This is a genomic window from Azospirillum soli (assembly GCF_017876165.1).
Lineage (GTDB): Bacteria > Pseudomonadota > Alphaproteobacteria > Azospirillales > Azospirillaceae > Azospirillum > Azospirillum soli.
Genome location: NZ_JAGINQ010000011.1, coordinates 1 through 216,765, shown reverse-complemented (window position 1 = coordinate 216,765; position 216,765 = coordinate 1). Strand labels below are relative to the sequence as shown.

Genomic DNA, 216,765 nt, shown 5'->3' with positions numbered 1-216,765 from the left:
AACACGGTATCAACTTGTCCAAGAAACCGCAGCGCCCGTTCGGAAGCCGCATCGGCCGACGTTCAGTCTCCGGTGAGGAGCGAAGCGCCGAGGCCGCGTTGTCTAGAAGCTTTGACGTTCGATGTCAAGCGGTCATTTCTTCCTGACCGCCGCCGTCTACTGTGTCTCGTCTTCCGTTTCCCTTGCGGCGTCGCCGTTTCGTTGGCGGCCACCGCGTCGGGAGGCGGTATATAGGCCGGTCGGCCGAGCCGCGCAACTCCTTTTTTTCGAAAGATGAACTTTTCCGGTCAGGGCTGCGCGGCGTCCGTCAGGTCATTTTCGCAAGTTCCGCGGCGCGGGCGGAACGGATGGCGGCGTGGTGATCCTTGGCGAGCACCGTGTAGACCGCCGGCAACACAAACAGCGTGAACAGCGTGCCGATCAGCATGCCGGCGACGATGACCAGACCGATGGAGAAGCGGCTGGCCGCACCGGCCCCCGACGCCGTCAGCAGCGGCACGAGGCCCACCACCATCGCCGCCGTGGTCATCAGGATGGGGCGCAGGCGCACGCGGGCCGCGTGCTCGATGGCGGTGCGGCGGTCCACCCCCTCGTTGATCTGCATCTCGCGGGCGAACTCCACCAGCAGGATGCCGTGCTTGCTGATCAGGCCGATCAGGGTGACGAGACCGACCTGGGTGTAGATGTTCATGGTCGACAGGCCGAAGAACAGCGGCAGCAGCGCGCCGCAGATGGACATCGGCACGGAGACCAGGATCACCAGCGGGTCGCGCAGGGATTCGAACTGCGCGGCCAGCACCAGATAGATCACGATCAGCGCGAAGACGAAGGTCACCAGCAGCTGGTTGCCTTCCGTCACGTACTGGCGCGATTCCGACAGGTAGGCGTGGTTGAAGCCGGCCGGCAGCTGGGTGCGCGCCTGCTCCTCCAGGAACTCCACCGCCTGCCCGATGGTGACGCCCGGCATCGGCACGGCGGAGAAGGTCGCCGAGGGAAGCTGGTTGTACTTGTTCAGCGCGTTCGGCTCCGTCGCCGTCTCGATGGACACAACGGTGGACAGCGGGATCTGCTCGCCGGTTCTGGTGGCGACGTAGAATTTGGCGAGATCCTCCGGGGTCAGGCGCTGGGACCGGGGCACCTGGGGAATGACCTCGTACGAACGGCCGTTCAGGTTGAAGCGGTTGACGTAGTTGCCGCCCGCCAGCACCGCTAGCGTGTCGCCGATGGACAGCATGGACAGGCCGAGGTCCGCCGCCTTGGAGCGGTCGATCTTTAGCCGGATCACCGGGCTGTCGTATTGCAGGTCGCTGTCGGTGACGATGAACATGCCGCTCTTCGTCGCCGCGTCCTTGATGCGCTCCATGGCGTCGTAGATCGTGCGGTAGTCGGCAGTGCTGGAGATCACCATCTGCACCGGCAGGCCGCCGGTCGATCCAGGCAGCGCCGGCGGCGACACCAGGAAGACGTTGATGCCCGTCACCTTGTTCAGCTCCGCCTGGGCCAGCGGTTGCAGGTCCTTGGCCGACCGCTCGCGCTCGTCCCACGGCTTCAGGATCATGCCGGCGAAGCCCTGGTTCAGGGTCGGCATGCCGGTCAGCACGAAGCGGGTGTCGGTCTCCGGGAAGGACTTGAAGGTCTCGTCGATCTGCTTTCCGAAGCTGTCGATGTAGTCGAGGTTGGCGTATTGCGGCGCCTTGGAGATGCCGAACAGGATGCCCTGGTCCTCCTCCGGCGCCAGCTCCGCCATGGTGTTGGCGAACAGGTAGCCGACGCTCAGCAGGATGCCGAAGGCGAACAGCAGGGTCGCGGCGCGGTAGTCCAGCATGCTGTCGAGGCGGCGGACGTACCAGCCGGCCAGCCGGTCGAAGGTGCGGTCGAGGAAGGCGGCGAAGCGTCCCTGGTGCCCGGTGTCGGTCAGGATAACCGAGCACATCATCGGCGACAGGGTCAGCGCCACGATGCCGGACACGATCACCGCCCCGGCCAGGGTGAAGGCGAATTCCCGGAACAGGGCGCCGGTCAGGCCGCCCAGGAAGCCGATGGGAGCGTAGACGGCGGCCAACGTGATGGTCATGGAGATGACCGGGCCGACGATCTCGCGCGCGCCGACGATGGCCGCCACGACGGGGGATTTTCCCTCCTCCAGATGCCGGTGGACGTTCTCCACCACCACGATGGCGTCATCGACGACGAGGCCGATGGCCAGCACCATCGCCAGCAGGGTCAGCAGATTCAGCGAAAAGCCCATCGCCAGCATGAAGGTGCAGGCGCCGATGATGGACAGCGGAATCGTCACCACCGGGATCAGCACCGACCGGAAGGACCCGAGGAACAGGAAGATCACCACGATGACGATGGCGACCGCCTCCAGCAGCGTCTTCACCACCTCGTCGATGGAGGACTGGATGAAGCGCGTGCTGTCGTAGACGATCTCCATCTGCATGCCGGGCGGCAGGTTGCGCCGCAGGTCCGGCTCCATCTTGCGGATGTCGGCGACGATGTTCAGCGGGTTGCCGGTCGGGGTGGCGTCCACGCCGATGAAGATGGCCTGCTGGCCGTTCATCGCGACGCTGGCGTTGAAGCTCTGGGCACCCAACTCGACGGTGGCGACGTCGCGCATGCGGACCAGAGCGCCATCCTTGGCCTTCACCACCATGTCGCGGAACTGCTCGACATCGGTTAGACCGGTGTTGGCGGTGACGTTGGTGACGACGAACACGCCCTTGGTCTGGCCGGGAGCCGACTGGTAGTTGTTCGCCGCAATGGCCGCCGACACGTCGCTGGGCGAAATGCCGCGCGCCGCCATCCGCACCGGGTCCAGCCACAGCCGCATGGCGAAGGTCTGGCCGCCCAGGATCTGCGCCCGCGCGACACCCTCGACCGTCGAGAGGTTCGGCTGGATGACGCGGGTTAGATAGTCGGAGATCGCCGCCCCGGACAGCTCCGGGCTGGAGAAGCCCATGTAGAGGATCGAGGTCGTCTCGCCGGTCGATTTCAGGATGACCGGGTCGTTGGCCTCGCGCGGGAGCTGGTACTTCACCTGCTGCACCTTCGCCATCACGTCGGTCATCGCGACGTTGGGGTCGAAGTTCAGCCGGATGTAGGCGGTCACGACACTCTGCCCCTGGGTCGAGGAGGAGGTCAGATAGTCGATGCCCTCCGCCGTCGCCACCGCCTGCTCGATGGGCGTTGCGATGAAGCCCTGCATCAGGTCGGGCGAGGCGCCGGGGTACGAGGTGGTGACGGTGATGACCGTGTTCTGCAACTGCGGATACTGCCGGATCGGCAGCTCCAGCAGTGCCCGCAGCCCGACCAGCAGGATCAGAAGGCTGACCACCACGGCCAGGATCGGCCGGCGGATGAAGATGTCGGTGAAGGTCATGACGCCGGCCTCAGTTCTGCGGCAGGGTTTGCGGCGGGGTCAGCGGGTTGTTTTCCGCCGGAACCACGGCCGCGCCGTTGGCCAGCTTCAACTGGCCGGACACCACCACGCGGTCGCCCGGGTTCAGCCCGCTGCGGATCTCGACGCGGTTCGGCAGCCGGTCGCCGACCTTGACCGGCACGCGCTGGACCACCAGCCGGTCGGTGCCGTCCTCGGCCTTTTCGTTCTTCGCGACGAAGACGCTGTCACCATAAACGGTGTAGTCCACGGCGGTTTCCGGCACGGTCAAGGCGTTGGGCTGCGGCGGCAGCACGACGCGCACGTTGGCGAACATGCCCGGACGCAGAACCCGCTCACGGTTGTCCAGCGTCGCCTGCACCTTGATGGCGCGGGTCTCGGCGCTGATCTGCGGTTCGATGGTGCCGATCGTCGCTTCGAAATCGCGGCCGGAGAAGGCGTCGGTGTTGATCAGCACCTTCTGCCCGACCGACAGCTGAGGCAGGGCCTGTTCCGGCAGCGTGAAGTTGACGTACAGCGTCGACAGGTCGGTCAGCGTCACGATGGCGGCGCCGGGGTTGACGTAGTCGCCGACGTTGATCTGCCGAATGCCAAGCTCGCCGTCAAACGGAGCCTTGATCAGCTTCTGCCCGATCAGGGCCTGGGTGCGCTTCTGGTTCGCGTTGATCTCGTCGAGTTGGGCTTGGTACTGGTCCACACTGCTCTGCGGCGTCGCTTGGCTGCGGCGCAGGTCGCGGGAACGTTCCAGATTCAGCTCCGCCAGACGGGCCTGGGCGCGCTGGGCCAGCAGGTCGGCCTGCTCGGTCGCGTCGTTCAGCTGCACCAGCGGGTCGCCGGCCTTCACCCGCGCGCCCGATTCGAAGGAGATCTGCGTGACGCGGCCGGCCACCTCCGGCGCGACCGTCACCTGACGGGACGCGGTCAGCGTGCCGATGGCGGTCAGGTACTTGGGCACCGACTGCACCGTCGCCTCGGCCAGCGCCACCGGGGTCGGCGGCGGCTTGTTGTTGGCGAAGAAATCGGAAATCGCTTTGGACCGGAAGCTGTTGAAGCCGTAGAGCGCGCCGCCGAGCAGGGCGAGGATCACGATGGTGACGATTAGGCGGATGACCAATCCCCGCCGGCTGGGCGGGCGGCGTTCCACCGGCGCAGCCGGCCCGGATCCATGAGCGGCCGCCGGATGGCCGAATGACGTTTCGGTCTTGGAATTGTTGTCCAGCATGACGGTCGGCTACTCCGGTTTTCGGCAATCGCGTTGTGGCGAATGGCGTGTCGATGGGGTCGAGTCAACGTGAAGGAAACGGCACATGGGGGAACCGCGTGGTCCCTTCCTGGGCGGCGATGGCCTCATCGCGCATCCCGAGGCCGCGTAGAATGAACCAGATGGCTTGACGCGCAAGATCCGGGCGGTCGCAGGAGTAGGTGACGAGCGAACGGCCGGACAGGCAGACCGACGCCATCATGGTGCAAAGGTGATCGGCCAGCCACATCCCGGTGCCCGCTTCGACGGGTCCGCCCGCGAGGTCGCCGCTGGCTTCTGCCGCCCGGATGGAGGCGGTGAAGGTCGGATGGAAGCGTTCGTGCAGTCCATCGTAGACGACGCGCATGAGGTCCCCGTCCTCCAGCAGCCCGTAAAGCGCAAGGCGATGGCGGGCCTGTTCTTCCGGGTCGGCGGGCACCTCCAGCACGAAGTACGAGACCAGCGCCTGGACGAGTTGCACCAATGTGGCGGTGGACGGCGGCAGCGCGAGGAGACGGGCGTATTCGGGGTCGCCGTCGATGCAGCCCAGGAAAATCGCCTCGTACAGCGAACTCTTGGATGGGAAATGCTTGAAGATCAGGGCCTCGGACACGCCCGCGGCCTGCGCGATCTCCCTGGTCGTGGTCGCGGCGAAGCCCTTGCGCGCGAACAGCGGCAACGCGGCGTCGAGGATGGCCCTTCGGCGGGTCGAACTGTCGAGACGGGGAGGCATGTACGCTGAACCGGCCTTCTATAAGTGAGCACTCACTTACCCACTCCCGGCTGAAATCTAGCGTTGGGGCGACCGCATGTCCATCAACTTTGTCACAGCGATTCCTGGGATGCCCCCTCCCCAGACATTCCACAAAGGCAACGCCTGGAAGACTCCGATCGGTGTCCCACATTCCTCTCCTGCGGAAGGCCGCCAGGACCGACCGCGCGGGACCAAACTTGGGGCAAGCGGCCCTTATGGCAAGCCCCGAAGCCGTGCTCGGTCTTTCTGCCAACCCGTCGGAAACGACAGCCCTCTGAACCGCCCGCCATGCGCCATGTCCCAAGATTGTCTCAGGCCAAGCTTCAGCTGCGCCTTTGCCCGACAGGCGCACTGTGTTATCCCCCCAAGCCTTCCGAAGGGGGCCACCATGCCACGCAGAATCAGCACCGTTCAACATCGTGAACCTGAAGCCCGGAACGACGACGCCCCGGATGCCGTCGACGTGCATGTCGGCGCGCGGGTCCGTCTGCGCCGCACGTTGCTGGGCCTCAGCCAGGCCGCCTTGGGAGAGGCGCTCGGCTTGACCTTCCAGCAGATCCAGAAATACGAACGGGGCGCCAACCGCATCTCGGCGTCACGGCTCTGGACCATGGCCGAGGTTCTGGACGTGCCGGTGAGCTTCTTCTTCGACGACATGCCCGGCAACCTGTTGCAAGCCCGCGGCCATCCGGGCGCCACCTCCGCCGATGCCCCAGGCGCGTCGGCTGACGACAGCGTGATGGCGAAGCGGGAAACCCTGGAACTCGTCCGCGCCTACTACCGCATCGCCAATCCCAAAGTGCGCCGGCAGACCTACGACCTGTTCAAGGCACTGGGAAACATGAGCGGAGAAGACGGCGCGGAGGCTTGACATGCCGGATCGGCGGAATCGTTCCGTGCTGGTGGTGGAGGACGACCCGCGTGTGCGCGAACTCGCGGTCGATCTGTTCGAGGAACTGGACTTCGCCGTCTACGATGTCTACAGCGGCGCCGAGGCCTTGCGCCTGCTCCGCGAACAGGCGCACATCCGCTGCGTCTTCGCCGATGTCCGCATGCCCGGCATGAACGGGACGGAACTGGCCCGCGAGATCACACGCCGGCGGCCCGACGTGAAGGTGGTGCTGACCTCCGGCTATGTGGACCGGGAGCAGGTCGCGGATTTTCCGTTCGTCCCCAAACCTTGGCGCCGGGAGGAAATCGCGGCGGCCTTCGGACAATAGTTCAAAGGGGCGGCGGCAGAGCGTGGCCGCTCGCGAATTTCGCGGCCACGCTCGGCCGAAGGTCAGGCAGCGTTGGCCTGATCCATGGCGACGACCTCCAAGGACGGACCGTCCAGTTCGAAATACTTTTTCTTGTCGGGATCCTCGGTGTCGCACTCGATGATCAGGCGGTACTTGTAGACGCCGGGTTCCAGATCGGGGCGCAGCATGCCGGCCCAGTAATAATAGACCGGCGTCCAGGGGCTGCGCATCGCGTCCGGCCCGCCGTAGACCTTCAGGTTGATGCAGAGCTGGTTGGAGCGTGCGGTGCCGTCGTCGTGCAGGAACACGATGTTGGAGATGCGGGCGAAGGGCGGCCATGTGCCGTCGGGACGCTTCTGCTGGTCCATGCAGTAGATCAGCCAGTTCAGCGCCTGCCCCTGCTGGCAATAGGTGCGCAGGTTCGACGTGCCCTTGTTGGTGCTGGAGCCGCTGTTGTCCACCAGAGCGGCGTTGTTCTCCAGCGTGTCGGTGCGCACGGCCCCGGCCACGTCGATGACGGTGACGATGTTCAGCTGGGTGGCCGCCAGCATGATCGCCGGATTGCGGTCGGCGCCGTGCGACGCGCGCGTGTGCTTCTTGGTCATGCTGCGGTCTCCGAAGTCTCCGAGGTCTCCTTGCTTGAACGCTGCACCCCGTTCGCGTCGATCAGGCGGGAGGTGCGGTCCGTGCTCACGGTCTTGGTCTTGGTCCCGAGCTCGAAGGTGAGGCCATAGGACAGGTCGCCCACCGGCTTCTTCACCACGCCGGTCCAGTAGGAGACGTTGGTCCCTGGATAGGTGTTCTTCGTCACCTCGACGAATTCGGCCGGCACATCGACCGCGCTCAGCGCGGCGTAGGCCTCGCATTCGATGGGCACCACCGACCAGATGATCTGGTCCCCCGGCGCCACGGCGGTGGCGAGATGGCTGGTGTTCTGGTCGCGCGAACCATGCAGCCGGTTGTTGTCGAACATGAAGAGATGCCCGGCCAACGTTTCCGTCTCCAGCACGCTGACGACGTCGACGACCAGGCGGATGGTGATCTGTCTCATAGCGCGCCTCCCGCATAGATCGAGGCCGCCGGCGCCATGGGCAGCAGGCCCGGAGCGACGCAGCCGGTGAAACCATTGACGTTCAGGGCCTTGATCACGGTGATCGAGGAGGTCTGGGTGAAGGTGCGCGGCACCCACAGGACGCGGCCCTTTTCCTCCACCGGCTCGTGCAGGACGACGTCCATGCTGTAGACGTGCCGCCCGACCTTGCTGGTGTCCACCGACGCGCTCCAGTACCAGCCCTCGGTGTAGACGTCGGGCGAGCCGTAGAGCGCCGGATACATCACGCCCTGGTCCACGGCCGGGCCGTAGATGTTGGTGACCACCGGCGGCAGGTTGCCGGCCGCGGCGAGGTCGAACTTGTCCACCGGGTCGCCGTGGCTGTTCATCACCGTGCCGTGCAGGGTCCGCACCTCGCCGTCGCGGTTGCGCACATGCAGGGACGGCGCGCGATGGCCGCCCTCGTGGTCGCCCAGCAGCTTGGCGATGGCGTTGGGCGTGCGCGCGGCCTTGACGGCGGTCAGCAGGCGGGCGTTGCTCTCCGCCGCGCGGTGGCGGTGGTGGAACGCGCGCGGCAGCGTGTTCGGCACGCCGGACACGCCGACGGTGATCCAGTTCAGCACGGCTTCCGCCGCCTGCGACCCGTCCGCGTTGTGCACGCCGATGACCTGGGTGGACAGCCCGCCCGACGTGCCGCCGGGAACGGCGAAGTTCTGCGTGTTGTCCACGACGTAGGCGTTGTTGTCGAGCGTGCCTTCGATCAGGGCCGCTTCGACGTCGATGATTGTGACGATGGAAATCTGCACCTTCGTCCCCTTCTCATAGCGATTCTGTGGAGGGCGAATCTGTGGAGGCGGGTCAGATGGCCGCGCCGGCTCCCTGCGCCGCGGAGGCGGCCTGGGCGGACACCTGGGCCGCCAGCGGCGGCGCATAGACCAGCGACGGTCCGTCGATGGTCAGCAGCCTCTTGATCGCCCCGCCGAAGCCGAGCGTCAGGCGGTAGGGATAGTCGGCGCCGGGGAGCAGCCCCCAGGGCACGTAGCCTTCCCAGCGCCGGGCCCATATGGGATCCTGGCGCGGCGGATCGGGAATCTGAACGCCATCGGACAGATCGGCCGGATGCGGGCCGAAGGTCAGGCTGTCCAGCCAGACCGGCGTCTGCACGTCGATGGGCGCCAGCGACCAGCGCACCAACTGGCCGGGATAGACGGGGCTGCGCAGCTGCGGCGTGCCCCGGCCGGCGCTGGTCACCGGACTGTCGTCGTACAGGAAGACGGCCGCCTCGACCGGGCTGTCGACCAGCAAGGCGATCACATCCACGAAGATTTGTATGTTCAAGACAGACATCGAGCCTCTCTTTGCCTGGACATCATGGTTCGTGACGGGTGTTGGGCGAGGAATTCTCAGACGCGGTCGATGACGAGCGGCACCTTGCCCACTTCGGTGCGGACGAGGTCGGGACCGCCGGGCTCCACGATGCGGATGCCGAAGTTGTAGCCGGACCGGCGCAGCACGGCCTCGTTCGCTTCCAGCCCGTTGAAGACCGACAGCGAGCGGATCAGCCCGGCCATGACCAGCGGCGCCGACCCCTCCGGACCAAGGCGAGCGGTCAGATGCGGGATCAGCATCTGCGCGCCCGGCACGCCGATCACCAGATGCAGCTCGCGGTTGGCGCGGTTGACCTGGAATTGCAGGTCCGTGGCGACCGCCTCGATGTCCAGCACCTGATGGCGGCGGAACTCCTCGATGATGCCGGCCAGCGCCTGCGGGGCGGCGTATTGGGAATCGCCGATGTGCATGAAGTCACCGCTGCGGCCGGCGTATTCGAACTGCATGGCGTTCAGGCCGCCGTCACGCCGGTCGGCCCGGCGGATCACCCGGTCGCCGACCTTGTAGCGCAGGCATGGCGCGGCGTTGCCGAACAGGCGGGTGACGACCAGCTCGCCCTCCTCCCCTTCCCTCACCCAGCGGCCGTCGGCGTCGACGATCTCCACCAGATGCAGGCCGGGAACGGTGGTCAGCAGCGGGCTGTCCGCGTCCAGCTGAAGGCCGATGGTCTCCGCCTGGGTGGCGGCGAAGTAGCTGAGGATCGACAGGTTCGGGTAGGCCGCCTTCAGGTCGGCGCGGACCTTCGGCGTCAGGACGCCGCTGCCGTACAGCGCGACGCGGAAGCTCTCCCGCGCGTCCTGCGACAGGCCGTCCGCGAAGCTGGCCAGCAGCGCGATGCTCTGCGTGATGCCCATGATGGCCTTGGGGCCGGGGTAGGACATCATCAGCTGGAACACGTCCTTGCTCATCGGGCCGGCGCCGATGTAGTTGACGCCGGGGATCTTCTGGAGCACCCCGCCGACCATGGTGCCGCTGCTCCACATCTGATAGTCGGCGAGCGTGGTCGCGACCCACTTGGCGCCGTTGCCCGGCAGGTGATGGGCCATCATGTGCCGGCCCATGAAGGCGCCGGCCCAGCCGTAGGTCTCCTGCAATTCGTCCAGCGGGTAGACGGTCTCCGACGGCTTGCCGGAGGAGGTGCCGCCGCTCGCCACGACCTCGAACCCGCAGCGGTCGATGGGCACCACCATGCCGGGGCGGGCCTCCGTGAACAACTCGCGGAAGGTGTCCTTGTCGGTGATCGGCAGGGCCTGGAAGGCTTCGAAGCTGTCCACCGGCGCGTCGCCGACCGCGCCGTCGATGCGGGCGCGCCACAGCGGGTTGACGCGCGCGATCTCCACCAGCTGGCGCAGGCGGCGCTGCACCAGGGCGTCCTGCACGTCCGACGGTATTTCGTCCACCGTGCGGCCGAGCCGCTTTTCCGCGTCCCGCAGCACCGACAGGAAGGACGGCAGCGCCAGCACGTCATCGACGCCGCGGGGCTGCATCACCGCGTCCGGCATGACCGAAAGGGCAAGCTCCTGCCCGGAAAGATTTGCGTCCGCCTGCTGCGTCAGCATGTTTTTTCCACCGTCCAAATATGAGGCTTGTTGTCGTTGCGCGTGCTCTCACCGGCCCAGTCGCGGCGTATCTCGCGGGCGTGCCGGCGGATTTCGTTGGTCAGGGCGTCGATGTCGGACAGGCCGATCTGATGGTTCATCATCACGATCCGCAGGACCGTCGAACCGTCCAGCTCCACCTTGGAGATGAAGTAGCGCCCCTCCGCCCGGATGCGGTCGCGCAACGCCAGCTGCAAGGCGCTGAGCTGCGATTCCGGCAGCCCGGCGGGCCGGTGCACGAAGCACAGGATGTTGGATTCCGGCTGGTGCAGAACCTCGAAATCCGGCTGGGCGGCCAGATGGTCGTGCGCCTGCCGGGTCAGATCGACCAAAAAGTCCAGCTTCTGTTCGAAGAAGCGTCGGCCGAACAGCGCCCAGACCAGCCACAAATTCAGGATGGCCGGACGCTTGGTGCATTCGAAGTTCTTGATGCCGCTCTGGAAACGGCTCATCTCGTCCTCGACGGGGTCGAAGACATAGCTGTGCTTTTCCGGGAAGGCGGCGCTGGCCGCCTCGGGGTCGCGGTAGAACAGCAAGGTGCACAGCGCCGGCACGAACAGGGTCTTGTGCGCGTCCAGGCAGAAGGAGTCCGCCAGCTCCAACCCCTTCAGGCGCGGGCGCAGACGGTCGGAGACGAGCAGCGCACCGTTGTGCGCGGCGTCCACGTGGAACCACGCGTCGCGCCTGCGCGCCTCGGCCGCGAGGTCCTCCAGCGGGTCGATGGCGCCGACGGAGGTGGTGCCGGCCGCGCCGACGATGCAGAACACATCGAGCCCGCGCGCCTTCGCCTCGTCCAGCGCCGCCACTGCGCCGTCGATGTCGATCTGCCGGCGGTCGTTCAGCGGCATGCGGACCACCTGATCGACGCCCAACCCCAGGATCCCGGCGAGCCGGCTGACCGAATAGTGCGATTCCGCGCCGAAGGCGATGGCCGGCCGGCCCCGCCCACGGCCCATGGCGCTCACGCCGTCGGTCCAGCTGTTGCCCAGCTTGCGGTTGCGGGCCACCAGCACGGCGGTCATGTTGGCGAGCGACGCGCCGGAGGTGGTCACCATGTCGAACCGGCCGGGCTCCCACCCCAGCAGGCGACCGAACTCCTCCGCGATGAGCTTGTCGGCGACGTTCGCCAACTGCCCGGCCTCATAATAGGAGGCGGGCTGCGGCGCCATGGCGCTGACCATGTCGAAGACGGCTGACACCGGCACGACGGAGGAGAACTGCCGGGCCATGTAGCCCCGCGAATTCACCTTGATGCCCGTGCGGATGTAGAGGTCGAGGATGTCGGCGAAGCGCCTGGTGTCGAAGCTGTCCTTCGGCCCGACCATCAGCGCCCGCGCGGCGGCCAGCAAGCTGTTCGGCCTTTCCAGGACGACACCCTGGATCTCGTCGCTTTCCAGCAACTCGGAAAGCTTGCCGGCGGCGATGTCGACCGCCGTGTTGAAGCTCGCCACGTCAAAGGCATTCATGAACTCTTCAGCGGGTGAGGAATTCACCGCGCCGATTGACAAAGGGCGAGGCCGCTTTGATAAGGAAGAAGTATACATAAGTATTATTCCTAACTCATGACGAGCCATTGGCGTGGACCATATGACACGTCGAAACATGACTCAAGCTTACGAGAATTTGCGGTTGCATATGTATTTTAAAACAGCGCTATTGGCCGCAATATACAAGGCCCTTAATATATTTTATGCTATTTTGAAAAAACTGAAACACCAACACGCCTCTACAACACTCATAGGTATTATCCCATGGCGAATCGCAGTTTTCGTTATTTTCGCGAGAGATAATTATATGAGCTAATCAATCGCGACATACGGTCGCAATTACTTTGATTTCATTCGTATGGGTGGGCGTCCGGATCGTGCTGGACCGGAAAATCTAAGAACGCGGATTGCCCGTGCTTATGAAGATGCGCGCGGTGTTTGCAGCGATGCGCGACACCCGGCACAGACGACGCCGGGCGATGTCGCGGGATCTTCGAACGGCAGGCTCCGCCCCAAGTCTCAAGCGAGGCCCAAAACCGATCGACGGCCGCATCGGCGGCCGAACGACCATGAGGACCTCGCGGAATTGATCAAGTCCAAACGCCTCCAGAGGCGCACCCGGCCGTGCCGCGCGCAGGCGTGAGGCCGGGCTTCCTCGACCATCGGCGTGTCGAAATCGCAGCTTACCGCGGCTTACGCGCCGCTCACCGGCTTGCCGGTCACGCCCCAGCTTTCGGTGAAGTCGCGCACGCCGGGAATGGTCGCCATGTGGGCGTCCTTCACATAGACGTACTGCTTGGGACCAAGCTGGTATTCGGTCATGGTGATGCCCTTGGCGCGGCAGCGCTTGACCTCCTCCGGCCGGACGGGGCGGTCGGACACGACCATGTCCGGGTGTTCCAGTCCCACCCCGGCGCAGAAAGTCCGGAAGCCGGGGCCGGTGCCCTCGGCAACGAGGCGCGGCTTGGTGTCGGCCGAACCACCGAAGCGTTCGGATGCCGTGCGGATCGGACCTTCGCCGGACGGGCTGCCGACGATCCAGATGCCGCGTTCCTCCGGCGGGGGCTTCGGAAGGGAGGGGGGCGGCAACCCGGCGGCTGTCCGGCGCGGCGGTTCGAAGCCTGGGAACTGGCACCCGGCCAGCGCGACAGCCAGGGCGAACAAAGCCACCCGCCCCCTCATCACCCGTTTAAACATTCATTCTTCCTTATTCCGTTGCGTCGCGACCCGCATGAAACGCTCAAACCGGCCGAACGGATCCGAGATAGGCGGCAAGAGCGGCTTCCAAAAGGCGCGGAGTGACCGGCTTATGGATCAATCCCAACCCGTGCTGCGTAGCGTCGCGCTGCGGTTCCGGCCCGATCTCGCCGGTGATGATGACGCCCGGAATGGGCTTGCCGAACATCTCGCGGACGCCCACCACCGCCTCCGTCCCCACACGGCCCTGACGGAGACGGTAATCGACCAGCACGATGTCCGGCGCCCGTTCCGCGGCGCGCAAACGGGCCAGCGCCTGATCGGTGCTGCCGGCGGTCAGCACGTCGAACTCCCATTCGCGCAGCATGGTCGCCAACCCCATCATGACGATGGCGTCGTCCTCCACCACGACGGCAAAGCGCCGGTCCGGCGCCTCCTCCTCCACGACGGCCGGGGGCGGGACAGGCCGTGGCGAGGCCGCCGGTTCGCGGTGGCGCACCAGCGGCACGACGATGGAGAAGACCGACCCGCGCCCCGGATGGGAGGCGACCTCCACCGGATGGTCAAGCAGCCGCGACAGCCGCCGCACGATGGCAAGCCCCAGCCCAAGTCCCTGGTCGCGGTCCCGTTCCGGATTGCCGACCTGATGGAACTCCTCGAAGATGCGGCCCTGCTGTTCGGCGGCGATGCCGATGCCGGTGTCGTGCACCTCGATGCGCAGACGCGTCCCCTGCTGGATGCATTCGACGCGGATCCGGCCCTGTTCGGTGTAGCGGACGGCGTTCTCCACCAGATTGCGCAGCATTCGGCCGAGCAGGACGCGGTCGCTGCGCACGATGCCAGTGCAGGGAATGGCCTGCCACGTCAGCCCCTTCGCCTCGGCGACGGGCGCGTAGGAGGCGGTCAGCTCCCCGATCAGGTCGGCGGCGGCGAATTCCTCCAGCTGCGGCGCGACGATGCCGGCGTCCAAGCGGGAAACGTCGAGCAGGCTGTCCAGCAGGTCTTTCAGCGTGTCCAGCCCCTGCTGCAACCGGTCGAGGACGTGACGCCCCTGCGCATCCCGCACGTGGGCGCGCAACGCGCCGGCGAACAGCAGGATCGACTGCATCGGCTGGCGCAGGTCGTGGCTGGCGGCGGCGAGGAAGCGGCCCTTGGAGCGGTCGGCCTCCTCCGCAACCTGCTGAGCGCGGCGGATATCGTGCACGTCGACCGCCGTGCCGATCCAGGCGACGATCCGCCCGTCCTCGCGCATCGGGACCACCCGGCCGAGATGCCAGCGCCATTCCCCATCGGCGCGCAGCACCCGCATTTCATACTGGTACGGCTCCCCCACGACGATGGCGCGCTCACGGGATTCCCGAATGCGTTGACGGTCGTCCGGATGAACTTCGTCCCAGCGGGTCTCCTCGCTCGTTCCCCGGCCGGTGTAGGACCGCCACGCGGCGTTGAAGAAGGCGATGGAGCCATCCGGACGGTTGATCCACATGAGCTGCGGAGCATGGTCGATCAGCGACCGGAAGCGCGCCTCGCTGGCCCGCAGCGCTTCCTCGGCGCGTTTGCGTTCGGTGATGTCGCGCGCCACGCCGGTTACCCCGATGATCGCGCCATGTGCGTTGCGCAGCGGCACGATGGCGATCATCAGGACACGGGTCCCGAGGCTTCCCGGAAACGGCAATTCCTCCTCGGCCGTCTCCTCTTGCCCGCTCTCCATGACGCGGTCACACATCGCGTTGAGCCGGTCGCTGTGGGGCGGCGGGAACAGGTCGTCATCGCACAGCCCCACGATCTCCTCCCGCCTGCGTCCGAACAGGCGCGCCAGGGCGGAGTTCACCAGCGTGAAGCAGTTCTTGTGATCCTTGGCGAAGATCGGGTCGTTGGCGCTTTCCAGGATGCCGTCCAGAAGGGCGAGGCTCTGCCTCAACTGCCCCTCGACATCCTTGCCGAACTGCTGCGCCCGGCGGCCCTCCAGCTCGTCCATCGCGATGCAGGCGAATTCCTGGAGATCCTCCGCGTCCTCAGGGCCGAAGTCGGGGTGCGGCTTGGTGTCGATGATGCAGAAGGTGCCGATCAGCAGCCCATCTGGCGTCTTCAGCGGCGCACCCGCGTAAAAGCGCAGGTGCGGCGGACCGACCACCAACTCGCTGTCGGCGAAACGCTCGTCCTCCAGCAGGTCGGGGACCACCATCACCCGATCCTCCAGGATCGTGTAGGAGCAGAAGGACAGTCGTCGCTCGACGAAGGTCTCCTCCAGCCCGTAGCGGGCCTTGCACCACTGGCGCGTCTCGTCGATCAGGTTGACCAGCGCGATCGGCACGCCGAAATGCCGGGAGCCCAACCGCGCCAGGCGGTCAAACATGGGCTCCGGCGGCGTGTCGAGGATGCCATAGGCTTTGAGCCTGTCGATGCGGGCAGGCTCGTTCAACGGCCATGGCGGCAGGATGCTGTTCAATGCGGCCCCGTCCTCAGCAAACGACAGGAAACACTATAACAACAATATGACACGGCTGAGTGCGCCCATTTCGGGGCGCAAGGGGGCCTTTACTGAACTATCGGTTCTGTTGATAGCCTTGGTGGGTGGCGTTCTGTTTGGTGTTTCCTTGCTGGCCCTGCTTATCCGGATTATCGGGGGCCGGACGGTTGTTCGCGGCCTGGTCGTCGCGGGCCACCTGCGGGCCGCCTCCCGGTCCCTTGTCGCTGCGGCCTTCCGGCGGCACGGGCGGCATGGATTTGGACATTAAGCGCTCCTTCCATGGTTGCGGTCGTCCTCCCCCAACATGCGGGTGGCACCCCGGTTCCGCCCCAATGATCGTGTCCTGAGGAATGGTGTGGCTGGCCACAAAGTGCTCGACGATGGCCTCGACCTCCCGTCCCGCTTGGCAGGGGCCGGCCGGACGCGCCGCCGCTCATTCCCATATCCCACCGCTCATTTTGCTATCCGACCGCTCCGAGGATGGGCCAACAACGCCCGGAGCGATGCCGATACGGTGCCTCCAGACCAACGCAACGCAGACCCGCCGCGATGGCGTTTCCATCCTCCAGTGAGGGCCTGCAGGAGGCATTTCCATGGTTAGCGTTTCCACCGAAACCACCAGGCTTGGCAATCCACCGATCCCCTGGAGCATGCACGACACCACCTGGATGCTGGGCCTGTTCGGCACGGCGATCGGCGCGGGCGTCCTGTTCCTGCCCATCAACGCGGGCCTTGGCGGGTTCTGGCCGCTGGCGGTGATGGCGCTCCTCGCGTTCCCCATGACCTATCTGGCCCACCGGGGCCTGTGCCGCTTCATCCTGTCGTCCTCCAAGCCCGGCAGCGACATCACCGAGGTGGTGGAAGAGCATTTCGGCGCCACGGCGGGCAAGCTGATCACGCTGCTCTACTTCTTCACCATCCTGCCGATCCTGCTGATCTACGGCGTCGGTCTGACCAACACCGTGCAGAGCTTCATGCTCAATCAGCTCGGCATGACGCCGCCACCGCGCATCCTGCTGTCGCTCGGGCTGATCCTCGGCCTGATGGCGGTCATCAAGCTCGGCGAGCAGATGGTCGTGAAGGTCATGAGCTGGCTCGTCTACCCGTTCGTCCTGGTCCTGCTGGGCATCGCCGTGTACCTGCTGCCGGGCTGGAACACCGCCGTCATGAACGAGGTCCCGACCGTCGGCGGCTTCAGCCTGACCCTGTGGCTCAGCATCCCGGCCCTGGTCTTCTCGTTCAACCATTCGCCGGCCATCTCCCGCTTCGTCGTCGCCCAGCAGCAGAAGTACGGCGTGGAAGCCGAAAGCCGGGCCGAGCGGATCGAGAAGTATGCGGCCGTGATGATGGTCCTGGTCGTCATGTTCTTCGTCTTCAGCTGCGTGTTCAGCCTGACCCCGGCCGACCTGGCCGCCGCCAAGCAGCAGAACGTCTCGATCCTGTCCTACCTGGCCAACAAGGCCGACACCCCCTTCATGGCCTTCCTGACGCCGGCCGTCGCCTTCGTCGCCATCACCAAGTCGTTCTTCGGCCACTATCTCGGCGCCCGTGAAGGCCTGAACGGCCTGATCGCCCAGCACCTGCGCGGCCAGGGCAAGGCCGTCAACATGAAGGCGATCAACAGCTTCAGCGCCCTGTTCATGGTTGCCGCGGTGTGGGTCGCCGCCACGCTGAACCCGAGCATCCTGGGCATGATCGAATCGCTGTGCGGCCCGATCATCGCGGCTCTGCTCTTCATCATGCCGATGTACGCGATCCGCAAGGTTCCGGCCATGCGCAAGTACGCCGGCCAGCCGGGCAACGTGGTGGTCCTCTTCATCGGCGCGGTCGCCATGTCCGCCATCGTCTACTCCCTGCTCAGCCTCTGACCCCCCAGGCTCCGTGCCGCCGTCCCCAGCGACGGCGGCACGGAGCTTCCTCGTCCACCGTGTGTGTTCAGGAAGGACCAAGTCATGATCAGCATGTTCGACCTCTACAAAATCGGCATCGGCCCCTCCAGCTCGCACACCGTGGGTCCGATGCGGGCCGGCAAGCAGTTCGTGGACGAGCTGCGGACCGGCGGCCGGCTCACCGAAACGACGCGCGTGCAGGTCGATGTCTACGGCTCTCTGGCGCTGACCGGGAAGGGGCACCACACCGACGTCGCGCTCATCCTCGGGCTGGCCGGCAACCTGCCGGACACGGTCGCGATCGACACCATCGCCGGCTTCATCCAGCGGGTGCGCGCCGCCGAGAGCCTGCCGCTGGGGTCCGAAGGGCACGCGGTTGCCTTCCCGGCCACCGCCCTGGTCTTCCACCGCTCCAACCTGCCCAAGCATGAGAACGGCCTGACCATCGAGGCCTTCGCGGGCGACCGCTCGCTGCTGCGCAAGGTCTACTACTCCATCGGCGGCGGCTTCGTCGTCGACGAGGAGCATTTCGGCGGCGGCGACGACGACACGGTCGAGCTTCCCTATCCCTACGCCTCGGCCGCCGACCTGCTGCGGCATTGCCGGACCTCCGGCCTCTCCTTCTCGGGCCTGATCCTGGAGAACGAGCTTCGCCTGCACAGCCGGGAGGAGATCCGCGACTACTTCGCCACGATCTGGCAGACCATGCGGGCCTGCATGGACCGCGGCATGAGCACCGAAGGCGTGCTGCCCGGCCCGATGCGGGTGCCGCGCCGCGCCGCCGCGCTGCGCCGCCAGCTGGCGACGTCGGAAACGCTGTCGCGCGACCCGATGAACGTCGTCGACTGGGTCAACATGTTCGCCTTCGCGGTGAACGAGGAGAACGCGTCGGGCGGGCGCGTGGTGACCGCGCCGACCAACGGGGCCTGCGGCATCGTGCCGGCGGTGCTCGCCTACTACCACAACTTCATCAAGCCGCTGGACGACGAGGCCTGCACCCGCTTCTTCCTCGCCTCGGCGGCGATCGGCGCGCTGTACAAGATGAACGCCTCCATCTCCGGCGCCGAGGTGGGCTGCCAGGGCGAGGTGGGCGTGGCCTGCTCGATGGCGGCCGGCGGGCTCGCCGACCTGATGGGCGGCAGCCCGGAACAGGTCTGCATGGCCGCCGAAATCGCCATGGAGCACAACCTCGGCCTGACCTGCGATCCGGTCGGCGGACAGGTGCAGATCCCCTGCATCGAGCGCAACGCCATGGGCGCCATGAAGGCGATCAACGCGACCCGCATGGCGCTGCACCGCATCAGCGAACCGCTGGTCTCGCTCGACAAGGTGATCGAGACGATGTTCGACACCGGCAAGGACATGGACCCGAAATACCGTGAAACCTCCTGCGGCGGTCTTGCCACCAAGATCGTTCCGGCCACGCCGCCGGCGGGGCCTGAGAACATCCACTGGGCGGCTTAGAAGGGGGTATCCCCCTTTCCTTCCAGCGGAAAAGGAGTATCTACGAGCGCGGCGGCCGCATCACAGCGGCCGCCGCGTTGTCGTGCTTGAGGTGAACGCCTCCCACGGCCGGAGCATGAGAAGGGCGCGACATGAACATCGACGTGATCAGCATCTCGCTCGTTCTTCTGCAACAGATGTGCGTCTACCTGGTGGTCGCCTATCTGCTGAGCCGGACACCGCTGTTCATTCCGTTGACGCACGTGACGATCCGACTGCCGCAGAAGGCGGCCTGCTACGTCATCTTCTCGCTGTTCTGCATGATGGGGACCATCCTCGGCATGCCGGTCATCCACGCCATCGCGAACACCCCGGCGATCGGCGCGGTGCTCGGCGGCCTGCTCGGCGGGCCGGCGGTGGGTCTGGCCGTCGGGGTGACCGGCGGGCTGCATCGCTACTCGCTCGGGGGATCGTTCGCGCTGGCAGCCGCCCTGGGCATCGTCGCGCAGGGAATTCTGGGCGGGCTGGTGCACCGGCATCTGATCCGCAGGGGCAAGATCAAGACGCTGCTCGATCCCGTCAAGGCGGGGCTGCTGACCTTCATCGGGGTGATCATCGAACTGATCATCGATCTGCTCGTCGCCAAGCCGTTCTGGGACACGCTGCACACGGTCAGTCTGATCGCCGTGCCGGAACTGATCGCCAATTCGGTGGGAGCGGCCATGTTCATGGTGATCCTGCTCGACCGGCGGGAACTAATCGAACGGCAGTCGAGCGTCTTCTCCGCCAAGGCGCTGAAGATCGCGGCGCGCGCCGACGGTGTGCTGCGAACGGGCTTCAACCAGGAAAACAGCATGCGGGTCGCCCGCATCATCTATGAGGAGACGGGCGTCGGCGCGGTGGCGATCACGGATCGCGAACGGATTTTGGCCTTCATCGGCATCGGTGACGACCACCATGTGCCCGGCCGGCCCATCATCTCGGTCCAGACGAAGCAGGCGATCGCGAACAATCAGGTGCTCTACGCCGACGGCAACGAGGAGGCCTACCAGTGCTCCATCGACCCGCACTGCCCGCTCGGCTCCTCGCTGGTGATCCCGCTGGCCGGCGAGGACAACAGCGTCATCGGCGCGATCAAGCTGTACGAGCCCAAGACCAAGCTGTTCTCCACCATCAACCGCGCGCTGGGCGAAGGCATTGCCAAGCTGCTGTCCAGCCAGATCCTGGCCGGCCGTTACGAGCAGCAGAAGGTCCTTCTGGCACAGTCGGAGATCAAGCTGCTGCACGCGCAGGTGAACCCGCATTTTCTGTTCAACGCGCTGAACACCATCTCCGCCGTGACGTGCGACGACCCGGAAAAGGCGCGCGACCTGATCGGGCATCTGTCCACCTTCTTCCGCAAGAACCTGAAGCGGGCCAGCGAGCAGGCCAGCCTTGCCGACGAGATCGAGCATGTCAGCGCCTACCTGCAGATCGAACTGGCCCGCTTTTCCGACCAGCTGTCGGTCGAAATCGACATCCCTGATGAGCTGCGGTCCGTGTGCCTGCCGGCCTTCTCCCTCCAGCCCGTGGTCGAGAACGCCATCAAGCACGGCACGTCCCAGCTTCTCAGGCCCGGCCTCATCCGCATCTCGGCGCGGAGCGACGGACACGACCTCGTGCTGGACGTCGAGGACAATGCCGGGCTGTACGAGCGGGGGCCGTCGGGAAGCGGGCTGGGCATGAATCTGGTCGACCGCCGGATTAAGAACCGGTACGGCAACACCTACGGAGTCAGCGTGGCGCACGGCCGCGACGTGTTCACCAGGGTCACGATCCGCGTTCCTTTGGAGGTCATCCCGGCATGATCAAGGTGCTCATCGTTGACGATGAACCGCTGGCGCGGAAGGCGCTGCGCCGCCTTCTGGAGCAAGCGCCCGACTTCCACATCCTGGGCGAGTGCGGCAACGCCATCGAGGCGGTCGGCGCCATAAACCGGGACAAGCCTGACGCCGTGTTCCTCGACATCCAGATGCCCCGTGTCAGCGGCATCGAGATGCTGAGCATGCTCGACCACGACACGATGCCGCGCGTCGTCTTCCTGACCGCCTACGACGAATACGCGGTCCAGGCGTTCGAGCAGCACGCGTTCGACTACCTGCTGAAGCCCATCGACCCAGTCCGCTTCGAGAAGACCCTGCAGCGCCTGCGCCGGGAACAGGCGCCGCAGAACCTCGGCGTCCTGGCGGGTGCGAACCAGCTCCGGCAGATCCCTTGCTTCGGGCAGCACCATGTCCTCCTGCTGAAGATGGAGGAGGTGGAGTATGTGGCGTCGAAGGTCGCGGGCGTCTCGGTAATTTCGGTGAACGGGGAGGAGTTCCCAACGGCGCTCCCCCTGCACATCCTTCAGGAACGGACGCCCTTGCTGCGCTGCCATCGCCAGTACCTGGTGAACGTCGACCGCATCACGAAGATCCAGTTTCTGGAGAACGGGCTGGCGGAGATTAACACCTGCGGCGGCCACACCATCCCGATCAGCCGCCGGTTCCTGGCCGCCATCAAGGAACGCCTTGGCATTGTCTAAAGCGGATTTGTAGGGCGGCATCGTACGCCGCCGCGTCAAAGACGAGGGGGAACGGACAGCCTTATTGAATGTGCATCCAGAGGCGCATGAGTTCCGGGATTGTGCGGATGTCAAGCTTGCTCAGGATGTTCGCGCGGTGCGTTTCGACGGTGCGGACGCCAATCCCCAGACGGGTCGCTATGGCCTTGTTGGCGCAGCCCTCGACCATGAGTTCGGCGACATCGCGTTCGCGGGGGCTGAGAAGGGCCAGCTTCGCGACGGCCGACGCCGCCGCGGAGCGGTCACGGCGCTGGTGGGCGTCTCGCTGCAAAGCCTCGTGGATGCGGCGCAGGAAGACACCGTCATCGAATGGCTTCTCCAGAAAATCGACGGCTCCGGCCCGAAAGGCGGTGACGGCGGAACTCACCTCGCCGTGGGCGGTGATGATGATGACCGGAAGGCCGCAGCCGCGCCGGGACAGCTCCTCCTGAAGCTCAAGGCCATCCATGAACGGCATGCGAAGGTCGGCCACCACGCAACCCGGCTGCTCCAGGCTGTAGCGTTGCAAAAACTCCAACGCGTCGGCGAACGTGCACACGGACAGGCCGGCCACTTCGACCAGAGCGGCAAGCGCATCACGAACGGCTTCGTCGTCGTCGATGATGAAGACAGTCGGTTCCGCCGTGGAGGGCTTATTGGGTTCGGTCATGAGGCGGCCGGACATCTGAAGGCGCTGCGGGCAGAAACACTTGGAAAACGGAGCCATTCGCGCCGGTGCGGTCCAACCACAGCCGGCCGCCATGGCTCTCGATGATGGAGCGGCAGATCGGCAGACCGAGCCCCATGCCCGCCGGCTTCGTGGTCGCGAACGGCGAGTACAGGCGGTCGATCATGTCGGCCGCCACGCCGGGTCCGGTGTCCTCGACCTCGAAGGTGAGACCATCGGGGGCCGTGGCCCGAACGCGGAGAACGACCTCGCGCACGGGGCTGCCGGCCGCGGCGATGGCTTCGATGCTGTTGTGCACGAGGTTGAGGAGAACCTGCTCGATCTGGATGCGATCACACAGCACGAGGGGAAGCGGCTCCTCCATGTCCACTCGCAGCTGGACCCGGTTGTAGGCGGCGTCCCCGCGCACCAGCGCCAGCGTTTCCCGCACGATTTCGGCGGCCGATTCCGGCGCCAGCTGAAGCGATCCCTTGCTCAGGAAGGTGCGCAGCCCCCGAATGACCTCGCCCGCCCGCTCCGCCTGGATCACCGCCTTGTCGATGAGCTCCTGGGCACGCGGCGGAGTGTCGTTGCCCTCCAGGACCCGCTGGGCGGCGCGCGCGTAGCTGATCGACGCAAGCAGCGGCTGGTTCAACTCATGGGCCAGGGCGGACGCCATCTCCCCGGTCACCGCGAGGCGGGCGATGTGGGCCAACTCGGCCTGGTGCTCGCGCAGCCGGACCTCGATCTCGCGTCGCTCGCTGACGAGAGCGCCGAGGAACAGGGCCGTGATGGCCAGCGCCAGCATCAGCGTCTGATGATAGACGACCGCGTGCAGGGGGAACCCGATGGCCTGCAAACCGGCGATCAGGCCGCTCTGAATGGCCAGGGCGGCCAGAACCGCCCCGGACAGGCCGTGCGAAACGGCCACCCACACCAGGGGAAGGAACAGGACGTAGAAAAGGTTGAACTGACCATCGCCGACCGGCAGGAAAACGATGGCCAGAGCCGCCGCGATGGAAGCGGTCTGGGCCGCCGAGGGCGTCCTCGGCATGCTCCAGGCGGGCGTCCTTTCCGGGCGGTACAGGAGGAGCAGGAACGGGGTGACCACGGCGATGCCGATGGCGTCCCCCAGCCAGTACTGGAAGGCCAGCATCGGCAGGTCGGCGGCGGCGAGGGCGCCGTCCAGGGCGAACACGCCGACGAAGGCCGGGGCGACGAGGGCGGCGCTCAGGAAGGTGACGCCGACCAGCCAGCCGACGTCGCGCACCGTGTTCAGGGCCAGATCGATTGCCACCCGGCGGCGCAGGACATCGGCGGCGGCGGCATAGCCGGCCACGATGACGAGATTCGAGAGCAGCAGGGACGCGATCGACGCGGGGTGCCCGCGCACCACCAGGTCGGCTAGGACCAGCGTGGCGTAGACCATCGGCACGCCACGAAACCCGGTCCACAGCAGCAGGGCCATGTACAGCCCGGCCGGCGGGTTCCATGGGGTGATGTTCAGGCTGGGGCGCGGGTGGATGAAGGTCAGCCAGTCGATGGGAAGATAGGCCGCCAGGAAGGCGAGCGACAGCACGAGCATGTCCCTGCCGGTCGGAACGGCGGGAAACGACGCTCCCATGGCGCGGCTGGCGGGCAAGAACGGCATGTCAGGGCAGTCTTTCGGGGCGGCAAGCGCCGGCAACGCGTGGACTATACCGCCGCCCGACGGATTCTCCTATTCCAAGGACGGAAGCCCGTGGGCTCCCGTCCTTCCGCAACGTCGGTCAGCCGATGAAGAACGGCTGCGTTCCGTGCGCGGCGATGGCGCTCGACAACCGCTCCAGCGCGTGGGCATAGGCGGCCGTGCGCATGGAGATGCCCTTGGCCGAGCGCATGTCCCACACGCGGCGGCCCTCGGTCTCCATGATCGTGCGGAGGCGATCATGGATCTCGTTCAGGCTCCAGTAGTAGCCTTGGCGGTTCTGCACCCACTCGAAGTACGACACCGTCACGCCGCCGGCGTTCGCCAGGATGTCCGGCAGCACGATGGCGCCCGCCTTTTCCAGAATGCGGTCGGCGTCCGGGGTGACCGGGCCGTTGGCGAGCTCCAGAACGATGCGGGCGCGGATGCAGCCGGCGTTGCCCTTGTGGATCTGATCCTCCAGGGCGGCGGGGACCAGAACCTCGCAGTTCATGCTCAGCAGTTCGGTTTCGTTGGCGACGCGGGCGCCGCCCTCCGTGTAGGCCGTCACGGAACCGCCACGCTCCTTCGCCGCCTGCACCGCCAGGGGATCCAGCCCGTCCTCGCAGACGATGGCCCCCCGCGAGTCCGACAGGCCGACGATGCGGTAACCGTCAGCGTGCAGCAGGCGGGCGATGTGGAAGCCGGCGTTGCCGTAACCCTGGACCACCACGCGCTTGGCCGAGCCGGCGAGGCCCAGGTCCGCTTCGAGATGCTTGAGCAGGTAGAAGCCGCCGCGCGCCGTCGCGTCGTCACGGCCCAGGGAGCCGCCGAGCGGCAGGGGCTTGCCGGTGATGACCGCCGGGCTCGGCTGGCGGACGATGGAGCTGTACTCGTCGGCCATCCACCCCATGATCATGGAGTTGGTGTAGACGTCCGGGGCCGGGATGTCGCGGTCGGGGCCGATCATGCCGGCGAAAGCCTGCACGTAGGCCCGCGACAGACGCTCCAGCTCCGATTTGGACAGGCTGTGCGGATCGACCTTCACCGCGCCCTTGCCGCCGCCGTAGGGCAGGTTCATCACCGCGCACTTGAAGGTCATCCAGAACGCCAGCGTGGTCACTTCCTCCACGTTGGAGCTCGGATGGAAGCGGATGCCGCCCTTGGTGGGGCCACGGGTGTCGTCGTAGCGGCAGCGCCACGCCGGGAAGGAGCGCCGCGACCCGTCGTCCATGCGCACGGACAGGCGGACGCTGAGGGTCTCCTTGGGGTATTTCAGCTTTTCAAGAACCTCGGAATCCACCTCGACATGCTTGGCGGCTTCATCCAGGCGGCTCAGCGCCCCCGAAAGCAGATCGTCCATCTTCTCTTCCTTTATGAATTTCGGTCAGGAGCGCCGAAGGAGGGCCGCCAGCCCCTCGTCGAAGGGTCTATCCACCGCCTCCTTGGGCATATGCCGGCCTTTTTACTGAGGAATATCCCGAATCAAAATATCCGTAATATTACGGAATGCCGCCAAGGCTTTGAAAAGAATGGATAAATTTTTGCAAAAACAGCCATGGGCCGCGTTCCGTAAACATACGGATGGCAACCGCCGGTGGGTTTGGGCGAGACTTCTCCCCCGCCTGCATCGCAATCGCCGCGCATTCGAGGACGCACCGATGATCGAGGGAGCCGACCGACCGCTGATCTGGATCGGACGCACGGAGTATGGCCGCCTGCTGCGGGCGATGGACCGGCTGGCCGGGCAGGCTCCGGATGTGTCGGCGTTCCTCTCACGGGAGCTGGACCGCGCAATCGTCCGTCCGGAAAGCGATCTGCCCCGAACGATCGTGCGCATGGGAAGCCGGGTGCTGTTCCGCCGCGACGACGGCCTGCCGTTCGAATGGGGCGAGTTGGTGTACCCGGACCAGTCGCCCAAGGAAGGTCAGATCACCGTCGCATCGCCTCTGGGCGTGGCCTTGCTCGGCCTCCGGGAGGGCGCGCGCATGCCCTACGGCGATGCGGACGGAACCACGCGGTGGCTGTCGGTCGAGCGCGTTCTACCGGCCTGAGCCGCCGCCTCATTTCCCCTTGCGGGACCGGGTTGCAATCCGGGCCATTGCCGCATCGTCGGGCCGCAACGAAGCGGGGTCGGGCGTGTTGTTGGGCTTTGGAGACGCTTGGCAACGACGGGGATGGACGTGTCCGCGACACCGGAATCCGGCGAGGTTCACAAGCGCACCCACGAAAAGCGCGACGGGCGCAAGCTGTACCTCTACGGCTGGGCGGCGCATGACCTGCCCGTGACGGCGGAGCTGGAAGCGGCATCCCCGCCCCGCCCGCATCTGCGTTGGCACCCGTTGCGCGGGGAATGGGTGGCCTACGCCAGCCACCGCCAGGAGCGCACCTTCAAGCCGCCGGCCGAATTCTGCCCCCTCTGCCCCGTGCCGGAGGGCGGCTTTCCCGGCGAAATCCCCTTCGCCGATTTCGAAATCGCGGTGTTCGAGAACCGCTTTCCCGCCTTCCACCCCGACGCCCCTCCCCCGCCGCTGGATCTGCCCCTGCGCGGCGGCACCGCGACGGGCCAATGCGAAGTGGTCGTCTACAGCGCCGAGCACGGCGGCAGCCTCGCCGTCCTCCCGCCGGAGCGTCTGGCGTTGCTGGTCCATGTCTGGGCCGATCGCTACCGCGACCTGCTGTCCCGCGACGCGGTTGCCTTCGTCATGCCCTTCGAGAATCGCGGGGAGGAGGTCGGCGTCACCCTGCACCACCCGCACGGCCAGATCTACGCCTTCCCCTTCGTACCGCCGGTGGTGGAGCGCATGGCGGCACAGTTCCGCGACGCCCCCGTTCTGGCGGACATGCGCCAATCCATGGGCGAAGCCTACGACATCGCCGGCAACGAACACGCCGTCGCCTTCGTTCCCCCCTGCGCCCGCTTTCCCAGCGAGGTCTGGGTGATGCCGCGCCGCTTCCACCCCGGCCCCTGGACCTTCTCCGACGAAGAAGCCTTTTCCTTTGGCGCGCTGCTGGGGGAGACGGTGGCGCGGCTGGACGCGCTGTACGGGCGGCCGATGCCTTACATTTGTTGCCTCTACGCCGCCCCAAAGGGGGAGGACGGGCATTTCCACTTCCACGTCCAGTTCCTGCCCTTCCTGCGCACCGCCGACCGGCTGAAGTATCTGGCGGGCTGCGAGCAGGGCGCCGGCACCTTCCTGGTGGACGCCCTGCCCGAACAGATGGCCGCCCGCCTGCGCGAGGTGACGCCATGACCGCGAGCGCACGGGCGCCGGCGCGCGCCAACCTGCTGGGCGAGCACACCGACTACAACGACGGCTTCGTGCTGCCCACGCCCCTGCCCTACTTCACGACGGTGACCGTCGCGCCGGGCAATCAGGCCGGCATGATCGAGGCCTTTGCAGCGCGCTTCGGCCAGACGCTCGTCCGCCCATTAGATGCGCCCCGGCAGGGCGACTGGCTGGACTATCCGCTCGGCTGCGTGACCATCCTGCGGGCAGCGGGGATCGAGGTGCCCGCCCTGCGCCTGACTATCGAGAGCGACATCCCCATGGGCGCCGGCATCTCCAGCTCCGCCGCTCTGGAGGTCGCGACCTTGCGCGCGCTCCGGCGCTGGCTGGATCTGCCGCTCGACGACGAGAAAATCGCCCTGCTCGGCCAGCGGGCGGAGAGCGAGTATGTCGGCATGCCCTGCGGAATCATGGACCAGATGGTCAGTTCGCTCGGCACGCCGGGGCAAGCGCTGTTCCTCGACACGCGCTCGCTCGCGCACCGGCTGGTCGCCCTGCCCTCCAGCCATCAGTTGGCGGTCGTTCATTCGGGCGTTACCCACAAACTCACCGAGGGTGGCTACCGGCAACGCCGTTCCGAATGCGAGCGGGCCGCCGCCGCGCTGGGCGTGCCGAGCCTGCGCGACATCAACGACCTCTCCCGGATCGACGGCCTGCCCGAGCCGCTGAACCACCGCGCCCACCATGTGGTGACCGAGAACCGCCGCGTGCTGGACGGCGTGGCAGCGCTGGAGCGTGGGGACGTCGCCGCCTTCGGGCAGCTGATGGTGGAAAGCCACGCCTCGCAGCGCGACGACTACGCCGTGTCGGTGCCGGAGATCGACGCGCTGGTGGACTCCGCGCTCCACCATGGCGCCCTTGGAGCCCGCCTGACCGGCGGCGGCTTCGGCGGCTGCATCGTCGCGCTGATCGAGGATGTGGAGGCTTGGTGGCCCGCCGTGCAGACCGACAACCCGCGAGCGAAGCTCGTGTTTCCGAGGTCGGACAAAGAATCAACTGACGGGTGACGCGCCAATAGCGGCACAAAACAACACACCGCGCTTTGTCGGATATTTACCTAAAATTCTTTGATTATTTGAGTACCCATCCTTGATCGCGCCGCAATTCGCCAGCGTGGAGCCGTGATCTTTTCCCACCCATTCTTGTCACACCACCGCAATCCTGCGCAAACCCAAGGCCCGCTCCGGTTCTGGCCTTCTCAGGCCCCATCACAGTTAATCGTGCATTAACCATAAAAACCCAACCCTCCGACCCAACGAGCCCGCCACCCGGATCGGCGGCCTTCACATTGGATCGGAGCGACGCGTGCAGCGCATCACCTTCACTCTCGACGGCGACTGGGACTTCTCCTTCACCGGTGACGATGCGGTCGCCTTGGCCGAGGTCACGGACTGGCGCACCTGCACGGTCCCCAACCCCTGGCAGGCCGAATTCGACGACCTGCGCGAGCGCAACGGACGCGCCTGGTACCGCCGTTCCTTCGACGTGCCGACCGACTGGCTGAACGCCGGCAGCGCGGTCGTGCTGCGCTTCGGCGCGGTGAACTATTTCGCCCACGTCTTCGTGAACGGCCAACCGGCCATGCAGCACGAGGGCAGCTGGCTGCCCTTCGAAGCCGACGTCTCCGCCCTGCTCCAGCCCGGCCGGAACGAGGTCGCGGTGGCCGTCGTGGCGCCGACCGACGACCCGGCCGCCTACCCCGACTTCCCCATGGCCGAAATCCCCTTCGGCAAGCAGAGCTGGTACGGCCCGCTCGGCGGCATCTGGCAGTCGGTGACGCTGGAGCGCCGCGCCGCCGACCACATCACCGCGCTGCGCCTCGTGCCCGCACCGGCGGACGGGTCGGTCGCCGTGACCATCGACCTCGCCCGCCCGCTGTCGGCCGACCATGAGCTGGATCTGGAGGTCGAAGGACCGGACGGCACCGTCGTCGCTTCGCTGGCCGAGGTCGCCGCCGCCGGCGCCGCCACCGTCACCGCGACCATCGTCGTGGCCGATCCGCTGGCCTGGTCGCCGGACACGCCGCACCTCTACCGCCTGTCGGCGACGCTGCGCCGGGGCCGGGGCACGGTGGACAGCGCCCGCGACAGCTTCGGCTTCCGCACCGTCGAGACGCGCGACGGCCGCATCGTCCTGAACGGCGAGCCGATCTACCTGCGCGCCGCGCTCGACCAGGACTACTACCCGGACGGCATCTGCACGGTCCCGTCGGAAGCCTTCCTAGAGGACCAGTTCCGCAAGGCGAAGGCGCTGGGCCTCAACTGCATCCGCTGCCACATCAAGGTGCCGGATCCGCGCTATTACGCGGTCGCCGACCGCGTCGGCCTGCTGATCTGGACCGAGTTGCCCAACACCGCGCGCCTGACCGAAAAGGCCAAGGAGCGGCTGACCGACACGCTGCGCGGCATCGTCGCGCGCGACGGCAACCACCCTTCGATCATCGTCTGGACGATCATCAACGAGAACTGGGGCACGGACCTCGTCCACAACGCCGAGCACCGGGCGTGGGTCAACCGCACCTACCGCTGGCTGAAGGATCTCGACCCGACCCGGCTCGTCGTGGACAACTCGCCCCTGTGGCCGAGCTTCCATGTGGAGTCCGACCTTGAGGACTATCACAACTACGCGGCCATTCCGGACCATTGCGACGCCTGGAACGGCTTCGTGGACCGTCTGGCGAACCGCAACCAGGGCACCTACACCCACCACGGCGACGCCAGGCGCACGGGGCGGGAGCCGATCCTCTGCTCCGAGTTCGGCAACTGGGGCCTGCCCCACCCCGGGGATCTGCGCGATCCCGACGGCCAGGAGCCCTGGTGGTTCGAGACCGGCCACGACTGGGGCGAGGGCGTCATGTACCCGCACGGGGTCGAGAAGCGCTTCGCCGCCTACAGCCTGGACCGCGTGTTCGGCAGCCTGACGGGCTTCGTCGAGGCCGCCCAATGGCAGCAGTTCCACGCCCTGAAGTACCAGATCGAGGCCATGCGCCGGCAGCCGGCCATCGCCGGCTACGTCATCACGGAGCTGACCGACTGCCATTGGGAGTCCAACGGCCTGCTCGACATGCGGCGCAACACGCGCGCCTTCCACAATGTCTTTCACACCATCAACGCCGACACGGTGGTGGTGCCGCAGTGGAAGCGTGTCGCCTTCTGGGAAGGCGAGGACGTCGAGATCGGCCTTGCCGCCGCGCATGGCCGTGGCGACAAGCTCCTCGGCGTGGAGATGCGATGGAGCCTGGACGCCGCCGGCCTCGGCGGGGCGGAGCCGGTCGCGCTTGAACCCGGCGTGAGGCACGGCGCCCCAGCCATCTTCAAGGCCCCGGCGGTTCAGACCCCCGAAATCCACCGCGTGGAATTTGAGCTGGCGACCGACGAGGACGTGCTGGCGACCAACCACCTCGACCTCGTCGTTCACCCGCGCCGCAGCGGCCCGTCCGCCGGTTCGGTATCGGTCTGGTCACCGGACGACGCGGTCGTGAAGCACATGCACGCCCTCGGCTACGGCGCGGCGACTGGTGCCGCCGACGTGATCGTCGCCCGCGACCTGACCGAGGATTTGGTCATGGCGGTGCAGGGTGGCGCGCGGCTGGTGCTGCTGGCCGACCACGCCTTCGACCTTCAGCCGGTGTTCCCGCACTTCCAGAACGTGCGCGTGATGCCGCGCCACGGGTCGATGTGGCTGGGCGCCTGGGCGTCGAGCTTCTCGTGGCTGAAGCGCACGGGTCCCTTCGCCCGCCTGCCGGGCGGCCCGCTGATCGACCACAGCTTCGACCGGGTGATCCCGAACCACGTCATCGCCAACTGCACCACCTGGGATTTCCAGTCCCGCGTGCACGCGGGCATGGTCGTGGGCTGGGCGCACAAGGCGGCGGCCCTGATGGTGGAGAAGGACTACGGCCAGGGGCGCATGGTCGCCACCACCTTCCGGCTGCTGGAAGACGCGCCGGGCGTGGATCCGACCGCTACCCTGCTGCTGGACGGCATGGTGGAGCTGGCGCTGGCCCAGCGCCGGACGGTCACCACGGAAGCGGAAACGCTCCCGGCTTAAAGCCGCTGCAACGGGCCCCCATCCCAACCTTCCCCCACTTCGCGGGGGAAGGAGCTTGGTCCCCTCCCCCGTGCGCAGCATGGGGGAGGGTTAGGGTGGGGCCCCGCCGCTGGGGCTCAATCCGCCCCCTCCGCCGCCTCCCTCGCCACACGGCCGGCGGCAATCCCGACAATCTCCCTCGCGGCCTCGCCCGTCGCCCCGGCCTCGGCCCGCGCGATGCGGGTGTAGAGGGCGAGCGCCTGCCCCACCACCTGATCCATGTTGTAGTAGCGGTAGGTCGCCAGCCGCCCGACGAAATGCACGTTCGGCGTGGCGTCGGCGAGCGCCTGATACTTGCGGTACAGCTCCGCGTTTTCCGCCTTCGGCACCGGGTAGTAGGGATCGCCCTCGGCCGAGGGGAACTCGTAGGTCAGGCTGGTCTTGCCGTGGTGGACCTGCCCGGTCAGGTGCTTGTACTCGGTGATGCGCGTGAAGGGCACATCCTCGCCGGGGTAGTTCACCACCGCCACCGGCTGGAACCACTCCCGCTCCACCGTCTTGTGCTGGAAGCGCAGCGAACGGTAGGGAAGCTTGCCGTAGCGGTAATCGAAGAACTCGTCGATCGGGCCGGTAAAGATCAGATTGTCGTACTGAACCTCGCGCGCCACCTCGCGGTAGTCGGCGTTCAGCATGATCTTGATGTTGGGGTGGTCCAACATGTTCTCGAACATGCGGGTGTAGCCGTGCAGCGGCATGTTCTGGAAGCTGTCGCCGAAATAGCGGTCATCGTCGTTGGTGCGCGTCGGCACGCGGGCGGTCACCGCCTTGTCCAGCTCCGCCGGGTCCAGGCCCCACTGCTTGCGGGTGTAGCCGCGGAAGAACTTCTCATACAGCTCGCGCCCAACCGCACCGACCACCACGTCCTCCGAGGTGCGGACCTCGGGCACGGGTTCGGCGCGCTCCTGGAAGAAGGCCGCCACCCCCGCCTCGTCCAGGTCCAGGCCGTAAAGCCTGTTCACCGTGGTGCGGTTGATCGGGATCGGGACCAGCTGCCTGTCCACGCTGGCCAGCACCTTGTGCTCGTAGGGGCGCCATTTGGTGAAGCGCGAGAGGTAGTCGGCGACCTGCTGGGAATTGGTGTGGAAGATGTGCGGGCCGTAGCGGTGGATCAGCAGCCCGTCGTCATTGTGGTGATCGTAGGCGTTGCCGCCGATGTGCGGACGGCGGTCGATCAGAAGAACCCGTTTGCCCAGACTCGCCGCGAGCCGTTCGGCCAGCACGCTGCCGGCGAAGCCCGCCCCGACGATCAGGTAGTCGAAGCCGGCACGGCCACCCCCCGGATGTTGCCCGGGCCGTCCGACATACGCCGGCGCCTTGGGGCCGTGCCCGTAATTCAGATCACGCATTCGATCAGCCCTTTCATGCGAGCCCAGGTCGAATCCCAGGACATATCCGCCAACGCTCCATCGACGTCTTCGATCCAACGGCCGGGGTTCCTGGCGTCGCGCAGCGCCGCCTCAATGGCGGCGGCGAAGCGCTCAGGCGTGTCGGCAATGCGCACCAGCCCCGGCTCGCCATAGGTCCGCACCACATCGCGGATCGGCGTGGACACCACCGGCCGGCCGGCGGCGAGGTATTCCGGCGTCTTGGTCGGGCTGATGAAACGGGTGGATTCGTTGAGCGCGAACAGCAGCAGCGCCACGTCCCAGCCGGCGAGGTAAGCCGGAAGCTCCGCGTAGCTCTTGCCGCCGAGGTAGTGAATGTTCGGCGCCTGCGGCAGCGACGCCGGGTCGATCTTCACCACCGGCCCGATCATCACGAATTGCCAGTCCGGCCGCATCGCCGCCAGTTCGGCCAGCAGACCGCTGTCGAACCGCTCATCCAGCACGCCATAGAAGCCGAGGCGCGGGTGCGGGATCGCGGCCTGATCGGACGGTTCCTCCACGCCGGACCGTGCCCGCGCGAAGTGCGCGACCTCCACGCTGCTCGGAAAAGGGTGGACGTTCCGATGCTTCTCGCGCTTGGCCTCGAAAAGGCTGTGGCCGCCGGTGAAGACGACGTCCGCGCGCTCCAGCAGCTGGCGTTCGCGCTCCACCAGTTCCGGAGGCGCGCCCATGAAGGCTGACAGCTCGTCCATGCAGTCGTAGACGACGGCCCCTGCCTCCAGGTGGTCGGAGAAGGCGAGGCTCATCGGCGTGTAGTACCAGAGGATCGGCCGGACGATTCCGGCCTCGGCGACGAAGCGGTCCAGCAGGCTGCGCTGTGCCCCCTCCGCCTGCGCCGCCGATAAGCCGCCGGGCAGGCGCGGCACCAGGATCGTCACGCCCTGCCCGGCGTCGTGCACGTCCAGATGCGGCTGCAGGCCATCGGTGCCGACGGGTTCCTCGACAAAGAAAAGGCGATGGTCGCGCGCAAAGCGCGTCATCAAATGCTGCGGCCGTTGAAAAACGAAGTGCCACCGAAGGTGGGAGAAGCAGATGAAATCGGGTCGGCGCCGCGGCGATAACGTGGTTTGTACGGCGGGTCCTCCGGCTTCATCCACCCAGGCACGCAAGGAGCCGTTCAGGTTGCCTTCGTGTCCTCCGGTAACCTTCATGTCATGATTCTCCATTGCCTTGACTGGTGCCCCACCGCGCGGCGAACAACGGAAATCGGCGCAGGGTTCCTAAAAAGGGCGGCTTTTGCCTGGGGGTACTCCCCTGAACCCGCAAACGGTCCGGGACCCCGCTTTCGCACGGATTAGCCCTTTCCGTGGTTGCCGCCGGAAAGCGGACGCGGCGTGGCACGCCCGCACCCGGAACAACACGATACACGCCGAAACGAGCCGCGCCCTTCAGCGTGTGCACCCTCAGACGTATGCCGTAGGATCAGCCCATTCGCGGGCGGCGGCGCGGCCTATTCGGCGCCCAGGGCTGGGGCCAAAGCCGGCGCATGAACCTCCGCACCGGCGGCGTCCTTCACCGGTGCCCCGCAGGCGTCCAGCTCGGCGACGAAGGCACGGATGGCCGGCATGGTCTCCATCCACTGTTTTTGCAGATCAATGCCCGCCCCGACCCCGTTCAGCACGTAGGTGGACCAGCTGAGCGACGCCAGGAAATAGCCCAGCGTGAATTCCCCCTGGTGCACGTACCAGGCCCCGACGACCCAGGTGCACAGGTTGGTGACGTTGACGATGATGCCCCGCCCGAAGTTGAAGGCGAGAAAGCGCTTGCCCGTGAAGGCTCCGAAGGCGGCGAAGTCCCCGAAGCGCGCGTCGTATTCCCGCACCGTATCGCGCTGCTTGCCCTCGACCACGATGGACAGCAGGTGGCGGAACGCGCGGGTGTGCACGCGCTGCCGCGCGTAATCCAGCTCCTGCAGGCGCGTGTAGAGCGGCTTCAGCACCTTGTTCAGATAGATCGTCGCCAGCACGTCCAGCGTCCCACCCGCCACGGCGATCAGCCCGATCAACGGGTACCACCAGAGCAGCAGCCCCAGCGCGACCACGCCGGGAACGGCGACGGGGATGGCGACGCGGGCAAGGCTATTCACGAACTGGACGAGCACCGCCTCGCCCCGCTCGATCACCGCCTGTTGCAGGGCCGTGTCGCGCCCCTCCACCCGGCGCCGGTCGGCCAGGACATGCCCCAGCACCGTCACGCCGAGCCGGCGCGGAGCGGCGTATTGGAACCCGGCGAGGTCCACCCGCCCCAGAAGATAGGGCAGGACGTTGCCGTGGCAGATCCAGAACAGGAAGGCGGAGAGGATGAGGGGCTGCACCACCTCGAACGGAGCCTGAGCCGCCATGGCGTCGATGACCCGCCCGCCGATGAAGGGCAGCAGCAGATCGCCGGCCCTCTGCATCATGATGAGGGCGGCGATCAATGCCAAAGGCTTCCAGAACGGCCGGAAGAAGCCCAGAATCTGTCGGATGATCGGCAGCATGTCCACCCCTACACTGAAGAACCAAATGTCCTTCCGGCAGGTTGCGTGGCTTCATCCTTAATTAGAGGTAATATCCATCGATAGTCCCAACATTGCTTTCCCCACCAACAACACAGGAAAAGCCGCGCACGTCGTCAGGCAATTTCCTTGTCGAATTCTGCTTCGTTCCACGTCGGAAACTCCGCGCCATGCTCAGCGATGAAGCGCCCGACAGCGTGCTCCAGCGACGGCAGGCCTGCCCCCCGCTCCGACCGCAGGATGCTGCGCGCCGACCGGGGCGCTTTCCAGCCGAGGTCAGCCGCCGGCACGCCCAACACCCGCTCCGCGTCCAGCCCGGCCGCGCGCACGGCCATGCGAGCGAACTCCGCCCAGCTGACCGCCCCGGCGTTGGCGAGGTGCCAGACCCCGCGCTCTCCATCCATCAGCAGGTCGAGCGCCACATTGACCACGTCCGGCAGATAGGCCGGCGACACGGTGACATCACAGGCCGCCGAGAAGTACCGCCCCCCGGCCACCGCCCGGATCGCCCGCGCCGGCGGATTGTCGGCGTCCCACGGCCCGAAGAAGGGTCCCGACCGGATCACCAGCGCCCCGCCATGCGTCTCAAGCGCAAGCCTCTCCCCCTCCGCCTTGCTGGCGCCATAGACGCTGAGCGGCGCGACCGGATCACTTTCCCGGTGGTCCCCGTCCCCGCCGAACACGAGGTGCGAGGAAAAGGCCAGCAACGGCAGTGACGCGTCCGCACAGGCCCGTGCCAGCGCCTCCGCCCCCCGGACGTTCTCGCGGCGGCAGCGCTCCGACCGCACCTCGGCGGCATCGACGCGCGCGAAACCGGCGGCGTTGACCACCGCCCAGGGCCGATACCGCTCCAGCGCGGCGGCGATCCGCGCCGGCTCGGCGATGTCCATCTCCCGGCGCGGCGACAGCACGTAGGGCAATCCGCGCACCACGCACAGCCGCGCCACCGCGTGGGCCAGCGTGCCGTTTCCCGCGATCAGCAACGGCCTCGGCGCGTCGTTCGCGGGCGGCGCCCAGGCTTTGCGCTGCACGGTGTAGGAACAGGCGCGCACCGGCGCCCAGAAAAAGCGGTCCTCGCGGTGCCACCAGCCCGGCGCGTCGAACACCGGATGGTCGGCCTTCCCTTCGCTGGCCCCTTCGCTGGCCAGCGTCCGCACCAGCTTTGCCAGCGCGGTCGGCCGGGGCTTCGGCCCGCGCACGTCGAACACGCCGGACTCGTAGAACCCGTCCCGCCGCGTCAGCAGGCTGTTCCAGTCGTAGCTGCCCAGCAAGGCCCAAGCGGTCACCGCACGGATGTCCACGCCGCGCCCGCGCAGCCGCTTTGCCGCGTCCCATGCCTCCTTCAGCCAGCGAAGCTGCTCCTCGCGACTGGAGCCGTTGTGCACCTCGGTTGCCGCGACGGGGAGGCCGTAGCGGTCCCACGCCTCCTCCAGCAGCGCCTCCAGCCCGGTGATACCGCCGGCGACGGCCCGGATCGCCTCCACGTCCACATAGCGGTCGCGCCCGTTGCCCGAGGCGTTGACGCCCGGATAGCGCTCCAGACGCTCGTCCAGCATGCGCTCGCTGGTCAGGTAATGGTCGATGCCCAGCACGTCGGGCGGGCACGGGTTGGCCACCAGCCAGTCCAGATCATCCGCAAACCCACCCTCCGCCATGTAGTCCCACAACGGATGGTCGCGGTCGACTCGCCCCGTCAGCAGGTCGAAGGTCAGCCAGCGGCGATGATTCTCGAACTCCGCCTGATAGGCGAGGCGGGGCGTGCTGAAGCACTTGCCCAGATCCTCGGTCTGGATCAGCCGGGCCGCCGGGTTCACCTTGCGGATCGCCCGCATCGCCAGCACGGTCGCCTTGATCTCGTTCAGCAGGATGCGCCGGAACACGGCGGCGTCCCTTGCGTGCGGGTGCCATACCCCATACAGCCCGCAAAAGCGCGCGGTCGTCAGCGGCTCGTTGATCGGCGTGTAGGCGTTCAGCCACGGATAGCGCTCGGCGACGCGGGCGGCGTAGGCAGCGAACTGTTCGGGAAAGTCGGGCCGCGTCAGGTCGGTTCCCAGTGGCCCGTGCCCGTGGTGCAGCAGCGTTGCAATGGGTCGGACGCCCAGCTTCCGCAACCGCCCCAGCCGTTCGTCCGTCCAGCGCCAGTCGGCATGCTCCAGCCCGTTCGGCGCCACCCGCTCCCACAGCACGGGATAGCGGATCGCCGTGATGCCCAACGCCGCGAAGGCATCGATGTCCTCTGGCCGGTCCTGATGCCCGGTCAGCCGCGTCTGGTCGATGACCGTGCCGTTAATCCGCGTGACGGTGCACTCCAGCCCACCCCACATCTCGACCGCAGACCGGTTCCCGTTGTCGTCCCTGGACCGCAAAACCGCCCCTCCTCGCCGACGCGTTGGAGGTTCGGTGTTGCCCAATCTTGGTTAACGGACCTCGACCGGCACAGGCTTGACCGGCCCTTGTCACACGCTCCGTTGGGCTGAAACGGACACGGGACTCACGCCCGCAACCGGTCCTTCGGCAGGTCATCCACGGAGAAGCCCTCCGACTGGAGCCGCCACATGGTCTCGAAGGCGCCGCCACGGCTGCGCAGCTCGGCCGGGCTGCCATCCTCCACCACATGGCCGTCCACCAGCACCACGATCCGGTCGAAGGTGGTCAGGGTGGACAGGCGGTGTGCCACGGCTAGAACGGTGCGTCCGCGCATCAGCTCGTTCAGCGCGCGCTGGATCTCGATCTCGGATTCGGTGTCGAGCGCCGAGGTCGCCTCGTCCAGGATGATGATCGGGGCATTCTTCAGGATCGCCCGCGCGATACCCACCCGCTGGCGCTGCCCGCCGGACAGCTTGACGCCCCGCTCGCCGACCAGCGTGCCGTAACCCTGAGGAAGCGCGCGGATGAAATCGTCGCAATGGGCGGCGCGGGCCGCCACGACGATCTCCTCATCGGTCGCCTCCGGCCGGCCGTAGCGGATGTTCTCCAGAATGGAGCGGTGGAACAGTGCGATCTCCTGCGGCACCACGGCGATGGCCGCGCGCAGGCTGTCCTGGGCGACGCTGGCGACCGATTGCCCGTCGATCAGCACATGGCCGCCTTGGGCGTCGTCCAGCCGCTGCACGAGGCTGACCAGAGTGGACTTGCCGGCGCCCGATGGCCCGACGATGCCGATCTTCTGCCCGGCCGGGATGCGCAGGGTGAAATTCTGGAAGACCCGCCGCCCGTCCTCGTACGCGAAGGACACGTTTTCGAAGTCGATGGAGCCGCCAAGATTGATCAGAGGCCGGGCGTCGGGTGCATCGGCAACCGCGTGCGGTTGGCCGATGACGCGCAGCGTGTCGGCGATCTGCCCGAAATGCTGTGTCGTGCCGACCAGCGCGAAGGCAAGATCGCGCGACCCGTGCAGGATGCGGAAAGTCAGCGCGCTGACCATCACCACGTCGCCCGGCGTGATCCGCCCGTGCGTCCACAGCCACACCGCCCAGGCCAGCATGGAACCGGCCATGATCCACAGACAGATGTCGTGCAGGACGCGGGTCTTCTCCAGATACATCCAGCTGCGCCGCTGGGCGTCCGCCTCGTTGCCGAAGGCCTCGGCCAGACGGCGCCGTTCCCGGTTGCGCGCGGAAAAGGCCTTCACCGCCCAGATGTTGGACACCACGTCCACCAGCTCGCCGCCCACATAGGCACCCTTCTCGGCATAGGCGTGGTGCACCGGCCGGCCGCGCACGCCGATCACCGCGATGATCCCGGCAACCACCGCCACGAAGGCGGTCAGCGCCGCCGCCATGCGCCAGTCGATCATGGTCAGCACGAAGACCGCGCCGAGGAAGTCGGTGATCGGCGGCAGGATGTTCCAGGTGAAGGTGCCGATCACCGCCCCCGCCGACCCCGCCGTCGCCGTGATGCGGTTGCCGAGCGAGCCGGCGAAATGGTCGGCGAAATAGCCCATGGGGTGGCCGGACAGATGGTTGAACAGATCAGTCCGGATGTCCACGCCGACGCCCACCACCGTCCGGCAGCCGAGCCAGCCGCCGAGCCGCCACAGCACGTTCTCGACCCCGATCAGGCCGATGAAGACGGCCAGCGGCCACCAGACGGCGGCGGCGTTCCGCTCCGGTGCGGCCATGGCATCGACCAGCAGCTTCATCCCGTACTGCACGGCGACCGCGCAGGCGGCGGCCCCGACGATCAGCGCCAGCAGCCCCCCGAAATGCCAAGGGCGGCGGCGCACGTACCAGAACAGATAGGAGATCGGGCGTTGCGGAAACGGCGGGCGGTTGTCTGCGGTGGCGGCCATGAGGGGAATTCCGGCGCTGTTTCCGGGACGTCAGGCGGCGTTGGAGCGTCGTCCGAGCACTCTGTCGAAGGCGGCCTGCCGGCGTCTCAGCTCCTCGGCCAAGGGCCGGTGCACCTCGCGCCGCCCCTCGGCATCGGGAAAGCCCAGCAGTCCGACGGGGCAGTGCCGCTCGTTGGTCCAGCCGGGGTAATCGACGATGGGGTAGAGGCAGATGCCCAGCACCGGCACGCCGGCCTTGATGGCGGCGGCCACCTCGCCCGCGACATAGCGCAGCCAGGGCGCGCGGGCATCGCCCTCCGCCCCCGTCTCGGCGACCAGAAGCGGGCGGCCGTAGCGCGCGTGCACGTCGGCCAGGATATCGCGGAAGGGGCGGTAGAGCGGATGGCCCGGTTCGATCGTCCCGCCGCTGTGAAACCACTGGTTGTCGGAGTAGTAGTTGACCCCGATCACGTCCAGATGCTCCGGCCGTCCGCCGAGGCCCGGCCACAGCGCGCCGGAGATCATGTCCCAGGACTGGTACTGGCACTCGGTGTAGGCGGAGGCCTCCGGACGGTCTTCCGGACGGTCGGGATGGGCGGTGACTTGGATGACCGGATCGACGTGCACGAAGCGCGCTCGCGGGTCCACCGCCCGGACGGCCTCGACCCCGGCGATGGCGGCGCGGACCAGCTGGTGCTTCAGCTCGAAGCCGCGTCCGCGCGCGCAGGGGTTCATCATCCCCATGTCGCCGCCGGCCCAGGACCAGTAGGCGATCTCGTTGACCGGGCAATAGATCGGCGTGCCACCCGTCTCGTCGCGCACCAGCCGCGCCACGGCGGCGGCGAAGCGGGCGAAGCGATCCACGAATTCGGGACGCCAGATGTCGATGTCATCGGGCCAGCCGTAGTGGCAGAGGTCCCAGATCGGCTGGATGCCCAGTTCCCGCGCAGCGCGGAGCATCGGCAGCAGGCTCTTCCAGTCGTAGCGGCCCGGCGCCGTCTCGATCAGGTGCCAGCGCACCCCGTCGCGCACGGTGCGGATCCCGTGGCCGAGCATGTGGCGGTAGTCGGATAACACGGCGCGGTCGTGCCCGGTCGCCGCGATGAGGTCGAGCCGCCGGCCATCGTCGCGCCGGTGGGTCGAACATTCGAAGCCGCCCATGAAAAAGCTGGCAAATTGTGGCGGCGAAGAGAAGGCCAATGACATGATCACCTTTCCGGCGTGGTGGGCGTCGGATGGTCGAAAAGCGTTCGGAATACAAAAAGGCGGCCTGCAACACCGTCGCGGGCCGCTCGGGGTCGCAAACATCGCCATGGAAAAAGCGTTCCCTGCGATTTCCGCAGCCCTTCCCTTCAAGGATGCGTTGTGTCTTCGGGCATACGCCATCGGTTCAGGTCGTCCGGAACGGCCTGCGACAATTCCCGGACACCTCTTTCGAAACCTCGATTCCGCTGGTTGCGGTGCGGATAGTCGGCCCGCTCACCGCATCACCGGAGTAAGCCGCCCGTGTCCCACGCCGCGATCAACCACCGCGCATTCCCCGCCCTGCCCGACATCGTCACCATCTCGGCCGGCTCCCTGACGCTCGACGTGGCGCCGGAGATCGGCGGTTCCATCGCCCGCTTCGCCGGCCGGCAGGGGGACCAGACCATCGACTGGCTGCGTCCCGCGACCGAGGAGGCCCTGGTCCGGCGCGATCCGCTGGGCATGGCGAGCTTCCCGCTGATCCCCTACTGCAACCGGATCCGGGACGGGCGCTTTACCTTCGACGGCACGGCGGTGCATCTGCCCCAGAACTACGCCCACTCCCGCCACGCCATCCACGGAGACGCCTGGCAGAACCCCTGGACCGTGGTGGAACGCGCCGCCGATGCCGTCACCCTGGCCTACGAGCATCGTCCGGACGCCTGGCCCTGGGCCTACGCCGCGCGCCAGACCTACGCGCTGGCACCGGACGGGCTGACCGTGCGCATGGCCGTCACCAACCTGGGCGCACAGCCGATGCCGCTCGGCCTCGGCCACCATCCCTATTTCCCGCGCACCGCCGGCACGACGGTCACCGCCAAGGTCGAGGCCATCTGGTCCACCGACGCGGAGGTGATGCCGACCGTTCTGGAGCGCAACTGGGTCACCGACCGGCTTGCCGAGGGTCTGCGCGTCGATGACGCCGACCTCGACAACAACTTCACGGGATGGGACGGAACGGCCGAAATCCGCTGGCCGGAGCACGGTGCCGCCCTGCGCATGACCGCGCCGGAACCGTTGCGCTTCCTCGTCGCCTACACCCCGGCCGGTTCGGATTTCTTCTGCCTGGAGCCGGTCGGCAACTGCACCGACTGGCCCAACCTGACCGCCGAGGGAACGGCCCGCGTCGGCGGCGCGGTGCTCGCCCCCGCCGGGACGGCCGAGGTCCTGTTCCGTTTGGAACCGTGCGCCTCTGTCCTTCGATAGAACCCAGGAACTCCGTCCCGAGGGGGGTGTTCGTCATCCCGCATTGCCCGATGCAAGCCCCCCTCCAGCACGGGAACCGAGACCCATGATGAAACGGCAGGACGTCGAGCTTTGGGGCGGGCTCGAATGCACCGTGGCGCGCATCGGCGACCGATACCGCAACCAGATCGCCGAGACCGGACACCAGGACCGGATCGGGGATCTGGACGCCATCGCCGCCCTCGGCATCCGGACCCTGCGCTATCCGATCTTATGGGAGACGGTGGCGCCCGAGGATCCGGACGCCGCCGATTGGCGCTGGCACGACGCCCGGCTGGCCCGCCTGCGGGAGCTGGGTCTGTCGCCCATCGCGGGCCTCCTCCACCATGGCAGTGGACCACGTTACACCGACCTGCTGGACCCGACCTTTCCGGAACGGCTCGCCCGCCACGCGGCCCGCGTGGCCGAGCGCTATCCCTGGATCGCGGCCTACACCCCCGTGAACGAGCCGCTGACCACGGCCCGCTTCAGCGGGCTTTACGGAGTGTGGTACCCGCACACCCGCGACGATGCCTCGTTCCTGCGGGCGCTGGTCAACCAGTGCCGCGCCGTCGTGCTGTGCATGCGGGCGATCCGCAAGGTGAACCCGGCGGCCCGGCTGATCCAAACCGAGGACTTGGGCAAGTGCTTCAGCACGCCCATGCTGGCCTATCAAGCGGCCCACGAGAACGAGCGCCGCTGGCTCAGCTTCGACCTGCTGACCGGGCGGGTGGACCGGGATCACCCCTGGCACGCCCGCTTCGCCGCGAACGGCATCTCCGGCGGCGACCTCGCCATCTTCCAGGACGGCGACGCCGCGCCCGACGTCATCGGCATCAACCACTATCTGACCAGCGAGCGCTATCTGGACCAGCGCCTGCGCCGCTATCCGCGCGAGATGTGGGGCGGCAACGGCCATCACCGTTATGCCGACGTGGAGGCCGTGCGCGTGCCCCTGCCGCCCGGCTCCACCGGGCCGGAACCCCGCCTGCGCGAAGCGTGGGAGCGCTACGGCCTGCCCTTGGCCGTAACCGAGGTGCACCACGGCTGCACCCGCGACGAGCAGCTCCGCTGGCTGAAGGAGGTGTGGGACGCCGCCCACCGCCTGCGCGCCGGGGGTGCCGACCTGCACGCCGTCACCATCTGGTCGCTGTTCGGCGCGGTCGATTGGAATTCGCTGCTGACGCGCAAGGTAGGCTTCTACGAAAGCGGCGCCTTCGACGCGCGCTGTACCCCGCCCCGCCCGACTGCGCTGGCCAAGGCCGCCGGATCGCTGGCCCGCACCGGCCGCTTCGATCATCCAGCCCTCGACCAGCCCGGCTGGTGGCACCGGCCGGAACGGCATTACCGGCCGACGCATTACCAGCCAGCGGGTGCCGCAGCGATCACCACCGCAACGCCCCGGCGCCTGCTGATCACCGGCGCGACCGGGACGCTGGGCCGCGCCTTCGCCCGCATCTGCGACCTGCGCGGCTTGGCCCACCGCCTGATCTCCCGCCACGACATGGACGTCGCCAGTCCGGAGTCCGTCGCCGACGCGTTGGAGCGTCATCGCCCCTGGGCGGTGGTCAACACGGCGGGTTACGTCCGCGTCGCCGACGCCGAACGCGAACCCGACCGCTGCCACCGCGAAAACGCGCTGGGCGCGGAGGTTCTGGCGCGGGCCTGCGCCGACCACGGCATTCCTTGCGTCACCTTCTCAAGCGATCTGGTGTTCGACGGCCAACTCGGCCGCGCCTATGTGGAAAGCGACCCGGTCAGCCCCGCCTGCGTCTACGGAGCCAGCAAGGCGGAGGCGGAACGGCGGGTGGCCGGCGTTCACGCCGGTGCGCTGGTCGTGCGGACCAGCGCCTTCTTCGGACCGTGGGACGAGCACAACTTCGTTTTCACGACGTTGCGCGACCTTGCCGCCGGCCGGCCGGTGCACGCCAGCGACGAGGCCGTCGTCTCACCGACCTTCGTGCCGGACCTCGTCCACGCGACGCTGGACTTGCTGATCGATGAAGAGACGGGGGTGTGGCACCTCGCCAACCAGGGCATGGTGTCGTGGTTCGAACTGGCGGCCCGCGTCGCCCGCTCGGCTCGGTTCGACAGCGCGCTGGTGGTGCGCAGCAGCGGCGCGGCCCGCGCGCTCACCGCGCTGGGGAGCGAGCGCGGTCTTCTGCTCCCCTCGCTCGACAACGCGTTCGACCGCTGCCTGCAAGCGATGAGGCCCTGATCGGCTGCACCGGTGCGTTGCACGGATGGCTCGGCGCTCTGGTTTTCCAGCACGCCCATCCGTGCGACACACGGCTCGGCAACGAGCAGCCTCGATGCGACAAAGTCGCCCTACGGGATTACATTAGCGCGTTTGGAAGAAACAGCACCAGCCCGGGCCAGAGGGCGAGGACCACGACCAGCCCGATGATCGTGGCGACGAAGGGAAGCGATTCGACGATGTACTCCTCCACCGGACAATCCAGGAGGCTGCACACCGTGTACATCGCGACTCCCACCGGCGGCGTCATCGAGCCCAACGTGACGATGGTCATCATCAGGATGCCGAAATGCACCGGATCGACGCCCAGCGGCGTGACGATCGGCAGGAAGATCGGCGTCAGCAGCAGGACGAGCACCGTGCTTTCGACGAACAGGCCGGCGATGAACAGGAAGATCAGGATCAGCGTCACGACCAGAAGCGGCTCGCGCGTCAGTTCGGTCATGGCGGCGGCGATGGACTGCGGCGCCTGTTCGAAGATGATCGCGTAACCGACCATGCCGGAGAACAGGATGATCAGCATGATCAGCCCGGTGTCCACGACCGCTTCGTGCAAGGCCTCGACAACGCTGGCCCAGGTCAGTTCCTTGTGCAGGAAGAAGCCGACCACGGCGGCGTAGACGACGGCGAAGGCACCGACCTCCGATGGGGTGAACAGGCCGCCGCGGATGGCGAACAGCAGCGCGACCGGGAACAGCAGAGCCCACTTCGCGTCGGCCATGGCGCAGCCCACGGCGCGCAGCGTCGGGCGCTGCGCCATCTCCGGACGGTAGCCGCGCCGACGGGCGATCAGCCACACCGTCACCATCAGGCCGGCCATCATCAGCAGGCCGGGAATGACGCCGGCCAGAAAGAGGCGGCCGATCGACACGTTGCCGACGAAGCCGTAGAGGATCAGGCCGAGGCTCGGCGGAATGGTCGCGGTGATCAGGGAGCCCACGGCGATGGTCGCCGAGGTGAAGCCCTTCGAATAGCCACGCGCGATCAGGCTGGGGCCGAGGATGCGCGCCTCCATCGCCGCGTCGGCCACCGCCGACCCGGACACGCCGCCCATCAGCGTGGACAACACGATGCAGACCTGAGCGAGACCGCCCGACATCCACGAAACCAGCACGTTGGAACAGGCGATCAGCCGGCTGGTGATGCCCGTGCGGTTCATCATGTGGCCGGCCAGCACGAAGAAGGGCACGGCCAGCAGCGGGAAGCTCTGCGACGCGGTGGCGACCTGCTGCACCCCGATGGACATCGGGATGATCTCGTTGGTCGCGAAGAAGGAGAAGCCGGCGATGCCGATGGCGAAGGCGATGGGCAGACCCAGCGCCATCAGCACGAAGAAGGTGACGGCGAGCAGGATCATGGCACGACCTCTTCGATCTCGGCGGTGGCAGGGGCCATGGCGGAGGCCGTGGCGGGGGCGAAGACCGGCTGCGGACGGCTGCGGAGTTGGCGGGCCGTCCCGACCATCTGGCCGAACAGGGTGATCGCCAGCAGCAGGCACCCGATGGGCACCGCCGCCGTCACGAAGGCGTAGCTGATCCCGCTGTCGCCGAACTGGCGTTCCAGGTTCAGCATGGTGAGGCGGTAGCCCATCACCACCATGGTGACCAGGAAGGCCAGCACCAGCGCCCCCAGCACCAGGTCGATCACGGCCCGGCTGAGCGCGGGGAAGCGCTTCACGAGATAGTCGATGCCGATGTGGGCGCGCTTCCTCAGCGCCATGTCGGCGCCGAGGAAACTGACCCAGACGAACAGAAGCTGCGCCACGTCCACCGACCAGACCAAGGGATGGCCGAACCAGCGCATGACGCCGGCCGCGAAGACGAGAAGCACGATGACCGCGAGGAGAAGCATTGCCAGGAACGCCTCTCCCTTCAGGAACCAGGACGACATGGTGGAAGTCCCTCGATTGGACGGTGGCCGTGACGCTGGATGGCGTCAGTTCTGCAGGAGCTTCTCGACCTCCTGGTGCAGGTCGGCGTAACCGAGCTTCTCGTAGACCGGCTGGGTCGCCTTGCGGAACGGGGTCACGTCGATCTCGGCGATCGTCATGCCCTTTTCCTTCATCTGCTTCTCGAAATCGGCGAGCGACGCTTGCGTGGCGCGGGACGCGTTGTCGCCGGCCTTCAGCGCCTCTTCCTTCAGCACCTGACGGTGCTCGGCCGGCAGCTTGTCGAACCAGGCGGCGCTGGTGACGATGCCGGTGATCAGGTTGATGTGGCCGGTCTTGGTGACGTGGTTGGTCACCTCGTACAGGCGGGAGCCGAAGCTGGCGGGGTGTTGCGCCTCGACGCCGTCGATGACCTTCTGCTGGAGCGCGGTGTAGACCTCCGACCAGCCCATCGGGGTGGGCGTGGCGCCCATGGCGCGGATCGTCTCCATCCACACCGGCGCGCCCGGCGTGCGCATGCGGATGCCGCTGAGGTCGGCCGGTTCCTTCACCGGCTTGTTGGTCAGCAGGTGCCGCTCACCCTGCCACCAGTTGAAGGACAGCACCTGATGGCCGGAGGCCTTGCGCAGCTTCTCCGCCCACTGGTCGAACAGCGGCGAGGTGACGACCTTGCGGATGCCCTCGTAGCCCTGGGCGAGGTAGGGGGCGCCAAGGACGCCGAATTCCTTCACGAAGACCGCAAGGCGGCCGCCGTCCACGACCACCGCGACACCGGCGCCGGCGCGGGCCTGCTCCAGCACATCCTCGTCCTTGCCGAGCTGCGAGCCGGGGAACAGGCGCACCGCGACCTTGCCGTTGGTCCGCTTCTCGACGTTCTGCTTGAACTCCTCCAGGCCCTTGTAGAGCGGATCCTGCTGGGCCAGGGCCGTGTTCACGCTGAGCGTGTAGTCGGCCGCGAAGGCGCCGCCGCCCAGTGCGAAGCCGCCGAACGCGAGACCAATCGCAGCCGCGCGCCATGTGCGGGTGATGATGCTCATGTTTCCTCCCTCCAGATACAGGCCGCGCACCACGCGGCAATTGTTTGCATCCCGACTTGTATGGTAGTAGACAAGAATGGTGTTGGCAATGGCCTTCCACCCGATGCAAGATGGATCTCGCCGTTCGAGGGATCCGGCAGAGGAAAAGCGAGAGGACGAGCATGTTGGTGAGGCTGGAACCGGATTCGTCCGAACCCGTGGCGCGGCGCGTCTTTCGCGAACTGCGCCAGGCCATCGTCACGATGCGGTTCCAGCCCGGCCAGCCCCTGTCCGAGCAGGAGGTCGCCGGCCAGCTTGGCGTCAGCCGCCAGCCGGTGCGGGAGGCTTTCATCAAGCTCAGCGAATCCGGTCTGGTCACCATCCGTCCGCAGCGCGGCACATTCGTCGTCAAAATCTCCGTTAAGCAGGTGATGGACGCCCGCTTCGTCCGCGAGGCGGTGGAACTGGCCGTGATCCGCAGAGCCAGCGAGGAATTGTCCCCCGGCGTCATTGGCTCGTTGCGCGCGAACCTGCAGGCGCAACGCGAGGCCGCCGCCGACCAGCAGCACGAACGCTTCCTGGCGCTGGACGAGGCGTTCCACCGCAGCATCGCGCTGGGCGTTGAATGCGAATACGCCTGGCGGGTGGTGGAAGAAACCAAGGCCCAGATGGACCGTGTGCGCTACCTCAGCCTGCCGCAGGCGACGCCGCTCGACCGGCTGATCGTCCAGCACGAACGGATCCTTGACGGCATCGAGGCGCGCAGCCCCGACAACGCCGAGGCCGCCATGCGCACGCATCTGCGCGAGATCCTGAAATCCCTGCCCGAACTGGCGCAGCGCTTCCCCGACCTGTTCGACAGCGACGCGGCGGCCACGCAGCCCATCCGTCCCGCTTGATCCGGACCATCCTTTCGGAGCCCACCTTCATGAAGATCCAGAACGCTTCGGTCATCGTCACCTCCCCCGGCCGGAACTTCGTCACGCTGAAGATCGTCACCGACGAAGGCCTGTACGGAATCGGCGACGCGACGCTGAACGGGCGGGAACTGGCCGTGGCGTCCTACCTGAACGACCATGTCATCCCCTGCCTGATCGGGCGCGACCCGCACCAAATCGAAGACATCTGGCAGTATCTGTACAAGGGTGCCTATTGGCGGCGCGGGCCGGTCACCATGTCGGCCATCGCGGCGGTGGACACGGCGCTGTGGGACATCAAGGCGAAGGCGGCCGGCCTGCCGCTCTACCAGCTTCTCGGCGGGCGCAGCCGCAGCGGCGTGATGGTCTATGCCCACGCCAACGGCCGCGATGTGACGGAGACCGTGGACCGCGTCGGCGAGTACATCGAAAAGGGCTACAAGGCGATCCGTGCACAGTCGGGCGTTCCGGGGCTGGCGGGCGTCTACGGCGTCGCCAAGGGGCGCTTCTACGAGCCGGCGACCAAGGGCCTGCCGGAAGAGTCGGTCTGGTCCACAGAGGCCTATCTCGATTTCGCGCCGAAGCTGTTCGAGGCGGTGCGCGTGAAGCACGGCATGGGGCCGCACCTGCTGCACGACGTGCATCACCGCCTCACCCCCATCGAGGCGGCGCGGCTGGGCAAGTCGCTGGAGCCCTACCGCCTGTTCTGGATGGAGGACCCGACCCCGGCCGAAAACCAGGAGGCCTTCCGCCTGATCCGCCAGCACACGGTAACCCCCCTCGCCGTCGGGGAGGTGTTCAACAGCATTTGGGATTGCAAGGACCTGATCCAGGAGCAGTTGATCGACTTTATCCGCACCTCGGTCGTGCACGCGGGCGGCATCACGCACCTGCGCCGCATCGCCGACCTCGCCGCGCTGTACCAAATCCGCACCGGCAGCCATGGGGCGACCGACCTGTCGCCGGTCTGCATGGGCGCGGCGCTGCATTTCGACCTGTGGGTCCCGAACTTCGGCGTGCAGGAGCACATGGAGCACTGCGCGGAAACCGATGCGGTCTTCCCGCACGCCTACAGCTTCCAAGACGGCTACATGCATCCGGGCGAGGTGCCGGGCCATGGCGTGGACATCGACGAGGCGCTGGCCGCCAAATACCCCTACAACCCCGCCTACCTGCCGGTCGCCCGGCTGGCCGACGGGACCCTGTGGAACTGGTAAGGCGAGCGTCTCTGGCTTCCCGCCCACATGCAGGCCAGCCATTTTCATCAGGTCTCAGCGCCGGATCTTGCGCCAAGGTGGGAAGACTGTCGCGCGCTGTCCACGGCCGTGCGGACAGCGCATTCTCACCTCCATCATGAAGGCGCTTCTCCACCGTCTCGCCGGAGCTGCGACCACGCTGGCGCGAGCCCTGACGGAACCGCTTACCAGCTCCAGCGCAGGCCGGCGGAGAGGCTGTGGTTGGTCTCGCGGCTGCGGATCTCGCCGAGGTAGCCGGCCTGGACGGCGAGCCGCTCGCTCATCCGCACCGTCACGCCCGCGCCGACCACCGCCGCGTCGCGGCCCGGCCGGCTGGACAGGGCGGTGAAGCGCGCCCCGTTCAGCGAACCCGTCGCCTCGCCGGCGGTGTCGAGCCAGTCATGCTCCCAGGCGATCGTGCCCGCCGGCTCCACCGTCACATCCTCGAAGCGGAAGGCCGTCCCGAAGCGCGCGCCGAGCGAACTGCGCAGCGCGTTTTCCGTCTCCTCCGCCTCGCTGAGGGTCAGCAGCGCGCCGCCCTCCTCGGTGAAGCCTTCCCGTTGCAGCCGGTCCCAGCGCAGGCCGGCGCGCGGCTCGAACCACACTCGGTTCATGGTGATCCGATAGCCGCCCGACAACTCCGCCGAGAGGTCATGCCCGCCCGCCTTGCCGGACGCCGCGGCTCCCAGCCCGCTGAAGGGCGCGGCGCGCGCCGTCTCGTACCGGCTGTAGCCGTAGCCCAGTGCCGCGTCCAGAAAGGCGGCACCCGGCCTCCAGCTCCCGTAGGCGGTCAGCTGGTAGCTGTCCAGATCGCCCTTGCCCAGCCCACCGGCGGCGCGGACATCGCTGTTCAGGAAGCCCAGCGCCACGCCGGCCGAGAGATCCGTACCAAGCGCGTAGTCCCCGCCGACCATGAAGCCGCCCGTCCGGCGGTTCGTGGTCGATCCGTTGCCATCAGAGGCACTACGGCCCCAGGACACCAGCGGCTGGCCCCAGACGCTCATGGCGTGGGCATTCCGGGTATGGGCGTTGCCCGTAGCGGCCGGTCCCGGCGCGCCGCTGACGGCGGCCTTCTTGCCGTCGAACAGCATCGCGCCGGAAGATTCGCCGAGCGGCCCGGCCGAGCCTCGGGCAGCCGCCTGCCGCGCTTCCACGGCGCGGCCGAACAGCCGCCGGTTGGCCCGGCTGGCCACCATCATGTCGGCGTGAATCTCGCCGGACAGCTGGTTCAGCGCCGGCGCGATCTCTCCGGCGGACAGGCCGTGCAGCCCATTGAACAGCGCGCCGACCGCGCCCGAAGCGTCGGCGTTCGGTGCCGGCCGGAAGGTCTCCAGTGCTTCACCCACGGCGCGCTGATTGCGGGTCTGACCAAGCCCGGCCGCCGCCAGATCGGCGTAGCTGCGCGGGGTCACCGCCAGCGCGACGCTATCGGCGCGGTAGATCACATCGAGCCGCGTTCCCGTGGCGAGGCCGCTGGCCGGCTGGTCCAGCGTCGCAAAGCGTCCGGCGACCCCGCCCTCGGCGGTGACCACCGTGAAGCTCTGCCCAATTGCCGGCGTGAAGCTGTTGCTGGCATCGCCCGAAATCCCGCGCAGAACCGGCGCCAGCGTTCCCGCCGCCGTAAACCCCGCCCCCTCGACGCGGAGCTGGTCATGGTGGCCGGCGCCGGTGCCGGCGGTCGGGCCGTCGATCTCGGCACGGAAGATATTGGTCGCGGTCAAGGTGACCGGGGAACGGAAGGTGAGCACGCCCGGTGAGTTGCCGGGGGACAGGGTGCCCGACAGGGTCGCCGGACCGGCTACGGTGCCGCCGCCGGACAGGGTCGCACCCTGGCCGATGGTGACGTCGGCCAAGGCAAGGCCGTTGACCCGGGCGGTGCCGCCCTCACCAACGGTCAAGGCGCCGACGCTGCCGCTCTGGCCGACCGTCACGGTTCCGTCCGACACGGAGACCGGCGCCATCACCGCGCCGTCGACGCTGGCGTTGCCGCCGTTCGACAGGGCGACGGCACCGTTGACGATGCCGTTGGGCGCGATCGACAGGGTGCCGCCCTGCACGGTCACCGAACCGCCCACGCCACCGCCTTCGGCGACGGTGACGGTGCCGCCGCTGGCGACCGTGACGGGTGCCGCAACGACGCCGCCCTCACCCACCGTGATCCGTCCCTGTTGGACCGCGATGCCGCCCGTGTTGGAGATGACTCCCGACAGCTGCAGATTACCCGCGCCAGCGACGGTCAGAGTGCCCGTCCCTCCGACGCCGCCGGACAGCGTGATCGTGCCGCCGTTGGGATCGATGATGCCGCTGTTGGCTGTCACTTGGATGGGTTGGGTGAGTGTCAGCGGGGCGGTCGGCTTCAGCGTCCCGCCGTCGAAGGTGACGGTCGTCGCATTCACGGCGCCGTCGCTGTTCGCAAAGGTCGGTCGGCTGGTGTCGATCACACCGACCGGCGGGGGCGGTGGGGGCGACACCACCACCGGCGGAGGCGACACCTCCGGCGGATTCGACACCACGGGCGGATTCGGCACCACAGGCGTCGTCGACCCGACCGTCAGCGTCAGGACGACCTGCTTGTTGGGAATGTCGACGTTGGCGGTCGCGGTGAGGCCCGCGTCGGTGCTCGCGATGGAACTGAAGCCGCCGCTGAGGGTCCCCGTGGCGGTCAGGATGGTGTAGTCGGTGGACGCGCCATAGCCAGCGCCGGACGGCACGACGGACAGGCTGCCCCCCAGAGTGGCGTTGCCGTTCACGGCCAGCTTGCTGCTGGCCGAAGGTGTGGTCTGGATGGTCAGGGTGCCGCCGGCCATCTGCGTGTAGTCGCCGGTCACGGTCAGCACGCCCGGCGTGTTCGCGCTTCCCGGCCGCACCGTGCCGCCGCTCTGCGCGGTGACGTTGCCGGTGATCGTGCCGGTGCCGGCAAGGGTTCCCCCGCTGTTGATCCCGACGGTGCCGGTCAAGCTGCCGTTGAGGCGCAGGATTCCACTCTGGATGGTTGTGCTGGTGATCGTCGATCCAAGGCCGCCCAGCGTCCACTCCGTGCCGTCCAGGGTGAGGCTTGAGACGTTGTTGATCGCATCGGACAGCGAACCGCTGCCTTCCAGCCGCAGCGACGAGGTCAGCGTTGGGTCGGACCATATCGAGCCGACCAATACACTTCCGTCCTTCAACGTCACGGAACTGTTCGACCCGTTTGCCAAATTGATCGCGTGGCGACCCGGTGCGGCGGCAATCGTCCCATAATTGGTGATTGTCACCGTTCCCAACGAACGGATCGCATCCGTGGTTCCCTGGATCGTTCCGTAATTGGTGATCGTGTTGGGCTGACTGCCGCTTTGGAGGTGAACTGCGGCAAAACTGAGGGGATATGTCGAAGCAGCGGTGTTCTTCAGAACGGCATTCGGGTCGGTCGCAGAGCCGTTCACGATCTCGATCGGGGATTTTGACTGGATGGCGCTGACATGGCCAATGATCGTTTTGTTGTTCGTCACCAACGCTTTGTCGGTTCCGCTGTTCGTGAAGTAAACTCCGCCGTAGGAGTTGGGCGCGCTGAGCAGGCCGTTGTTTGTGATCGTTCCGGCCTGCGCGGCATAGACGGCATCGGCCTGCATATACGAGCCGTTTCCTGTAACGAAGATGGTGCCGTCGTTTGTAAACGTCCAGCCAGTGTTGGATTGAATGCCAAGACCAGTCGAGAGGTCGTTGGCATCGATTCCAGTTCCACTGTCGGTGATGCTGCCGGTGTTGGTGATGCGAATGACGCTCTGGCTTGTATACAGGGCGGTGTTTCGATTGGTGGACAGCACCTCGTCCGCTCGCGCCGCGCCACCGACCAGAGAGACACCCAGCGCAATCGGCGCCGCAGCCACAACTGGAAGGCGCGCTCCCGACAGGATAGTTTTCCGAATGGGGGCGGTTGCGGACGTGTATGCCGTCATAAGAATTGCCACCAAAAATAAGAGAAGTCTGCTTTGTCCGTTTCTGAAAACGGTCCGGCAATGGTAAATTGGGCGTTATGTGGTAAATAATTTCTTACTTGCGTAGAAAAATCTGGAGATGGCGCTCCGCGTCGTGGTTGTAGCGCGCCAAAATGACAGAATAATTACCATCTATTTGCCAAAAGCGGTGTAATGAGATATCGATCATTGTAAAGTTTATAAGAGAATATAAGGGCTTTGGCGGGGCATGCCTCATAAGAGTTTCATGATCGTCATAGAGGCGACCTTCCTCTGCGCAGTTGTCGGCTGTTATTGCGGAGCACTTTGCAAAAACCTCCAATGTTTGAACTTAGAGGTGAGATCAAAACTTTTACATGCATGCAAGTGAGCCCAGGGTTGCTTCAAAACATACAAAATTGTTGAGGAGCGTCGGGGCGCCGCAAAGGACGATCAGCTTACAGCCAAGCTTGCGGTGCGCTGGCCCTATTGCGCCTGGAAATTGGAGGGTGCGTATCCCCGTCCTTGGACGCGGCGCATCGCTCCAAACCCTGATCTGGGATGTGGACGTCAGCGTTTTGGGTGCAGACCCGACGCAACCTCGCGGACGGCGTCGTCCCAGCGGCCGGGCTTGTGCTGGCGGTGCAGCGTGACCGTCGGATACCACGGTGTCGTCCCGCGCTTCAGCAGCCAGCGCCAGTCGGGGGCGTAAGGCAGCAGGACCGAGGCCGGCCGCCCCATCGCGCCGGCAAGATGGATAAGGGCGGTATCGACCCCGACCACGCGCGCCAGTCCATGGACGATGCCCATGGTGTCGGCGAAGTCCGTGATCTCAGGCCCGAGGTTCACCAGCGGCGCGCGGCCGAAATAGGTTCCGACTTCGGCCTGCGCCGGCCCCTTCTGCAGCGACACCAACGCCACCCCGTCAAGCGCCGCCAGCGGGGCGAGCTGGGCGAGGCGCATCGAACGGTTGTGGTCGTTGCCGTGGGTGCTGCGTCCGGCCCATACGATCCCGATCCGCATCAACCCCTTGGGCAGCAATTCGTCCAGGCGGCGGCGCCAGTGGTCGATTTTCCGGGGATCCGCCTGAAGATAGGCGGTGGCGGCGGGAATCGTTTCCAGGGTGGTGCCGAAAACTCCCGGCAGCCCGGACAACGCATGCCATGCATCGAAGTCCGGCAGGTCGTTCCAATCCTGGTACAGCCGCCGCCCGCCCGGCAACTGGCGGAGAATGGGCGCCATGTCCGGGCTGCAAGCGATCAGCGGATCGGGGCAGAGCGCGTGCACCAGCGGCAGATAACGGGCGAACTGGATCACGTCTCCGAATCCTTGATCGGCGACGAGCAATAGGCGCCCCGGCGGCATCGGCCGCCCGTCCCACTGGGGCCGGGGATCGGACCGGTCCGCCGCCAGAATCGTGGGCGGCACCGGGGATGGAACGCCCGGCAGGCGAAAACGCCATTCATACTCCCGCCAGCCCTCCTCCAGCTGGCCGGACAGCAGAAGGCATTCGGCCAGTTCGAAATGCGGTCCCGGCGACTCCGGCGCCAAATGAACGGCTTTCCGCTCGCAAGCCGTTGCCTGCCCGATGTCGAGCCGGTCGTACAGCGCAATCCCGAGATTGTAGTAGGAGTCGGGCCGGGACGGTTCGAGCATCACGGCGACACGCCCGTGCGCCACCGCCTCGTCCAGGCGCGACTGGCGCCGCCGCAGTTCGCAAAGGCCGAGGTGTGCCGTGGCTTGGTCGCAGGCCAGTTGCAGGGCACGGCAAAACCGGGCGGCGGCCTGTTCGGGGCGGCCCAGCGCGGCGGACACCGCCGCCGCCCGGCAGAGCAGGGCCGGGTCGGCCGGAGCCAGCGCCATGGCGCGGTCGAGCGCACGCTCCGCCGCGTCGGGCCGCCCCTGCTCCATATGGCGGTCGGCCAGGACGGCGAAATGCCGTTCCTCCGGCCGCCGGAAGGGCGCTGTTTGCGGGAGAATGAAGGGGCCCATCGCGCTCAGATTTCGTAACCTAAGCTGTGGATGGCCGGCTCCAGCAGCGGAATGACCGGCTTCAGGTGGCGCATGTAGTTGCGGTAACGGTAGAGCGACCGGCTGTAGAGCTTTTCCGTGACCTGGGCATAGCTGGCCGTCCGCGCGTAGCGCCGGTTCTCGTCGAAACGCAGGCAGCGCCGGTCGAAGCCGAGCCCGACAAACCCCAGCAGGCGGCGCACGTTGGGTTCCAGATCCTGCACGAGATCCTCATAGCGCAGCGGAAGATAGCGCAACGGCATCTCGCGGCGATAATGCGCCACGAGATCCAGCATGCGCCCGCAGTGGCGCGCCGCCGATTCCAGGCTGCTGGCGCAATTGAAGCCATGGGTCAGGTCATGCGACATCATCGACAGAACGACGTCGAGCGGGTGGCGCAGGACATGCACCACCGGCGCGCTCGGGAACGTCAGGGCGATCAGGCCCAGGTGAAGCTCGTTGAACGGCATCTTGTCGGTAAACAGGCTCTTGCCGGGGCTGAGCGGCACGAGGCGGCGGGCACGGCGCAGATAGTCGTCGCGCATCCGCTCCAGCCCGTCGCGCTGGTCGCCCATCCACAATTCCGACAGCGCCTCGGGATAGGCCAGCGGGCTTCCCAGCGTCTGCGTCACCCCGGCGGCGACGGCGGCCATGGCCGGCAATTCATCGCCCGCGGCGACGGCGGGATGGGCGGACAGGATCTGTTCGACCAGGGTGGTGCCCGACCGTGGAGCGCCGGTGACGAAGATCGGCTGGGGCGACGTCAGCGTGGCCGCCGGCGGCGGCAAAAGCTTGAGGCGGTCGGCGATGAAGAAGTTCGCGAGGCGGGCGAACAGGTCGGCGGCCTCCTGGTCGGCATAGCGCCGGCCGGACTCCCGGATCATCGCCTTTCCCGTGGTGAAGGCTTCGAAAGCCTCGTCATGACGGCCCATGCGGTCGAGGATGCGGCCACGTTCCAGCCAGCCGTTCCCGGCGACATCCCCGGCGACATCGGCTGACTGGCCGCTCGCGCCCTCCAGCACCGCCAGAGCGTCGTCCAGGGCGCCTTGGCGCGCAAGCAGCGCCGCCTGGAAGATGTGGGTGTCGTGGCTGGGGTCGAGACATCGGGCACGCGCCAGAAAACGCGAGGCGCGTGGCAGGTCGCGTCCGGCCTCTTCGGTCTGCGCCCAGCCAAGCCATGTCAGAAGCACCGCCGGATCGAGCGCCACCGCCCGTTCGTACAGGCGTCTCGCCTCGGCCAACCGGCCTTGGAGTTTCAGGTTCCAGGCGAAATTCGCGATCGTGATCGCGTCGGGGCGCGCGAGTTCCAGAACCCGCCGGTAATGGAACTCCCCGGCCTGGGGCTGATGGTTGTCCGTCAGGGACATCGCCAGCAGCGTGTGGGACATCGGATCGTCGGGTGACAGCCGGACGGCGTTGCGCGCCTGGACCTCCGCTTCGCGCAGCCGGCCGGCGCGCAGCAGCAGCCCGGACAATTCCTGTGTCACCGCCAGATCGTCGGGAGTAAGGCGTTGAATCCGTTGCAGCACCGCGATGGCGGCCGTCATGGGGCCGGTGGCTTGCAGCAGGCAGACCAGAACCTTCAGCGCATCGACATGGTTGGGCGCCGCCTCTAGGATCTCGACGCACAACCGATGCGCGGTGTCAGTGTCGCAACGGTCGAGCGCATCGACGGCGCGTCCAATATGGTCCGGGATCCAGGAGGGCAGTGCGGTGTTGCCCAGCATATGCCCCGGCTGCCGGCAACAACGTTGCGCGCGAACGCCGCTTCCGCAGTCGCAGGCATCATTGGGTTGGGGCTGCATAAGGGCGGACTCCGACGGTGCGGCGGACCCGTCCGCCGGTGGGCCGCAAATCTGTTGGGTGCATCGGGCTGCTGTCAACAGCTGGGTCTGGAGCGGGCGAAGTCGTGGTCCTCTTGTCGCCGCGCGGGACGGTCGCCTCGATGCCCCCAAGCGCATCAAGGCTGGGAGCGGCTCGGCGCAGGCCGTCTTGCGCCGTTCCGCTCCGAACAGCCCATCCAGGACGTGCAATGTTGGGCGCGTCTACGCCATCAACTGCCCGCCATTGACCTCGATCACCTGTCCGGTGATGTAGCCGCTGAGCGCGTTGGAGGCGAGGAACAGGTATGCCCCGACGCAATCCTCCGCCGACCCCAACCGGCCCAACGGAATGCGCGCCGCCGTGGCCGCCAGCTTCTCCGGGGAGGAGTAGCGCTGGTGGAAATCCGTGTCGATGGTGCCCGGCGACACGGCGTTGACGCGGATGCGGTCCGGCGCCAGTTCCGCCGCCAGCGACCGGGTGAAGGTGGAGACGAAGGCCTTCGACGCGCTGTAGATCGACGATCCCGGACTGCCGCCGGTGCGGGCCGAGATCGAGACGGTGTTGACGATGGCCCCGCCGCCGGCCGCCTTCAGCGCCGGCAGGGCGCGCCGGCAGGCCACGACGACCGAGCGCATGTTGAGGTCCACCACCTCGTCGAGAAAGGAGTCCTCCATCTTGGCCAACGGCACCCGCCCGACCATGGTGCCGGCGTTGTTGACCAGGATGTCCAGCCCGCCGAAGGCTTCGGCGGCGGCGTCCACCACCGCCTCCACCGCGCGCGGCCGGCGGAAGTCGCCGTTGAACACGCGCACCTCGGCCCCGCCTTCAGCGAGGCTGGCGGCCAGCCGTTCGGCCCCCTTGCCGGTGCCCGACCCGTGCAGCGCCACGCGCGCGCCCAGCCCGGCGAAGGCGGCCGCCACCGCCGCCCCGATGCCCCGGCTGCTGCCGGTCACCAGCACGCGCTTGCCGCGCAGATCGTCACCCAACGTCATTCGCTTCATCCCCCATTCATCGGCCCCTCTATCGCCGCTTCACCCGCTCCACGGCGTCGAGCCACCCCCGGTACAGCCGGTCCCGCTGGGCCGCTTCCATGCGCGGTTCGAAGCGGCGGTCGCACCGCCACGCCCCGGCCACCGCCGCCTGATCACGGTAGACACCGACCTTCAGGCCTGCAAGGCTCGCCGCCCCCAGCGCGGTGGTCTCGATCACCGCCGGCCGTTCGACCGGAAGCTCCAGCATATCGGCAAGAAACTGGCACAACCAGTCGTTCGCCGCCATGCCTCCGTCCACCCGCAACGCACGCGCACGCGCCGGCCAGTCGGACAGCATGGCATCGCGCAGGTCCCGCGTCTGGAAGGCCACGGCCTCCAGCGCCGCCCGCGCGATGTGCGCCGGCCCGGCGTCCAGAGTCAGGCCGGAGATGGCCGCCCGTGCGTGCGGGTCCCAGTGCGGCGCGCCCAGCCCCACAAAGGCCGGCACCAGATAGACGCCATGGCTGTCCGGCACGCGGGTCGCCATGTCGTCGGTCTGCGAGGCGTGCGTGATGATGCCCAGCCCGTCGCGGAGCCACTTCACCGCCGCCCCGGCGATGAAGATGGAGCCCTCCAGCGCGTAGGTCGCCCGCCCGTCCAGGCGATAGGCCACGGTGGTCAGCATGTTGGACCGGGACTCGACTGGCCTGTCCCCGGTGTTCAGCAGCGCGAAGCAGCCGGTGCCGTAGGTGGATTTGACCATCCCCGGCTCGAAGCAGGCCTGCCCGAAGGTCGCTGCCTGCTGGTCGCCCGCGATGCCGGTGATGGGAATCGGCCGCCCGAGCAGGTCGGGTTCCGTCGCCCCGAACTCGGCACTGCTGTCCAGCACCCGCGGCATCATGGCGCGGGGGATGCGGAACAGGGCCAGCAGCTCGTCGTCCCAGTCCTGGGTGTGGATGTCGAAAACCATGGTGCGGGACGCGTTGGTGGCGTCGGTCGCATGGACCCGGCCGCCGGTCAGCCGGTGCAGCAGGAAGCTGTCGATGGTGCCGAAGCAGAGTTCCCCACGCTCCGCCCGGTCCCTGGCGCCTGGCACATGGTCCAGAATCCAGGCCGCTTTGGTGGCCGAGAAATAGGCGTCGATCAGCAGCCCGGTCTTGCGCTGGACGAGCGGCCCGCAGCCGTCCTCGACCAGCGCGCGGCAGGCATCAGCGGTGCGGCGGTCCTGCCAGACGATGGCGCGGTGGATCGGCTCGCCGGTCGCGCGGTCCCAGACGACGGTGGTTTCCCGCTGGTTGGTGATGCCTATGGCGGCGATGTCGGATCCCGTTAGGCTGGCCTCGGCGGCAGCCTCGCGCATGACCGCGACGGTGTCCCACCAGATGTCCTCCGGGTCATGCTCGACCCAGCCGTCGGCGGGGTAGTGCTGGGCGAACTCCCGCCGCGCGATGCCGGCCGGGGTCCCGTTCCGGTCGAAGACGATGGCGCGGGTGGAGGTGGTGCCCTGGTCGATGGCAAGGACGTGGCTGGCCTCGGGCATGAAGGTGGTCCTTTTTGGAGAGTTTCTGCGGCGAGCCCCCACCCTAACCCTCCCCCGCGGAGCGGGGGAGGGAATGCAAGGGTCACTGCACCATGGCCGCCTTCTTCGGCGGGCTGGCCGGCCAGGACTTGATCAGCTGGTCATAGTCCACCGTCTCGCCCTTCGGCTTCTCGTTCGCCAGCTTCCGTTGCGGGGCGATGTTGCCGTCCTTCTCAGCCTTGGCGTACCAGAATTCCGCCGACTCCTTCTTGTTCAGCTTCGGCCCGCACTCGCCCTGCACGCCGGACCGCTCCAGACGCTCCAGCACAGAGTCCTGGGCCGCCGCCAGCGCGTCCATGGCCGCCTGCGGGGTCTTGGCGCCGGAGGAGGCGTCGCCGATGTTCTGCCACCACAGCTGCGCCAGCTTCGGATAGTCCGGGATGTTCACGCCGGTCGGGGTCCACTGAACCCGCGCCGGGGAACGGTAGAACTCGATCAGGCCGCCGAGCTTCGGCGCGCGTTCGGTGAAGGACTTGTCCCAGATGTCGCTTTCGCGGATGAAGGTCAGGCCGACGTGGCTCTTCTTCAGGCTGACGGTCTTCGACACGGTGAACTGGGCGTAGAGCCAGGCCGCCTTGCGGCGGTCCACCGGAGTGGACTTCAGCAGGGTCCAGGAGCCGGCGTCCTGATAGCCCAGCTTCATGCCGTCCTTCCAATAGGCGCCCTTGGGCGAGGGGGCCATGCGCCATTTCGGCGTGCCGTCGGCGTTGACCACCGGCAAGCCGTCCTTAACCATGTCGGCGGTGAAGGCGGTGTACCAGAAGATCTGCTGGGCGACGTTGCCCTGCGCCGGCACCGGTCCGGATTCGGAGAAGGTCATGCCGGCGGCCTGCGGCGGCGCGTACTTCTTCAGCCAGTCCGCATACTTGGCAACGGAATAGACGGCGGCCGGGCCGTTGGTGTCGCCGCCGCGTTCGACCGAGGAACCGACCGGGCGGCACCCCTCCATGCGCACGCCCCACTCGTCCACCGGCTTGCCGTTGGGGATGCCCTTGTCGCCGTTGCCGGCCATGGACAGCCAAGCGTCGGTGAAGCGCCAACCCAGCGACGGGTCCTTCTTGCCGTAGTCCATGTGGCCGTAGACCTTGACGCCGTCGATCTCCTTCACGTCGTTGGTGAAGAACTCGGCGATGTCCTCGTAGGCCGACCAGTTGACCGGCACGCCCAGATCGTAGCCGTACTTGGCCTTGAACTTCTCCTTCAGGTCCGGCCGCTGGAACCAGTCGTAGCGGAACCAGTAGAGGTTGGCGAACTGCTGGTCGGGCAGCTGGTAGAGCTTGCCGTCCGGGCCGGTGCCGAAGGACTTGCCGATGAAGTCGTTGACGTCCAGCGTGGGGGAGGTGACGTCCTTGCCCTCCCCCTCCATCCAGTCGCTGAGCGCCACGGCCTGCTTGTACCGGAAGTGGGTGCCGATCAGGTCGCTGTCGTTGATCCAGGCGTCGTAGATGTTCTTGCCCGACTGCATCTGCGTCTGGATCTTCTCGACCACGTCGCCTTCCTGGATCAGGTCGTGGCGGAGCTTGATCCCGGTGATCTCGGTGAAGGCCTTGGCGAGGGTGCGCGCCTCGTACTCGTGCGTGGTGATCGTTTCGGAGACCACGTTGATCTCCATGCCGGCGAAGGGCTTCGCGGCGTCGATGAACCACTGCATTTCCTTCAGCTGCTCCTCCTTCGACAGGGTCGAAGGCTGGAACTCGCTGTCGATCCAGCGCTTGGCCGCCTCGATGTCAGCGAAGGCCGGCGCGGAGCCGAGCAGAAGGGCCGCCGCCGACGCGGTGGCCAGACAGAGTTTGCGCATGTCGTTTTCCTCCCTACCCCTTGTTATTGAACCGGTTCTGTCTTCCCGCGCGTCACACCCAGCGGAACACCGCCGCGGCGTAGAGGAGCGAGAGGGCGGATGCGTATTCCAGGTTCGGGCCGATCAGCCCGAGCCAGGCGAGATGGATGAAGGCGCTGCCGAGAAGCGTGATGAACAGCCGGTCGCCGCGCGTGGTGGTGATGCCCAGGATGCCGGGCCGCGCGATCTCCGGCCGGTTGAGCGCCAACGCGGTCAGCAGCGCCAGCAGGCCGGCGACCAGGGCGAAGAAGGCGCCGGTCTGCCACGTCCAGGCCATCCAGGCGAGGTGTTCCATGGCTGCGGTCTCCTCAAACCCGGCCCAGGGCAAAGCCCTTGGCGATGTAGTTGCGCACGAACCAGATCACGAGCGCACCCGGCACGATGGTCAGCACGCCCGCCGCCGCCAGCAGGCCCCAGTCCATGCCCGCCGCCGACACGGTGCGGGTCATGGTCGCCGCGATTGGCTTGGCGTCCACGGAAGTCAACGTGCGGGCCAGCAGCAGTTCGACCCACGAGAACATGAAGCAGAAGAAGGCCGTGACGCCGATCCCGCTCGCCACCAGCGGCGTGAAGATCTTCACGAAGAAATGCGGAAAGCTGTAGCCGTCGAGATAGGCGGTCTCGTCAATCTCCCGAGGTACCCCGGACATGAAGCCTTCGAGGATCCACACCGCCAGCGGCACGTTGAACAGGCAGTGCGCCAGCGCTACGGCCAGCGGCGTGTCGAACAGCCCGATGGCGGAATAGAGGTTGAAGAAGGGCAGCGCGAAGACGGCCGGCGGCGCCATGCGGTTGGACAGCAGCCAGAAGAACAGGTGCTTGTCGCCCACGAACCGGAACCGCGAGAAGGCATAGGCCGCCGGCAGAGCCAGCGCGATGGATAGCACCGTGTTCAGCGCCACGTACTGAAGCGAGTTCAGGTAGCCCGAATACCAGGAGGAATCGGTAAAGATGCGCGTGTAGTTCTCGAAGGTCAGCTTGTGCGGCCACAGGGTCAGGCCGCTGACGATCTCCGCGTTCGTCTTCAGGCTCATGTTGACGAGCCAGTAGATCGGCAGCAGCAGGAACAGGATGTAGAGACCCAGCACGATCCTTGCGCGCAGCATGGCTCAGCTCCTTCCCGCATCCATGCGGGTCATCACCGTGTAAAAGACCCAGCAGACGGCAAGAATGACGAGGTTGTAGACGATGGACAGCGCGGCCGCCTTGCCCAGGTCGAACTGCCCCAGCGCCAGCTTGACGAGGTCGATGGACACGAAGGTGGTCGAGTTGCCCGGCCCGCCGCCGGTCACCACGAAGGGCTCCGTGTAGATCATGAAGCTGTCCATGAAGCGCAGCAGCACGGCGATCAGCAGCACCCGATGCATCTTCGGCAGCTGGATGTTGCGGAAAATCGCCCAGCGCGAGGCCCCGTCGATGCGCGCCGCCTGATAGAAGGCGTCGGGGATCGACCGCAGTCCGGCGTAGCACAGCAGCGCCACCAGCGAGGTCCAGTGCCACACGTCCATGACGACGATGGTCACCCAGGCCGACAGCGGATCAGCCGTGTAGTTGTAGGGGATGCCCAGCCGATTCACGACCCAGCCCAGCAGACCAATGTCCTCGCGGGCGAAGATCTGCCAGATGGTTCCGACGACGTTCCAGGGGATCAGCAGCGGCAGCGCCAGGATCACCAAGGTCGCCGCCACCCGCCAGCCCTCGCGCGGCATGCTGAGCGCCACCGCGATGCCCAACGGCACCTCGATGCTCAAAATCAGAGCCGAGAACAGCAGGTTGCGCCACAGCGCGTCGAAGAACCGGCCTCCGAGTTCCGTCGTCGGGTCCAGAAGCTCCTGATACCAGCCGATGCCGTTCCAGAAGAACTGGTTGTTCCCGAACGTGTCCTGCACCGAGTAGTTCACGACCGTCATCAGCGGCACGATGGCCGAGAAGGCGACGATCAGCACCACCGGCAGAACCAGCAGCCATGCCCCCTGGTTGACAGGCTTGTCCATCACGCGGCCTCCCCTTCCACCAGAGATCCGTTGGCGTAGACGTGGATCATGGACGGATCGAACAGCAGCGACGCCTCATCGCCGGACACATGCAGCGTCTCCGGTACCGTCGCCGCCATGGGCAGGCCCGACAGCTCCACCTTGGCGATGCGCAGGCGGCCGAGGTCGTCCACCCGCTTCACCCGCACCGGCACGCCGGCTCCGGCCGGCGCAAGCGTCGCGAATTCCGGCCGCACGCCGATTTCGATTTTGGCCTCGCCGTTCAGATGCGGGTAGCCGCGCGCCAGCGCAATGACGTGGGCACCGATGCGGGCGTGCCGCCCGGATACCTCGGCCGGCAGCACGTTCATACCGGGGGAACCGATGAAGTGGCCGACGAAGACATGGGCTGGCTTGGCAAACAGCTCGTCCGGGCGGCCGATCTGAACGACACCGCCGTCGTGCATCACCACGACCTTGTCGGCGAAGGTCAGCGCCTCCGTCTGGTCGTGGGTCACGTAGATCATGGTCAGGTCAAGCGCCCGGTGCAGTGCCTTCAGCTTCGACCGCAACTCCCATTTCAAATGCGGGTCGATGACGGTCAGCGGCTCGTCGAACAGGATGGCCGCCACGTCCGGCCGCACCAGCCCGCGCCCCAGCGAGATCTTCTGCTTGGCGTCCGCCGTCAGGCCCCGCCCCCGCCGCTTCAGGTCGGGGGTGAGGTCGAGAAGATCGGCGATCTCCCGCACCCGCGCATCCACCGCCGCCCCGCGCAGGCCCCTATTGCGCAGCGGAAAGGCCAAGTTCTCGTAAACGGTCATGGTGTCGTAGACGACCGGGAACTGGAACACCTGGGCGATGTTGCGCGCCTCGGTCGGCAGGTTGGTCACGTCCTTGCCGTCGAACAGAACCCGCCCGTCGCTGGGCGTCAGCAGGCCGGAGATGATGTTCAGCAGCGTGGTCTTGCCGCAGCCCGATGGCCCCAGCAGAGCGTAGGCCCCGCCCTGCTCCCACACATGGGTCATGGGCTTCAGCGCGTAGTCCTTCCCGCCGGCCGGGTTGGCGACGTAGCTGTGGGCGAGGTTCTGCAATTCGATGCGTGCCATGGGCTCCCCTCCCCTCACGCCGCCATGACCAGCGGCGGGGCCGCCGCAAGGCTGCCGTCGTGACCGAAGACGAAGAGGCGGCGCGGGTCGATGAAGCATTCGATCCGCTCGCCCGGTTCCACCTCCAGAACGCCGCGCGTGACGGCGACCCAGCGGTCGCTGCCGCCATCGGCGCGCGGCAGGTCGATGTGCACGAAGCTCTCGGATCCCGTGATCTCACTGACCGCCACCGTGCCGGTCAGCGCGATGGCCTCCGGGTCTGGCCGCGTCAGGTACAGGTGATCGGCGCGGAAGCCGATGGTGTAGTGATCGTCCGGCAGCTCCGCCAGCACGCCGCGCGCCAGCCCATGTTCCCCCGTCGCCAGCACCAGCTGGAGCCCCCGCTTGTGCACCCGCATGGTGTTGAGCGGCGGGTCGGAGAAGACGCGCGCGCTGGTGATGTTGGCCGGGCGGCGATAGACGTCGGGCGTCCGCCCGAACTGCGCCAGCCGCCCTTCCCACAACGTCGCCGTGTTGCCGCGCAGCAGAAGCGCCTCGGTCGGTTCGGTGGTCGCATAGACGAAGACGGCGCCGGACGCCCCGAAGATCTTCGGCAGTTCCTCCCGCAATTCCTCGCGCAGCTTGTAGTCGAGGTTCGCCAGCGGCTCGTCCAGCAGGACCAGTTGCGCGTCCTTGACCAGCGCGCGGGCGATGGCGGTGCGTTGCTGCTGCCCGCCGGACAGGTGCAGCGGCGTGCGGTCGAGATAGGGTTCCAGCTTCAGCAGCTTCGCCGCCTCGCGCACCTTGCGGTCGATCTCGTCTTTCGGCCGGCGGGCGACCCGCAGCGGCGAGGCGATGTTCTCGTAGACGGTCAGCGAGGGATAGTTGATGAACTGCTGGTAGACCATCGCCACCGACCGCTTGCGGACATGCAGGCCGGTCACGTCCTTGCCGTCCACCAGCACGCGCCCGGCGCTCGGCACGTCCAGCCCGGCCATCAGCCGCATCAGCGAGGTCTTGCCCGACAGCGTCGGCCCGAGCAGGACGTTCAGCGATCCCCGCTCCAGCGTCAGCGACACGTTCTCGATGTGGACGTGCCCGCCGACATGCTTGCTGACCTGATCCAGAACCAGGGTCACCGATTCATTCCCCCCTACTCCGCCGCATTCGAAGCGCGCGCTTCGCTGAGCCGCTCGGCCATGAACTCGTCCAGCGCCCGCAGCTGCTCGGCGCTCAGCCGCAGCCCCAGCTTGGAGCGGCGCCATGCCACGTCGGCGGCGGTCTGCGCCCATTCCTCCCGCATCACATAGCGGACCTCGGCCTCGGTCAGCGTCGCCCCGAAGTCGCGGCCCAGATCCTCGGCGCGCTTGGCACCATTGAGGATCGCGGGTGTCTTCGTGCCGTAGGCGCGCGCCAGCCGCCGGACGTGGTCCGCCGCCAGAAAGGGATATTGAGCGCGCAGGTCCCTGACCAAAGCCTCGAACCCGTCCGCCGGGAAGTCGCCGCCGGGCAGCGTCCCCGCGCTGGACCAACCGTTGGCCTCAGCGAGCTTCGGGAGGTGCGGAGCCAGCTTGGCGACGGCGGCGTCGGCCAACCGGCGGTAGGTGGTGATCTTGCCGCCGAAGATGCTGAGCAGCGGCGGCGCCCCGTCCGGTGCATCCAGCGCCAGCACATAGTCGCGCGTCGCCGCCTGAGCCTGGGACGCGCCGTCGTCGTAGAGCGGCCGGACGCCGGAATAGGTCCAAACCACGTCGGACGGCCGGACGGGTTTGGCGAAATACTCCCCAGCGGCGCCACAGAGATAGGCGATCTCCTCGTCCGAGGCGTGGACGAAGGCCGGGTCACCCTCGTAGTCGCGGTCGGTGGTGCCGATCAGCGTGAAGTCACGCTCGTAGGGGATAGCGAAGATGATGCGCTTGTCGGCGTTCTGGAAGATGTAGCAGCGATCGTGGTCGAACAGCTTTGGCACCACGATGTGCGACCCCTGGACGAGGCGGATGCGCGCGTCGATGCGGCCGTGCACGCCCTGGTCAAGGATGTTCCCTACCCACGGCCCGGCGGCGTTGACCAGAGCGCGGGCGCGGAGCGAGAAGCGCTGGCCGCTCTGCCCGTCCTCCACCGTCACGGTCCACAGGCCGCCGCTACGCACCGCGCCGATGAAGCGGGTGCGGGTGTGAATGGTGGCGCCCATCCGCGCCGCGTCCTGCGCGTTCAGGACCACCAAACGCGCGTCTTCGACCCAGCAATCCGAATATTCGAAAGCGCGAGCGAAACCCGGCTTCAGCGGCGTACCCGCCGGGTCGTCGCGCAGGTCGAGCCCGCGCGTGCCGGGCAACTTCTCCCGCCCGCCGAGATGGTCGTAGAGGAACAGGCCCAGCCGCAGGAACCAGGACGGGCGCAGCCCCGGCAGATGCGGCAGCACGAAGCGCAGCGGCCAGATGATGTGCGGCGCCATCCGCCACAGGACTTCGCGTTCCTGAAGCGATTCGCGAACCAGCCGGAATTCGTAATATTCCAGATAGCGCAGACCGCCGTGGATCAGCTTCGTCGAGGCCGACGAGGTGCCCGACCCCAGATCGTTCTGTTCGCACAGGTAGACGGAACACCCGCGCCCCGCCGCGTCGCGCGCGATGCCGCAGCCGTTGATGCCGCCCCCGACGATGGCAAGGTCGTAGACCTCGGCCATTCGCCCCTCCCCCTATGGTGCGTCCGTCGTTGCGGCGCGCGTTCTCGTTTCGCTTGCAACGCTAAACGAGGGCGAAATGGAGCGCAATACGAAAAAAGTGAACCCAAACCGAAAGTGCCCGCGCCATGGGGGGTCTGCCATGGCCGCTCCGATCCCGCTGCACAGTGATTACGATGCCGCAGCCCGGAGCGCCGTGCTCGTCGGCGAGCCAATCGCTGACGTCATAGATGCGCCAACGCCCAAGAACGCCGGTTGCTTCCACCTGCCCGCCGCAACGTGGCGGCGGCGGGCAGGTCGTCACATCCGGCGGGTTACTTGACCAGCGGGCAGCCGCCCTTGTCCATGGGGCGGTAGGCCTCATCGCCCGGAATCGTGGTCAGCACCTTGTAATAGTCCCACGGCCCCTTGGACTCGGCCGGCGACTTCACCTGCATCAGGTACATGTCGTGGACCATGCGGCCGTCGGCCCGCAGTTTGCCGCCCTTGGCGAAGGCGTCGTTCACCGGCATCTCGCGCATCTTGTTCACCACCGTCTTGGCCTCGTCGGTGCCGGCCGCCTCGATGGCCTTCAGGTAATGGCGCACGGCGGAGTAGCTGCCGGTCTGGATCATGCTGGGCATCTTGCCGGTCTTCGCCATGTAGGCTTTGGCGAAGGCGCGGCTGTCGTCGTCGCGGTCGGCGTTCCAGCCGTCCATCAGCACCAGCCCCTGCGCGGCCTGGAGCCCCAGCGAATGGACGTCGGTCGGGAACATCAGCAGGCTCGCCAGGGTCTGCCCGCCCTGCGGAAGGCCGAACTCCTGCGCCTGCTTGATGGCGTTGGTGGTGTCGCCGCCGGCGTTGGCGAGCGCGATGACCTTCGCCTGCGAGGATTGCGCCTGCAGCAGGTAGGAGGAGAAGTCGGCGGTGTTCAGCGGATGACGGACCGAGCCCGTGATCTTGGCGCCGTTGGCCTTCAGCACCTCGGTCAGCGACTGCTCCAGCGCGTGGCCGAAGGCATAATCCACGGTCAGGAAGTGCCAGCTCTCGCCCAGCGTCTTCACGCCCGCCTTGCCCATGCCCTGCGCCAGGGCGTAGGTGTCGTAGGTCCAGTGCGCCGTGGTCGGGGAGCAGGCTTCGCCGGTCAACTGAGCGGCGCCGCCGCCGGAGATCAGGAAGGCGCGGTTCTTGCGCTTGGTGATCTCCTGCACCGCCAGCGCGACGGAGGAGGTCGGCACGTCCACGATGACGTCCACCTGCTCGGTGTCGATCCACTTGTTCACCAGCGACGCGCCGATGTCCGGCTTGTTCTGGTGGTCGGCGAAGATCACCTCGATGGGCTTGCCGGCGACCTTGCCGCCCATTTCCTCGACCGCCATGCGCACCGCCTCGACCGAGCCCATGCCCGTCGGGTCGGCGTAGACGCCGGTCATGTCGTTCAGCACAGCGATCTTGACCCTGTCGTCCGAGATCTGCGCCTGGGCCATCCCTGGGGCAGCCCCCGCCATCAGCGCGAACGAGCAGACACCCGCAGCCAGAAGCCAACGCTTCATGGTTCTTCCCTCCTGTTTGGTTTGTTTTGTTTGATGGATCGTCAGAAGGCGACGTTGCTGCCGCCCTTGGTCTGGAGCATCGCGCGCGCCTCGTCGGGTGTGGCGATTTCCAGGCTCAATTCTTCGAGGATGCGGCGGATCTTGGCGACCTGCTCGGCGTTCGAGGTCGCCAGCTTGCCCCGGCCGGCGTAGAGGCTGTCCTCAAGCCCGACGCGGACATTGCCGCCGAGGATCGCGCTCAGCGTGACGAAGGGCATCTGGTGGCGCCCGGCGGCCAGCACCGACAGATAGTAGTCGTTGCCGAGCAGGCGGTCCGCCGTCGCCTTCATGTGCATCAGGTTTTCCGGATCGGCGCCCATGCCGCCGAGGATGCCGAAGATGCATTGCGTGAAGAAGGGCGGCTTGACGATGCCCCGGTCGGCGAAATGCGCCAGCGTGTAGAGGTGGCTGACGTCGTAGCACTCGAACTCGAACCGGGTGCCGGCGTCGCCCAGCTCGCGCATGCCGCGCTCGATCTGCGCGAAGGTATTGGAGAGGATGAAGTCCGTCGTGGACTCCAGGTAGGGCTTCTCCCAGTCGTGCTTGAAGCGGTCGTACTTCGCGGCGGCGCCGGAGATGTTGAAGTTCATCGAGCCCATGTTCATGGACGCGACCTCCGGCTGCGCCCACTTGGCGGCGGCCAGCCGCTCGTCCAGCGTCATGCCCAAACCGCCGCCGGTGGTGATGTTCAGGATGGCCCCGGTCTGCTGCTTGATGCGCGGCAGAAACTGCTTGAACACCTCAGGCGACGGCGAGGGCTTGCCCGTCTCCGGGTCGCGGGCGTGCAGATGGAGCATCGCCGCGCCGGCCTCCGCCGCCGCGACGGCGTCGCGGGTGATCTCGTCCGGCGTGACCGGCAGATGGGGCGACATGGTCGGCGTGTGGATGGAGCCGGTCACCGCGCAGGTGATGATGACCTTGTCGGTGCGCTTCATGGGGTGTCTCCTCCTGTCCTGTTTTTATGAGTGGTCATGGCCGGCGCGGATGCGCTCGCGCTCCTGCTGAAGCGTCTCGATCAGCGCCATGAGCAGTTGGTCGCGCTCCCGCGCCAGTTCGGCGTTGGATCGGCTCCGCAGCGCCTCCTCCATGCCCTGGGTGAGTTGGTCGCGGACCTCCGGCGTCAGCGCCGGGGCGCCGAGGTCGCGCCACCAGCCCTCCATCGCCGGGCCGATGTGGTCGAGGAAATGCGGCATGCCGCCGGCCCCGCCCGCGAGGTTGAAGATCATGTTCGGCCCCATGATCGCCCAGCGCAGGCCCGGCCCCTCGGCGATGGCGGTGTCCACGTCCTCCACGCTGGCCAGCCCGGTGGCGACGGCGTGCACCGCCTCGCGCCAGAGCGCGGCCTGGAGCCGGTTGGCGAGATGGCCCGGCACCTCGCGATTCAGGCGGATCGGGCGTTTGCCGACCGCGCGGTAGAAGGCCGTCAGCCACTCGATGGTTTCCGCCGTCGTGTCCCGGCCGCCGACGACCTCGACCAGCGGGATCAGGTGCGGCGGGTTGAAGGGATGGCCGACGACGAAGCGCCCCGGCGCGCGGCGCCCCCGCTGAAGCTCACTCATGATCAGGCCCGAGGTGCTGGAGGCCACCACCACCTCGTCGTCCAGCACCTCCTCCAATGCGGTGTAGAGGGCGCGCTTCACGTCGTCGCGCTCCGGCGCGTTCTCCTGCACGAAGCGGGCACCGCGCGCCGCGTCGCGCGGGTCGGTGTGGAAGCTCCAGGCCTCCGGGTCGGCGCCGGGGGCAAGGCCCAGCCGCTCCAGCGCCGGCCACGCCTTGGCGATGGCGGCGCGCACCGCTTCCTCGGCGGCCGGATCGGGGTCGCTGACCGCGACGGTCAGGCCCTTGGACAGGAACAGCGCCGCCCAGCTCGCGCCGATGGTGCCGGCGCCGATGACGGCCGCGCGCTCAACCGCGCCGGGTTCGGGCCTCGTTCGGTTGGTGGTCATGGTCCTCCCCGGATTTTTTGGTGTTGCATTTTTGGGTGTTGCCCAGGCCGTTCATCAGCAGGGCGATGCATTGGCCGGCGATCTCGTCGGCGGTGAGGCCGCCGTCCGGCCGGTACCAGCGGGCGATCCAGCTGAGCGCGCCGGCCACGGTGAAGGCGGCGATCTTGGGGTCGCAGGGGACGACGCAGCCCTCGGCGATGCCGCGCTCGATCAGCCTGCGGAACTTGCGGTCGATGCTGCGCTTCAGGGTGCGCAGGGTGCGGCGGCTGTCCTCGGTCAGCGGCTCCTCGCCGACGCGGATCACACACATGCCGAAGTCCATGGTGACGATCTCGGCGTATTTGCGCATGACCGCGATCAGCTCCTCATGGGCGCTGCCGCCGTTGCCCATCACCTCGTTGGAGGCGTCGTCCAGCATTTCCAGCCCGATGCGCACGCACTCGAAGAGAATTTCTTCCTTGTTTTTGACGTAATAGTAGATGGTCGGCTTGGTGACGTTCAGGCGCCGCGCGATGTCGTCCAGCGAGGTATTGTGGTAGCCCATCTCGTTGAAGGCCCGCGCCGCCGTCCGCAGCACGGCCACGCGCTTGGCTTCCCGCTCGGTCTGGCGGTCGGCGGACGGCTTCCACGGCGACCCGCTGTCTGCGGCTTCCGGCATCACGCGATCATTCCCTTCCCGCACCCGTTTCCCCTTCAGCCTTCGCATCTCGCCCCAGTTCCATCCACCTCGCGGAGAGGCGCCGCAGTCCTGCCGATTGAGTGCCAAACACACTGTTGACCAACCCATCGTTCTGTCGCATCCTACTCGCAAGTAACATGCCTTCCAACAAGTATATTGGACGGCGCAAACATGGGGAGGAGGACGAACGCATGGACGGCATCGCCATGGCGCGGACCAACAGCATCGGCGCGGCGCTGGCCCGCAGCGCCCGGCGCAACGGCGCGCGGATCGCCCTGACCTACGAAGGGCGGGAGTGGAGCTTCGCCGGGCTGCACCGCGCGGCCCTGCGCGTCGCCCGGCGGCTGGGCGATTTGGGTATGCGCCCCGGCGACCGGGTGGCGGCCTATGGGCGCAACTCCGACGCTTATATGCTGGCGTGGCTTGGCTGCGCGGTCGGCGGCTTCATCCATGTGCCGATCAACTACGCCCTGACCGGGGAGGAGCTGTCCTACATCGTGGAGCAGTCGGGCGCCCGCATGGTGCTGCACGACCCGGACCTCGCCGCGAACCTGGAGGGCGTCCGTGTCTCCGGCCGGGTCGAGCGGTTCGGCACCATGATGGACGGCGGCACCGGCGGCGACCTTGACGTGCTGACGGTGGCGCTCGACGAATCGGCGCCGGCGGAAGTGGATGCGGCGGTGACCGCGAACGACGTGGTCCAGCTTCTCTACACCTCGGGCACCACGGCGGCGCCCAAGGGCGCGATGATGACCCACGGCGCGCTGCTGGCCGAGTATCAAAGCTGCATCTACAGCTGCCGCCTGGATCAGGACGACCGCTCCCTGGCGGCGCTGCCGCTCTACCATTCGGCGCAGATGCACGTCTTCGTGATGCCGCAGCTGCTGATCGGGGCGACGACGCTGCTGATCCAGGTGCCGGCGCTGAAGCGCTGCCTGGAGCTGATCGAGCGGCACAACATCACCTCCTTCTTCGCACCGCCGACGGTGTGGGTCGGGCTGTTGCGCCATTCGGACTTCGACGCGCATGACCTGTCGTCGCTGCGGAAGCTTTATTACGGCGCCTCGATCATGCCGGTGCCGGTGTTGCAGGAGCTGCGCCAGCGGTTGCCCAACGCCCAGGTCTTCAACTGCTATGGGCAGAGCGAGATCGGGCCGCTCGCCACCGTCCTGCGGCCGGAGGAGCATGAGGCGCGCCCCGCCTCCGCCGGGCGCCCGGTGTTGAACGTCGAAACGCGCGTCGTCGATCCGGACATGAACGACGTCCCCCCCGGCACGCATGGAGAGATCGTGCACCGCTCGCCCCAGCTCATGGTCGGCTATTGGGGCAAGGAGCAGGAGACGGCCGAGGCCTTCACCGGCGGCTGGTTCCATTCCGGCGACGTCGGCTATTTCGACGAGGAGGGCTATCTCTACATCGTCGATCGCATCAAGGACGTCATCAACACCGGCGGCGTGCTGGTCGCCAGCCGCGAGGTGGAGGAGGCGATCTACACCCACCCGGCGGTGGCGGAGGTCGCGGTTGTGGCCTTGCCCGACCCGAAATGGATCGAGGCGATCAGCGCCTTCGTCGTGCTGCGCGAGGGGCAGACCGTCACCGAGGAGGAGCTGACCGCCCACGCCCGCCAGCATCTGGCCCCCTTCAAGGTGCCGAAGCGGATCGAGTTCCTCGACACCCTGCCCCGCAACACCGCCGGCAAGCTGCTGAAGCGCGAGCTGCGCAAGTCCTACAGCGCCTGAGCTAAGGAACCGACGTGATGAAACACGCCTACATCGCGGGCTACGTCCGCTCGCCCTTCACGATGGCCCGCAAAGGCGCGCTCGCGGGGATGCGGCCGGACGACCTGGGCGCCGCCGTGATCCGCGCCCTGCTGGAGCGCACCGGCGTCCCCGGCGACGAGATCGAGGATGTCGTCTGGGGCTGCGCCTTCCCGGAGGGCGAACAGGGCCTCAACATCGGGCGGGTGGTCGGCATGCTGGCCGGGTTGCCGGTGACGGTGGCCGGCGCGACGATCAACCGCTGGTGCGGCTCCTCCATCCAGGCGGTGCAGATGGCCGCCGGCATGATCGCCACCAACAGCGGCGAGGCTTTCATCTGCGGCGGCACGGAATGCATGTCGCGCGTGCCGATGATGGGCTTCAACGTCCTGCCCAACCCGGCCTGGAGCCGGCAGGAGGTGGAGGACTACATCAGCGTCGGCATCACCGCCGAGCGGGTGGCCGAACGGTTCGGCATCTCCCGCCAGGAGCAGGACGCCTTCGGCCTGTGGAGCCAGACCAAGGCCGCCGCTGCCCAGCGCGACGGCCGCCTCGCCGCCGAAATCGCGCCGATCCGCCATGGCGACGCGCTGGTGGAGCAGGACGGCTGCGTGCGCGACACCTCGCTGGACAAGCTCGGCACGCTGAAGCCCGCCTTCATGGAGGGCGGCACGGTGACGGCCGGCACCTCGTCGCCCATGACGGACGGGGCGACGGCCCTGCTGGTCTGCACGAGGGAGTTCGCGGAGCGCCACGGACTGACCCTGCTGGCGCGGGTCAAGAGCTTCGCCGTGTCCGGCTGCGAGGCCGGTGTCATGGGCCTAGGCCCCATCGAGTCCTGCCGCAAGGCGATGGCGCGGGCCAGGCTGACCATGGCCGACATCGACATCGTGGAGATGAACGAGGCCTTCGCCGCCCAGGCCATGGCCTGCGCCCGCGAACTGGGCATCCCGGACGAGATGCTGAACGTAGACGGCGGAGCCATTGCACTTGGCCACCCGCTGGGCGCGACCGGTGGCCGCTTGGTCGGCAAGGCGGCGCAACTGCTGAACCGCACCGGCGGGCGCCACGCCATCGCCACCCAGTGCATCGGCGGCGGCATGGGCATCGCCATGGTTCTGGAGGGCGCGTGATGGAGCGGCCCGTCCGAAAGGTCGCGGTGATCGGCGCCGGCTCCATGGGGTCGGGCATCGCCGCGCAGTTCGCCAACGGCGGCGTGCCGGTGCTGCTGCTCGACGTGGCCGGACGCGGCGCCGACCGCGCCGCGCCGGCCCGCGCGGGCGTGGAGCGGCAGGTGAAGGCGCAGGGCTTCATGGCTCCATCCGCCGCCGCGCTGGTCAGCGTCGGCTGCATCGAGGACGATCTGGCCGCCGTCGCCGACGCGGACTGGATCGTCGAGGCGGTAATCGAGGACTTGGCGGTGAAGCGCGACCTGTTCGCCCGGCTGGACGCCGTGCGCAAGCCGGGGGCGGTGGTGTCGTCCAACACCTCCACCATCCCGCTGGCGCGGCTGACGGAGGGGGCGTCGGACGCCTTCCGCCGCGACTTCGTCATCACCCATTTCTTCAACCCGCCGCGCCACATGCGGCTGATGGAGCTGGTCACCGGCCCTGACACCGCGCCGGAGACGGCGTCCCTGGTCCGCGCGGCAGCGGAGACGGTGCTGGGCAAAACGGTGGTGGACTGCCGTGACACCCCGGCCTTCATCGCCAACCGGCTGGGCTGCTACTGGATGTCGGTCGCCGCCATCGAGGCGCTGCGCCACGGCCTGACGGTGGAGCAGGCAGACGCCGTGGCCGGCGCGCCCTTCGGCGTGCCGCGCACCGGAATTTTCGGGCTGCTGGACCTGATCGGCATCGATCTGGTGCCGCTGGTGTGGGGCAGCCTGCTGAACGCCCTTCCGGCCGGCGACGCGCACCACCGCCACGACCTGACCGCCGAGCCGCTGATCCGGCGCCTGATCGCGGAGGGGCGGATCGGCCGCAAGGCCAAGGGAGGCTTCTACCGCCTCGCCCCCGGCAGCAAGGCGCGCGAGGCGCTGGACCTCGCCACCGGCGACTACCGCCCGCAGGCTGAGGCCACGGCGAACCGGGACCTCGCGGCGCTGATCCGGCAGGACGACGCGGCCGGGCGCTACGCCTGGGCGGTGCTGTCCAACACCATCGCCTACACCGCCGAGGTCGCGGGGGAGATCGCCGACGACATGGCGGCCATCGACACCGCCATGCGGCTCGGCTACGGCTGGGCGGAGGGGCCGTTCGCGCTGGCCGACCGGGTCGGCTGCGCCGCCATCGCCGAGCGTCTGGCCGCCGAGGGGCGCGCCGTGCCGCCGCTGCTCGCCACCGCCGCCACGCAGGGCGGCTTTTACCGGCGCACCGCCGCCGGGCGGGAAGTGCGCGGCACCACCGGCGCCTGGACGCCCGCCCGCCGGCCGCAGGGCGTGCTGGACCTTGCCGAGGTCAAGGAACGGGGGCCGCGCGTCGCCGGCAACGGTTCGGCCTCGCTCTGGGACCTGGGCGACGGCGTCGCTTGCCTGGAATTCCACACCAAGATGAACGCCATCGACCAGGGCATCCTCGCCATGGTCGCGGAGGCGGCGGAGCGGGTGCCGGCGGGGTTCCGCGCGCTCGTCCTCTACAACGACAACCCGCGCGCCTTCTCCGCCGGGGCCAACCTCGGCTACTTCGTGGAGCGGCTGGAGGCGGAGGACTTCGCCGCCCTGGAGCGCTTCGTGGCGGAGGGACAGGCGGCCTTCCGCGCGCTGAAGCACGCCCCCGTCCCGGTGGTCGGCGCGCCGGCCGGGCTGGCAGTGGGCGGCGGCTGTGAGGTGCTGCTGCACTGCGACACCATCCAGGCCCACGCCGAAACCTACATGGGTCTGGTCGAGCTGAAGGTCGGCATCATTCCGGGTTGGCGCGGCACGGCGGAGATGCTGCTGCGCTGGGACCGCCGCACGGACCGGCCCGCCGGCCCGATGAAGGCGGCGCAGGCGGCCTTCGAGACCATCGCGGGTGCGCGCATCACCAGCTCGGCGCTGGAGGCGCGGGCGCTCGGCTATCTGCGGCCGGAGGACGGCATCACCATGGGCCGCGACCGGCTGCTCGGCGATGCCAAGGCCAGGGCGCTCGCGTTGGCCGAAGGCTACCGCCCGCCGGAGGCCGGCACCATTGCCCTGCCCGGCCCATCCGGGCGCGCGTCGCTGATGAACCTCGTCCAGGGTTGGCGGCGGGCCGGACTGGCGAGCCCCCATGACGAGCTGGTGGCGGAGTGGCTGGCCGGGGTGTGTTCCGGCGGTCCCGGCGCCGACCCGCTGGCACCGTTGGACGAGGATGCGCTCGCCGCGCTGGAGCGCGCGGCTCTGGCCGTCCTGATCCGGGAACCGGCGACCCGCACCCGCATCCGGCACATGCTGGACACCGGCAAGCCCCTGCGGAACTGAGGAGCACGAGAATGTCCGCGTACCAGCCGCCCCTTCAGGCCATGCGCTTCCTGCTGCATGAGGTGCTCGACGCGCCCGGCGTCCTCGCCGGAGCCGGGTGGGAGGATCTGTCGGGTGAGCTGTTCGACGACGTGCTGGCCCAGGCCGGCCGCATCGCCGGGGAGGTTCTGTTCCCCCTGAACCGCTCCGGCGATGAGGAGGGGGTGCGCGTCGAAGCCGGCGGGGTGCGCATGCCCGCCGGCTTCGGCGCCGCCTATCGTGCGTGGAGTGACGGCGGCTGGAACGGGCTGGCCGGCGACCCGGCCTATGGCGGTCAGGGCATGCCGGCGGTGCTCGACACGCTGGTGACGGAGATGGTGTGCGGCGCCAACCTCGCCTTCAGCATCGTGCCCGGCCTGACGCAGGGCGCCATCCGCGCCATCGCGGCGCACGCCAGCGACGCGCTGAAGGACGCCTATCTGCCGAAGATGATCGCCGGCGACTGGACCGGCGCCATGGCCCTGACCGAACCCCACGCCGGCACCGATCTGGGCCTGCTGCGCACGCGGGCGGAACCGGCGGGTGACGGCGGCTATCGCGTGACCGGTCAGAAGATGTTCATTTCCTCGGCCGACCACGACCTGACCGACAACCTCGTCCATCTGGTGCTGGCGCGGCTGCCCGACGCGCCGCCCGGCACGCGGGGCATCAGCCTGTTCCTAGTGCCGAAGCGGCTGCCGGACGGCGCCCGCAACGGCTGGACCGTCCTGTCGTCCGAGCAGAAGATGGGCCTGCACGCCTCGCCCACCTGCGTGGTGTCCTACGAGGGGGCCGTGGGCTGGATGGTCGGCCAGCCGCACCGGGGCTTGTCCGCCATGTTCACGATGATGAACCACGAGCGGCTGTTCGTCGGCATCCAGGGCATCGGCGTGGGCGAGAGCGCCGCGCAGTCCGCCCTGGCCTACGCGCGGGAGCGCGAACAGGGCCGCGCGCCGGACGGGCCGCGCCGTCCCGACCGCCCGGCCGACCCCATCGTCCACCATCCCGACGTGCGGCGGATGGTGCTGACCGCCCGTGCGCTAACCGACGCCGGCCGCGCGCTGGCCGCCTGGACCGCCCTGTGGCTGGACCGCGCGCAGCACGCCACCGACCCCGCCGTGGCGGAGGAGGCTGAGGACTGGGCGGCCCTGCTGACCCCGGTCATCAAGGCGGCCGGCACCGATTTCGGGTTCGAGGCGGCGGTGCTGGCGCAGCAGGTCATGGGCGGCCACGGCTACATCCGCGACTGGGGGGTGGAGCAACTCGTCCGCGATGTGCGCGCGACGCAAATCTACGAGGGAACCAACGGCGTCCAGGCACTCGACCTCGTGCAGCGCAAGCTGGCTCTGCACGGCGGTCGGCCGGTCGCCCGCCTCTTCGCGGCGCTCGACGAGGCGGTGAGGGGGCTGGAGTCCGAACCGGCCACCCGCGATCTCGCCGGTCCGTTGCGGGACGCTGCGCGGAGACTGCGCGGTGTGGTGTCATGGCTTGCCGAGGCCGGGGCGCAAAGTCCGCTCGCGCCGGCCTCGGCGGCGACGGACACGTTGCGGCTGCTCGCGCTGGTGACCTACGGCTGGATGTGGGCGCTGATGGCAAGCGCGGCGGCCAAGCGGCCCACAGGCTACGACGCGGCGTTTCTGAACGCGCGCATCAGCCTCGCCCGCTTCTTCTCAAAACGGCTCCTGCCGGAGATCGTGGCGCTGGACCTGCGCATCCGCGATGGACACGCGTGCCTGTTCGACGAGGCTCTGACGGACGACTTGGCCGCCATCGGCGGCTAGCCGCCCGGGCGATTCGCTTCCAGCCGCGACTCAGCCAGCGGAGGCTTGGGCGCGGGCGGCGGCACGTTCGGCGTCCTTGGCGCGGCGGTTCCGGCGCTTCAGCAGCCACATGGCCGTGCCCGTCACCGCGAACAGGGGGGGCAGGATGCCCGAGAGAAACACCAGGATCTTCCAGGTCCATCCCAGCCCCGCACCGGCATGCAGCGCACGCTGCCATCCGATGATGGTCTCGCCGACCGAATAGCGGCGGGGATCGCGGATCTCGACGACCCGCGCCGTCCATGGGTCGACGAAGGCCGTGACCATGGGGGCGCCGTGCTCGTGCCCCGGTGGAGCGAAGTTGACCCGGTAGGCCTGATCGGGCCGTGGCGGCAGCATGACCGAGCGGAATTGCCCGTCGGGCACGGCGGCCCGCGCCAGCGTCACCACCTGCCCGACGTCGGCCGGCGTGGCGCCGCGCACCGCCTCCACCTTCACCCCGGCGCGCAGGTCGCGCGCGGGGAAGGCGCTGCCGATGGCGGCGTTCAGCGTCTGCGGGAAGGCCAGATAGACGCCGCTGAAGGTCACGACCACATACACCGCCAGCGACCAGACGCCCACGGCCCCGTGCAGTTCGCGATGCAGCCGCACGCCCCGCGCGCCGCGCTTCACCATGAAGGCCGCCGCCCAGCGGCCGGCGCGCGGCCACCACAGCACCAGCCCGGTGATGCCGAGAGCCAGCATCGCCACGCCCAGCCAGCCGATGACCTCGCGCCCCGTGCGGTCGGGGATCAGCAGGTTGGCGTGCAGCAGGAAAATTTGACGCATCAGGCCGCCGCTGCCGGGCGGCTTGCTCTCCAGCACCGCCAGGGAGACCGGGTCGATCTGCATCGTGGTGCCGCCCTGCCCCGGACCCGAGCGTCCCGGCGGCGTGAAGCGCACCGAGGCGGGCTCGCCCGCTTCCCCGAGCAACGACACCATGCTGGGCGCCAGTCCCTGCGGCGCGGCGGCCTTTGCCGCCTCCAGGATCGCGGCCACGGACTGCGGTTCGCCGACGGCCAGCGTGTAGGCGGGCGGATCCGCGAACAGGTCCTCCAGCTCTTGATCGAACACCAGGATGGACCCGGTGATGCCGAGCATCGCCAGCGGAAGGCAAAGGATCAGCCCGACCCACAGATGGATGTTCTGAAGGGTGCGGTACCAAAGGCGGTTCTGGCGCGGAATTGTCGGCATGGCTGGCTCGGAAGGGATGGCTGGCGGGAAGCGGCCGGACCAGGGGTTGGGCCGGCCTCGGACGATGCCGCGATGGGCGACCGTCAATTGCGCGAAGGAAGGATCATTGCAGCCTTCTCCTGAAAGCTGACATGTGGGTTGCGCGAATAGTTCTCATTATCGCACCACTGGCCTGTTTGGAATTGATTTGATAATCATTCTCAATATTGTTCGGTGTCCGGCTGCGGGGGCACGGTGAAGCGCCGATCACCGGCCGCGTGAGGCGCTATTTTTCCCGAAGCGGCGGCGGCAGGGGCACCACCGCACCGTCCCACCCGCCGCCCAGGGCCTTGTACAGCCCGACCGCCGCGTTGAAGCGCGCCAGGGTCGCCTGAACGACGGCGTCGTTGGACTGGAACAGGGTGCGCTGCGCGTCGAGGACGTTCAGGAAGGGCACGGTGCCGGTCCGGAACCGCGTGTCGACGATGCGCAACGCCTCCCCGGCCTGTTCCTGCGCCTCCTGAGCGTAGCGCTGCTGGGTCTGCCCGTTGGCGACCGCGCTGAGGGCGTCCTCGGTATCGCGCAGCGCGATCAGGACGGCGGACCGGTAGGCCTCCTCCAACTCGCGCGCGCGGGCGGCCGCCGCGTCCTCCTGCGCCTCCAGCCGGCCGCCCTCGAACAGTGGCGCGGCCAGCGATCCGGCGGCGTTGTACAGCAGGCCGGCCGGATTCAGCATGTCGGTCAGCGAGGCGCTCTGAACCCCGCCGCGCGCGGTCAGCACCAGGGAGGGAAAGCGCGCCGCGCGCGCCGCCACGGTGTCGGCGGCGGCGGCGCGCAGGTTCGCGTCGGCCTGACGCAGGTCGGGACGGCGGGTCAGCAGCTGCGACGGCAAGCCGGCGGTGACCGGCGGCAGCGTCAGGTCCGCCAGCGATTGGCTACGCACCGTGAAGCCCTGCGGAGGGCGCCCCAGGAGGACGGCGAGCGCATCCAGGGACTGCCGCTCCGCCTGCTGCAAGGCCGGGAGGGCGGCGCGCTGGCTGGCGACCGCGCTGCGCTGCTGGGCGACTTCGAGGTCCGACGCGGCGCCGAGCTGCACCTGCCGCTCCAGCAGCCTCAGCACGTCCTCGGCCACGCCCAGCGTCTGCGTCGCCAGCCGCAGCCGGTCGCGCGCCGCCAGCACCTGGAAGAAGGTGGCGGCGACTTCGGAGCGCAGGGTCAGGGCAAGCGATTCGCGGTCGTACAGGGTCGCTTCGAGCTGGGCCCGCGCGGCGTCCGCCGTTGCCGCGTTCCGCCCGAACAGGTCGATCTCGTAGCCGACCTGGAGCGTTCCCTGGTAGCTCGACGACATGGAGGAAGCACCGCCGGAGATGCTCCGCCCGGTGGCGGTGCTCCGCGCGGTGGCGTGCGGGGTCCAGCTGCGGCTGGCACCGCCGGACAGGTCGACGGTCGGCAGCAGCGCGGCCCCGGCGGCGCGGGTCTGTGCCTCGACCTGTTGGATGCGGGCGAGAGCGGCGGCGAGGTCGCTGTTGCCGGCCTCCGCCTCGTTGATCAGGCCGTCGAGTTCGGCATTGCCGAAGCCCCGCCACCACGCGGCGTCCGGCCATTGGCCGACGCCCTCGGTCTCGGTGTCCCAGGCGGCCGGCAGCTCCGCCTTCGGCGGCTGGTGCAACGGGCCGAGGGAACAGCCGGCCAGCAGCAGGGTCAAGGCCGCGGCGGCGGCAAAGCGGGCGGTGGCGGTGCGTGTCGTGGTCATCAGGATCATTCCGAGGCGAGCGCCACGACGGGGTCAAGGTCGGCGGCCTTGCGCGCGGGGATGTAGCCGAACAGCAGGCCGGTGGCGAAGGCGCACCCGAAGGCGAGCAGCACCGGCTCCGGCGTCACCAGAACCGGGCGGCCGAAGAAGGCGAAGGCCCAGGTGACGCCCAGCCCGGCGGCGACGCCGATGGCCCCGCCCAGCGTGCAGATGGCCAGCGCCTCGCTGTTGAACTGCAACAGGATGTTGATGCGGCGCGCCCCGGTCGCCATGCGCACGCCGATCTCCCGCGTGCGCTCAGTCACGCTGACCAGCATGATGTTCATCACGCCGATGCCCCCGACCAGAAGCGAGATGGCCGCGATGGATCCCAGCAGGAGGGTCAGCGTGTTCTGCGTCTCGGTCGCCGTTTGCAGGATGGACGCCATGTTGCGGATCTGGAAATCCTCCGCCTGGTGGCGGGCCAGCAGCAGGTCGCGGATCGCGCGTTCCGTCTCCTCGATGGCGGCGACGTCGGCGACCTGCACGGTGATGGAGCGCACGTAATGCTGCCCGAACAGCCGCAGGCTTCCGGTGGTCAGCGGCACATAGGCCACGTCGTCCATGTCGCTGCCCATGGGCGACGCCCCCTTGGGCGCCATGGTGCCGATGACCAGGAACGGGATGTTGTTCATCAGGATGTAGGAACCGACGGGGTCCTCGCCGTCCGGGAACAGCGCCCTGGCGACCGTCCGGCCAATGACGGCGACGGGGGCGTAGGCCCGGACGTCCTCCTCCTCGAAGAAGACCCCGGACGCCACCGGCCAGTCGCGCGCCTTCGGGAAGTCGGCGCTGGTCGCCGTCACCGACGTGGCGTAGTCGCGGCCGCCGCGCCGCAGCGTCGCCGATCCGGGATATTCGGGCACGGCGGCGGCGACGTTGGGCAGGGTCGCGATGGCCTCCGCGTCGGCCGCCACCAGGGTGGCGGTCACGCCGCCGGACGGCCGGACGTTCGGCGCGCCGGGCCGGACCAGCAGCAGGTTGGTGCCCATGGAGGTGATGCGGTTCAGCACCTCCTGCTGGGCGCCGTGGCCGATGGCCAGCATGGCGACCACCGACGCCACGCCGATGATGATGCCGAGCAGCGTCAGCAGCGTCCGCATCAGGTTGTTGCGCAGGGAATGCAGCGCCATGCGCCCGGCCTCGACCACGTCGCCCGCCGTCACCGCGGCGGCGTTCGCCGGCCGGGGCAGCGGTTCCAGGGGCACGGCCGGCGCCGCACCCGGCTGCGTCACGTCGGAGACGATGCGGCCGTCCTTGATCTCGATGATCCGCTTGGCCTGTTGGGCGACGGCGGGATCGTGGGTGATCAGCAGGACGGTGTGCCCGCGCTCGTTCAGGTCGCGCAGCAGGCGCATCACCTCGACGCCGCTGCGGCTGTCGAGCGCGCCGGTCGGCTCGTCCGCCAGGATGATGCCGCCGCCGTTCATCAGCGCCCGCGCGATGGAGACGCGCTGCTGCTGCCCACCCGACAGCTGCGACGGGTGATGGTCCAACCGTTCGCCCAGGCCCAGCCCGGTCAGAAGCTCGCGCGCCCGTCGCGCCCGCTCCTCGCGGGGCATGCGGGTGTAGACCGCCGGCATCTCGACGTTCTCGCGGGCGGTCGAGGTGGCGAGCAGGTTGTACTGCTGGAAGATGAAGCCGAAGCGTTCGCGCCGCAGGATCGCGCGGCGGTCGGCGTCCAGGCCGGTGACCTCCTCGCCGTCCACGCGGTAGGAACCGGAGGTCGGCCGGTCCAGCAGCCCGATCAGGTTCATCAGCGTCGATTTGCCGGATCCCGACGCGCCCATGATGGCGACGAACTCGCCCGCATGGATGTCCAGGGAGATGCCGTGCAGAACCGGCACCTCCAGGTTGCCGCGCCGGAAGCTGCGCGTGACGTCGCGCAGCGCGATCTGCGGGGCGCCCGAGGGGGAGGACGTCATGAGGGTGGTGGTCGAGGGAGAGGCGGTCATAGGCGGGGCGCCCGGGTCGCGGGGCCGCCGGGCGGCGGTCCGCCATCGGGCCGGCCGCTCGCCGCTTGGGCGCCGCCCGGCGCGTCGAGGACCACCTGGTCGCCCGGCTGCAGGCCCTTGCGGATTTCCGCCGAGACGCGGTTGGTCACGCCGATCTCGACCGTGCGCTCGACCGGTTCGCCGTTCTCCAGGACGCGCACGGTGTACTGGCCGCGCTGGCGCGGCACGGGGCGCAGCGCCGCCATCGGCACCACCGGGACGTTCTTCGCCTGCGCGGCGATGAAGAAGACGTGCGCGCTCATCTGCGGCAGCAGCTCGTGTCCGGGGTTGGGCACATCGAACAGCGAGGCGAAGAGGACGACGTTGTTCACCACCTCCGGCGTCGGCAGGATCTGGCGCAATTCGCCGTTGCGGCGGCGGTCGGGCTGGCCGAGGGTCGTGAAGTAGGCGGGCATGCCCAGTTTCAGCCGGGGCACGTCGGCCTCCGACACCTGCGTGCGCACGGTCATGGTGTCCAGCTCGGCGATGCGCAGGATGATCGGCGCCTGCTGGTTGGCGTTCAGCGTCTGGCCCAGGCGCGCCGTGATGTCCACCACCGTGCCGGAGATCGGCGCGTAGATCTTGGTGTAGCCGAGGTTCGCCTGATCCCCCTTCAGGGTCGATTCCGTCTGCTTGATCTGCGCCTCCAGCGCGGCGATCTGGGCGGCAAGCGCCTTGCGCGCGGCGTCGGCGCTGTCGAAGGCATCCTGGCTGGTCGCGCGGTCAGCCAACAGCCGGCGCTGCCGGTCGAACTGCTTTTCCGCCAGCGTCAGCTGGACCTGCCGCTCCGTCACCTGGGCGCGCAGGTTCAGCAACTGCGCCTGGGAGGCGGCGACGCGCGCCTCGTAAACGGTGGGGTCGATCTGCGCCAGGAGCTGGCCCTGCTCCACCTTGGCGCCATAGTCCACCAGGATCGCCTTGAGCTGCCCCGACACCTGAGTGCCCACGTCGACGTAGGTGCGCGCCTGGAGCGTTCCGACGGCGGACACGGTGTCTTCCACCGAACCAAGGGCAACCGTGTGGGTGCGGTAGGCGGGGGGCGGTTTGGCGTTCGCGGTCCACAGCCACCAGCCGAAAGCGGCGGCGACCGGGACCGCGACGAGGAACAGACGTTTCACGAAAGGCTTCCGATGGGATGCGTTTGATACGCATTTTCAATCGCCTGCCGCGTTCGAGCGCAAGGGTATTTTGGTTGCAGAGTGTAACGGTGTGTAACCGTCGGGCGCCGGCCTGCCTCGTGATGGGGCTGAAGCGTGGCGGTGCCGGCAGGAGGCAAGCGCCGAGGAGCAACGTGAGGGGCTCAAGGACGCAATCGTGCGCCACCTTAATCGCTTCGCGTTCCGCGAAGCGCCCTTGCGGTTCGACTGGTAGGACGAATAGGCCCCTCCCCTACCGGTGCTTCGTTGAGCGTGCGTATTTCCTGGCATAGCCGATGAGCGAACCGTGCACGACGCCGGCGGCCAAGCTGGTGTGGCCGCTGAAGATCACGAGGCCAAGGCCCCAGCCTTGCCAAGCGACGAGGACGCCCAGCGCCAGCAGCAGAGCGCATGTTCCGGCGATGCGCAGGGCGCGCGTTACGGACCTCGGCAGAGACCGTCCGATGACGTCGCGCTGCTGGCGGTCCATCGCCAACGCCAGCGCGGTGAACCCCGCCAGGCTCAGCACGAACGGCAAGAGATGGTTCATGCTTCACCTTCACGCAACGCGACGCCGCTCGCAGGTTGCCGATCCGGCCTGCGTACGGATTGAAGTTCGGGCCGGTGCCGGGCCGTGCGCATCGCCAACACCGCGTGGAGCACGGCCAGCGCCCAGCACATCAGGTCCATGCCGACGAACACCCAGTCGCCTTCGGCCAGGCTGTGCCACAGGGACCGTTGCGTGGTGACCGCGTTGAGGACGGGCAACAGCGTCAGCAGTGCGGTGGCCGTCCACAGCTGTTCGACCCAAGCCTTCCGGGGCGGACGCAGGACGGCGTGCACCAGCGCCAGCGCCCAGACGATGAAGAACATATGGACCTCCCAGCTCGCGCGTTCCGCCAGCGTCTGGGGCAGCAGGCGGTTGGCCCAAAGGAACGCCGTCATGGCGACCGACAGGCCGGCGATGCTCGCGACATTCAGCCGCTCCACGACGCGGAAGCCGACGTAGGGCCGATCCGGATCGGGCAGCTTCTGCCGCCGCTTCACGGTCCACATCACCAGACCGGTGCCCACCATGGCCGTGCCGCTGAGGCTGACGAGAACGTACAGCCAGCGCGTCACGGTGTCGCTGAAACGCCCCAGATGCAGCGCATAGAGCACGCCGCGCGTCTCGGCCGCCGGCCCCACGCCCTCGCGGATTCCCAGCAGCCTGCCGGTGGCGCCCTCGAACTCCATGTACTGCGGGCTCATGGAGACACGGCCGGCCTCCCCGCGCGCCACGGCCACCCGCGCGGCGGCATCGCCGGGGTGAGTGATCGTGACGCGGCCGACATTGTCGCGGCCCCAGCGTTCCTGTGCCTGCCACACCATGTCCTCGACCGACGCGAGCGGCACCTTTTCCCCGGTGGCCCTGCCCGGCTGGATGAAGGCGCTGAGTTCGGCCGTAAGCTGCTGGCGCTCGGCCTGCGTTTTGAAGGCCGCCTGTTCGCCCCATGGCATGTACAGCGCCATCAGCGTGACCAGCCCGGTGTAGGTGATCATCGCATGGAACGGCAGCCCGAACACCGACAGCGCGTTGTGCGCGTCGAGCCACGAGCGCTGCCCCTTGCCCCAGCGGAAGGTGAAGAAATCGGCGAAGATCTTCTTGTGCGTGATGACGCCGCTGACGATGGCCACGAGCATGAACATGGCCGCGACACCCGCGATCCACCGCCCCCACACCGCCGGCATGTAATGGAACTGGAAGTGAAAACGATAAAAGAAGTCGCCGCCCAGCGTATCGCGCGAGGTCACCTTCCGGCCGGTGGAGGGATCGAGGTTGGCTTCACCGAAGCCGCGCTGGCCCGGAGTGGAGGATGTGCGCCAGAAGGCTTGGACGCTGTTGTTGCGCGCGTCCGGCAGGCGCATGCCCCATTGCGGGCTGCCGGACGCGAGGGTGCCGAGTTCGTCGGCGATGCGCTGGGCCACCACGGCCCGATCGGGCACTTGGACCTGATGCGGCAGTTCGGGACGCATCCATTGCGACAGCTCGTCCTTGAAATAGGCCACGGTCCCAGTGAGGAACATGGCATAAAGGATCCAGCCGAGTAGCAGGCCGGTCCACGTGTGCAGGTCGGACATGCTCTGCCGGATGCCGCGACCGGCGGGGCGCGGCTCTTGCTTCGTCTTCACGCGGGATCTCCTCGTCACCAGACCGACCACGCGGCCAGCAGCAGCGGCGCGGCCACCGCAAGCAGCCCCGCCCAGGCACGCAGGGCACTGCGCGCCGCGAAGACCCAGATCACGGCACCGGCGTAGATCGCGAAACTCGCCAGCATACCGGTGAGCACGGCCTGGGGCTTGCTCATCGGAAGCGCGAGTGCAGCCACGCTGCCGAGCGCGGCCAGCGCATAGCCGCCGAACAGCGCGGCCACGATGCGCGAGACAAGCGGACCGACCTTGCGGAGCCGCTTCGCCGCCGCGCTCATTGGCTGGAGGGGGGGCTGGAGGGTGCCGCCGGCCCCTCGGGCACCGCTGCCCTTCCAGGGCATGTCAGAATCCATCAGACCCTACTCGTCGGGTGAGGCCGTCCTTGCCCCGGCCGGCTTGACGAACCCGTCGAGCCGACCGGGAGACGGGAGCATCAGAAGTCGACCGAGGCGGACAGCAGCACGGTCCGAGGTGCGCCGACGGTCACGTAGGTGCCGGTCGTGAGCCAATAGTTCTTGTCGAAAAGGTTCTCGACGTTGGCGCGCAGCACGACGGGCTTGCCCGCCACCGTGGCGTTGTAGCGGGCGCCGATGTCCACGCGGGTCCAGTCGTCGAAGCGCAAGGTGTTGGCGTTGGTCAGATACGAGCCCGAGGTGTAAATCACGCGCCCGTTGAGGGCGAGGCCGTCAACCCACGGCGTATCCCAGTCGAGGCCGGCGGAGAAGGTCTTGTCCGGCACGCCGGCGGCGTCGTTGCCCTGCTCCGACGCAACGGCCGTGCGCGTCAGTTCCGGCTTCAGGAAGGACGCGCTGGCCATGCCGCGCAGGCCGGGCAGAAGCTCGCCATAGGCCGACAGTTCCAGGCCGCGGTTGCGCTGCTCGCCGTCGTAGGCCAACTCGTTGGACGCCGTGCGGATCGAGTTCGGCTTCGACAGCTGGAAGACGGCGGCCGCCGTCGTGATGGTGCCCCAATCGACCTTGACGCCGGCCTCATACTGCTTCGACTTGTACGGAGCCAGCACCGCGCCTGTGTTGGCGTAGCCGGCGCCGACGATGGTGCCGCGCGTCAGGCCCTCGGCGTAGTTCGCGTAGACCGAGACATAATCCAGCGGCTTGACGACCAGGCCCGCCAGAGGCGTCGTTGCGCTGGCGTCATACTTGCTCGTCAGCGCGCCGGTGGTCGTGCTGTAGCTGTCCACCTTCACCGTCTGGTCACGCACGCCCACGGTCAGCAGCACGCGGTCGTCCAGGACCGACAGCGTGTCGGCCACCGCGACGCTGGTCAGCGTCGTGTCGGATGCCTTCTGCGGGTCGGTGCGCGGGGCGGTGATGACGGGAAGCGGAGACGGCCTGTAGATGTTCGACGCGTTCGTGCCGGCCGACTGAATGTAGACGTTGCCGGCTTCCTGCTTGAAGCCCGAATAGCCGACGTTCAGCGAGTGGCGGATGGGGCCCGTTTCGAAGCGCCAGCGCACGCCGGCCGTGCCGCTGACCGTCTCGGTGTAGGAATCGTAATAGGAGCTGCGGACCGAGAAGTTGCCGAGCGCGTTCACGGCAGGGCCGGAAACCGGGAAGATCTGGTCGTTCGAGCCGTCCCGGTACCCGATTCCCGCGTAGGCGGTCAGCGATTCCGTCAGGTCGAGCTCGATGTTCGAGGCGACGGTCTTGTCCTTCTGAAGGAGCGTCGTGCCCGGATACCAGTTGCTGCGCGCGTCGGGCGGAGCCGGGATGGCCGTGGTGGTGGGAAGGATGCCGATCTGCGGACGGAAGTTGTCCGTATCGTCACGCTGGATGACGGCGTCGAACGACCAGCGCAGGCGCTCGCCCCGATAGTCCACCGCCAGCGCGCCGACGCCGCTCCGCACGTTGCCGTCATCGATCGAGGCTTCGCCGTCGCGCAGCAGGCCGTTGAACCGCACGCCCCAGGCGTTGTTCTCTCCAAAGCGCCGCCCCGTGTCCACATGGAGGCCGAAGTTGGAATCGCTTTGGTACGTGGTGGTCAGGCGCGTCAGGGGAACATCACCGGCGCGCTTGCTGACGATGTTGATGCCGCCGCCGATGCTGCCGCCGGGAGCGATGCCGTTGATGAGCGCGCCGGGTCCCTTGAGCAGCTCAATGCGCTCGATGAGTTGCGCGGGCACGCGGTTGGAGGAAACCAGGCCGTACAGGCCGTTGAAGCCCACGTCGCTCGAAGGAACCGTGAAGCCACGAATCTGGAACGTGTCGTCGAAGCCGTTGCTGCCCGTCGTGAGGCGCACCGAGGCGTCGTTGATCAGCGTGTCGGCCGCCGTGCGCGCCTGCTGGTTCTCGATCAGGTCGGAGGTGTAGTTGACCGTGCTGAACGGCGTGTCCATGGTGTCCTTGGCGCCGAGCAGCCCCAGCGATCCGCCTCGTGCGACCTGGCCTCCGGCATAGGGCGGCGGAAGTTCGCCCGGAAGCGGCCCAGGGGTGGCCGTGACCTGCAGGGATGGCAAGGTCGTAGGTCCGGGCGTTGCGGCCGGGGCGGTTGCCGGCGACTGGGCATGGGCTGCCGACGAGAAGGAAAAGCTGCCCGCCAGCACGGCGCCGGCCAAGTGGGCAGCCATGGCGACCGGCCGCAGACCGGGAACGAAGGCGTCGGGCGCAGCGCACGTGTCGCTGCGACGGTGGGCGGCTTGGCGCAAAGCAGCCTCGCCGTGGGCTCGTTTCATGGTGCCGGTTCCTCTGTCAAACGGCGGTCTCTGGAACGCAATGTCAGCGGCCGGCACGGTGTCCCCCGAAGGGGTCGGTATCGGCGTCAACTAATGCAAATGCGAATCATTATCATTGTATGCAGGGCGTGGCGGCTCCTGCAAGACATGTCTGCTGCCAGACCGTCGCGAACTGTGGAGATGGATGATGGTGCGCCCCGCCCGGCACGCACGCTCGGCGTCAATCGCAAGACAGTGCGAGAGTGGGTGCCGTCAGGCCGCCCTCCGGTCTGGCCCTGGCGATCCCGCGGCAGTGCGGTCGATGTCCATGCCGTGTACCTGCATTAGCGCTGAGGCAACGGCTGCCATAATGCCGCTTGGCTTTGGCAGGAGAGGCAGGAGCGAGGCTTCCGCGGCCAATTACGGACGGTTCCGCGCTGGATCCGCCCCTTCGCAATGCGCGACCCGACCTCATCCGGTGCGATGCGCACAGCGGGAGTGTGGAAGATGCCCTCGAAACGTTGGGCATCGTGGCTGGTGGTGGCCGATCCGGAAATGAACGACGCCGTCGAGCAACGGTTCGTCGATGCCCTGATTCTCGGTTCTTCGGAACTGGCCCGGAACTTGGGGTCGTTGCCTACGACAGGCCCCCATCCATGCAACACGTTGACTTCTGGCGCCGTGTCCGTCGGTTCAACGCGTCGTACGGCCGGCGCATGAATGCTTCATGTTCGGCCGGCTGTATGCCCCTCTCGCACTTTGCCTGAGGCAAAGGGCGAGAGCTGCGCAAAGTGCTGTCGGGTTTAAACCGACGACGTTTGATGGAAGCCATCAAACGCCTTCGGTATCAGAAAGAGTTTCCGTTGATGACCGGGCGGCAAGGGAAAGCCGGACTGGATGTCCGCCAAGCCGCGCAACCGGGCCGCCAAAGCCGGATCGAACGGGACGACTTTGCGGGTGTCGAGATCCACATGAATCGAAAGCTGCTCCATGGTCGCGGCGACCGTTCCGTCATCCGCCCGTCTCAGTTCCAGCAGGCTCAGCATTCGCTTGTCGTCGGCGTCCAACAACCGCATGGCCAGGACGAGCGGCGTTCCGGCGCGCAATTCACGCCGGTAGTGGACCGCGACGTTGACGACGAACAGGCCATACCGTTTCTCCCGCGTGTAGGTTTCACCCAACCCCCAGCGGTCGAGAAGGGCGTAGCCGACCTCATCGAACAGGGCGACGTAGCGCACCATGTTCATGTGGCCATACAGGTCGATCCAGTCCTCCTCGACGGTCCGCACGTCCGAGAGCAGGATCTCCGTCGGCAGCGTATCGTCCCCGCTCATTGGAAAATTCCGGCGTGCCGTTCACGAAGCAGCGCCTTCTGCACCTTGCCCATGCTGTTGCGCGGCAGTTCGTCAACGACAATCACACGCTTGGGCTGCTTGTAACGGGCCAGGCGTTCGGTCAGCGCAGCGGTCACGGCGGCTTCGGTGATGGGCGCGGAGTGGTCGGGCACGAGCACGGCCACCACGCCCTCCCCGAAATCAGGGTGAGGAACGCCGACGACGGCGCTTTCCAGGACTCCGGGAAGGGCGTCGATCTCCCCTTCCACCTCCTTGGGGTAAACGTTGAAGCCACCGCTGATGATGAGATCCTTGCCGCGTCCGACGATGTGCAGATAGCCGCGCTCGTCGATCCGGCCGAGGTCGCCGGTGATGAAGAAGCCGTCCGCGCGAAACTCGGCGGCGGTCTTCTCCGGCATGCGCCAGTACCCCTTGAAGACGTTCGGGCCTTTCACCTCCACCACGCCGATTTCGCCGTCCGGCAGCAGGGCACCGGTTTGTGGGTCGGCGATGCGCGCCTCGACCCCCGGCAGAGGCAGGCCCACCGTGCCGGCGATGCGGTCACCATCGTAGGGGTTGGAGGTGAGCATCCCCGTTTCGGTCATGCCGTAGCGCTCCAGGATCCGGTGACTGGTGCGCGATTCCCAGGCACGGTGCGTTTCGGCCAGCAGGGGCGCCGAACCGGAAACGAACAGACGGACGGAACGGCACAGATCCGCCGTCAGCGCGTCCTGCCCGAGCAGCCGGGTGTAGAAGGTCGGCACCCCCATCATCACCGTGGAGCGGGGCAGCCTTTCCAGCATCGCCGCTGGGTCGAAGCGCGGCAGCAAAATCGTTGTCGCCCCGGCCATCAGCGCCACGTTGCAGGCGACGAACAGGCCGTGGGTGTGGAACAGCGGCAGAGCATGGAGCAGCACGTCCTCCGGCGTGAACCTCCATTCCGCGCGGAGCACTTGCGCGTTGGTCAGCAGGTTTCCCTGGGTCAGCATCGCGCCCTTGGAACGCCCGGTGGTGCCCGAGGTGTAGAGGATGGCGGCGAGGTCGTCGGTGCCGCAAGCGACCGTCGCGAAGTCGTCCGGTTGCCCCGCCATGGCATCCGCGAGCGAGCCCCTTCCCTGGGCGTCGAGAGTGAGTAGGCGCGCGTCGCCGGCCATCGGCGCGGTGGCCTCCAACCGCGCCGGATCGCAGACGACCAGCGCCGGCTCGGCATCCCCGATGAAGTAGCCGAGTTCGGCCGGGGTGTAGGCGGTGTTCAGCGGCAGATAGACCGCCCCGGACCGCAAGCACCCGAGATAGAGGACGAGCGCTTCGAGCGACTTCTCCACCTGGACGGCGACACGGTCGCCCGGCCGCACTCCGGCGGCGGTAATGGCGTTGGCCATCCGCCCGGACGCCGCGCGCAGTTCGCCGTAAGTCACGCGGCCGCCGTCGGCCAGTTCGATGGCGCCGCGGCCCGGATCGACGGACGGGTTCAGGACATGGTTGAATAGGGATTCGGACATGGTTCGGGTTCCGCAAGGGTCGTGAGGGGCTGGGACGCCACACCTCAGACGTTGGGGGAGTGCTCCGGCGGGAAGACGGCCCGCAACCATTGCCGGATGGCGGCGATGACCGGCGTGTTCCATTTCTGGGCCGGAGCGATGAAGTAATAGCCGCCGATGGTGACGTTGCTGTCCACCATCTCCATCAGTTCGCCGCGGGCCAACTCGTCGGCGACCAGCAGGTCGCTGACCAGCGCCACCCCGCGGCCGAGGCGGGCGGCCTCGATAGTCAGGTGGGCCTGCCACAGCCGGGGGCCGCGCAGCCGGAACAGGTCGGTCACGCCGGCCTCCTCCAGCCACGCCTCCCACATGCCGGTCGACTGTTCGTGGATCAGGGGCAAGCCGATGAGATCGGCGGGGGTGCGCACGTCGGGATAGCGCGCCTTGAACTCCGGGCTGGCGATGGCGAGGATGCGGGGCCGGGCGAACATTTCCGACCGCAGCCCCTCGGCGACCGCGCCGTCGTCGAGGTACATGATCTCGGCGTCGGCCTCCTCTCGGCTGAAATCCGGGCGGGTCGAGGTCGGCTGCAGGATTACCTCGCGGCCGGCCAACGCCTCCTCCAGCTCGGGAAGGTGGGCGAGCAGGCGACGCGAGGCCAGACCGGCCAAACAGCAGATATGGACCGCCTCCATCCCGCCGTTGCGCAGCTCGTTGCTGGCGTCGGCGATCAGGTCGAAGGCACGGCGCAACTGGGCGGCGAAGCGAACACCTTCCCGAGTGAGGGACAGACCGCGCCCCGACCGCGCCACCAGCTTCACGCCGACCGACTGCTCCAGGTTCTGGATGTGGCGCGACACCACCGTGTGGGACACCGCCAGTTCATCGGCGGCGGCCCGCACGGTGCCCTGGCGCGCGAAGATGTCGAAGGCACGAAGGGCAAGAAGGGGCGGAAGGCGACGCGCCATGCGGACCTTGGAGCTTTGGGCGAGACCGGCGGCAGTATGGAACATTTCCGCCAGCATCGCACGCGCCCCTTCGCCGTTCTCCGACTTCCCTTCCGGCGGGTTTGGCATCACACCACCGCATCGCGCCGGAACGCGTCGATCTCGGCGGGGCTGAAGCCCAGTTCCGCAAGGATCTCGCCAGTGTGCTCACCCAGACGCGGGGCCGGAGCTTCGGCCGGCAGGGGCGCTTCGGGCATGGTGATCGGGACGGCGGCGAAGCGCTTGCCCGACCCTTCCGGCACCTCGACGACCATCTTGCGGTGGATCACCTGGGGATCGGCCAGGGCGTCCGGCACGCTGTTGATCGGGCTGGCCGGGACGTCGGCCTCCTCCAGGATGTCCAGCCACGTGTCGCGGTCGCGGGTGAGGAAGACCTCCTTGAGCAGCGGCTCCAGCTCCGCGTGGTGGGAGTTGCGGGCCGAGCCGGTGGGGAAGCGCGGGTCGGCCAGCAGGTGCTCCAACCCCATGGCGCGACACATCCGTTCCCACTGCTCGTTGGTGTCCACGCAGACGGCGATCGGGTTGTCGGTGGTGGCAAAGGCCTGGAACGGGGCGATCAGCGGGTGGCGGTTGCCCAGCGCGCGCGGCGTCTCCCCGGCGTTGAGATAACGCGCGATGGCGTTTTCCATCAGGGCCAGCTGACAGTCCAGCATGGCCACGTCGATGAAGCTGCCCTCGCCGGTGCTCGCCCGCTTCTGCAAGGCGGCGAGGATGCCGATGGCGGCGAACAGGCTGGAACCGATGTCGCCGATCGACGCGCCGACGCGGCAGGGATCGCCGCCCGGTTCGCCGGTGATGCTCATCATCCCCGACATCGCCTGCGCCACCACATCGAAACAGGGGCGGTGGCGGTAAGGTCCGCTCTGCCCGAAGCCGGAGATCGAGGCGTAGATCAGCCGCTCGTTCACCGCCTTCAGGTCGGCGTAGCCCAGCCCCAGGCGGTCCATCGCCCCCGCCCGGTTGTTCTCCACCAGCACGTCGCAGGTGCTAACGATTTTTTTAAAAATCTCCTTACCCTTTTCCTCCTTCAAGTTGAGGGTCAGGCTTCGCTTGTTGCGGTTGACGCTCAGAAAGTAAATGCTCTCTTCGTCGCTGAAGGGAGCAATGACGCGGGTGAAATCACCTTTCCCGGGACGCTCGATCTTGATGACGTCCGCCCCCAGCGCGCCGAGCAGCCAAGTGCTGTAGGGACCGGCCAACATATGCGTGAGATCGACCACGCGCACGCCGGCCAGAGGAGCGTCGCGGCGCTGCGTATCGGTGCTTGGCATGAATGATCCTCTGGGTTGCCGGACACCCGAAAGTCGGGCCGAACGGGGCCGCGCACCCGGCAGGGACCTCGTCGGGCCCAGGCGGCGGCGGGAATGCGATGTCCTAGGCTTGCGCCCCGCCGACCGGAAAACAATCACTTAGTTTGGCCCAATCCGGTGCATGGAACGCACCGGTCGCCGGGCTGGGCGATCGGCTTATTGGTGCGTTCCATGCACCGGACCGCAGCGTTTTTTCTTCTTGTGACGCCAGCAATGTCCGGTACTCTTTGATTTACCGGAAACGGATCGACACGATCGAAACCTCTATGGGCCTTCGGAAAGTCTTCGCGATTTCCGAGGCGGGCGAATCCTTTACTCTCTTCGCCTGTCCAGCGGAACCGCGCAACCCGCGTCGCGACAGCGTCAAGCGCCCTCCACAACCATGAAAGGACACCCTGCGGGTGATGGATCTTTCAGGCAAGACCGCCATCGTCGGCGCCTTTGAATCGACACGCAGGGATGCGCCGCGCGTCCATCCCTTCGCCCTACAGATGGATTGCATTCTTGGGGCGCTGGACGACGCGGGGCTAGCGCTGAAGGACGTGGACGGGCTGTGTGCGGCCTCCGGCGACTGGGCCGAGGGCGGCGGCACCATGGACGTGATCGAACTCGCGGAATACATCGGGATCACGCCCACCTACGTCAACAGCACCGACGTCGGCGGCTGCTCCTACATCATGCAGGCCGGCCAGGCGGCCGCGGCCATCGCGACCGGGCTCGCGGAGGTGGTCGTCATCAGCTATGCCGCCTGCCCGCGCTGGTGGCCGCTGAACACCCCGTCCTTCGATCCCTTCGTCTTTCCGGCCGGCCCCGGCCAGTACGAAATCCCCTACGCGCCGACGCTGATCTCCACCTACGGGCTGTTCGCCCGCCGTCACATGGACCTGTACGGCACCACGCCGGAGCAGCTGGCCCAGGTTGCCGTGACCTTCCGCAACCACGCGATCCAGAATCCCCACGCCCGGCTGCGCAAGCCGATCACGGTGGACGATGTGCTGGCCTCGCCGATGATCGCATCGCCGCTGCACCGGCTGGACTGCTGCGTGGTGACCGATGGCGGCGGTGCCGTCGTGATGACCAGCCGCGAACGGGCGCGCGATCTCAAGAAGAAGCCGGTCTATCTGGCGGGTTACGGCGCCGCCGTGGCGCGCACCCAGAACAGCCAGATTCCCGACGATCTGAAGACCCCGGCGGCGCTCTCCGGCCCGCGCGCCTTCGCCATGGCGGGAGTGACCCACGACGACATCGACGTCGCGCAGATCTATGACGCCTTCACCGTCACGCCCATGCTGGCGCTGGAGGATTTGGGGTTCTGCGGGCGGGGCGAAAGCGGGTCCTTCGTCGCGGACGGCAACCTGACGCTCGGCGGACGCCTGCCGTCCAACACCGACGGCGGGGGCCTGTCGTCCAACCATCCGGGCAAGCGCGGCATCTTCACGCTGATCGAAAGCGTCCGCCAGCTTCGCGGCGAAGGCCCGGGCGTCCAGGTGCCCGACGCCAAGGTCGCGATGGCCCACGGGCTGGGCGGCACCTTCTGCTCCGCCGCCACCGCAATCCTCGCCGTGTAGGTGCCCGATGACCGCCCCGACGACCGCCATGTTCACCTTGCCCGTCCAGGACGAGACCTCCGCCCCCTTCTGGGAGGCGGCGCGCGAAGGCCGCTTCCTGATCCAGCGCTGCCCGGAAACGGGGCGGTACCAGTGGTACCCGCGCGCCCACTCCATCCACGCCCCCCACGCCCGCCCGGAATGGGTCGAGGCAAGCGGGCGCGGCGAACTGCTCAGCCACTCCGTCGTCCACCGGGGCAACCAGCCGGGCGATCCCTACGTCTGCGCCCTGATCCGGCTGGAGGAGGGAGTCACCGTGTTCTCCCGCGTCGAAGGGATCGCAGAGAACGACCTGCGGGCCGGCCTGCCGCTCGCCGTGGCGTTCCACAGCCTGGACGACTCCACCAGCCTTCCGGTGTTCCGCCCGAGGACCGCCGCCCAAGGAATCGAAGCATGACCACCCTGTATCTCGACGACATTCAACCGGGCGCCCGGACGCATTCCACCCGCGTCACCGTCACCGAGGCGCACATCGTCTGGTTCGCCGGGCTAACCGGCGACTTCAACCCGCTCCACATGGACGCGGAGGCCGCGAAGGCCAACGGCTTCGGGCGCACCATCGCCCACGGAATGCTGACCCATTCGCTCAGCACCGGCCTGCGTTCCAGCATCGACGACTGGGCGATCCTCGCCTTCCTGGAAACGCGGCGCCGCTTCGTTGGCCCGGTCTTCGCCGGCGACACCGTCCATTACGAGGCCGAGATCCTGGAGGTGCGGCCCAGCGCCTCCAAACCCGACCGGGGCATCGTCCGCGTCGCCACCTCCGTGAAGAACCAGCGCGGCGACACGGTGCAGGAGGGCGAGGACGTGTTCTCCGTCGCGCGCCGGGAGAACGACGCATGAGCGCCGCCGGAACCATGAGCCGGCGCCTGGCCGGGCACATCGCCTTCGTGACCGGCGGCGGTGGCGGCATCGGCCACGCGGTCTGCGAGCGGCTGGCGGCGGAGGGTGCGGCGGTCGTCGTCGCCGACATCGGAGAGAACGCGGCCGAAGCCGTTGCCGCCGCGCTGCGCGGCACCGGGGCGCAGGCCCACGCGGTCGCGCTGAACGTGGCCGACCGCGCGAGTTGGGAGACCGCCGTTTCCTGCCTGCCCGACGCCTTCCGGGGCGTGGACATCATGGTCAACGTCGCCGGCATCGTGCGCGACCGCTCGCTGGCCAAGATGACCGATGCCGAATGGAGCGCGGTCATCGACGTCAACCTGCGCGGCACTTGGCTCGGCTGCCAGACGGCCTTTCAGCTGGTCGGCAACCGCGGCTGGGGGCGCATCGTCAACATAGCGTCCACCGCCATCCTCGGCACCTTCGGACAAGCCAACTATTCGGCGTCCAAGGCGGGGGTGGTCGGGCTCACCCGCACCGCCGCGCTGGAGGGAGCCCGCCGGGGCATCCTGGTCAACGCGGTCGCGCCGGGCGTGGTCGAAACCGCCATCGTCGAGGGCGTGCCGGACGCGGTGCGATCCCAATGGCTGGAGAAGACCCCCATCGGCCGCCTGGGCAAGCCCGAGGAGATCGCCGCCGTCGTCGCCTTCCTGGCGTCCGACGACGCGGCCTATGTCACCGGCCAGACCATCATCGCGGATGGGGGAGCGACCACCGGCGACTACTGACCCGACTTCGCCCGAGTGAACGACAACGCCGAAAAGGCGACTCCACAACACAGAACAGGGAAATGCACCATGATGGAATTCTCTCGCCGCCGGCTGCTGAAGACGACCGGCCTCGTTGGCACCGCCCTTCTGTCGGGCGGCTTGGCCGGCGCGGCCTTCTCCCGCATCGCTGCGGCTTCGGTCGCCGACGATCCGCTCTACGCCGCCGCCAAGAAGGAAGGCAAGCTGACCCTCTACTGGGGCTCCTATGAGCAGCAGACGATGGAGGAGATCCGCGACGCCTTCAAGGCGAAGTATCCGGGCATCGATGTCAACCTGCTCCGCCAGGCGTCGCAGACCGTCTACACCCGCCTGCGGATGGAGTTGCAGAACGGCGTGTACGAATGCGACTCCCTCGGCACCACCAACCTGCTGCACTACACCGAGCTGAAGAAGGTCGGCGCCCTGGCATCCTTCGAACCAGCCGACGCGGTGAATCTGCCGGACGCCTTTCGAAACCTCGACCCGGACATGATGTACCATGTCGGCGCCATCAGCCTGACCAGCATCAACTACGCGCCGCGCAAGGTCTCCGCCCCGCCGACCAGCTGGCAGGCGCTGCTTGAGGATCAGTGGCACGGCAAGATCACCACGGGCAGCCCGGCCTCCTCCGGCGACGTGGCGAACTGGGTGGTGGCGATCCGCCGCAAGTACGGCGACGACTTCCTTCGGGCCTTCGGCAAGCAGAAGCCGAAGGTTGGCCAGTCGAACGTCGATACGGTGACCGACATCCTGTCCGGCGAGCGCGTCGTCGGGTCCGGCGCGCCCTTCAGCTATACGCTGACCCAGAAGGCCGCGGGCAACCCGATCGATGTCGTGGCCCCGTCCGACGACGCCATCCTGAACCTGGGCGTCACCGGCGTGCTGGCCAAGGCGCCGCACCCGAACGCCGCCCGCCTCTTCACGAACTTCCTCTATTCGAAGGAAGTTTCGCAAATCCTTCAGAAGAACTTCTGGCCGACCCTGCGCAAGGACGTCGCCTGGGCCGAAGGCCGGTCGCTGGACCAGCTGAAATGGTACCGCAACACCGGCGATGACCTCGGCCCGGAAGTTGCGGAAGGCATCGCCAAGTGGAAGGAACTGGTGCGCTGACCGGCGCTCCCGCCAGCTTGCGGGGGCGCTCTCCCCGGCCGGACGGGCTCCACGCGCTGCCCGGCCGGGGTCGGGTTTCCAGACGGTCCTTCGCGACCGCTCCTTGAACCAAGGGAGGCGAACCCTATGGGGGTCATCTCAACCAGCCGTGAAGGCAGCACACCGGACGCGGCGGCACGGCCGATGATGCCCCGTGTGCCGCTCGTCAAGACCGCAGTCTTCGGCGCCGTCGTCCTTCTTCTTATCCTGCTGGTGGTCCAGCCCTTCGGCTGGGTTCTCTACAACAGCTTTCACGACGATCTTTCCGGCGCCTGGACACTCGGCAACTACGCGCGGACTTTCCAATCCGCCGACCTTGTCGAACCTCTCGTCAACTCGTTGATCCTGGCCGTGGCGACCGCGGTGATCGCCATCGGAATCGGTGTCCCGCTGGCCTGGCTGGTGTCGCGCACCGACATGCCGTTCCGGCGCACCATCCGCGTGCTGACCCTGACCGCCTTCGTCACCCCGTCCTTCATCGGGGCGACCGGCTGGATCCTGCTGGCCGCGCCCAACTCGGGCTGGCTGAACGCCCTGTGGCGCTTGGTGGCCGGCGCGGACGCGGGGCCGCTGTTGAACATCTATTCGATGGCCGGCGCCATCTTCATCTGCGGCATCTACACCGTCCCCTACAGCTTCACCATGGTGTCCAGCGCGCTGGACGAGATGGCTGTGGAGCTTGAGGACGCCGCCGCCACGCTGGGATCGGGCACGCTGCGCACCATGCTCAGCATCACCATCCCGCTCGTCACCCCGGCGGTGATCGCCAGCTTCATCCTGTCCTTCATCCAGGGGCTGACGCTGTTCGGCGTCCCGGCCTTCCTGCTGACCCCGACCGGAATCCCGGTGGTGACAACCAAGCTGGCCGAGTTCTATCAGCAGTTCCCGCCCGAGATCTTCATGGCCGCCGCCTACTGCATGCCGCTGCTTCTGGTCACCGCCATGCTGTTCTGGATGCGCCGCCGCATTCTGGGGCGCAAGCAGTACGTCACCATCTCCGGCAAGACGCGGGCAGGACGGCAGATCCATCTGGGCGGCGCCCGATGGCCGATGTTCTTCGCCGCGCTTCTGATGCCGCTGTTCTCGGTTCTGCTGCCCTACGCCGCGCTGCTGCTGGTGTCGCTGACCCGCGCCTGGGGCCAGGGGCTGTCGTGGGAAAACCTGTCGCTCTATTGGTACTGGTGGGCACTGTTCGGCAATTCCGAGACGCTCACCGCCATCGTGAACTCGCTGCTTTTCTCCACGCTGGGGGCCACGCTCTGCATCGCGCTCGGCACGGTGGTCGCCTACATCGTGGAGCGGCGGATGATGCCGGGCGCCCGACTCCTGGGTGCGGTGGCAACGGTTCCCATCATCATTCCCGGCATCGTCCTGTCGGTCGGTTTCTTCGCCGCCTACACGCGGGCGCCTTTGAACCTCTATGGCACGCCGATGCTGCTGATCGCGGCCTTCGCGGCGACCTTCCTTCCCATCGCCTACGCCCACGGTGGGGCGATCCTGAAGGGCATCGGGCCGGATCTGGAGCGCGCCGCCCGCAGCCTTGGCGCCGGGGAGGGCCGGACCTTCCTGTCCATCACCGTTCCGCTGATGGGCGGCGGGCTGGTGTCGGGCTGGTTTCTGGTCTTCATCCCGATCATCCGCGAGCTGTCGGTCGCCGTCTTCCTCATCACGCCCAAGACCAACGTGATGACCACCCTCATCTACAACGCCAAGGACGGCGGCAACTACGAGGCCGTCTGCGCCATGAGCGTTCTCCTCCTCCTGATGACGCTGCTGCTGGTGGCGGTCGCCCGCCCCCTGGCGCAACTGACCGGCGCGCGTCGCACATCCCGTAAGGCCGCCGAAGCGGCAGGAGTCGTCCCAGCATGAGCGGGATCCGCATCAAAAATCTCCGCAAGTCCTTCGGCAGCTACACCGCGCTGCACGGAATCGACCTTCAGGTGCCCAACGGCACGCTGCTGGCTCTGCTCGGCCCGTCGGGCTGCGGCAAGTCCACCACGCTCCAGCTCCTCGCCGGCTTCGAGGCGCCGACCGAGGGCGAGATCTGGGCCGACGACGTGCTGCTGTCGTCGTCGCGCGGGGTGCTGCCGCCGGAGAAGCGCGGCATTTCCCTGGTGTTCCAGAACTACGCGGTGTGGCCGCACAAGACCGTGGCGGAAAACGTCGCCTTCGGCCTGGCGATCCGCCGCTTGCCCAAGGCCGAGATCGCCGAGCGCCTGGACCGCGCGCTTCGCACCGTGCGGCTGGAGGCCTTGCGCGACCGCTACCCGTCGGAGCTGTCCGGCGGCCAACAGCAGCGCGTGGCGCTGGCCCGCGCGCTGGCCGTGGAGCCACGCATCCTCCTGCTCGACGAGCCGCTGTCCAATCTCGACGCCCACCTGCGCGAGGAAATGCGGTTCGAGATCCGGCAGGTCCATGACCTGCTGGGCATCACCACGGTGTACGTCACCCACGACCAGTCGGAGGCACTAGTCACCGCCGACCGCATCGCCGTCATGAAGTCGGGCCACCTCCAGCAGCTCAGCTCGCCGGAGGAGATCTTCGAACGACCGTCCAATGCCTTCGTCGCAAAGTTCATCGGCGCCAACAACGAGCTGATCGGGACCAGCGAGGGCCAGGGCGCCATCCGCGTCGGCGATCGCGTGCTGACCGCGCCCGACCGCAGCGGCGCCGAACGCGGCGGCGGGGTATCGCTCTGCGTGCGGCCGTCGCAGGTCCGGCTGGGCGAGAGCGGCCGGGACGCCGATCCCGGCATTCCGTGCAACGTCCTGCCCGGCACCATCCTGCGCTCCGCCTACCTTGGCGAATATCGCGACGTGCTGGTGGACGTCGGCGGCGAGCGGACGCTGCGCGCCTTTGTTCCGCCGTCGCAGTGCTACGGTCCGGGCACCGCGGTGACCGTCCATCTCCCAATCGAGGCGTGCCAGATCCTGGATCCAGCCGCCTGACTCCCGCCCCGTTTCAAGGAAATCCCACACGATGACCACCGCAATGACCGGTGTCGCCGACGCCGAGCCCGAAATCCTGACCGAGCGGCGCGGCGCCGTCCAATGGGTGATCTTCAACCGGCCCAAGGCGCGCAACGCCATAACGCCGTGGATGGAGGACCGCCTGCTCGAAATCTGCCGTGAGGTCAACGGCGACCCCGAGGTAAAGGCGCTGGTGCTGACCGGCGCCCGCGGCGACAAGCCCGCCTTCATGGCCGGCGCCGACCTGTCCTGCCTGCAAAGCGTCAAGACGCCCGAGGACTACACCATCCTGGAGGACCGGGCCGAGGAAGCGGCGATGGCCCTGGAGGCCGTCCGCGTCCCGACCATCGCGGCGCTGGCCGGCGCGTGCGTCGGAGAGGGGGCGTTGCTCGCGGCCTGCTGCGACGTGCGCATCGCGTCCCCGTCCATCCGCTTCGGTTTCCCGATCGCCCGCACCGTCGGCAATTGCCTGAGCATCAAGAACCTGGCGCGGCTGGAGGCCATTCTCGGCACCGCGCGGACCAAGGAAATGATCTTCAGCGCCCGCCTGCTCACCGCTGAGGATCTGGCCGGCACCGGCGCCCTGCGCACCATCGTTCCGGAAGAAGAACTGGCCGACCGCACCCAGACCATCGCGGAGGAACTCGCGACGCTCGCCCCTCTCACCCTGTGGACGACACGCGAAGCGTTGCGGCGGTTGCGCGATCATGGACTACCGCCGGACGGCGACAACGATTTGCTCCGCCGCTGCTATCTGTCCGCCGATTACCAAGAGGGCATCGCAGCCTTCCTTGAGAAGCGCTCCCCGGTCTGGACTGGGCGGTAGCACTGTCAGGTTGGCTGGCGGGTGCTGTTCGTGGCAGATCCCTGAGCATGAGTGAGGTGGTCCCCGTTTCCCGGACAGGCTTGGTTCCGGTTCGTGACATGCCGCCAATCTGATCCGATCCGGGCTGCCCTGATAGACCTCGCCCAGGGGTCTGCCACTGAGCGCGGAGTGCGGCCGGTCGGTCTTGTCGTGGCGCACTCCGTGCCTGGCGACGAGCCGCGACACCGTCGGCTCGCCCCGGATCGCCGCCGGCGCCACCTTCGCCTTGAACTCCACCCGAAATCGCTTCCGTTTTCCCGTCATCGGGTCCGTTCTTACGCGTGGGCGAACCAAGCTTATCCGACCGTCCGGGAACCGGGGACCACGTCAGGCAGCTGAGATCGTGAACAGACCCGATTGGATGTCGTGCTGGTCTCAGAATGCAGGTTCCGCGGGTGTATACTTGGCTGCGTCGAGCAGCGAGTTCTGTGTGTGCAGATCGTTTATCGTTTGGAACCGTCGGTTCAACGTTCCTGATGAAACCTTCTGGTCGGCGAAAAGCGACAGGAGCGATTGCCTGATGGTCTGTACGTTGCCGCCACCGTCCGTGATCAGATTTTGAATATCAAGCCGCTCATAGGCATCATTGTCCTCCGTGTTCCCGCGCAGCACTTCCAGCATCCCGATGCCGATCGATGGATGGACCGTAAGGGGCGGCGTGATACCGCTTACCTTCCTGCGCAGTTCATCGAGATCCGCCTTGGCATCGGCTGCCGGGTAAGGCTTGGCGAAGTACGGCATGCCGTTCGGCATTCCAGTGGCCATTCCATCGTCCTGGCTCAGCCAGCGCAGGATGCGACCACGATGGCCGGAACAGACGGGGCATTCGAAGTCCTGCGGCAAAACGTCCAGCGCCTTGGTGCCGGTTCCCTCGGGAAGGCGCATGAAGCGATACAGGACTTCGACCGTCAAGAGCCGGTGCACTTTGCCGTCTTTTGCCTGACCGATCATCAGCAGGCAAAGTGGACAATCCTTAACGTGCCCCTCCAGCCGATGACGGGGCAGAAGCCTCACGCGCTCCGTAAATTGCCCTTCGCAAGCCGCGCATCCGTTGATTCGTTCAAGGTCGGACACCGCGCTCCACGGCTGAGAACCGGCCCGGCAGCCGAAGAGGTTGATGCAGAATCCTGCCTTCCGTCCGTTGCCGGGCTGCACGATGATGTCCCGCGCCATGGGCTGCATGTCGTTGGTGCAGCGCGGGCAGCGCAGCGGGCCGCCACTGCCGGTCGGTTCACCCTTCAGTAGCATTCGATCATTTGGCGAACACCACGCGCAGTGGCGCAGCGGACGCAGGCAGCGGGGGCAGTCGACAGGCGTTACGCTGTCGCCGACCAGCAAAGCTGCGGGGTCCGTCACTACAGGATGACCGCAATGGAAGCAGGTATCGAAATGGATGGCCTGCTGCGGCGGATCCGTTCTCCACGCGCTTGCCTTCCCCGATCCGATGGGAATGCGGAAGACGTTGACGACTTGGTTGTTCGGAAGACGATAGGCTGGAAACAGGAAATGGCGCCTGACCCTCTGGTTGTCGCACTCCAGGATCGACCCTCCTTTCGTCGCTGCGAGGCGCGCGATTTCGTCGGCGTCGTGCGGGCCAACGCCATTCTCGAAGAAATTCTTGAGCGCCCATGGCACACGCCGAAGATCGGTGCTCTTGGCTCCCGTGGTCAAGCATCCCGGGCATTCGATCCCGAGGCCGCCTTCGAGACGTCCAACTTTCGAGTGCTGTCGCCGGTTGGAAAAATGCTCGTCCTCGCAGGTCGGGCATTGCAGGATCGCGGTGGAGATCGGGTGGTCCTTGTGGTGATCGCAATACCACCAATAGGTTCGAAGATTTCCGTCACAGGCCGGGCACTTGTAGGGTATCCCGGCTTCGTTGGTGCGGAGCCCGTTGATCCGTTTCTCGCGGATCCGGGCGACAAGGTCGGTTTCGGGGCAGTGATCGTTGCCGCACCGGTTGCGAATCGGTTTGCCGCAACCCTTACAGAAAATGTCGGAATTGGGCTGGCTGCGGATGTCGTGGGTGTCACATCCGTCGTTGCCGCAAGGAACCCTCCGCCGTTCATCGCGTGGCGAGATCCTGTTCTTGAAGGATGGCGCCCCGCGGAACAGGTGATAGAGCTGGCGCTGTCTGTCGGAAAGCCGTTGATAGTCGTTGAAGTAGTCGCGGATGCCCTCGATCTCGTCGAGCGCCCGGCAATGGTCTTCGAAATAGATGACCGGGAAAGGCGACGGGGCGATGACTTTGGGGAGTTCGGCCTTGGCCGTGGAGGCAGCGGCATGGAACCCGGCTTCCAGATCGTAGGCCAGCGTCGTCGAGGTGCCGGCCGTTTCCCTGAACAGGGGCGGAGCAATCAAGAAATGGCTGCGGCGGATGTCGTTCTCGCGGACGCCGTCGTTGAAGATGCGCGGCATGTGATCGCGGATGAGGCGGGCGATGCCATCAATCGACCCGAGACGTTCGAGCGTGATCTCGTCTTGGGCGCACCAATGGGCCGCGCCCCCCCCGGCAAAAGCCTCGAGATCGAAAAGGAAACCTTCAAAGGCTTTGGGATCGCCAAGAAGCCTCGTTTGGAATCCGGCAATATCTATGACTTTTTGAAACAGCACATCCAAAAGGGACGCGTCCCCCTTGTCAACCACCGGAGGCAGCGCCGTGCGAAGTTCGGCGAGCGCGGTTTCCCAGGCATCGGTGATTGCCTGACGCGCCCCGCTGCGCAGGTCGTTCAGCTTCGGTCCGATCCTACCCGTGCCGGACGCAACCTCGACGATGGCGTTGGTGATGCCCCTTGCGTGCTCCTGATAGGGCTTCGGGTCCGCCTGGGGTGCGGGAAGCTTCGACAGTAGGGTTGGCAACGGCGCCAGCACGTTGCCGAGTTGCTCCGGCCAATTCGGATCAAGACCCTCCGGAGCGGCGCGCCCGATCGCGGCGGTGATGTCGGTCACGCTGTTGGCGAGGTCCGTCATCAATCGCTCGCTGTGCGCGACGAGGCCCTCCAAGCGTTCGGCCAAGCGTTCGGCGTTGACGAGCAGATATTCGCGGGCAGCGAAGTACCGGTCGGCGTCTGCCGTTCGGGAGGCGTGCCGAGTCAGCGGCTCCAGGTCGGAGATGGCGTCTTCGAAGAACCGGCGCAACGCCAGATGGGCTGGACCAACCGCGTCCAGCGAGTCGTGGGCGTACACGAGTTTCTGATCGGATGTCTGTCGTTGGCGGACAAGACCAAGCGTGATACGGATCAAAAGCAGGGCCGACGGCGCGGTGGCCAGCCATTCCTGCGCGGGGTGCCGGGGACGTTCGCCCCGCGGGGTCGCGGCGTCGGTGTCGGACGGATCTCCCCATTCCTGACCGTCCGGGTCCGTGCCGAGCAGGAGCGCCCGGTTCGTGAGATGGGCGTCGATGGCCTTCCGCCCCAACAGCGGATCGGAGTGCCAAGCCTTCAGAGTGTGGGCGATGGCCCGGAGGTGCGCGGTATCCTCAATCGTCAAGGGCTGGTGATCCTTCTCCATCTTTACCCGGAGTTGGCCGATTGCCTTGATAATCACGTCCATCGTTTGGTCGAGGTCCCCGGCGTAGCGCGCGCATGCATCGCCGAGGTTGCAAACCGGAGGGCGCGGATTTTCGTCAATCTGCCGGTTGATATCCTCCGCCCAGCCTTGCTGAAGTTCGGGAGCGGTGTGGGTGGTGTAAATGCGTTTGACTTCGCGGGCGAGTTCGTTGGCGGGGAACGGCCGCTCGACCTTCACGCGGTCGATCAGGTTTTGCGCCTCCACAAGGCCGCGCCCAAGCGCGTCCATCACCGCTTCGATGCGGGACGGTTTTTCGGGCAATCGGTCGGCCAGGACCGATATCATTGAGGCGATCCAGCCCTCCACCGATCGCAGGGCGTCGTCGCGTACCAGCAAGGCGCTGCGCAGATCGCGGAGAGACGTCTTCGGCCATCGATCGCCGGCCAGCTTCACCATTCGCAAATGGTCCAGCAGACACAGGTGGAAATGCCGCGTCACGGTGGCTGTGTCCAGAACGGGAATCGGTGCGCAGGCCGTGGTGGAAAAGGCGTAAGCGCCTTCGCTGGATTTCGCGTCGGCGCCGGCATCGCCGGGATCGTTGTCCTTGCCCTCGCCCGTCGCCAGGTGCGTGTCCACACGCATCAGCGCGAGTGCGTTCCGGGCCAGCCCCAGGCAACTGCTGAGGACCCGCTGTTTTGCGAGGTTCTTCACCGAACCGTCGGTTTTGAACGCGTGATAGAGATAGATCGCATTGAAAGCCGGGCGGCCGCCGGCTTTGGCGACATAGGTCGTGCTGTTCGACGGGTAGGTCACGGTGAAGGTATCGGGCTGCAGCCAGTTCTTGCAGGTGGCGATTTCCTTCAGGGCAGCGAAGGCGTTGGATTTCACCCGTTTCTGGTTCTTGAGCCCTTCGAAGGCGCTGGGCAGCAGGAACATCCCCTGAATCAGGCAACGCTGGTCCTGATTGCGCAGCAGGAACGCGGGATCCCAGAACATGCCCGATCCCGTGCCGCCGGACAGCGACGAGACGATGATCACACGCGCCCGATCGTTCGCGGCGCTCTGGACACGGGAAAAGGCGTCGAGCAGATGCCCGTGGATCTCCGCGAACTGGAGAAAGAACCCGGCGCGGCCGAGCACACGCCACTGGGCTGCACCGGTGAAGGCCTGTACGAGCGTGATGTCGTTTTCCTCCCCCCTGGTCAGCTCCGGAAACCAAGTCCTGATCGACGCATGGACGTTCGTGTCGGGCTCCTCATGCTCGTGGCCGCGCAGTTGTTCGACTGCGTTCACAATAGCTTCCGTGTCGACCTGGATCAGCCCCTTGTAGACCGGCAGCGATTGAGGGCCATGGAACAGGCGGCCCTCGTGGTCCGGCGTCAGCCGGTCATCGATGATTTCGGGCTGGTTGGCCTTGTCGTCGGTGTCGATGCCGACGAATGTCAGGGCTCCCTTGTCGACCATCGCCTGCAGGGTGCCGGTGGTGTCGTTGGCGATGAGCAGATGCAAAAAACGGATGGTCCTGATCCCGGTGCCACCCAGGCCGACGACCATGGTCGGGAACCAGTGAGAAGCCATTCTGCTGTCCATGTCAGTCCTCGCGTGTGGGCGCAGGCGAAAAGGAAGGGGGGGTGGAAGGCTGGGCGTTCAGTTGATCCAGGCCAGCACGAACATCGGACTGGTGATCGGTGCCACGAACAGGGCGGTCACGAGCCACGCGACCAGGAAGGTTCCGGACATCGCCCAGTAGTACCACCAGGGCCGCTGCATGATCGAACGCGTGAAGCAGTCCGTGAAGGGAGTGCCCACCCGGCTTTCAAGCCGGCTGTTCAGTGACAGCAGGAAAAGGCGCCGGAAGATCAGCAACGTAATGCTCGCCGAGCACGTGATCATGATGCCGACGAGGATGTTGCTGATGTCGGCACCCATGAAGCTGGCGGCACTGGGGCCGGCCGATCCGCCGAAGAGTACGGCGATGACGACCGTGTAAACCCGCTCTCCCCACTCCCACGCCTTGCTCGCCTGGCTCTCGTCGATCCGCAGGAAGGCAAACCCGCGCCACAGGTTGCCCTTGCCCAGATATGCGGGTACGTGGCGGCTGCGGAAAAGGAAGTAAAACGACACCAGGGCCAGCACGACCAGACCCGGATAGGTGATCGCAAGCATGCTGACGACGAAATGGGCGCGAACGGTTCCCGTCGCCATGGGCTCCGGGATGCCGGCGTATTCGATGTTGGCCGTTAACCTCCCCCGCTCGGCCTCCGTCACCTTGACGTCGGGAAAGGGCACTTCGGCATGTCCGTGGTTGCCTTGCCACGTCACTCTGGCTTCTTGCCGGCCGTTGGGAATGGGCTGGTCGCCGTCGAGCAGAACGACGAAGATCGCGGGCAAGGGGGGATCGACGGCGCTGCGCACCACGTTGACGTCGACGCGGGCGGCGATGCGATCCCCGGACGGAGTCTTCTGAAGCCAGGTGCCTTTGATCGTCAGCGCGATTTTCTCGACCGGCTTGATCGCCACGTCGGTCGCCTGGGCGGGGGGAGACGTGTTCACGTCCCCCACGACGGCATAGGGTTGCAGGCGGATGCCGGCCGGGCTGAACACTTTCTCCCAGTCGGAGTTGGACAAGCTTATGCTCAGCTCATGGGACTTCCCGCGTTCGATCCACGGCGCCGAATCGGGAACCGCATGTTTCACCACGCCCTGGGTGCTGCGGTTGAGAGGCAGGAACCAAACGGCCTTCGGCTGCCCGGCCCATTCCCCGTTGTTGGTCAGCCGAAGCTTGATTTCACGCTTCTCCGCATTGTAGGCAAGGCCCGAGGCTCCCTCCATGTTCGGCGTGACGGAGATGAGGGGTGCCGGAAGCGACGGCAACCGGCGCCGCTCCTGGTCCGCGCAGACGTGCCGCTCCGAGCCCGCCACCTGCGACACGCAGGCGAACAAGCCTTGCACCCCGGCGAAGCGCGCCTGATCTTCGGGCTTCGCCAAGAGAACGGTCCGCTCGGCTTCCTCTCCCGGAGCAAGGGGATCTTTCTGTTCGATCTCAAACTCACGCTGATTTCCGCCGACAGGATCGCTGGACAACGCGATCATCTCCGGCCGTTGCGGCACGTTCGCGTTGTTGCGGAGCCGCAGGGTCAGCCTGGGCGCATCCTGGCCCCACGGCGAACTGCCCTTGCTTTCCAAGACGGCCGGCGCGTCCACCCGCGCCGGTGACAGGCGAAACGGGGAGCGCGGGGCCGTCGTCTCACCGTCCGGGTCGACCAGAACCGCTTCCACGGGGTGCAGCGGGTCGATGACGCTCAGCAGCTTCTGGTCGACATCGATATCGACCGGCGTGGCCGGATCGCCCGGCGCAATCTGTTTGGGAGGATTGGCCGTCCAGATGTAGCTCTGGGGCCGCCCGACGTTGCGCAGCGAAACCTGCCGGACAAGCGTATAGATTTGGTTGGGATTCTTGACTTGCAGCGAGATCACCGCGTTTCCGCTGGTGCCGGTGCGGATTTCGCCTTTTTGAATGCTCAACGGCTCTCGCCGAAGGGAACGCAGGGGCTTCAGCGTGTCTCCGGAGAGGCTGCGATCGGCCTCGTCCACGAGACGGACCCAGAGTTTCTGCTGATCGAAGACGGCGTTTTGCCGGGACACGTCCAGATCGCATGTCACGGTCGTGCGACCGGATTGCTGCCCCTTGACGACCCGTGCGTCGCCTTCCGGTTCGCAGTAGTCGACACGGATCTGGTTGTCGCCGTAGAGGGCCAGCTTGGCAAAGGCGATGGGCAGCGCATTCGGGTTGTTCAGATCGAGAAGCAGACGGGCGCGCGTGTTCGAGATCTGCACCCAGTCGGTACCTTCAATGACGATGGGGTTCAGGTTCGGCGCCTGGACACGGTAAGGAGCCGACCTGAACTGACCTTCCGGTCCGGTGTCCACGGTGATCCAGAAATCTCCCTGCTTGACATTCTGGATGACCGGATCGGGAAGGGCGATGTTCTCCTTGCGCGGCATCCCCGGTTCCAAACGGGGACCGTCTTTCAGCGGCACGATGCCGATCCACTTCTGCCGTGTGGTATCGCTGCTGCTGAAGAACGTGATCGAGCGCGCGGTCTTCGTCGCGCCGCCATCGTTGGCGAACTCCACCTGGAGGGCGCGCCCGTCGCCGGTCCGGGTGACGCTCTTGATCACAAGGGGCGTCACATTCTCGACGGGAACCGGATAGGTGCGGCGCTGCCCATTCGGCGCACGCGATTCGTCCACGACGGACAGGTACAGTTTTTGATTGCCGTCGGCATCCGTAGGCAGATCACGAGTCAAGGCGCGCAACTCGTCGCCCAGGACAAAAAGTTCGCGCGCGATCTGGTCGTCTGGCGCGATCGAACGCGGTGTCTCGAGCTGTTCACCACTGACACTCAGGCCTTTCGGTTCCCGATGCAACTGCACGGCCTGCAGCGCGTTGGGGATCCGGCCACGATTGCGCACCGAAAAACGCACCACGATGCCGTTGTCGCGCCACTCGGCGCGCGGGTCCACAACGTCCAACGGCGGCAACATCGCCCTGTAGATGCCGGATTTCACCGTGTCGATGAAGTTGCGGCTGCTCCGCTCCGCCGAGCTGTAGGGGATCCGCACCGCGCCAACTCCGGCGGCATCGCTCAGGGCGGTCTGGATGCGGGCCAGACGCATCATGCGGTTGGTGCAGTCCGGGTACTTGTCGGGTTTGCCGCTCGGCAACGGCTCGTCCATTTCCAACAGCGCGATGAAGGGACGGCTGCTCGTCTCCTTTTCCAGGCCGATGATCGAGCGGCGCAGGTCCTCGATGGCGGAGCGCGCCGGGACGAGTTCGGGCTTGCTTTCGTACTCCCTGGTGCTGCGGCAGAAGACCTCTTCCCTGTTTATCGTGTCATCGACGAAGTCGCTGGCGATCAGAACCACCTTCTGCCGCTTGCCGAGATCGGACAGCATGCCCGGGTTTCCTCGGACGCTGCCAAGCATGGCGCCGATGTCGGTCTTGCCTTGATTGTGCCCTTTCTCTCCTTCGCTGCCGAGCCGGTCCAGCTCCGCCTCCAGGTTCTTCCGGTTGCCGCCGTCGATCGCGCCCTTGCTGAACTCCTGCGCTTTTTCAGCAAAGGTGTAGAGATAGACACGGTCGCCGGCACCGACGAAGGGGCGTTTGTCATCGATCGGTTCGCGGAACAGCTCCTTGAGCATTTCGACGATCCGGCGGTTGGGGCCCGGCTGCCGTTCGGTGAAGATGGTCTTCGATGCATCCATGTACACGAAGACGTCGAACGGCGGCAGTTGCTGCTCCTGCGCAGCCAGCGGGCTGCCAGCCAACGCCACGACCACCACCCAGACCAAGGATATGACACGCCGCATCATCACTACGTCTCCGTGCTTGGGACGATGCAGCGGTAGCAACTCCTATACCATTTCGTAACGTGTTGGAATCTTTAGAGGTAGTCACGCCGGGTCGGCGCTCCGACTGTTCAGTTCCCGGAGATGCCGGCCCGCGTTGAACAGTCGACGCCGGGGCTCAAGCCGGGCGGCGCCAGCCACGCGTCCGGACGCGGTCGTAGATCGTGTTGCGGGACACCCCAAGCAAACTGGCGGACAAACTGATGTTCCATCCCGTAACGACGAGCAGGCGAAACATTCGTTCGTCCTCGCTCAGATCCGGGAGCAGCGGCAAACCACCGATTTGCCGGCCGGAATGGGGATCGAGCAGTATGGCTGCCGCGCCGTCGAGCCCAATCACCGTGCGGCGCGTTCCCATGACCTCCAACGCGATGTTCTCGACCGTGGCTTTGAGTTCCCGGACATTGCCCGGCCATGCCATGCAGGCGAGCAAGTCGAGCGCGTCCTGCGAGAACGTGCGCGGCGGTTCCCCATTGGCCTGGTCGAAGCGCGCGAGCAAACGGTTCGCGAGCGTCCGCACGGCTTCCGGCTGACTGCGGAGCGGCGACAGCATGATGCGCCAATGCGAGAGCCGGAAAAACAGGTCCGGAAGGAACTGGCCGGTGGCGCTCAACGCCTGCAAGTCTTTGTTGCTCGTGACGATCAGTCGGACGTTTGCGCGCCGGGGACGATCCGACTCACCGAGGCGATGGAAGGTGCCGTCATCGAGAAAGCGCAGCAGCCGAGTTTGCATCGGCTTTGGCAGGTAATCGACATCGTCCAACACCAGCGTGCCGCCGTTCGCCTGCTGGAAGACTCCGTCCTGCTCCGTCGACGCTCCCGTGTAGGCGTCTCGCGAATGCCCGAACAATTGCGCTTCTACCGTTCCGACGTCGAACTCGCCGCAGCCGCGGACAATGAGCGGCTTGTCCTTTCGCTTCGAAAGCGAACGGAGATGTCGGGCAAGCACCGACTTGCCGGTCCCCGTCTCACCGGTGATCAGGATAGGGCCGTCCTGGGCGGCAATAGCTCTCATGCGCGGGGTTATGTCCGGAACGTTCTCCTCGGGGCACGGAACCGCCGAGGCGGTCGCACTGCTCGGACTCTCGGCTGAATGGGCTTTATTTGCCGAGCGCCGAGGTTCGCCCCGCCGGGGGGATTTGGGCTTCTGATTGTTCATTGCCGCAGTCGGCAAGGGAATGACGCCAAGCATGAGATCAGTTCTTTTGCTCATCTGACTAAACTCTCACCGATAGGCGAAATGCATTCTTTCGTAGTCAATATTCATGGATTTTGACCACCGCTTCCACACTCCATCAAAAGGGGTGGAAATTCAAGGCGCCATTATCCAATAAATGCTATCAGAAAAATAGACAAAGAACCGTCACGTCATAAGAATACAAATATTTTCCTGCACAACACGCTTGGCTTATGGCAAAGATTCGCGTGAGGTGGTCCCCTTTTCCGGTTCTTCCGCACTTCGCGTGGAATGGCTGATTGAACCACGCCAGGGAACACGCCTCGCAGTGGGCGGCGATCCGCTCAATCGCGGCGAAGATCGGCTGCATTCCCGAGACGCTGCGGGGCTGAGTCCGGCAGGCGGAGCGTGACCAGAGCAAGCGCTCCGGCCCGCTGCGCACCCTGGAGTGGGTGGACTGGTTCAACCACCGCCGCCTGCTCGAACCCATCGGCGACATTCCTCCGGCCGAGGCCGAAGCACGCTATTATGCTCAAACCGAGGGTGTCGCCGTGGCGCCGTGAAGGCCCTCCGGAATACACCACACTGGCACATGTGTTTGTGCTGTTCCGGGGTGCGCTGCCCGTTCAACGCGACACGGTCACTGCCACCGGATCGCCTTTCGGCACCAGTCGGGGCGCGAAGGCGTCGATAGCGACGCTGTCCGCCCGTCCTCGAAGCAGCGTTTCCGCCAGAGCAAGCCCGATGGCCGGTGCCGTCTTGAACGATGTCCCGCTGTCGCCCACCGCCAGGAGTAGGTTGGCATAGCCGGGGGCGGGGCCGAGGATCGGCCGGCCATCGGGGCTCATGACAAAGACGCCCGACCACGCTCCGCGCAACGCGGCGCCGTCCACGCGGTCGAAGCGGTTGGACAGGACCCGACGGTAGTCGGCCACCAGGTCAGCAGGGACTTCCATGTCGCCGTCCGCACCGTTCCAACCGCGCTGCCCGCCGAATTCATTGCCGACCAGAAGGCCGTTGCCCGGCATCGGCCGAAACCACGCCTGCTGCACATGGTCGATGATCGTCGGAAGGCCCGCGTCTTCGGGAAGATGCCAGGGGTGAAACACCATGACGCGTGAGCCGTGCGGCACCAGGCCGAGGTCGATGCCGACGCTGCCCAGGATTGTGGCCGCGCCGGTGCCGGCCGCCACCACCACGGCGCCGGCCGCGATGGTGCCCTGTGCCGTCCGCACCCCGGTGATCCGATCCCCCGACGCCTGAAGGGCCAGCGCGCCGTCGCCGAACCCGAAGGTGACGCCCATGCCGGCGGCTCGCGCATGCAAGGCGCGGCAGGCCAGGATCGGGTCACAGCAACCGGCCGTCGCCTCGTGGGACAGGGCGCCGACCGCCTCGTCCAGGCGCAACAGGGGCGTGCACTCCATCGCCTGCGCAGCATCGGCAAGCGCGACGTCAACGCCCCAGCTCCGCTGCGCCGCAACCAGCGCTCGGAAGCCATCGGCATCCTGCCGCGGGACCAGGGTGAGCAGCCCGGTGGGCCGGAAGCCGCAACTGCCGCCGATCCGCTCTCCCCATTCGCGGAATACGGGCAGGGAGGCCAGAGCCAGCCGCGCTTCCGCCTCGTTGTCGTAGGTCGAGCGGATCAGCGCCCCGGTGCGCCCGCTCGATCCGGCGGTCGGCACCTGCCGTTCAATAAGGTGTACGCGGCCAACGCCCAGGATCGCCAGATGATAGGCCGTGAACAGGCCCAGGATGCCGGCGCCGATCACGACGACATCGGCCGATGCCGTCTCGCTGTGATGAAACATGCGTTCCCCCATGCAGGTGTTTCGCTTTCCCGTGATCGTCGCGCGGGCTCAGCAGAAGATGGTGCACGCCTCCCATGGCCCCTTTGATGGTGGAGGGGTTGGGGAGAGGGGGGTCTACCCCCGCTTCGCGCACCACGGATCTAAGAAGAAAAAGGCCGTTGCATCAGGCACCCACCCTACCCTTCCCCATGCTGCGCAAAGGGAGGAACCCGCCGCGGCGCCCTTTCTCATCCGCTGCGGGTCGGCGCAATGCGGCGGCGACAACTCAGCCCTTGAGAGCGCCAACCTCCGTCACCGGCTGGGCAGTGACCGGCACCGTCGAGGATGCCTGCGTCGGGGCGCCAGCTGGGGTGCCCGTCGGGGCGGCGGCCACGGCCTGCCGCGCCCGCGCGAGTGACAGCGAGGTCCACATGATCGCTGCGCACTGCAGGCAGATCGCCACCAACGCCGGAAATGAGACGGTCACGCCTTCGCGCCACTCCAGGGCCAGCGCCGTGATTGGCACGAGCGGGATGAGGACCGACGTGCGGACACCGCCGATCTTGGTAATCGACTGCTGCAACATCCACACCGGCACCATGACCGCCACCGCCGACAGGAACAGCGCCTTACCGACGAATTCCAACGAGAAGACCCGCACCAGTTCCGGCAGTGAGATGGCACCGGTGAACAGCAGCAGGATCGGCAGCCGGATGCAGATCAGGTCGTTGGTGGACAGGCTGTGCCGCTTTTGCAGAGCACTGGACGACACGATGAAGACCGCGCCGCAGGCACCCGCTCCCAGCGCCAGCAGCACGCCGCCGAACTGGCGGTTGATCGCAAAGTCAGCCATGGAGGGGTGCGTATAGGCCACCACCATGCCCAGCACACCGATGACACCGACCGCCAACCGCGTCAGCGCCGACAGGCGCCGCCACTCCCCGCCCAGGACCACCGTCACCAGCGGAATGATCGACATGTAAACGACGGTCTGCACCGGCGCGTTGACGAGCTTCAGGGCGGAGAACATGCCCATCCAGCTCAGCAGCGTTGCGATGTTGACCATGAGGTAGGAGCGTTTCTCGCTCCGCCACAGCGCGACCAGCGCGCCCAGCCGGGCGCGGTTGGCGGTTAGGAAGACGAACCAGCACACGAAGAACGTCGAAAAGGTGATCAGGATCGCCGACACCTCGGTGAACTTGATGTTGACGAAAACAGCCGAGTAAGCCGTCACCAAGATGTATACGAGGACATATCCGTAATTCAGGGCTGGCATTATGCTATCTCGCTTCGTTTGGCAGCTGTGGCGGTGCCGGGTGCAATGATGACGGGGACGGTCTTGAGGAGGCCGGCGAAAAGGCAGTGATGGCGGCAGCCAGATGGTCGCCGAGGCGCAGCATGGAGAAGTGATCGCCGGACACCACGGCGATGCTGGCGCCGGGGCAGTGGAGGGCGAGATCGGCGCGGATCGCCGGCGGATCTCGCCGCCCGATCAGGCTGTCCTCGGCATAAAGCAGCAGCGCGTGCCCGCCGTAGCGGCGCCCGGCCGCATCGTAGACCCCGTTGGCTTCGAACTGAGCGCGCGCCACGGCGAGAAGCGCACCCACGCGCCGCTCGGCGACGAGACCGGCCTCACCCAGCGCCGCCACGGCGGACCGCCCGGTCGCCATATCGCCCAGCCCGACCGCCCGCAGCAGCCAAGCGGCAATGGCATCGTCGTCCGGCGTGAAGCCGGGATCACGGACATCCACGAGGGTATTGCCGGGCAAGGCGTCCAGCAGCACCAGATCCACCGCCCGCCCCTCGGCCTCCAGTGCCGCTGCGGCCTCAAAAGCGACGCGTCCACCGAAGGAATGGCCCATCAGGCGGATGAGGCCGGCCGGTGCACACCGCCGGATCAGATCGAGGGTGTCGGCGACGATCTCGGCCATGCTTCGGCATGGCACCGCGTCGTCGAACAGGCCGCGCGGCTCGATGGCGGTAACCGGCCCGCCATCCCGGCGGGCGGCCAGCGCCCGGCCGATGGACAGGAACGCGGCCCCCGTTGCGCCAATGCCGGGAATGGCGATCCAGGTCGGCGGCATGCCGTCGGTGATGGGGGTCAGGCGCCCGGCGTTCGGTCCAGCCGTTGCCGGCGTGCCCTCCTCCCGTTGCGCCAGCGCCTCGTCCACCGCCTTGCCCATGGCCCGCACGGTAGGATGATCGAAGACGATGCGGATGGGGAAATCGAGGCCCCAGGCATCGTTGATGCCGGCCACCAGCCGGACGGCCAGCAGTGAGTGGCCGCCCAGCGAGAAGAAACCGTCGTCCCTCCCCGGCGGCCCGGCGAGCGAAAGCAGATCCTGCCACAGTCCGGCCAGCCGGGCTTCCGTGGCCGTGCACGCCGCCGTACCGCCACCCGCCAGGGTTAGCGTGCCGTAGCGGGTGGCCAGCGCCTTGCGGTCCACTTTGCCGTTGATGGTCATCGGGATGCTATCGACGACCAGCACCCGTGCCGGCCGCAGGTGCTGCGGCAATGCGCGCGCCATCCACCGATCGACAGCGTCGAGAGACACGGTGCCGCCGGATGCTGCGGCGACCCAGCCGACAAGGAACTTGCTTCCGGCCTCGGCGCCGTGCACGGTCACCGCGGCTTCGGCGACGCCAGGGGCGCCGGCCAGCGCCTTTTCCACCTCGCCCAGTTCGATGCGGAAGCCACGGATCTTCACCTGCCCGTCCATCCGGCCCAGGAAGTCGATCCGCCCGTCCGGGCGCCAGCGCGCCAGATCGCCGGTGCGATAGCTGCGGGACAGCCCGTACGGGCAATCGAAGGAAAAGCGTTCGGCGGTCTGATCCGGCTGGTTCAGATAGCCCAGTCCCACGCCACGGCCGATGGCAACCAGTTCACCGGGCACACCGATGCCCGCTGGCCGGCCGGTGTCGTCGAGGATCTCCACCGCCGTGCCGCGAATCGGCCGCCCGACCGGCAGCGGTGCCGCCGGATCGTGGTCGCGCGGGATGACGTGGCAGCAGGTGAAGGTGGTGTTCTCGGTGGGGCCGTAGCCATTGATGATGGTCAATGCCGGGTTGTGATCGTACAGCTTGCGCACCGCCGCCGCCGACACGACGTCACCGCCGGTAAGGAGCTGACGCAGCGCGTTCGGCAAGACCGGCCCGAGCGCCACCAGCCCGTCCAGCGCTCCGGCCGTCAGCCACGTGGTGTCCACCCGGCAGTTTTCGACCGTGGCCAGCAGGGCGGCCAAGTCGAAGGGGCCGCCGGGGTGGATGACCAGCGTGCCGCCCGAAAGCAGCGGCGCCCACACCTCGAAGGTGGAGGCGTCGAAGGACACCGAGGAAGCATGCAGGACGCGCGATTCCGGCCCCACCGTCACGTAGCCCGGATCGAGCACGAGACGCAGGATCCCCTCCTGCGGGACGGCCACACCCTTCGGCCGGCCGGTCGAACCGGATGTGTACATCACATACGCCGGGTCGGCCGGCCCTGCCGACACCGATGGTCCGGCCCCTTCTTCGGGCGCGATCCGCAGGGCGTCAATATCGAGGATCCGCGCGCGGCCGGCAAAGCCGCCGTCCTGGTCCCAGTGCGCCACCGCGTCGCTCCGAGCGATGACGTGCGCGATGGACGCGTCCTCCACCATATAGGACAGGCGTTCCTGCGGGTAGGCGAGGTCGAGCGGAACGTAGGCGGCCCCACACTTGAGGATTGCCAGCATGGCGGCGACACCGTCGGCGCCGCGCGGCAGTGCCAGACCGACCCTATGCCCCGGCACCACCCCCACGCGGCGCAAGGCCGCGGCCATGTGGTCGGTCATACGGTCCAGCGTCTGGTAATCGAGACGAGTGTCCCCCTCGATCATCGCCGTCTGGACCGGCCACCGCGCCACTACGGCGGCGAACGCCTCGGCCACCGATGCGAAGGGCAGCAGCCGGTCGGTGTCGTTGACGGCGGCCAGCAGCGCACGTTCGCTCGCCGGATGCGCGTCCAGTTCCCCAATCGGGCAGCCGAGGGCGGCGCTGGCGGTCTCGGCCAGATGCCGGTACTGGTCCGCCATGGCGGCAATGCGGCCGGCATCGAAGAGCGCGGCATCGAACTCGAACTCAAGGGTCAGCCCGTCCTCGTCGATAAGCACGTTGAGGATCAGGTCGAACTTCGCCCGCGTGTTGTCCACGGGCAGGATCTCCACGGCGGCCCCGCCCATGGCGATGCCCCGCTTTGGCCGGTGCTGAAGCACGAAGACGATGTCGAACAGCGGGTTGCGGCCATTCGACCGCGGCGGCGACAGCGCCTCGACCAGAAGTTCGAAGGGGATGTCCTGGTGCTCGAACGCCCGTTGGACCTGTGCTGCGGTCTCGCGCAGAAAGTCCGCCAGCGGCTGGTTCGCGTCCACGGGGCGGCGCAGAACCAGACTGTTGGCGAAAAAGCCGATGGCCCTGGTCAGTTCCAGCCGGCCCCGATTCGCCATGGGTGTGCCGATGACGACGTCGCGCGACCGGGTGTGCCGCGCCACCAGCAGCGCATACAGGCCGAACAGCACGACGAACAGGGTGGTGTCGACGCGCGCCGCCAAGGTCTTCAACGCTTCGAAGGCCGCCCCGTCCAGCCGGCGCCGGACCATTCCACAGGCACCGCGCCGGCCGAGCCGAGCCGGGTAATCGGGGATGAGGTCGGCACGCTCAGCCAAGCCGGCCAGTTCCGCCCGCCAGAAGTCCAGAAGGATCCGCCGTCGCGGGCCAACCATCTCGGCCGCCTGCCGCTCAGCGTAAGTGGTGTAGGAGAAGGGCGGAGACCCAGCCTCGTCCTGCTCCTCGTAACGGGCGATCAGTTCCTTCAGGAAGACGTCCGCCGACCAGCCGTCGAAGGCGATATGGTGTACGGTGACCAGCAGAACGTGGTCGCCCTCGGCCAAGCGCAGCAGACGTGCTGCCACGGGCGGTGCCTGTTCCAGGTCGAAGACGATACCCGCCATCTCCCGTGCCGCCGTACGCCACGCCTCCTCCCGCGCTGAGGAGGGCAGCGCGCCGAGGTTTTCCACGGGCAGCCGCACCGGCCTTGGAGCGAGCACGACCTGCTCCGGCTCGTCGCCAGCCAGTCGATAGACCGTGTTGAGGATGGGGTGGTGAGCGGTCAGGTGGCCGAAGGCATCCGTCAGCCGCGCGACGTCCAGGGGGCCACGCAATTGGTAGGCCAGCAGCACGTTGTACTGCGCACTGGACCCTTCGAGCCGGTCGATCAGCCACAACTGGCGCTGCTGGAACGAGAGCCGCCCAGGCGCGGCCTCCGCGTTGGTTCCCAGCGCGGTGTCGGGTGCGTCCGGCCGATAGCTTTCGACGGCAACGGCGAAGTCACCCAGCCGCGGGTTCTTGAAAAATACCCCGACCGGGATCTCCTTGCCCGTGCGCACCGCCACCTCGAACAGGACCAGCGTGGCCGACAGCGAATGCCCGCCGATCTCGAAGAAGCTCTCCGCCGGTTCGATCGGCCGGTTGAGGTCCAGCACCTCCCGCCAGATGTCGGCGAGAAGCGTCAGCATGGGCCCGGTTGCCGTCATGTGGCTCTCGGCGGACGGGTGAGCGTTCGGGAAGGAAGGGTTCTGGTCCATCGCGATCGTCGCCATCAGGCCGCAGACACCCGTTTCGTCCGCACCTTGCGGTGCGGACGGTTCCACTGCTGCGGTCGCGCTTACAGGTGTAAGGTCAGGCGGGGTGTGTCAGCCGGCGCACCCGCAGGCCACCCGCGTGCCGTCACGGGCTTCCTTGCCTTCGGTCGCGTAGCCGTCACGCTTCCACCAGTCGAGCCCGCCCAGCAACTCCTTGACCCGGAAGCCGAGGCGGGCAAGCTTCACCGCGCTCTTGGTCGAGGCGTTACAGCCGATGCCGTCGCAGTACGTCACGTACAGGCGGTCCCGGTTCAGGGCGGCCGCGGTCTCCGCCGTGATGGTCCGGTGCGGGAAGCTGATGGCGCCGGGAATATGCTCCGTCGCGTAGGCCTCCGCCGAGCGGGCATCGACGATGACGATATCCGTCCCTTCCTGAAGGGCGATGTAGAGGTCCCACGAGTCCGTTTCGTACTCGAGCTTGTTTTCGTAGAAGGCAATCTGGTGCCTTAACGCCTGATCAAGGCTCATGGCGGCATTCTCCTGTATATTTATGCGCGCGCATGGAGCTAGCGCACCATTCATTAAGAGAAAATTCTAGAGGTCTGTTCAACCATTTTTTGCGCGGAGAGCAATCGCTGGGTGAAGAGGATGAAGTCGTGGGGCATTCCGCCCAGCACCGTGTGATCGACCAACACCCCCAGGGTGCGGAGCTGCCCGGCGAACAGCCTAGCCTCGTCGGCCAGCATGTCGCACGCGGCACTGACCAGCCGTATCTCGCCAAGCAGGGCCGCCTGGCCGGGCGTGAGGGCGAGGGGGTCGAAGCCCGGCGGCATCCCCTGACGGGCCAATGCGCGGAACCACGCCATGAAGTCACGGTCCAGCAGGTACCCCTCGCCGAATTGCTCGTAGGAGGGAAAGCTCCGGCTGTCGTCGAGGTTCAGCACAGGGTGGATCAGAACCAGCCGTGGCCGGCGCTCCGCCAGCGCCGTCAACGCCGCGTGCAGAACCAGCAGCCCGCCAATGCTGTCGCCTGCCAGGACGAGCGGTTCGTCGCCGGTTTCGGCGAGCGCTGCGATGGCCCCGGTGACCGCCGCGACGATGGACGCCGGTTTGGTCTCCGGCGCCTTGGGGTAGTCGAGTCCGACGATGCTCCGGCCGGCCGCAGCCCAGCCGGCCAGCACCGGGGCGAAGCAGTCCAGATCGTGGAAGACCAGTCCCCCTCCGTGGACGTAGATCACTTGGCCGGGCACGCGATGCGCACCGTTCGTCGGGAAGCGGCGGAATCGCACGGGGCCAACGCTGCCGTCCCCGTCCGCCGGATCGCGCGGCAGCGCGCCGGGGGTGGCGAAGGACGCGATGAAGCGGGCCGTGCGTGCGCGCGCCGCTGCCGGATCGGCCTGGGCGGCGGCCACGTCCGGCTTGCCGAACAGCCGCCGCACTGCGAGCACCGCCTTGAAATCGGCGCTCAGCTGCTCCGGTCGGTCCTGCGGCTGGGGCGTCGCGACCATCGTACCCGACTCCATCACGCCGGGGCCGGAAGGGCGACGAGCTGGTTGAGCATGTCCAGCAGACCGGCCGTTGTGGTCGGCGGCGTCAGGTCTTCGGACAGCCGGGCCAAATCCAGGCCGTGCACCGAGGCCGCATCCATAATGATGTTCAGCAGGGTGAGCGAATCGATGCCCAGATCGGTCAGCTGGTCTGCCTCGGACAGGTGGTGCCCGGCCGGCAGGGTGGTCACGGAACGCCGGATCAGTTCGGCGAGCGCATCGAAGGTCACGGTCGTCATCGGACAGCTTCCGTCAAGGGGGTGAAAACGTCGCTGGTAAGGTGGTAATCACCCGGTCCGCCGCTTTTCGCGGCCTCCGCAAGGCGAGCAATCAGCGCCCGTTCGTCGGTCTTGCCACTGGCCGTCAGCGGTGTTTCGCACACCACGCCAAGCACAGCCGGCATCATGTAGGCAGGCAGGTGGCGGGCAAGATGCGTCCGTACGGCGTCTGCGGTGACGGCTGGCTCGGCATCCTCGTGCTGGCAGACGACGGTCAGCCCGATCAGCTGGCGCTCGCCAGCCTTGACCAGCCCGACGGCGGCGCGCAGGACGCCCGGCAACGCGAGCGCGAGGTGACGGATCTCGCCCAGATGGATGCGCCGGCCGCCGATTTTGACCATATCGTCGGCGCGCTCCATGAACTCGACCCGGCCACGCTCATCGAACCGGCAGATGTCTCCGGTGCGGTAGTAGCGTACGCCGTCGATCACCGGGCAGACGCGGGCTGTGTCCTCCGGCCGGTTCAGGTAGCCGGTCATCACCTGCGTCCCACCGACCAGCAGCTCGCCCGGCTCGCCCGGCGCTGTGATCGGCCGGTCCTGCCCGTCGAGAAGCAGGATGGACACGCCCGGCAGCGGGTGGCCGATCGGGTACGGCGAGGTCCGTTCCGGTTCCGGTTGCGCGATCGTGTAGGTCAGGCAGACGATGGTCGCTTCCGTCGGCCCATAGGCATTGATGACGCGGGCCGACGGCAACCGCGTGACCCAAAGGTCGATCAGACGCGGATCACAGACCTCGGCCCCGGTCATCACCATCTCCAGGTCCGGAAAGGCGGCACCGTCCACCTGTGCCCCGTCGCCGGACAGCAGGGCCAGCAGGCTGGACACCGCGATCAGGTGAGTGATCCGCTGCCGCTGCAGGACGGCCCGCATCAGCGGCCCGACCGGCAGCCCACGGAACTGGTAGACGAAAGCGCCCAGCGACAGCGGCAGGATCGTATCTTCGATGGAGACGTCGAAGTGGAACGGCGCCAGCGAGAATACGCGCGAGCCGGCTCTGAACCGCAGCACCTGGTTATGGTTGTAGAAATAGTCGAGAAGGGCGCGATGGCTGATCATCACGCCTTTCGGCGCCCCGCTGGAGCCGGACGTAAAGATGATGTAGGCGGTCGCGTCCTCGCCGGGCAGGCTGAAGGCCGCAAAGGCGGGCGCCTCTTCCGCTGCCCGCGTCAACTCCAGCACCCGTTCGAAGGACAGGGTTGGGATGCCCTCGGCGATCCTTTCCCTGGCCAGCAGTTCAAGCGCGCGCGCGCTGCCGACGATGGCCGCCGGCGCCAACTGCCCGACGATTCCGGCCAGCCGTTCGGGCGGGCTCTCGGCATCCACGGGAACATAGACCCCGCCGGCCTTCCAGATGGCACCGGCCACCACCGGCACCACCGCCCGCTTTTCCGACAGCACCATGATACGCCCGCCGGGAGCGACGCCGAGCCCGGCGATTTCGGTGCCCAGCCGCCGCGCCCCATTCTCCAGCTCGCCAACGGTCAGCACCGTCTCGCCGTCGGCCAGCGCCACCGCGTCCGGCGTCTGCGCCGCGGCATGGGCATAGATCAGGGCCAGGGGATAGCGCCGGCCCTCGCGGCCCGACTGGCCGGGGCGGTACTGCCATTCGGGCGGCTGGGACAGATCGAGGTCGCCGGTCATGACACGCACTCCGCCGGGCGCATGGCTTTCAGGTACCGGACGCGCCGGGCCGCACGCTCGGACTGGCGATTTTCCAGATTCACGAAACTACGCATTGCGTGCACCATATACCGGTATTGCAGGTTTTGGATGTAGTGACCGGCGCCCGTCACCTCGACCGCGCGGGCGTTGCGGGCATAGGCTGCCGCCTCCCGTGTCAGTTCGTTGCTGATGATGGAGTCGCTGTCGCCGGTCACGACCAGCACCGGATGAGCGAGCGCCTCCAGGGCCTCGCGCAACGGGTATCCCTCGTCCCGCGCCGTCCGCGCGGCGTAGTTCAGCAGGGCCTCCCCGCTCGCCATCGGGGCGCCCAGCGCCTTCACTAGGTCGGCGGCGGCACGGGCGAAGAGCGTGCGGGCCCGCGCCTCCGGGTCGGCGGCCACCGCGTCCCAGTCCGGCGGTGCGAACAGCTGGCCCAGCAAACGCGCCATCGGCGCGGCGAAATCCGGGCGGGCGATCACCTTCTCGAAGGCCTTCTGCAGATTGCCCTCAAAGGGGCTGGGCCGCGGCGCCACCCCGTCGATGCCGCGCAGCGTGGTGGCCAGAAGCACCAGTGTCCCTACCCGCTCGGGCCAGCGCCGGGCCAGGTCGATGGCGATCCGGCCGCCGTTGCACCAAGCCAGCACATCCACCCGCGGGAACCCGGTCGCGGCGATCACCGCCGCGAGATCCTCGGCGTGCGTCGTCAGGCCAACGTCGGACTCCATGCCGCCGGCCAGCAGGTTGCCACAGCGGTTCTCCGCCACGATCGGCCGGAAGCCCGACCGCTGGTCGGTGAGCAGCGGCCGCCAGAACTCCAGCGAGATGCCCAGCGCGTTGACGACGAGCAGCGGCCGTCCTGGCCAGCGGGCCACATGGGCGCGCCGCCCGTCCACGGTCTCCACCGTCTGGAAATCAGCCGCCAGCACCTCCTCCAGCCGGCGCGTGTCGCCCGGCTCCGGCACGAGGTCGATGTGTCCGCGCTCGGCCAAAGCGGCGTCGATCAGGGAGTCGGCGATCACGGCGCCAACCGGGTCTCCCAAGCCTTCCACCAAGCGCAGGCCACCGGTACGCAGACGTTCCAGCCCGGCGGTGAAAGCGTCGGCGAGATCGGCGATGCCGGGGTCCGTGTCGGCGAGCGCGGCGAACCGTGGAACGGCGATGGGGAACATCTCCGGATAGCGCGGCTCGCGGCGGACGATCTCGCCGTGGAGGTCGTCCACCAGCCGGTCGAACAGCCCGGTCATGACAGCCTCTCCAGCGTTGGGCCGTCGAGGAAGAAGCGGACCTTGTCGCGCGGACGGGCGCCGATGCGGCGGTAGAAGCCGATGCCCAGCGCGTTGTCGGGCGGTGTCTGCCACTGGATCTCGCCGTAGCCGCCGTCGCGGGCGAAGGCGGCGAGCGTTGCCATGAAGCGCCGGCCGAGGCCGCGCCCGCGCGCCCCTTCGCGCAAATACAGGCAGTCCATGTAGACAAACGGCTGCGCCGGCCAGGTCGCGAACTCGACCACCGCAGTCATGTAGCCGTCCAGCCCGCCGCCCTCGGCAGCGTCCGCCACCCAGCCGTACAGAGCCGGAGGGGTGTCGAAGAGCGCGGCGCGCAGACGGTCGGCCTGGCCGGTGTCCACATACTCCGCCCCCTCATACGCGGCGTGCAGACGGCACAGCTCGACCAGCTCGGGCAGGTCGGCGGCGGCAACCGGACGAATCATATCCACCCCTCCAGGCGGCATTGCAGGTAAGCCTCCGCCCCGTCCACCCCACGGCCCGACGCCATGGTGGTGGCAACCCAGGAATCGCGCTCGAAGCCGTACACCGCCATCTCCCAGATGCAGGCGAACAGCTTCAGCCGGACGAGGGAGACGCCGCCCGCCCCATCGACGGTGACTTGATAGCTCTCGCTTTGCAGGTTGTTGCCGGCGTACCAGCGCCCGACCAGCAGGTAGATGCCGTCGCGCGCTTGGTGCAGCACAGCGAAGCCCAGCCCATGGTAGTTCGGATCGCTCTCCGGCGCGACCGCGGCGGCCAGCATGCGGCGCAGGTCGTGCGCCTGGACGGCTTGCTCGGCCGCCGGGTCGGGGAAGGCGATGCGGTAAGGCTTCAGGCGGAAGCCACCGACCTCCAGCACCGGGTCGGCGGTGAGGCGGCGGGGCTCGTAGGCGAACACGTCGCGTCCCGGCTGCGGGTTGGCCGCGCCGCCCAACGGAGCATCGATGGTCGTCTGGTCATGCATGGGAAGACTCCATTGCTGCCGGCCGATCAGGCGGTTGGCGCCGTCGCGCGGCTTTTGGCCCCGGCGATCAGGAAGGACCGCTGGAACTGGGCCGGCGCGATCAGGCGGCCGGTGAGGGCGATGAAGTCGCGCTGCAGGCCGGCATCGCCGCAGATGCGGCCGTAGACCGCCTCAATGGTTTCCGGCGATTTGGCGATCACGGAATCGGCGATGATGCCCTGCGCATGGCCGGCGAACGTCTCCTGGTGGCGGCGGGCGTAGGCCTCAAGCGCCGGTGCGAGGTCGGCACCGGACGTCAGCGCTTCGGCCGTTGCCTCCACCAGCAGATCAGCGGCGGTCATGGCGAAGCCGCAGCCGACGCCGCTCATGGGGTCGAGCGACACCACCGCGTCGCCGATGAAGGGGACGCCGTCGTGCACCGGCCGCCGCATCTGGTTCGGATAGTCCAGGTAGCCGTAGACCCGCGAGGCCAGCACCGCCCGGCCGAGGTCCGGCACACCGGGGAAGGTCGCAAAGAACTCCAGCAGTTTGGCCGACTTGTCGCCGTCCTGCGCCCAGGCAGCGGCGGTTTCCTTGGCGACGTAGGCGGCCAGCAGCGCCCGCGTGCCGCCCAGCGGATAGAGGAACGCCATCTCCCGGTCGCCCAGCATGAAGAGCGAGCGGTCGTTCGCCGGTGCCTCGATCCCTTCGTAATAGGCGAAAACGCAAGCGCGCTGGTTCTCGGCCTCCACCACCGGGTGGTTGCCGAGTGCGCCGGCGAGCGGTGAGCGGCGACCGTCCGACGCGACGAGCAGCCGGGCCTCGACCGTCGTGCGCTTCCCGTCCTGGGACAGATCCAAACGCCACAGGCCGTCCGCCTCGCGCCGCGGCAGGCTGACCTCGCAGGCGATGCGCACGTCCACACCCGGCTCCGCCTCCAGAAGGCCCAGCAGATAGGGGTCGAGCAGGCGCCGCTCGATGTTGTAGGCGACCAGCCGGCCGTCGCCGCCATCGGACCCATAATCCCCCGGTGGGTCGATCCAGCCGGCGCGGGTCCAGAAGGCGGCCTTGGTGGGCACGCCGCCGATCGCCGTGATGGCGTCCTCGATTCCGAGCTTTGCCAGGACAGGACGGGCGGAGGGTTGCAGGAAATGGGTGCAAAGCGCTTTGTAGCTGTCGCGTTCCGGCTTGCGGTCGGCGATGAGGACGTTGAGCCCGGCGCGGGCGTAGAGGAGCGCGGCGACCGAACCGGCGACACCGGCACCGACGATCACGACATCGAAGCGCTGCTGCATGGCTATTGGAACTCCACGATGCGGGCTCGGCGCGCGGGGCGCGCGCCGGGTTGTGGGGGTTAGCCGGCCATCGCCGGCAGCGTGTCCGGTGTGGTCGCCAGAGCCGAGGCGAATGCCTCCGACAGGTGGTCCAGCGCGGTGGCAAGACGGTCGGGACGGGTGGTCAGCGGCGGCATGAACTTGACGACTTCGCCATGCGGTCCACTGGTCTCAACGATCACTCCGCGCTGGAAGACCTCGGCGCAGATGGCGTCCGCCACCTCGTCCCCGGCGGTCGCGATACCGCGCATCAGGCCGCGCCCGCGCGCCGCAAGGCCGTGACTTCCCAAGGCCGCCACCGTCTCGTCAATCCAGCGGTCGAGTTGGGCGGTCAGCGCCTCCTGGTTGGCGCGGAAAGCGGGGTCGTCCCACAACTCCAGAGCGGCCGCCGCTGTAACGAAGGCGTGATTGTTGCCGCGGAAGGTGCCGTTGTGTTCGCCCGGCTGCCATTGGTCGATGTCCTCGCGGATCATGAGCATCGACAGGGGAAGGCCGAAGCCGCTGAGGCTTTTCGAGAGGCAGACGATGTCCGGGTCGATCCCGGCGTCCTCCCAGCTGAAGAAGGGGCCGGTACGGCCGCAGCCCGCCTGGATGTCGTCGACGATCAGCAGGATGCCCCAGCGGCGGCACAGCGCAGTCAGGCGGCGCAGCCAGGCGGTGGAGGCCACGTTCAACCCGCCCTCACCCTGGACGGTCTCCACCACGAAGGCCGCCGGCACGTCGAACCCGCTGCTGGGATCCTGCAGATAGCGCTCGATCAGCGCGATCGTGTCAGTCTCCGGGCCGAAATACCCGTCGTACGGGTAACGGTCGACACCGCTCAGCACAATCCCGGCACCGCGCCGTTTCGACGTGGAGCCGGTGGCGGCCAGCGCCCCCAGCGTCATGCCGTGGAAGCCGTTGGTGAAGGCGCCGACTGCCGTCCGCCGGGTCACCTTGCGCGCCAGCTTGATGGCCGCCTCCACGGCGTTGGTCCCCGTTGGGCCGGGGAACATCAGCCGGTACTTGCCACGGGTGCGCGCCGCGGCGAAGGCCTCGAACGCCTCGATGAAGCGGCCCTTGGCGGCGGTATGCATGTCCAGCCCGTGGGCGATCCCATCGTCCGCCAGATACGCCATCAGCCGTGCCTTCAAATGGGCGTGGTTGTGCCCATAGTTCAGTGATCCGGCCCCGGCAAACAAGTCAATGTATTCACGGCCATCAGCATCCCACAAATGTTCTCCCGAGGCCCGGGTGAAAATCACAGGAAAACGTCGGCAATAGTAGCGAACGCGTGATTCTACTGCTTCGAAAACGGTGCAGTCCATCGCTCGTCACTTTCTGATCGTGCTCGCATACCGATTTCATACATCAGCATGCAACCAAAAAACGTTGACAATTGACTTATCATGCAGCCTATACGTGAGCAACACAAAATTGATGCGCGCCTCTTCATCGTGTCTTTCGCGCCAATCCAATCTTTACATGCCGGAGGTTTACGCATGAGTCAGAATTACACATCTTTGCATGCCGACGACCGTGCGTCCGGCGCCGAGGTGGTTCGTGTGGACTGTCTCGGGGTGGGATTCGGCCCGGGAAACATCGCCCTGGCGATTTCGCTTGAGGAGGGAGGCTACGGTGGCGACCTGCTGTTCCTGGAGCGCGCGGTGGCGCCGGACTGGCACCCGGAAATGCTGCTGGAAGGAGCGGACATTCAGCACAACCCGCTGCGCGACTTCGTCACCCCGCGTAACCCGTCGAGCCCCTACGGCTTTCTCAGCTTTCTCAAGAGCGAGGGGCGGCTGTTCGACTTCCTCAACCTGGACGCGCCCTATCCGCCGCGCACCGAATACGCCCGCTACATCCGCTGGGTGGCGCGGCAGTTCGACCGCCACGTCTCCTACGCCGAATCGGTCGAGCGCCTGACCTTGGCGGAAGACGACGATGGCACGCCGCTGGTGCTGGCGCGGACGAGCCTGGGCCGCCGTATCGCGGCGCGCGGGCTGTCCCTCGCCCCCGGCCGCTCGCCCCTGATCCCGACGGTCTTCGCGCCGCACATCGGCGACCGGGTGGTGCATTTCACCAACTATCTCACGTCGATCACGCGCTGGGCCCACGAGGGGCGGCTGGGGTCCGTGGCGTTGATCGGTGCCAGCCAGAGTGCGGTGGAGATCGTGCTCGACCTTGCGGCACGCTTCCCGCAGACGCGCATCCACAACGTCCAGCGCGGATTCGGCTACAAGCTGAAGGACACCAGCCCGTTCACCGAGCACATCTACTTCCCGGAATTCGTCGACTACTACTACGCCGCGTCCGACGAATCGAAGGCCGAGATGACGCGCGAGCTGTGGCGCAGCAACTACGGTTCGGCCGATCACGACGTCATCAGCCAGCTCTACGCCAAGCTGTACGAGCAGAAGCTGACCGGCCGCAACCAGATCACCCTGTACGGCTACCAGTCCATCGACGCGGTCGAGGTGATGGCGGACGGGCCGGTGCGTCTGTCCATGAACGACCGCCACGCCGGAACGGCGCGGCAGCTGGAGGTCGATGCCGTCATCGTGGCGACGGGTTTCCGGAACTTCGGCGCCGGCCCGGAGCAGGAGTTGTGGCACCCGATGCTGGCCGACATCGCGCCTCATGCGCGCAAGCGGCCCGACGGCACGCTGTACGTCACCCGCGACTTCCAGCTCGAACCGGCCGATCCCGCCCGCCCCATCCCGCCGATCATGCTGAACGGCGTGTGCGAATCGACGCACGGGTTCGGCGACGCGGGGTCGTTCAGTCTGCTCTCCGTGCGGACCTGGCGGATCGCTCAGGCGTTGCGCGCCGCTCTCGACGCACCGGTCCGGAAGCCCGAACCGGCCGAGTAGGCGCGGCGCCCCGCGGAACCCGCATCACCCCTGAAGCAAGGCCCTGACGCAAGGACGCTGTCCCCATGACCACCACCACGTCCGTCGCCACCATCATCCCCGCCACCCGGCCCGACATCGACGGCCTCAGCCTCGCCGAACTCGTCCGCCGCGGCGCCGACGCCCGCTTCACCAACGAATACAACTGCAAGCTCCGCCGCCTTTTCCCCTGGCCCGACAACGTCAACACCAAGCGCCCGGTCAGCGAATTCGGCGTGATCTGGGTGGTCCTCGATCCCGGAACCGTCGTCGACGCGCACGCTCATGACGAGGAGGAAACCTTCATCGTCGTGGACGGATGCGCCGAACTGACCCTCAACGGCGAAACGACGGTGATCGGCAAGGGCGATGTCGCCTACATCCCCCGCTTCCTCACGCACCAGCTGCGCAACCCCTCCGCTGACACGCCCTTCGTGATGATCGACGTCTACTGGGACGACCAGCGCCGCCCGGTCCCGCCGGCCTGACCGGATCCCCTTCCACCACCCCGTTCCTTCCACATGGTGTCGCCATGACCAAGCCGAGCTTCATCGTCACGCTACCGCCCCCGACGCCGAACGGCGGTCTGCACGTCGGCCACCTGTCCGGGCCCTTTCTCGCCAGTGATGTGTTCACCAAGGCGCAAAGGCTCGCCGGGGCCGCGACCTTCGTCACCTCCTACAGCGACATGAACCAGTCCTACGTGCGCGTCACGGCGGAGCGCCAGGGGGTCGACCCGACGGCGCTGGCACTGGGATGGAGCCGCGATATCCTGGAAACGCTGGGCACCTACGGCTGCGACGTCGACACCTTCCATGTGCCCGACGCGCGCAGCAACGACTTCGTCCGCGCGCTGTTCCTGCGTCTCTATGAAGCGGGGGCGCTGGTCCGCAAGCCCATCCCGTTCTTCTGGTCGCGCGCACGCGGCCGGTTCCTGGACGAGGCGGGCGTGTCCGGCCATTGCCCGAACTGCCTGGACAAGTGCAAGTGCGGCATCTGCGAGGGCTGCGCGCAGATCAACACGGCGGAAACGCTGCTGGCCCCGCGCGACACCCTGAGTGGCGACACCGCGCTGGAGCTGCGGACCGTCGATGTGCTGGTGCTGGAAACCGACCGCTTCCGCAACGCCATCGCCCGCTTCTACGCGGAAAACCCGCGCTTCCGCACGCGCTACCGTTGGGTGGTCGAAGACGCGCTGCGCGGGCCGCTGCCCGACTTCCCGGTGACGGTGCCGGGCGATTGGGGCATCGCCATCGACCATCCGCACTTCCCCGGACAAGTGGTCAACGCCTGGGCCGAGGTGATGGCCGACTTCGTCTTCCTGTATGAGCAAGCCGCCGGCTCGCTCCCCGACGGGGTGGCGCCGCGCGTGATCAACTTCTTCGGCTTCGACAACTCCTATTTCTATGCCGTTATCCACGTCGGCCTGCTGGCCGCCGGTGGGCTGGACCGCTGGATGCCGCACGCCACCGTCATCAACGAATTCTACAACCTCGACCATGCCAAGTTCTCGACCAGCGCCAACCATGTGATCTGGGCGCGCGATCTCGCCCAGCACCACGACCCTGACCTGGGGCGTTTCTACGCGGCGATGAACACGCCGGGCTTCGAGAAGGGCAATTTCAACGAGCGCGACATGACCACCGTGGTCGAGGCGAAGCTGAACGTGCCCTGGCGCCGGCTCGCCGCGCTCTTCAATCAGGCGCTCGACCTCCACGGCCCGGCGCTCGCCGCGCCGGAGGAGGCGCTCCTGGCGGCTGGCCGCCAGGCGGTTCGGCGCATCCACGAGAGCTACGGGATCGAGCGGTTCCACCTGCGTCAGGCGGCGGAGGACACGCTGCATCTTGTCGGCTTCATTCTGGACCGGCTGGAAAGCCTGTCTGCCGCTGCCGAGCCCGAACGGCGGTTCGCCGGCGTCGCGTTCCTGGTGCAGTGCTTGGCCGCCGCCGCCTATCCGGTGATGCCGCGGGTGGGCCGCGACCTCTTCGCCCGCGTCAGCGACCAGCCCCTCGAGTCGCTTGACTTCGCTCCGGCCGCCGCAGCGCGGGCCCTTCCGGATGAGCTTTTCACCGTGCCGGCCGAGGCCAAGACCCTGGCCGGCGTGGCCTGACCGGAAGGAGGTGCCCCATGTCCGATTGCATCGCCCTGATGACCTTCTCGATCCTGCGCGCGCCCTACGGGGATTCCGGCGTGCAGGACTTCGACGACCGCACCCCCGATGTTTTCGTCGAGGCCGAACGGACGCCCGGCTTCATCGACCGCGCCAAGCCGGTGGAAGACATCCCGTGGATGACCAATTTCCAGAAGGATTGGGGGCGATGGGGGCCGTTCGCCGTCCCGCGCTTCTATCTGGGCGGCACCACGCGGGGCCACACCCGGCAAGCGCAGACGCTGTCACTGTGGCGCGACTTGGGCTCGGTGTGGCGCTACACCTACCAAGGCCCCATGCACCGGGGCGCGTTCAAGGAGCGCACCGCTTGGTTCGGTCCGCAGAACTGGCCGATCTACTGCGTCTGGTGGACCCGAGAGGACGAGTTGCCGAACTGGAAGCAGGCCTGCAAGCGGCTGGAACACCTGCATGACCATGGCCCGACGGCGGTGTCCTTCACCTTCCGCGAGCCGTTCGACGCCGCCGGCAACCGGCAGCCCCTGGCCCGCCTCGTGGAGGCCTGACCAATGGACGGATCCGCGCTCGCCACCGCTATGCCGGTCGAAGCCGCCCCACTGCGGCTTGATGACGGCCGCACGCCGGACTTTGCCATACCGCCCTGGCTCGGCACAGGGCGGCCGGCGGACGGGGACGATGGGCCGCTGATCGCGCTGGTCGAAAGCGCCGGACCGAATGTGATGGACCTCTTCGCCGCCTGCACCCTGGCGCTGGCCGACGACGGGCTGCCGGCGCGCATCGTGGTTGGTGACGACCGGCGCGATCCAGCGGTGGCGGCTGCGGCCGCCCAGGCCGCCGTGCGGGCCGGTGCTGACGTGGTGATAGGGCATTTCGGTTCGCGCACCGCCCTGCCGGCGCGCCGGATCTACCACACTGCCGGGGTGCCGTTCCTCGCGCCCGGTTCCTCCGCGGACGATCTGTGCGGTGCCGAAGCGGCCACCACACTCCAGTTCTTCGGTCGCGACCGGGAGCAGGTCGAATGCCTCGCCGCGGCCGAGTTGCGCGAATTGCCGAGCGGCCGGGTGGCCATCATCGCCCAGGCGCGGAACTACGGCGCACGGCTGGGAGCCGACCTGATGGTCCGGCTGCACGGACGCCACGACGTGGCGGCGGTGTCGCTCGTCACGCCCGACCTCGCCGACGTCAGGGCCGGCTTCCGGAACACCGGCTTCGGCGCGAACCTGCGGAGGCTCTTCGTCTTCGGGTCGCAGGAGTTCGCCCACGCCGTCGTAAAGCAGAAGGCGGTTCGCACGGCGCCTTGGCCGATCATCTTCTCCGACGACAGCTTCGGGGCGCCCTTCTTGACCAGTCCGGACATCGCCGCGCGAAGCTCGGTCGCCTTTCTGGTGGACGAGGGGCAACGTCTCGTCGATCAGCCAGCCGCGGAGTTGCGCGCGCGTGCCACCGGGCTGCTGGGCCGGCCACCCGGCGCCTATTTTTCAACCAGCTACCTCGCCGTCCGAGCATACGCCGAGGCGTGGCGGAAGGCCGGCAACACCGGGCCTGCGGCGGTGCTCGCGGCCATCCGCGCCCAGATCTGGGAAACACCGTACGGTCGCCTGCGCCTCAGCTTTGAAGGCCGACTCACCGGCCACCAATGGGCGCTTTTGGATGCCTATCAAACCGGCCCGTCAGGTTCAGCGGTTCCTCTCCATCCACGACCTTCTGTCCGGCGGCTGGCATGAGCGGCGGAGAAACCCATAAGCTCCTCCGCCGAGGGGACGCCTGACGATTACTGGGTCGCCCGCTGCAACTCCTTCAGCTTGGCGCGGATCGGATCGTAGGGGCCGTACTTGTGCTGCTCGGCCGGAAGGCCGTCGGCGAACGGCGGGAACGGCATGTCCACGGGCTTGCGCAGGCGGTTCGGGAAATCCTTGTCGAGGTTGGCCTTGTGGGGACGCGGCTGGCTGTTCACGAAGGCGATGACGTCGTAGGCGTCCTCGTCCGAGACGGCCGGCGCCTCGTGGGTGGTGCCCAGCGGCATGTTGTTGTGGACAAAGGCCGACGCGGTCAGCTGGCGGTACATGCCCGCGCCGTCGTTGTAGCTGTCCGGCCCCCACAACGGCGGGAACTGATAGCCTTCACCATCACCGATCTGCCCCTTGCGCACACCCTGGCCGTCCTCGCCGTGGCAGGCGGCGCAAACCTCGGCGTAGACCTGCTTGCCGCGTTCCGGGTTGGCGGCGCGGGCCGGTTCCTTGATCGGCCGGGTGCCCGCCCCCTCAATCTTCGCGCCGACCGGGATGCCGGTGGACAGCCACTTCATGTAGGCGACGAACGCCTTCATCTCGGTGCTCTCCAGCGGCAGCGCCTTGCCGTTCATGCTGCGCTCCATGCAGCCGTTGACGCGCTCCTCAATGGTGCTGATGGCATCCTCGCGGGCGCGGTACTGCGGGAACACCGCATGCACGCCGGTCCACGGCATCGAGTAGGGCTGGGTTCCGGCGTTCAGGTGGCAGCTTTGGCAGGCCAGGTTGTTCCCGGCATACCGCTTGGCCGGATCGGCGGCCTCCGGGCCGAGATGCTTGTGGGTCTCCGTCGTCAGCGCGTGGCCGTACTTGATCAGCTTGCCCAGGTCGTCGTCCTTCACCGTCGCGATGTCCGGCGGCGTCCATTTGGTCAGGTCGATCTTTTGCGGATCCGCCGCGTGTGACGTGGCGAGCGTGATCGTACCGATGGTCAGGGCGACGAGCGCGCCGGCCAGTGTGTGGATGGTCTTCATGGGGTGTCTCTACCCTTCCTGTGTGTCTCTTTTGTCTTTTCGTTGTCCGGCGTGCGGCGTTTGGCCGCGTCGCCCTGTGTTGACGACTACATTCACCCGCTCCATTCTATAAGTACATGCTAATTTGCCAGTAGTCTCCGTGCGTTGCATTCGCCGGAGACGCCGAAGCAGGGCGGCCAACCCGTGGCCTCCCTGCTCCGGAATCGGTCTGTGGGACGGGGGTTATGCGGCGGCGGCAACGCGCTCCAGCTTGGCCGGAATGCCCTGGCGCACCGAGGTGCCCGCGATGGGATCGACCCAGATCGACGCGCCCTGGCGGGTCGGGTCGGCGAGGCCGAGGTCGTTGAGGTTGATGCCCGCCCCGATCTCCGGCACGTCCGGCTGGCTCCGGCCGCCGATGACGTGCGGTCGGGCGCCGTACTCCCTGTGACCGAAGCCGTGCTCGACCGCCAGCACGCCCGGCATCACGCCATACCGGACGATGGCTGTCGCCGGTTCGCTTCCGCCCGGCGTGGCGATGCGGATGCGGTCGCCGGTCTCGATGCCCAGGCGGCGGGCGTCCTCCACGTTGATGCCGACCGGGTTCTCCGGGTGCAGATGGCGCAGGCGGCTGGCGGCGATCGTGTAGGCGCTGACCAGAACCGACTTCGCGCTGATCAACTGGAACGGCCACTCCTCCGGCTTGTGGATGGTCCGCACCGGGGTGCCATCGGCGAACACCGGTTCCATCCAGGTCGCCGTGCCGGTCCAGCGCTTGCCGGTGATGCTGCTCTTCGCGGCGCCGACCGCCTCGTTGTAGACCAGCAGCCCGCCCTTGAAGCGATGGGCCGCCTTGTCGCCCTCGAAGCCCTCGCCCTGGTTCTGGTAACGGCCGCCACGGGCGAGGATGAAGGCGACCTTGCGCCACTCCTCCTCCTGCAGCGTCGCCTTCAGCGCGGGCAGCACGCGCTCCACGCCGGACCAGCCGATGTCATCGTCGGAGGCGTCGGGCACCGGCTGCTTGCCGAGCCAGGCGATGTTGGCGCCACCGCGCAGGTACCAGTCCTCCGGCCGGTCCAGGGGATGTTTGTTGCCTTCCATGTCCTCGATGGCGTCCGGGCCGAAGCCCGGCAGGCCCAGGCGCTTGGCCGTGGCGATCAGGAAGGTCTCCATCTGGACGTGCTGGCCGTCCGCCAGCGCGGCGGTGCGGGAGTCCACCACCGGCCAGCGCGCGGTGGTCGTTTTGGTCGGCACGCCCGCCCAGGGCGCGGCCCAGCCCCAGGTTTCGTACAGCACCGTGTCGGGCACGATGTAGTCGGCGAAGGCCGAGGATTCGTTGATGAAAGGGTCGATGGCGACGATCAGCGGCAGCGCCTTCGGATCCCGCAGCTTCGCCTCAACCGCGGCGCGGACGCCGGGGATGCCGTAGATCGGGTTGCTGTTCCACAGGAACAGCGCCTTCAGCGGATAGGGGTAGCCGTCGACGACGCCGCTGGTCAGATACTCGGTCGTCAGCTGCGGCGCGTTGGGGTACCAGGGCGCCTTGGCCGGGTAGGGTTTGCCCGCCTCCTTCTTCGCCTTGAACTCGCTCGACCTCTCGTAGGGCACGGGGCGGCTGATCGCGACGCCCGACGGCTTCACGGCGCCGGGGAAGCTGGCCAGCTTGTAGCGCGGGCCGTCCTGCTCGTCGGGGAAGCGGCCGCCGCCGAAGATGGTGCCGCCCTTCCAGTTCAGGTTGCCGATCAGCGTGTTCAGCGTGACCACGCCGAAGGCGTTGTAGAAGCCGTTGCCCGCCATCATGCCGCCGTGCGCGTTGGCAGCGGCCTTCTTGCCGTGGCTGGTGAATTCGCGCGCCAAGCCGACGATGACGTCGGCGGGGATGCCGCAAGCCTCGGCGTAGCCGCGCAGCTCCATCCTCATCGCCTCGTCGCGCAGCACCGTCAGGCTGGTCTTCACGGCGAGATCCCCACCCGGCGCCGTTACCGTTCCGTCGTGGAACAGCGTCGCCGGTCCCATCGGCGCGTCGTGCGCGACCGGCTTGCCCTCGCCGTCCAGGACGACGAAGGTGTCCTTGTCGCCGTAGCGGTCCTTCTCGTCCAGCGTCACCCACCCCATGTCGGAGGCGCGCAGCATGCGCCCCTCGCGCGGGTGGCCCTTCTGCGCGATGACGAGGTGGGTGGCGTTGCACCAGCCGGCCTCGCCCACCGCCTCGGCGGCCTTGCCGTTGGGCTGCGACAGGTAGTTGGTGTCGATGCGCCCGTTCTCGAACATCCAGCGCATCATGCCCATGACCAGGGCGCCATCGGTGCCCGGCCGGATCGGGATCCAGTTGGACCGCTCGCCCACCGCGCGGTTGTCGGCGTTGGTCAGCACCGGATCGACGACGACGTAGTTCAGCACGCCGTCCGTGCGCCCCTTGGCGAGCAGCATGGCCTGCCGCTTGAACGGGTTGCCGGCGTTCGACGGGGCGGTGCCGATGAACAGCACGAATTCCGCGTTCTGAAGGTCGGGCTTGGCGTGCGGCATCTTCTTGGCGTCGCCGAACACGGCGCCCGAGCCGGAGCGGTAGGCGCCGCCGCAGTAGGAGCCGTGGCCGACAAAGTTGATGGTGCCCAGCGCCTGGTTGAAGAAGCGGCGCACGAAGGGCTCGCGCCCGTCGTTGACGGACGACAGCAGAGCCACTTGGTTGACCTTCGGCCCCAGCTCGGGGGCCGCCGGGTCGATGGGCGTCTTCAGGTCGCGCAGGGCCCGCAGGCCATCCACGTGCCCTTCCCCGAACAGGTCGCCGCCGTCCGCGATCTCCGCGACCAGCGTTTCGAAGGCGATCGGCTCCCACTTGCCAGAGCCGCGCGGCCCGACACGCTTCATCGGCGTGGTGACGCGGAACGGCGAGGTCAGCATCTCCAGCGCCGCGTTGCCGCGCCCGCAGGCGGTCGAGCGGCCCTGGAGCCCCTTCTCGTCCAGCCGCGACACCGACTTGAAGCTCTCCTTGATCGGCGTGCCGTAGGGCAGGAACGGGTCGGTGGACAGCGGGCTGTAGGGGTTGCCGGAGACGCGCAGCACCTTGTTCTTTTCGACGTCCACGCGGACGCGCACGCCGCACAGCGTGGTGCAGCCGAGGCAGGCGACGTTGGCGACGATCTGGCCGGGCGTCCGGGCGATGTCGCCGGTCTTCGGATCGATGCGGAATTCGGGCTTCGGCGCGTTGCCGGAGATGGCGTGGTCGGGCCGCTCGCCGGCCCAGGCGCCCTTCACCAGCTTGCGGCCGGTTTCGGAGAAGCCGCCGACGAAGGCGGCGAGCGCGCCGCCCGCGGCGGTGGTCTTCAGGAGAAGGCGACGGGTGATGGACATGGCGGTGACTCCTTTGATCCCTCTGCTTTGATCCCGTGCACGGTCACTCGGCAGCGGCCACGGCGCGGTCGGCGGCATGAGCGGCACGGATCGGGCGGGGCGCCGAGCGGCGCGGGGTCGGCAGGAAGGCGGTGATGACGAGCAGCAGGAAGAACCACAGGCCGGCGGTGCCCAGGATGCCGAGCAGGCCGTCCGGACCGGCCGGGAGCGCGTACTCGTAGAACCCGGCGCCGGTCTTCGGCACGGTCTGGCCGCCGATGAACACGGTCCAGCGGAACATCCAGGCGCTGTGGACGGCGATCAGGCCGCTCAGCAGGCCGGTCCCCATCGGCTTGGCGACGGCGATGACGAAGGGCAGCACGGTCGCCAGTACGGCCCAGAGCGCCGTGACGCGCCAAGCCTCGGAATTCGCCACGCTCTCCAACGCCTCGGCGTGCGTCCGCTCAAGCCCGAACAGGCCGAGCGCCAGCCACAGCCCGCCGACCGCCATCACGGCGCCCAGGAACCCGGCCAGCAGCCGGTTCGCCTGAGCCTCCACCGCACGGTCGTTGTCGGCGGCGAAGCGGTTCAGGATCAGCACCAGACCGGCGGCGCCGACCAGGGCGGTCATGAGGAACTGCACCGGCAGGAAGGGCGTGTGCCACAGCGGGCGCGCCTTGATCACGGCGACCTCGACGCCCGTGTAGAGGGCGACCAGGGCGGCCCCGGCGAGCACGACCAAGCCCATGACGCGGATCAGCCGGTCGTTGCGGCCACCACCCAGGGCGGCCAGCCGGTACAGCGCGGCGAGGCGGCTGTCGATGCGGCCCTGCTCCTGGAACTCCTCGCGGAAGCAGGCCCAGGCGTAGACCAGCAGGCCCGTGACGTAGAAGGGGATGAAGACCGAGCCCCACCACATCCAGGACGTCGGCCGGAACACGACGTAGAAGTGCCAGAAGCGGCCGGGCTGGTGCAGGTCGGACAGCAGCGCCACCGGCGCGGCCAGCCCGCAGGTCAGCGCCACCAGCAGGGCGACGCGGCCGAGCTTGCGCCATTCATCCTTCGCGAAGGCGTAGCCGGGCAGGCTCAGCAGCACGCCGCCGACCGACAGGCCGATCAGGAAGAAATACTGGACGGCCCAGGGAAGCCACGCGACCTCGCGGGTCACGTTGATGACCTCGACGATGTTGGTGTCCATCACGCATGCTCCTTCTCGCGGGCCGGGCGCCACAGGGTCGGGGTGCCGTCCACCTTGCCTTGGAATTTCGGATCGAGGCCGATGTAGAAGACGCGCGGCTGGGTGCCCTGCTCGGGCTTCAGCACCTTGGGGGCCTCCTCGCGGATCAACGTGGAGACGGTGCTGTCCGGGTCGTTCAGGTCACCGAAAATGCGGGCGCCGCCGACGCAGGTCTCGACGCAGGCGGGCAGCAGCCCGGCGTCAACGCGGTGGACGCAGAAGGTGCATTTGTCCGCCGTCTGGGTCTCGTGGTTGATGAAGCGCGCGTCGTAGGGGCAGGCCTGGACGCAATAGGCGCAGCCGACGCACACCGTGTTGTCCACCACCACGATGCCGTCCTGGCGCTGGAAGGTGGCGCCGGTCGGGCAGACGGGAATGCAGGGGGCGTCCTCGCAGTGGTTGCACAGGCGCGGCAGCATGTAGGAGCCGGTCTTGCCTTGCTCCGTCACCTCATAGGTGGAGACGATGGTGCGGAAGCTGTTCTCCGGGACGTCGTTCTCCATGATGCAGGCGACCGTGCAGGCCTGACAGCCGACGCACTTGCGCACGTCCACCACCATGCCCCAGCGGTGCGCCGCGTCGCCGCCCTTGCGCGCCTGCGCGGCCCCGGCCGGCGCTGGGGTCAGCGTGGCCGCGCCGATGGCAGCGGCCCCGATGGTCGCAACGCTGGCGCCCAGACAGAAGTTGCGTCGTGATTGGTCCATGGCAGACCCCTTCGCACGTATTCCGTGGCCCGCCGCATTGCGCGAGCCCTACGGTGCGAAGGTACCGGGGACGAGCCGGCCATCCCATTGGGGGGAACCCTAGACCTTTTAGGGTTTACCCTAAGGACACTATGTCGCAGGCCCGTCTTGAGGGCCGGTTACGTTTTGTTAAAAACCTTACTCAGCCTCGATCAGAAGCCTCGTCAGATCGGCGATGGAGCCGACCTCCAGCTTCTCCATGACGTTGTGCCGGTGGACCTCGACCGTCTTCAGGCTGATGTTGATCTCGGCAGCGATCACCTTGTTCGGCTTTCCCGCCACGACCAGATCGGCGACCTGCCGCTCGCGCGGCGTCAGGCGCGCCAAAAGCGACCGGACGTGGTCCTTGCGGGCCTGCTCCTCCCACGCGCGGTGGGACTGTTCCAGCGCCTCGTGCACCCGGTCGAGAAGCACCTGATCGTTGAACGGCTTTTCGATGAAGTCCACCGCACCCGCGCGCAGCGCGCGCACGGCCATGGGAACGTCGGCGTGCCCGGTGATGACCACGACCGTCAGCAACGACCCGGCGCGCGTCAGCGTGTCCTGCAACTCCAGCCCGCTCATGCCCGGCATCCGCACGTCGGTGACGAGGCATCCCGGCTGGTCCGGGCGGACGGCGCGAAGGAACTCCTCGCCCGAGGCGAAGGACTCCACCGGCACGCCGAGCGAACCGATCAGCCAAGCCAGCGAGTGCCGCATCGCGGGATCGTCGTCCACGACATAGACGATGCGGGATGCGACGATGCGGGACGCGCCAGCGTGGTTCGTGTCAGCGTGCATGGTGTTGCTCCTCGTTGCCGACCGGCTGCGCCTTGCCTGCGGCGGGCAGGACGAAGCGCATCACGGCGCCTCCGCCAGGGTTGTCGGTGGCCCAGAGATGCCCCCCGTGGGCTTCGACGATGGTGCGGCAGATCGACAGCCCCAGCCCCATGCCGCCCGGCTTGGTGGTGAAGAAAGGATCGAACAGGCGGGACCGCGCCTCGTCGGTGAGACCGCGCCCCCGGTCGGCCACGGCGACCTCGACCCGCCCCGCCTCGTCCCGCCCGGTGCGGACGGTGACCTCCGGCGCGCCAGTTTGCGCGCCTTCCAGCGCGTCGAGGGCGTTCACAACCAGATTCAGGACGACCTGCTCGATCTGGACGGTGTCCGCGAGAACCGGCGGCAGGTCGTCGGCGAGCGTCAGCACGATCGCGACGCCGTCGCCACGGGCGCGGGATTCGCACAAGGACATAGCCGCGCGGACAGCCTCGTTGACGTCCATCGGTTCCAACTGGGACGCCCGCTTGCGCACGAAGTTGCGAATGCGCGCGATGATCTGCCCGGCGCGTTCCGCCTGTTCCGCAATGGCCCGCGTGATCTCCGCCAGCTGGGCCGGTTCCCCGGTCCCCATTTCCAGACGCCGGGTGCAGCCACGGGCGTAGTTGGCGATGGCCCCAAGGGGCTGGTTCAGCTCGTGGGCCAGATTGCTGGCCATCTCGCCAAGGATGGAGAGGCGGGCGACGTGGTCCATCTCCTTCTGTCGCTCGCGGGCGGTCTCCTCGGCGCGGCGGCGCTCGGCCATCTCGCGGACGAGATCCCGATTGGCGGACCGCAGTTCAGCGGTGCGCACCTTGATCAGATGCTCCACCCGCAGCGAGTGGATCGCCCACCACAGCAGAGCCAGCGCCGCCACCACCAGCCACTCCCAATGCGCGCGCGCGATGTCGACCAGCGAGACCTCGCGCAGGTAGCGGTAGGGACCGATGCGCAGGGATCGGAACAGCGCGTGGACGGGCTGATAGTCGAGCGGCACCGTCCAGCCGTCATAGCCTCCGCCCCTGGCCGCCGGATGGTCGGCGGGCATCTGGAACAGGGCGACGACGACCGCCTTCGCCAGCTCCTCCGGCGTCGAGGCCAGCCGGGCCAGAGGCCAATCCGGGTACAGGTCGGTGGAGAGGGCACAGTCGAAGCCCGGCGACGTTCTGGGCGCCAGAACCCGGAACTGACTGGAATCCACGCGCCCCTCGGCGGCCAACTCCTCCAGCACGCAGGCGCGCAGCACCCCGACGTCCACCGTGCCGTCCCGAACCGCGAAGACAACACGATCCACCGGAAAGCCGGAAAAGCGGAGTTCCTTCACGTCACGGTAGGGATCGACACCGGCCTTCAGCATCTCGCCCCAGGCCACCTGAAAGCCGCCGAAGGCGTCCGGATCGATTGCCATGACGGTCCGCCCCTTCAGGTCGCCGACCTCGCGGATGTCGGTGCGGTCAGCCCGGACGATCAGGGCGGAGCCGATGGCGGCGCCCGACGCCCCGGCCCGCGAGGAACGCAGCGTGGCGATACGGGTCACGCCGTGGCGCGCCTCAAGCTCCACATAATTGCCGGTGTTCGTCAGGACGAAGTCGACGGTACGGGCCTGGACGGCGGCTTCCATGCCCGGCAGATCCAGCGGCACCATCTCCGCGCCGCGCTCGGGGAACCGCTCGGCCAGATACCGGACGGTCGGTTCCCAGGCGGCGTTCGCGTGGTCGCCACCCCGGTAGGCCAGCACACCGACGCGGATGGGCGGTTCCGCAGCCGTGGCTATGCCCACCCACAAGCCGACAAGCGCACCAGCCAGCGCCAGACACTTCAATCGGGGTATGATGCGCATCGCGTCCTCGGGTGAGGATTGAAGGCAAGGGATCAATCCGGTGGGCTCCTCCGGCCTCGCACAACGGCGCGCGACGGGTTGGCCCATCGAGCGCCGCATACACCCTTCCGCGACCACTTTCAACCTGAGGCACCGTCACGTTGACGCTGGGCGATTTTCTCCAGGGAGTGGGGGGCATGCCGTCTCGTATCGCGTTTTTCCGGGAAGTTCCCGATCCCAGCGCCCGAATGCCTGGGAACAGGCACTCCGCCGTTGTCAACCCGACGCCGCTCCCTGTTCGCATTTCGCAAATCAAAATGCATGTCGTCACAAAAATGAAGCAATCGCTCAACGGGTTTTTTCATCCTTTGGTATGAAAACGGCCCCAGCCCATGTGGGCCCTCGGCGGCATGGCTATTGCTTTAGTGATACCACCTATTCCCGCCGCACACTGGCGGTGTCGCGTTTTCAAAGATGAGCAATGGCATGGGACACGCTCCAACAATCCATATCGTTGACGACGAGCCGGAGGTCCGGGCCGCAATGGAGCGCATGCTGCTGGCCGACGGCCTTGCTTATCGGACGTATGGCAGCGCCGAGGAACTCCTGGCGGTCGTGGACGAGATCGACGGCTGCGTCGTGGCCGACGTCCACCTGCCGGACATGGATGGCATCGCGCTCGTCGGCACCCTGGAAGCACGGCGGACCGACTGCCCGGTCCTGGTGATCACGGGGCGGGCCGACGTCGACACCGCCGTGCAGGCGATGAAGACGGGAGCGGTCGACTTCCTCGCCAAGCCGTTCGGCCGCGCGACCTTCCTCGACAAGATCCACGCCTGCCTCATGGTCCAGCGCGCCCGGACGGCTCGCCGTCAGCGCGCACGGCATGCGGAACACGTCCTGGCCTCCCTCTCCGACCGGGAGCGCCAGGTTCTGCGGCTGGTCATCGAAGGCAAGCAGAACAAGGTCATCGCCTGGGAACTCGACATCAGCATCAAGACCGTCGAAGCCCACCGCGCCCACATCATGGAGAAGACCGGTGCGGGGTCGGTCATCGACCTCGGCCGTCTCTGGGAAGCCGCCGGCTGCGAGAACGATGCGGAGCCGAACGCCGCCGCGTCGCCCGCCATGACCGGTTCGGCACGGGTCGCCGCCCGCATCAATTAGGGTCCGCCCTAACTGGCGCGGCCAAGCGGGCGATGCCACCATTGCCTGAAGGATACAACCGGGGGCATGACAATGGCGGCAGTCGCCGACCTCGACACGACCGGCGGCCGGACGCTGCTTCCACAGATCCGGTTGCGCTCTCTGCTGGCGGCGGCCGGCGTCGTCTGTCTGGGCGCGCTGGCGGGCACCGACCTTCCCTGGCAGGTGCGGTCGCTGGCCGTCGTGGCCGTCGCGGCATTGGGCGTGGCGCTCCTCCGCAGGGCGTCGGACGACCCCGCCGAAGCGGTCGCCAGCGCCGAAACGGTCTCCCGTCCCGCCCCGGGAACGGTGGTTCCGTCCGCCTCCGACACGGCAGCGCCACCCGCGCACGCCGCGCAGCCGGGAGGCACCCCCCAGGATTTGCGGACGGCCATGAGCCTGTTCGGATCGGTGATCGTCGAGCAGGTTGACACCTCGGTCGCCGCAGTCGTCCAGGAAAACAGCCAGATGCGCGAGATGGCCGCCGAGATGGCCGCCGCCGCGAACCAGGCCAACGACCAGTTCCGCCGGTCGATGGACGGAGCGGCCGCCGCCGAGCAGTGCATCGGGCGCCTGGGCAGCATCGGCGAAGGCCTGACGGACGCCATCGGCGTGATCGTCGGCGAGGTCGAGGGCACGGTGGAGGTCGTCCGGGAAGCCACCGGCCGGGCCGAGGCGACCCGCCGCTGCGTCGACACCATGGCCGCCCTGGCGCAGGAGGTGGGCGAAACCGTCGGCCTGATCGGCGACATCGCCCGCCAGACCCGCATGCTCGCCCTCAACGCCACCATCGAGGCGGCCCGCGCGGGATCGGCGGGCAAGGGCTTCGCCGTCGTCGCCGACGAGGTGAAGCAACTCGCCCACCAGACGGCGGACGCCACACAGACCATCAGCGGCCGCATCGCCTCCATGCGCGAGACCACGGACGCCTCGGTCCAGGCCCTGCGCGACCTCGTCGCCACCATCGCCCAGGCGGACGCCGCCAGCCAGCGCATCGCCACCGCCGTGCACGGGCAGGAATCGCTCGCCCGTGACGTTTCGGGCAGCCTGGGCCAGATGCGCGAGGCCGTCTTCAGCCTGTCGCGCGAGATCCGCGAGGCCGCGCAGATCGCCGCGAACAGCGGCATGCTCTCCGAACTCGTGCTCGACACCGCCAACGAGGTCGAATCCCACATGCACAGCCTCCGCGACCGCCTCCAGCAGGTCGGTTCCGGCATGGCGGTCGACGCCACGGCCATCGCCGTTCCGATGGCGAACGCCACGGACTTCCAGAAGAAAGCCTGACCGATGAACACGATCCTCGTGCTCGACGACTCCCCCACCATGGTGATGAGCCTGTCCCGCATCCTGAGCAAATCCGGCTACACCGTCGAGACGGCGGCGAACGGCAAGGAAGGGATGGACAAGCTCAAGGCCGGAATGAAGCCCAACCTGATCCTCACCGACCTGAACATGCCGGTCATGGACGGCGTCACCTTCATCAAGGAGGTGCGGAAGCTCGCCCCCACCCGCTTCGTCCCCATCGTCGTCCTGACCACGGAGTCGGTGGCCGGCAAGCAGACCGAGGCGCGCTCAGCGGGAGCGTCCGGCTGGCTGACCAAGCCGACCCAGCCCGACGACCTCATCAAGACCATCAAGCAGCTTCTGCCCGCGTGAGGCATCCAAATGCAGGACCACGAGGACTGCGCCAGGGTCTGCCGCGTGCTGGCGGCCCAACTGACGGAGGTGCAGGCCCGCTTCGAGACGGCCAGCGGCACCCTGATCGCCACCCTCGGCCAGCTGGAGGCGACGGTGGCGGCGGAGATGGCGGCGGACGGCGGCGGCGCGGCCACCGCGTTGCAGGACGCGCTGGACAGCCTCCTCTTCGCCCAGGCCCAGGAACACGACCTCATCCGGCAGATGATGGCGGCGGTCGTCCAGGCGCTCTCCCTCCTGCCCGACGGCATCGACACCGACCGGCTGCCGGAGCTGTACGTCACGGAGGCCCAGCGCACCGTCCACGCGGTGGCGCTCGCGGCGGCGGCGGAGTGAGGCCATGGCCCACGCCGAGTCCCTGACGCGAGCACTGCAAAGCGCGCGGATCGCCTTTTTCGACTATGTCCCGGACCGGCCGCGCGATCCGCAAACCCTCGCGGGGACCCTGGGCCTCGCCGGGACCCTCGAATGGGTCGGCACCCATTTCGGCATCCGCGATCTGGACAGCCGTGGCCTCGACGCCGTGGCGGACGCGGTGCTCGCCGAAGACCGCGAAAGCTTCCTCGGCGTCTTCCGTCCGGGCCAGGGGACGGCCCGCGGCGGCGAATTCCGCATCAGCCCGGCGGACGGGCGGGTGACCTTCCTCTACTGCGACGCCAACGTCGACATGGGGGAGGACGGGCATCCCGCGCGAATCGTCGGCACGCTGCACGACGTCACCGCCCGCCACCGGTTCGAGGATCGCCTGTCCGACACCCTGCGGGAACGCGAGATGCTGCTGGCCGTCATCGACGCCTGCCCGATCAGCATCACCGTCTCCAACGGCCGTCTGCCGGATCTGCCGCTCATCTACGCCAACCGGACGTTCGAAACCCTGACCGGCTACGGCCGCGACGAGGTGCTCGGAAGGAACTGCCGTTTCCTCCAGGGGCCGAACACCGATCCGGCGGTCGTCCAGGCCATCCGCGAAACGGTCGCCGCCGGCGTTCAGGCGGAGATTCGGCTGGTCAACTACCGCAAGGACGGAACCGCCTTCCTGAACCGTCTGGTGCTTGCGCCGATCCACGACGAGCAGGGCGCGCTGACCGCCTATCTGGGGCTGCAAGCCGACATCACCGACGAGGCGCGGCGCGAGGATGCCGAACGCCAGCGCCAGCGCATCGAAGCAATGGGGCGAATGATGGGCGGTGTCGCCCACGAGATCAACAACCTGCTCCAGCCGGTCACGCTGTTGACCGAGGAGCTGATCGCCCGGCATTCCGGGGACGCCGACCGCGCCTACCTCGACGTCGTCCTGAACTGCGCGCTCAGCGCCCGGCGCATCATCGGCGACCTGCTGGCCTTCTCGCGGCCGGGCAGCCGCCGGGCCGAGCGACTGCTGGCCGACGATCTTCTGCGGGACGCGCTGGTGCTCGTCCGCAAGGCCGTCGGGCCGGGCATCCTCACGGAACTCGACATCCGGGACGGCGGCATCGCGGTGCGGGCCGACCGGACCGCGTTCACCCAGGTGCTCCTCAATCTGGCCGGGAACGCGGCGGCGGCCATGGCAGGCGCCGGGGTCATCCAAATCGTCCTGCGCGCCCATCCGCCGGACGGCGCCCCGCAAGCCTGGCGATCCGCCCGGATCGACGTCGTCGACACCGGCAGCGGCATGGACCGCAAGACCGTCGAGCGGGCCTTCGAGCCCTTTTTCACCACCAAGCCCGTCGGCCAGGGCACCGGGCTCGGCCTGTCCGTCGCCTACGGCTTGGTCAAGGAGATGGGCGGGGAGATCATCCTCGACAGCGCGCCCGGACGCGGCACCACGGCGTCGGTGCTGCTGCCCGAGGCGCCCCAAGAAGACGCGAAGCCCCGAGAAACCCCCAAGCCCCAAGAGATCCCCAAGGAAGACGACCATCATGTCCACCATACTCGTCATTGAGGACGTCCCTTCGGTGATGCTGTCGCTCCGGATCGTGCTGGAGGGCGCCGGGCACGCGGTCCAATGCGCCACCAACGGCGAGGACGGCTTGGCCGCGCTCCGGCGCGGCGGCATCGATCTGGTCGTCACCGACATCTGGATGCCCGGCACCCTCGGAAGCTCGGTCATCGCCGAAGGGCGCCGCATCGCCCCCGGCACCGGCTTCCTCGCCATCACCGGAGGGGCGCCGAACGGCAGCGTCACGCCCGACCAGCTCGCGCGGGACGGCGCCGATTTCGGCGCCGACCGGATCCTCTTCAAGCCGTTCCAGCGCCACGAACTCATCGCCGTCGTCACCGACATGACAGCGGCACCGGGCGCATGACCGTCGCGATAGTGCGCCGCCCGTCCCGACAAGGATTCGTCTCATGCTCGACACCGACACCCACACTGATACCGGCACCGAACCGGCCCCGGCCCTGCTGCGGCGGGACCGCCAGGAGACGCTGCGCGCCTGGAACGAGTATCTGGACCGCGAACTGCGGGCTCCGCACATCGACCGGCGCACGGTTGTGGAGTTTTGCTCCAGCCTCTTCGACGGTCTGGTGGAAGCTCTGGAGAGCGGCCGGACCACGCTGTCGGATGACCTGCAAAGCCTGCTGTCGGCCCTGTCCGTCGAGTTCGCCGAGCGCGGCCTGACGCCGTCGCAGACGGCAACCTTCGTCTTCAGCCTCAAACACGTCCTGAACGAGCGGTACGAGAACACCGCGCCGACCGTCGTCGGGCTGCACAAGCTGATCGACGCCATGGGGCTGCACTCCATGGACGCCTTCATCGGACGCCGGGAGCAGATCATCCGCCGCCAGAGTCAGGAACTGCTCGACCTGTCCGTGCCGGTCGTCCCCCTGTGGGAAGGCATTCTGTCGCTGCCGATCATCGGCACGCTCGACTCCACCCGCGCCCAGGCGATCACCGAGAAGCTGCTGTCCGAGATCGCGCGGACCGGGTCGCGCTACGCTCTGCTCGACATCAGCGGCGTCCCGACGGTGGACACCCAGACCGCCCAGCATCTGGCGAAGACCGTGGCGGCGGCCAGGCTGATGGGCGCCGAGTGCGTCATCACCGGCATCCGCCCGGCGATCGCCCAGGTGATGGTCGCACTCGGGATCAACCTGTCGAACATCGCAACCCGCTTCTCGCTGGCCGAAGGCCTGCGCTACTGCTTCGACCGGCTGAACCTGTCGGTCGTCCGTGGGTCCTGACGCATGGCGGACGTGCACATCATCTCCATCAACGGCGTCCTGGTGGTCACCCTGCCGGCGGTGACCGACGACGGCACCGCCGAACGCCTGGTGGAACAGGTCGGCGCGCGCCTCGTCGAACTGGCCGCCCGCGCGGTGCTGATCGACGTGTCGAACGCCCGGATCATCGATTCCTTCCTTGGCCGGGTGCTGGGCAGTCTGGCGGGTGCCGTCAGACTGCTCGGCGCCGAACCCGTCGTGGTCGGCATGCGGCCGGAGGTGGCAATCACCATGGTGGAGCTCGGTATGGATCTCGGTGGCGTCGCGACCGCCCTCAGCATCGAGCACGGCCTCGCGGGTCTCCGCGTCCGCGCGGGCAGGCGCATGTGACGGAACAGGTCCCTCAGACCCTGCGCATCGACGACGAAGCGAGCCTCCCCGCCGTGCGGCGGGCGGTGGACGAGGCCGGGCGGTCACTCGGGTTCGGGCTGGTGGATCAGACCAAGCTGATGACCGCGGCCAGCGAGCTGGCGCGCAACATCGTGCTGTACGCGTGGGATGGCAAGGTGACCATCGAGCACTCCGCCGGGGCCGGGCGCCGGGGCCTTCGGCTGACCTTCGAGGACGGCGGTCCCGGCATTTCCGATCTGGAGCGGGCCATGCAGGACGGCTACAGCACCGGCAAGGGCATGGGGCTCGGCCTGCCCGGCGCCAAGCGCCTCGCGCACGAGTTCTTCATCGATTCGAAGCCGGGCATCGGTACGCGCGTCGTGTTCGTGCTGTGGCGGCGCTGATGCTGCCCGCGCACTGCCACCACCGCGTCCGGGTGGCCGAACAGGCCGACCTGACGGCGGTGCGCGGCGTCGCCGCCGATCTGTCGGGGGCGCTCGACGAGGAGGTCGCCGGACGGGTCCAACTCGTCGTCTCCGAACTCGCGACGAACCTGCTCCGCCACGCCAAGGCCGGCGGGGCCATCCTGCTGCGGCGGCTGGAGCGGCCCGCCGGAGTTGAATGCATCGCCCTCGACCAGGGGCCGGGCATCGCCGACCTCGGCGCGGCTCTGGCCGACCGGACCGACCCCGAGCCGCGCGCCGGCCTGGGGCTGGGTTACGGCCTCGGCGCGGTGCGCCGCCTGTCCGAACGGTTCGACATCCATTCCGAGGCGGGGGTCGGCACCGCCGTCCTGTCCCACGTCCTGGCGCGGGGGCCCGGGGAGAAGGGGCCGCCCTTCGCGTGGGGCGCCGTCATGCTCGCGATGTCCGGCGGCGAGCACTGCGGCGACGGCTGGCTCGTGCGCCCCGACGGCTTTGTCGTTGCCTTGGACGGCCTCGGGCATGGCGAGGCGGCCTCCATCGCGGCCCGCCGGGCGGAGGCGGTCGCCGGGGCAGCCGCCCACGGCGACGATCCGCAGACGGTGCTCGCGGCCATGCACGAGGCGCTGAAGGGCACGCGGGGCGCCGTCGCGGCGGTCCTGCGTCTCACCGAAGGGCGCATCGACCATTCGTCCGTCGGCAACATCGCCATGACCATCATCCGCCGAAGCGGCGCGATGGCCACGACAACATCAGCCCTGTCAGGACGCTGGGGCGTCGTGGGCTACAACGGTGCGCCGCCGCCGACCGCCAGCGAGTCCTGGGGGCCGGGCGATCACCTTGTCCTGCACAGCGACGGCTGCGCCCGGCTCGCCGAACTCTTCCTGGAGCGGCGCCTGCGGCACGTCGATCCCGCTCTGGCCGCCGCGGTGCTGCTGCGCGACGGCGGCGCGCGTGTCGACGACCAGACGGTGATCGTCCTGCGGAATGCGCGACGGACGCCCGCGTAACTGGTTTCAATGCCCAACGAGGACAGCACGATGACGGCTCAGACACGCATTCTTCTGGTCGACGACAGCAAGCTCGCGCGGATGGCCCTGCGTGCGGAGCTTCAAGACCTCGGCGCCGACGCGGACGTGCGCGAGGCGCCCGACGCGGAGAGCGCGCTCGGCCTACTTGAGCACGAGACGTTCGATGCCGTGCTCATGGACTACAACATGCCCGGCATGGACGGCCTCGCCGCCGCCACCGTCATCCGCGCGCGCTTCCCGAAGACGGGCGTTGCGCTGGTGACCGCGAACGCACAGGATGCCATCGTCGCGGAGGCACGGATCATCGGTGTCCCCCTGATTCCGAAGCCGGTGCGGCGCCGCGACCTCCAGACGTTTCTGTCCGCGAGGTGAGACGACCATGTGCTTGAGCGAAATGGAGCAGGACGCGATCACCGAACTGCTGAACGTTTCCGTCAGCCGGGCGGCGGTGGCGCTGAGCCGGATGGTCGACCGACCGGTCTCCATGTCGATTCCCGTGCTCCGCATCCTCTCGCGCGACGAGGCGCTGGCCGCGCTCGGCGGCGGAACGCCGTCGCCGCTGGTCGCCGTCGGCGAGCGGTTCAGCGGCCCCTTTTCCGGCAGCGCGCTGCTCGTCTTTCCGGAAACCCGCAGCCTGCGTCTGGTGCACGCGATCCTCGGCGAGCGGATCCCGCTGGAGGAGGTTATGGACATGGCCGAGGAGGCGATGGCCGAAGTCGGAAACGTGATCCTGAACAGCTGCCTGTCGGGCATGGCCAACATGCTGGCCTGCCGCATCGAGGCGACGCTTCCCACCTGCTACCAGGGCACGGCCGACCAGATCTTCCACCGCACCATCCGCCATGACGGCGATGCCAGAATCCTGTTCACCTCCATCGACTTCTCGATCCGCGAACGGGACATCGGCGGCTACATCGTGCTCCTGCTCGACCTCAACGCCATCGCCAACCTCCGGCAGGCCATCGACCGCTACATCGCGTCGCTCAGCCGCGGCGCCGGAGGGTGAGGCGCGGCATGGCCGAACCCTGTTCCCCCGCGCCGACCGCCGATGCGCTCCTGCACTGTCTGGAGGGACTCGACCTCGGCATCGTCATCCTCGACGGCGGCCGGAGGATCGTCCACTGGAACTCGTGGATGAGCCGCCACTCGGGCATTCCACGGCGGCTGGCCATCGGCAGCGAACTTTGCGAGCTGTTTCCCGAAGCGCAGGGCGGACGCCTTGCCGGCGCCGTGCGGGAGGCGATCGACACCGGCCTGTCGGCGGTCCTGTCCCACCATGTGAACGCAAGCCTGCTTCCGCTGATGCGGGCCGACAACCAGGGCGAGGAACTCGTCGCCCAGTCCATCATCGTGCGCCCGGTCAAGATCGGCGCCGGGTGCGGCTGCCTCATCCAGATCCATGACCAGACCTACGCCGTGGAGCGCGAGCGGAAGCTGCGCGTCCAGCGCAACGCCCGCTATCACGCCATCGTCGAAGCCGCGCAGGACTGCTTTGTCACCGTCGACGAAGGCGGCCTGATCCAGGGCATGAACCCGATCTCCGAGGTCCGGTTCGGCTTGGCGCAGGACGCGGCGCTGGGGCTTCCCATCGGCACCCTGCTGCCGGGCCTGGAGGATCCGGGCCGCCTTGGCGCGCCCCTGGTCGAAATGCGCGCGGTCGGCGCGGAAGGCCGGGAGTTCGACGCGGAAATCACGACCGGAAGCTGGATCGGCGGCGGCCTGCGCTACTACACGCTGTTCATTCGCGACGTGACCGAGCGCAACCAGGCCGTCGAGGAGCTGCGCCGGTCCCAGAGGATGCAGGCGCTCGGGCAGCTGACCGGCGGGATCGCCCACGAGTTCAACAACCTGCTCATGGTCATGCGCGCCAACGCGGAGCTGTTGCAGGACACCGGCACCGGCCCCAACGCCGACCACATCCGCAGCCTCGCCGCCGAAATCGTCCGGGCGGCGGATCGTGGGCGCAACCTGACCGACGGCTTGCTGTCCTTCGCCCGCCGGCAGCCGCTCCGCCCGGAGCCGGTCCAGCTCCGAACCATGATCGCGGAAACCGTCCGCATGGCGATACCCTCGCTCGGCGCGGACATCGACGTCCAAGTGGAGTGCGCGTCCGGCGACCCGCGCGTCCTCGCCGACCGCGCGCAGTTGCAGAACGCCCTTCTCAACCTCCTCATCAACGCCCGGGACGCTATGCCGAACGGCGGGCGCGTCCTGGTGCGCGCCCAAAGCGGACCCGAGGGGTTCTGCACCCTGACCGTCGCCGACACCGGCGTCGGGATGACGCCCGACGTCCTCGACCGGGCCTGCGAGCCCTTCTTCACCACAAAGGGACCCGGCCGTGGCACGGGGCTGGGCCTCAGCATGGTGAACGGGTTCGCCCGCCAGTCCGGCGGCGCCTTCGAGCTGGACAGCATGCCGGGTGCCGGCACCCGGGCCAGCCTCCGCCTTCCCTGCTCGCCCGTGGAGGAGGAGCCCTCCGCTGCGGAAGCCGTCGCGCCCGACCCCATCGCCTCCGACCCAATCGCCTCAAATAGCGGACACGCCGCCGCGCTCCTCGCCCGCTTCCCGCCGTTGCGCATCCTGGTCGCCGAGGACGATCCGCAGGTGCGCGAGGTGGTCGTGACCATGCTCGGCTCCGGCGGGCACAGGATCACGGCGGTGGAGGACGCCATGGCCGCCCTTGAATTCCTCATCGACGATGAAGCCGACCTTCTCCTGGCCGATGTCATGCTGCCGCACGGGATGTCGGGCGTGGTGCTCTCGCGGGAGGCCCGCCGGCTCCAGCCGCGTCTGGCCGTCGTCCTGATGTCCGGCTACAACGAACTCGCGCCCGGACAGGCCGATCTCGCCGGCCCGGCGGAGATCCTGCGCAAGCCCTTCACCCGGCGCGATCTCGACCACCATATGCTGGCGGCCCTGGAGCAGGTGGGCCGCCGCTGAAGGCCATCACGCGTCACTGCTGAGGAACGCCGCGAACTCCCGGTCCGCTCCCATCAGGTGGCGTTCGAGCCAGCGCGGCAGGATGGCGACCGTCGCTCCGAACACGTTCTCGGCCGAACGGATGGACGCGCGCAGCGTGGCGACGGTCGCGCGCATCTCATCATGCTCCGCCTTGTGCGCGGCGTAGCCCGGAAACCGGACCGCGAGCATGTGGCGCTCCTCCTGCGCGAAATGCTCCCGCACATACTCGTCCAGGTCCTTCAGCGCGGAGAACGCCTCGTTCCGGCCGTCCGGCCCGGTCGAGCGCGCGAGGAGGCGGTTGATCACCTCGATGAGCTTCCGGTGCTGCTCGTCGACGGCGGCCTTGCCGGTGGACATCTCCGGGGTCCATTGCAGGTACGCGCGTTCCACAACCAACCTCGAAGCAGCCGACCATAGGCCACCATAGACGGGTTGAGGGCACCCGCCAAGTAGGGCCAACCCTAATAGGGTCCGCCCTAACTACACCCGCATCCGGCGCGGTGCCAGTTTCGACCGGCCGCCAAGGTATGGCGAGCCGATCGAACGGAGCATCACATGGCACTCGTGAAGAAGGCGGAGGTCGGCACCCCGGCGGCCGCGAACAACGGCGTTTCCACGCACGGCACCCGCAGCAGCACGGTCGCAGACGCACAGCGCAAGCGCGCGCGCACCTTCGCCCGCCAGCAGAAGGTCGCCGAGCGGGTCGCCTCGGCCAGCTCGCAGATGGCCAGCGGCATTTCCGAGTCCGCCTCCGCCTCCGAGCAGCTGCGCAAGTCCATGGAGCAGATCGCCACCGGCGCCCAGGAAGCCTCCGGCGCCGCGCAGCAGTCGCTGACCGCGATCACCTCCATTTCCTCGCAGATCCTCCAGGCCAAGGAACGGGCCGAGATCAGCCGCCAGAAGTCCGACGTGCTCCAGACCCTGCTCGCCGAGGTCGGCCAGCAGATCTCGGCCTCGGTCACCAGCATCGGCGCCAACGCCGAACGCCAGCTGGCCTCGGTCGACATGGTGGTCGAGCTGGAGAAGCGCGCCGCCGACATCGGCGAGATCGTCAAGGCGGTCGCCCGCATCGCCGACCAAACCAACCTGCTGGCGCTGAACGCAGCCATCGAAGCCGCGCGCGCCGGACAGCACGGCAAGGGCTTCGCCGTCGTCGCCGACGAGGTGCGCACGCTGGCCGAGACCTCCGAGAAGTCGGCCCGCGACATCCAAAACCTCGTCGGCCAGATCCAGACCGAGGTCAAGCTGATCGCCGACGGCATCAACAGCGCCGCCGGGGTCGCCAAGAGTGAGGTGGAGAAGGGCCGGACCGTCACCATCCAGCTTGAGCAGATTCGCGGCGACATGGTGTCGCTGGCCAAGGGCGCCAGCGAGATTTCCGGCGCCTCCGTCGAAGCCGAGCGCGCCGCCCGGGAGGCCCAGAAGGGCTCCGAGAGCATCGCCGCCGCCGCCGAGGAGCAGTCGTCGGCCTGCGACGAGGCGCTGCGCACCGTGGACCAGCAGACCGCCGCGCTGAGCCAGTCGCAGACCGCCTCCGGCGAGCTTCAGACCATCGCCGAGGAGCTGAAGAACTCCACCGACATCACCAAGAGCGCCGAGGAGGTGGCCTCCGCCGCCGAGGAGCTGTCCGCCGCCGTGCAGGAAATCTCCGGCGCCGCCGCCCAGATCATGTCGGCCATCGAGCAAATCTCCAAGGGCGCGCAGCAGTCGTCCGCCGCCACCCAGCAGTCCTCGGCGGCCATCACCCAGATCGAGCGCAGCGCCAAGCTGTCGCAGGACAACGCCCGGCTCGCGCTCGACCGCGCCCAGGGGATGTCGTCCCTGCTGGGCGACAGCAATAAGGCCATCGAGGGGCTGATCGCCGGCGTCCTCCAGGCGCTGGAGGAGACCCGCAAGTCCAACCAGCTGATGACCAACCTGGAGCAGGTCAGCCGCCGCATCGACAAGATCGTCGACGCCATCTCCACCGTCGCGGTGCAGACCAACATGCTGGCCGTCAACGGGTCGATCGAGGCCGCGCGCGCCGGGGAGTTCGGCAAGGGCTTCGCCGTGGTGTCCACCGACATCCGCAACCTGGCCCGCGACAGCGCTGAGAACGCCGACCGCATCAAGGACGTGGTCAAGGCCACGCAGGACCAGATCGTCGCCGTGCGCAGCGACCTGGAACAGATCGCCGCCTCCGCCCTGGCCGAGGTCGAGAAGAACAAGGCCATCACCCTCAACATCACCAACGCGACGCGGGACATGACCGTCGTCGTCGAGGGCAACGACGTGATCCTCAACGGCGCCGACGCCATCCTGTCCGCCCTGGAGGAGGCCAAGAAGGGCGTGCAGCAGATCGCCGCCGCCGCCGAGGAGGCGTCGCGCGCCGCGTCCGAGGCCGCCACCGCCGCCAAGCAGCAGGCCCGTGGTTCCGAGGAACTGGCCGCCGCCGTCGAGGAGATCGCCAGCCTGGCCGACGAACTCCAGAACTCCGCCGATTGAGGCCACCCGTGAACAGGAGGGCTGACCCATGACCATGGTGAACGCCGCCGATGGCGGCGAAACCGGGATCGGCGGCGACACGCGGCAATACGTGACCTTCTACGTCCAGGACGAGATGTTTGCGGTGCCGCTGGCCGAGGTCCAGGAGATCATCCGGATGCCCGACGTCGTCGGCATCCCGAAAAGCCCACAGAGCCTGGAAGGGATCGCCAACCTGCGCGGCACCGTGATGTCGGTGACCAGCCTGCGGCGGATCTTCCGGTTCGCCGACCGGCCGCACGACGACGCCACGCGCGTCGTCGTCATCAACCAGGGCGTTCCCGTCGGCTTCGTGGTCGACCGCATGGCCGCCGTGGTCACCGTCGATCCCGACCAGATCGAACCCGCCGAGTCCCTCGGGGCGACGGTGGAGACCGACCTGCTGCGTGGGATGATCAAGGGCGTGGACGGGCACGCGATGATCATGATCATCGACCCGGCGCGCCTGATCCGCAACGAGGGCGTGTCGCGGGAACGGAAGCGTTCCTCCGGCGGCGCCGCCGACGCCCGGACGTCGGACGCCGACGAGGCGGCCAGCGACGAGCTTCAGCTGGTCAGCTTCGAGGTGGCCCGGCAGGAATACGCGCTCGGCATCGAAAGCGTGCAGGAGATCGTGCAGGTGCCCGGAAGCATCAGCCGCATCCCCTGCACCGACCGGCACGTGCTGGGCGTGATGACCCTGCGCAACCGCCTGCTGCCGCTGGTCAGCCTGCGGTCGATGTTCCGGCTGCCGGACGCCGAGCTGGACGAGCGCAGCAAGATCGTTGTGGTGCCGCTGGACGAGCGCAACTCGGTCGGCGTCGTGATGGACACGGTCCGCGAGGTTCTGCGGGTGCGCAAGGACGTCGTCGACCCGCTGCCGAACATGCTCGGCGACGGGCGCGGCGAGATCCAGTCGATCTGCCGCCTCAACAATGGCAAGCGCCTGGTGTCGATCCTGTCGGCCGAGCATCTGTTCCGGCACGACGCCGTGCGCAAGGCGGTCGCCGCCGCGAGTGAAATGGAGGAGGGCACGGGAATGGCCGAAGCCATGGCGGCGAGCCGGTCCGCGACGGTGGACGAGGAGGAGCAGTTCGTCGTCTTCCGCCTCGGCAACGAGGAATACGGGGCGCCGATCGACAGCGTGAACGAAATCGTCCGCGTTCCCGACGAACTCACCCGCGTGCCGAAGACGGCGTCCTTCATCGAAGGCGTGGTCAACCTGCGCGGGGCGGTTCTGCCGGTCATCGACCAGCGCCGCCGCTTCGACCTGCCGGAGATCGAGCGCAACGACCGCCAGCGCATCATGGTCTTCACCATCAACGGCGTGCGCACCGGCTTCATCGTCGACAGCGTGTCGGAGGTGCTGAAGATCGCACGCTCGGCCATCGGCCCGACGCCGTCGCTGTCCGACGAGCAGGCGCGCCTGATCGGCCGGGTCGCCAACCTTGAGAAGAGCAAGCGGATGATCCTGCTGCTCGACGTCGCCAACCTGCTCGACGCGAGCGAGGTCAGCGCCGTCGGCGAGGCCGGCGGAACCACCGTGCACTGAGCCCGGCGGGCGGGCGGCCCCGGCTCAAGACGGCCCGCCCGCCAACCAAAGCGACGGATACCATGATCAAGCTCCTTATCGTCGACGACTCCGCCCTGATGCGGCGGCACCTCGGCCGGATTTTCGATGCGCAGGGCGATTTCCAGGTGTCCTTCGCGCGCAACGGGGCCGAGGCGCTGGCGGCCGTGCGCGACCAGCAGCCCGACGTGGTGACGCTCGACGTCAACATGCCGGAGATGGACGGGCTCACCTGCCTCAGCCACATCATGACAGAAAGCCCCCGGCCGGTGGTGATGGTGTCCTCGCTGACCTCCAAGGGCGCCATGGCCACCCTGGAGGCGCTGGAACTCGGCGCCGTGGACTTCATCCCGAAGCCGGACGGCACCGTCTCCCTGAACATCGACAAGATCGAGGCGGAGCTGGTCGCCAAGGTGCGCGCGGCCTCGAAGGCGCGGATGCGCACGCGCAACCTCGCGCAGCGCATCCGCCGGCAGCACGCCGCGATCGCGGAGGTGCTGCCGCGCAAGGCGGCACCGCCCGCCGGGGCCGGGGAGGCCAAGGGGCTGGTGCTGATCGGCGTGTCGACGGGCGGTCCGGGTGCGCTCGACTGCGTGCTGCCGCTTCTGCCCGCCGACTTCCGCTGGCCCATCCTGGTGTGCCAGCACATGCCCGCCAACTTCACCGGCGTCCTGGCGCGCCGGCTCGACGGGGCCTCCCGCATCCGGGTGGTCGAGGCGGACGCCCCGACGCCGCTTCATCCCGGCACCGCCTACATCGCCCGGGGGGACGCCGACATGCTGGTCGCCCGCCGGCCGGCCGGGCTGGTCGCGCTGCCAGCTCCGGCCTCTCCGAAGCATGTGTGGCACCCAAGCGTCGACCGCATGGTCCAGAGCGCCATGGAGCATGTCGATCCGTCGCGCCTGATCGGCGTGCTGCTGACAGGGATGGGGAACGACGGGGCCGAGGCGATGGCCGAACTTCGCGCGCGCAGCGGCCGAACCATCGCGGAATCGGAAGACACGGCCGTCGTGTGGGGCATGCCCCAGGACCTCATCCGGCGCGGCGGCGCGGATATCGTCCTTCCCGTTCAGCGCGTCGCCGAGCAACTCGAAAAATGGGTCCGCTGAGATGCCCCTCGTCAAACCTTCCGCCATGCGCCAACCGACCGCCGCCGAACCCGCCGACCGTGTCGCCGTGCTGGCGGCGCTCGACGGGGCCGACCCGGGCGCGCGCCGCACGGCGGCGCGGGCCTGCCGGGCCTTCCCCGACTCCATCGAGATCATCGCCGGCCGGCTCGCCGTCGAGACCGACCCACGCGTCCTGGAAGTGCTGGTGCTCAATCTGGTCGCCGTCGGCGGACCGGCCGCCGCCGCCGCGCTCGCTCCCCTGCTCCGCTCCGACGATGCCGGGCGCCGCTTCGCCGCCGCCGAGGCCCTGAAGGATCTGGGGCCGGATGCCCTGCCCTTCTTCGACGTGCTGATCCGCGACCCGGACCCGCAGGTCCGCATTCTCGCGGCGGAGATCGCCCGTGGGCATGCCGGCGGCGCCGCCGCCCAGACGATCGAACGCCTGCTGGCCGAGGAGACGGAGGTCAACGTGTGCTGCGCCTTCGTGGACGTGCTGGCCGACATCGGCACCGCCGACACGCCCCCCGCCCTGCGCGCGCTGAAGGCGCGGATGCCGGGCAACGCCTTCCTCACCTTCTCGGTGGACGCCGCGCTCGCGCAGCTTCCGCCCGACTGAACGGCGGACGGACATGGCGACCGCAAGGACCACCGGAAGCGTACCCGAAAGCGTCACGGACGAGGAGTTCAGCCGCTTCTGCGACTTCATCTATCGGCGCACCGGCCTGTTCTACGGCCAGGCCAAGCGGTACTTCATCGACCGCCGCATCCTCGACCACGTCGAGAAGACCGGCTGCACCAGCGTGCAGTCCTACCTGTCGCTGCTGCGCTTCGACGCGACAGGCCGGGAGCTGGAGGAGATCGTCAACAGCCTGACGGTCAACGAAACCTATTTCTGGCGCGAGGAACACCAGTTCGCCTGCCTCGCCACGTCCATCCTGCCGGAGGTCGTGCGCCGCAAGCGCCCCGGCCAGCCGGTGCGGATCTGGTCGCTGCCCTGCTCCACCGGCGAGGAGCCTTATTCCATCGCCATCTGGCTTCTGGAGAACTGGCCGGACGTCGACAACCACAACGTCGAGATCATCGCGTCGGACATCGACACGCGCGTGCTCGCGACCGCCCGCGAGGGAATCTACGACGCGCGCTCCGTCCAGAAGCTGCCGGCCTGGATTCTGGACCGCTATTTCCAGCGCCTGCCGGACGACCGGTGGCGCATCGTGGAATCGTTGCGCGGGTCCATCGAGTTCACCCGCATCAACGCGTCGGACAAGGCGCAGATGGCGGCGGTGAGCGACGTGGACGTCATCTTCTGCCGCAACATGCTGATCTACTTCGACGACGTGTCCCGGCGGGAGGTGGCGGAGAGCATGTTCAACAGCCTGACGCCGGGCGGCTTCGTGTGCCTCGGGCATTCCGAATCGATGAGCCGCATTTCTCCGCTGTTCGACGTCCGGCGCTTTCCGGACGCGATCGTCTATCAGAGGCCGCCGAAATGAGCGAAGGCAACGTGACCCCGATCCGGCCCGCACCGGCCAAGCGCCTGCTCGTCATCGACGACGCGGCGCTGGTGCGGGCCTACTACCGCCAGGCGCTCGAACCCGGCGGGTTCCTCGTGGACGAGGCGTTCAACGGGATTGAGGGCCTGGAGAAGGCCCTGATCAGCCCCTACGACCTCGTGGTCGTCGACGTGAACATGCCGAAGATGGACGGGCTCACCTTCGTCCACCGGCTGCGCGAGACCAAGGAGATCGCCTGCCTTCCCGTGCTGATGACCAGCACGCTGGACCGTGACCGGGACATCGCGGCGGCGCGCGCCGCCGGCGTCAACCTCTACCTCGTGAAGCCGGTCAGCGAGGACGACCTGCGCCTGTTCGCGGGCATCATGACGGGAGCCGTCGGGGAATGAATCCGCTTCTCGCCCAATTCCTCGTGGAAGCCCGCGAGCAGATCGGCGCCACGACCGACGGGCTGCTCGGCCTTGAGCGCGCCCCCGGAAACACCGACCTGCTGAACGGCGTGTTCCGTTCCGTCCACACGCTGAAGGGGTCTTCGGGCCTGTTCGAGTTCCCGGCGCTGACCTCGGTCCTGCACGCGGGCGAGGACCTGCTGGTGGCGCTGCGCGAACACCGGCTGGTGCTCGACCCGGCGATGCTCGATCAGGTGCTCGCCGCACTGGACCTCGTCTCGGGCTGGCTCGACCACATCGACAACACCGGACTGCTGCCGGACGACGCCGCCGGACGCGGCACGCCGGTCATCGCCGCCCTGCGCGCCTGGCTTGGTGGATCTGGGCTTGGTGGGCCAGTGCCGGCGGCGCCGGTGGAAACGGCCGCGAAGGGCGCCGGCTCCGCCCTGCCGTCCTGGCTGCGGGAGGTTCCCGAGGCGGTGCTTCTGGACACGGTGGAGCGGGCCGCCGCGACCGGCACGCCCCTGCTGGCCGTGTCCTACCGGCCGGAGACGCAGTGCTTCTTCAAGGGCGACGACCCGTTCGCCCTGATCCGCCAGCTGCCGGACGGGCTCTATCTGGACGTCGAGGAGCCGGCAGCGTGGTCGCCGCTCGCCGAAACCGACCCGTTCTCCTGTATCGTCGGCTTCCGCGCGCTGAGCGCCGCCCCCCGGGACGAGGTGCGGCACCTGCTGCGCTACGTCGACAGCCAATCCGAGGTCGTCGAGTTCGAGGCCGCGCAGCTGGTGCGCTTCGCCGGATCGCCGGTGGGCGATCCGCTGGCGCGGGAGCTGGGCGGCGCCCTCGTCGCTCATCACGAGCGCGGCGACCGCGCGTCGCTGGCGGAAGCCGCCGCGACTCTGCTCGACACCTTCGACGGAACGGCGGACGCCGCTGTGCTGCGCTGGATCGCGCGGCTGGCGCCCAACCCCACGGTGGCGAACCCGGTGATCGGCAGTCTGGTGACGGCCTTCGCGACGGGGACCTGCCCGGCGGTCCCGGAACCGGCCGGCCCGGCGGACGCCGGCGGCGCCAGCGAGGCGGAGGGGGATCTTCCGTCCCCGGTGGTCCGCTTGCTGCACGAGCAGATGGAGATGCTGCATTCCGTGCGCAACGACGCGTGGATCGGCGGCTGCATCGGCTCCGCCGCCAAGCTCGCGGCCAAGGCGCTCCGCTATGCCGGACGGCGGGCGGACGCGGAACGGATCGCCGACACGGGCGAGAAGGCGTTCGCGGCGAAGGACGCCGCCCTTCTCGTCCGGGCGATCGAGGAAATTCTCGGAAAGAAGCCCGCCAAGGCGTCCGACGCCGCGCGGCCAAAGGCGGCGACGCCGGGGACCTCGCTCGCGGCGGTTCCGGCGCTGCACGACCCCGCGCACGAGCGCGCCTCGACCGTGCTGCGCGTCGACCAGTCGCGCATCGACGCGCTGATGAACCTCATCGGCGAGCTGGTGGTGGCGAAGAACGGCCTCCCGTTCCTGGCCCGGCGGGCGGAGAACGTCTACGGCTCGCGCGAGATGGCGCGCGAGATCAAGGAGCAGCACGCGGTCATCGACCGGATCGCGCTGGAGCTGCGCAACTCCATCATGCAGGTCCGCATGCTGCCGGTGTCGACCGTGTTCCAGCGCTTCCCGCGGCTGGTGCGCGATCTCTCCCGCAAGCTCGGCAAGCACGTCGAGCTGGTCATCGAGGGCGAGGACACCCAGGCCGACAAGACGGTCATCGAGAACCTGTTCGAACCGATCCTGCATCTGGTGCGCAACAGCCTCGACCACGGCATCGAAACCGACCGGGACGCCATGGGCAAGCCGGAGGCGGCGACGCTCACCCTCTCGGCCTCGCAGGACAACGACCAAGTGGTCATTCGCGTGGCCGACGACGGCCGCGGCATCGATCCGACCGCGATGCGCCGCAAGGCGGTGGAGAAGGGGCTGCTGGACGAGGAGGCGGCCGGGCGCTTGACGGACGAGGAGGCGGTGAACCTGATCTTCGCCGCCGGCTTCTCGACGGCGGCCGAGGTCACGGACGTGAGCGGCCGGGGCGTCGGCATGGACGCGGTGAGGACCACCATCGAGAAGGCCGGCGGGCGCGTCGACGTGTCGAGCCGGATCGGCGCCGGAACGACGGTCAGCCTGCACCTGCCCCTCAGCATGGCGGTCACCCGGGTGATGACGCTGTCGGTGTCGGGCAGCCAGTTCGGCATTCCGATGGACGAGATCGCCGAAACGGTGCGCATTCCCCGCTCCGACGTGGTCGCGATCAAGGACAAGGAGGCGTTTCTCCTGCGCGACCGCATCATCCCCCTCGTGCATCTCGACCGCGCGCTGTCACTGCCGCCCAAGGAGGAGGCCGAGGAGATCGCCGTTCTGGTCGTGCATGTGGACAAGCAGCCGATCGGCCTCGCCATTGAAGCGTTCGGCGAGGGCATGGAAGTGATCGTGAAACCGCTGGAGGGACCGCTGACCGACCTGCCCGACTATCTGGGCACGGCGCTGCTCGGGGACGGTCGGGTCCTGCTCGTGCTCAATCTGAAGGAGGTTCTGGAATGATACGCGTGAACAACGGCGTGATCCATCTGGAAGGCCATTGCCCGGTGGAGGACGCCGAGCCCCTGCTCGAAGCCCTCCAGGCCGGCGGAGACGCGGCGCTGGAGCTGGGCGGGTGCGGCTCGGTCCACACGGCCGTCCTTCAGCTTCTTCTCGCATCGCGCACGCGCGTCCTGACCCCGCCGGCCGACGCCCTGCTCGCCCGCCTGCTGCGCAACGGGCGTGCCCCGGACGGCACGGCTCCGGAGGAGGTGAATCCGAAGCAGGCGGCATAGCGGCGTTCCCGCTTTAACGCAAAACAGCCCGGCGCAACGCCGGGCTGTTTCGTTTCGTGTCATCAATCCGCGTCAGGCGGCGACGGCCGGTTCCACCGGCACCGACCGGATGAGGAAGTCGAAGGCGGACAGCGCGGCCTTCGAGCCCTCGCCCATGGCGATGATGATCTGCTTGTACGGGACCGTGGTCGCGTCGCCGGCGGCGAACACGCCGGGCACCGAGGTCGCGCCGCGCGCGTCCACCTCGATCTCGCCGCGCGGGCTCAGGGCGACCGTGCCCTTCAACCACTCGGTGTTGGGGACGAGGCCGATCTGCACGAAGATGCCTTCCAGATCGATGCGGTGCACCGCGCCGCTGTTGCGGTCCTTGTAGGTCAGGCCGTTCACCTTGGCGCCGTCGCCGTTCACCTCGGTCGTCTGGGCCGAGGTGAGCACCGTCACGTTCGGCAGCGAGTTGAGCTTGCGCTGGAGCACGGCGTCGGCCCGGAGCACCGAGTCGAACTCGATCAGCGTGACGTGGGCGACGATGCCGGCCAGATCGATGGCCGCCTCGACGCCGGAGTTGCCGCCGCCGATGACCGCCACGCGCTTGCCCTTGAACAGCGGGCCGTCGCAGTGCGGGCAATAGGCCACGCCCTTGTTCCGGTACTCGTTCTCGCCGGGCACGTTCATCTGCCGCCAGCGGGCGCCGGTGGACAGGATCACGGTCTTGGCCTTCAGAGAGGCGCCGTTGGCCAGAACCACCTCGTGCAGGCCGCCGGGGGCGGAGGCCGGAACCAGCTTTTCCGCGCGCTGGAGGTTCATGATGTCCACGTCATAGTCCTTGACGTGCTGCTCCAGCGCGGTGGCCAGCTTCGGCCCCTCGGTGTGCGAAACCGAGATGAAGTTCTCGATCGCCATGGTGTCCAGCACCTGACCGCCGAAGCGCTCGGCCGCCACGCCGGTGCGGATGCCCTTGCGCGCCGCGTAGATCGCCGCCGCCGAACCGGCCGGACCGCCGCCGATCACCAGCACGTCGAAGGCGTCCTTCTTCGCGATCTTCTCAGCGTCCCGCGCGGCGGCGCCGGTGTCGAGCTTGGCGAGGATCTGCTCCAGCCCCATGCGGCCCTGGCCGAACGGCTCGCCGTTCAGGAAGATCGACGGCACGGCCATGATCTGGCGCTGCTCGACCTCGGCCTGGAACAGGGCGCCGTCGATGGCGACGTGCTTAATGCGCGGGTTCAGCGCGCTCATCAGGTTCAGCGCCTGCACCACATCGGGGCAGTTCTGGCAGGACAGCGAGAAGTAGGTCTCGAAGCGGTAGTCGCCGTCCAGCGCCTTGACCTGCTCGATGACCTCCGGCGACTCCTTCGGCGGGTGGCCGCCGACCTGGAGAAGCGCCAGTATCAGGGAATTGAATTCATGCCCCATGGGCAGGCCGGCGAAGCGCACGCCGATGTCCGTGCCGGCGCGGTTGATCGCAAACGAGGGCTTGCGGGGATCGTCGTCGCGGCGGACCAGCGTGATCTTGTCGGTGACGGACACGATGTCCTGAAGCAGCGCCAGCATTTCCTGCGACTTCGCGCCGTCGTCGAGCGAGGCGACGAGTTCGACGGGCTGCGTGATTCGCTCGAAATAGGCCTTCAACTGGCCCTTGACGTTGGCATCCAGCATGGTGACCGCTCTCCCGGTTCGAAAATCCGAAGTGAGCCCGGCGCGCGCCATCGGGTCCGGGCAATGCGTATTTTTGAAAGCTCTGACGGCTTTCGTGATCCGGGCCCGGAAATTCCGGGCCCGGATACGTCCACAGGACTGTGGATGAGGTCCGGGGAACCCGGCCCGGATCAGATCTTGCCGACCAGATCCAGCGACGGGGCGAGGGTCTTCTCACCCTCTTCCCACTTGGCCGGGCAGACCTCGCCCGGATGGGCGGCGACGTACTGGGCGGCCTTCACCTTGCGCAGCAGCTCGGTGGCGCTGCGGCCGACGCCGCCGGCCGTGATCTCGACGATCTGGATCTTGCCGTCCGGGTCCACCACGAAGGTGCCGCGATCGGCCAGACCGACTTCCTCGATCATGACCTCGAAGTTGCGGGAGATCGTGCCCGTCGGGTCGCCGACCATGGTGTACTCGATCTTCTTGATGGCGGGCGAAGTGTCGTGCCAAGCCTTGTGGCAGAAATGCGTGTCGGTCGAAACGCTGTAGATCTCGACGCCGAGCTTCTGGAACGCACCGTAGTTGTCGGCCAGATCCTCAAGCTCGGTCGGGCAGACGAAAGTGAAGTCGGCCGGATAGAAGAAAACGACGGACCACTTGCCCTTCAGGTCGGCGTCCGAAACCTCAATGAACTTGCCGTTCTTGAAAGCGGTCGCCTTGAACGGCTTAATTTCAGTGTTGATCAACGACATGATGTCTCCACAGGGCTGAAGGGCAGAGGGGCTGAACCGCCGAAGCATGCCGCTCGTGACGCAGGAACCGTTTCGGGTCCCTGAACCAGGATCGTATGCCGAACCGGTGGTCGCTCCTCTGAGTTGTTTGACCTCCGGGAATGTATGGATATCGGCCGTGCGATAGAAGCGAAAAATACAGATCGCTTTGATCGACTGGATCGATTAATATGAGCCCATGAAGCCATTGCCCACACTGCGACAGCTCCGCTACCTCGTGGCGGTCGTCGATCGTTGCCATTTCGGACAGGCGGCGGAGGCCTGCCTCGTCAGCCAGTCCACCCTCAGCGCCGGGATCCAGGAGCTGGAGTCCCTGCTGGGCGTGCCGCTGCTGGAACGGACCAAGCGGACGGTGCTGCCGACCCCCCTCGGCCAGGAGATCGCCGAGCGGGCGCGCGCCATCCTGAAGGACGCGGAGGATCTGGTGGACGTGGCGCGTCTGGCCGAGGATCCCATGGGCGGACCACTGCATCTGGGCGTAATCCCGACCATCGGGCCGTTCATGATCCCGCGCGTGATGCCGGCCCTGCGGGACAGCTTTCCCCAGTTGAAGCTGTATCTGCGCGAGGACCAGACGGCGCGGCTGCTCGCCCGGCTCGAATCGGGGGAACTCGACGCCGCCCTGCTCGCCCTGCCCTACCCGTCCGGCGACGTGGAGACGGAGGAGATCACCAAGGACCATTTCTCCGTCGTCTGCCCGCCGGGACACCGGCTGAGCCGCGTGAAAGCCGCCCATCCGTCCGACATGGCCATGGACGACCTGCTGCTGCTGGAGGACGGCCATTGCCTGCGTGAGCACGCCCTGTCCGCCTGCGCGCTGGAGGACACGCGCCAGAACACCGCCTTCCAGGGCACTAGCCTGCACACGCTGGTGCAGATGGTGGCGAGCGGCCTTGGCGTGACGCTGCTGCCGCAGATGGCGTTGGAGTCGGGCATCCTGCGCGGCCTCGACCTCGTGGTGCGCCCGCTGGGCGGCGAACACCCTTACCGTGAGATTGGGCTGGTCTGGCGCCGGACGTCCGGCCGCAAGGAATCCTTCCGCCGTCTGGCCTCGGCTCTGCGGGAGGCTTGGTGCACGGCGGAGGCCGAAACGGTGGCGGGCATTACACCAGCGGGTCGATGACCGTGATGCGGAGGTCCTGCGCCGCCACGTCCAGAACGAAGATGCTGTCACCGCCGCAGAGATCGACCCGCACGCCGCCCCCCAGATCGGTCACTTGCTCCGCCCGCCAAGCCGCCGTTCCGATGTCCTGCTGGAAGCCCTTCAGGATGATGACGTCCAGCATCGGGTCGAAGGCGGTCAGCAGGTCGGCGCCGCTGCCCGGCGCGAAGAAGAACTGGTCGATCTCGCCGTCCCTCTCGGCAAGGATCACGTCATCCCCAGTGCCGCCGTCGACGATGTCGCGCCCCGCCCCCGGAACGAGGGTGTCCGATCCCGACATGCCGTAGAGGCGGTCGTTGCCGTCCCCGCCGTCGATGAAATCGGCGCCCGCTCCTCCGTTCAACCGGTCATCCCCGGCGCCCGCCAGGATGCGGTCGTCGTCGCCCAAGCCGTGGATTCGGTCATTGCCGTCACCACCCGAGAGCAGGTCGGCCCCTTCGCCGCCCCGGTGGACATTGTCCCGGGCATCGTCCGACACCGCGATGACCCCGAGCAGTTCGGGCGTTGCCTGATACCAGGGCGTGGCGTCCGTTCCGGAGACGAGTTCCACGGTTCCGTCCGCCGTGCCGTCCGACAGGTAGAAGCGGTTGGTGTTGCTCTGGCGATCGTGCTCGAATCCCAGCATGCGTCCGTCGAGGTCACCGAGCAGCTGGCCGCCGATCATTCCCTCCGCCGTGTCCCGCAGCTTGTGCGTGCCTTCGGGCGTGCCGTCCGTAACCCAAAGCCCGCCGGGATCGGTTCCACTGCCCTGCGTCAGGAAGAACGCCCGGCTTTCGGCGGTTTCGATGTCCTGATACCAGCCCTCGCTCCGGTGCAGTTCGGCGCTTCCTTCCGGCGTGCCGTCGGTCGCCAGGATGCGCTGGGAGCCCGACCAATCGTCCTCGCCCACGAAAAGAAGGCGGTCCCCCGCCGCGCCGAGCGGCTTGGTAAGCTCCGGCCCCGAAATGGACGACAGCGCGGTCGTCTCGCCCGTGTCCGTGTCCAGCACGCCGAACCGGGTGGCGTGGCCTTCTTCCACCCGATAGGTGTCCTTGCTGCTTGAGAACACCAGCTTGCCGTCGAGCGCGGTGACGCCAGTCATGCTCCAGCCTTCCTGCGTCACGTCGCCGAGATGCCGCGTGCCCTCGGGCGTGCCGTCGCTCATCCAGAAGGATGAGCGATAAATGGTGGTCTGATACACCGGATCGCCGGTCCAGCCGATCGCCTTGGACACCGACGCCACGATTCCGTCGGGCGTGGAGGCGTAGTGGATGTACCCGCCGCCGGGCCCGAGATCCGCAAAGTCGGTCGTGGTGCCGTCAGCAGCGGCGACGGTCAGCTTCAAGGCCGAATTCGTCTGCCCGTCGTGGAACGCCAGCCGCCCGTCGTCCAAGCCCAGAATCGTCATCCCCCAGGCGGGAGGCGGCCCCATTTCATGGAAAAGGCGGGTTCCCGTGGCCGTGCCATCGGACGCCCAGATCCCTTCGCCGGTCCCCCCGTCCGCGTGCAGGTAGAGCCGGTCATGCGCCTCCGTCAGCGTCGACGGTGAGGAACCCTGAGCCTCCGGCATGATGTCGGCAACCATGCGGGTGACGGCCAAGCTTCCGTCGCTGACCCACAGTTCCCGGCCGTGAACGCCGTCATCCGCCGTAAAGAACAGGAGGTCACCGACCACGGTCAGATCGTCCGGGGAGCCGGATGCCGCACCGGTTGCGGCGTCGAACATCCGAGTTCCGTCGCCGGTGCCGTCCGTGACCCAGAGTTCGCGGCCGTGCAGGCCGTCGTCGGCCGTGAAGAAGACCTTGCCGCCGGCGACGACGGCGTCCTGTGGCGCGCTGCCCATCTCGCCGAGCCTGATGTCGGCCAGCAGGCGCGTTCCCTCCGGCGTGCCGTCGGTGATCCAGGGCTCTGAACCCTTGTCTTGCAACGTGGCTGTGAAGACAGCGATTTTCGCCTGTGCCATGCGCCCTCCCAATCGGATGGAGCATCGACCAGGACGACGCCAATCACGGCATGACAATATTGGGCTCTGTCGCGCCGATCTTATTTACCGGAAAGCCAAAACATTGCCATTTTACTTTAAAACAACTTTCGAGCTTTAACAGTCCCCCATTCCACGAGATGAAAGCCTCTTGCGGGGCCGTTCACGCGCTCTCCTTGCCGCCATCGCTCGAACGCTGCTTGGCCGGTTCGGCGTCGCGGGTCAGGTTGTGAACCGAATCCACCAGGGCGATGTGCGAGAAGGCCTGCGGGAAGTTGCCGACGAGGCGCCCCGCCCGCGCATCGTATTCCTCCGACAGCAGGCCCAGATCGTTGCGCAGCCCCAGCAGGCGTTCGAACAGTTCCAGCGCTTCCGCGCGCCGGTTCTGCAGGACATAGGCGTCGACCAGCCAGAAGCTGCACGCCAGGAAACTCCCTTCGCCGGGCGGCAGCCCGTCCACGACCTTTTCCGTGTCGTAGCGTTGCACGAAGCCGTCCTTCAGCAGGTGACGCTCGACGGCGGCAACGGTGCCGCGCACACGCGGGTCTTCGGCCGGCAGAAAGCCGACGATGGGCAGCAGCAGAAGGGCAGCATCGGGCTCCTTGGCTCCGTAGGATTGCACGAAACAGCCCGCTTCGGCATCGTAGCCGTTGGCGCAGACCTCCTCGTGAATGCGTCGGCGCAGAGTCTTCCAGCGGTCGATCGGCCCATCCACGCCGAACTGCTCGGCGCTCTTGATTCCCCGGTCGAAGGCAACCCAGGCCATCACCTTGGAAAAGGTGAAGTGCCGGCGCCCGCCGCGGGTTTCCCAGATGCCCTCGTCCGGCTGGTCCCAAATCCGTTCGAGGTGGGCCAGCAGCGCCCGTTGCAGCTTCCAGCCCGCTTCGTTCCGGCCGAGGCCGCCGCGCCGGGCCTGATGCATCGTGTCCATCAGTTCCCCATACACGTCGAGCTGGAGCTGCGAGGCGGCGGCGTTGCCGATGCGCACCGGTTTGGCGCCCTCGTAGCCGGGCAGCCAATCCGCCTCCCATTCCAGAAGCCGGCGCTCGCCCGCCAGCCCGTACATGATCTGGAGTTGGTCGGGGTTGCCGGCGGCGGCGCGCAGCAGCCAGTCGCGCCACGCGTCCGCCTCCTCGTAAAAGCCGGCGTTCATCAGCACCTGGAGCGTGAAGGTGGAGTCGCGCAGCCAGCAGTGCCGATAGTCCCAATTGCGCACGCCGCCCAGCTGTTCCGGCAGCGAGGTCGTGGCCGCCGCGACGATGCCGCCGGTCGGCCGGTTGGTGAGCGCCTTCAGCGTGACGAGGGAGCGGCGGACGGCATCGGCCCACGCGCCGTCATAGGTGCAGCGGCCGATCCAGTCCTGCCAGAAGAGTTCCGTCTCGCGCAGCGCCAGTTCCGCGTCCACCGGCTCCGGCGCGATCCGGTAAGAGGGCGAATAGGTCAGGACGAAGGGCACCCGTTCGCCGGCCGAAACGGTGAATGAAGCGACCGAGGTCAGCTTTTCGCCGTGCAGCGGAACGGGCGTGCGCAAAACCAGCATGTCCGGCCCGGCGACGGCCCGCAGCCCACCTTCCTCCAGGCGCGACACCCACGGCACCGTGCAGCCGTAGCCGAAGCGGACGATCAGTTCGGTGCGCATGGCGACGCGCCCGGCGCGGCCCACCACGATCCGCACCACGTCCGACGCGTCGCCGCGCGGCGGCATGAAGTCGATCACCGTGACCGCGCCATCGGCCGTTTCGAAGTCGGTTTCCAAGATCAGCGTGTCGCCCCGGTACCGCCGCGTGCTCCGCACCACCGGGCCTTCCGGCGCCACCAGCCAGCGGCCATGCTCCGGCCCGCCGAGCAGTGCGGCGAAGCAGGCGTCGGAATCGAAACGCGGCCAGCACAGCCAGTCCATGGACCCGTCACGCGACACCAGGATAGCGGTTTCGCAATCGCCGAGCAGCGCGTAATCCTCGATCGCCGACGCCATCCAAGCACCCCGGTCACCGTGCCGCACCCCCTTTGCCAACTGAATTGCTTCCCGGGAGTTCCGGACGGCACCTCGCCGATCTGGCCGGGGAACACAAAGTTGCGGCATCATGCAGCCTTGTCTTCTACCATCGGCGGACCCGGACCGGCGCCCTTGGACCAGTCGCGCACGGTGACCCGCGACGGAGGATCGGAAAGCATGAATCAGGCGCAAATCGGTCTGTTGATCGTCACCCCATTGATTGTCGGCATGGCCGTGCTCCTTTACCGCCAGGGTGTCATGACGAAGGCCGGTGCCGCCGTGGCGTCGTTGGCGGCCGTCGCCGCGGCGGCCGTGATGTTCTTCACCCAATAACCGGAAAGGCAAAGCCCCGGTTTGCGCCTCTCCCTGGAGCCAGCGTTGGCTTGACCACTGTCAAGGACAGTCGGAGGCCGAGGCGATTTATCACACGCCAGGAAATGACATGGGAGGGAAGCGCCCCATGCGCGATCCCGGTATGCAAACTGACGAACCGACGGATGACGATCGCGCTCGCGCCGTCGAGGTGAACCTGACGCGGGCGGGGCTGAGGCTGGCCCGCCAGCTCGGGGACGGGCTCGGCGGGCTGCTGTTCGACCGGCTGTTCCGCATCCTCGCGGACCGTCACCCGCGCGCCTTCGCGGCGCTGGTGGAGTTGCCGGACGCCCGCCTGCTGATCGACCCGGTGGACGCGCCCGCCGCCCTGCTGCTCCGCGTCGGCCCCCAGTTGGCCCTGCGGGTCAGCGAGCGTGACGCGCAGGCCGACGCCACGGTGCGCGGCCCCTGTGGGCGGCTGCTCGACCTACTGGAAGGCCGCATAGACGGCGACGCGCTGTTCTTCCGCCGCGAACTGACGATCGAAGGGGACACCGCCCTGATCCTGGCGCTCCGCAACACCCTGGATGGGGAAGAGATGGACCTGTTCGCCGACGTCGCCACGGCGGCTGGGCCGCTGCGGCACGCCCTGCCGGTCGCGCGGCGCAACGCGGGCCGGGTGCTCCGCCTGCTGGACACCGCGCACCGCTTGGCACCGCCGCCCCTGCGTTGGGGGCTGGCGGCGCTGGAGCGTCGGGTCGCCGGACCGCGCCGGGAGGCATGAAGGCATGGAACCGTTCGAACTGATCTGCCCGGCCGGCAATCCCGCAGCCCTGCGCGCCGCCGTCGACGCAGGCGCCGACGCGGTCTATCTGGGCTTCCGCGACGAGACCAACGCGCGCAACTTCCCTGGCCTGAACTTCTCGCGCGAGGATGTGGCGGAAGCCGTGGCCTACGCCCACGCGCGCAAGGTCCAGGTCTTCGTGGCCATCAACACCTACCCGCAGGCCGGCAATCTGGCCCCCTGGCAGCGCGCCGTGGACGACGCGGCGCGCCTGAAGGCTGACGCCGTCATCCTGGCCGACGTCGGCCTTCTCGACTACGCGGCGCGCCGGCATCCCGATCTCCGGCTCCATTTGTCCGTGCAGGCCTCCGCCGCCAACGTCGAGGCGATCCGGCTCTACCGCGACGCCTTCGGCGTGCGGCGCGTGGTGCTGCCGCGCGTGCTGACCGTGCCGGACATCGCCCGCCTCAACGCCGAGATCGACATCGAGACGGAGGTTTTCGTGTTCGGCGGCCTTTGCCCGATGGCGGAGGGGCGTTGCTCCCTCTCCTCCTACGCCACGGGACTGTCGCCCAACAAGCAGGGCGTCTGCTCCCCCGCCAGCCACGTGCGGTACGAGCCGCGCGGCGGGGACCTCGCTTCCCGCCTCGGCGGCTTCACCATCAACATCTTCGGGGAGGGGGAACAGGCCGGCTATCCCACGCTGTGCAAGGGCCGCTTCGTGTCCCACGACACGCCGGCCTATCTGTTCGAGGAGCCGACCAGCCTCAACGCCATGGAACTGCTGCCGGAGTTGAAGGCCGCCGGGGTGCGCGCCCTGAAGATCGAGGGGCGCCAGCGCGGCAAGGCCTACATTGCCACCGTCGTCGCGGCCTACCGGCGGGCGCTGGACGCCTTCGCGAAGGGGCAAGCGGTTCCGAAGCTCGACCTGGACGCGATGGTCGAGGGCGGGACCCAGACCACCGGCGCCTACAAGCGCGCGTGGCGCTGAGGAGGACGATACCATGAAGCCCCGCCTGACCCTTGGCCCCGTGCTGTTCAACTGGCCGGCGGACCGCTGGCGCGATTTCTACTTCCGCATGGCCGACGAAGCGCCAGTGGACACCGTCGTCGTGGGCGAGATCGTCTGCTTCAAGCGGGTCCCCTTCTTCGCCGACGCGATGGACGACGTGCTCACCCGGCTGACGTCGGCGGGCAAGGAGGTCTGGCTCGCCAGCCCGATCCTTGTCGGCAGCGAGCGGGAACGCGCGGCGATGCGCGATCTGGTGCGCTGCGACATCCTGCCCATGGAAGCGAACGACATGGGCGCGCTCGCCCTGCTGGAGGGGCGCCGACACGCGGTCGGTCCTTTCATCAACAGCTACAACGAAGCCACGCTCGCTTGGCTGGCTGCGCGCGGGGCCATGTCGGTGTCGCTACCGGCCGAACTGCCGGCCGCGTCCGTGGCCGTGCTGGCGAAGGCGGCCGCCGACCTGGGGCTCGACGTGGAGGTGCAGGTGTTCGGCCGCGCGCCGCTCGCCATCTCCGCCCGCTGCTACCACGCGCGCGCCCATGGGCTGCACAAGGACGGATGCCAGTTCGTCTGCGGCAACGACGCCGATGGCATGCCGGTGAGGACGCTGGACGGCCAGCCGTTCCTGACGGTCAACGGCACGCAGACAATGTCGCACGGCTATCTCGGACTCGCCGCCGAAATGGGCCGGCTGATGGAGATGGGCGTCGGCCGCTTCCGGCTGTCGCCCCAGAACATGGACATGGTGGCTGTGGCCACGGCCTTCCGGGCCGTGCTGGACGGCGACCGCGACGGCGCGGAAGTCGCGGCGGAACTGAGCCGGACGGCGCCGGCCCCGCTGGAGAACGGCTTCTTCCACAACATGGCGGGCGCCAGCTATGGCGCCGAGCTGGGCACGGACGCGTGACCGGCTGACTTCAAACCGCCCAGTGAGGAAGGTGGGATGAAGCGTTGTTTCGCCACCGTCTGAAGAAGAACTTCTGATAAACAGAATCCATTTTTTATCCCCTTGACCATGGTCAAGGATGACCGAGCGACAAAGCGGGAGATTCCCCCCTCAGTCTTTATCAGACTGCGTCATCACTTGGTGATGACATCTCCCGCTTTTTGCCTCGACCGCCCATCGGCGTTCAGCCGGTGGGCGTCTTTTTTGGCACGGCGCCACCATTGAGAAGCACGCGCCCGAAGGCGATCAGGAACAGCAGGACAGCACAGACCCACGCGGACGCCGCCCCGGCGAGCAGCACCGATCGACCATCCCCCATCGCATCGGCGGCAACACGCGCCACGCAGGCCGTGGCGGCGAAGACGTAGCAGGCCGTCACCACCGCCGAATGCGTAAAGGCGTGGCCGGCGTGCTTGCGGATCATGCTCGACATCATGGCGAAGCACATCAGCCCGATCGCCCCGACGGTCCATATGTGGAGCGCCGCCCCCATTGCGGAGCCCGCCACGGACAGCGCGGCAAAGCCCAGCGGTATGCAGGCATAGGCGCCGTGAACGACAAGCACGGATGGCCGGCCGACAGTCCGCCACCCCTGCCACCGGATCAACCGAACCGCCTGGGTCAGCGCGGCCAGGAGGCTTGCGCCCGCAGTGAACGCCGATGCGGGCGCCGCGATCCAGCCGAGCAGCGCGGCAAAGGCAACCGCTGCGGCGCCCCGTTCGAACAGGGGGCATTCCTCGAACAGCGCCTTCTTGCCGGGCAGGCCCAGGTGGGAAGCAGTGAGACTCGGCGCGACCCGGCCTCCCAGCACCATGACCAGCCCGAGCAGGACCGCCGGGGCCAACCGGTCCAGAACACCGGAACCATCACACCGCAGTTCCCAAAGGGCCGCCCCGGCCAACGCGGTGGTAAGCGCCGCGACGATCCCGTTGCGCCGGTCCCGGCACACCACGACCTGCCCCGTTACCAGCGCGGCCAGCAAGGCCAGGAACGGCGCGTGGGCCGCCGGCACCCATAGGGATGCCGCCCGCCCGACCAGCCAGAGCGGCACCAGAAGCCTCCAGCCCTGGGAGCAGACCAACGGCCGCGCGCTCCAGCGCGGCATGGCGGTCCGCAGGAAGCCCGCCATCACCGCCGGAATCGTGCCGAACAACAGTGCCCGCCCATGCCAAGCGGGGAACGAGCCCGTTTCCCAACCAAGCGTGGTCGGCACCCAGAGGCCAACGGACAGCAGGGCATCGAGCGCTGCCAGGAGAAAGAAGGAACGGAAAGGCACGTCGATGCGGCCGAAATCGATTTAGCTGGAACCCGCTACACGGCATCCTGTCGGCAGCAGCGGCGGAGGCGTTCGATGGAGCCGACCTGAATGGTGCTCCCTTCGACGCGAAGGTCATGCGCGGACAGTTTGGCGAAGGCGCGGGACAGATGTTCCGGCGACATGCCAAGCCGGCTTGCCAACACCCGTTTGCTGATTGGCAGTTCGAAGCTGGTGCCGTCCGTCTCTGGTTTCGCATGGGCAAGGATGAAACCGGCCAGCCGCTGCGTCGTGTTGCACAGCTTCAGATCCTTCACCTGCCGGACCATCCCCCGGAATTGCCGCGCCAGCAGGCTCATCACCGACCGTGCCAGGGGCGGTTCCCGCGAGGCCAGATCCCGAAACGGCGCCGCCAGCACGAAGCAGTCGCCGGACATCATGATCTCGATGACGGTTTCCTGGCTGGATTCGTTCCGGCCCGACAGCATGGCGGACCCACGGACAAGGACGTGCAGGCAGTCGGCCGCGTCGCCTTCTTCAAAAAGCAGTGTGTCGCGCGGGAGCCTTTGCAGAAACGCGCCTTTTGTCAGCCCTTCCAAATGCTCCTCCTCCAGCCCGGCGAAGAGCGGAAGATCACGCACAGCGTCCAGGTCTTTCGGTCGCATAGAAACCGATCCAGCTGCGTTTCAGGACAAGGCGCCTTCCGCGCCCTGCCGCACACCGTCTCATGGCGCCACCCTCCACTTCTTGATCGATATCAAGTCCACAGAATTCCAACCTCAGAATATGATGCTTTGAATTGTTCTAAATAGCCGAAGCCGCGAAGTATACCGCGATGATTTCAAGGGAAATCGTTCGTTGTTGCTCGCTTTTTCGGCCGATCTATCGGTCGCGAGCCTTGGCTTGACCTTGGTCAAGTCGTTCGATGTGCAAAAGCGTATAGCTCCCGCTCACATCCCTCCGGATCCTGTCCGGCCGAACGACGAGAGTGTCATGAACGCGCCGACCGCCCGCACCAACGCCCCCGCAAGCCGCCGCTTCGAAGCCATGATGTTCCTGGCTCTGTCCGTTCTCATCTGGCCGTTCGTCGCGGTCGGCGTGGTCGGGGCCTTCGGCTTCTCGGTCTGGATGTACCAGATGCTGTCCCACTCCGGCGGGATGTGAGCCGGCCCATGCCCGAGATCCACATTTCCAGCCTCGTCATCCAGCATGTGCCCGAACGGACCGCCGCGCTGAAGGACGCCGTAGCGGCCCTGGCCGGGACCGACTGGCACGCGGCGGAGCACGGCAAGGCCATCGTCACGGTCGTGACCGCGAGCGCGGGCGAGGTCGTCGAACGCATGGCCGAAATCAACGCCCTGGCCGGCGTCTACACCACGACGCTCGTCTACCACCACTACGAAGACGCGGACCGCGACCAAGACGGGGCTCCCGTGCCCGTGGCCGCCACGCCCGCCCAATAACGACCGCCCGCAGGAGACTGTCATGCCTTTGTCCCGCCGTGATTATCTGAAGGTTCAAGCCGCGACGGTCGCCGCGGCGGCAGCCGGGGTGAGCATGCCCGTTTCGGCCGGCGTGCTTCCGACCGGCGACGACGCCAAGCTGAAATGGTCCAAGGCGCCCTGCCGCTTCTGCGGCACCGGCTGCGGCGTGATGGTCGGCGTGAAGGACGGCCGCATCGTCGCCACCCACGGCGACGTGAAGGCGGAGGTGAATCGCGGCCTGAACTGCGTGAAGGGCTATTTCCTCTCCAAGATCCTCTATGGCGAGGACCGGCTGACCCGGCCGATGCTGCGCATGAAGGACGGCCAGTACCACAAGGACGGCGAGTTCACGCCGATCGGCTGGGACCAGGCCTTCGACATCATGGCCGAGAAGTGGAAGGAGACCCTGAAGAAGAAGGGTCCGACCGCCATCGGCATGTTCGGTTCGGGCCAGTGGACCGTTTTCGAGGGCTACGCGGCGTCGAAGCTGTTCAAGGCCGGCTTCCGGTCCAACAACATCGACCCGAACGCGCGCCACTGCATGGCCTCGGCCGTCGCCGGCTTCATGCGGACCTTCGGCATGGACGAGCCGATGGGCTGCTACGACGACATGGAGCAGGCCGACGCCTTCGTGCTGTGGGGCTCGAACATGGCGGAGATGCACCCCATCCTGTGGACGCGCATCACCGACCGTCGCCTGAGCCACGAAGGCGCCAAGGTCGCCGTGCTCTCCACCTACGAGCACCGCTCCTTCGACCTCGCCGACATCGGCATGGTGTTCAAGCCGCAGACCGATCTGGCGATCCTGAACTACATCGCCAACCACATCATCCAGACCGGTCGCGTCAACAAGGAATTCATCGCCAAGCACTGCAACTTCAAGCGCGGCCGCGACGACATCGGCTACGGCCTGCGTCCCGAGCACGCGCTGGAGCAGAAGGCAAAGAACGCCGCCAAGGCGAACGACTCCGACCCGATCTCCTTCGAGGAATTCGCGAAGTTCGTCGAACCCTACACGCTGGACAAGGCGCACGAGCTGTCGGGCGTGCCCAAAAATCGCCTGGAGGCGCTGGCCGAGCTGTACGCCGACCCCAAGGTGAAGGTCATGTCCTTCTGGACCATGGGCTTCAACCAGCACACGCGCGGCGTCTGGGCGAACAACCTCGTCTACAACATCCACCTGCTGACCGGTAAGATCAGCCTGCCGGGCTGCGGTCCCTTCTCGCTGACCGGCCAGCCGTCGGCCTGCGGCACGGCGCGCGAGGTCGGCACCTTCGCCCATCGCCTGCCGGCCGACATGGTCGTCACCAACCCGGAACACCGCAAGCACGCCGAAGAGATCTGGAAGCTGCCGGAAGGCACGATCCCCGACAAGATCGGCTTCCACGCCGTCCAGCAGGACCGCATGCTGAAGGACGGCAAGATCAACGCCTACTGGGTCATGTGCAACAACAACATGCAGACGGCCCCGAACACGGCGAACGAGACCTATCCCGGCTACCGTAACCCCGACAATTTCGTCGTCGTCTCCGACCCCTATCCGACCGTCACGGCGCTGGCCGCCGACCTGATCCTGCCCACGGCGATGTGGGTGGAAAAGGAAGGTGCCTACGGCAACGCCGAGCGCCGCACCCAGGCGTGGCACCAGCTCGTCGATGCGCCGGGCGAGGCCAAGTCCGACTTGTGGCAGCTGATGGAGTTCTCCAAGCGCTTCAAGATCGAGGAGGTGTGGCCGGAGGAACTGCTCGCCAAGAAGCCGGAATACCGCGGCAAGACCATGTTCGACGTCCTCTTCGCCAACGGTCAGGTCAACGCCTTCCCGGTGGCGGAGTGCGACAGCGCCTATGAGAACCGCGAGGCGAAGCACTTCGGCTTCTACGTGCAGAAGGGTCTGTTCGAAGAGTACGCCTCCTTCGGGCGCGGCCACGGCCACGATCTGGCGCCGTTGGAGGTCTATCACCAGGAACGCGGGCTGCGCTGGCCGGTGGTCAACGGCAAGGAGACCAAGTGGCGCTACCGCGAGGGCTACGACCCCTACGTGAAGGCCGGCGAGGACGTGAAGTTCTACGGCAACAAGGACGGCAAGGCGAACATCTTCGCCCTGCCCTACGAGGCGCCGCCGGAATCCCCCGACGCCGACTATCCCTTCTGGCTCTCCACCGGCCGCGTGGTCGAGCATTGGCACTCCGGCTCCATGACGCTGCGCGTTCCCGAGCTGCGCAAGGCCTTCCCGAACGCCGTGGTCTTCATGCACCCGGACGATGCCAAGGCGCTGAACGTGCGGCGCGGCCAGGAAGTGCGCGTCGTGTCGCGGCGCGGCGAGGTGCGCGTCCGCGTCGAGACGCGGGGCCGCAACAAGCCGCCGCAGGGCCTCGTCTTCGTGCCGTTCTTCGACCACACCGTGCTCATCAACAAGGTGACCCTGGACGCGACCGACCCGATCAGCAAGCAGACCGACTTCAAGAAGTGCGCGGTCAAAATCGTTCCCGTCGCCTGAGGACCCCGACCATGAAGATCCGCATTCTGCTTGCCGCCTTCGCCCTGGTGGCCGCTCTCCCCGTCCTGGTGGCGGGGGCGGGCGCCGCCGATGCGCCGAAGCTCCCCTCGGGGCCGCACCCCATGGTGCAGGACGTCCCGGCCGATCCCATGCCCCGCGAGATCGTCGACGACGTGAAGCGGACCCGCAACTACGCCGACCAGCCGCCGCTGATCCCGCACGCGATCCGCGACTACCAGCTCGACCTCAACGTCAACAAGTGCCTGACCTGCCACGACCGCAAGAACAGCGAAGGGGCGCAGGCGCCGATGATCTCCATTACCCACTTCCAGGACCGGGACGGGCAGGCTCTGGGCGCCGTGTCGCCGCGCCGCTACTTCTGCACCCAGTGCCATGTCCCGCAGACCGACGCCCGGCCGATCACCGGCAACATGTTCAAGGACATCGACACGGTGCTCCGCGGCAAGGAAGGCGGCAAGTAAATGGGCATCAAGGATTTCGCGGTGCGCTGCTGGCGCACCTTCTCCCGGCCAAGCGTCCATTTCAGCCTGGGCTTCCTGACGCTGGGCGGCTTCCTGGCCGGGGTGATGTTCTGGGGCGGCTTCAACACCGCCCTGGAGACCACCAACAAGGAGGCCTTCTGCATCAGCTGCCACGAGATGAAGGAGAACGTCTACGAGGAGCTGAAGCAGACCATCCACTTCACCAACCGGTCGGGCGTGCGGGCGACCTGCCCGGACTGCCACGTGCCGCACAACTGGACCGACAAGATCGCCCGCAAGATGCAGGCGTCCAAGGAGGTCTGGGGCAAGATCTTCGGCACCATCGACACGCGGGAAAAGTTCCTGGACAAGCGCCTGGAACTGGCCAGCCACGAATGGAACCGCCTGAAGAGCAACAACTCCCTGGAATGCCGCAACTGCCACAGCGCGGAGTCCATGGACATCACCCGCCAGAACCCCCGCGCGGCGAAGATGCACGAAACCTATCTGTTCACCGATCAGAAGACCTGCATCGACTGCCACAAGGGCATCGCCCACCGCCTGCCCGACATGAGGGACGTTCCGCCCGGCTGGACGGGGATCACCTCCTCCGCCCAGTGACCGACCGGACACCAGACCGCGCTACCCAAACCGCCGGCTTCCCATCTCAGGGAGGCCGGCGGTTTTTCATTCCGCCGTGACCCTGCGATACAGGTGCCATGTGGCGTGCCCAAGCACCGGCAGCACGATGATGAGGCCGACGAACAGCGGAATCGATCCGATCACCAGACCGGCCGCGACGATCAGACCCCACATCGCCATGGGGACCGGGTTCGCCATCACGGCGCGGACCGATGTTCCCACGGCCGACGCGACCCCCACCTTGCGGTCGAGCAAAAGCGGAAACGACACCACGCTGACCACCAGCGCCAGCACGGCGAAGAGGAAGCCGACGCCGACGCCCGCGACGATCAACATCCAGCCCGCTCGCGTCGAGAACAGGTCGCGTGCAAAGGCCTCGATCGAAACGGGGGGTGCCGGGCCGAGGGTGACCATGTAAATGATTTGGGCGGCGACCAGCCAGAGCAGGAAGATCGCCATCAACATCACCCCCAGCACCAAAATCGCCCCGAACGACGGGGAGGCGAGCACGCCGAACGCGTCGCCCCATCGGACAGCGACTCCCTGCTCGCGCCGCCGGCTCATCTCATAGAGGCCGATCGCCGCGAACGGGCCGACCAGCGCGAAGCCGGACGCCAGCGGGAACAGCAGGTGCAGCATGTCGCGACCGAACGCCGCCCGCGCCAGAACGAGGCCGGCGATGGGATAGATGAGGCAGATGAAGATGACGTCGGTCCGGCACGCCCCGAAGTCCTGAAGGCCTTTCGCCAGAACGTCACGAAGGTCCGCCGCCGTGATCCGGCGGATTGCCGGTGGCCGGACCTTCACCTCGTCGTCCGCTCCATAGACGGCATGGCTCCCCGACGCCACGGCCTGGGACCATTGCCGGTATTGGTCCATTCCATACTCAATGGGATTTCGAATTGTCATGTGCGCTCCTCCCGAACGCTTCGTTCGAGGGGCGGCGCAGTCCAGCCGTGATGAGGACTCCCGATCCGGCCGTCAGTCACGACAGAACCGCGACCCGCCATTCCGAACAGTATATGGCACCCGTCAAACCGATGCCCAGACAGCAAAAAAGAAAGCGCAATCCCCCGGACCGCAAATCACGGGCCGAATGGAGCCGTCTTCATCGTCGCTGTCGCGTCGTTCGGGGGTTGTCAGGCGATGAGGACGGCAAAGGCAAGGCACGCGGCCAACGGACCGCCCGCGAAAAGCCCAAGCGCGCTGATGCGTTCGATGCGGCTCCAGGACGCCCAATCACGATGGAGAGAGTGAAAGAACGGCTGCATGGCGTTCATGGCGCCCTCCTGCATTCATCCGGACTTGCCCGCCACTGACGGTGAGCAATCACCCGCGCTCGGCCGGTGTGACCAGATGAATATCAAGGCATCGTGGGTGCGACCGTTTAAAGCGAAGTGGTATCTCCGACTGAGGCCGTTGGAATTCCAACGGCCTCGTGCAGCGACGGCTTCCATGCACGAAGACGGGCGCTAAAGCGAATTTGCATTCGCTTTAGATTCAAACGGCCTCATGTGCCGGCTCTCAGCGGATGCCTCTGGCATCCGCCTGCCGCCAGCGGGAACGAAGTTCCCGCGAGAGGCCGGGCTTCGGCCGCACGTGCGGCCGGGACCGCGGTCGCGGTCCAAAGCGGATCGAAATCCGCTTTAACGCTCACGTCCCGGTCATCACCGGGGCGAAGGGCAAGCCCGCTTGATCCAGCGCGCGGTCGATGACCTCGTCGGACTTCTGGTCGAAGAGCTGCACCAGCAGTTCGTCCACCGCCCAGTCGTTGGTCGGGGTCAGTTTGGCGAAGAGTTCGCCCATCACCTCGGCCTGATAGTCGTCGCGGCGGTTGTCGCTGCCCTCGTATTCCATGCGCTTGGCGACACCCATGGCGACCTGGAAGGGCGGAACGAGCACCGGGCCGACGCCGGCCTTCTTCAGCACCGCGTTGAGACCAAGGGCTCCATCGTCCCACGCCAACCGGCGCGCGTTCTCCGCCGGGATGCCGGCCTTGACGCCGAGGCCCGCCGTGAACAGCGACAGGTCTCCCGCGCACAGCACGCGGAACAGCAGCGCCGTGGAAATGCGTCCGTTGGCGTGCAGCCATTGGGCGACCGCCTCCACATCCTCCGACCCGCGCAGGGCGGGGCGCAAAAGGCGCATGGTCGCGGCCTCGCGGCCGTTCTCGACGAGGCGTTCGACAAGATCGCGGGACAGGCCATGCGCGCGGGCCAGCGTGGTACGGACGGCGTCGGAGACGAAGGCGATCAGCCGTTCCACCACCGCCAGCGGCAGACCGGGGCGGGTCGCAGCCGCCTCGCTGACCATGCGGACCCGGCCGAAACGGTCGAGCGCGCGGTGGATCGAGCCTTCGGACACCGCAGCGCCCTTGTTGCGCAAAAGCGCGGTCACCACAGTGACGTTGCCGGTCTCCGCGATGGCGCCGGAAACCCGCTCCGACACCACGCGGCGGTTGGCGATGGCGAGGTGCTTGCCGGCGTCCGGATCGGCCAGCAGGCTCAGCAGCAGGTCGTCGCTGAGCCCGTCGGCGTCGCGGAGGATCGGGAAGGCCACCCGCGCCACGTCCTTGACTAGCCGCTCGGCCAATTCCTCGGTCAGCACGGGGTTGTTGCGGATCTGCCAAGCGACCGCCTCGCGCACGGCGGCCTGGGCGTCGCCCGCGAAGCAGTGCATGACCTCCAGGGCCAGCGACCGTTCCGCTTCGCTGAGTCCGCCCTGTTCGAAGTCGTGGACCAGCTTCGTCATCGTCTCGATGCGCGCCTCCGGAGAGGGAGAGGTGAGCAGCCGTTCGATGTCGCGGGATGACAGGAAATTCTCGCTCATATCAATCCAATCCCTTAATCCAGCCCTTGTCCGGAGTAGCGGACCATGTCGCCCCAGATACGGTCGAGGCGGCGGAGCGTGCGGTAAGCCGCCTTCAGGTCGGCGGCCTCGTTTTCGTTGCGCACCAGGGCGGCGGCCTGGAATTGCTCCAGCTTGGTCAGTTCGGCGCGCAACACCTGCCCCTTCTCGGACAGGCGCAGGCGAGCGGTGCGGCGGTCGCGCTGGCTGGCGCCACGGTCGATGTAGCCAGCCTCCACCAGGATCTTCAGGCTGTAGGACGCGTTGGATCCCAGATAGTAGCCACGTTCCATCAGGTCGCGGACCGACGGTTCGTCGTCGCCGATCAGCATGACCATGAGCGCCTGCACCGGCCCGATATCGTCGATTCCCTGCTTCAGCAGCCCCGCCCGCACGACGTCGAGGAAGCGGCGGTGCATCCGCTCGATCAGGCGGGCCACGCCGTGGTAGTCGGCGAGATCGGAAAGTTCGGCGGCATCGTCCCGGTGCGGCGCGTTCATGGCCGGTCTGCTCCTCTTGTTCTTCTTATTCGGCGGCGAGGGCAGCCGGGCCGCGATAGCCCTGCGGGTTGCGCTGGCGCCACGCCCAGGCGCCGCCGATGATGCTGTCCAGATCGGGGAAGCGCGGCTCCCAGCCGAGATCCTTGCGGATGCGCTCCGACGAGGCGATCAGCACGGCCGGGTCGCCGGCGCGGCGCGGGCCGACCTTCACGGGAACCTTGCGGCCGGTGACGCGCTCGGTCGCCTCGATCACTTCGCGGACGCTGTAGCCCTTGCCGTTGCCGAGGTTGTAGCGGACGCTGCGCTCCTCCAGCAGCGGCAGCACGCGCAGGTGCGCGTCGGCCAGATCGCAGACGTGGATGTAGTCGCGCACGCAGGTGCCGTCATGCGTCGGGTAGTCGTCGCCGAAGATCTCGATGTGCGGGCGCTTGCCGGCGGCGGCATCCAGCACCAGCGGGATCAGGTGCGTTTCGGGATAGTGATCCTCGCCGAGCAGGCCGTTCGGGTGCGCGCCCGCCGCGTTGAAGTAGCGCAGGCAGGCGGAGCGCAGGCCGTGGCAGCGGTCGGCCCAATGCAGGGCGCGCTCGATCATGTACTTCGACTCGCCGTAGGGGCTGCCGGGATCGATGGTGGCGTCCTCGTCGATGGGCAGGCGCTCCGGCATGCCGAACAGGTTGGCGGTGGAGGAGAAGACCATCTTGCCCACGCCCGCCTGCACCGCCGCCTGGATCAGGTTCAGCGAGGTGACGGTGTTGCCGTGCAGATAGGCGTGCGGGTTGCGCATCGACTCGCCCACCAGCGACAGCGCCGCGAAGTGGAACACGGCGTCGAATTTCCATTCGGCGAAGGTGCGCTTCAGCGCCTCCGTGTCGGCGAGGTCGGCTTCCACGAAGGCGGCCTCCGCCGGGACGGCGGCGCGGTGGCCCTGGCGCAGGTTGTCCAGCACCACGACGTTGAAGCCGCGCTCTAGCAGCTCGGCCACGCAATGGCTGCCGACATAGCCGGCGCCGCCCGTGACCAGCACAGTCTGGGACGAGGTCATCGCAAATATTCCTTGAATTTGTCCAATAATTGTCAGGCGTTGCGCCCGCCGGCATCAAAGGAGAGGAACACCCGTGGTGGCAGGCGCAAATGTTCCGTGGCGCAGCATGCCGTTTGTCTGGACTAATGACCAGTTAACGAAAACGGGGGGATGCAAACAATTACACGGCCGAGGGCCGAAGCAAAATTCTAGGTGAATCAATTAGTTATGACCGTTTTCAAGCCCCTTCCGAGATTGCGCGAAAGGGGTAGCAGCCTAAACTTATCACACGCTGCCGGAGCGTCCCGGCCGTAAGCGAAAGCGGTGCGGGCGGCGATTCCGCCGTGCTGCAGCGGTGCCTGCCGTCGTCCCAAAACGGCTTCAGGCACCCCGATGTCCGGGCAAGATTTCGTTAACCATGACTGCGCATGGTCGGGGTTTGCCTAAGGACAGGAATAGGCGGGAAGGATTTCGGATGAGCGGAATGGATCGGTCGCACTTGAACCGCGCCTATCGGAAGATCAGGCACGGGCTTCTCCTGGCCGGCGCGCTGAGCTTCTTTGTGAACCTCCTGATGCTCGTGGTTCCGCTCTACACGATGCAGATCTACGACCGCGTCATGAACAGCCGGAGTCTCGACACGCTGACCATGCTGGCGATCATCGCCGTGGGTGGTCTGGTGCTGTTCGGCATTCTGGACTTCATCCGCGCGCGCGCCTTCCTGGTCACGGGGGCGGTGATCTCGCACCGCTTCAACGTGCCGGCGCTGGAGGCGGCCATCGTGGACGCGCTGGGCGGCGGGCAGCGCAACGCCGGCCAGACCATGCGCGACCTGAACGAACTGCGCAACTTCATGACCAGCAGTGCGGTCACCGTGCCGCTGGAGCTGCTGTGGTCGCCGGTCTTTCTGGTCATCCTGTTTCTGCTGCACCCGATCTACGGCTGGATCGCGGTGGGTGCGGCGCTGCTGCTGCTGGGCATGAACGCCCTGACCGATGCGCTGACCCGCCGCCCGATGGCCGAGGCGAACGAGGCCTCCGCCAAGGTGTTCGCCGACATCGCCGGCGCCGTCCGCCACGCCGAGGCCATCGAGGCGATGGGCATGCTGCCGGCGCTCGCCCGGCGCTGGCAGGTGGCGCAGAACGGTTCCGCCTCGCTGATCGACCGGGGCGCCGCGCTGTCGCGCGCCATGGCCTCGGCATCGCGCGCGTTGCGCCTGATCATCCAGGTCGGCACCATTTCGGCCGGCGCGGCGCTGGTCATCCACAACGATGCGTCGCCCGGCAGCATGATGGCGTCCAGCATCATGATGGCCCGCCTGCTCCAGCCCTTCGAGCATCTGGTGGACAACTGGCGCCAGTGGGTCCTGGCCTCCGCCGCGCACAAGCGCATCCGGGAGCTGCTGAACGGCGAAAGGGCGATGCGCAGCACCATGCCGCTGCCCCAGCCCCAGGGCAGCATCAAGGTCGACCGCGTCAGCCATCTGCCGAAGGGCCTGTCGCGCCCGGTTCTGCGCGGCGTGTCCTTCACGCTGGAACCCGGCGAGGTGCTGGGCATCATCGGCCCGTCGGGGGCCGGCAAATCGACGCTCGCCCGCCTGATGGTCGGCATCTGGGAACCGACGGCCGGCGGCATCTATCTTGACGGCACCAGCACCTTCCTGTGGGAGCGCGAAAGCTTCGGCCGCTACGTCGGCTATGTGCCGCAGTCGGTGGCGCTGCTGGACGGCACCATCGGCGAGAACATCGCCCGCATGGGGCAGGCCGACCCGGCGGAAATCGTCCGCGCCGCCCGTTTGGCCGGCATCCACGAGATGATCGGGCGCCTGCCCTTCGGCTACGACACGCCGGTCGGCGACAACGCCTTCGCCCTGTCCGGCGGACAGCGGCAGCGCATCGCGCTCGCCCGCGCGCTGTTCGGCCGCCCGCGCCTGATCGTGCTGGACGAGCCCAATTCCAATCTCGACCACGAAGGGGAACAGGCGCTGCTCCACGCGGTCGGACAGGCGCGCAACGAGGGCGCCACGGTGGTGATGGTCGCCCACCGCCCCTCCATCGTGTCGATCGCCGACAAGCTGCTGGTCCTGAAGGATGGCGCCGTCGAGCATTTCGGCGAGCGCACCGACGTCTTGAAGCTGGTCCAGCCGGGTGGCGCCCCCAAGGTCGCCCGTCTGGTCCGTTCGGGAGAATCCGCATGACGAACGTCCCCACCGCCCCGCTGGCTTCCGCCCAGCCTCCCCTGAACTGGGCGCCGGTCATCGACGTGACGCCGGCCGAACCGTCGCTGCGCGGCACCGCGCTGGCCGGCGCGCTGGCCGTCGCCATCGGCTTCGGCGGCTTCCTCGGCTGGGCCTTCCTGGCCGATCTGGACAGCGCCGCCCTGGCCGCCGGCACGGTGATGGTGGAAAGCCATCGCAAAACCGTGTCGCACCTGGAAGGCGGCATCCTCCGTGAGCTGCTGGTCAAGGACGGCGACATGGTGGAGGCGGGGCAAGTGCTCCTGCGCCTCGACACCACGCAGAGCCAGGCCGTGGTCTCGCAGCTGTACGGCCAGTACTGGACCGCTCTGGCACGGCTGGCGCGGCTGCGCGCCGAACAGACCGACGCCCCGGCCCCGGTCTTCGCCGAGGAACTCGTCAAGGCGGCCACGGAAAGCCCCGTCGCCGCCGAGGCGCTGGCCGCCGAGAAGCGTCTGTTCGAGTCGCGCCGCGAAAGCTACGAAGGGCAGATCGCGATCCAGCGCAAGCGCATCGAGCAGCTGCGCGACGAGATGGTGGCGCTGGACGCGCAGCGCACCGCCACCGCCGACCGCCTGCGCTACACCGAGGACGAGCTGCGAATCGTCGAAGGTCTGCTGGCCAAGGGCTACGAGCGCAAGCCGCGCCTTCTGGAGCTTCAGCGCAACGTCGCCGACAGCCGTGGCAAGCTCGGCGAAATCCAGGCCAACCGGTCGAAGGCCGAACAGGGCATCGCCGCGGCCGAGCTGGAGATCATCAACCTCGGCAACACCCGCCGGTCGGAGGTCGGAAACGACCTGCAAACCGTCCAGGCCACCGTCTCCGACCTGACCGAGCGCCTGCGCGGGGCCGGCGACGTGCTGAAGCGGCAGGAGGTCACGGCACCCCAGGCGGGCCGCGTGACCGGTCTGAAGTTCTTCACCCCCGGCGGCGTCATCCCGGCGGGGGTCGGCATCCTCGACATAGTGCCGCAGGACGACGGGTTGATCGTGGAGGCGCGCGTGTCCCCCGCCGACGTGCAGAACGTCGAGATCGGCGGCGATGCCTCCGTGAAGCTGATCGGCTACCGCCAGCGTGTGGTGCCGCCGGTGCCGGGCAAGGTCATCGCCGTTTCCGCCGACCAGTTGCAGGACGAGCGGACGGGGCAGGCCTATTTCACGGCCCGCGTCAGCCTGGACGCCGCCACGCTGAAAGCGCTGCCGAACGTGGAGCTGCATCCCGGCATGCCGACCGAGGTGATGATTCGCGGCCACAGCCGCAAGGCCATCGAATACTTCCTGACGCCGCTGACCGACGGCCTGAACCGCGCCTTCCGCGAGCAATAAATTTCGCTGTCCTGCTTCCCCGCCAATGGCGGGGAAGTACCAGCGCGCTTTTTCTTTCCCGCTTGAGCCGTTTTCAGAAGCGCGTGGCTTTGGGCCGTCCCGGCTGTCGGCCCGAACTGCGGCGGCCCAATCCGCGTCAGTGTGCCGTTTTGGTCGGCTTGGGCCGAGCAGGGCGCGGCCCGACACCCAGCGCTTTTCAACATCGGCATCGCCAGCCACCGCCGGCGGCTTAAAAGTTCGAAAATCGTTGCATTACACACAGAAAGCCAAGGGCAAATCACCTCCCCGACCACCAAAAACCTGTGTTCAAAAAGGGATGTTTAGATTTTCGAAAGGCTTTGAAGCCAAAGTCCGTCGCATCACGCAACGATCATTGAGAATTATTGGTCGGGGACTCTTAAAACTCAACTTTTCCCTTCCTTTGGCCTCACCATTATCACAGCCGGACTCGCCATCATTTGGGTACATCGTTGGTCGTAACTCGCCATTTCGGGGTAGGCAGACAATCGGCTGCCCCACCCAATCGCATCGTTAAGGAGTATCCAACATGGCCACCCTTCCTGGCGGCAGCTACGAAGACATCGTCAACACCGGCACCAACAAGGCCGACCTCATCCAGGGCGATCAGGGGAACGACCTCCTGTTCGGCGGCAACGGCGAAGACACGGTGCTTGGCGGCGCCGGCAACGACATTCTGGACGGCGGCAACGGTGAGGACGTCCTGTCCGGCGGTGACGGCGACGACATCCTGTCCGGCGGCAACGGCGACGACGTCCTGACCGGCGGCAACGGCGAGGATGTCCTGGCCGGCGGCAAGGGCGACGACGTCCTGTCCGGCAATGACGGCGACGACATCCTGAAGGGTGACGAAGGCGACGACATGCTGCTCGGCGGCGCCGGCAACGACATTCTGGACGGCGGCAAGGGCGATGATGTCCTGAAGGGCGGCAACGGCGACGACATCCTGAAGGGTGGCGACGGCGACGACTTCCTGGCCGGCGACGAAGGCAACGACATGCTGGTCGGCGGCAAGGGCGACGACATCCTGTCCGGCGGCGAGGGCAACGACACCTTCGTGTTCTCCGGCGGCGGCGGTCAGGACGTGGTGCTCGACTTCCAGGTGGGCGAGGATCTGCTGCAGATCGATCGCAACATCAACGGCCTCAAGATCGCCAGCGCCGACGATCTGGCGGCCCGCGTCACCGACCAGGGCGGCGACGCCGTCATCGACCTGGGCAACGGCGACACCATCACGCTGAAGGGTGTCTCCGCCGAGGACGTGCACAACAACCCGAACGACTTCTTCGTGATCCACTGATGACCCACTAGGGGGGACCGGATCGGCGGCGTGCGCTCCGCACGCCGCCGGCTGGTCCGCAAGGAGCGCATGACCGTACTCGCCGTCCTGCCGACCTCGGCCTCCATCGCCCCCGCGCAGCTCAGCGCGTTGGGCGATGATTTCGTTCTCGCCTCCTGGGAAAGCGACGGTCCGGAGACCTCCGGCCGCGTGGTTCCCTCGCTCGACGGCGAGGAGGTCCGGCCGCCCTACACGACGCTCTCCGTCCGGACGAGCTGGGGCGGGCAGCGGGTGCTTTCCATCCTGCGGACGCCGCGAAAGCCCGGCGCCACCGCGCGGTTCATCGCTCAGGGCCGCGTCATCGCGGAAGCCCAGGCGGAACCCGAATCCCCCGATCTCGACCCCGCCTTCCTGCTGGGCAGCCTGGACGCGACCGCCCGGCTGCGCGTGGTCCGTTTTCTGTTCGATTTCGCGCGCTCCACCCCCAGCTTGCGTAGCGATGCCGGCTTCGCCGGCGTGTGCCGCCGCATGGTGCTGGAGCTGTCGCCCACCCCCTCCCCCGTGACCGCCCGCGCCACCGCGACGGACGAGCTGCTGCTGTGCGGCGGTTCGCTTTCCTCCGGCTTCGGCGAGGTGACCGGCGCGGTCATCATCACGCCGGGCGCCGTCGGCCCCGCCCCGTTCGAGGTCTGCGTCGGCTCCACCATCGACCGGCGCGGGCGCACGTCGATGGACCTGCTGGTGGACCGGGCGCTGTGCCTGCCGGGCAACCTTCTGGTTCTGCTGGGCCGCAACGGGCTGGCCTGCCGCGCCTTCGGCGCCGTGCCCCCCACCCTGCCGGCCCTGACCGAGCATCTGGGGACACCGAAGCGTGACACGCCGCTAGCCCTGCGCCAGTACATCCTGCGCGGACTCGCCCAGCGCGGCCGGTCCGACGCCACCGCCGCCGCCGCCGTGCGGGAGTTGCAGGTTCTGGTCCCGCTGCCCAAGCGGCAGGTCGCTGACGCCAAGCGGTCCATCGGCGCCTCGCTTGATCTGGCCGTTCCGACCGGCGACGGCGGGCTGTTCCTGGCCGGCTGGGTGCACGACCCGCACGGGCTGAGCAACGGCCTTAGCGTGCAGACGCCGTTCGGCGGCGAGCGCCGGTTGGAAGTGTTGGAGCATCGTTTCCCGCGCGAGGACGTGGCGAAGCTGTTCAAGAGCGACCATGCCGACCGCAGCGGCTTCATCGCCTATCTGCCGGGTGCGCCGGAGCCGGCCGCCTCGCTTCAGGTTCATGCGGAACTGCTGCTGGGCTCCGGCGGGTCGATCAAGCTGGTGCCGCCGCTGCGCCCGATGGCCCCGGCCGACGCCCGCGCCGCCGTGCTGGGCAGCCTGCCGCCGCACTTCGCCACGCCCCACGTTTTGGAAACGGTGATCGGCCCGGCCGTGGCGCCGCTGCACGCCGCCCACATGGCGACCCGGCGCGAGCCGGAGATGGTGGTCTTCGGCAAGCGGCCGGAGAATCCGACCGTGTCGGTCATCATCCCGCTTTACAAGACGCTGGAGTTCCTGCGCTTCCAGCTCTCCAGCTTCGCGACCGATCCTGGCATGGATGAAGCCGAGCTGATCTTCGTGCTGGACAGCCCGGAGCAGCGCGACGAGCTGGTGCACATGCTGCACGGCTTCCACGGCCTTTACGGTCTGCCGATGGTGCTGTTGGTGCAGTCCGCGAACTACGGTTATTCGGCGGCTAATAACGCGGGTGCGGCGGCCAGCCACGCGCGCAAGCTGCTGTTCCTCAATTCCGACGTGATTCCGGACCGGCCGGGCTGGCTCGGCGATCTCGTCGCGGCCCTTGAGGAGCGGCGGGGCACGGGTGCGGTCGGGCCGAAGCTGCTGTTCGACGACGACAGTCTTCAGCACGCCGGCCTCTATTTCGACCGCGACGTGCGCGGGCGGTGGTTCAACCATCACTTCTTCAAGGGCATGCCGCGCGACTTCCTGCCGGCCTGCCGGGCGCGCAGCGTGCCGGGCGTCACGGGGGCCTGTCTGCTGATGTCGCGCACCGCGTTCGAGGCGGTCGGCGGCTTCTGCGAGGACTACGTCATCGGCGACTTCGAGGATTCGGACCTGTGCCTGCGCATCCGCGGCGCGGGGCTGGACATCCGCTACGTCCCCTCGGTGGAGCTGTACCATCTGGAACGCCGCTCCATCAGCAAGCACCAGGGTTACACGCGCGGCGTGGCGTCGGAATACAATTGCTGGCTCCACGCCCGCCGCTGGTCCGCCCTGATGGAGGAACTGACCGCGCGCGACTGGGACGAGGACAGCCCTCCCCCACCACCGTCCCTGGGGCCGTCCTTCGGGCCGCCCTGCGCTCCCGCCCCAGCATCCCAGCCCCAATCCGACCCGCAACCGTCGCGCCGTTCCGGCCGCGCGCACCGGAAACGGAGGTAATCCCGTGAACGAAGTCCTGACCGGCCAGAAGCTGGCGATCCTGCGCCGCCGCGCCGACCCGCGCCTGGAATGGCTGTGCGCCCAGATCGCGCGCAACCGCTTCCTGCCCGTCCCGCCGCCCGACCGCGTCTTCATCGGCGACGGCGACTTTCGCGCCATCGGGGCGGAGTTCCTGCGCCACTTCGTCCGCACCGGCGGGCTGAAGCCGAACCACCGCGTGCTGGAGATCGGCTGCGGCATCGGCCGCATGGCGCTGCCGCTGACCCAGTATCTGGAGTCCTCCTACGACGGCGTGGACATCGTCGAGGACGGCATCCAGTGGTGCCGGGAAACCATCACGCCGGCCTACCCGGAGTTCCGCTTCCAGCGGCTGGACGTGGTGAACGGGCTGTACAATCCGGGCGGCGCTGTCCAGGCGTCAAAGACCACCCTGCCCTTCCCGGACGCCGGGCATGATTTCGTCATCCTGACCTCAGTCGTCACGCATCTGCGGACGGAGGAGACGGCGCGCTACGCCGCCGAGATCGCCCGCGTGCTGAAGCCCGGCGGGCGCTGCTTCCTCAGCCTTTTCCTTGTGGACACCAGGGCGCGCGAGGGCATCGCGAAGAAGACCGCGCGCCCGGCCTTCATCGACGCGCCGGGGCCGGAATACATCGCCGACGAGGCCCACCCCAACGCGGCGGTGGCCTATGGCGAGTCCTTCCTGCTCGGCCTGTTCGCCCGCCATGGCCTGCGCCCGGCCCGCGCCATCCTGCGCGGCCACTGGAGCGGGCAGCGCATGGCCGAGAACTTCCAGGACATCCTGGTGCTGGAGAAGCAGGCATGAGCAGCCATCCCCGCGTCCTGGTGATTGCCCACAACCACCCGAGCCTGCATCCCGGCGGCACGGAGATCTTCGCGCACGAGCTGTTCGGTGGCCTGAAGGCGGCGGGGGCGGAGGCGCTTTTCCTCGCCTGCACCAACGGCATCCACCGCGACCGCAAGCCGGGCACCAACCTGCAAACGCTGGGGCGCAGCGCCGACGAGGTGGTTCTGTGGGCCGGTCACTTCGACCATTTCCACCAGAGCCAGATCGACCTGCACGGAATCGTGCCGGATCTGTCGAACCTGCTGCGCGCCTTCAAGCCGGACATCGTGCACGTCCATCACACGCTGCTGCTGGGCGTGGAGATGCTGTTCCTGATCCGGCGCGTCTGCCCGAAGGCGAAGATCGTCTACACGCTGCACGACTATTACCCGATCTGCGCCAACGACGGGCAGATGGTCACGGTCGGCAACCGCGCGCTGTGCCGCGCCGCCTCGCCCGACGCCTGCCACCGCTGCTTCCCCGACCGGCCGGCCGACCAGTTCGTGCTGCGCGAGAAGCACATCAAATCGATGTTCGGGCTGGTGGACCGCTTCCTGGCGCCGAGCGCCTTCCTGCGGGAACGCTACATCGCCTGGGGCATTGCGCCCGACCGGATCGAGGTGATGGAGAACGGCCGCCCGGCGGTCGAGCCGGCGCCTCACCGGACCATTCCCGTGGGCGAGACGCGCAACGCCTTCGCCTATTTCGGCAACCTGAACCCCTTCAAGGGGATCACGGTGGCGCTGGACGCGGTGGGCAAGCTGGCCAAGTCCGGCCATGACCTGTCGCTGGCCGTGCACGGCGGCGCGCCCTTCCAGACCGACGCCTTCAAGGCGAAGATCGAGGACGGCTTCAAAGCGGCCAAGGGGCTTGCCGTTCAGCACGGTCCCTACCGGCGCGAGGAGATGGCCGGCCTGATGGCCGGGGCCGACTGGGTCGTGACGCCGTCGGTGTGGTGGGAGAACGCGCCGCTGGTCATCCGCGAGGCGTTCCAGCACCGCCGCCCGGTCATTTGCAGCGGCATCGGCGGCATGGCCGAGGCGGTGCGCGACGGGGTGGACGGGCTGCATTTCCGCGCGGGCGACGCCGCCGATCTGGCGCGCGTCATGACCCGCGCGATGACCGAGCCGGGGCTTTGGGAACGGCTCGTCTCCAACATTCCAGCCGTGCGCACGACCGACGAGGCGGCGGCCAAACATATCATTCTTTACGACGAACTTTCGACCGGCGGCGCGGGGGCGCTCCGTGACGAGGTGAGTAGCGGGAGCATTGCTCGATGAAGGAACCGATCACCAAGGCCGACATCACTGCGGCCATTCTGCTGGACGACGACACGCTGGTGCTGTTCGGCGCCATCGACCGGCCGTTGCCGGCGACGGCCTCCGTGCATCTGGACGGGTCGGTCGAAGGCCGTTTCGGCGGGCGCTGCTGGACGGACGCGGAGGGTGAGCGCTGGTTCCTGGCCGGCATCCGCGTGCCGGGCCTCGCCCAGATGCGCCCGTCGCGCGTCGAAATCGACGGCGAGGATGGCCAGCGCATGGTCCTGCCGCGCCTGTCCAACGTCCGCACCAACCCCGCGCACCTGATCGTCGCGCTGAAGGAGTTCCAGCCGGGCTGCATGGGGCTGGCGCTGGACTTCGCCGGGGCGCTCGCCGCCTCGACGGACGGGCCGTCCGACCGCATCGGCCGGCTGTTGGCCGGGCTGGTGCAGGAGGTGTCGCAGCCGGACGGCTTCGCCGAAGTGTTCGGCCGCTTCCGCGACGGCAGCCTGATGCTCCAGGGCTGGGCACGGTCCTTGAAGACCGGCGTGCAGAAGCTGCTGATCGAGGCCGAGGACGTCCAGGTCTACCGGGGCGCCGCCGCCGCCTTCGCGCGGCCGGATCTGCCGGGCGACGCGTCGGGCGTGCTGGCCGTGCTGACCGACACGACCCCGGCGCCGGGCGCCATCCGCCGCATCCATTACCGCGCCGCCGACGGCTGGCGTCATCTGGAGATCTTCGAGCACCGCACCATCCTGCCAGAAGGCGTGGCCTCCGCCCATGTCAGCGACATGCTGGGCAACCTGCATGACGGCGAGGCGCGTCAGGCGGTCGCCCGCCTCGCGGCGTCCCGCTACGACGGCGTGGAGACGGTGTCGCGGCTGGAGGTGCCGGTGCGCATCGGCCTGGACATGGCGTTGCGCGTGCCGGGTGCCGGTCTGTTCGTCGGCGGCTGGCTGCTCGACCCGACCCGGCAGGTTCGCACCGTCACGCTGAAGGGGCCGGGCGTATCCGCCCGCCTGGACGCGGAGTGGACGCGGCTTGCCCGGCGCGACGTGACGGACGCCTTCGCCCATGACCCGCTGTTCGCCGGGCGCCTCGTCCCCGGCCAGGACAGCCACGGCTTCACCGCCTTCGCGTCGGAGCCCGCCGGCATTCCGGAGGGTGCCGAATTCCACCTGGAACTCGAACTCGCCGACGACCGCTTCGCCTTCCTGCCGCTGAGTTGCCTGCCGCCATCGCCGGACGTGCTGCGCCGCATGCTGTCGGTGGTCAATCTGGACAGCCCGTCCATCGAACAGATCATCGCCCGCCACGTCGGCCCGATGCTGCGCACCGCCGGGGCCAAGGGGTCCGAGGTGGCCGCGACCGGAACCCACGCCATGGGCCGCTTGGTGGAAAGCCCGCGCGTGTCGGTCATCCTGCCGGTGACGGACGGCCGCGAAGACGTGGACCTGAACCTCGCCCGCCTCGCCATCGACCCGGACTTCGCGGAGGCCGAGGTGCTGGTCGTCGCGGCCAGCGGCACGCACGAGCGGCTGGGCGGCACGGTGCGGCAGGCCGCCGCCTTCTACCGCCTGTCGGTCACCTTCGTCACCGCGCCGGACGCCACCGACCCGTTCCAGGCTATCGCGTCCGCCCTGCCCCATGCGCGGGCCGAGCGGGTGCTGCTGCTCTCCCCCTCGGTCCTGCCGGTCGAGAAGGGCTGGCTGTCGGCGCTGGAGCGGGTGTCGCGCAAGTCCGGCGGGCCGGTGATGGTCAGCCCGACGCTGCTGTACGAGGATCACTCCATCCGCTTCGCCGGCATCATGGCGGTGGAGGGGCCGGAGGGTTCCGTGACCTACGAGCGCCGCTTCGCCGGCTACCCGCGCGACTGGCTGAAGGAGCGCGACGCCAACGCGGTGGATGCAGCGGCGCCGGAATGCGCGCTGCTGCCGAAGGACACGTTGGCCCGCGTGCTGGCGACCATGGGCTCCTACATGGGGGCCGACCACAAGGGGCTGGACCTCTGCCTGCGCCTGCGCGCGCTGGGCGGGGCCTGTGTGTGGCTGCCCCGCGTCACGCTGGTGGCGCTCGACGAGCAGCCGCGCGACGCCCACGCCGACCGCTGGCGCCGCGCGGGCGCCATGGTGGACCGGTGGAGCTTCGAAGACACCTGGTCCGCCCGCGTCGCCGCCTGACCCCCAGCTTTAAGATTGGTTCCATCATGAGCAAGACGAAGCGCGTCCTGATCATCAGCCACGGACACCCCGCCTTCTCGCTGGGCGGTGCGGAGGTGGCCTCCTACAACCTTCACCAGGGCCTGCACGACCTGCCGGGCTGGGAGAGCCATTATCTGGCCCGCACCTCCCCGCCGGTGCGGCCGCACGGCAGCTCCGCCCTGATGGCGCTGCGCCAGAAGGAGCGGGAGGTTCTCTACTACGCCAACGACTACGACCACTTCCGCCTGTCGAACCGGAACCTGCCGGGGCTGGAGAAGGACTTCGTCCGCTACGTGCGCGACCTTCAGCCGGACGTGGTGAACTTCCACCATTTCCTCGGCCTCGGCATCGAGACGATCCAAGCGATCCGGCAGGCGCTGCCGCGCGTGCCCATCGTGGTGACCTTCCACGAGTATCTGTCCATCTGCCATCACCACGGCCAGATGGTGAAGACCAGCCGCAACACGCTGTGCTACCGCGCCAGCCCGGCCGACTGCGCCGGCTGCTTCCCGCACATCGGCGAGGCGGAGTTCTTCAAGCGCGAGCTGTTCCTGAAGACCTTCCTGGAGCAGGCCGACTACTACATCAGCCCGTCGAACTTCCTGATCGACCGCTACGTCGATTGGGGCCTGCCCCGCGAGAAGTTCCGGATGATCGAGAACGGCCTGACCATCGAGGGCATCGCCCCGCCCCGCCCGCTGGCGCGCGGCGGCAAGCGCAACCGCTTCGCCTTCTTCGGCCAGCTGACCGAGTTCAAGGGCGCCCACGTCCTGGTCGAGGCCATCGGCCGCATCTCGGAAAAGGCCTGGGGCGAGGACGGCGCGCTGATGATCTTCGGCGGCAACCTGGAACGCCAGCCGGAGGCCTATCAGAAGAAGTTCAACGAGGCGGTCGAGCGTGCCGGCGACCGCGTGCGCTTCTATGGCAGCTACCGTTCGGCAGAACTGCCCGGCCTGATGAAGGACGTGGACTGGGTAGTGATGCCCTCCATCTGGTGGGAGAACTCGCCCGTCGTGATTCAGGAGGCCTTCCTGCACGGCCGCCCGATCATCGCCAGCAACATCGGCGGTATGGCCGAGAAGGTGACGCACGGCGTGGACGGGCTGCATTTCCGCAACGCCAGCGTTGAGGATCTGGTGGACCGCATGACCGAGGCGCTGACCACCCCCGACCTGTGGGATCGCCTGCGCATGCGCATCCGCCGCCCCATCGACCGCGCCGAGTGCGCGCGCCGACACGCGGACGTCTACGACGCGCTGATCGCAGCGGCGGGCGGCGGTCCCGTCGCCATGCCCGCCATGCCCGAGCGGGCGGTGGCGCAGCGGTCGTGATGCGGCAAACGCTTGCCCCCACCCTGACCCTCCCCCGCTATCGCAGGGGAGGGAATCTCGCCCTCCCCTGCAAGGCGGGGGAGGGAGGGGACCCGCGCGGAGCGCGGGGAGGGTGGGGGCAAGCGCTTGCACTCACGCTTGCCCTTCTCACCACCCCCCTGCACGCCGCCGAACTGCGCGCCACCGTTCCCCCCGGCGCCCAGCTCGAAACGGTCTACGACCACGGCACGCAGGCCTGCGAGGCGTGGGACGTGCCCGACGCCCCGGCGCGCGCCTGGAAGGGCGCCGATGGGACCGTCCATCTGCTCGCCGCACACCTGCGCGCACGCACGCTGAACGGGCCGTCGCTGAACGCGGTCCGCCACGACTGCCGCGTCGTCTACGAATCCAAAAAGCAGGACGATCCGGCGCGGTACGACGACATGGGCTGGCTGGCCTCGCCCTACTCGCCGGACGGAACGACCATCTACGCGCTGGTCCACAACGAGTATCACGGTCACAAGCGCCGCGACCTCTGCCCGGCCGGCGACTATATGGCCTGCTGGTGGAACGCGCTGACCCTGTCGGTCTCCACGGACGGCGGAAAGAGTTTCGGCCCCGCCCGTTACGTGGCGGGCGTGCCCTACCGGTTCCGGGGCGACCTCGGCCGCCGCGCCGGGCTGTTCGGGCCGAGCAACATCGTCGAGCATGAGGGCTGGTACTACGCCATGTCCTTCGCCGAGAAGCTGGGCGCGCAAAAGCGCGGCGTCTGCCTGATGCGCACGCGCGATCTCGCCGATCCGGCCTCCTGGCGCGGTTGGGACGGGCGGAACTTCACCGTCCGCTTCCTCGATCCCTACGCGGAGGGCAAGGCCGACCCGGCCGCGCACGCCTGCGCGCCGCTGCCGTCCGACCGCCTGCCCTTCACGGTCACCGGCCTCGTCCGTCACAGGGCCACCGGCCAGTTCGTCGCGGTCATGGCCGGGCAGCGGGCGGAGCGGCCGGGAGCGGAGCCGGTGTCCGGCGTGTGGACCTCGACCTCCGCCAACCTCGTCAACTGGTCAAAGCCCCGCCTTGCCTGGGCGGCACCGTTGCTGACTCACAAGGACTGCGCCGACCGGGAGACCTTCTATTATCCGTCGATCCTCGATCCGGACGCCATGTCCCGCAATTTCGAGGACACGGACGGGGACGCCTTCCTGTACCTGACCCGGATCACGCAATCCCGCTGCAAGGCGAGCCGCGACCGTGATCTGGTCCGAATAATGATCCGCGTCAGCCCGGCCGACGGCGGCTAAAGTCCCACCACCTCGACCCCAGGAGAATCACAGTGGCCAACATCCTCGTCATGATTCCCTCCGGCGAAGTCTATGACCATGACTGCGTGCGGTGGTACAGCTACAAAGAGATTCAGCGGAGCATCAACCACTACCATAACATCGGTGATGCGTTCGTCTACGACTCCTCGCTGAAGCTGCTGACCTACGACCGTCTGGACGTCGTGGAAATCCGGGAATTCAAGCAGGAGTTGGTTGACCGCGCCAACGCCGAATACGATTACGTGTTCCTGCGTGGGTCGAACTACATCCACGACCAGATGGTCTGGCCGGAAGCGACCGAGCAGGTCCTGTCCAAGCTGCGCATCCCGGTCATCGCCTTCGGCGTCGGCGCGCAGGCTCCGGCCACCGGCAAGATCCAGCTGACCGAGGAAAGCAAGCGCATCTGGCGGCTGTTCGCCGATAAGTCCACGACGCTGGGCGTGCGCGGCACCTACACGGCCGAAGTGCTGTGGGATCTGGGCATCAAGAACGTCCGCATCGTCGGCTGCCCGACCGCCTTCCGCAACCGCGATCCGGAACTGCGCATCGACCTGCCCTCGCTCGACAGCGTGCGCAACGTCGGCATCACCATGCGCCGCGAGGTGTCCGACCACTATTCGCCGGACGTGAAGACCTATCTGAACCGCCACCGCGATTTCGTGAAGGACATGGCCGGCCGCTTCGACACCGTTCTGATGATGCAGGGCGAGGTCGAGGAGAAGAAGCTGCTCTGGGGCACCGACGAGCAGAAGGCCGAGGCCTGGGCGCATCTGCACGAGAACGAGTGGCTGAAGAACTGGTACTTCGACGAGGAGATGGACGAGCTGTACCGCACTCGCCTGTGGTACTCGGACGTCGTCGCCGACTACGAAAGCATCGTGCGCTCGAAGGATTTGGTGCTGGGCTACCGCCTGCACGGCAACCTGATGGCCCTGTCGAACGGAACGCCGTCGGTCTACTTCAGCTACGACAGCCGCACGGCGGAGTTCGCGGAGACCTTCGCGATTCCCTGCTACGACGTCTATTCGAACAAGCCCTTCGTCCTTGAGGAATACTGGGACCAGAGCCTGTTCGAGAAGTTCAACCGCACCTACTACCAGCGCTACCGCGACATGCGGGAGTTCCTGGACGAGAATTACATCCCCCACCGCATGCCCAGCCCGGCGGTCCGCAGGACCCCGCAGCGCAAGGCGGCGTAAGGACCGACAATCCCCTCTCCCGCCCCCGGCGGGAGAGGGTTTTTGATACGGGAGACTGCATTATGCCCGACGCCCTTCACGAGGTTGCGCCCGCCGCGACCGAATCCGCCATCGAAGGCCGCATCGACGCCATCCAGGGGGGCCGCGTCTACGGCTGGGCCTGGGACCGCGCCCACCCGGCCGACCGGCTGGAGGTGGAGTTCCGCGCCGAAGGACCCGATGGCAGCCCGCTGGTGCTGGGCCGCGCCGTCGCCGACCGCGCGCGCGAGGATCTGGTGGGCGGTGGATACGGTGACGGGCAGCACGCCTTTGAAGCCGCCATCGACCTGCCGCCGGGCCTCGAGCCCGCGCGGGTCGTCGCGGTCGTGCACGCGCCGAGCACCGGAACGATCCAAACCTTCGTGCAGCCGAGCGCCGATGAGCAACTTCTCCAGCGGACGCTAGCACCGCACCTGCTGCGCATTGCCGACGGCGTCGAGGCGTCGCGCCGCGACCAGCAGCGGCTCGCCTCGTCCCAGCAGGGGCTTGCCCGGCTGCTGCGCGACATGCACGACCGCATCGCCGCCAACCGCGAGGACGCCAATCGAGAGGACAAGGCCCAGCAGGCCGAACTGCTCGATGCCTTCAACGAGTTGAAGGAGCGGGTCGGCAGCCTTGAGGTCTTCCTGGTGCGCATGGACGCCAGCATGCGCAACCTGGACGAGGCGCTGAAGGCCAAGGTTGCGCCGAACAACGGCCCGATGATCGCCGCCGCCCTCGGTGCGGGCATCGGCGCCTTGGTGGCGACCATCATCGGTCTGGCGCTGTTCGGGTAGAAAAAGAAGGCTCGCGCCGGTTATAGTCCGGCGCGAGCAAGCCTCTTTCACCCAGGACGACATGAGCGTGGACCAGCAGCCGTCACCCAAGGACGCCACCATCGCCGAGCGCGTGGCGAAGACCGGCATCGACGAGGCGATGATCGAAAACCTCGTCCGCACCTTCTACGGCAAGATCCAGGGCGACCCGGTGCTGGGGCCGGTCTTCGGCGCGGCAATCACCGACTGGGAGCCGCATCTGCGCAAGATGATGGATTTCTGGTCCTCGGTCGCGCTGCTCACCCACCGTTACGATGGCCGCCCGCTGCCGGCCCATGTGCGGTTCGACATCGGGCCGGACCACTTCGCCCGCTGGCTGGCTCTGTTCCGCGAAACCACGGCCGAAGTCTGCACCCCGGAAGCCGCCGCTTTCTTCCAGGACCGCGCCGAGAGCATCGGCCGCAGCATCCAGATGGGCGTGGAGTTTTTCCGCAATCAGAACGCCGGTCCGCGAACCGCCGGGTGAGCCGCGCTCATCCTCCCTGCCCCGCCATGCTGGGCTTCGTCTAGGCCGTGATTTCGTCACGGTCCAAGCCATAGGCGCGTGACCGTCACGAACCGGTTTCCGGCCCGGTTCGACTGCGCCCGTGCGCGCACTCCCTCCCAGAACAACTCGATGACCGAGCGTTGGCCTTGCCTCCGCCGTTTCACCCGCACGATGACCACGTTGCAAATGAGACTCGTTCGCATTAAAAGCAAGTGAGCTTAAGAATGATTCTCATTATCAGAGCGGGGCGAACGAGTGCAGACACGAGCAGAGAGCGACAGGCGGTCGCTGCGAAAGGCGTTCGGCGCCGTCATGATGACCGGGCTCATCATGCCGACCATGGCGAACGCGCAGAGCGCCAATGCCAGCTCATCGAACACGCCGGTCCAGTTGCCGGCGGTCACAGTGAGCGGCCAGGGGGAAACCGCCCTGACGCCGGTGACGGGGTATGTTGCCAACCAGCAGGCGACCGGCACCAAGACGGACACTCCCCTGATCGAGACGCCGCAGTCGATTTCGGTCATCCCAAGCGACCAGATCAGGGACCAGAACGCGCAGACGCTGAATCAGGTGGTCCGCTACACCGCCGGCGTGACGGCGGAAACGCGCGGTGCGGTGGCCACCCGTTACGACCAGCTGAAGATTCGCGGCTTTGACGCGGTCACCTACCTGAACGGGCTGAAGCTCCAGTCCCTGTATTACGCCGCCCCGCAGATCGATCCGTTCCTGCTTGAGCGTGTGGAGGTCCTCAAGGGACCGTCGTCCGTGCTCTACGGCCAGTCACCGGCCGGCGGGCTGATCAACCAGGTCAGCAAGCGGCCGACGGCAACCGCCCAGAACGAGGTCGGGATCGAGTACGGCACGAACAACCACGTGCGCGGCACCGCCGATTTCTCCGGCCCGATCGATGCCGAAGGCAAGTTTCTCTACCGCTTCAGCGCCGTCGGACTCAGCGAGGACGGCCAGATGAAGATGACGGAGAACGAGCGCATCGCCATCGCGCCGTCCTTCACGTGGCGCCCCGACGCCAACACCAGCCTGACCCTGCTCGGCTTCTACCAGCACGACCCCAAGGGCAACTCCTACGGCGGCATTCCGCCCCAGGGAACGGTGCTGTACAACCCGCTCGGCAAGATTCCGGTCGATTTCTACGACGGCGACCCGAACTTCGAGACCTTCGACCGGCGCCAGACCTCGCTGGGCTACGCCTTCGACAAGCGGCTCAGCGATGTCTGGAGCGTTCGCCTGAACGGCCGGTGGCTGCACGCCAAGGTCGCCTACGACAGCGTGTACGCCAACGGCCTCGCGCGCGACAACCGTACCCTCTTCCGTGGTGTGGCCACGTCGCGCGAGGCGATGAATTCCTACACCTTCGACAACCAGCTCGAAGGTCGCTTCTCCACCGGCCCGGTCCAGCACACACTGCTGGCGGGTTTCGATTACCAGCGACTCGACGGTCATTACGCGGCCGGCTTCGGGGCGGCCCCATCGCTGGACGTGTTCGCACCGACCTATGGCATGGCCATCACGCGCCCGGCGACCAACCGGACCGACGTCGATGGCAACCAGGCCGGCGTCTACCTTCAGGATCAGCTCCGGCTGGGCGGCTTCGTCCTGACGCTCGCCGGCCGCCGGGATTGGGCGGAGACCACCTCGACCACCGCGCGCGGCAGCACCCGCCAGTACGATCAGGCCTTCACCGGCCGGGCCGGCCTGACCTACGTCTTCGAGAACGGTATCGCGCCCTACGTCAGCTACGCCGAAGCCTTCGTGCCGCAGACCGGGACCGACTTTTCCGGCAAGCCGTTCGAGCCCGAGAAGGGGACGCAGTACGAGGTCGGCGTGAAATACCAGCCGGCGGGCCTCAACAGCCTGTTCACGGCGGCTCTGTTCGACCTGACCCGCAGCAACCTGAAGACCGCCGACCCGATCCATCCCGGTTTTTCCGTCCAGACCGGCGAAGTCCGGTCGCGCGGCATCGAGCTTGAGGCCCGCGTCGGCGTGACCAAGCAGCTCGACCTCATCGGCGCCTACACCTATCTCGACGTCGAATACACCAAGGACAACACCGGGTTGCAGGGCAAGCAGCCGCCGGCGGTGCCGCGCCATCAGGCGTCGGGCTGGGCCATGTACCGCATGGCCGAAGGCATGTCGCTGGAGGGCCTGAGCGTCGGCGGCGGTCTGCGCTTCACCGGCAGCACCCTGAACACGGCGAACACCTTCAAGGTGCCGTCCGTCACGCTGGTCGATGCCGCGGTGTCCTACGACCTCGGCGCGCTGTCGGACAAGCTGAAGGGGGCGGAGGTCTCGCTCAACGCCAAGAACCTGCTCGACAAGGAATATGTGGCCTCCTGCTACTATGGCGACTGGTGCGCCTACGGTTACGAGCGGACGGTGACCGCCGGCCTGCGCTACCGCTGGTGATCCCCTTGTTTCTCCAATCCTGGCAAAGGAAGCTGTCATGACGCCTGCAAGCTTGCGCGGCTGGCGCCTTGTCCATCGCTGGACCAGCCTGATCTGCACGGTGAATCTGCTGATCCTCTGCGTCACGGGGCTGATCCTCGTGTTCCACCACGAGATTCAGCACATCATGGGCGAGGAACTCGACACCTCCTACACGGAAGGGCAGGCTCGCCTGCCCCTCCAGACCCTGGTTGATATCGCGCAGAAGGCCGATCCGACGCTGGCGCCCAAGCTCGTCTCCTTCGACCCGGAGGACGCGGGCGCCAACTACATCTACATCGGTCCCCCCGGCGCCCGCGATTTCGAGGACGGGCGCTGGGTGGTGCTGAACAGCTTCACCGGCAATAACCAGGTGCTGAAGAAGCCGGAGGAGACCCTGACGGGCTTCCTGCTGAAACTTCACGTCGATCTGTTCGCCGGCTTTGCCGGCCAGATGTTCGTCGGCGTCATGGGCATCCTGTTCGTGGTGAGCACGGTCAGCGGGCTGGTCGTCTACGGCCCCTTCATGAAGAAGCTGGCCTTCGGGCTGCTGCGCTTCGGCCGTGGCCCGCGCATCGCGAACATCGACCTGCACAATCTGTTCGGTGTCGCGACGCTGGTCTGGGCCTTTGTGGTCGGACTGACGGGAGCGATCCTGTCCTTTTCGCCGCTGATCATCGGCTATTGGCAGCAGACGGAACTGGTCGCCATGGCCGCGCGCCACACTGAACCGATGACCGGCACGGCCATCAGCATCGACCAGGCGGCGCAGGCGGGGCTGGCGGCGTTTCCCGGCAAGGACCTCGCCTTCATCGCCTATCCGGGCAACAACTATTCGAGCGACCGCCATTTCAGCGTGATGGTGCGCGGCCACACCGAATTGACCAAGAAGATCCTCAGCGTCGCCCTGGTGGACGCCGAATCCGGGACGGTGGTCGAAACGGCGGACACGCCCTGGTACATCACGGCGCTGCTGCTGTCCGGCCCCTTCCATTTCGGCGACTACGGCGGCCTGCCGCTGCAGATCATCTGGGCGTTGTTCACCATCGTCACCACGGCGGTGACCGTCACCGGCTTCGTGGTCTGGCTGAAACGTCCGCGAACGCGGACAGCGGTGCTGGAACGATCGCCGCACGGGGCGTCGGAGGGCAAAGCATGAACAGCGTCTGGCGCATTCCAGTGATTCTGGGCGCGCTCTCCCTCGTGGGGCTGAGCGCGGCCATCCTCGGCGACGGCTTCTGGCATTGGATCTGCTGGATCACCCTGTCCATTCCGCTGGCCGTCTGCGCGGTCAAGCTCTGGCGGCAGTGGCCGTCCTCGTCACCCGCCACGCCACCGGCGTGAGCCGGCGTTAGAGCAGATCGCGCCCGACCGCGCAGGACAGCGCGCGCGAGCCTTCCGTCGCCCGACCGTTCGCGGCGGAAGGCCGGCGCCATCCTCGTCATCGCGGCGTCATATCGTGACGCTGACGCCCTGCGACCCGCGCGGGGGCCAAGATGGATGCGGGCGGCGGCCGGGTAGCCGCCGCCACGTCGGCAATTTGACTTCACCGGCGCCGTAAAGCCCGTGGCATTTCCGTAGGGAAAGGCACATATGCCACCATTTCCCGCATGCGCCATGACGACGGACCCCGTGACGTGACCACCCTTGCCGAGATTGCAGGCTCCATCCAACGAACGGGCGTGCTGTTCTGCACCGTCGTCACCCGTTCACACCTGAAGTACGCCTGGGTGCTCCGTCAGGCCCTGCGGCGGCATCATCCCGAGGAGCCTTTCTGCATCCTCGTTCTTGACGCGCCGGCCGATGATTCCCTGTCGGAAAGCGCGCATTTCGATGTCCCCATCCTGGGCCTGCAAGCCCTTGCGTCGCCGAAGATCACCGACATGACGGTCTACTATTCGGCGTACGAGCTGTGCGGGAACATCAAGCCCTATCTCCTCCTGCATCTTTTCGAGCGGACGGCGGCGCGCAAGGTCGTCTACCTCGACTCCGACCTATTCATCACCGGCCCCTTGTGGACGGCCATCGCAACCCTTGACACGCACGACGTCACCGCCGCTCCCCACACCCTGTCCCCTCTCCCGGACGACGGACGCGAGCCCAGCGACCTTACCGTCGCCGCCAACGGCGCCTACAACACTGGCTTCATGGGATTCCGGCGGACGCCCGCGGTCCTGGACCTCCTGAGGTGGATGGCCGAACGCGTCCACCGCCGGGGCTTCAACGCCTTTTCGCAAGGGATGTTCTGCGAGCAGCGGTTCTTCAACCTCGGCGTGGCGTTCCTGAAGGACCGCTTCCGGCCAATCACCCTGGAAGGCTACAACGTCGGCTATTGGAACTTGCTCGAGCGCGTGATCACGCAGCGCGCCGGAGCGTACTTCGCCAACGAACAGCGCGTGGCCTTCTTCCACATGAGCGGCTTCGATCCGGACAATCGCGACCGGCTGTCCGTGTACGACGAGCGGTACGATCTGACGAACCATCCCCAGGCCGCGATCCTCCGGGTGCTCGCCGACGACTATCGGGGGCTGTTCGCCGACGTGCCGTTCCCCCCTCACGACGGCTACGGATTCAATGTCTGCAACGGCATCCGGCTCACCCCGGAGGTGCGGCGGCACTTTCACCAGACCGGTGTCCTGCGCGGCGTGGTTTCGCTGGAAGACGCGCTTGCCGCCGCAAGGCAGTGCACGGACGCCGGGCATCCCGACAAGGCGGCGCGGATCTACGCCGGCATTCTCCAGAAGGCGCCGCGCAGCATCGAGGCGATCCACGGCTACGGAATCACCGCCGAACAGCTCGGCGACCGCACCCTGGCCCGCCAGCTCTTCCACCGGCTGCTCGCCCTCACCCCCGACCATGCCGACGCGGCGCACCGCCTCGCCGTTCTGGAACGGGATGGGGATTGAACGCCCTGTCCGCGACGGCGCCGTGTTCGGTTTCCGGGGACTCCGGGGCGACTCCGTTGGACAAAATCTATCGCTGGCCGCTATTCGGACGGTGGTGCCATACCGCTGCCACCAGGCCTTCCCGCCCATGAACCAGATCGACGGTGCCGTCGCGTGATTCCGAAAATTCTTCACCAACTCTGGAAGACGGCGGCCATTCCCGCGCGGTTCGAAACGCTCCGGCAGAGCTGGCTCGCGCGGCACCCGACATGGGAGTACCGGCTGTGGACCGACGCGGACATCGCCGCCTTCGTGACGCGGGACTTTCCCGAACTCCTGCCGGTGTTCGAGGGATACGCGCAGCCGATCTGCCGCGCCGACCTGGCCCGCTACCTGATCCTGAAGCGCCATGGCGGTTTGTACGTCGATCTCGACTTCGAATGCTTCAAGCCGATCGACGGGCTGCTCGGGACCAGCTCCTTCGCCATCGGCCTCGAACCGGCGTCCCATCTGGCGCTCGGCAAGGCTGTGCAGCGGCGCATGGAGCGCGTGCTCTGCCCGTCGCTGATCGCCTCGGTCCCCGAGCATCCCTTCTGGGACCATGTGCTGGGCCACATCCGGCGCAACGCCGGCGAGGCAGACGTGCTCGACGCGACCGGACCATTCCTGCTGACGCGGGCCTACGAGGATTACCGGGGACCGGAGCCGGTGACCCTGCTGCCGGCCGAGACCGTCTACCCGGTGGACAAGATGGAGTGCTTGGAAGGCCGCCTGTTCGACATCGCGCATTGGGAGGCGGCCACCCGCGACGCCCACGCGCTGCACCACTGGGACGGCACCTGGTTCCTTGGAGAGGCGGCGTTCGAAGCCAAACGGCCGCGCCGGCTGCGCCTCAATCTCAGCGAGGGGAGCGGGCCGCTCGCGGGGGCCGCCGAGCCGTCCGACAACAGGCCGCTGGTGTCCTGTCTGATGGTGACGCGCGACCGCTTCGAACAGGCCCGCCTGTCCATCGACTGCTTTCTGCGGCAGAGCTATCCGAACCGGCAACTGGTCATCATCGACGACAGCCGCGACGACCGGCTGGTCGGCCATGTGGCCGCACTCGGCGACCCGCGCATCGTCATCGAGCGCTCGCCCACGCCCGCGCCGACACTGGGGGAAGCGCGCAACCGCGCCGTCGATCTGGCGAAGGGCTCCCACGTCTGCCAGTGGGACGACGACGACCTCTACGACCCGTTGCGCCTGGAATTGCAGGTGGCGGCGCTGCTGGGCGCGCGGGCGCGCGCCTGCATGCTCAGCCGGTGGACGATCTGGTGGCCCGACGCCGGACGGTTGGCCATTTCGGGGCGGCGGGCCTGGGAAGGTTCGCTGCTGTGCGAGAAGGCGGTGCTGCCCCGCTACCCCGCCCTGCGCCGTGGCGAGGACACCCCGGCCGTCGATGAGCTGCTGCGGACCGTCCGCGTCGCGCACCTCGACGAGCCGCGCCTCTATCTCTACGTCGCGCACGGCCGCAACACCTTCGGCGGCGATCATTTCGACGCCCATTGGGAGAGCGCCGCGCACCGCTGGCTGGGCGAGCGCTATCGGGCCGTCTTGGCTGAACTGGCCAAGCGGCTGCCCTTGGACGCGTACGCCCGCCTCCGCCCTCCGGCCCCCTCCCGGCCCAATACCGGCCGGGGCGCGGCCTGGGAGCGCATCCTGTCGGAAGCGACGGCCATTTTGGACGCCAATCCGGCGAACCCCAGCGCCAAGGCCCGGCGCGCCGGTGCCCTCATGCAGCTCGACCGTCTGGAGGAGGCCGAAGCGGCGTTCCGGGACCTGTGCGCCGCCCACCCGAAGGAACCCTTCGGGCTGGACGGGCTCGCCCGCGTGGCGGCGCGCCGGCGCCAGTGGCTGGAGGCGCTGAAGCGCTGGGAAGCCACGCTGGCGGCCTTTCCGGAACACTGGCCGGGAATGCTCGGATACGCCCAGACGCTGCTCGACATCGGCCGGTTCGAGGAAGCCGAGGCGCTGTTCGCCGAGGTGGCGCGCCGCCAGCCGCAGCCGCCCCTCGGCGCCATCGGCCTTGCCGAAGCCGCCGCCCGCCGCCGCGACTGGGAGACCGCGCGCCAGCGCTGGCAGACGGTTCTCGCCCACACCCCCACCTCGGCGCAGGCGATCGTCGGGCTGCTGACCGCGCTATGCGAGCTTGGACGGCTCAACGAGGCCGAGAAACTCCTCGCGGACTCCGCGCCGCATCTCGGCCGGGCCGATACGGTCCTGGCGCGCGCCATGCTGTTGCAGAGGCGCCATCACGGGGCGGCCCTGCTCGCGCTGCTCGACGAGCATCTCGACGTGGTCGAGGCCAACCCGACCCTGCGCAATCTGTATTTCCACGCCGCGCAGACCACGCACGGCGACACCGCGAAGGCCGCCGCCCTGCTGGCCCCGCCGGAACCGGACGGCGCGCTGCCGGCCTGGGCCCAGGCGGTTGCCTGCGCCCACGCCCCGCAGGGCATCGGCGAGGGCACGCGCGCGCAACTGATCGACCTGTGGCACCGCCATGGGCTGGCGATCCTGTCGCCCGATCTGTTGACGCTCATCGCCGAAGCGGTGGCGCAGGCCGAAGGCCCGGCCGGCGTCGAAGCCATCCTGAAGGCCGTGGACGGGATGCCGCTCACCGACGTGCGCGCGGTGAAGATGCGCCTGCTGGCGGTGTTCGAGCGGCTGAGGCGGGAAGGCGGAGACGATGCCGCAACCGCGCTGCGCGCGCTCGCCGCCTCGGGCGACCCGAGGATCCCGCTCGGCCATTGGCGCGAGGCCGTGCGGGGTCTGGTGGACATGGTCCAGCGCCTGCGCGACCTGTACCCGGCCTTCGACGTCGATACCGGCTGGCGGCGGTCGCAGGCCGAGGCGGTGGTCGCCCGCATCCTGGACAGCTACGAGGCGCGCCGCCCCTTCAGCCTGATCCGGCTTGGCGACGGGGAAGGCAACTTCCTGCCCTATCCGGCGGAACACGCCGCTTTCGCGGAGGCCGACCGCGCCGCGACCCAGTGCATCTGGTGGGGCGAGCCGCGCCTGACCGGCGCCGCCGCCGACGTGCTGTCCGACGCCCTCCAGGCGGCGGTCCGCAACGCCGACGTGGTCGGGATCCCGGATCTGTCGCGCCTGTGCTACAGCCTGCCGGTTCCCACCGCCGCCGACCTCTATCACAGCTGGCACGACTATCGCGGGCTGCTGACCGTCATCCGCAACCTGTTGACGGGCGGGAATGGCCTGTTCGCGCCGACGCAGGCGATCACCTCCTGCCACATCCACGCCGACCTGTCGGCCTGGGGCCTGTACGAGCGCCTGTTCGCGACGATCCGGCGCGTGGCCGTGGTGACCTGCCACCCCACGCTGCCGGAGCGGCTGGCCGAGCGTTTCGGGCTGACCGTCAGCCGCGTCCACCTCATCCCGCACGAAACCAAATACGGCGGCATCTTCCGCTACGGGGAGAGAGAACCGCACTTCCCGACCGCCTACGAGCGGCTGATGGAGACGCTGACCGTCGACGAGCCGGGGCAGGTCGTCCTGGTCGCCGCCGGTTTCCTCGGCAAGATGTACTGCAAGCGTATCAAGGAGCAGGGCGGCATCGCGCTCGATCTCGGCAGCGTGGTCGATTACTGGTGCGGCTTCACCACGCGCAGCCTGCATTTCACGCAACGCTACGCCGCCATTCCGGCGCCCGCCCCCAAGCCTGAACACAAGCCCGAACCCAAGCCGGAGCCCGAGCCCGGTCCCAACGCGGCCGTGTTCGGCCACCTCTGCGCCCCGGTCGGCCTGGGCACCGCCGCACTCGGCACTCTGGAAGCCTTGGCGGCGGCCGGCGTGCCGACGACCGCCGTCGATCTCGACCGTCCGGCCCCGGCGGCCAGGGTCATGCCGGATCATCCCGTCACCATCGTCCACACCAACCCGGACGCGCTTTTGGACGCCGCCCGCTGGGGGAAGGCGGGACCGCTCAGCCAGACACTGTTCCAGGACCGCCTCGCCATCGGCTGCTGGGCCTGGGAAAGCTCGACGACCTTCCCGGAGTCCTGGCGGCGGGCCTACGCCCTGTTCGACGAGATTTGGGTGCCAAGCCGCTTCGCCGCCGAGAGCTTGGCTGTCCAGGCGCCAGTGCCGGTGGTGGTGATGCCCCACGTCGTCGCCCCGCCGGTGCCGGCCTTGACGCGGCGCGACCTCGGCCTGCCCGAGACGGGCTTCCTGTTCGCCTTCTCCTTCGACGAGTTGAGCGGCTTCACCCGGAAGAACCCGCTCGGCCTGATTGAGGCCTTCAAGCAAGCGTTCCCGCAGGATGACGGGCGCGCGGTGCTGGTGATCAAGGCGCGCACCCTGTCGGCCGCGAACCGGGCGCGCCTGCTGGCCGCCGCCGAAGGGCGCCCGTCGATCATCCTGCGCGAAGGCAGCGAAAGCCGGGAGGCGGCGCTGGCCCTGCTGGCCACCTGCGACGCCTACGTCTCCCTGCACCGTTCCGAAGGCTTCGGGTTGACCATCGCCGAGGCGATGCACTTCGCGAAACCGGTCATCGCCACCGGCTATTCCGGAAACCTGGATTTCATGGCGCCGGACTGCGCCTACTCGGTTCCCTACCGCCTCATCACGACCGAGGCCGACGAGGGCTATTACCCCCGGGGCACCCTGTGGGCCGAACCCGACCTGTCCGTCGCGGCGGACCTTCTGCGCACTATCGCGGCCGAGCCGGAGGAGGCGCGGGAGGTCGGCCGCCGCGCGGCGGCGCATGTACGGGCGACGCTTTCGGCCGAGGCCGTGGGCAAGCGCATGCGGGAACGCATCGCGGTGGCGCTCGAACACCGCCGGGCCGGCGACCGTCTGCGGCGCCCGGTCGCGGTTCCCTTGGCCGCCCCGCAGTGCCCGGAACCGCCGACGGTTCTGGTCCTCACCCCGGTGAAGAACGCCCGCCGCCACCTGCCCGCCTACCTCGCGGCGCTCGACCGTCTCGACCACCCGCGCGACCGTCTGTCTCTGGCGTTCCTGGAGGGAGACAGCGAGGACGGGTCCTCCGCGTATCTCGACGGCCGGCTGGAGGAACTCCGTACGCGCTATCGCCGGGTCGAGTTGCACCGGCACGATTTCGGCGTCCGTCTGTCCGGCCCACGCTGGAAGCCCGAGGTCCAGGGGCTGCGCCGTGCGACGATCGCCCGCGCCCGCAACCGGCTGCTCACCGGCGCGTTGCGCGACGAGCAGTGGGCCTTGTGGATCGATGCCGACGTCGTCGATTTCCCCCCGGACGTGCTGACGCGGCTGCTCGACACCGGGCACGACATCGTGACGCCGAACTGCGTCACCGAACCCGGCGGGCCGAGTTTCGACCTCAACAGCTTCCAGTTCACCGACGAGGCGGCGGCGACCGATCCCCGGCATTGGGTCAATGGGCTGATCCAGCCGCCGCGCGGCGTCGGACGGCGCTACCTCCACGAACTCCGGGGGCAGGGGCCGGTCCGGCTCGACGGCGTCGGCGGCACCATGCTGCTGGTGCGCGCAGCACTGCACCGGGAAGGGCTGGTGTTCCCGGCCTTCAGCTACCGTGGTTACATCGAGACCGAAGGGTTGGCGATGATGGCCAAGGACATGGGCGTGTCGTGCTGGGGCCTGCCCGATGTCGAGATCCTGCACGTTCGGGAGTAGTCCGACGCGCCCCAAAAGCGATTGGTGGTCCATCCGTCGAACGCCGAGCCAAAAGGCCGAGCCAAAAGCCGGACCACCATGCGCTCGCCCACAATTTTTGGCTGTCTACACCACGCCTTCGGCTTTCGAAAATCCGCGCCCACTCAACAGAGGCGAGAATTTAGTACAGAGAACAGGCGCAATTACGGCCAATTGAAACGGAATGTAACTCTCTCAATTTTCGTACGGTCTTAAATGTTAACACCGCATTTACAATTTTATTATTGATAAGTCTCTCGTTGAGAAATAAATTTTCCTGGAATTCTTTGCCTCATTGCCGGCACGGCATTGGGGAATAACAGTTCTTCATAGCAAGGAGTGCTGGAGGCGTGGTCGCGACTCTACAATTTGACGGATCAAATCCGTCAGACGACGCTACCGACGTTCAAATTGGAGCCAACCTGGAGCTCTGGTTGTCTGATCCGGTGTATGGCAGCGGCGGCACCATCACGCTCAGGCGGGTCGACAACGATTCGGTCGTCGAGACGTTCGCGGCGACGGATGCGAGCCGCGTCACTATATCCGGCAGCACCGTCATCATCGACCCCACCGCCGATCTCGATTACGCGACGGCCTACTACCTGGAAGTCGATCAGTTCGCGTTCTTCAGCGAAACTGACGGTTCGCCCTTCGAGGGACTGAGCGGCAGCACGTCCTTCAACTTCACGACCGAAGCCGACCTCATCCCCCCGGAACTTGTCAGCGTCAACAGTGGGAGTGTACCGGTCAGCGCCGACCTCGTGCTCACCTTCAGTGAAGCGGTGAACGGCAGCGGCGGCGCGATCACGCTCAAGCGGCTGTCCGACCATGCGGAGATCGAAACCTTCACTGCCGCGGATTTCGGCCCGGTCGCGATCAATGGCAGCACCGTCACCATCAACCCAACCGCCGATCTCGATTATTCGACAGTCTACTATCTGGAAATACAGGACGGTGCGTTCAACGACGGTCGTGGCAACTTCAACACGGCCGTGACCGGCAGCACCTACAGCTTTATCACGGCCGCGCCCCCGCCTCCACCGACATCGGACCCGACGCCCCCGAGCCCGACCACGGTTGACGGCGTTCCGGTGCAGACCGGCTCGGTGACCAACAGCGACGGCACGACCTCGCAGACGATCACGATCCCGGTGGTCACCGCATCCCGCACCGACCAAGTCGGCAACAACAACATGGCCGACATCCCGCTGGTCACCGGCGGCGGCGCCAACCTGCTGACCGCCCAGGTGCCGACCGGCTTCGGCCTGACGGTGAGCGGCTCCGGCGCCCCCAAGGCGGCCGGCTCCTCGCTCAGCGACCTGATCCGCGAGATCCAGACGCGCACCACCGCCGGCTCGGCCGATCAGGCCCAGCTCACCGGCGGCGGCTCGGGCTTCCTGCAGGGCCTGCCGGCCGACGCGCCCCTGCTGGTCCAGACCATCGTCCCGACCACCGCCCCCGGCGCCACCGCGCCGGGTACACCGCTGGTCATCACCGGCACCCCGGCCGGCGCCGGGCCGACCACCGCGCTGGTCATCGACACCCGCAACCTGCCCAGTGGCTCCGAGATCCAGTTGCAGAACGTCGAGTTCGCGGCGGTGATCGGCGCGGCGCGGGTGACCGGCGGCGAGGGCTCGCAGAGCGTCTGGGGCGACGGCGCCAGCCAGTACATCGTGCTGGGGGCTGACGACGACACGCTGCACGGCGGCGGCGGCGACGACTTCGTCGGCTCCAAGACCGGCAACGATGTGCTGTACGGCGACGAGGGCAACGACACCGTCCAGGGCGGGGAGGACCACGACACCCTGTTCGGCGGCAGCGACAACGACCTGCTGCTCGGCAACACCGGCGCCGATGTGCTGTTCGGCAACACGGGCGCGGACACCCTGTACGGGGGCCGGGACAACGACACCCTGTATGGCGGGCGCGACAACGACGCGCTGTTCGGAGACGACGGAAGCGACGTCGTGAACGGGGATTTGGGCGACGATGCACTGACAGGCGGTGCCGACAACGACACACTGTCAGGTGGCGATGGTGCCGATCTCGTCTTCGGCAACACGGGCAGCGACCTTCTGTTCGGCAACATGGGGGCCGATACGCTGTACGGCGGGATGGGCAACGACACGCTGTACAGCGGGCGCGACGACGATCTTCTGTTCGGTGACTTGGGCGACGACCTGCTGTTCGGCGATCTGGGCAACGACACCCTGACCGGCGGTGGCGGGGCGGACGTGTTCGTCTTCGGGCAGCGCTTCGCCGGGGGGCTCGGCGACGGGCACGACGTGATCACCGACTTCAACGCCGCCGAGGGCGACCGCATCCAGCTGAAGGGCGGGCTGACCTACACGCTGACCGCCAACGGCGCCGGAGACGCGGTGATCGTCTTCTCCAGCAACGATGATGTGACGCTCGCGGGGGTCCGCCGCGATCAGGTGCAATCCATTTGGTTCGTGACGGGCTGACGCAGATCGCGACCGGCCCGAAAGGGCCGGTCGCGATCTGCTTTTAAAAAGCTGCCTGAAGGATCTCTAGGGCGTCCGGGACGGAGAGGACCGGCCGCAGGTTGGCCTTTACGAACGCGTTGCCGAGCGCGCTTTCCGCGACGCGCGGGAGAACGTCCTTCGCCACCCCCAACTCCGAAAGGCGGGTCGGCAAGCCCAGCGAGGCGATCAACGCCCGCACGGCGTCCGCCGCAGGCAGACCGGCTCCGCCGCAGGCTTCGGCGATCCAGGCCTGTCGGTCGGCCGACACCGGCTGGTTAAAGGCAAGGACCGCCGGCAGCAGCACGCAGGAGGTCAGGCCGTGCGGAACACCGGCCAAGGCGCCGAGCTGATGTCCGAGGCCGTGGCTGGCCCCATAGCGGATACGTCCGATGCCGCAGGCGGCGAGCCAGACGCCCAGTTGGCAGAGGTGCCGCGCCGCCACGTCCTCCGCTTGCGCGTGCGACCGGCGGAGTCCGTCGGACAACAACGTCAGGCCACGCAACGCCAGCGCGTCGGTGTAGGGGCTGGCATCGCGGGACAGGATCGTTTCAATGGCGTGATCAAGCGCCCGGACTCCGGTGGACAGCCACAGGTCCTGCGGTGTCGCGCCGGACAGCCAGGGATCGAACACCACGATATCGGGCGCCAGCGTGTCCGACTTGAAGATGTGCTTGATGCCGGTCGCGGTGTCGGTCGCTCCGCCGATCATGCCGAACTCCGCCGCCGACAGCGTCGTGGGCACGGCCACGATGGGAACGTCGCGATGGACCGGCGATGGCCTCATCTCGCCATGGGGACCGGGCACCGACCGGAGTTCCAGCAGCGCCTCCCGATCGGCCGCCCCGGCCTTTGCCGCGAGCGCGCCAACCTTGGCTGCGTCGAGCGCGCTGCCGCCGCCGATCACCACGATCAGGTCGGGCCGCGTCGAGGCGATTGTCTCCGCCAGGGCCAGCACCACGTCGAACGGCGTGTGCGGTTTCAGGTCGCTGAAGATCGGCAGCGCGGCCGGGGCCAGCGCCCCAAGCGCCTCTTCGACCATCGGATGGCGGGACAGCGAGCCGGTCACGACGGGCAGCACCCGCGCGCATCCACGCTCCGCAACCAACCGGGTCAGGGTGGCACGGAGCGGCGCCCCATAGTGAACGACCGGCTGGCGCAGCAGGGCGAGGGTTCCCCCCGTGACGGCATCGGTGTGCAACGAATCGCTGATATCGGCTGGTCCTGACATCATATCCTGCCCCAATGTTCCGCGATCTGTTTGGAGAAGCCGGCAACGCCAGCCGTTCGGACACTTGACGACGAACGCCGCTTACCGACGCCAGCGGTGAAGCACCTCGCCGACGATGCCGCGGCGGAAGAGCAGGACGCAGACGACGAAGATGGCGCCGATGACCACCGGGACCGGCAGGTTGGTGCCGGCCAGATAGC

168 protein-coding genes and 2 pseudogenes are annotated in these 216,765 nt (G+C 67.7%); 83 read left to right on the top strand and 87 right to left on the bottom strand.

Going from position 1 to position 216,765, the window contains the following annotated elements:
- Positions 1-307 precede the first annotated feature (307 nt).
- From J2852_RS18490 to J2852_RS18480, 3 genes are all read right to left on the bottom strand, one after another.
- Positions 308-3,382 (bottom strand): MexW/MexI family multidrug efflux RND transporter permease subunit, encoded by a 3,075-nt coding sequence (locus J2852_RS18490; protein ID WP_209878212.1) that lies wholly within the window; start codon positions 3,380-3,382, stop codon positions 308-310.
- A 10-nt stretch (positions 3,383-3,392) separates the two neighbouring features.
- Complete coding sequence (locus J2852_RS18485; RefSeq protein WP_209878210.1) at positions 3,393-4,622, bottom strand: efflux RND transporter periplasmic adaptor subunit; 1,230 nt, start codon at positions 4,620-4,622, stop codon at positions 3,393-3,395.
- A 64-nt stretch (positions 4,623-4,686) separates the two neighbouring features.
- Positions 4,687-5,373, bottom strand: a complete 687-nt coding sequence (locus J2852_RS18480; RefSeq protein ID WP_209878208.1) for a TetR/AcrR family transcriptional regulator — start codon at positions 5,371-5,373, stop codon at positions 4,687-4,689.
- Positions 5,374-5,782: 409 nt separating this feature from the next.
- On the opposite strand from J2852_RS18480, the gene J2852_RS18475 reads away from it, so the two are divergent.
- Both J2852_RS18475 and J2852_RS18470 read left to right on the top strand, forming a co-directional pair.
- Entirely contained in the window at positions 5,783-6,265 is a 483-nt protein-coding gene (locus J2852_RS18475) for a helix-turn-helix domain-containing protein (protein WP_209878206.1), read from the top strand.
- A 1-nt stretch (position 6,266) separates the two neighbouring features.
- Positions 6,267-6,614: a response regulator gene (locus tag J2852_RS18470; RefSeq protein WP_209878204.1), complete on the top strand. Its 348-nt coding sequence runs from the start codon at positions 6,267-6,269 to the stop codon at positions 6,612-6,614.
- A gap of 62 nt (positions 6,615-6,676) precedes the next feature.
- Here J2852_RS18470 and J2852_RS18465 read toward each other — a convergent pair whose 3' ends face one another.
- From J2852_RS18465 to J2852_RS18425, 9 genes are all read right to left on the bottom strand, one after another.
- Positions 6,677-7,240: a hypothetical protein gene (locus J2852_RS18465; protein ID WP_209878202.1), complete on the bottom strand. Its 564-nt coding sequence runs from the start codon at positions 7,238-7,240 to the stop codon at positions 6,677-6,679.
- The gene (locus J2852_RS18460; protein WP_209878200.1) at positions 7,237-7,686 is read right to left on the bottom strand and encodes a hypothetical protein; all 450 of its coding nucleotides are present in this window, start codon (positions 7,684-7,686) and stop codon (positions 7,237-7,239) included. The genes J2852_RS18465 and J2852_RS18460 overlap by 4 nt, the downstream gene beginning before the upstream one ends.
- The gene (locus tag J2852_RS18455) at positions 7,683-8,492 is read right to left on the bottom strand and encodes a hypothetical protein (protein WP_209878198.1); all 810 of its coding nucleotides are present in this window, start codon (positions 8,490-8,492) and stop codon (positions 7,683-7,685) included. Before J2852_RS18455 ends, J2852_RS18460 begins: the two co-directional genes overlap by 4 nt.
- 52 nt (positions 8,493-8,544) lie before the next feature.
- Positions 8,545-9,033, bottom strand: coding sequence for a hypothetical protein (locus J2852_RS18450; protein WP_209878196.1), 489 nt, complete (start codon positions 9,031-9,033; stop codon positions 8,545-8,547).
- A gap of 56 nt (positions 9,034-9,089) precedes the next feature.
- Positions 9,090-10,634 carry a phenylacetate--CoA ligase family protein gene (locus tag J2852_RS18445; protein WP_209878194.1) on the bottom strand — a complete coding sequence of 515 codons (1,545 nt, stop codon included), beginning with the start codon at positions 10,632-10,634 and terminating at the stop codon, positions 9,090-9,092.
- Complete coding sequence (locus J2852_RS18440) at positions 10,628-12,139, bottom strand: pyridoxal phosphate-dependent decarboxylase family protein (RefSeq protein WP_209878192.1); 1,512 nt, start codon at positions 12,137-12,139, stop codon at positions 10,628-10,630. The genes J2852_RS18445 and J2852_RS18440 overlap by 7 nt, the downstream gene beginning before the upstream one ends.
- Before the next feature lie 714 nt (positions 12,140-12,853).
- The gene (locus tag J2852_RS18435) at positions 12,854-13,330 is read right to left on the bottom strand and encodes a type 2 periplasmic-binding domain-containing protein (RefSeq protein WP_343206778.1); all 477 of its coding nucleotides are present in this window, start codon (positions 13,328-13,330) and stop codon (positions 12,854-12,856) included.
- 70 nt (positions 13,331-13,400) lie between these two features.
- Positions 13,401-15,806 carry a hybrid sensor histidine kinase/response regulator gene (locus J2852_RS18430; RefSeq protein WP_209878188.1) on the bottom strand — a complete coding sequence of 802 codons (2,406 nt, stop codon included), beginning with the start codon at positions 15,804-15,806 and terminating at the stop codon, positions 13,401-13,403.
- Positions 15,807-15,903: 97 nt separating this feature from the next.
- Positions 15,904-16,092, bottom strand: coding sequence for a hypothetical protein (locus J2852_RS18425; protein ID WP_209878186.1), 189 nt, complete (start codon positions 16,090-16,092; stop codon positions 15,904-15,906).
- 328 nt (positions 16,093-16,420) lie between these two features.
- Here J2852_RS18425 and J2852_RS18420 point away from each other — a divergent pair, with 328 nt between their 5' ends.
- From J2852_RS18420 to btsR, 4 genes are all read left to right on the top strand, one after another.
- Positions 16,421-17,695 (top strand): serine/threonine transporter, encoded by a 1,275-nt coding sequence (locus J2852_RS18420; protein WP_209878184.1) that lies wholly within the window; start codon positions 16,421-16,423, stop codon positions 17,693-17,695.
- Positions 17,696-17,779: 84 nt separating this feature from the next.
- Complete coding sequence (locus J2852_RS18415) at positions 17,780-19,180, top strand: L-serine ammonia-lyase (protein WP_209878182.1); 1,401 nt, start codon at positions 17,780-17,782, stop codon at positions 19,178-19,180.
- Between the two features lie 131 nt (positions 19,181-19,311).
- Entirely contained in the window at positions 19,312-21,006 is a 1,695-nt protein-coding gene (locus tag J2852_RS18410) for a sensor histidine kinase (RefSeq protein WP_211112269.1), read from the top strand.
- The gene (btsR, locus tag J2852_RS18405; protein WP_209878180.1) at positions 21,003-21,722 is read left to right on the top strand and encodes a two-component system response regulator BtsR; all 720 of its coding nucleotides are present in this window, start codon (positions 21,003-21,005) and stop codon (positions 21,720-21,722) included. Before J2852_RS18410 ends, btsR begins: the two co-directional genes overlap by 4 nt.
- A gap of 61 nt (positions 21,723-21,783) precedes the next feature.
- On the opposite strand, the gene J2852_RS18400 is transcribed toward btsR, so the two are convergent.
- From J2852_RS18400 to J2852_RS18390, 3 genes are all read right to left on the bottom strand, one after another.
- The gene (locus J2852_RS18400) at positions 21,784-22,425 is read right to left on the bottom strand and encodes a response regulator transcription factor (protein ID WP_246499808.1); all 642 of its coding nucleotides are present in this window, start codon (positions 22,423-22,425) and stop codon (positions 21,784-21,786) included.
- Positions 22,394-24,058, bottom strand: a complete 1,665-nt coding sequence (locus J2852_RS18395) for an ATP-binding protein (RefSeq protein WP_246499807.1) — start codon at positions 24,056-24,058, stop codon at positions 22,394-22,396. Before J2852_RS18395 ends, J2852_RS18400 begins: the two co-directional genes overlap by 32 nt.
- A 118-nt stretch (positions 24,059-24,176) precedes the next feature.
- Positions 24,177-25,436, bottom strand: a complete 1,260-nt coding sequence (locus J2852_RS18390; RefSeq protein ID WP_209878178.1) for a Glu/Leu/Phe/Val family dehydrogenase — start codon at positions 25,434-25,436, stop codon at positions 24,177-24,179.
- A gap of 298 nt (positions 25,437-25,734) precedes the next feature.
- On the opposite strand from J2852_RS18390, the gene J2852_RS18385 reads away from it, so the two are divergent.
- From J2852_RS18385 to J2852_RS18370, 4 genes are all read left to right on the top strand, one after another.
- Positions 25,735-26,127, top strand: a complete 393-nt coding sequence (locus J2852_RS18385) for a GreA/GreB family elongation factor (RefSeq protein WP_209878176.1) — start codon at positions 25,735-25,737, stop codon at positions 26,125-26,127.
- 129 nt (positions 26,128-26,256) lie between these two features.
- Positions 26,257-27,327 carry a galactose-1-phosphate uridylyltransferase gene (locus tag J2852_RS18380; RefSeq protein WP_209878174.1) on the top strand — a complete coding sequence of 357 codons (1,071 nt, stop codon included), beginning with the start codon at positions 26,257-26,259 and terminating at the stop codon, positions 27,325-27,327.
- Positions 27,324-28,370 carry a galactokinase gene (galK, locus tag J2852_RS18375; protein WP_209878172.1) on the top strand — a complete coding sequence of 349 codons (1,047 nt, stop codon included), beginning with the start codon at positions 27,324-27,326 and terminating at the stop codon, positions 28,368-28,370. Before J2852_RS18380 ends, galK begins: the two co-directional genes overlap by 4 nt.
- A 298-nt stretch (positions 28,371-28,668) precedes the next feature.
- A complete protein-coding gene (locus J2852_RS18370) occupies positions 28,669-31,413 on the top strand; it encodes a glycoside hydrolase family 2 protein (RefSeq protein WP_209878170.1) in 2,745 nt (914 codons plus the stop codon).
- Between the two features lie 116 nt (positions 31,414-31,529).
- Here the strand turns inward: J2852_RS18370 and glf are convergent, their stop codons facing one another.
- From glf to J2852_RS18340, 6 genes are all read right to left on the bottom strand, one after another.
- Complete coding sequence (gene glf / locus J2852_RS18365; protein ID WP_209878168.1) at positions 31,530-32,798, bottom strand: UDP-galactopyranose mutase; 1,269 nt, start codon at positions 32,796-32,798, stop codon at positions 31,530-31,532.
- The gene (locus J2852_RS18360; protein ID WP_246499806.1) at positions 32,786-33,817 is read right to left on the bottom strand and encodes a glycosyltransferase family 1 protein; all 1,032 of its coding nucleotides are present in this window, start codon (positions 33,815-33,817) and stop codon (positions 32,786-32,788) included. The genes glf and J2852_RS18360 overlap by 13 nt, the downstream gene beginning before the upstream one ends.
- Before the next feature lie 470 nt (positions 33,818-34,287).
- Positions 34,288-35,316 carry an ABC transporter ATP-binding protein gene (locus J2852_RS18355; protein WP_209878164.1) on the bottom strand — a complete coding sequence of 343 codons (1,029 nt, stop codon included), beginning with the start codon at positions 35,314-35,316 and terminating at the stop codon, positions 34,288-34,290.
- Positions 35,317-35,450: 134 nt separating this feature from the next.
- Positions 35,451-37,700 (bottom strand): family 1 glycosylhydrolase, encoded by a 2,250-nt coding sequence (locus J2852_RS18350; protein ID WP_209878162.1) that lies wholly within the window; start codon positions 37,698-37,700, stop codon positions 35,451-35,453.
- 125 nt (positions 37,701-37,825) lie between these two features.
- The gene (locus tag J2852_RS18345) at positions 37,826-39,625 is read right to left on the bottom strand and encodes an ABC transporter ATP-binding protein (RefSeq protein ID WP_209878160.1); all 1,800 of its coding nucleotides are present in this window, start codon (positions 39,623-39,625) and stop codon (positions 37,826-37,828) included.
- A 30-nt stretch (positions 39,626-39,655) separates the two neighbouring features.
- Positions 39,656-40,765: a glycoside hydrolase family 1 protein gene (locus J2852_RS18340; RefSeq protein WP_246499805.1), complete on the bottom strand. Its 1,110-nt coding sequence runs from the start codon at positions 40,763-40,765 to the stop codon at positions 39,656-39,658.
- Positions 40,766-41,110: 345 nt separating this feature from the next.
- Between J2852_RS18340 and J2852_RS18335 the strand changes: the two genes are divergently transcribed.
- Positions 41,111-42,055 carry an aldose 1-epimerase gene (locus J2852_RS18335; protein ID WP_209878156.1) on the top strand — a complete coding sequence of 315 codons (945 nt, stop codon included), beginning with the start codon at positions 41,111-41,113 and terminating at the stop codon, positions 42,053-42,055.
- A gap of 85 nt (positions 42,056-42,140) precedes the next feature.
- The gene (locus J2852_RS18330) at positions 42,141-44,291 is read left to right on the top strand and encodes a sugar nucleotide-binding protein (RefSeq protein ID WP_209878154.1); all 2,151 of its coding nucleotides are present in this window, start codon (positions 42,141-42,143) and stop codon (positions 44,289-44,291) included.
- Positions 44,292-44,409: 118 nt separating this feature from the next.
- Here J2852_RS18330 and J2852_RS18325 read toward each other — a convergent pair whose 3' ends face one another.
- The 3 genes from J2852_RS18325 to J2852_RS18315 are packed head-to-tail and all read right to left on the bottom strand — an operon-like array spanning position 44,410 to position 47,255.
- On the bottom strand, positions 44,410-45,687 hold the full coding sequence (locus J2852_RS18325) for a TRAP transporter large permease (protein WP_209878153.1): 1,278 nt from the start codon (positions 45,685-45,687) through the stop codon (positions 44,410-44,412).
- Complete coding sequence (locus J2852_RS18320) at positions 45,684-46,220, bottom strand: TRAP transporter small permease (protein ID WP_209878151.1); 537 nt, start codon at positions 46,218-46,220, stop codon at positions 45,684-45,686. The genes J2852_RS18325 and J2852_RS18320 overlap by 4 nt, the downstream gene beginning before the upstream one ends.
- A 45-nt stretch (positions 46,221-46,265) precedes the next feature.
- Positions 46,266-47,255, bottom strand: a complete 990-nt coding sequence (locus J2852_RS18315) for a C4-dicarboxylate TRAP transporter substrate-binding protein (protein ID WP_209878150.1) — start codon at positions 47,253-47,255, stop codon at positions 46,266-46,268.
- Positions 47,256-47,416: 161 nt separating this feature from the next.
- On the opposite strand from J2852_RS18315, the gene J2852_RS18310 reads away from it, so the two are divergent.
- Both J2852_RS18310 and manD read left to right on the top strand, forming a co-directional pair.
- On the top strand, positions 47,417-48,133 hold the full coding sequence (locus tag J2852_RS18310; protein WP_209878148.1) for a GntR family transcriptional regulator: 717 nt from the start codon (positions 47,417-47,419) through the stop codon (positions 48,131-48,133).
- 29 nt (positions 48,134-48,162) lie between these two features.
- Complete coding sequence (gene manD, locus J2852_RS18305; protein ID WP_209878146.1) at positions 48,163-49,368, top strand: D-mannonate dehydratase ManD; 1,206 nt, start codon at positions 48,163-48,165, stop codon at positions 49,366-49,368.
- Positions 49,369-49,571: 203 nt separating this feature from the next.
- Here manD and J2852_RS18300 read toward each other — a convergent pair whose 3' ends face one another.
- A complete protein-coding gene (locus tag J2852_RS18300; protein ID WP_343206777.1) occupies positions 49,572-52,559 on the bottom strand; it encodes an autotransporter outer membrane beta-barrel domain-containing protein in 2,988 nt (995 codons plus the stop codon).
- 285 nt (positions 52,560-52,844) lie between these two features.
- Here J2852_RS18300 and J2852_RS31605 point away from each other — a divergent pair, with 285 nt between their 5' ends.
- Positions 52,845-53,342: a hypothetical protein gene (locus J2852_RS31605; protein ID WP_246499804.1), complete on the top strand. Its 498-nt coding sequence runs from the start codon at positions 52,845-52,847 to the stop codon at positions 53,340-53,342.
- A gap of 546 nt (positions 53,343-53,888) precedes the next feature.
- Here J2852_RS31605 and J2852_RS18295 read toward each other — a convergent pair.
- The 15 genes from J2852_RS18295 to J2852_RS18225 all read right to left on the bottom strand — a co-directional run bounded on the left by J2852_RS18295 (position 53,889) and on the right by J2852_RS18225 (position 71,455).
- Positions 53,889-55,310, bottom strand: a complete 1,422-nt coding sequence (locus J2852_RS18295; protein ID WP_209878142.1) for a tetratricopeptide repeat protein — start codon at positions 55,308-55,310, stop codon at positions 53,889-53,891.
- A gap of 5 nt (positions 55,311-55,315) precedes the next feature.
- Positions 55,316-57,055, bottom strand: coding sequence for a tetratricopeptide repeat-containing sulfotransferase family protein (locus J2852_RS18290; RefSeq protein WP_209878140.1), 1,740 nt, complete (start codon positions 57,053-57,055; stop codon positions 55,316-55,318).
- 318 nt (positions 57,056-57,373) lie between these two features.
- Positions 57,374-58,144, bottom strand: a complete 771-nt coding sequence (locus J2852_RS18285) for an SDR family NAD(P)-dependent oxidoreductase (protein ID WP_209878138.1) — start codon at positions 58,142-58,144, stop codon at positions 57,374-57,376.
- Positions 58,145-58,172: 28 nt separating this feature from the next.
- Entirely contained in the window at positions 58,173-59,663 is a 1,491-nt protein-coding gene (glpK, locus tag J2852_RS18280) for a glycerol kinase GlpK (RefSeq protein WP_209878137.1), read from the bottom strand.
- A gap of 82 nt (positions 59,664-59,745) precedes the next feature.
- Positions 59,746-61,500: an ABC transporter substrate-binding protein gene (locus tag J2852_RS18275; protein WP_209878135.1), complete on the bottom strand. Its 1,755-nt coding sequence runs from the start codon at positions 61,498-61,500 to the stop codon at positions 59,746-59,748.
- A 52-nt stretch (positions 61,501-61,552) separates the two neighbouring features.
- Positions 61,553-61,834: a DUF2160 domain-containing protein gene (locus J2852_RS18270; RefSeq protein ID WP_209878133.1), complete on the bottom strand. Its 282-nt coding sequence runs from the start codon at positions 61,832-61,834 to the stop codon at positions 61,553-61,555.
- Positions 61,835-61,847: 13 nt separating this feature from the next.
- Positions 61,848-62,645 (bottom strand): carbohydrate ABC transporter permease, encoded by a 798-nt coding sequence (locus J2852_RS18265; protein WP_209878131.1) that lies wholly within the window; start codon positions 62,643-62,645, stop codon positions 61,848-61,850.
- Positions 62,646-62,648: 3 nt separating this feature from the next.
- Positions 62,649-63,533 carry a carbohydrate ABC transporter permease gene (locus J2852_RS18260; RefSeq protein ID WP_209878129.1) on the bottom strand — a complete coding sequence of 295 codons (885 nt, stop codon included), beginning with the start codon at positions 63,531-63,533 and terminating at the stop codon, positions 62,649-62,651.
- Complete coding sequence (locus J2852_RS18255; protein ID WP_209878127.1) at positions 63,533-64,618, bottom strand: ABC transporter ATP-binding protein; 1,086 nt, start codon at positions 64,616-64,618, stop codon at positions 63,533-63,535. The genes J2852_RS18260 and J2852_RS18255 overlap by 1 nt, the downstream gene beginning before the upstream one ends.
- A 14-nt stretch (positions 64,619-64,632) precedes the next feature.
- Positions 64,633-65,736, bottom strand: a complete 1,104-nt coding sequence (locus J2852_RS18250; protein ID WP_209878126.1) for an ABC transporter ATP-binding protein — start codon at positions 65,734-65,736, stop codon at positions 64,633-64,635.
- 14 nt (positions 65,737-65,750) lie between these two features.
- On the bottom strand, positions 65,751-67,283 hold the full coding sequence (gene glpD / locus J2852_RS18245) for a glycerol-3-phosphate dehydrogenase (RefSeq protein WP_209878124.1): 1,533 nt from the start codon (positions 67,281-67,283) through the stop codon (positions 65,751-65,753).
- A gap of 311 nt (positions 67,284-67,594) precedes the next feature.
- Entirely contained in the window at positions 67,595-68,812 is a 1,218-nt protein-coding gene (locus J2852_RS18240) for an ABC transporter substrate-binding protein (protein ID WP_209878122.1), read from the bottom strand.
- A 41-nt stretch (positions 68,813-68,853) separates the two neighbouring features.
- The gene (gene kce / locus J2852_RS18235) at positions 68,854-69,786 is read right to left on the bottom strand and encodes a 3,5-dioxohexanoate:acetyl-CoA acetone transferase (protein ID WP_209878120.1); all 933 of its coding nucleotides are present in this window, start codon (positions 69,784-69,786) and stop codon (positions 68,854-68,856) included.
- Between the two features lie 24 nt (positions 69,787-69,810).
- Entirely contained in the window at positions 69,811-70,797 is a 987-nt protein-coding gene (locus J2852_RS18230) for a 3-hydroxyacyl-CoA dehydrogenase NAD-binding domain-containing protein (protein WP_209878111.1), read from the bottom strand.
- A complete protein-coding gene (locus J2852_RS18225) occupies positions 70,757-71,455 on the bottom strand; it encodes a TetR/AcrR family transcriptional regulator (protein WP_209878109.1) in 699 nt (232 codons plus the stop codon). The genes J2852_RS18230 and J2852_RS18225 overlap by 41 nt, the downstream gene beginning before the upstream one ends.
- 212 nt (positions 71,456-71,667) lie before the next feature.
- Between J2852_RS18225 and J2852_RS18220 the strand changes: the two genes are divergently transcribed.
- Genes J2852_RS18220 through J2852_RS18205 form a run of 4 tightly spaced genes read left to right on the top strand, consistent with a single transcriptional unit; the run spans position 71,668 to position 78,471 of the window.
- Positions 71,668-73,215, top strand: a complete 1,548-nt coding sequence (locus J2852_RS18220) for a fatty acyl-CoA synthetase (RefSeq protein ID WP_209878107.1) — start codon at positions 71,668-71,670, stop codon at positions 73,213-73,215.
- Between the two features lie 17 nt (positions 73,216-73,232).
- Entirely contained in the window at positions 73,233-74,366 is a 1,134-nt protein-coding gene (locus J2852_RS18215) for a thiolase family protein (protein ID WP_209878105.1), read from the top strand.
- Positions 74,366-76,672, top strand: coding sequence for a 3-hydroxyacyl-CoA dehydrogenase/enoyl-CoA hydratase family protein (locus J2852_RS18210; protein WP_209878103.1), 2,307 nt, complete (start codon positions 74,366-74,368; stop codon positions 76,670-76,672). The genes J2852_RS18215 and J2852_RS18210 overlap by 1 nt, the downstream gene beginning before the upstream one ends.
- 11 nt (positions 76,673-76,683) lie before the next feature.
- Complete coding sequence (locus J2852_RS18205; protein ID WP_209878102.1) at positions 76,684-78,471, top strand: acyl-CoA dehydrogenase C-terminal domain-containing protein; 1,788 nt, start codon at positions 76,684-76,686, stop codon at positions 78,469-78,471.
- A 30-nt stretch (positions 78,472-78,501) separates the two neighbouring features.
- Here the strand turns inward: J2852_RS18205 and J2852_RS18200 are convergent, their stop codons facing one another.
- From J2852_RS18200 to J2852_RS18185, 4 genes are all read right to left on the bottom strand, one after another.
- The gene (locus J2852_RS18200) at positions 78,502-79,683 is read right to left on the bottom strand and encodes a PepSY-associated TM helix domain-containing protein (RefSeq protein ID WP_209878100.1); all 1,182 of its coding nucleotides are present in this window, start codon (positions 79,681-79,683) and stop codon (positions 78,502-78,504) included.
- 265 nt (positions 79,684-79,948) lie between these two features.
- Positions 79,949-81,415 carry an efflux transporter outer membrane subunit gene (locus J2852_RS18195; protein WP_209878098.1) on the bottom strand — a complete coding sequence of 489 codons (1,467 nt, stop codon included), beginning with the start codon at positions 81,413-81,415 and terminating at the stop codon, positions 79,949-79,951.
- A gap of 5 nt (positions 81,416-81,420) precedes the next feature.
- A complete protein-coding gene (locus J2852_RS18190; RefSeq protein WP_246499803.1) occupies positions 81,421-83,409 on the bottom strand; it encodes a MacB family efflux pump subunit in 1,989 nt (662 codons plus the stop codon).
- Positions 83,406-84,566, bottom strand: a complete 1,161-nt coding sequence (locus J2852_RS18185; RefSeq protein ID WP_209878096.1) for an efflux RND transporter periplasmic adaptor subunit — start codon at positions 84,564-84,566, stop codon at positions 83,406-83,408. Before J2852_RS18185 ends, J2852_RS18190 begins: the two co-directional genes overlap by 4 nt.
- Before the next feature lie 112 nt (positions 84,567-84,678).
- Between J2852_RS18185 and J2852_RS18180 the strand changes: the two genes are divergently transcribed.
- Complete coding sequence (locus tag J2852_RS18180) at positions 84,679-84,819, top strand: DUF2218 domain-containing protein (RefSeq protein WP_209878222.1); 141 nt, start codon at positions 84,679-84,681, stop codon at positions 84,817-84,819.
- An 18-nt stretch (positions 84,820-84,837) separates the two neighbouring features.
- On the opposite strand, the gene J2852_RS18175 is transcribed toward J2852_RS18180, so the two are convergent.
- From J2852_RS18175 to J2852_RS18140, 8 genes are all read right to left on the bottom strand, one after another.
- Positions 84,838-85,134: a DUF3325 domain-containing protein gene (locus tag J2852_RS18175; RefSeq protein ID WP_209878094.1), complete on the bottom strand. Its 297-nt coding sequence runs from the start codon at positions 85,132-85,134 to the stop codon at positions 84,838-84,840.
- Positions 85,131-86,756 carry a PepSY-associated TM helix domain-containing protein gene (locus J2852_RS18170; protein ID WP_343206776.1) on the bottom strand — a complete coding sequence of 542 codons (1,626 nt, stop codon included), beginning with the start codon at positions 86,754-86,756 and terminating at the stop codon, positions 85,131-85,133. The genes J2852_RS18175 and J2852_RS18170 overlap by 4 nt, the downstream gene beginning before the upstream one ends.
- A gap of 14 nt (positions 86,757-86,770) precedes the next feature.
- A complete protein-coding gene (locus J2852_RS18165; protein ID WP_246499802.1) occupies positions 86,771-87,127 on the bottom strand; it encodes a DUF3649 domain-containing protein in 357 nt (118 codons plus the stop codon).
- An 80-nt stretch (positions 87,128-87,207) separates the two neighbouring features.
- Complete coding sequence (locus J2852_RS18160) at positions 87,208-89,463, bottom strand: TonB-dependent receptor (protein ID WP_246499801.1); 2,256 nt, start codon at positions 89,461-89,463, stop codon at positions 87,208-87,210.
- A gap of 782 nt (positions 89,464-90,245) precedes the next feature.
- Complete coding sequence (locus J2852_RS18155; RefSeq protein WP_209878092.1) at positions 90,246-90,776, bottom strand: thioesterase family protein; 531 nt, start codon at positions 90,774-90,776, stop codon at positions 90,246-90,248.
- Positions 90,773-92,278: a malonate--CoA ligase gene (locus tag J2852_RS18150; protein WP_209878090.1), complete on the bottom strand. Its 1,506-nt coding sequence runs from the start codon at positions 92,276-92,278 to the stop codon at positions 90,773-90,775. Before J2852_RS18150 ends, J2852_RS18155 begins: the two co-directional genes overlap by 4 nt.
- A gap of 44 nt (positions 92,279-92,322) precedes the next feature.
- Positions 92,323-93,333 carry a LysR substrate-binding domain-containing protein gene (locus J2852_RS18145; RefSeq protein WP_209878088.1) on the bottom strand — a complete coding sequence of 337 codons (1,011 nt, stop codon included), beginning with the start codon at positions 93,331-93,333 and terminating at the stop codon, positions 92,323-92,325.
- Positions 93,333-94,535: a CaiB/BaiF CoA transferase family protein gene (locus tag J2852_RS18140; protein WP_209878086.1), complete on the bottom strand. Its 1,203-nt coding sequence runs from the start codon at positions 94,533-94,535 to the stop codon at positions 93,333-93,335. The genes J2852_RS18145 and J2852_RS18140 overlap by 1 nt, the downstream gene beginning before the upstream one ends.
- A 443-nt stretch (positions 94,536-94,978) precedes the next feature.
- Between J2852_RS18140 and J2852_RS18135 the strand changes: the two genes are divergently transcribed.
- The 8 genes from J2852_RS18135 (at position 94,979) to J2852_RS18100 (ending at position 102,756) form a co-directional block, all read left to right on the top strand.
- Positions 94,979-96,142, top strand: coding sequence for an acetyl-CoA acetyltransferase (locus J2852_RS18135; protein ID WP_211112273.1), 1,164 nt, complete (start codon positions 94,979-94,981; stop codon positions 96,140-96,142).
- Positions 96,143-96,149: 7 nt separating this feature from the next.
- A complete protein-coding gene (locus tag J2852_RS18130; protein WP_209878082.1) occupies positions 96,150-96,578 on the top strand; it encodes a Zn-ribbon domain-containing OB-fold protein in 429 nt (142 codons plus the stop codon).
- A complete protein-coding gene (locus tag J2852_RS18125; RefSeq protein ID WP_209878080.1) occupies positions 96,575-97,024 on the top strand; it encodes a MaoC family dehydratase in 450 nt (149 codons plus the stop codon). The genes J2852_RS18130 and J2852_RS18125 overlap by 4 nt, the downstream gene beginning before the upstream one ends.
- Entirely contained in the window at positions 97,021-97,791 is a 771-nt protein-coding gene (locus tag J2852_RS18120; RefSeq protein ID WP_209878078.1) for an SDR family oxidoreductase, read from the top strand. The genes J2852_RS18125 and J2852_RS18120 overlap by 4 nt, the downstream gene beginning before the upstream one ends.
- A 69-nt stretch (positions 97,792-97,860) precedes the next feature.
- Positions 97,861-98,922 carry an ABC transporter substrate-binding protein gene (locus tag J2852_RS18115; RefSeq protein WP_209878076.1) on the top strand — a complete coding sequence of 354 codons (1,062 nt, stop codon included), beginning with the start codon at positions 97,861-97,863 and terminating at the stop codon, positions 98,920-98,922.
- 126 nt (positions 98,923-99,048) lie between these two features.
- Complete coding sequence (locus J2852_RS18110; protein ID WP_209878074.1) at positions 99,049-100,830, top strand: ABC transporter permease; 1,782 nt, start codon at positions 99,049-99,051, stop codon at positions 100,828-100,830.
- Positions 100,827-101,909: an ABC transporter ATP-binding protein gene (locus J2852_RS18105; protein WP_209878072.1), complete on the top strand. Its 1,083-nt coding sequence runs from the start codon at positions 100,827-100,829 to the stop codon at positions 101,907-101,909. The genes J2852_RS18110 and J2852_RS18105 overlap by 4 nt, the downstream gene beginning before the upstream one ends.
- Positions 101,910-101,940: 31 nt before the next feature.
- Entirely contained in the window at positions 101,941-102,756 is an 816-nt protein-coding gene (locus J2852_RS18100; protein WP_209878071.1) for an enoyl-CoA hydratase, read from the top strand.
- Positions 102,757-102,951: 195 nt separating this feature from the next.
- Here J2852_RS18100 and J2852_RS32500 read toward each other — a convergent pair.
- The 4 genes and pseudogenes from J2852_RS32500 to J2852_RS18085 all read right to left on the bottom strand — a co-directional run.
- Positions 102,952-103,059: pseudogene (locus J2852_RS32500) on the bottom strand (transposase); the annotation flags it as partial.
- A gap of 111 nt (positions 103,060-103,170) precedes the next feature.
- On the bottom strand, positions 103,171-107,892 hold the full coding sequence (locus J2852_RS18095; RefSeq protein ID WP_209878069.1) for a tubulin-like doman-containing protein: 4,722 nt from the start codon (positions 107,890-107,892) through the stop codon (positions 103,171-103,173).
- A gap of 57 nt (positions 107,893-107,949) precedes the next feature.
- The gene (locus J2852_RS18090) at positions 107,950-111,678 is read right to left on the bottom strand and encodes a hypothetical protein (protein WP_209878067.1); all 3,729 of its coding nucleotides are present in this window, start codon (positions 111,676-111,678) and stop codon (positions 107,950-107,952) included.
- A gap of 154 nt (positions 111,679-111,832) precedes the next feature.
- Positions 111,833-112,873, bottom strand: coding sequence for a sigma-54-dependent transcriptional regulator (locus J2852_RS18085; RefSeq protein ID WP_281418460.1), 1,041 nt, complete (start codon positions 112,871-112,873; stop codon positions 111,833-111,835).
- A gap of 440 nt (positions 112,874-113,313) precedes the next feature.
- On the opposite strand from J2852_RS18085, the pseudogene J2852_RS31600 reads away from it, so the two are divergent.
- Positions 113,314-113,454 (top strand): annotated as a pseudogene (locus J2852_RS31600) (IS3 family transposase); the annotation flags it as partial.
- Between the two features lie 63 nt (positions 113,455-113,517).
- Here J2852_RS31600 and J2852_RS18080 read toward each other — a convergent pair.
- From J2852_RS18080 to ectB, 12 genes are all read right to left on the bottom strand, one after another.
- The gene (locus J2852_RS18080) at positions 113,518-114,699 is read right to left on the bottom strand and encodes an NAD(P)/FAD-dependent oxidoreductase (RefSeq protein WP_209878063.1); all 1,182 of its coding nucleotides are present in this window, start codon (positions 114,697-114,699) and stop codon (positions 113,518-113,520) included.
- Between the two features lie 265 nt (positions 114,700-114,964).
- Positions 114,965-115,915: a hypothetical protein gene (locus tag J2852_RS18075; RefSeq protein WP_209878061.1), complete on the bottom strand. Its 951-nt coding sequence runs from the start codon at positions 115,913-115,915 to the stop codon at positions 114,965-114,967.
- Positions 115,916-115,958: 43 nt separating this feature from the next.
- Positions 115,959-120,293, bottom strand: coding sequence for a non-ribosomal peptide synthetase (locus tag J2852_RS18070; protein WP_209878059.1), 4,335 nt, complete (start codon positions 120,291-120,293; stop codon positions 115,959-115,961).
- A gap of 93 nt (positions 120,294-120,386) precedes the next feature.
- Entirely contained in the window at positions 120,387-120,803 is a 417-nt protein-coding gene (locus J2852_RS18065) for a rhodanese-like domain-containing protein (RefSeq protein ID WP_209878057.1), read from the bottom strand.
- Between the two features lie 53 nt (positions 120,804-120,856).
- Positions 120,857-121,783 carry an alpha/beta hydrolase fold domain-containing protein gene (locus J2852_RS18060; RefSeq protein WP_209878055.1) on the bottom strand — a complete coding sequence of 309 codons (927 nt, stop codon included), beginning with the start codon at positions 121,781-121,783 and terminating at the stop codon, positions 120,857-120,859.
- Positions 121,784-121,797: 14 nt separating this feature from the next.
- Entirely contained in the window at positions 121,798-122,061 is a 264-nt protein-coding gene (locus J2852_RS18055; RefSeq protein WP_209878053.1) for a hypothetical protein, read from the bottom strand.
- Complete coding sequence (locus J2852_RS18050; protein ID WP_209878051.1) at positions 122,058-123,743, bottom strand: amino acid adenylation domain-containing protein; 1,686 nt, start codon at positions 123,741-123,743, stop codon at positions 122,058-122,060. The genes J2852_RS18055 and J2852_RS18050 overlap by 4 nt, the downstream gene beginning before the upstream one ends.
- Positions 123,740-125,008: an alpha/beta fold hydrolase gene (locus J2852_RS18045; protein WP_209878049.1), complete on the bottom strand. Its 1,269-nt coding sequence runs from the start codon at positions 125,006-125,008 to the stop codon at positions 123,740-123,742. The genes J2852_RS18050 and J2852_RS18045 overlap by 4 nt, the downstream gene beginning before the upstream one ends.
- Entirely contained in the window at positions 125,005-125,472 is a 468-nt protein-coding gene (locus tag J2852_RS18040; RefSeq protein ID WP_209878047.1) for a GNAT family N-acetyltransferase, read from the bottom strand. The genes J2852_RS18045 and J2852_RS18040 overlap by 4 nt, the downstream gene beginning before the upstream one ends.
- Positions 125,469-125,993: a hypothetical protein gene (locus J2852_RS18035; RefSeq protein WP_209878046.1), complete on the bottom strand. Its 525-nt coding sequence runs from the start codon at positions 125,991-125,993 to the stop codon at positions 125,469-125,471. The genes J2852_RS18040 and J2852_RS18035 overlap by 4 nt, the downstream gene beginning before the upstream one ends.
- Positions 125,994-126,019: 26 nt before the next feature.
- Positions 126,020-127,267 carry an NAD(P)/FAD-dependent oxidoreductase gene (locus J2852_RS18030; protein ID WP_209878044.1) on the bottom strand — a complete coding sequence of 416 codons (1,248 nt, stop codon included), beginning with the start codon at positions 127,265-127,267 and terminating at the stop codon, positions 126,020-126,022.
- 59 nt (positions 127,268-127,326) lie between these two features.
- On the bottom strand, positions 127,327-128,613 hold the full coding sequence (gene ectB / locus J2852_RS18025) for a diaminobutyrate--2-oxoglutarate transaminase (protein ID WP_209878042.1): 1,287 nt from the start codon (positions 128,611-128,613) through the stop codon (positions 127,327-127,329).
- Between the two features lie 174 nt (positions 128,614-128,787).
- Here ectB and J2852_RS18020 point away from each other — a divergent pair, with 174 nt between their 5' ends.
- From J2852_RS18020 to J2852_RS18000, 5 genes are all read left to right on the top strand, one after another.
- Positions 128,788-130,158 carry a SidA/IucD/PvdA family monooxygenase gene (locus J2852_RS18020; RefSeq protein ID WP_209878040.1) on the top strand — a complete coding sequence of 457 codons (1,371 nt, stop codon included), beginning with the start codon at positions 128,788-128,790 and terminating at the stop codon, positions 130,156-130,158.
- 65 nt (positions 130,159-130,223) lie between these two features.
- Complete coding sequence (locus J2852_RS18015; RefSeq protein WP_209878038.1) at positions 130,224-130,664, top strand: cupin domain-containing protein; 441 nt, start codon at positions 130,224-130,226, stop codon at positions 130,662-130,664.
- Positions 130,665-130,708: 44 nt separating this feature from the next.
- Positions 130,709-132,286: a class I tRNA ligase family protein gene (locus J2852_RS18010; protein WP_209878037.1), complete on the top strand. Its 1,578-nt coding sequence runs from the start codon at positions 130,709-130,711 to the stop codon at positions 132,284-132,286.
- A gap of 17 nt (positions 132,287-132,303) precedes the next feature.
- Complete coding sequence (locus J2852_RS18005) at positions 132,304-132,849, top strand: DUF3291 domain-containing protein (protein ID WP_209878035.1); 546 nt, start codon at positions 132,304-132,306, stop codon at positions 132,847-132,849.
- A gap of 3 nt (positions 132,850-132,852) precedes the next feature.
- Entirely contained in the window at positions 132,853-134,028 is a 1,176-nt protein-coding gene (locus J2852_RS18000) for an ABC transporter substrate-binding protein (protein ID WP_209878033.1), read from the top strand.
- Positions 134,029-134,075: 47 nt separating this feature from the next.
- Here the strand turns inward: J2852_RS18000 and J2852_RS17995 are convergent, their stop codons facing one another.
- The 6 genes from J2852_RS17995 to J2852_RS17970 all read right to left on the bottom strand — a co-directional run bounded on the left by J2852_RS17995 (position 134,076) and on the right by J2852_RS17970 (position 142,989).
- Complete coding sequence (locus J2852_RS17995; RefSeq protein WP_209878032.1) at positions 134,076-135,065, bottom strand: c-type cytochrome; 990 nt, start codon at positions 135,063-135,065, stop codon at positions 134,076-134,078.
- Between the two features lie 222 nt (positions 135,066-135,287).
- A complete protein-coding gene (locus tag J2852_RS17990; protein ID WP_209878030.1) occupies positions 135,288-138,395 on the bottom strand; it encodes a molybdopterin dinucleotide binding domain-containing protein in 3,108 nt (1,035 codons plus the stop codon).
- A 43-nt stretch (positions 138,396-138,438) separates the two neighbouring features.
- Positions 138,439-139,572 carry an NrfD/PsrC family molybdoenzyme membrane anchor subunit gene (gene nrfD / locus J2852_RS17985; RefSeq protein WP_211112268.1) on the bottom strand — a complete coding sequence of 378 codons (1,134 nt, stop codon included), beginning with the start codon at positions 139,570-139,572 and terminating at the stop codon, positions 138,439-138,441.
- Positions 139,572-140,315 (bottom strand): sulfate reduction electron transfer complex DsrMKJOP subunit DsrO, encoded by a 744-nt coding sequence (gene dsrO / locus J2852_RS17980; RefSeq protein WP_209878026.1) that lies wholly within the window; start codon positions 140,313-140,315, stop codon positions 139,572-139,574. Before dsrO ends, nrfD begins: the two co-directional genes overlap by 1 nt.
- Positions 140,316-140,492: 177 nt before the next feature.
- Positions 140,493-141,134 (bottom strand): response regulator transcription factor, encoded by a 642-nt coding sequence (locus J2852_RS17975; RefSeq protein ID WP_209878025.1) that lies wholly within the window; start codon positions 141,132-141,134, stop codon positions 140,493-140,495.
- Positions 141,124-142,989 (bottom strand): sensor histidine kinase, encoded by a 1,866-nt coding sequence (locus J2852_RS17970; RefSeq protein ID WP_209878023.1) that lies wholly within the window; start codon positions 142,987-142,989, stop codon positions 141,124-141,126. Before J2852_RS17970 ends, J2852_RS17975 begins: the two co-directional genes overlap by 11 nt.
- Before the next feature lie 453 nt (positions 142,990-143,442).
- On the opposite strand from J2852_RS17970, the gene J2852_RS17965 reads away from it, so the two are divergent.
- From J2852_RS17965 to J2852_RS17905, 13 genes are all read left to right on the top strand, one after another.
- Positions 143,443-144,135 (top strand): response regulator transcription factor, encoded by a 693-nt coding sequence (locus J2852_RS17965; RefSeq protein ID WP_343206775.1) that lies wholly within the window; start codon positions 143,443-143,445, stop codon positions 144,133-144,135.
- A gap of 66 nt (positions 144,136-144,201) precedes the next feature.
- On the top strand, positions 144,202-145,437 hold the full coding sequence (locus tag J2852_RS32090; RefSeq protein WP_209878020.1) for a methyl-accepting chemotaxis protein: 1,236 nt from the start codon (positions 144,202-144,204) through the stop codon (positions 145,435-145,437).
- Positions 145,438-145,440: 3 nt separating this feature from the next.
- Positions 145,441-145,809 carry a response regulator gene (locus J2852_RS17955; protein WP_209878018.1) on the top strand — a complete coding sequence of 123 codons (369 nt, stop codon included), beginning with the start codon at positions 145,441-145,443 and terminating at the stop codon, positions 145,807-145,809.
- A gap of 9 nt (positions 145,810-145,818) precedes the next feature.
- Positions 145,819-146,184: a hypothetical protein gene (locus J2852_RS17950; protein ID WP_209878016.1), complete on the top strand. Its 366-nt coding sequence runs from the start codon at positions 145,819-145,821 to the stop codon at positions 146,182-146,184.
- Between the two features lie 4 nt (positions 146,185-146,188).
- A complete protein-coding gene (locus J2852_RS17945; RefSeq protein WP_209878014.1) occupies positions 146,189-147,769 on the top strand; it encodes an ATP-binding protein in 1,581 nt (526 codons plus the stop codon).
- Positions 147,747-148,133, top strand: coding sequence for a response regulator (locus J2852_RS17940; protein ID WP_209878012.1), 387 nt, complete (start codon positions 147,747-147,749; stop codon positions 148,131-148,133). Before J2852_RS17945 ends, J2852_RS17940 begins: the two co-directional genes overlap by 23 nt.
- Before the next feature lie 43 nt (positions 148,134-148,176).
- The gene (locus tag J2852_RS17935) at positions 148,177-149,010 is read left to right on the top strand and encodes an STAS domain-containing protein (RefSeq protein ID WP_209878010.1); all 834 of its coding nucleotides are present in this window, start codon (positions 148,177-148,179) and stop codon (positions 149,008-149,010) included.
- A gap of 3 nt (positions 149,011-149,013) precedes the next feature.
- Positions 149,014-149,379, top strand: coding sequence for an STAS domain-containing protein (locus J2852_RS17930; protein WP_209878008.1), 366 nt, complete (start codon positions 149,014-149,016; stop codon positions 149,377-149,379).
- Positions 149,376-149,783, top strand: coding sequence for an anti-sigma regulatory factor (locus tag J2852_RS17925; protein WP_209878006.1), 408 nt, complete (start codon positions 149,376-149,378; stop codon positions 149,781-149,783). The genes J2852_RS17930 and J2852_RS17925 overlap by 4 nt, the downstream gene beginning before the upstream one ends.
- The gene (locus tag J2852_RS17920) at positions 149,783-150,811 is read left to right on the top strand and encodes an ATP-binding protein (RefSeq protein WP_209878004.1); all 1,029 of its coding nucleotides are present in this window, start codon (positions 149,783-149,785) and stop codon (positions 150,809-150,811) included. The genes J2852_RS17925 and J2852_RS17920 overlap by 1 nt, the downstream gene beginning before the upstream one ends.
- A gap of 30 nt (positions 150,812-150,841) precedes the next feature.
- Positions 150,842-151,204 carry a response regulator transcription factor gene (locus J2852_RS17915; protein WP_209878003.1) on the top strand — a complete coding sequence of 121 codons (363 nt, stop codon included), beginning with the start codon at positions 150,842-150,844 and terminating at the stop codon, positions 151,202-151,204.
- 7 nt (positions 151,205-151,211) lie between these two features.
- On the top strand, positions 151,212-151,838 hold the full coding sequence (locus J2852_RS17910) for a chemotaxis protein CheX (protein ID WP_209878001.1): 627 nt from the start codon (positions 151,212-151,214) through the stop codon (positions 151,836-151,838).
- Positions 151,839-151,846: 8 nt separating this feature from the next.
- Positions 151,847-153,772: a hybrid sensor histidine kinase/response regulator gene (locus J2852_RS17905; RefSeq protein WP_209877999.1), complete on the top strand. Its 1,926-nt coding sequence runs from the start codon at positions 151,847-151,849 to the stop codon at positions 153,770-153,772.
- A gap of 6 nt (positions 153,773-153,778) precedes the next feature.
- On the opposite strand, the gene J2852_RS17900 is transcribed toward J2852_RS17905, so the two are convergent.
- On the bottom strand, positions 153,779-154,183 hold the full coding sequence (locus J2852_RS17900; RefSeq protein ID WP_209877997.1) for a bacteriohemerythrin: 405 nt from the start codon (positions 154,181-154,183) through the stop codon (positions 153,779-153,781).
- Positions 154,184-154,348: 165 nt separating this feature from the next.
- Here J2852_RS17900 and J2852_RS17895 point away from each other — a divergent pair, with 165 nt between their 5' ends.
- The 8 genes from J2852_RS17895 (at position 154,349) to J2852_RS17860 (ending at position 163,737) form a co-directional block, all read left to right on the top strand.
- Positions 154,349-156,277 (top strand): methyl-accepting chemotaxis protein, encoded by a 1,929-nt coding sequence (locus tag J2852_RS17895; RefSeq protein WP_209877995.1) that lies wholly within the window; start codon positions 154,349-154,351, stop codon positions 156,275-156,277.
- Between the two features lie 28 nt (positions 156,278-156,305).
- A complete protein-coding gene (locus J2852_RS17890; protein WP_209877993.1) occupies positions 156,306-157,847 on the top strand; it encodes a chemotaxis protein CheW in 1,542 nt (513 codons plus the stop codon).
- Between the two features lie 62 nt (positions 157,848-157,909).
- Positions 157,910-158,974 carry a chemotaxis-specific protein-glutamate methyltransferase CheB gene (gene cheB / locus J2852_RS17885; RefSeq protein ID WP_209877991.1) on the top strand — a complete coding sequence of 355 codons (1,065 nt, stop codon included), beginning with the start codon at positions 157,910-157,912 and terminating at the stop codon, positions 158,972-158,974.
- 25 nt (positions 158,975-158,999) lie between these two features.
- Positions 159,000-159,590, top strand: coding sequence for a HEAT repeat domain-containing protein (locus J2852_RS17880; RefSeq protein ID WP_209877989.1), 591 nt, complete (start codon positions 159,000-159,002; stop codon positions 159,588-159,590).
- 13 nt (positions 159,591-159,603) lie between these two features.
- Positions 159,604-160,467, top strand: a complete 864-nt coding sequence (locus J2852_RS17875) for a CheR family methyltransferase (protein WP_209877987.1) — start codon at positions 159,604-159,606, stop codon at positions 160,465-160,467.
- Positions 160,464-160,877, top strand: a complete 414-nt coding sequence (locus tag J2852_RS17870) for a response regulator (protein ID WP_209877985.1) — start codon at positions 160,464-160,466, stop codon at positions 160,875-160,877. The genes J2852_RS17875 and J2852_RS17870 overlap by 4 nt, the downstream gene beginning before the upstream one ends.
- On the top strand, positions 160,874-163,465 hold the full coding sequence (locus J2852_RS17865) for a chemotaxis protein CheA (RefSeq protein ID WP_209877983.1): 2,592 nt from the start codon (positions 160,874-160,876) through the stop codon (positions 163,463-163,465). Before J2852_RS17870 ends, J2852_RS17865 begins: the two co-directional genes overlap by 4 nt.
- Positions 163,462-163,737 (top strand): hypothetical protein, encoded by a 276-nt coding sequence (locus tag J2852_RS17860; RefSeq protein ID WP_209877981.1) that lies wholly within the window; start codon positions 163,462-163,464, stop codon positions 163,735-163,737. Before J2852_RS17865 ends, J2852_RS17860 begins: the two co-directional genes overlap by 4 nt.
- A gap of 72 nt (positions 163,738-163,809) precedes the next feature.
- Here the strand turns inward: J2852_RS17860 and ahpF are convergent, their stop codons facing one another.
- Both ahpF and ahpC read right to left on the bottom strand, forming a co-directional pair.
- Positions 163,810-165,390, bottom strand: a complete 1,581-nt coding sequence (gene ahpF, locus J2852_RS17855) for an alkyl hydroperoxide reductase subunit F (protein WP_209877979.1) — start codon at positions 165,388-165,390, stop codon at positions 163,810-163,812.
- A 170-nt stretch (positions 165,391-165,560) separates the two neighbouring features.
- On the bottom strand, positions 165,561-166,124 hold the full coding sequence (gene ahpC, locus J2852_RS17850; RefSeq protein WP_209877977.1) for an alkyl hydroperoxide reductase subunit C: 564 nt from the start codon (positions 166,122-166,124) through the stop codon (positions 165,561-165,563).
- Between the two features lie 217 nt (positions 166,125-166,341).
- Here ahpC and J2852_RS17845 point away from each other — a divergent pair, with 217 nt between their 5' ends.
- On the top strand, positions 166,342-167,286 hold the full coding sequence (locus tag J2852_RS17845) for a hydrogen peroxide-inducible genes activator (RefSeq protein WP_209877975.1): 945 nt from the start codon (positions 166,342-166,344) through the stop codon (positions 167,284-167,286).
- Here the strand turns inward: J2852_RS17845 and J2852_RS17840 are convergent.
- Together J2852_RS17840 and J2852_RS17835 are read right to left on the bottom strand one after the other, a co-directional pair.
- Positions 167,267-169,267, bottom strand: a complete 2,001-nt coding sequence (locus tag J2852_RS17840; protein ID WP_209877973.1) for an ELWxxDGT repeat protein — start codon at positions 169,265-169,267, stop codon at positions 167,267-167,269. The genes J2852_RS17845 and J2852_RS17840 overlap by 20 nt on opposite strands.
- A gap of 181 nt (positions 169,268-169,448) precedes the next feature.
- Positions 169,449-171,260, bottom strand: a complete 1,812-nt coding sequence (locus tag J2852_RS17835; RefSeq protein WP_209877971.1) for a glycoside hydrolase family 15 protein — start codon at positions 171,258-171,260, stop codon at positions 169,449-169,451.
- Between the two features lie 153 nt (positions 171,261-171,413).
- Between J2852_RS17835 and J2852_RS17830 the strand changes: the two genes are divergently transcribed.
- The 4 genes from J2852_RS17830 to ubiV all read left to right on the top strand — a co-directional run bounded on the left by J2852_RS17830 (position 171,414) and on the right by ubiV (position 174,296).
- The gene (locus tag J2852_RS17830) at positions 171,414-171,614 is read left to right on the top strand and encodes a hypothetical protein (protein ID WP_209877969.1); all 201 of its coding nucleotides are present in this window, start codon (positions 171,414-171,416) and stop codon (positions 171,612-171,614) included.
- Between the two features lie 127 nt (positions 171,615-171,741).
- Entirely contained in the window at positions 171,742-172,377 is a 636-nt protein-coding gene (gene ubiT / locus J2852_RS17825; RefSeq protein WP_209877967.1) for a ubiquinone anaerobic biosynthesis accessory factor UbiT, read from the top strand.
- Positions 172,378-172,381: 4 nt separating this feature from the next.
- A complete protein-coding gene (ubiU, locus tag J2852_RS17820; RefSeq protein WP_209877966.1) occupies positions 172,382-173,368 on the top strand; it encodes a ubiquinone anaerobic biosynthesis protein UbiU in 987 nt (328 codons plus the stop codon).
- 13 nt (positions 173,369-173,381) lie between these two features.
- On the top strand, positions 173,382-174,296 hold the full coding sequence (gene ubiV / locus J2852_RS17815) for a ubiquinone anaerobic biosynthesis protein UbiV (RefSeq protein ID WP_209877964.1): 915 nt from the start codon (positions 173,382-173,384) through the stop codon (positions 174,294-174,296).
- Between the two features lie 223 nt (positions 174,297-174,519).
- On the opposite strand, the gene J2852_RS17810 is transcribed toward ubiV, so the two are convergent.
- On the bottom strand, positions 174,520-175,611 hold the full coding sequence (locus tag J2852_RS17810; protein ID WP_209877962.1) for an NnrS family protein: 1,092 nt from the start codon (positions 175,609-175,611) through the stop codon (positions 174,520-174,522).
- A gap of 35 nt (positions 175,612-175,646) precedes the next feature.
- The gene (locus J2852_RS17805) at positions 175,647-176,255 is read right to left on the bottom strand and encodes a helix-turn-helix domain-containing protein (protein ID WP_209877960.1); all 609 of its coding nucleotides are present in this window, start codon (positions 176,253-176,255) and stop codon (positions 175,647-175,649) included.
- A gap of 328 nt (positions 176,256-176,583) precedes the next feature.
- On the opposite strand from J2852_RS17805, the gene J2852_RS17800 reads away from it, so the two are divergent.
- Genes J2852_RS17800 through J2852_RS17780 form a run of 5 tightly spaced genes read left to right on the top strand, consistent with a single transcriptional unit; the run spans position 176,584 to position 180,674 of the window.
- Positions 176,584-176,754 carry a periplasmic nitrate reductase, NapE protein gene (locus J2852_RS17800; RefSeq protein WP_209877958.1) on the top strand — a complete coding sequence of 57 codons (171 nt, stop codon included), beginning with the start codon at positions 176,584-176,586 and terminating at the stop codon, positions 176,752-176,754.
- 8 nt (positions 176,755-176,762) lie between these two features.
- Positions 176,763-177,053, top strand: coding sequence for a chaperone NapD (locus tag J2852_RS17795; protein ID WP_209877956.1), 291 nt, complete (start codon positions 176,763-176,765; stop codon positions 177,051-177,053).
- Between the two features lie 22 nt (positions 177,054-177,075).
- On the top strand, positions 177,076-179,571 hold the full coding sequence (gene napA, locus J2852_RS17790) for a nitrate reductase catalytic subunit NapA (RefSeq protein WP_209877954.1): 2,496 nt from the start codon (positions 177,076-177,078) through the stop codon (positions 179,569-179,571).
- An 11-nt stretch (positions 179,572-179,582) separates the two neighbouring features.
- A complete protein-coding gene (locus J2852_RS17785; RefSeq protein ID WP_209877952.1) occupies positions 179,583-180,053 on the top strand; it encodes a nitrate reductase cytochrome c-type subunit in 471 nt (156 codons plus the stop codon).
- Positions 180,054-180,674: a NapC/NirT family cytochrome c gene (locus J2852_RS17780; protein ID WP_209877950.1), complete on the top strand. Its 621-nt coding sequence runs from the start codon at positions 180,054-180,056 to the stop codon at positions 180,672-180,674.
- A gap of 66 nt (positions 180,675-180,740) precedes the next feature.
- Here the strand turns inward: J2852_RS17780 and J2852_RS17775 are convergent, their stop codons facing one another.
- The 5 genes from J2852_RS17775 to galE form a co-directional block, all read right to left on the bottom strand.
- Positions 180,741-181,604, bottom strand: a complete 864-nt coding sequence (locus J2852_RS17775; protein WP_209877948.1) for a DUF2189 domain-containing protein — start codon at positions 181,602-181,604, stop codon at positions 180,741-180,743.
- A gap of 230 nt (positions 181,605-181,834) precedes the next feature.
- Positions 181,835-181,975, bottom strand: coding sequence for a hypothetical protein (locus tag J2852_RS17770; protein ID WP_209877946.1), 141 nt, complete (start codon positions 181,973-181,975; stop codon positions 181,835-181,837).
- 373 nt (positions 181,976-182,348) lie between these two features.
- Complete coding sequence (locus tag J2852_RS17765) at positions 182,349-183,524, bottom strand: DUF2336 domain-containing protein (RefSeq protein WP_209877944.1); 1,176 nt, start codon at positions 183,522-183,524, stop codon at positions 182,349-182,351.
- A gap of 14 nt (positions 183,525-183,538) precedes the next feature.
- Positions 183,539-184,042 (bottom strand): MarR family winged helix-turn-helix transcriptional regulator, encoded by a 504-nt coding sequence (locus J2852_RS17760; protein ID WP_209877942.1) that lies wholly within the window; start codon positions 184,040-184,042, stop codon positions 183,539-183,541.
- Positions 184,043-184,067: 25 nt separating this feature from the next.
- Positions 184,068-185,084 (bottom strand): UDP-glucose 4-epimerase GalE, encoded by a 1,017-nt coding sequence (galE, locus tag J2852_RS17755; RefSeq protein WP_209877940.1) that lies wholly within the window; start codon positions 185,082-185,084, stop codon positions 184,068-184,070.
- A gap of 463 nt (positions 185,085-185,547) precedes the next feature.
- Between galE and J2852_RS17750 the strand changes: the two genes are divergently transcribed.
- The 18 genes from J2852_RS17750 to J2852_RS32250 all read left to right on the top strand — a co-directional run bounded on the left by J2852_RS17750 (position 185,548) and on the right by J2852_RS32250 (position 215,316).
- Positions 185,548-187,260 (top strand): type I secretion system permease/ATPase, encoded by a 1,713-nt coding sequence (locus J2852_RS17750; protein WP_246499800.1) that lies wholly within the window; start codon positions 185,548-185,550, stop codon positions 187,258-187,260.
- Positions 187,257-188,624, top strand: a complete 1,368-nt coding sequence (locus J2852_RS17745) for an HlyD family type I secretion periplasmic adaptor subunit (protein WP_209877936.1) — start codon at positions 187,257-187,259, stop codon at positions 188,622-188,624. The genes J2852_RS17750 and J2852_RS17745 overlap by 4 nt, the downstream gene beginning before the upstream one ends.
- Before the next feature lie 547 nt (positions 188,625-189,171).
- Positions 189,172-189,942 (top strand): calcium-binding protein, encoded by a 771-nt coding sequence (locus J2852_RS17740; RefSeq protein ID WP_209877934.1) that lies wholly within the window; start codon positions 189,172-189,174, stop codon positions 189,940-189,942.
- Between the two features lie 30 nt (positions 189,943-189,972).
- Entirely contained in the window at positions 189,973-192,360 is a 2,388-nt protein-coding gene (locus tag J2852_RS17735) for a glycosyltransferase (protein WP_343206774.1), read from the top strand.
- Between the two features lie 4 nt (positions 192,361-192,364).
- On the top strand, positions 192,365-193,186 hold the full coding sequence (locus J2852_RS17730; RefSeq protein ID WP_209877932.1) for a class I SAM-dependent methyltransferase: 822 nt from the start codon (positions 192,365-192,367) through the stop codon (positions 193,184-193,186).
- Positions 193,183-194,487, top strand: a complete 1,305-nt coding sequence (locus J2852_RS17725; RefSeq protein WP_209877931.1) for a glycosyltransferase family 4 protein — start codon at positions 193,183-193,185, stop codon at positions 194,485-194,487. Before J2852_RS17730 ends, J2852_RS17725 begins: the two co-directional genes overlap by 4 nt.
- The gene (locus J2852_RS17720; RefSeq protein ID WP_209877929.1) at positions 194,484-196,646 is read left to right on the top strand and encodes a hypothetical protein; all 2,163 of its coding nucleotides are present in this window, start codon (positions 194,484-194,486) and stop codon (positions 196,644-196,646) included. Before J2852_RS17725 ends, J2852_RS17720 begins: the two co-directional genes overlap by 4 nt.
- A gap of 26 nt (positions 196,647-196,672) precedes the next feature.
- Positions 196,673-197,998 (top strand): glycosyltransferase family 4 protein, encoded by a 1,326-nt coding sequence (locus J2852_RS17715; RefSeq protein ID WP_209877927.1) that lies wholly within the window; start codon positions 196,673-196,675, stop codon positions 197,996-197,998.
- Positions 197,998-199,275, top strand: coding sequence for a hypothetical protein (locus J2852_RS17710; RefSeq protein ID WP_209877924.1), 1,278 nt, complete (start codon positions 197,998-198,000; stop codon positions 199,273-199,275). Before J2852_RS17715 ends, J2852_RS17710 begins: the two co-directional genes overlap by 1 nt.
- A gap of 32 nt (positions 199,276-199,307) precedes the next feature.
- The gene (locus J2852_RS17705; protein WP_209877922.1) at positions 199,308-200,495 is read left to right on the top strand and encodes a polysaccharide pyruvyl transferase family protein; all 1,188 of its coding nucleotides are present in this window, start codon (positions 199,308-199,310) and stop codon (positions 200,493-200,495) included.
- A 62-nt stretch (positions 200,496-200,557) separates the two neighbouring features.
- Positions 200,558-201,310: a hypothetical protein gene (locus J2852_RS17700; RefSeq protein ID WP_209877920.1), complete on the top strand. Its 753-nt coding sequence runs from the start codon at positions 200,558-200,560 to the stop codon at positions 201,308-201,310.
- 61 nt (positions 201,311-201,371) lie between these two features.
- A complete protein-coding gene (locus J2852_RS17695; protein ID WP_209877918.1) occupies positions 201,372-201,815 on the top strand; it encodes a group III truncated hemoglobin in 444 nt (147 codons plus the stop codon).
- A gap of 333 nt (positions 201,816-202,148) precedes the next feature.
- Entirely contained in the window at positions 202,149-204,260 is a 2,112-nt protein-coding gene (locus tag J2852_RS17690; protein ID WP_209877916.1) for a TonB-dependent siderophore receptor, read from the top strand.
- Between the two features lie 37 nt (positions 204,261-204,297).
- The gene (locus tag J2852_RS17685) at positions 204,298-205,437 is read left to right on the top strand and encodes a PepSY-associated TM helix domain-containing protein (RefSeq protein ID WP_209877914.1); all 1,140 of its coding nucleotides are present in this window, start codon (positions 204,298-204,300) and stop codon (positions 205,435-205,437) included.
- On the top strand, positions 205,434-205,622 hold the full coding sequence (locus J2852_RS17680; protein ID WP_209877912.1) for a hypothetical protein: 189 nt from the start codon (positions 205,434-205,436) through the stop codon (positions 205,620-205,622). The genes J2852_RS17685 and J2852_RS17680 overlap by 4 nt, the downstream gene beginning before the upstream one ends.
- A 293-nt stretch (positions 205,623-205,915) precedes the next feature.
- Positions 205,916-207,184 carry a tetratricopeptide repeat protein gene (locus J2852_RS17675; RefSeq protein WP_209877910.1) on the top strand — a complete coding sequence of 423 codons (1,269 nt, stop codon included), beginning with the start codon at positions 205,916-205,918 and terminating at the stop codon, positions 207,182-207,184.
- Between the two features lie 153 nt (positions 207,185-207,337).
- A complete protein-coding gene (locus J2852_RS17670) occupies positions 207,338-212,833 on the top strand; it encodes a tetratricopeptide repeat protein (RefSeq protein ID WP_209877908.1) in 5,496 nt (1,831 codons plus the stop codon).
- Between the two features lie 368 nt (positions 212,834-213,201).
- On the top strand, positions 213,202-215,316 hold the full coding sequence (locus J2852_RS32250; protein WP_209877906.1) for an Ig-like domain-containing protein: 2,115 nt from the start codon (positions 213,202-213,204) through the stop codon (positions 215,314-215,316).
- Positions 215,317-215,359: 43 nt separating this feature from the next.
- On the opposite strand, the gene J2852_RS17660 is transcribed toward J2852_RS32250, so the two are convergent.
- Positions 215,360-216,568 (bottom strand): iron-containing alcohol dehydrogenase, encoded by a 1,209-nt coding sequence (locus tag J2852_RS17660; protein WP_209877904.1) that lies wholly within the window; start codon positions 216,566-216,568, stop codon positions 215,360-215,362.
- Between the last annotated feature and the right edge of the window lie 197 nt (positions 216,569-216,765).

Coding starts and splice junctions, on each gene's coding strand:
- J2852_RS18490 (WP_209878212.1), bottom strand. CDS start 3,382: ATGACCTTCACCGACATCTTCATCCGCCGGCCGATCCTGGCCGTGGTG.
- J2852_RS18485 (WP_209878210.1), bottom strand. CDS start 4,622: ATGCTGGACAACAATTCCAAGACCGAAACGTCATTCGGCCATCCGGCG.
- J2852_RS18480 (WP_209878208.1), bottom strand. CDS start 5,373: ATGCCTCCCCGTCTCGACAGTTCGACCCGCCGAAGGGCCATCCTCGAC.
- J2852_RS18475 (WP_209878206.1), top strand. CDS start 5,783: ATGCCACGCAGAATCAGCACCGTTCAACATCGTGAACCTGAAGCCCGG.
- J2852_RS18470 (WP_209878204.1), top strand. CDS start 6,267: ATGCCGGATCGGCGGAATCGTTCCGTGCTGGTGGTGGAGGACGACCCG.
- J2852_RS18465 (WP_209878202.1), bottom strand. CDS start 7,240: ATGACCAAGAAGCACACGCGCGCGTCGCACGGCGCCGACCGCAATCCG.
- J2852_RS18460 (WP_209878200.1), bottom strand. CDS start 7,686: ATGAGACAGATCACCATCCGCCTGGTCGTCGACGTCGTCAGCGTGCTG.
- J2852_RS18450 (WP_209878196.1), bottom strand. CDS start 9,033: ATGTCTGTCTTGAACATACAAATCTTCGTGGATGTGATCGCCTTGCTG.
- J2852_RS18445 (WP_209878194.1), bottom strand. CDS start 10,634: ATGCTGACGCAGCAGGCGGACGCAAATCTTTCCGGGCAGGAGCTTGCC.
- J2852_RS18440 (WP_209878192.1), bottom strand. CDS start 12,139: ATGAATGCCTTTGACGTGGCGAGCTTCAACACGGCGGTCGACATCGCC.
- J2852_RS18425 (WP_209878186.1), bottom strand. CDS start 16,092: ATGTCCAAATCCATGCCGCCCGTGCCGCCGGAAGGCCGCAGCGACAAG.
- J2852_RS18420 (WP_209878184.1), top strand. CDS start 16,421: ATGGTTAGCGTTTCCACCGAAACCACCAGGCTTGGCAATCCACCGATC.
- J2852_RS18415 (WP_209878182.1), top strand. CDS start 17,780: ATGATCAGCATGTTCGACCTCTACAAAATCGGCATCGGCCCCTCCAGC.
- J2852_RS18410 (WP_211112269.1), top strand. CDS start 19,312: ATGAACATCGACGTGATCAGCATCTCGCTCGTTCTTCTGCAACAGATG.
- btsR (WP_209878180.1), top strand. CDS start 21,003: ATGATCAAGGTGCTCATCGTTGACGATGAACCGCTGGCGCGGAAGGCG.
- J2852_RS18400 (WP_246499808.1), bottom strand. CDS start 22,425: ATGTCCGGCCGCCTCATGACCGAACCCAATAAGCCCTCCACGGCGGAA.
- J2852_RS18395 (WP_246499807.1), bottom strand. CDS start 24,058: ATGCCGTTCTTGCCCGCCAGCCGCGCCATGGGAGCGTCGTTTCCCGCC.
- J2852_RS18390 (WP_209878178.1), bottom strand. CDS start 25,436: ATGGACGATCTGCTTTCGGGGGCGCTGAGCCGCCTGGATGAAGCCGCC.
- J2852_RS18385 (WP_209878176.1), top strand. CDS start 25,735: ATGATCGAGGGAGCCGACCGACCGCTGATCTGGATCGGACGCACGGAG.
- galK (WP_209878172.1), top strand. CDS start 27,324: ATGACCGCGAGCGCACGGGCGCCGGCGCGCGCCAACCTGCTGGGCGAG.
- glf (WP_209878168.1), bottom strand. CDS start 32,798: ATGCGTGATCTGAATTACGGGCACGGCCCCAAGGCGCCGGCGTATGTC.
- J2852_RS18360 (WP_246499806.1), bottom strand. CDS start 33,817: ATGACGCGCTTTGCGCGCGACCATCGCCTTTTCTTTGTCGAGGAACCC.
- J2852_RS18355 (WP_209878164.1), bottom strand. CDS start 35,316: ATGCTGCCGATCATCCGACAGATTCTGGGCTTCTTCCGGCCGTTCTGG.
- J2852_RS18345 (WP_209878160.1), bottom strand. CDS start 39,625: ATGGCCGCCACCGCAGACAACCGCCCGCCGTTTCCGCAACGCCCGATC.
- J2852_RS18340 (WP_246499805.1), bottom strand. CDS start 40,765: ATGGGCGGCTTCGAATGTTCGACCCACCGGCGCGACGATGGCCGGCGG.
- J2852_RS18330 (WP_209878154.1), top strand. CDS start 42,141: ATGATGAAACGGCAGGACGTCGAGCTTTGGGGCGGGCTCGAATGCACC.
- J2852_RS18325 (WP_209878153.1), bottom strand. CDS start 45,687: ATGATCCTGCTCGCCGTCACCTTCTTCGTGCTGATGGCGCTGGGTCTG.
- J2852_RS18320 (WP_209878151.1), bottom strand. CDS start 46,220: ATGTCGTCCTGGTTCCTGAAGGGAGAGGCGTTCCTGGCAATGCTTCTC.
- J2852_RS18315 (WP_209878150.1), bottom strand. CDS start 47,255: ATGAGCATCATCACCCGCACATGGCGCGCGGCTGCGATTGGTCTCGCG.
- J2852_RS18310 (WP_209878148.1), top strand. CDS start 47,417: ATGTTGGTGAGGCTGGAACCGGATTCGTCCGAACCCGTGGCGCGGCGC.
- manD (WP_209878146.1), top strand. CDS start 48,163: ATGAAGATCCAGAACGCTTCGGTCATCGTCACCTCCCCCGGCCGGAAC.
- J2852_RS31605 (WP_246499804.1), top strand. CDS start 52,845: ATGGCCAATGATCGTTTTGTTGTTCGTCACCAACGCTTTGTCGGTTCC.
- J2852_RS18295 (WP_209878142.1), bottom strand. CDS start 55,310: ATGGGCCCCTTCATTCTCCCGCAAACAGCGCCCTTCCGGCGGCCGGAG.
- J2852_RS18290 (WP_209878140.1), bottom strand. CDS start 57,055: ATGCTGGGCAACACCGCACTGCCCTCCTGGATCCCGGACCATATTGGA.
- J2852_RS18285 (WP_209878138.1), bottom strand. CDS start 58,144: ATGACGTTGGGTGACGATCTGCGCGGCAAGCGCGTGCTGGTGACCGGC.
- glpK (WP_209878137.1), bottom strand. CDS start 59,663: ATGCCCGAGGCCAGCCACGTCCTTGCCATCGACCAGGGCACCACCTCC.
- J2852_RS18275 (WP_209878135.1), bottom strand. CDS start 61,500: ATGCGCAAACTCTGTCTGGCCACCGCGTCGGCGGCGGCCCTTCTGCTC.
- J2852_RS18270 (WP_209878133.1), bottom strand. CDS start 61,834: ATGGAACACCTCGCCTGGATGGCCTGGACGTGGCAGACCGGCGCCTTC.
- J2852_RS18265 (WP_209878131.1), bottom strand. CDS start 62,645: ATGCTGCGCGCAAGGATCGTGCTGGGTCTCTACATCCTGTTCCTGCTG.
- J2852_RS18260 (WP_209878129.1), bottom strand. CDS start 63,533: ATGGACAAGCCTGTCAACCAGGGGGCATGGCTGCTGGTTCTGCCGGTG.
- J2852_RS18255 (WP_209878127.1), bottom strand. CDS start 64,618: ATGGCACGCATCGAATTGCAGAACCTCGCCCACAGCTACGTCGCCAAC.
- glpD (WP_209878124.1), bottom strand. CDS start 67,283: ATGGCCGAGGTCTACGACCTTGCCATCGTCGGGGGCGGCATCAACGGC.
- J2852_RS18240 (WP_209878122.1), bottom strand. CDS start 68,812: ATGAAGCGTTGGCTTCTGGCTGCGGGTGTCTGCTCGTTCGCGCTGATG.
- kce (WP_209878120.1), bottom strand. CDS start 69,786: ATGAAGCGCACCGACAAGGTCATCATCACCTGCGCGGTGACCGGCTCC.
- J2852_RS18230 (WP_209878111.1), bottom strand. CDS start 70,797: ATGACCACCAACCGAACGAGGCCCGAACCCGGCGCGGTTGAGCGCGCG.
- J2852_RS18225 (WP_209878109.1), bottom strand. CDS start 71,455: ATGCCGGAAGCCGCAGACAGCGGGTCGCCGTGGAAGCCGTCCGCCGAC.
- J2852_RS18220 (WP_209878107.1), top strand. CDS start 71,668: ATGGACGGCATCGCCATGGCGCGGACCAACAGCATCGGCGCGGCGCTG.
- J2852_RS18215 (WP_209878105.1), top strand. CDS start 73,233: ATGAAACACGCCTACATCGCGGGCTACGTCCGCTCGCCCTTCACGATG.
- J2852_RS18210 (WP_209878103.1), top strand. CDS start 74,366: ATGGAGCGGCCCGTCCGAAAGGTCGCGGTGATCGGCGCCGGCTCCATG.
- J2852_RS18205 (WP_209878102.1), top strand. CDS start 76,684: ATGTCCGCGTACCAGCCGCCCCTTCAGGCCATGCGCTTCCTGCTGCAT.
- J2852_RS18200 (WP_209878100.1), bottom strand. CDS start 79,683: ATGCCGACAATTCCGCGCCAGAACCGCCTTTGGTACCGCACCCTTCAG.
- J2852_RS18195 (WP_209878098.1), bottom strand. CDS start 81,415: ATGACCACGACACGCACCGCCACCGCCCGCTTTGCCGCCGCCGCGGCC.
- J2852_RS18190 (WP_246499803.1), bottom strand. CDS start 83,409: ATGACCGCCTCTCCCTCGACCACCACCCTCATGACGTCCTCCCCCTCG.
- J2852_RS18175 (WP_209878094.1), bottom strand. CDS start 85,134: ATGAACCATCTCTTGCCGTTCGTGCTGAGCCTGGCGGGGTTCACCGCG.
- J2852_RS18165 (WP_246499802.1), bottom strand. CDS start 87,127: ATGGATTCTGACATGCCCTGGAAGGGCAGCGGTGCCCGAGGGGCCGGC.
- J2852_RS18160 (WP_246499801.1), bottom strand. CDS start 89,463: ATGAAACGAGCCCACGGCGAGGCTGCTTTGCGCCAAGCCGCCCACCGT.
- J2852_RS18155 (WP_209878092.1), bottom strand. CDS start 90,776: ATGAGCGGGGACGATACGCTGCCGACGGAGATCCTGCTCTCGGACGTG.
- J2852_RS18150 (WP_209878090.1), bottom strand. CDS start 92,278: ATGTCCGAATCCCTATTCAACCATGTCCTGAACCCGTCCGTCGATCCG.
- J2852_RS18145 (WP_209878088.1), bottom strand. CDS start 93,333: ATGCCAAACCCGCCGGAAGGGAAGTCGGAGAACGGCGAAGGGGCGCGT.
- J2852_RS18140 (WP_209878086.1), bottom strand. CDS start 94,535: ATGCCAAGCACCGATACGCAGCGCCGCGACGCTCCTCTGGCCGGCGTG.
- J2852_RS18135 (WP_211112273.1), top strand. CDS start 94,979: ATGGATCTTTCAGGCAAGACCGCCATCGTCGGCGCCTTTGAATCGACA.
- J2852_RS18130 (WP_209878082.1), top strand. CDS start 96,150: ATGACCGCCCCGACGACCGCCATGTTCACCTTGCCCGTCCAGGACGAG.
- J2852_RS18125 (WP_209878080.1), top strand. CDS start 96,575: ATGACCACCCTGTATCTCGACGACATTCAACCGGGCGCCCGGACGCAT.
- J2852_RS18120 (WP_209878078.1), top strand. CDS start 97,021: ATGAGCGCCGCCGGAACCATGAGCCGGCGCCTGGCCGGGCACATCGCC.
- J2852_RS18115 (WP_209878076.1), top strand. CDS start 97,861: ATGATGGAATTCTCTCGCCGCCGGCTGCTGAAGACGACCGGCCTCGTT.
- J2852_RS18110 (WP_209878074.1), top strand. CDS start 99,049: ATGGGGGTCATCTCAACCAGCCGTGAAGGCAGCACACCGGACGCGGCG.
- J2852_RS18105 (WP_209878072.1), top strand. CDS start 100,827: ATGAGCGGGATCCGCATCAAAAATCTCCGCAAGTCCTTCGGCAGCTAC.
- J2852_RS18100 (WP_209878071.1), top strand. CDS start 101,941: ATGACCACCGCAATGACCGGTGTCGCCGACGCCGAGCCCGAAATCCTG.
- J2852_RS18095 (WP_209878069.1), bottom strand. CDS start 107,892: ATGGACAGCAGAATGGCTTCTCACTGGTTCCCGACCATGGTCGTCGGC.
- J2852_RS18090 (WP_209878067.1), bottom strand. CDS start 111,678: ATGATGCGGCGTGTCATATCCTTGGTCTGGGTGGTGGTCGTGGCGTTG.
- J2852_RS18085 (WP_281418460.1), bottom strand. CDS start 112,873: ATGAACAATCAGAAGCCCAAATCCCCCCGGCGGGGCGAACCTCGGCGC.
- J2852_RS18080 (WP_209878063.1), bottom strand. CDS start 114,699: ATGTTTCATCACAGCGAGACGGCATCGGCCGATGTCGTCGTGATCGGC.
- J2852_RS18070 (WP_209878059.1), bottom strand. CDS start 120,293: ATGGCGACGATCGCGATGGACCAGAACCCTTCCTTCCCGAACGCTCAC.
- J2852_RS18065 (WP_209878057.1), bottom strand. CDS start 120,803: ATGAGCCTTGATCAGGCGTTAAGGCACCAGATTGCCTTCTACGAAAAC.
- J2852_RS18060 (WP_209878055.1), bottom strand. CDS start 121,783: ATGGTCGCGACGCCCCAGCCGCAGGACCGACCGGAGCAGCTGAGCGCC.
- J2852_RS18055 (WP_209878053.1), bottom strand. CDS start 122,061: ATGACGACCGTGACCTTCGATGCGCTCGCCGAACTGATCCGGCGTTCC.
- J2852_RS18050 (WP_209878051.1), bottom strand. CDS start 123,743: ATGACCGGCGACCTCGATCTGTCCCAGCCGCCCGAATGGCAGTACCGC.
- J2852_RS18045 (WP_209878049.1), bottom strand. CDS start 125,008: ATGACCGGGCTGTTCGACCGGCTGGTGGACGACCTCCACGGCGAGATC.
- J2852_RS18040 (WP_209878047.1), bottom strand. CDS start 125,472: ATGATTCGTCCGGTTGCCGCCGCCGACCTGCCCGAGCTGGTCGAGCTG.
- J2852_RS18035 (WP_209878046.1), bottom strand. CDS start 125,993: ATGCATGACCAGACGACCATCGATGCTCCGTTGGGCGGCGCGGCCAAC.
- J2852_RS18030 (WP_209878044.1), bottom strand. CDS start 127,267: ATGCAGCAGCGCTTCGATGTCGTGATCGTCGGTGCCGGTGTCGCCGGT.
- ectB (WP_209878042.1), bottom strand. CDS start 128,613: ATGGACTGCACCGTTTTCGAAGCAGTAGAATCACGCGTTCGCTACTAT.
- J2852_RS18020 (WP_209878040.1), top strand. CDS start 128,788: ATGAGTCAGAATTACACATCTTTGCATGCCGACGACCGTGCGTCCGGC.
- J2852_RS18015 (WP_209878038.1), top strand. CDS start 130,224: ATGACCACCACCACGTCCGTCGCCACCATCATCCCCGCCACCCGGCCC.
- J2852_RS18010 (WP_209878037.1), top strand. CDS start 130,709: ATGACCAAGCCGAGCTTCATCGTCACGCTACCGCCCCCGACGCCGAAC.
- J2852_RS18005 (WP_209878035.1), top strand. CDS start 132,304: ATGTCCGATTGCATCGCCCTGATGACCTTCTCGATCCTGCGCGCGCCC.
- J2852_RS18000 (WP_209878033.1), top strand. CDS start 132,853: ATGGACGGATCCGCGCTCGCCACCGCTATGCCGGTCGAAGCCGCCCCA.
- J2852_RS17995 (WP_209878032.1), bottom strand. CDS start 135,065: ATGAAGACCATCCACACACTGGCCGGCGCGCTCGTCGCCCTGACCATC.
- J2852_RS17990 (WP_209878030.1), bottom strand. CDS start 138,395: ATGTCCATCACCCGTCGCCTTCTCCTGAAGACCACCGCCGCGGGCGGC.
- nrfD (WP_211112268.1), bottom strand. CDS start 139,572: ATGGACACCAACATCGTCGAGGTCATCAACGTGACCCGCGAGGTCGCG.
- dsrO (WP_209878026.1), bottom strand. CDS start 140,315: ATGGACCAATCACGACGCAACTTCTGTCTGGGCGCCAGCGTTGCGACC.
- J2852_RS17975 (WP_209878025.1), bottom strand. CDS start 141,134: ATGCACGCTGACACGAACCACGCTGGCGCGTCCCGCATCGTCGCATCC.
- J2852_RS17970 (WP_209878023.1), bottom strand. CDS start 142,989: ATGCGCATCATACCCCGATTGAAGTGTCTGGCGCTGGCTGGTGCGCTT.
- J2852_RS17965 (WP_343206775.1), top strand. CDS start 143,443: ATGAGCAATGGCATGGGACACGCTCCAACAATCCATATCGTTGACGAC.
- J2852_RS32090 (WP_209878020.1), top strand. CDS start 144,202: ATGACAATGGCGGCAGTCGCCGACCTCGACACGACCGGCGGCCGGACG.
- J2852_RS17955 (WP_209878018.1), top strand. CDS start 145,441: ATGAACACGATCCTCGTGCTCGACGACTCCCCCACCATGGTGATGAGC.
- J2852_RS17950 (WP_209878016.1), top strand. CDS start 145,819: ATGCAGGACCACGAGGACTGCGCCAGGGTCTGCCGCGTGCTGGCGGCC.
- J2852_RS17945 (WP_209878014.1), top strand. CDS start 146,189: ATGGCCCACGCCGAGTCCCTGACGCGAGCACTGCAAAGCGCGCGGATC.
- J2852_RS17940 (WP_209878012.1), top strand. CDS start 147,747: ATGTCCACCATACTCGTCATTGAGGACGTCCCTTCGGTGATGCTGTCG.
- J2852_RS17935 (WP_209878010.1), top strand. CDS start 148,177: ATGCTCGACACCGACACCCACACTGATACCGGCACCGAACCGGCCCCG.
- J2852_RS17930 (WP_209878008.1), top strand. CDS start 149,014: ATGGCGGACGTGCACATCATCTCCATCAACGGCGTCCTGGTGGTCACC.
- J2852_RS17920 (WP_209878004.1), top strand. CDS start 149,783: ATGCTGCCCGCGCACTGCCACCACCGCGTCCGGGTGGCCGAACAGGCC.
- J2852_RS17915 (WP_209878003.1), top strand. CDS start 150,842: ATGACGGCTCAGACACGCATTCTTCTGGTCGACGACAGCAAGCTCGCG.
- J2852_RS17910 (WP_209878001.1), top strand. CDS start 151,212: ATGTGCTTGAGCGAAATGGAGCAGGACGCGATCACCGAACTGCTGAAC.
- J2852_RS17905 (WP_209877999.1), top strand. CDS start 151,847: ATGGCCGAACCCTGTTCCCCCGCGCCGACCGCCGATGCGCTCCTGCAC.
- J2852_RS17895 (WP_209877995.1), top strand. CDS start 154,349: ATGGCACTCGTGAAGAAGGCGGAGGTCGGCACCCCGGCGGCCGCGAAC.
- J2852_RS17890 (WP_209877993.1), top strand. CDS start 156,306: ATGACCATGGTGAACGCCGCCGATGGCGGCGAAACCGGGATCGGCGGC.
- cheB (WP_209877991.1), top strand. CDS start 157,910: ATGATCAAGCTCCTTATCGTCGACGACTCCGCCCTGATGCGGCGGCAC.
- J2852_RS17880 (WP_209877989.1), top strand. CDS start 159,000: ATGCGCCAACCGACCGCCGCCGAACCCGCCGACCGTGTCGCCGTGCTG.
- J2852_RS17875 (WP_209877987.1), top strand. CDS start 159,604: ATGGCGACCGCAAGGACCACCGGAAGCGTACCCGAAAGCGTCACGGAC.
- J2852_RS17870 (WP_209877985.1), top strand. CDS start 160,464: ATGAGCGAAGGCAACGTGACCCCGATCCGGCCCGCACCGGCCAAGCGC.
- J2852_RS17865 (WP_209877983.1), top strand. CDS start 160,874: ATGAATCCGCTTCTCGCCCAATTCCTCGTGGAAGCCCGCGAGCAGATC.
- J2852_RS17860 (WP_209877981.1), top strand. CDS start 163,462: ATGATACGCGTGAACAACGGCGTGATCCATCTGGAAGGCCATTGCCCG.
- ahpF (WP_209877979.1), bottom strand. CDS start 165,390: ATGCTGGATGCCAACGTCAAGGGCCAGTTGAAGGCCTATTTCGAGCGA.
- ahpC (WP_209877977.1), bottom strand. CDS start 166,124: ATGTCGTTGATCAACACTGAAATTAAGCCGTTCAAGGCGACCGCTTTC.
- J2852_RS17845 (WP_209877975.1), top strand. CDS start 166,342: ATGAAGCCATTGCCCACACTGCGACAGCTCCGCTACCTCGTGGCGGTC.
- J2852_RS17840 (WP_209877973.1), bottom strand. CDS start 169,267: ATGGCACAGGCGAAAATCGCTGTCTTCACAGCCACGTTGCAAGACAAG.
- J2852_RS17835 (WP_209877971.1), bottom strand. CDS start 171,260: ATGGCGTCGGCGATCGAGGATTACGCGCTGCTCGGCGATTGCGAAACC.
- ubiT (WP_209877967.1), top strand. CDS start 171,742: ATGCGCGATCCCGGTATGCAAACTGACGAACCGACGGATGACGATCGC.
- ubiU (WP_209877966.1), top strand. CDS start 172,382: ATGGAACCGTTCGAACTGATCTGCCCGGCCGGCAATCCCGCAGCCCTG.
- ubiV (WP_209877964.1), top strand. CDS start 173,382: ATGAAGCCCCGCCTGACCCTTGGCCCCGTGCTGTTCAACTGGCCGGCG.
- J2852_RS17805 (WP_209877960.1), bottom strand. CDS start 176,255: ATGCGACCGAAAGACCTGGACGCTGTGCGTGATCTTCCGCTCTTCGCC.
- J2852_RS17800 (WP_209877958.1), top strand. CDS start 176,584: ATGAACGCGCCGACCGCCCGCACCAACGCCCCCGCAAGCCGCCGCTTC.
- J2852_RS17795 (WP_209877956.1), top strand. CDS start 176,763: ATGCCCGAGATCCACATTTCCAGCCTCGTCATCCAGCATGTGCCCGAA.
- napA (WP_209877954.1), top strand. CDS start 177,076: ATGCCTTTGTCCCGCCGTGATTATCTGAAGGTTCAAGCCGCGACGGTC.
- J2852_RS17785 (WP_209877952.1), top strand. CDS start 179,583: ATGAAGATCCGCATTCTGCTTGCCGCCTTCGCCCTGGTGGCCGCTCTC.
- J2852_RS17780 (WP_209877950.1), top strand. CDS start 180,054: ATGGGCATCAAGGATTTCGCGGTGCGCTGCTGGCGCACCTTCTCCCGG.
- J2852_RS17775 (WP_209877948.1), bottom strand. CDS start 181,604: ATGACAATTCGAAATCCCATTGAGTATGGAATGGACCAATACCGGCAA.
- J2852_RS17770 (WP_209877946.1), bottom strand. CDS start 181,975: ATGAACGCCATGCAGCCGTTCTTTCACTCTCTCCATCGTGATTGGGCG.
- J2852_RS17765 (WP_209877944.1), bottom strand. CDS start 183,524: ATGAGCGAGAATTTCCTGTCATCCCGCGACATCGAACGGCTGCTCACC.
- J2852_RS17760 (WP_209877942.1), bottom strand. CDS start 184,042: ATGAACGCGCCGCACCGGGACGATGCCGCCGAACTTTCCGATCTCGCC.
- galE (WP_209877940.1), bottom strand. CDS start 185,084: ATGACCTCGTCCCAGACTGTGCTGGTCACGGGCGGCGCCGGCTATGTC.
- J2852_RS17750 (WP_246499800.1), top strand. CDS start 185,548: ATGGATCGGTCGCACTTGAACCGCGCCTATCGGAAGATCAGGCACGGG.
- J2852_RS17745 (WP_209877936.1), top strand. CDS start 187,257: ATGACGAACGTCCCCACCGCCCCGCTGGCTTCCGCCCAGCCTCCCCTG.
- J2852_RS17740 (WP_209877934.1), top strand. CDS start 189,172: ATGGCCACCCTTCCTGGCGGCAGCTACGAAGACATCGTCAACACCGGC.
- J2852_RS17725 (WP_209877931.1), top strand. CDS start 193,183: ATGAGCAGCCATCCCCGCGTCCTGGTGATTGCCCACAACCACCCGAGC.
- J2852_RS17720 (WP_209877929.1), top strand. CDS start 194,484: ATGAAGGAACCGATCACCAAGGCCGACATCACTGCGGCCATTCTGCTG.
- J2852_RS17715 (WP_209877927.1), top strand. CDS start 196,673: ATGAGCAAGACGAAGCGCGTCCTGATCATCAGCCACGGACACCCCGCC.
- J2852_RS17710 (WP_209877924.1), top strand. CDS start 197,998: ATGCGGCAAACGCTTGCCCCCACCCTGACCCTCCCCCGCTATCGCAGG.
- J2852_RS17700 (WP_209877920.1), top strand. CDS start 200,558: ATGCCCGACGCCCTTCACGAGGTTGCGCCCGCCGCGACCGAATCCGCC.
- J2852_RS17695 (WP_209877918.1), top strand. CDS start 201,372: ATGAGCGTGGACCAGCAGCCGTCACCCAAGGACGCCACCATCGCCGAG.
- J2852_RS17690 (WP_209877916.1), top strand. CDS start 202,149: ATGATGACCGGGCTCATCATGCCGACCATGGCGAACGCGCAGAGCGCC.
- J2852_RS17685 (WP_209877914.1), top strand. CDS start 204,298: ATGACGCCTGCAAGCTTGCGCGGCTGGCGCCTTGTCCATCGCTGGACC.
- J2852_RS17680 (WP_209877912.1), top strand. CDS start 205,434: ATGAACAGCGTCTGGCGCATTCCAGTGATTCTGGGCGCGCTCTCCCTC.
- J2852_RS17660 (WP_209877904.1), bottom strand. CDS start 216,568: ATGATGTCAGGACCAGCCGATATCAGCGATTCGTTGCACACCGATGCC.